The sequence below is a fragment of the Leifsonia shinshuensis genome (assembly GCF_022606355.1).
Lineage (GTDB): Bacteria > Actinomycetota > Actinomycetes > Actinomycetales > Microbacteriaceae > Leifsonia > Leifsonia shinshuensis_B.
Genome location: NZ_JAHHZQ010000001.1, coordinates 108,660 through 332,779, shown reverse-complemented (window position 1 = coordinate 332,779; position 224,120 = coordinate 108,660). Strand labels below are relative to the sequence as shown.

The 224,120-nt window shown below is 70.3% G+C and carries 216 protein-coding genes, 6 tRNA genes and 1 riboswitch (2 of these 223 cut by a window edge); of the genes, 77 read left to right on the top strand and 145 right to left on the bottom strand.

What is annotated here, in order from left to right; translation table 11 throughout:
- Positions 1 to 477, bottom strand: the 5' portion of a protein-coding gene (locus tag KNO15_RS01700) for an ATP-binding cassette domain-containing protein (protein WP_241701638.1). 1,923 nt of this gene lie to the left of the window's left edge; the window shows 477 of its 2,400 coding nt (coding positions 1-477); its start codon is at positions 475 to 477; its stop codon lies off the left edge, out of view.
- A gap of 179 nt (positions 478 to 656) precedes the next feature.
- Between KNO15_RS01700 and KNO15_RS01695 the strand changes: the two genes are divergently transcribed.
- Positions 657 to 1,289 (top strand): HdeD family acid-resistance protein, encoded by a 633-nt coding sequence (locus KNO15_RS01695; protein ID WP_241701636.1) that lies wholly within the window; start codon positions 657 to 659, stop codon positions 1,287 to 1,289.
- Here the strand turns inward: KNO15_RS01695 and KNO15_RS01690 are convergent.
- Entirely contained in the window at positions 1,286 to 3,283 is a 1,998-nt protein-coding gene (locus KNO15_RS01690; protein ID WP_241701635.1) for a S9 family peptidase, read from the bottom strand. The two genes, KNO15_RS01695 and KNO15_RS01690, sit on opposite strands and share 4 nt — an antisense overlap.
- Positions 3,280 to 4,068 (bottom strand): SDR family oxidoreductase, encoded by a 789-nt coding sequence (locus KNO15_RS01685; protein WP_241701634.1) that lies wholly within the window; start codon positions 4,066 to 4,068, stop codon positions 3,280 to 3,282. The genes KNO15_RS01690 and KNO15_RS01685 overlap by 4 nt, the downstream gene beginning before the upstream one ends.
- Positions 4,069 to 4,195: 127 nt before the next feature.
- Between KNO15_RS01685 and KNO15_RS01680 the strand changes: the two genes are divergently transcribed.
- The 4 genes from KNO15_RS01680 (at position 4,196) to KNO15_RS01665 (ending at position 6,892) form a co-directional block, all read left to right on the top strand.
- Positions 4,196 to 4,696, top strand: coding sequence for an NfeD family protein (locus KNO15_RS01680; RefSeq protein WP_241701632.1), 501 nt, complete (start codon positions 4,196 to 4,198; stop codon positions 4,694 to 4,696).
- Entirely contained in the window at positions 4,693 to 5,658 is a 966-nt protein-coding gene (locus KNO15_RS01675; RefSeq protein ID WP_241701630.1) for an SPFH domain-containing protein, read from the top strand. Before KNO15_RS01680 ends, KNO15_RS01675 begins: the two co-directional genes overlap by 4 nt.
- Positions 5,655 to 6,404 carry a glycerophosphodiester phosphodiesterase family protein gene (locus tag KNO15_RS23245; protein WP_241701629.1) on the top strand — a complete coding sequence of 250 codons (750 nt, stop codon included), beginning with the start codon at positions 5,655 to 5,657 and terminating at the stop codon, positions 6,402 to 6,404. Before KNO15_RS01675 ends, KNO15_RS23245 begins: the two co-directional genes overlap by 4 nt.
- A gap of 116 nt (positions 6,405 to 6,520) precedes the next feature.
- Positions 6,521 to 6,892 (top strand): RNA polymerase-binding protein RbpA, encoded by a 372-nt coding sequence (locus KNO15_RS01665; RefSeq protein ID WP_241701628.1) that lies wholly within the window; start codon positions 6,521 to 6,523, stop codon positions 6,890 to 6,892.
- A 60-nt stretch (positions 6,893 to 6,952) separates the two neighbouring features.
- Here KNO15_RS01665 and lnt read toward each other — a convergent pair whose 3' ends face one another.
- The 10 genes from lnt to KNO15_RS01615 form a co-directional block, all read right to left on the bottom strand.
- Positions 6,953 to 8,527, bottom strand: coding sequence for an apolipoprotein N-acyltransferase (lnt, locus tag KNO15_RS01660; protein ID WP_241701627.1), 1,575 nt, complete (start codon positions 8,525 to 8,527; stop codon positions 6,953 to 6,955).
- Positions 8,528 to 8,586: 59 nt separating this feature from the next.
- Complete coding sequence (locus KNO15_RS01655) at positions 8,587 to 11,022, bottom strand: DEAD/DEAH box helicase (RefSeq protein ID WP_241701625.1); 2,436 nt, start codon at positions 11,020 to 11,022, stop codon at positions 8,587 to 8,589.
- Positions 11,023 to 11,031: 9 nt separating this feature from the next.
- Entirely contained in the window at positions 11,032 to 11,784 is a 753-nt protein-coding gene (gene tatC, locus KNO15_RS01650) for a twin-arginine translocase subunit TatC (RefSeq protein ID WP_242599172.1), read from the bottom strand.
- A gap of 43 nt (positions 11,785 to 11,827) precedes the next feature.
- The gene (gene tatA / locus KNO15_RS01645; RefSeq protein WP_241701622.1) at positions 11,828 to 12,061 is read right to left on the bottom strand and encodes a Sec-independent protein translocase subunit TatA; all 234 of its coding nucleotides are present in this window, start codon (positions 12,059 to 12,061) and stop codon (positions 11,828 to 11,830) included.
- Positions 12,062 to 12,064: 3 nt separating this feature from the next.
- Positions 12,065 to 12,415: a hypothetical protein gene (locus KNO15_RS01640; protein ID WP_241701620.1), complete on the bottom strand. Its 351-nt coding sequence runs from the start codon at positions 12,413 to 12,415 to the stop codon at positions 12,065 to 12,067.
- A 9-nt stretch (positions 12,416 to 12,424) separates the two neighbouring features.
- Entirely contained in the window at positions 12,425 to 13,399 is a 975-nt protein-coding gene (locus tag KNO15_RS01635) for a helix-turn-helix transcriptional regulator (protein WP_241701618.1), read from the bottom strand.
- On the bottom strand, positions 13,392 to 14,441 hold the full coding sequence (locus tag KNO15_RS01630; protein WP_241701617.1) for a helix-turn-helix transcriptional regulator: 1,050 nt from the start codon (positions 14,439 to 14,441) through the stop codon (positions 13,392 to 13,394). The genes KNO15_RS01635 and KNO15_RS01630 overlap by 8 nt, the downstream gene beginning before the upstream one ends.
- Before the next feature lie 55 nt (positions 14,442 to 14,496).
- Positions 14,497 to 15,447, bottom strand: a complete 951-nt coding sequence (locus tag KNO15_RS01625) for a peptidylprolyl isomerase (RefSeq protein WP_241701615.1) — start codon at positions 15,445 to 15,447, stop codon at positions 14,497 to 14,499.
- A 64-nt stretch (positions 15,448 to 15,511) separates the two neighbouring features.
- Positions 15,512 to 16,555 (bottom strand): tRNA (adenine-N1)-methyltransferase, encoded by a 1,044-nt coding sequence (locus KNO15_RS01620; protein WP_241701613.1) that lies wholly within the window; start codon positions 16,553 to 16,555, stop codon positions 15,512 to 15,514.
- Complete coding sequence (locus tag KNO15_RS01615; RefSeq protein WP_241702658.1) at positions 16,552 to 17,214, bottom strand: HAD family hydrolase; 663 nt, start codon at positions 17,212 to 17,214, stop codon at positions 16,552 to 16,554. Before KNO15_RS01615 ends, KNO15_RS01620 begins: the two co-directional genes overlap by 4 nt.
- 110 nt (positions 17,215 to 17,324) lie before the next feature.
- On the opposite strand from KNO15_RS01615, the gene KNO15_RS01610 reads away from it, so the two are divergent.
- Complete coding sequence (locus KNO15_RS01610; RefSeq protein WP_241701611.1) at positions 17,325 to 18,266, top strand: proteasome assembly chaperone family protein; 942 nt, start codon at positions 17,325 to 17,327, stop codon at positions 18,264 to 18,266.
- A gap of 47 nt (positions 18,267 to 18,313) precedes the next feature.
- On the opposite strand, the gene KNO15_RS01605 is transcribed toward KNO15_RS01610, so the two are convergent.
- Positions 18,314 to 19,177: an undecaprenyl-diphosphate phosphatase gene (locus KNO15_RS01605; protein ID WP_241701610.1), complete on the bottom strand. Its 864-nt coding sequence runs from the start codon at positions 19,175 to 19,177 to the stop codon at positions 18,314 to 18,316.
- Positions 19,178 to 19,185: 8 nt separating this feature from the next.
- A complete protein-coding gene (locus KNO15_RS01600) occupies positions 19,186 to 20,538 on the bottom strand; it encodes a M20/M25/M40 family metallo-hydrolase (protein ID WP_241701608.1) in 1,353 nt (450 codons plus the stop codon).
- A 123-nt stretch (positions 20,539 to 20,661) separates the two neighbouring features.
- Between KNO15_RS01600 and KNO15_RS01595 the strand changes: the two genes are divergently transcribed.
- The 10 genes from KNO15_RS01595 (at position 20,662) to KNO15_RS01550 (ending at position 32,263) form a co-directional block, all read left to right on the top strand.
- Positions 20,662 to 20,746 (top strand) — tRNA-Leu (locus KNO15_RS01595).
- A 186-nt stretch (positions 20,747 to 20,932) separates the two neighbouring features.
- The gene (locus tag KNO15_RS01590; protein WP_241701606.1) at positions 20,933 to 21,898 is read left to right on the top strand and encodes a helix-turn-helix transcriptional regulator; all 966 of its coding nucleotides are present in this window, start codon (positions 20,933 to 20,935) and stop codon (positions 21,896 to 21,898) included.
- On the top strand, positions 21,895 to 22,995 hold the full coding sequence (locus KNO15_RS01585) for a VIT1/CCC1 transporter family protein (protein ID WP_241701605.1): 1,101 nt from the start codon (positions 21,895 to 21,897) through the stop codon (positions 22,993 to 22,995). Before KNO15_RS01590 ends, KNO15_RS01585 begins: the two co-directional genes overlap by 4 nt.
- Before the next feature lie 156 nt (positions 22,996 to 23,151).
- Positions 23,152 to 23,442: a DUF6504 family protein gene (locus KNO15_RS01580; protein WP_241701603.1), complete on the top strand. Its 291-nt coding sequence runs from the start codon at positions 23,152 to 23,154 to the stop codon at positions 23,440 to 23,442.
- Positions 23,443 to 23,516: 74 nt separating this feature from the next.
- Complete coding sequence (locus KNO15_RS01575; RefSeq protein WP_241702657.1) at positions 23,517 to 24,356, top strand: DUF3097 domain-containing protein; 840 nt, start codon at positions 23,517 to 23,519, stop codon at positions 24,354 to 24,356.
- Between the two features lie 100 nt (positions 24,357 to 24,456).
- A complete protein-coding gene (locus tag KNO15_RS01570) occupies positions 24,457 to 25,167 on the top strand; it encodes a hypothetical protein (protein WP_241701602.1) in 711 nt (236 codons plus the stop codon).
- Positions 25,168 to 26,736: a DNA polymerase Y family protein gene (locus KNO15_RS01565; RefSeq protein WP_241701600.1), complete on the top strand. Its 1,569-nt coding sequence runs from the start codon at positions 25,168 to 25,170 to the stop codon at positions 26,734 to 26,736.
- Positions 26,736 to 30,128: an error-prone DNA polymerase gene (locus tag KNO15_RS01560; protein ID WP_241701599.1), complete on the top strand. Its 3,393-nt coding sequence runs from the start codon at positions 26,736 to 26,738 to the stop codon at positions 30,126 to 30,128. The genes KNO15_RS01565 and KNO15_RS01560 overlap by 1 nt, the downstream gene beginning before the upstream one ends.
- Before the next feature lie 105 nt (positions 30,129 to 30,233).
- A complete protein-coding gene (locus KNO15_RS01555; RefSeq protein WP_241701597.1) occupies positions 30,234 to 31,169 on the top strand; it encodes a hypothetical protein in 936 nt (311 codons plus the stop codon).
- A 179-nt stretch (positions 31,170 to 31,348) separates the two neighbouring features.
- Positions 31,349 to 32,263: a hypothetical protein gene (locus tag KNO15_RS01550; protein WP_241701595.1), complete on the top strand. Its 915-nt coding sequence runs from the start codon at positions 31,349 to 31,351 to the stop codon at positions 32,261 to 32,263.
- Positions 32,264 to 32,346: 83 nt separating this feature from the next.
- Here KNO15_RS01550 and KNO15_RS01545 read toward each other — a convergent pair whose 3' ends face one another.
- The 3 genes from KNO15_RS01545 to KNO15_RS01535 form a co-directional block, all read right to left on the bottom strand.
- Positions 32,347 to 32,898, bottom strand: coding sequence for a YceI family protein (locus KNO15_RS01545; RefSeq protein ID WP_241701593.1), 552 nt, complete (start codon positions 32,896 to 32,898; stop codon positions 32,347 to 32,349).
- Between the two features lie 107 nt (positions 32,899 to 33,005).
- Complete coding sequence (locus KNO15_RS01540) at positions 33,006 to 34,172, bottom strand: glycoside hydrolase family 3 N-terminal domain-containing protein (RefSeq protein WP_241701592.1); 1,167 nt, start codon at positions 34,170 to 34,172, stop codon at positions 33,006 to 33,008.
- 85 nt (positions 34,173 to 34,257) lie between these two features.
- Positions 34,258 to 35,274: a LacI family DNA-binding transcriptional regulator gene (locus KNO15_RS01535; protein ID WP_241701591.1), complete on the bottom strand. Its 1,017-nt coding sequence runs from the start codon at positions 35,272 to 35,274 to the stop codon at positions 34,258 to 34,260.
- A 104-nt stretch (positions 35,275 to 35,378) separates the two neighbouring features.
- On the opposite strand from KNO15_RS01535, the gene KNO15_RS01530 reads away from it, so the two are divergent.
- The gene (locus KNO15_RS01530; RefSeq protein ID WP_241701590.1) at positions 35,379 to 36,212 is read left to right on the top strand and encodes a UbiA family prenyltransferase; all 834 of its coding nucleotides are present in this window, start codon (positions 35,379 to 35,381) and stop codon (positions 36,210 to 36,212) included.
- Here KNO15_RS01530 and KNO15_RS01525 read toward each other — a convergent pair.
- Positions 36,194 to 37,567 carry an MFS transporter gene (locus KNO15_RS01525; protein WP_241701589.1) on the bottom strand — a complete coding sequence of 458 codons (1,374 nt, stop codon included), beginning with the start codon at positions 37,565 to 37,567 and terminating at the stop codon, positions 36,194 to 36,196. The two genes, KNO15_RS01530 and KNO15_RS01525, sit on opposite strands and share 19 nt — an antisense overlap.
- An 82-nt stretch (positions 37,568 to 37,649) precedes the next feature.
- Here KNO15_RS01525 and KNO15_RS01520 point away from each other — a divergent pair, with 82 nt between their 5' ends.
- Both KNO15_RS01520 and KNO15_RS01515 read left to right on the top strand, forming a co-directional pair.
- Entirely contained in the window at positions 37,650 to 38,276 is a 627-nt protein-coding gene (locus KNO15_RS01520; RefSeq protein WP_241701587.1) for a hypothetical protein, read from the top strand.
- Positions 38,273 to 38,476 (top strand): DUF6186 family protein, encoded by a 204-nt coding sequence (locus KNO15_RS01515; protein WP_241701586.1) that lies wholly within the window; start codon positions 38,273 to 38,275, stop codon positions 38,474 to 38,476. The genes KNO15_RS01520 and KNO15_RS01515 overlap by 4 nt, the downstream gene beginning before the upstream one ends.
- Before the next feature lie 26 nt (positions 38,477 to 38,502).
- Here the strand turns inward: KNO15_RS01515 and KNO15_RS01510 are convergent, their stop codons facing one another.
- From KNO15_RS01510 to rplU, 12 genes are all read right to left on the bottom strand, one after another.
- On the bottom strand, positions 38,503 to 39,816 hold the full coding sequence (locus KNO15_RS01510; RefSeq protein ID WP_241701585.1) for an LCP family protein: 1,314 nt from the start codon (positions 39,814 to 39,816) through the stop codon (positions 38,503 to 38,505).
- Between the two features lie 109 nt (positions 39,817 to 39,925).
- Complete coding sequence (locus KNO15_RS01505) at positions 39,926 to 40,348, bottom strand: hypothetical protein (protein ID WP_241701584.1); 423 nt, start codon at positions 40,346 to 40,348, stop codon at positions 39,926 to 39,928.
- A 97-nt stretch (positions 40,349 to 40,445) separates the two neighbouring features.
- Positions 40,446 to 40,518: transfer RNA gene (locus tag KNO15_RS01500), tRNA-Ala, on the bottom strand.
- Between the two features lie 152 nt (positions 40,519 to 40,670).
- A complete protein-coding gene (rsfS, locus tag KNO15_RS01495) occupies positions 40,671 to 41,045 on the bottom strand; it encodes a ribosome silencing factor (protein WP_208042013.1) in 375 nt (124 codons plus the stop codon).
- A gap of 73 nt (positions 41,046 to 41,118) precedes the next feature.
- Positions 41,119 to 42,414: a hypothetical protein gene (locus tag KNO15_RS01490; protein WP_241701583.1), complete on the bottom strand. Its 1,296-nt coding sequence runs from the start codon at positions 42,412 to 42,414 to the stop codon at positions 41,119 to 41,121.
- Positions 42,411 to 43,013: a nicotinate-nucleotide adenylyltransferase gene (gene nadD / locus KNO15_RS01485; RefSeq protein ID WP_241701582.1), complete on the bottom strand. Its 603-nt coding sequence runs from the start codon at positions 43,011 to 43,013 to the stop codon at positions 42,411 to 42,413. Before nadD ends, KNO15_RS01490 begins: the two co-directional genes overlap by 4 nt.
- Positions 43,014 to 43,026: 13 nt before the next feature.
- The gene (locus KNO15_RS01480; protein WP_241701581.1) at positions 43,027 to 43,263 is read right to left on the bottom strand and encodes a hypothetical protein; all 237 of its coding nucleotides are present in this window, start codon (positions 43,261 to 43,263) and stop codon (positions 43,027 to 43,029) included.
- A 71-nt stretch (positions 43,264 to 43,334) separates the two neighbouring features.
- On the bottom strand, positions 43,335 to 44,603 hold the full coding sequence (locus KNO15_RS01475) for a glutamate-5-semialdehyde dehydrogenase (protein WP_241701580.1): 1,269 nt from the start codon (positions 44,601 to 44,603) through the stop codon (positions 43,335 to 43,337).
- Between the two features lie 9 nt (positions 44,604 to 44,612).
- Entirely contained in the window at positions 44,613 to 45,434 is an 822-nt protein-coding gene (gene proB, locus KNO15_RS01470) for a glutamate 5-kinase (protein ID WP_241701579.1), read from the bottom strand.
- Positions 45,431 to 47,002, bottom strand: coding sequence for a GTPase ObgE (gene obgE, locus KNO15_RS01465; protein ID WP_241701578.1), 1,572 nt, complete (start codon positions 47,000 to 47,002; stop codon positions 45,431 to 45,433). The genes proB and obgE overlap by 4 nt, the downstream gene beginning before the upstream one ends.
- A gap of 81 nt (positions 47,003 to 47,083) precedes the next feature.
- A complete protein-coding gene (rpmA, locus tag KNO15_RS01460) occupies positions 47,084 to 47,341 on the bottom strand; it encodes a 50S ribosomal protein L27 (RefSeq protein ID WP_055916380.1) in 258 nt (85 codons plus the stop codon).
- A 31-nt stretch (positions 47,342 to 47,372) separates the two neighbouring features.
- Positions 47,373 to 47,681: a 50S ribosomal protein L21 gene (rplU, locus tag KNO15_RS01455; protein ID WP_055916382.1), complete on the bottom strand. Its 309-nt coding sequence runs from the start codon at positions 47,679 to 47,681 to the stop codon at positions 47,373 to 47,375.
- 257 nt (positions 47,682 to 47,938) lie between these two features.
- On the opposite strand from rplU, the gene KNO15_RS01450 reads away from it, so the two are divergent.
- A complete protein-coding gene (locus KNO15_RS01450; protein WP_241701577.1) occupies positions 47,939 to 48,214 on the top strand; it encodes a DUF4031 domain-containing protein in 276 nt (91 codons plus the stop codon).
- A 73-nt stretch (positions 48,215 to 48,287) separates the two neighbouring features.
- On the opposite strand, the gene KNO15_RS01445 is transcribed toward KNO15_RS01450, so the two are convergent.
- The gene (locus KNO15_RS01445; protein ID WP_241701576.1) at positions 48,288 to 50,822 is read right to left on the bottom strand and encodes an Rne/Rng family ribonuclease; all 2,535 of its coding nucleotides are present in this window, start codon (positions 50,820 to 50,822) and stop codon (positions 48,288 to 48,290) included.
- A gap of 322 nt (positions 50,823 to 51,144) precedes the next feature.
- On the opposite strand from KNO15_RS01445, the gene KNO15_RS01440 reads away from it, so the two are divergent.
- Positions 51,145 to 51,789 carry a vitamin K epoxide reductase family protein gene (locus KNO15_RS01440; RefSeq protein WP_241701575.1) on the top strand — a complete coding sequence of 215 codons (645 nt, stop codon included), beginning with the start codon at positions 51,145 to 51,147 and terminating at the stop codon, positions 51,787 to 51,789.
- Positions 51,790 to 51,873: 84 nt separating this feature from the next.
- Here KNO15_RS01440 and ndk read toward each other — a convergent pair whose 3' ends face one another.
- The 5 genes from ndk to KNO15_RS01415 form a co-directional block, all read right to left on the bottom strand.
- Entirely contained in the window at positions 51,874 to 52,296 is a 423-nt protein-coding gene (gene ndk / locus KNO15_RS01435) for a nucleoside-diphosphate kinase (protein ID WP_208042022.1), read from the bottom strand.
- The gene (locus KNO15_RS01430; protein WP_241701573.1) at positions 52,293 to 52,691 is read right to left on the bottom strand and encodes a DUF4233 domain-containing protein; all 399 of its coding nucleotides are present in this window, start codon (positions 52,689 to 52,691) and stop codon (positions 52,293 to 52,295) included. Before KNO15_RS01430 ends, ndk begins: the two co-directional genes overlap by 4 nt.
- Positions 52,688 to 54,055, bottom strand: a complete 1,368-nt coding sequence (locus tag KNO15_RS01425) for a bifunctional folylpolyglutamate synthase/dihydrofolate synthase (protein ID WP_241701572.1) — start codon at positions 54,053 to 54,055, stop codon at positions 52,688 to 52,690. The genes KNO15_RS01430 and KNO15_RS01425 overlap by 4 nt, the downstream gene beginning before the upstream one ends.
- Positions 54,052 to 57,465: an isoleucine--tRNA ligase gene (gene ileS, locus KNO15_RS01420; protein WP_241701571.1), complete on the bottom strand. Its 3,414-nt coding sequence runs from the start codon at positions 57,463 to 57,465 to the stop codon at positions 54,052 to 54,054. Before ileS ends, KNO15_RS01425 begins: the two co-directional genes overlap by 4 nt.
- Before the next feature lie 219 nt (positions 57,466 to 57,684).
- Complete coding sequence (locus KNO15_RS01415; protein ID WP_241701570.1) at positions 57,685 to 58,317, bottom strand: TetR/AcrR family transcriptional regulator; 633 nt, start codon at positions 58,315 to 58,317, stop codon at positions 57,685 to 57,687.
- A gap of 64 nt (positions 58,318 to 58,381) precedes the next feature.
- On the opposite strand from KNO15_RS01415, the gene KNO15_RS01410 reads away from it, so the two are divergent.
- From KNO15_RS01410 to KNO15_RS01390, 5 genes are all read left to right on the top strand, one after another.
- Positions 58,382 to 59,710, top strand: a complete 1,329-nt coding sequence (locus KNO15_RS01410; protein ID WP_241701568.1) for an MFS transporter — start codon at positions 58,382 to 58,384, stop codon at positions 59,708 to 59,710.
- A gap of 143 nt (positions 59,711 to 59,853) precedes the next feature.
- Entirely contained in the window at positions 59,854 to 62,463 is a 2,610-nt protein-coding gene (gene valS, locus KNO15_RS01405) for a valine--tRNA ligase (RefSeq protein ID WP_241701567.1), read from the top strand.
- Complete coding sequence (locus KNO15_RS01400) at positions 62,460 to 62,906, top strand: GNAT family N-acetyltransferase (protein WP_241701565.1); 447 nt, start codon at positions 62,460 to 62,462, stop codon at positions 62,904 to 62,906. The genes valS and KNO15_RS01400 overlap by 4 nt, the downstream gene beginning before the upstream one ends.
- Positions 62,907 to 62,976: 70 nt before the next feature.
- On the top strand, positions 62,977 to 63,447 hold the full coding sequence (locus KNO15_RS01395) for a GNAT family N-acetyltransferase (protein ID WP_241701564.1): 471 nt from the start codon (positions 62,977 to 62,979) through the stop codon (positions 63,445 to 63,447).
- Complete coding sequence (locus KNO15_RS01390; RefSeq protein ID WP_241701562.1) at positions 63,447 to 63,713, top strand: hypothetical protein; 267 nt, start codon at positions 63,447 to 63,449, stop codon at positions 63,711 to 63,713. The genes KNO15_RS01395 and KNO15_RS01390 overlap by 1 nt, the downstream gene beginning before the upstream one ends.
- 22 nt (positions 63,714 to 63,735) lie before the next feature.
- On the opposite strand, the gene KNO15_RS01385 is transcribed toward KNO15_RS01390, so the two are convergent.
- From KNO15_RS01385 to KNO15_RS01375, 3 genes are read right to left on the bottom strand one after another with little or no spacing between them, the layout of a single operon-like run.
- Positions 63,736 to 63,921 carry a hypothetical protein gene (locus KNO15_RS01385; RefSeq protein ID WP_241701561.1) on the bottom strand — a complete coding sequence of 62 codons (186 nt, stop codon included), beginning with the start codon at positions 63,919 to 63,921 and terminating at the stop codon, positions 63,736 to 63,738.
- Positions 63,918 to 65,225, bottom strand: coding sequence for an MFS transporter (locus KNO15_RS01380; protein ID WP_241701560.1), 1,308 nt, complete (start codon positions 65,223 to 65,225; stop codon positions 63,918 to 63,920). Before KNO15_RS01380 ends, KNO15_RS01385 begins: the two co-directional genes overlap by 4 nt.
- A complete protein-coding gene (locus tag KNO15_RS01375) occupies positions 65,222 to 65,854 on the bottom strand; it encodes a helix-turn-helix domain-containing protein (protein WP_241701558.1) in 633 nt (210 codons plus the stop codon). Before KNO15_RS01375 ends, KNO15_RS01380 begins: the two co-directional genes overlap by 4 nt.
- Before the next feature lie 120 nt (positions 65,855 to 65,974).
- On the opposite strand from KNO15_RS01375, the gene KNO15_RS01370 reads away from it, so the two are divergent.
- Both KNO15_RS01370 and KNO15_RS01365 read left to right on the top strand, forming a co-directional pair.
- The gene (locus tag KNO15_RS01370; protein ID WP_241701557.1) at positions 65,975 to 68,014 is read left to right on the top strand and encodes a M3 family metallopeptidase; all 2,040 of its coding nucleotides are present in this window, start codon (positions 65,975 to 65,977) and stop codon (positions 68,012 to 68,014) included.
- A 98-nt stretch (positions 68,015 to 68,112) separates the two neighbouring features.
- Complete coding sequence (locus tag KNO15_RS01365) at positions 68,113 to 69,420, top strand: ion channel protein (RefSeq protein WP_241701556.1); 1,308 nt, start codon at positions 68,113 to 68,115, stop codon at positions 69,418 to 69,420.
- On the opposite strand, the gene clpX is transcribed toward KNO15_RS01365, so the two are convergent.
- The 5 genes from clpX to KNO15_RS01340 form a co-directional block, all read right to left on the bottom strand.
- Positions 69,377 to 70,651 carry an ATP-dependent Clp protease ATP-binding subunit ClpX gene (clpX, locus tag KNO15_RS01360; RefSeq protein ID WP_241701555.1) on the bottom strand — a complete coding sequence of 425 codons (1,275 nt, stop codon included), beginning with the start codon at positions 70,649 to 70,651 and terminating at the stop codon, positions 69,377 to 69,379. The two genes, KNO15_RS01365 and clpX, sit on opposite strands and share 44 nt — an antisense overlap.
- A gap of 235 nt (positions 70,652 to 70,886) precedes the next feature.
- Entirely contained in the window at positions 70,887 to 71,585 is a 699-nt protein-coding gene (locus KNO15_RS01355; protein ID WP_241701553.1) for an ATP-dependent Clp protease proteolytic subunit, read from the bottom strand.
- Positions 71,586 to 71,613: 28 nt separating this feature from the next.
- Positions 71,614 to 72,207, bottom strand: coding sequence for an ATP-dependent Clp protease proteolytic subunit (locus KNO15_RS01350; RefSeq protein ID WP_241701552.1), 594 nt, complete (start codon positions 72,205 to 72,207; stop codon positions 71,614 to 71,616).
- 124 nt (positions 72,208 to 72,331) lie between these two features.
- Complete coding sequence (locus KNO15_RS01345) at positions 72,332 to 72,820, bottom strand: tetratricopeptide repeat protein (RefSeq protein ID WP_241701551.1); 489 nt, start codon at positions 72,818 to 72,820, stop codon at positions 72,332 to 72,334.
- Between the two features lie 85 nt (positions 72,821 to 72,905).
- On the bottom strand, positions 72,906 to 73,511 hold the full coding sequence (locus KNO15_RS01340; protein WP_241701550.1) for a TetR/AcrR family transcriptional regulator: 606 nt from the start codon (positions 73,509 to 73,511) through the stop codon (positions 72,906 to 72,908).
- A 114-nt stretch (positions 73,512 to 73,625) separates the two neighbouring features.
- Between KNO15_RS01340 and KNO15_RS01335 the strand changes: the two genes are divergently transcribed.
- The gene (locus KNO15_RS01335) at positions 73,626 to 74,432 is read left to right on the top strand and encodes an SDR family NAD(P)-dependent oxidoreductase (protein WP_241701549.1); all 807 of its coding nucleotides are present in this window, start codon (positions 73,626 to 73,628) and stop codon (positions 74,430 to 74,432) included.
- A 77-nt stretch (positions 74,433 to 74,509) separates the two neighbouring features.
- Here the strand turns inward: KNO15_RS01335 and tig are convergent, their stop codons facing one another.
- Entirely contained in the window at positions 74,510 to 75,904 is a 1,395-nt protein-coding gene (gene tig, locus KNO15_RS01330) for a trigger factor (RefSeq protein ID WP_241701548.1), read from the bottom strand.
- Positions 75,905 to 75,963: 59 nt separating this feature from the next.
- Positions 75,964 to 76,038 (bottom strand) — tRNA-Pro (locus KNO15_RS01325).
- 99 nt (positions 76,039 to 76,137) lie between these two features.
- On the opposite strand from KNO15_RS01325, the gene KNO15_RS01320 reads away from it, so the two are divergent.
- Positions 76,138 to 76,211 (top strand) — tRNA-Gly (locus tag KNO15_RS01320).
- 96 nt (positions 76,212 to 76,307) lie between these two features.
- The gene (locus tag KNO15_RS01315; RefSeq protein ID WP_241701547.1) at positions 76,308 to 77,078 is read left to right on the top strand and encodes a PASTA domain-containing protein; all 771 of its coding nucleotides are present in this window, start codon (positions 76,308 to 76,310) and stop codon (positions 77,076 to 77,078) included.
- Positions 77,079 to 77,099: 21 nt separating this feature from the next.
- Here KNO15_RS01315 and KNO15_RS01310 read toward each other — a convergent pair whose 3' ends face one another.
- Together KNO15_RS01310 and KNO15_RS01305 are read right to left on the bottom strand one after the other, a co-directional pair.
- Positions 77,100 to 77,756: a response regulator transcription factor gene (locus tag KNO15_RS01310; RefSeq protein ID WP_241701546.1), complete on the bottom strand. Its 657-nt coding sequence runs from the start codon at positions 77,754 to 77,756 to the stop codon at positions 77,100 to 77,102.
- Between the two features lie 47 nt (positions 77,757 to 77,803).
- Positions 77,804 to 79,225, bottom strand: coding sequence for a sensor histidine kinase (locus tag KNO15_RS01305; RefSeq protein WP_241701545.1), 1,422 nt, complete (start codon positions 79,223 to 79,225; stop codon positions 77,804 to 77,806).
- Positions 79,226 to 79,392: 167 nt separating this feature from the next.
- On the opposite strand from KNO15_RS01305, the gene KNO15_RS01300 reads away from it, so the two are divergent.
- Entirely contained in the window at positions 79,393 to 79,875 is a 483-nt protein-coding gene (locus tag KNO15_RS01300; RefSeq protein WP_241701544.1) for a Dps family protein, read from the top strand.
- Positions 79,876 to 79,952: 77 nt separating this feature from the next.
- Here KNO15_RS01300 and KNO15_RS01295 read toward each other — a convergent pair whose 3' ends face one another.
- Genes KNO15_RS01295 through KNO15_RS01280 form a run of 4 tightly spaced genes read right to left on the bottom strand, consistent with a single transcriptional unit; the run spans position 79,953 to position 83,524 of the window.
- Positions 79,953 to 81,398 (bottom strand): amidohydrolase, encoded by a 1,446-nt coding sequence (locus KNO15_RS01295; RefSeq protein WP_241701543.1) that lies wholly within the window; start codon positions 81,396 to 81,398, stop codon positions 79,953 to 79,955.
- On the bottom strand, positions 81,395 to 82,033 hold the full coding sequence (locus KNO15_RS01290; RefSeq protein WP_241701542.1) for an FMN-binding negative transcriptional regulator: 639 nt from the start codon (positions 82,031 to 82,033) through the stop codon (positions 81,395 to 81,397). The genes KNO15_RS01295 and KNO15_RS01290 overlap by 4 nt, the downstream gene beginning before the upstream one ends.
- A gap of 10 nt (positions 82,034 to 82,043) precedes the next feature.
- Positions 82,044 to 83,036, bottom strand: coding sequence for an Fpg/Nei family DNA glycosylase (locus KNO15_RS01285; RefSeq protein ID WP_241701541.1), 993 nt, complete (start codon positions 83,034 to 83,036; stop codon positions 82,044 to 82,046).
- On the bottom strand, positions 83,036 to 83,524 hold the full coding sequence (locus KNO15_RS01280) for a ribose-5-phosphate isomerase (protein ID WP_241701540.1): 489 nt from the start codon (positions 83,522 to 83,524) through the stop codon (positions 83,036 to 83,038). Before KNO15_RS01280 ends, KNO15_RS01285 begins: the two co-directional genes overlap by 1 nt.
- Before the next feature lie 114 nt (positions 83,525 to 83,638).
- On the opposite strand from KNO15_RS01280, the gene pepN reads away from it, so the two are divergent.
- The 8 genes from pepN to KNO15_RS01240 all read left to right on the top strand — a co-directional run bounded on the left by pepN (position 83,639) and on the right by KNO15_RS01240 (position 93,518).
- A complete protein-coding gene (pepN, locus tag KNO15_RS01275) occupies positions 83,639 to 86,182 on the top strand; it encodes an aminopeptidase N (RefSeq protein ID WP_241701538.1) in 2,544 nt (847 codons plus the stop codon).
- A gap of 141 nt (positions 86,183 to 86,323) precedes the next feature.
- A complete protein-coding gene (locus KNO15_RS01270; protein ID WP_241701537.1) occupies positions 86,324 to 87,235 on the top strand; it encodes an ABC transporter ATP-binding protein in 912 nt (303 codons plus the stop codon).
- Complete coding sequence (locus tag KNO15_RS01265; protein WP_241701535.1) at positions 87,232 to 88,092, top strand: ABC transporter permease subunit; 861 nt, start codon at positions 87,232 to 87,234, stop codon at positions 88,090 to 88,092. The genes KNO15_RS01270 and KNO15_RS01265 overlap by 4 nt, the downstream gene beginning before the upstream one ends.
- The gene (locus tag KNO15_RS01260) at positions 88,089 to 89,441 is read left to right on the top strand and encodes a sensor histidine kinase (protein ID WP_441328145.1); all 1,353 of its coding nucleotides are present in this window, start codon (positions 88,089 to 88,091) and stop codon (positions 89,439 to 89,441) included. The genes KNO15_RS01265 and KNO15_RS01260 overlap by 4 nt, the downstream gene beginning before the upstream one ends.
- Entirely contained in the window at positions 89,438 to 90,127 is a 690-nt protein-coding gene (locus KNO15_RS01255) for a response regulator (protein ID WP_241701532.1), read from the top strand. The genes KNO15_RS01260 and KNO15_RS01255 overlap by 4 nt, the downstream gene beginning before the upstream one ends.
- 55 nt (positions 90,128 to 90,182) lie before the next feature.
- Entirely contained in the window at positions 90,183 to 91,403 is a 1,221-nt protein-coding gene (locus KNO15_RS01250; protein ID WP_241701531.1) for a mechanosensitive ion channel family protein, read from the top strand.
- A 1-nt stretch (position 91,404) separates the two neighbouring features.
- Positions 91,405 to 91,812: a globin gene (locus KNO15_RS01245; protein WP_241701529.1), complete on the top strand. Its 408-nt coding sequence runs from the start codon at positions 91,405 to 91,407 to the stop codon at positions 91,810 to 91,812.
- Between the two features lie 56 nt (positions 91,813 to 91,868).
- Entirely contained in the window at positions 91,869 to 93,518 is a 1,650-nt protein-coding gene (locus tag KNO15_RS01240; protein ID WP_241701527.1) for an FAD-binding dehydrogenase, read from the top strand.
- Positions 93,519 to 93,613: 95 nt separating this feature from the next.
- On the opposite strand, the gene KNO15_RS01235 is transcribed toward KNO15_RS01240, so the two are convergent.
- Positions 93,614 to 94,375 carry a hypothetical protein gene (locus KNO15_RS01235; RefSeq protein ID WP_241701526.1) on the bottom strand — a complete coding sequence of 254 codons (762 nt, stop codon included), beginning with the start codon at positions 94,373 to 94,375 and terminating at the stop codon, positions 93,614 to 93,616.
- Between the two features lie 39 nt (positions 94,376 to 94,414).
- Between KNO15_RS01235 and KNO15_RS01230 the strand changes: the two genes are divergently transcribed.
- Positions 94,415 to 95,296 (top strand): acyl-CoA thioesterase, encoded by an 882-nt coding sequence (locus tag KNO15_RS01230; protein ID WP_241701524.1) that lies wholly within the window; start codon positions 94,415 to 94,417, stop codon positions 95,294 to 95,296.
- Between the two features lie 27 nt (positions 95,297 to 95,323).
- On the opposite strand, the gene KNO15_RS01225 is transcribed toward KNO15_RS01230, so the two are convergent.
- Together KNO15_RS01225 and KNO15_RS01220 are read right to left on the bottom strand one after the other, a co-directional pair.
- Positions 95,324 to 96,016 (bottom strand): anti-sigma factor family protein, encoded by a 693-nt coding sequence (locus KNO15_RS01225; protein WP_241701523.1) that lies wholly within the window; start codon positions 96,014 to 96,016, stop codon positions 95,324 to 95,326.
- Positions 96,013 to 96,525, bottom strand: a complete 513-nt coding sequence (locus KNO15_RS01220) for a sigma-70 family RNA polymerase sigma factor (protein ID WP_241702656.1) — start codon at positions 96,523 to 96,525, stop codon at positions 96,013 to 96,015. The genes KNO15_RS01225 and KNO15_RS01220 overlap by 4 nt, the downstream gene beginning before the upstream one ends.
- Positions 96,526 to 96,650: 125 nt before the next feature.
- On the opposite strand from KNO15_RS01220, the gene KNO15_RS01215 reads away from it, so the two are divergent.
- Positions 96,651 to 97,079 carry a ubiquinol-cytochrome c reductase iron-sulfur subunit gene (locus tag KNO15_RS01215; protein WP_208042060.1) on the top strand — a complete coding sequence of 143 codons (429 nt, stop codon included), beginning with the start codon at positions 96,651 to 96,653 and terminating at the stop codon, positions 97,077 to 97,079.
- Positions 97,080 to 97,161: 82 nt separating this feature from the next.
- Here KNO15_RS01215 and KNO15_RS01210 read toward each other — a convergent pair whose 3' ends face one another.
- From KNO15_RS01210 to msrA, 5 genes are all read right to left on the bottom strand, one after another.
- Positions 97,162 to 97,647, bottom strand: a complete 486-nt coding sequence (locus KNO15_RS01210) for an acyl-CoA thioesterase (RefSeq protein WP_241701522.1) — start codon at positions 97,645 to 97,647, stop codon at positions 97,162 to 97,164.
- An 11-nt stretch (positions 97,648 to 97,658) separates the two neighbouring features.
- A complete protein-coding gene (gene ettA, locus KNO15_RS01205; protein ID WP_241701521.1) occupies positions 97,659 to 99,341 on the bottom strand; it encodes an energy-dependent translational throttle protein EttA in 1,683 nt (560 codons plus the stop codon).
- Between the two features lie 93 nt (positions 99,342 to 99,434).
- Positions 99,435 to 99,956: a DUF6993 domain-containing protein gene (locus KNO15_RS01200; protein WP_241701520.1), complete on the bottom strand. Its 522-nt coding sequence runs from the start codon at positions 99,954 to 99,956 to the stop codon at positions 99,435 to 99,437.
- A gap of 10 nt (positions 99,957 to 99,966) precedes the next feature.
- The gene (locus tag KNO15_RS01195) at positions 99,967 to 100,383 is read right to left on the bottom strand and encodes a single-stranded DNA-binding protein (RefSeq protein WP_241701519.1); all 417 of its coding nucleotides are present in this window, start codon (positions 100,381 to 100,383) and stop codon (positions 99,967 to 99,969) included.
- Between the two features lie 129 nt (positions 100,384 to 100,512).
- The gene (gene msrA, locus KNO15_RS01190) at positions 100,513 to 101,040 is read right to left on the bottom strand and encodes a peptide-methionine (S)-S-oxide reductase MsrA (RefSeq protein ID WP_241702655.1); all 528 of its coding nucleotides are present in this window, start codon (positions 101,038 to 101,040) and stop codon (positions 100,513 to 100,515) included.
- A gap of 106 nt (positions 101,041 to 101,146) precedes the next feature.
- On the opposite strand from msrA, the gene KNO15_RS01185 reads away from it, so the two are divergent.
- The gene (locus KNO15_RS01185; protein ID WP_241701518.1) at positions 101,147 to 101,935 is read left to right on the top strand and encodes a hypothetical protein; all 789 of its coding nucleotides are present in this window, start codon (positions 101,147 to 101,149) and stop codon (positions 101,933 to 101,935) included.
- Between the two features lie 106 nt (positions 101,936 to 102,041).
- Here KNO15_RS01185 and nadE read toward each other — a convergent pair whose 3' ends face one another.
- Positions 102,042 to 102,884: an ammonia-dependent NAD(+) synthetase gene (gene nadE / locus KNO15_RS01180; RefSeq protein ID WP_241701517.1), complete on the bottom strand. Its 843-nt coding sequence runs from the start codon at positions 102,882 to 102,884 to the stop codon at positions 102,042 to 102,044.
- Positions 102,885 to 102,959: 75 nt separating this feature from the next.
- Here nadE and KNO15_RS01175 point away from each other — a divergent pair, with 75 nt between their 5' ends.
- Positions 102,960 to 104,177 carry a cation:proton antiporter gene (locus KNO15_RS01175; protein ID WP_241701516.1) on the top strand — a complete coding sequence of 406 codons (1,218 nt, stop codon included), beginning with the start codon at positions 102,960 to 102,962 and terminating at the stop codon, positions 104,175 to 104,177.
- A 27-nt stretch (positions 104,178 to 104,204) separates the two neighbouring features.
- Here KNO15_RS01175 and KNO15_RS01170 read toward each other — a convergent pair whose 3' ends face one another.
- Positions 104,205 to 105,059 (bottom strand): LysR substrate-binding domain-containing protein, encoded by an 855-nt coding sequence (locus tag KNO15_RS01170; protein WP_241701515.1) that lies wholly within the window; start codon positions 105,057 to 105,059, stop codon positions 104,205 to 104,207.
- A 205-nt stretch (positions 105,060 to 105,264) separates the two neighbouring features.
- Between KNO15_RS01170 and KNO15_RS01165 the strand changes: the two genes are divergently transcribed.
- A complete protein-coding gene (locus KNO15_RS01165) occupies positions 105,265 to 106,569 on the top strand; it encodes an MFS transporter (protein WP_241702654.1) in 1,305 nt (434 codons plus the stop codon).
- A gap of 54 nt (positions 106,570 to 106,623) precedes the next feature.
- Positions 106,624 to 106,699, top strand: a tRNA-Arg gene (locus KNO15_RS01160).
- Positions 106,700 to 106,752: 53 nt separating this feature from the next.
- On the opposite strand, the gene KNO15_RS01155 is transcribed toward KNO15_RS01160, so the two are convergent.
- Positions 106,753 to 107,055 carry a thioredoxin family protein gene (locus KNO15_RS01155; RefSeq protein ID WP_241701514.1) on the bottom strand — a complete coding sequence of 101 codons (303 nt, stop codon included), beginning with the start codon at positions 107,053 to 107,055 and terminating at the stop codon, positions 106,753 to 106,755.
- A gap of 96 nt (positions 107,056 to 107,151) precedes the next feature.
- Here KNO15_RS01155 and KNO15_RS01150 point away from each other — a divergent pair, with 96 nt between their 5' ends.
- The 3 genes from KNO15_RS01150 to KNO15_RS01140 all read left to right on the top strand — a co-directional run bounded on the left by KNO15_RS01150 (position 107,152) and on the right by KNO15_RS01140 (position 108,780).
- Positions 107,152 to 108,009, top strand: a complete 858-nt coding sequence (locus tag KNO15_RS01150; protein WP_241701513.1) for an SGNH/GDSL hydrolase family protein — start codon at positions 107,152 to 107,154, stop codon at positions 108,007 to 108,009.
- Between the two features lie 10 nt (positions 108,010 to 108,019).
- Positions 108,020 to 108,643, top strand: coding sequence for an oligoribonuclease (gene orn / locus KNO15_RS01145; protein WP_241701512.1), 624 nt, complete (start codon positions 108,020 to 108,022; stop codon positions 108,641 to 108,643).
- A gap of 61 nt (positions 108,644 to 108,704) precedes the next feature.
- A tRNA-His gene (locus KNO15_RS01140) sits at positions 108,705 to 108,780 on the top strand.
- A gap of 125 nt (positions 108,781 to 108,905) precedes the next feature.
- Here the strand turns inward: KNO15_RS01140 and KNO15_RS01135 are convergent.
- Positions 108,906 to 109,475 carry an ArsR/SmtB family transcription factor gene (locus tag KNO15_RS01135; protein WP_241701511.1) on the bottom strand — a complete coding sequence of 190 codons (570 nt, stop codon included), beginning with the start codon at positions 109,473 to 109,475 and terminating at the stop codon, positions 108,906 to 108,908.
- Positions 109,476 to 109,550: 75 nt separating this feature from the next.
- Between KNO15_RS01135 and KNO15_RS01130 the strand changes: the two genes are divergently transcribed.
- The 5 genes from KNO15_RS01130 (at position 109,551) to KNO15_RS01110 (ending at position 116,279) form a co-directional block, all read left to right on the top strand.
- Positions 109,551 to 110,813, top strand: coding sequence for an MFS transporter (locus tag KNO15_RS01130; RefSeq protein ID WP_241701510.1), 1,263 nt, complete (start codon positions 109,551 to 109,553; stop codon positions 110,811 to 110,813).
- Positions 110,814 to 111,131: 318 nt separating this feature from the next.
- Positions 111,132 to 111,923, top strand: a complete 792-nt coding sequence (locus KNO15_RS01125) for a hypothetical protein (RefSeq protein WP_241701509.1) — start codon at positions 111,132 to 111,134, stop codon at positions 111,921 to 111,923.
- A gap of 63 nt (positions 111,924 to 111,986) precedes the next feature.
- On the top strand, positions 111,987 to 113,066 hold the full coding sequence (locus KNO15_RS01120) for a hypothetical protein (protein ID WP_241701508.1): 1,080 nt from the start codon (positions 111,987 to 111,989) through the stop codon (positions 113,064 to 113,066).
- The gene (locus KNO15_RS01115; RefSeq protein ID WP_374113123.1) at positions 113,063 to 113,422 is read left to right on the top strand and encodes a metallopeptidase family protein; all 360 of its coding nucleotides are present in this window, start codon (positions 113,063 to 113,065) and stop codon (positions 113,420 to 113,422) included. Before KNO15_RS01120 ends, KNO15_RS01115 begins: the two co-directional genes overlap by 4 nt.
- Positions 113,423 to 113,750: 328 nt before the next feature.
- Positions 113,751 to 116,279, top strand: a complete 2,529-nt coding sequence (locus tag KNO15_RS01110) for a DUF7507 domain-containing protein (RefSeq protein ID WP_241701507.1) — start codon at positions 113,751 to 113,753, stop codon at positions 116,277 to 116,279.
- 115 nt (positions 116,280 to 116,394) lie between these two features.
- On the opposite strand, the gene KNO15_RS01105 is transcribed toward KNO15_RS01110, so the two are convergent.
- The 6 genes from KNO15_RS01105 to KNO15_RS01080 all read right to left on the bottom strand — a co-directional run bounded on the left by KNO15_RS01105 (position 116,395) and on the right by KNO15_RS01080 (position 120,762).
- Positions 116,395 to 116,661 (bottom strand): hypothetical protein, encoded by a 267-nt coding sequence (locus KNO15_RS01105; RefSeq protein WP_241701506.1) that lies wholly within the window; start codon positions 116,659 to 116,661, stop codon positions 116,395 to 116,397.
- Positions 116,658 to 117,302 (bottom strand): ATP-binding protein, encoded by a 645-nt coding sequence (locus tag KNO15_RS01100; RefSeq protein ID WP_241701505.1) that lies wholly within the window; start codon positions 117,300 to 117,302, stop codon positions 116,658 to 116,660. Before KNO15_RS01100 ends, KNO15_RS01105 begins: the two co-directional genes overlap by 4 nt.
- A complete protein-coding gene (locus tag KNO15_RS01095) occupies positions 117,286 to 118,065 on the bottom strand; it encodes an energy-coupling factor transporter transmembrane component T family protein (protein WP_241701504.1) in 780 nt (259 codons plus the stop codon). The genes KNO15_RS01100 and KNO15_RS01095 overlap by 17 nt, the downstream gene beginning before the upstream one ends.
- Positions 118,062 to 119,606, bottom strand: coding sequence for an ABC transporter ATP-binding protein (locus tag KNO15_RS01090; protein WP_241701503.1), 1,545 nt, complete (start codon positions 119,604 to 119,606; stop codon positions 118,062 to 118,064). Before KNO15_RS01090 ends, KNO15_RS01095 begins: the two co-directional genes overlap by 4 nt.
- A gap of 24 nt (positions 119,607 to 119,630) precedes the next feature.
- Entirely contained in the window at positions 119,631 to 120,251 is a 621-nt protein-coding gene (locus KNO15_RS01085) for an ECF transporter S component (RefSeq protein WP_241701502.1), read from the bottom strand.
- A 34-nt stretch (positions 120,252 to 120,285) separates the two neighbouring features.
- A riboswitch (TPP riboswitch) is annotated at positions 120,286 to 120,396 on the bottom strand.
- A 36-nt stretch (positions 120,397 to 120,432) separates the two neighbouring features.
- Positions 120,433 to 120,762, bottom strand: coding sequence for a GerW family sporulation protein (locus KNO15_RS01080; protein WP_241701501.1), 330 nt, complete (start codon positions 120,760 to 120,762; stop codon positions 120,433 to 120,435).
- 104 nt (positions 120,763 to 120,866) lie between these two features.
- Here KNO15_RS01080 and KNO15_RS01075 point away from each other — a divergent pair, with 104 nt between their 5' ends.
- Positions 120,867 to 121,784: an endonuclease/exonuclease/phosphatase family protein gene (locus tag KNO15_RS01075; protein WP_241701500.1), complete on the top strand. Its 918-nt coding sequence runs from the start codon at positions 120,867 to 120,869 to the stop codon at positions 121,782 to 121,784.
- 18 nt (positions 121,785 to 121,802) lie between these two features.
- Here KNO15_RS01075 and dinB read toward each other — a convergent pair whose 3' ends face one another.
- From dinB to KNO15_RS01040, 7 genes are all read right to left on the bottom strand, one after another.
- A complete protein-coding gene (gene dinB, locus KNO15_RS01070) occupies positions 121,803 to 123,077 on the bottom strand; it encodes a DNA polymerase IV (protein ID WP_308220414.1) in 1,275 nt (424 codons plus the stop codon).
- A 115-nt stretch (positions 123,078 to 123,192) separates the two neighbouring features.
- Positions 123,193 to 123,819 carry a hypothetical protein gene (locus KNO15_RS01065; protein ID WP_241701499.1) on the bottom strand — a complete coding sequence of 209 codons (627 nt, stop codon included), beginning with the start codon at positions 123,817 to 123,819 and terminating at the stop codon, positions 123,193 to 123,195.
- Between the two features lie 53 nt (positions 123,820 to 123,872).
- Entirely contained in the window at positions 123,873 to 124,409 is a 537-nt protein-coding gene (locus KNO15_RS01060; RefSeq protein ID WP_241701498.1) for a DUF1697 domain-containing protein, read from the bottom strand.
- 3 nt (positions 124,410 to 124,412) lie between these two features.
- A complete protein-coding gene (locus KNO15_RS01055) occupies positions 124,413 to 124,727 on the bottom strand; it encodes a hypothetical protein (RefSeq protein WP_241701497.1) in 315 nt (104 codons plus the stop codon).
- Entirely contained in the window at positions 124,714 to 125,211 is a 498-nt protein-coding gene (locus tag KNO15_RS01050; RefSeq protein ID WP_278046475.1) for a GNAT family N-acetyltransferase, read from the bottom strand. The genes KNO15_RS01055 and KNO15_RS01050 overlap by 14 nt, the downstream gene beginning before the upstream one ends.
- 35 nt (positions 125,212 to 125,246) lie before the next feature.
- Complete coding sequence (locus KNO15_RS01045; RefSeq protein WP_241701496.1) at positions 125,247 to 126,008, bottom strand: YidC/Oxa1 family membrane protein insertase; 762 nt, start codon at positions 126,006 to 126,008, stop codon at positions 125,247 to 125,249.
- Positions 126,009 to 126,091: 83 nt separating this feature from the next.
- Positions 126,092 to 126,379 carry a DUF6412 domain-containing protein gene (locus KNO15_RS01040; RefSeq protein WP_241701495.1) on the bottom strand — a complete coding sequence of 96 codons (288 nt, stop codon included), beginning with the start codon at positions 126,377 to 126,379 and terminating at the stop codon, positions 126,092 to 126,094.
- A gap of 85 nt (positions 126,380 to 126,464) precedes the next feature.
- Here KNO15_RS01040 and KNO15_RS01035 point away from each other — a divergent pair, with 85 nt between their 5' ends.
- Together KNO15_RS01035 and KNO15_RS01030 are read left to right on the top strand one after the other, a co-directional pair.
- Positions 126,465 to 127,130, top strand: coding sequence for an SDR family oxidoreductase (locus tag KNO15_RS01035; protein WP_241701494.1), 666 nt, complete (start codon positions 126,465 to 126,467; stop codon positions 127,128 to 127,130).
- Between the two features lie 26 nt (positions 127,131 to 127,156).
- On the top strand, positions 127,157 to 128,857 hold the full coding sequence (locus tag KNO15_RS01030) for a long-chain-fatty-acid--CoA ligase (protein ID WP_241701493.1): 1,701 nt from the start codon (positions 127,157 to 127,159) through the stop codon (positions 128,855 to 128,857).
- 24 nt (positions 128,858 to 128,881) lie between these two features.
- On the opposite strand, the gene KNO15_RS01025 is transcribed toward KNO15_RS01030, so the two are convergent.
- The 12 genes from KNO15_RS01025 to KNO15_RS00970 all read right to left on the bottom strand — a co-directional run bounded on the left by KNO15_RS01025 (position 128,882) and on the right by KNO15_RS00970 (position 143,162).
- Positions 128,882 to 129,316: a PaaI family thioesterase gene (locus KNO15_RS01025; protein WP_241702650.1), complete on the bottom strand. Its 435-nt coding sequence runs from the start codon at positions 129,314 to 129,316 to the stop codon at positions 128,882 to 128,884.
- 53 nt (positions 129,317 to 129,369) lie between these two features.
- Positions 129,370 to 131,127 carry an APC family permease gene (locus tag KNO15_RS01020; RefSeq protein WP_241701492.1) on the bottom strand — a complete coding sequence of 586 codons (1,758 nt, stop codon included), beginning with the start codon at positions 131,125 to 131,127 and terminating at the stop codon, positions 129,370 to 129,372.
- 104 nt (positions 131,128 to 131,231) lie between these two features.
- On the bottom strand, positions 131,232 to 132,158 hold the full coding sequence (locus tag KNO15_RS01015) for an oxygenase MpaB family protein (RefSeq protein ID WP_241701491.1): 927 nt from the start codon (positions 132,156 to 132,158) through the stop codon (positions 131,232 to 131,234).
- On the bottom strand, positions 132,155 to 132,730 hold the full coding sequence (locus KNO15_RS01010) for a YbaK/EbsC family protein (RefSeq protein WP_241701490.1): 576 nt from the start codon (positions 132,728 to 132,730) through the stop codon (positions 132,155 to 132,157). Before KNO15_RS01010 ends, KNO15_RS01015 begins: the two co-directional genes overlap by 4 nt.
- A 9-nt stretch (positions 132,731 to 132,739) precedes the next feature.
- Entirely contained in the window at positions 132,740 to 133,270 is a 531-nt protein-coding gene (locus tag KNO15_RS01005) for a GNAT family N-acetyltransferase (RefSeq protein ID WP_241701489.1), read from the bottom strand.
- A gap of 2 nt (positions 133,271 to 133,272) precedes the next feature.
- Positions 133,273 to 134,772, bottom strand: a complete 1,500-nt coding sequence (gatB, locus tag KNO15_RS01000; RefSeq protein WP_241701488.1) for an Asp-tRNA(Asn)/Glu-tRNA(Gln) amidotransferase subunit GatB — start codon at positions 134,770 to 134,772, stop codon at positions 133,273 to 133,275.
- The gene (gatA, locus tag KNO15_RS00995) at positions 134,772 to 136,319 is read right to left on the bottom strand and encodes an Asp-tRNA(Asn)/Glu-tRNA(Gln) amidotransferase subunit GatA (protein WP_241701487.1); all 1,548 of its coding nucleotides are present in this window, start codon (positions 136,317 to 136,319) and stop codon (positions 134,772 to 134,774) included. Before gatA ends, gatB begins: the two co-directional genes overlap by 1 nt.
- Before the next feature lie 17 nt (positions 136,320 to 136,336).
- On the bottom strand, positions 136,337 to 136,633 hold the full coding sequence (gene gatC, locus KNO15_RS00990) for an Asp-tRNA(Asn)/Glu-tRNA(Gln) amidotransferase subunit GatC (RefSeq protein WP_241701486.1): 297 nt from the start codon (positions 136,631 to 136,633) through the stop codon (positions 136,337 to 136,339).
- Between the two features lie 94 nt (positions 136,634 to 136,727).
- Positions 136,728 to 138,110 (bottom strand): alpha/beta hydrolase, encoded by a 1,383-nt coding sequence (locus KNO15_RS00985; RefSeq protein WP_241701485.1) that lies wholly within the window; start codon positions 138,108 to 138,110, stop codon positions 136,728 to 136,730.
- Positions 138,111 to 138,266: 156 nt separating this feature from the next.
- The gene (gene ligA / locus KNO15_RS00980) at positions 138,267 to 140,615 is read right to left on the bottom strand and encodes an NAD-dependent DNA ligase LigA (RefSeq protein ID WP_241702649.1); all 2,349 of its coding nucleotides are present in this window, start codon (positions 140,613 to 140,615) and stop codon (positions 138,267 to 138,269) included.
- A 198-nt stretch (positions 140,616 to 140,813) separates the two neighbouring features.
- A complete protein-coding gene (mnmA, locus tag KNO15_RS00975; RefSeq protein ID WP_241701484.1) occupies positions 140,814 to 141,914 on the bottom strand; it encodes a tRNA 2-thiouridine(34) synthase MnmA in 1,101 nt (366 codons plus the stop codon).
- Between the two features lie 9 nt (positions 141,915 to 141,923).
- Positions 141,924 to 143,162, bottom strand: coding sequence for a cysteine desulfurase family protein (locus KNO15_RS00970; protein ID WP_241701483.1), 1,239 nt, complete (start codon positions 143,160 to 143,162; stop codon positions 141,924 to 141,926).
- Positions 143,163 to 143,209: 47 nt separating this feature from the next.
- Here KNO15_RS00970 and glgX point away from each other — a divergent pair, with 47 nt between their 5' ends.
- Both glgX and ybaK read left to right on the top strand, forming a co-directional pair.
- Positions 143,210 to 145,306 (top strand): glycogen debranching protein GlgX, encoded by a 2,097-nt coding sequence (gene glgX, locus KNO15_RS00965; protein ID WP_241701482.1) that lies wholly within the window; start codon positions 143,210 to 143,212, stop codon positions 145,304 to 145,306.
- The gene (gene ybaK / locus KNO15_RS00960; RefSeq protein ID WP_241701481.1) at positions 145,306 to 145,803 is read left to right on the top strand and encodes a Cys-tRNA(Pro) deacylase; all 498 of its coding nucleotides are present in this window, start codon (positions 145,306 to 145,308) and stop codon (positions 145,801 to 145,803) included. The genes glgX and ybaK overlap by 1 nt, the downstream gene beginning before the upstream one ends.
- Before the next feature lie 25 nt (positions 145,804 to 145,828).
- Here the strand turns inward: ybaK and KNO15_RS00955 are convergent, their stop codons facing one another.
- Entirely contained in the window at positions 145,829 to 146,503 is a 675-nt protein-coding gene (locus KNO15_RS00955) for a helix-turn-helix domain-containing protein (RefSeq protein WP_241701480.1), read from the bottom strand.
- Complete coding sequence (locus tag KNO15_RS00950) at positions 146,500 to 147,999, bottom strand: APC family permease (protein ID WP_241701479.1); 1,500 nt, start codon at positions 147,997 to 147,999, stop codon at positions 146,500 to 146,502. The genes KNO15_RS00955 and KNO15_RS00950 overlap by 4 nt, the downstream gene beginning before the upstream one ends.
- Before the next feature lie 360 nt (positions 148,000 to 148,359).
- Between KNO15_RS00950 and KNO15_RS00945 the strand changes: the two genes are divergently transcribed.
- From KNO15_RS00945 to KNO15_RS00935, 3 genes are read left to right on the top strand one after another with little or no spacing between them, the layout of a single operon-like run.
- The gene (locus tag KNO15_RS00945) at positions 148,360 to 149,700 is read left to right on the top strand and encodes an APC family permease (RefSeq protein ID WP_241701478.1); all 1,341 of its coding nucleotides are present in this window, start codon (positions 148,360 to 148,362) and stop codon (positions 149,698 to 149,700) included.
- 15 nt (positions 149,701 to 149,715) lie between these two features.
- Entirely contained in the window at positions 149,716 to 151,704 is a 1,989-nt protein-coding gene (locus KNO15_RS00940; protein ID WP_241701477.1) for a primary-amine oxidase, read from the top strand.
- Positions 151,701 to 152,243 carry a hypothetical protein gene (locus tag KNO15_RS00935; protein ID WP_241701476.1) on the top strand — a complete coding sequence of 181 codons (543 nt, stop codon included), beginning with the start codon at positions 151,701 to 151,703 and terminating at the stop codon, positions 152,241 to 152,243. The genes KNO15_RS00940 and KNO15_RS00935 overlap by 4 nt, the downstream gene beginning before the upstream one ends.
- Positions 152,244 to 152,260: 17 nt before the next feature.
- Here the strand turns inward: KNO15_RS00935 and glgP are convergent, their stop codons facing one another.
- Positions 152,261 to 154,828 (bottom strand): alpha-glucan family phosphorylase, encoded by a 2,568-nt coding sequence (glgP, locus tag KNO15_RS00930; protein ID WP_241701475.1) that lies wholly within the window; start codon positions 154,826 to 154,828, stop codon positions 152,261 to 152,263.
- A gap of 215 nt (positions 154,829 to 155,043) precedes the next feature.
- On the opposite strand from glgP, the gene KNO15_RS00925 reads away from it, so the two are divergent.
- Positions 155,044 to 157,038, top strand: a complete 1,995-nt coding sequence (locus KNO15_RS00925) for an alpha-1,4-glucan--maltose-1-phosphate maltosyltransferase (protein ID WP_278046473.1) — start codon at positions 155,044 to 155,046, stop codon at positions 157,036 to 157,038.
- On the top strand, positions 157,035 to 159,242 hold the full coding sequence (gene glgB, locus KNO15_RS00920) for a 1,4-alpha-glucan branching protein GlgB (protein WP_241701474.1): 2,208 nt from the start codon (positions 157,035 to 157,037) through the stop codon (positions 159,240 to 159,242). The genes KNO15_RS00925 and glgB overlap by 4 nt, the downstream gene beginning before the upstream one ends.
- A 15-nt stretch (positions 159,243 to 159,257) precedes the next feature.
- Here the strand turns inward: glgB and KNO15_RS00915 are convergent, their stop codons facing one another.
- From KNO15_RS00915 to KNO15_RS00905, 3 genes are all read right to left on the bottom strand, one after another.
- A complete protein-coding gene (locus KNO15_RS00915) occupies positions 159,258 to 160,046 on the bottom strand; it encodes an SDR family oxidoreductase (protein ID WP_241701473.1) in 789 nt (262 codons plus the stop codon).
- 76 nt (positions 160,047 to 160,122) lie between these two features.
- Positions 160,123 to 161,088 carry a tetratricopeptide repeat protein gene (locus tag KNO15_RS00910; RefSeq protein ID WP_241701472.1) on the bottom strand — a complete coding sequence of 322 codons (966 nt, stop codon included), beginning with the start codon at positions 161,086 to 161,088 and terminating at the stop codon, positions 160,123 to 160,125.
- A 92-nt stretch (positions 161,089 to 161,180) separates the two neighbouring features.
- A complete protein-coding gene (locus KNO15_RS00905) occupies positions 161,181 to 163,055 on the bottom strand; it encodes a hypothetical protein (protein ID WP_241701471.1) in 1,875 nt (624 codons plus the stop codon).
- A gap of 186 nt (positions 163,056 to 163,241) precedes the next feature.
- Here KNO15_RS00905 and KNO15_RS00900 point away from each other — a divergent pair, with 186 nt between their 5' ends.
- Both KNO15_RS00900 and KNO15_RS00895 read left to right on the top strand, forming a co-directional pair.
- Positions 163,242 to 166,337: a hypothetical protein gene (locus KNO15_RS00900; RefSeq protein ID WP_241701470.1), complete on the top strand. Its 3,096-nt coding sequence runs from the start codon at positions 163,242 to 163,244 to the stop codon at positions 166,335 to 166,337.
- A gap of 41 nt (positions 166,338 to 166,378) precedes the next feature.
- Entirely contained in the window at positions 166,379 to 167,416 is a 1,038-nt protein-coding gene (locus KNO15_RS00895) for an AI-2E family transporter (protein ID WP_241701469.1), read from the top strand.
- A gap of 47 nt (positions 167,417 to 167,463) precedes the next feature.
- Here the strand turns inward: KNO15_RS00895 and KNO15_RS00890 are convergent, their stop codons facing one another.
- The 11 genes from KNO15_RS00890 to KNO15_RS00840 form a co-directional block, all read right to left on the bottom strand.
- Positions 167,464 to 167,901, bottom strand: a complete 438-nt coding sequence (locus KNO15_RS00890) for a hypothetical protein (RefSeq protein ID WP_241701468.1) — start codon at positions 167,899 to 167,901, stop codon at positions 167,464 to 167,466.
- 45 nt (positions 167,902 to 167,946) lie between these two features.
- Positions 167,947 to 168,675 carry an alpha/beta hydrolase gene (locus tag KNO15_RS00885; protein ID WP_241701467.1) on the bottom strand — a complete coding sequence of 243 codons (729 nt, stop codon included), beginning with the start codon at positions 168,673 to 168,675 and terminating at the stop codon, positions 167,947 to 167,949.
- Positions 168,676 to 168,697: 22 nt separating this feature from the next.
- Complete coding sequence (locus tag KNO15_RS00880) at positions 168,698 to 168,997, bottom strand: hypothetical protein (RefSeq protein ID WP_241701466.1); 300 nt, start codon at positions 168,995 to 168,997, stop codon at positions 168,698 to 168,700.
- A 55-nt stretch (positions 168,998 to 169,052) separates the two neighbouring features.
- Entirely contained in the window at positions 169,053 to 169,754 is a 702-nt protein-coding gene (locus KNO15_RS00875) for a lytic transglycosylase domain-containing protein (protein WP_241701465.1), read from the bottom strand.
- Positions 169,755 to 169,825: 71 nt separating this feature from the next.
- A complete protein-coding gene (locus KNO15_RS00870) occupies positions 169,826 to 170,374 on the bottom strand; it encodes a DivIVA domain-containing protein (RefSeq protein ID WP_241701464.1) in 549 nt (182 codons plus the stop codon).
- A 12-nt stretch (positions 170,375 to 170,386) separates the two neighbouring features.
- Positions 170,387 to 171,385 (bottom strand): phosphatidate cytidylyltransferase, encoded by a 999-nt coding sequence (locus tag KNO15_RS00865; protein WP_241701463.1) that lies wholly within the window; start codon positions 171,383 to 171,385, stop codon positions 170,387 to 170,389.
- Complete coding sequence (frr, locus tag KNO15_RS00860) at positions 171,386 to 171,940, bottom strand: ribosome recycling factor (RefSeq protein ID WP_208041473.1); 555 nt, start codon at positions 171,938 to 171,940, stop codon at positions 171,386 to 171,388.
- Between the two features lie 156 nt (positions 171,941 to 172,096).
- Positions 172,097 to 172,810 carry a UMP kinase gene (gene pyrH, locus KNO15_RS00855; RefSeq protein WP_241701462.1) on the bottom strand — a complete coding sequence of 238 codons (714 nt, stop codon included), beginning with the start codon at positions 172,808 to 172,810 and terminating at the stop codon, positions 172,097 to 172,099.
- Between the two features lie 126 nt (positions 172,811 to 172,936).
- Positions 172,937 to 173,767 carry a translation elongation factor Ts gene (gene tsf / locus KNO15_RS00850; RefSeq protein WP_241701461.1) on the bottom strand — a complete coding sequence of 277 codons (831 nt, stop codon included), beginning with the start codon at positions 173,765 to 173,767 and terminating at the stop codon, positions 172,937 to 172,939.
- Between the two features lie 40 nt (positions 173,768 to 173,807).
- On the bottom strand, positions 173,808 to 174,686 hold the full coding sequence (gene rpsB, locus KNO15_RS00845; protein WP_241701460.1) for a 30S ribosomal protein S2: 879 nt from the start codon (positions 174,684 to 174,686) through the stop codon (positions 173,808 to 173,810).
- Positions 174,687 to 174,998: 312 nt separating this feature from the next.
- Entirely contained in the window at positions 174,999 to 176,504 is a 1,506-nt protein-coding gene (locus KNO15_RS00840; protein WP_278046450.1) for a sugar porter family MFS transporter, read from the bottom strand.
- 270 nt (positions 176,505 to 176,774) lie between these two features.
- On the opposite strand from KNO15_RS00840, the gene KNO15_RS00835 reads away from it, so the two are divergent.
- A complete protein-coding gene (locus KNO15_RS00835; protein ID WP_241701459.1) occupies positions 176,775 to 177,455 on the top strand; it encodes a M23 family metallopeptidase in 681 nt (226 codons plus the stop codon).
- On the opposite strand, the gene KNO15_RS00830 is transcribed toward KNO15_RS00835, so the two are convergent.
- The 9 genes from KNO15_RS00830 to KNO15_RS00790 form a co-directional block, all read right to left on the bottom strand.
- Positions 177,428 to 178,486 (bottom strand): tyrosine recombinase XerC, encoded by a 1,059-nt coding sequence (locus KNO15_RS00830; RefSeq protein ID WP_241701458.1) that lies wholly within the window; start codon positions 178,484 to 178,486, stop codon positions 177,428 to 177,430. The two genes, KNO15_RS00835 and KNO15_RS00830, sit on opposite strands and share 28 nt — an antisense overlap.
- A 172-nt stretch (positions 178,487 to 178,658) precedes the next feature.
- Entirely contained in the window at positions 178,659 to 179,720 is a 1,062-nt protein-coding gene (dprA, locus tag KNO15_RS00825) for a DNA-processing protein DprA (protein ID WP_241701457.1), read from the bottom strand.
- A gap of 358 nt (positions 179,721 to 180,078) precedes the next feature.
- On the bottom strand, positions 180,079 to 181,620 hold the full coding sequence (locus KNO15_RS00820; RefSeq protein ID WP_241701456.1) for a YifB family Mg chelatase-like AAA ATPase: 1,542 nt from the start codon (positions 181,618 to 181,620) through the stop codon (positions 180,079 to 180,081).
- On the bottom strand, positions 181,620 to 181,976 hold the full coding sequence (locus KNO15_RS00815) for a YraN family protein (RefSeq protein WP_241701455.1): 357 nt from the start codon (positions 181,974 to 181,976) through the stop codon (positions 181,620 to 181,622). Before KNO15_RS00815 ends, KNO15_RS00820 begins: the two co-directional genes overlap by 1 nt.
- 101 nt (positions 181,977 to 182,077) lie before the next feature.
- Complete coding sequence (locus tag KNO15_RS00810; RefSeq protein WP_018190696.1) at positions 182,078 to 182,401, bottom strand: DUF2469 family protein; 324 nt, start codon at positions 182,399 to 182,401, stop codon at positions 182,078 to 182,080.
- Positions 182,402 to 182,430: 29 nt separating this feature from the next.
- Positions 182,431 to 183,093 carry a ribonuclease HII gene (locus tag KNO15_RS00805; RefSeq protein WP_374113147.1) on the bottom strand — a complete coding sequence of 221 codons (663 nt, stop codon included), beginning with the start codon at positions 183,091 to 183,093 and terminating at the stop codon, positions 182,431 to 182,433.
- A complete protein-coding gene (gene lepB / locus KNO15_RS00800; RefSeq protein ID WP_241701453.1) occupies positions 183,093 to 183,827 on the bottom strand; it encodes a signal peptidase I in 735 nt (244 codons plus the stop codon). The genes KNO15_RS00805 and lepB overlap by 1 nt, the downstream gene beginning before the upstream one ends.
- A gap of 110 nt (positions 183,828 to 183,937) precedes the next feature.
- The gene (rplS, locus tag KNO15_RS00795; RefSeq protein ID WP_055920023.1) at positions 183,938 to 184,285 is read right to left on the bottom strand and encodes a 50S ribosomal protein L19; all 348 of its coding nucleotides are present in this window, start codon (positions 184,283 to 184,285) and stop codon (positions 183,938 to 183,940) included.
- Positions 184,286 to 184,486: 201 nt separating this feature from the next.
- A complete protein-coding gene (locus KNO15_RS00790; protein WP_241701452.1) occupies positions 184,487 to 184,996 on the bottom strand; it encodes a hypothetical protein in 510 nt (169 codons plus the stop codon).
- Positions 184,997 to 185,152: 156 nt separating this feature from the next.
- Between KNO15_RS00790 and map the strand changes: the two genes are divergently transcribed.
- Positions 185,153 to 185,917: a type I methionyl aminopeptidase gene (gene map, locus KNO15_RS00785; RefSeq protein WP_241701451.1), complete on the top strand. Its 765-nt coding sequence runs from the start codon at positions 185,153 to 185,155 to the stop codon at positions 185,915 to 185,917.
- 43 nt (positions 185,918 to 185,960) lie between these two features.
- Here map and trmD read toward each other — a convergent pair whose 3' ends face one another.
- Together trmD and KNO15_RS00775 are read right to left on the bottom strand one after the other, a co-directional pair.
- Positions 185,961 to 186,644 carry a tRNA (guanosine(37)-N1)-methyltransferase TrmD gene (gene trmD / locus KNO15_RS00780; RefSeq protein ID WP_241701450.1) on the bottom strand — a complete coding sequence of 228 codons (684 nt, stop codon included), beginning with the start codon at positions 186,642 to 186,644 and terminating at the stop codon, positions 185,961 to 185,963.
- A 10-nt stretch (positions 186,645 to 186,654) separates the two neighbouring features.
- Positions 186,655 to 187,884: an MFS transporter gene (locus KNO15_RS00775; RefSeq protein ID WP_241701449.1), complete on the bottom strand. Its 1,230-nt coding sequence runs from the start codon at positions 187,882 to 187,884 to the stop codon at positions 186,655 to 186,657.
- Between the two features lie 47 nt (positions 187,885 to 187,931).
- Between KNO15_RS00775 and KNO15_RS00770 the strand changes: the two genes are divergently transcribed.
- On the top strand, positions 187,932 to 188,606 hold the full coding sequence (locus tag KNO15_RS00770; RefSeq protein WP_241701448.1) for a GntR family transcriptional regulator: 675 nt from the start codon (positions 187,932 to 187,934) through the stop codon (positions 188,604 to 188,606).
- Positions 188,607 to 188,612: 6 nt separating this feature from the next.
- Here the strand turns inward: KNO15_RS00770 and KNO15_RS00765 are convergent, their stop codons facing one another.
- The 4 genes from KNO15_RS00765 to rpsP are packed head-to-tail and all read right to left on the bottom strand — an operon-like array spanning position 188,613 to position 190,457.
- Positions 188,613 to 189,008 carry a hypothetical protein gene (locus KNO15_RS00765; protein ID WP_241701447.1) on the bottom strand — a complete coding sequence of 132 codons (396 nt, stop codon included), beginning with the start codon at positions 189,006 to 189,008 and terminating at the stop codon, positions 188,613 to 188,615.
- A 4-nt stretch (positions 189,009 to 189,012) separates the two neighbouring features.
- Complete coding sequence (gene rimM / locus KNO15_RS00760; protein ID WP_241701446.1) at positions 189,013 to 189,726, bottom strand: ribosome maturation factor RimM; 714 nt, start codon at positions 189,724 to 189,726, stop codon at positions 189,013 to 189,015.
- 1 nt (position 189,727) lies between these two features.
- Positions 189,728 to 189,958 (bottom strand): RNA-binding protein, encoded by a 231-nt coding sequence (locus tag KNO15_RS00755; protein ID WP_055920003.1) that lies wholly within the window; start codon positions 189,956 to 189,958, stop codon positions 189,728 to 189,730.
- Positions 189,959 to 189,962: 4 nt separating this feature from the next.
- A complete protein-coding gene (gene rpsP / locus KNO15_RS00750) occupies positions 189,963 to 190,457 on the bottom strand; it encodes a 30S ribosomal protein S16 (RefSeq protein WP_241701445.1) in 495 nt (164 codons plus the stop codon).
- Between the two features lie 221 nt (positions 190,458 to 190,678).
- Here rpsP and KNO15_RS00745 point away from each other — a divergent pair, with 221 nt between their 5' ends.
- The 4 genes from KNO15_RS00745 (at position 190,679) to KNO15_RS00730 (ending at position 194,085) form a co-directional block, all read left to right on the top strand.
- Positions 190,679 to 191,884, top strand: a complete 1,206-nt coding sequence (locus tag KNO15_RS00745) for a glutamate--cysteine ligase (RefSeq protein ID WP_241701444.1) — start codon at positions 190,679 to 190,681, stop codon at positions 191,882 to 191,884.
- Between the two features lie 23 nt (positions 191,885 to 191,907).
- Positions 191,908 to 192,585, top strand: a complete 678-nt coding sequence (locus KNO15_RS00740) for an SGNH/GDSL hydrolase family protein (RefSeq protein ID WP_241701443.1) — start codon at positions 191,908 to 191,910, stop codon at positions 192,583 to 192,585.
- Entirely contained in the window at positions 192,582 to 193,319 is a 738-nt protein-coding gene (locus KNO15_RS00735; protein WP_241701442.1) for an SGNH/GDSL hydrolase family protein, read from the top strand. The genes KNO15_RS00740 and KNO15_RS00735 overlap by 4 nt, the downstream gene beginning before the upstream one ends.
- A 73-nt stretch (positions 193,320 to 193,392) precedes the next feature.
- Positions 193,393 to 194,085 carry an SGNH/GDSL hydrolase family protein gene (locus KNO15_RS00730; protein ID WP_241701441.1) on the top strand — a complete coding sequence of 231 codons (693 nt, stop codon included), beginning with the start codon at positions 193,393 to 193,395 and terminating at the stop codon, positions 194,083 to 194,085.
- A gap of 27 nt (positions 194,086 to 194,112) precedes the next feature.
- Here KNO15_RS00730 and ffh read toward each other — a convergent pair whose 3' ends face one another.
- From ffh to ftsY, 3 genes are all read right to left on the bottom strand, one after another.
- On the bottom strand, positions 194,113 to 195,681 hold the full coding sequence (ffh, locus tag KNO15_RS00725; RefSeq protein ID WP_241701440.1) for a signal recognition particle protein: 1,569 nt from the start codon (positions 195,679 to 195,681) through the stop codon (positions 194,113 to 194,115).
- Between the two features lie 64 nt (positions 195,682 to 195,745).
- Positions 195,746 to 196,246 carry a DUF2004 domain-containing protein gene (locus tag KNO15_RS00720; RefSeq protein WP_241701439.1) on the bottom strand — a complete coding sequence of 167 codons (501 nt, stop codon included), beginning with the start codon at positions 196,244 to 196,246 and terminating at the stop codon, positions 195,746 to 195,748.
- A 7-nt stretch (positions 196,247 to 196,253) separates the two neighbouring features.
- Positions 196,254 to 197,129 (bottom strand): signal recognition particle-docking protein FtsY, encoded by an 876-nt coding sequence (gene ftsY, locus KNO15_RS00715; protein ID WP_241701438.1) that lies wholly within the window; start codon positions 197,127 to 197,129, stop codon positions 196,254 to 196,256.
- A gap of 30 nt (positions 197,130 to 197,159) precedes the next feature.
- Here ftsY and KNO15_RS00710 point away from each other — a divergent pair, with 30 nt between their 5' ends.
- Positions 197,160 to 197,930: a CHAD domain-containing protein gene (locus KNO15_RS00710; RefSeq protein WP_241701437.1), complete on the top strand. Its 771-nt coding sequence runs from the start codon at positions 197,160 to 197,162 to the stop codon at positions 197,928 to 197,930.
- 13 nt (positions 197,931 to 197,943) lie between these two features.
- Here KNO15_RS00710 and smc read toward each other — a convergent pair whose 3' ends face one another.
- From smc to KNO15_RS00680, 6 genes are all read right to left on the bottom strand, one after another.
- Complete coding sequence (gene smc, locus KNO15_RS00705; RefSeq protein WP_241701436.1) at positions 197,944 to 201,519, bottom strand: chromosome segregation protein SMC; 3,576 nt, start codon at positions 201,517 to 201,519, stop codon at positions 197,944 to 197,946.
- A 122-nt stretch (positions 201,520 to 201,641) separates the two neighbouring features.
- Entirely contained in the window at positions 201,642 to 202,355 is a 714-nt protein-coding gene (locus KNO15_RS00700) for an ABC transporter ATP-binding protein (RefSeq protein ID WP_241701435.1), read from the bottom strand.
- Complete coding sequence (locus KNO15_RS00695; RefSeq protein ID WP_241701434.1) at positions 202,342 to 203,253, bottom strand: ABC transporter ATP-binding protein; 912 nt, start codon at positions 203,251 to 203,253, stop codon at positions 202,342 to 202,344. The genes KNO15_RS00700 and KNO15_RS00695 overlap by 14 nt, the downstream gene beginning before the upstream one ends.
- Positions 203,250 to 204,410 (bottom strand): branched-chain amino acid ABC transporter permease, encoded by a 1,161-nt coding sequence (locus KNO15_RS00690; protein ID WP_241701433.1) that lies wholly within the window; start codon positions 204,408 to 204,410, stop codon positions 203,250 to 203,252. Before KNO15_RS00690 ends, KNO15_RS00695 begins: the two co-directional genes overlap by 4 nt.
- Positions 204,407 to 205,417 (bottom strand): branched-chain amino acid ABC transporter permease, encoded by a 1,011-nt coding sequence (locus KNO15_RS00685; protein WP_241701432.1) that lies wholly within the window; start codon positions 205,415 to 205,417, stop codon positions 204,407 to 204,409. The genes KNO15_RS00690 and KNO15_RS00685 overlap by 4 nt, the downstream gene beginning before the upstream one ends.
- 112 nt (positions 205,418 to 205,529) lie before the next feature.
- The gene (locus tag KNO15_RS00680) at positions 205,530 to 206,750 is read right to left on the bottom strand and encodes a branched-chain amino acid ABC transporter substrate-binding protein (RefSeq protein ID WP_241701431.1); all 1,221 of its coding nucleotides are present in this window, start codon (positions 206,748 to 206,750) and stop codon (positions 205,530 to 205,532) included.
- Positions 206,751 to 206,932: 182 nt separating this feature from the next.
- Here KNO15_RS00680 and KNO15_RS00675 point away from each other — a divergent pair, with 182 nt between their 5' ends.
- On the top strand, positions 206,933 to 208,027 hold the full coding sequence (locus tag KNO15_RS00675) for a GNAT family N-acetyltransferase (protein ID WP_241701430.1): 1,095 nt from the start codon (positions 206,933 to 206,935) through the stop codon (positions 208,025 to 208,027).
- 28 nt (positions 208,028 to 208,055) lie between these two features.
- On the opposite strand, the gene mutM is transcribed toward KNO15_RS00675, so the two are convergent.
- The 10 genes from mutM to KNO15_RS00625 all read right to left on the bottom strand — a co-directional run bounded on the left by mutM (position 208,056) and on the right by KNO15_RS00625 (position 218,862).
- Positions 208,056 to 208,976 (bottom strand): bifunctional DNA-formamidopyrimidine glycosylase/DNA-(apurinic or apyrimidinic site) lyase, encoded by a 921-nt coding sequence (gene mutM / locus KNO15_RS00670; RefSeq protein WP_241701429.1) that lies wholly within the window; start codon positions 208,974 to 208,976, stop codon positions 208,056 to 208,058.
- Positions 208,954 to 209,667, bottom strand: a complete 714-nt coding sequence (gene rnc, locus KNO15_RS00665) for a ribonuclease III (protein ID WP_241701428.1) — start codon at positions 209,665 to 209,667, stop codon at positions 208,954 to 208,956. Before rnc ends, mutM begins: the two co-directional genes overlap by 23 nt.
- Positions 209,668 to 209,696: 29 nt before the next feature.
- Positions 209,697 to 209,900: a 50S ribosomal protein L32 gene (gene rpmF / locus KNO15_RS00660; protein ID WP_055919953.1), complete on the bottom strand. Its 204-nt coding sequence runs from the start codon at positions 209,898 to 209,900 to the stop codon at positions 209,697 to 209,699.
- 2 nt (positions 209,901 to 209,902) lie between these two features.
- Entirely contained in the window at positions 209,903 to 210,409 is a 507-nt protein-coding gene (locus KNO15_RS00655; protein WP_374113145.1) for a YceD family protein, read from the bottom strand.
- Positions 210,410 to 210,486: 77 nt separating this feature from the next.
- Positions 210,487 to 212,748, bottom strand: a complete 2,262-nt coding sequence (locus KNO15_RS00650; protein WP_241701427.1) for a transglutaminase family protein — start codon at positions 212,746 to 212,748, stop codon at positions 210,487 to 210,489.
- On the bottom strand, positions 212,741 to 214,081 hold the full coding sequence (locus KNO15_RS00645; RefSeq protein ID WP_241701426.1) for a DUF58 domain-containing protein: 1,341 nt from the start codon (positions 214,079 to 214,081) through the stop codon (positions 212,741 to 212,743). Before KNO15_RS00645 ends, KNO15_RS00650 begins: the two co-directional genes overlap by 8 nt.
- A 2-nt stretch (positions 214,082 to 214,083) precedes the next feature.
- Positions 214,084 to 215,193, bottom strand: coding sequence for an AAA family ATPase (locus KNO15_RS00640; RefSeq protein ID WP_241701425.1), 1,110 nt, complete (start codon positions 215,191 to 215,193; stop codon positions 214,084 to 214,086).
- Between the two features lie 13 nt (positions 215,194 to 215,206).
- Positions 215,207 to 215,689, bottom strand: coding sequence for a pantetheine-phosphate adenylyltransferase (coaD, locus tag KNO15_RS00635; RefSeq protein ID WP_208041434.1), 483 nt, complete (start codon positions 215,687 to 215,689; stop codon positions 215,207 to 215,209).
- 117 nt (positions 215,690 to 215,806) lie between these two features.
- On the bottom strand, positions 215,807 to 218,020 hold the full coding sequence (locus KNO15_RS00630) for an ATP-dependent DNA helicase RecG (protein ID WP_241701424.1): 2,214 nt from the start codon (positions 218,018 to 218,020) through the stop codon (positions 215,807 to 215,809).
- Positions 218,017 to 218,862 (bottom strand): hypothetical protein, encoded by an 846-nt coding sequence (locus KNO15_RS00625; protein ID WP_241701423.1) that lies wholly within the window; start codon positions 218,860 to 218,862, stop codon positions 218,017 to 218,019. Before KNO15_RS00625 ends, KNO15_RS00630 begins: the two co-directional genes overlap by 4 nt.
- An 87-nt stretch (positions 218,863 to 218,949) precedes the next feature.
- On the opposite strand from KNO15_RS00625, the gene rsmD reads away from it, so the two are divergent.
- Positions 218,950 to 219,561 carry a 16S rRNA (guanine(966)-N(2))-methyltransferase RsmD gene (gene rsmD / locus KNO15_RS00620; protein ID WP_241701422.1) on the top strand — a complete coding sequence of 204 codons (612 nt, stop codon included), beginning with the start codon at positions 218,950 to 218,952 and terminating at the stop codon, positions 219,559 to 219,561.
- Positions 219,562 to 219,609: 48 nt separating this feature from the next.
- On the opposite strand, the gene thiL is transcribed toward rsmD, so the two are convergent.
- On the bottom strand, positions 219,610 to 220,605 hold the full coding sequence (thiL, locus tag KNO15_RS00615; RefSeq protein WP_241701421.1) for a thiamine-phosphate kinase: 996 nt from the start codon (positions 220,603 to 220,605) through the stop codon (positions 219,610 to 219,612).
- 26 nt (positions 220,606 to 220,631) lie between these two features.
- Here thiL and KNO15_RS00610 point away from each other — a divergent pair, with 26 nt between their 5' ends.
- Positions 220,632 to 221,213, top strand: a complete 582-nt coding sequence (locus KNO15_RS00610) for a DUF3515 family protein (RefSeq protein ID WP_241701420.1) — start codon at positions 220,632 to 220,634, stop codon at positions 221,211 to 221,213.
- A gap of 25 nt (positions 221,214 to 221,238) precedes the next feature.
- On the opposite strand, the gene KNO15_RS00605 is transcribed toward KNO15_RS00610, so the two are convergent.
- The 3 genes in view from KNO15_RS00605 to KNO15_RS00595 are tightly spaced (each overlapping or abutting the next) and all read right to left on the bottom strand, a layout consistent with a single transcriptional unit that may run on beyond the window.
- Positions 221,239 to 222,336 carry a D-alanine--D-alanine ligase family protein gene (locus KNO15_RS00605; RefSeq protein WP_241701419.1) on the bottom strand — a complete coding sequence of 366 codons (1,098 nt, stop codon included), beginning with the start codon at positions 222,334 to 222,336 and terminating at the stop codon, positions 221,239 to 221,241.
- On the bottom strand, positions 222,233 to 223,390 hold the full coding sequence (locus tag KNO15_RS00600) for an NAD(P)H-dependent glycerol-3-phosphate dehydrogenase (RefSeq protein ID WP_241701418.1): 1,158 nt from the start codon (positions 223,388 to 223,390) through the stop codon (positions 222,233 to 222,235). Before KNO15_RS00600 ends, KNO15_RS00605 begins: the two co-directional genes overlap by 104 nt.
- Positions 223,383 to 224,120, bottom strand: the 3' portion of a protein-coding gene (locus KNO15_RS00595; protein ID WP_241702645.1) for a lysophospholipid acyltransferase family protein. Its footprint extends 30 nt past the window's final position; 738 of the gene's 768 nt are visible here — the last part of the coding sequence; its start codon lies beyond the right edge, outside the window; the stop codon is at positions 223,383 to 223,385. The genes KNO15_RS00600 and KNO15_RS00595 overlap by 8 nt, the downstream gene beginning before the upstream one ends.

Here is a 224,120-nt window from a genome sequence, read left to right as displayed (position 1 = left end):
GGTGCCGCGCACCGTCGGGATGTTGAACGAGAACGCCTGCGGCGAGCCGATGTGCGGCTGCCCGAGCCGGCTGAACAGGATGCGGAGCATGGCGTTGGCATCGGTGACGGTGCCGACCGTCGATCGCGCGTTGGCCCCCATGCGCTCCTGGTCGACCAGGATGGCCGTGGTGAGGCCCTCGAGGACGTCGACGTCCGGTCGAGCCAGCGACGGCATGAACCCCTGGACGAAGGCGCTGTAGGTCTCGTTGATGAGACGCTGCGACTCGGCGGCGATCGTGCCGAAGACCAGCGAGCTCTTTCCCGAGCCGGACACCCCCGTGAACACGGTCAGGCGACGCTTGGGGAGGTCGACGCTGACGTCTTTGAGGTTGTTCTCGCGCGCTCCGCGGACCCGGATGACATCATGGGCGTCGGCCGCCGCGCTGTCGGACGACCGTCCTTCGGACGAGGTGCTCTCGGTGGTGGCCGTGGTCATTCGTGTGCTCCGTCCCGTCGGTCTCCACGTCGATCTAAGCAGGTGCGTCCGACGCCGCGCCTCTCCCGCGCGACCGCCGAATCGCCGAAGAGGATCTGACGTTCACAGCGGATTGTCAGTATCGTCGGCTTCACGGCCCGGGCACTGCCGTGGCCGCAGACTCCGAAAGGGTGTGCGCGATGTCCTCCACCGATCCACTGCAGTCCGCCGTCCACGATCTCTCTCTCGACGCATCGGAGATGACGCGCTCGGCCATCAATGGAATCCGGGCCGTGCTCGGGATCAGCGGCGCCGTCGCCGTCATCCTCGGCGTCGTCCTGCTCTTCTGGCCGGCGAAGACGATCGCCGTGCTGGCCGTCTTCCTCGGCATCTACTTCGTCATCGCCGGGATCATGCGCCTGGGCGTCGGGATCTTCGCCCGCGGGATCGGCGGCGGCATCCGCACCCTCAACATCATCCTGGGCATCCTGCTCGTGATCGCCGGCGTCGTCGCGCTCAAGAACGTGTCGACGGCGGCGACCGTCCTCGTCATCTTCGCGCTGGCGTTCATCGGGGTCGGCTGGATCATCGAGGGCGTGATGGCGCTCGTCGAATCGGGCCGGGCCGCGTCCTCCGGCTGGGCGATCGCCTACGGCATCCTCAGCATAATCGCCGGCCTCGTGGTGCTGTTCCTGCCGGCGTCGTCGGCGGTCTTCCTGATCCTCTTCGCAGCGATCGCCCTGATCGTCCTGGGGATCATCGGAATCGTCCGCGCCTTCACCTTCGGCCGCGACGCGCTCAAGGCGACCACCGCAGCAGCGGCAGCCGCCTAACGACCACCGCCGCGCACCGGGAGGTGGCGCTGCCACCAGTCGAGGATGATCTCGAACCGCTCGCGACGGTGCCGCGGACGACCGCTGCGGCTGAGTTCGTGGTCTTCTCCCGGGAAGATCACGAGCTCGGCCTCCACCCCGTTGCGTTTCAGGGCGGCGTAGTACCGCTCCGCCTGGCCGAGCGGGCACCGCAGGTCGTTGGCGGAGTGCACCACGAGCGTCGGCGTCGAGACGCCGTCCACGACGGCCTGCGGGCTCTGCGCCGCGATCTGCGCCGCGTCGGTCCCCGTGTACTCGTCGCTGAAGAAGCTGCCGATGTCGCTGGTGCCCATGAACGCGGCAGGATCGAGGAACCCGCGCTCCACGATGGCGGCCGCGAACCGGTGATCGTGCGCGATGGTCCACGCGGTGAGGTATCCGCCGTACGAGCCGCCCATGACGCCCACGCGCTCCGCGTCGAGGCCGGGGACCTCGGCGCACGCCGCGTCGAGGAAGTCGAGCACGTCGGCGAGGTCGACCGTGCCCATCCGCTGCCGGATGCTGCGGCCGTGCTCCTGTCCGTAGCCGGCCGAACCGCGCGGGTTGCACATCACGACCGCATATCCGGCCGCCGCATACACCTGGGCTTCGTCGAACAGCGCCGCCGTGTAGGCGGCGAACGGGCCGCCGTGGATGCTGAGGAGCACCGGATGCGGCCCGGCGCCCTCCGGGGGCACGACCCAGCCGTGGATGGGATAGCCGTCGCGCCCGGCCACCGTGAGCTCGCGCGGCGCGATGATCCCGGCCGCGCGCAGCTCGCGCGAGAAGTCGGTGAGGGTGCGCGGTCCGCCGGCGTCGATGACCGCCACATCGCCCGCCGTCGCGGCGGTCGCGAGGCTCGCGACGATCGTGTCACCGGCGGTGCCGACCGCGTTGACGACGGTCGCTCCGTCGGTGAGACGTCGAGCGGATCCGTCGGCGTGGACCTCCGTGAGCACCAGCGCACCACGGGTGCGGTCGGTCACGAGCACGCTGTCGTCGCGGTAGGCGACGATCTCCGACTCGGTCAGGTCCACCGTCTCCGGGTCGGTCAGGCGCCGAGGCGCGGAGCCGGGGCGGTCGATCGCATAGAGCGCCGTGTTCCTGGCGACGAAGTCCCGTCCGCTCTCCCCGACGTCCTGGGCACTGAAGTACAGGACGCCGTTGAGCCCGTAGGCGACGGCGACGATCGAGAGGCTGCCGTGCTCCCCCGTCGCATCGACGGGGTCGCCGCTGCCGTCGAGGGGCATCAGGAACACGCTCGAGCGCAGATCGTGATCGCGGCTCTCGTGACGGGCCGAGACGAACGCCAGCGTGCCGCCGTCCGGCGAGAACGCGATGGTCGTGTCGTCCCAGTCCCCCGAGGTCAGCGCGCGCGGCGTGGCCACAGCCGGCGCGGGCGGCACGGAGCCGTCCGGCTCCGCCACGGGTGAGGCCGCGGGCTCGGCCCAGACATCGGGCACCGGAACCACATAGACATGAGCACGACGGTCGGTGATGTAGCCGAGCCCGTTCTGCTGATATTTCACCGTGTCGATGCGTCGCGGACGCTCGGCGTTCGCATCGATGCCGTCGACGGTTCCGTAGCGCCCCTGCTCCGGTTCACGGCTGACGAACGCCAGCGATCGGCCGTCGGGCGCCCAGGCGAACTCCGTCACGCCGAGCGTGCGGTCGGTGACCGCGACGGGCTCGCCGCCCGCGGCGTCCACCACGTGCAGCTGCGGCGGCGCCTTCGGAGCCGCGCGCAAGAAGGCGATCAGCCGTCCGTCGGGCGAGAAGCGCGGCGCCGTGTCGCGGAACCCGCGCGTGAGCCGCCGCGGTGCGGCGTGACCGGAGAGCGGGATGTTCCACAACTGCCCGACGACGGCGTCAGCGCCGAGCGACGGGTGCGTCACCGAGACGACGGCGCGGGCGCCGCCGGGGTGCACGGTGGGGCGCGACACCCCGGTCAGGAGCTCGATATCGGAAGGCTTCATTCGGAGACCGGGGCGAAGCTCGACACGTCACCGACCAGGCGGGTGTGGTCGGCGGGGACCGGGTCGACGACGGCCGCCGCGACCTCTGCGGCGAACTCACCGACGTTGTAGAGCCGGCCCGCGGCCTCCTTGCGGGCATCGATGGCGCCGGGGTTCAGCCGGTTGAGCAGCGTCGCGGTGATCGTCCCCTCGATCATGTCGCCGGAGACGACCACGAACTCGATGCCCTTCTCGGTCAGGGCGGGGAGCACGGCGCGCAGTGCGTCCTCGCCGGCCCGCTTGCTCAGAGCGACCGCCTCGTACTCCGGCATCGTGGGAGTGCTGCGGATGAAGTGCGCCTGGTGGCTGGTGACGAACACGACCCGGGAGCCCGGTCCCATCAGCGGCAGCGCTGCGTTCAGCACGTTCACCTGGGCGTCGCGGTTGAGCTGCATCGCGTAGTCCTCCGCCATGCCGGACTCCATGCCTCCCGAGGCGTTGAGGACGAGGATGTCGAGGCCGCCCCACGCGTCGGCGACCGCTTGGAACAGGGCGGCGACCGATGCGGAATCGGTCAGGTCGGCGCCGACGGTGATGGCCGTTCCGCCGTTCCCACGGATGGCGTCGGCCAGTTTGACGGCACGCGCCTCCTTGTTGCGGTAGTTGATCGCGACGGCGGCACCGGCGTCGGCGAGGTACTGCACCGTGTCTGCGCCGATCCCGCGCGACGATCCGGTGACGAGCGCGCGCTTGCCGCTGAGGCTGCCGGGCTCGAGGGGGCTGACGGACGCGGACGGGTTGGACACGGATACTCCTAGAGCGTTGGACGACACGGCTTTCTGAGACTACCAAGTGGGTTCCCTGCAGCCGACCCCGGGGATGCTAGCTTCGTATTAAGTTAGTGACATAGCGAATGCTGGGAGGGGGCCGCTGATGGACATCACATCGTTCGCCTGGATCGCCTGGTTGGTCCTCATCCTCGTCTTCGTCATCATCGAGATGCTGACGCTCGACTTCGTCTTCCTGATGATCGCGGTCGGCAGTCTCGGCGGCTTGATCTCGGGGCTCTTCGGCGCACCCTGGTGGCTCCAGCTCGTGATCGCCGCGGCGCTCTCCGTCGTGCTGCTCTTCTTCATCCGCCCGCCGCTGCTGCACAGGCTGAAGCGCGGAGGCGATCCGACCAAGAGCAACGTCGACGCCCTGATCGGGATGTCGGGCGTCGTGGTCTCGACCGTCTCGCGCACCGCCGGGCTGGTCAAGCTCGCCGTCGGGGAGACCTGGACGGCGCGCCTCTCCACCGCATCCGGCGGTCCCGTCGAGCTCGTGCCCGGCGAGCACGTCATCGTCCTGAGCATCGAGGGCGCGACAGCCGTCGTCGCCCCATCACCTGTGTCGGCGGGAGCCGACGGCCTCACCGAGAGGAGCATCCCGTGACCGATGTCACCCAGCTCGTCGTGACCATCGTGGTCTCGATCATCATCCTGGTGATCGCGATCTTCGTGCTGGTCACGCTGTTCCGTGCCATCCGGATCATCCCGCAGGCACGGGCCGGGGTGGTGGAGCGGCTCGGCCGCTATCACAAGACGCTCACCCCGGGACTGAACGTGGTCGTCCCCTTCATCGACAAGGTGCGCCCGCTCATCGACCTGCGCGAACAGGTCGTCTCCTTCCCGCCTCAGCCGGTGATCACCGAGGACAACCTGGTCGTCTCGATCGACACGGTCGTGTACTTCCAGGTGACCGACGCGCGTGCCGCGACGTATGAGATCGCGAACTACCTCGGCGCCGTCGAGCAGCTCACCACCACCACGCTCCGCAACGTGGTCGGCGGCCTCAACCTCGAGGCAGCGCTGACCAGCCGTGACAACATCAACGGCCAGCTGCGGCTGGTGCTCGATGAGGCCACCGGCAAGTGGGGCATCCGAGTATCGCGCGTCGAGCTGAAGGCGATCGACCCGCCCGTGTCCATCCAGGACTCGATGGAGAAGCAGATGCGCGCGGAGCGAGACCGTCGCGCGCTGATCCTGACGGCCGAGGGCACGAAGCAGTCCGAGATCCTCAACGCGGAGGGGCTGCGCCAGGCGGCGATCCTCAAGGCGGAGGGCGACGCGAAGGCCGCTGTGCTCCGCGCCGAGGGCGAGGCGAAGGCGATCACCACGGTCTTCGGCGCGATCCACGAGGGCAACCCCGACAATCTGCTGCTCGCCTACCAGTACCTGCAGACCCTGCCGAAGCTCGCAGAGGGCTCCGCGAACAAGCTCTGGGTCATCCCGAGCGAGCTCACGGAGGCGCTGAAGGGCATCGGCCAGGCGTTCGGGCCGAAGGGCGCGCCTGTGGCATCTCCTGACGCGCCGGGCGTCGTGCCGGCCTCGACACAGGCCGCTCCCCCGGCGTGACGTTCCTCGACGGGCCGCGGCCGCGCATCATCGCGCACCGCGGCCTCGCGACGGAGGCGCCCGAGAACACGCTGCTCGCCTTCCTGAAGGCGCTCAGCGCGGGTGCCACGCACGTGGAGACGGACGTCCACTGCTCCGCCGACGGTGTCGCCGTGATCAGCCACGACCCCGACCTCAGCCGCGTCGCGGGCCGCAGCGTCCGCGTCGAGCAGCTCACGATGCCCGAGCTGCGGCGCATCCCCCTCGGGCACGGCCAGAGCCTGCCGTCCCTGGCGGAAGCGCTCGACGCGTTCCCCGAGGCCCGCTTCAACATCGACATCAAGGACGAACGGGCCGCGGCACCGACCGCGGCTGCGATCCTCGCGGCGCGGGCCACCGACCGGGTGCTGCTCACGAGCTTCTCGGCCGCGCGGCGGGCCGCGGCGGCGGCGGCACTCTCTGGCGTCGCCGTCTCGCCGTCGGTCTCCGAGTTCCTTCCGGCGCTCGTCGGCGCGAAACTCGGCGTCCGGAGCCTGACAGCGCGGGCGCTCCGCCCGTTCGCCGCCGTCCAGATACCCGAGCGACGCGGGCCGTTGCGGCTGGTCACTCCGCGGACGGTCCGCGCCGTGCACCAGGCGGGCGCTGAGCTCCACGTCTGGACGGTCGACGACGTCCCCACGATGACCCGGCTGCTCGATCTCGGTGTCGACGGAATCGTCACCAATCGTTGCGATCTACTGAAAAGCCTGGTCAGTAGTCGAAACTGAAGCGCTTGTCTGTCCCGACGCTGTGAGCCCACTGAGAGTGAGGGGCTCCGCGGAAAGATAATCCCCAGCTTGCTGGTTTATAAAAGTGAGGATTCGCGCGAAGAGGAGACCACACGATGGCAGATCGCAGTTTGCGCGGAATGAGACTTGGCGCTCAAAGCTTACAAAGCGAAGAAGGCGTCGTCTACTCTCCGCGTTCCCGTTACACCTACCTGTGCCCGAGCTGCGGCAAGGAGACCGAAATGGTCTTCGCAGCCGAGGCCGAAGCTCCCGATGCCTGGGAGTGCAAGCACTGCGGCCACGAGGCCCACTTGCTGATCGACGACAAGCCCGTCGAGATCGACCACTCGGACGTCAAGGCGCCGCGCAGCCACTGGGACATGCTCCTGGAGCGGCGCACCCGCGCCGAGCTCGAAGAGCTGCTGGAGGAGCGCCTGCAGTTTCTGCGCGCCCGCCGCGGCACGAGCGAGCACAAGCACACCGCCTGACACGGCTGTCGCTTCCCGACTCGGCCCCTCCCGCTCTCGCAGCAGGAGGGGCCTTCGCTGTCACAGGGCGCGATGGATGCGCGGATCCGGTCGTCGCCGGGCCGACCAGGCGACGATCAGTCCGAAGAGCCCGAGACCGGCGACGAGGTACTCGATACCCCGGCTGAGCAGGGTGGCCGGCGTCGTCGTCGTTCCCAGTGGCACATCCGCCACCATGTGGCCAGGCTCGAACGGCGGGATCTCGCTGATGGTATGGCCGTCTGGGGCGATGATCTGACTGCTCCCGACGGTGGAGATGTTGACCAGCGCCCTGCCCGACTCGATCGCCCGCAACCGCGCGATCGCGAGCTGCTGCTGATTCTCGTCGGTCTCTCCGAAGTCGGCGTTGTTGGTCTGAGCCAGGATCACCTGCGCGCCGCCCTGCATCATGTCGGTGAGCAACTGGTCGTCGACGATGTCGAAGCAGATCGAGATCCCCGCTCGCACGCCGCCCACGTCGAAGACGTTGTCGCGGGTGCCCGGCGTGTAGTCGCGATCGATGAGGTCGATCAGAGACGGCGCGAACGGCCGCCAGAATGCGCGGTCGGGCACGTACTCGCCGAACGGCACCGGGTGCTTCTTGTCGTAGTAGTCGACAGCGCCCTTGCCGGCCTCCCACTGCAGCGACGTGTTGTAGTATTTGCCGTCGCGGTAGGTGATCGTGCCGACGATGAACGGTGCGTCGAATCTGCGGGCGAGCGCATCGAGGGCTGCTGCGCTCGCGGGATCGCGAGTCGGATCGGGCAGGACCGACCCCTCCGGCCACACAACCATGTCGACACGCCGGTCACCGGTCACCTGGCTCGTCGGGATCGTCCGGGTCGCGTCGACTTGCGCGTTCAGCACCGCGTACGGCTGGTTGTTCGGGTCGAAGAAGCCGGCCGGCCCGTTGCCCTGCACCGCGGCGATCCTGGTCGTGCCGTGCGTGGTGGCCGGCCAGGAGGGCACGGCGAGGACGAGGGCGATCGCGCCGGCCGCCAGCACGGCCCGCACGGACGGCCGCACATCGGCCGCGAAGACCGTCTCGATGACCAGAGCGACCAGCCACACCATCACGAAGCTCACTCCGGAGATGCCGAGCCACGCCGTCAACGGAGCGAACGGGCTCTCCGACTGCGACTCGGCGACCCTCCCCCAGGAGAATCCGCCGTACGGCCAGTTCCCCGTGACATACTCCCGCAGGACCCACAGGCCTCCGACGATCACCGGCACGAGCCCCAGCCGACCGGCGATCCCGGGCCAGGCTCGTGGCACCCAGCGATACGCGAGCGTGATCAGGATGCCTCCCACACCCCAGAACAGCGCTTCCAGGGTCGCCAGCGCGACCCACGGGACCGGCCCGAGGTAGAGGGCCGTCCACGACACGTGGACGAGGTAGAACGACTCGCCGGCCAGCCAGCCGACCAGGAATGCCGAGCCGGCCCTCCGACCGCGCTGGGCGATCAGCACCATCCCGATGCCGACGAAGGTGAGCGGCCACCAGTCGCGGTCGGGGAAGCCGGCGTCCAGCACCGGCCCCGCCGCGAGGGCCACCAGCACCGCGAGCCACAGCGGCAACGGAGCACGCGGCAGCGGGGCGCGCAGCGATCGGGTCACGAAGGGAGAGCCTAAGGCATCGCGCTCTGTGCTCCGCTCAGGCTGACCGTCGCGATCGCTCACGCCACGGCCGAGTAGGCGACGATCCCCCGGCGGATGGACTCGAGAGCCTGACGGGCGGTGCGGCCCACGTTCCCCTGCGCGACCAGGGAGAGCTGATCCAGCAGATCGATGGTCTGCTTGGCCCAGCGTACGAAGTCGCCCGCGGCCATGTCGGCCTCGCGGAGCACCACGTCGAGGGCCGCCCCGCGTGCCCACTGGTACATCGCCAGCGCGAGGGCCGTGGAGACCGGGTCGCTTCCTGGCAGCCGGTTCTCGCGTTCGAGGTCGTCGAGTCGCGCCCACAGGTCGGTGGTGCGGTCCAATGCCGGCCTGAAGGCGCCGCGCGGCAGGTTGCGGTCGTGGGCCAGTCCCTCGTCGCGCCGCGGCTCGAACACGAGAGCGCAGGCCATCGCGGCGAGACTCGGCGCGTCGAGCTCCTTCCACACGCCGCGGCGGAGGCACTCGGCGACCAGGAGATCGCGCTCACCGTAGATCCGCTTGAGCGTACGACCGTGCACGGTCAGGCTCGTCTCGCCGTCGTCGTCCGCGAGGTAGCCCAGTTCGAGGAGCACATCGGACACCCGGTCGAAGACCTTCGCGACCGCGCCCGTGCGGGACTGGATCTGCGCGCTCAGGCGGTCCGTGTCGCGCTTGAGCTTCCACCAGCGCTCCGACCAGCGTGCGTGCTGCTCGCGATCGGGACAGCGGTGACAGGGGTGCTCGCGCAGCCCCTTGCGGAGTGCGGCCAGCTGACGCTGCCGCTTGTCACGATCGGACCGGGAGGCGTTCTCGGCGCGCTGTCCCTTCTTCTCCAGGTCACTGAGCTCGCGACGGATGCGGGAGTACTCGCGGAAGTCGCCCAGATCGCAGTGCATCGCCTTCTCGTAGCCGGCGAGCGACTCCTCCTGCTGCTTGACTTTGCGCGCAAGGTCGACCACCGCGCGGTCGGCCTGGAACTGGGCGAACGACGACTCCAGGATCTCGCGCGTGCGCCGGCGACCGAACTGGTCGACGAGGTTGACGGCCATGTTGTACGTGGGGCGGAAGCTCGAGTTCAGCGGATAGCTGCGGCGGGAGGCGAGCGACGCCACCGACTGCGGGTCGAGCCCGTCCTCCCATTGGATGACCGAGTGGCCTTCGACGTCGATGCCGCGCCGGCCCGCGCGACCGGTGAGCTGCGTGTACTCCCCCGGCGAGATCGGCACCCGCGACTCGCCGTTGAACTTCTCGAGCTTCTCGAGCACCACCGTGCGGGCGGGCATATTGATGCCGAGAGCAAGCGTCTCGGTCGCGAACACGACCTTCACCAGCTTGCGCCGGAACAGCTCTTCCACGACCTCTTTGAAGGCCGGGAGCAGTCCGGCGTGGTGGGCCGCGACGCCGCGCTCGAGGCCCTCCAGCCACTCCCAGTAGCCGAGCACCGCCAGGTCCTCGTCGAGGAGGGTCCGGCAACGCTCCTCGACGATCGCCCGGATCTCGTCGCGCTCGCGCGCCTCGGTGAGCCGGATGCCCTCCCGGAGCGTCTGTCGGACCGCCGCGTCGCACCCGTTGCGGCTGAAGATGAAGAAGATCGCGGGCAGCAGGTTGTGCTCGCCGAGCAGTCGCACGACATCGGCGCGATTCATCCGGAACGTGTCCGGTCGCCCGCCACGGGAGTGGTAGCGGCCAACATCCCGCGTCTGGCGGCTGCTCAGCACGCGGCCGCCGTAGCGTGCCATCTGCACGAGCTCGGGGTTCACGCGGTTGGTGGCTGCGAGCCCTGACGAGTCGAAGAGGTCGATGAGCTTGGAGCGCATGAGGATGTGCTGCTCCAGCGGGACGGGGCGCTCCTCCGAGACGACGACGTCGGTGTCTCCGCGAACCGCCTGCAGCCAGTCGCCGAACTCCTCCGCGTTGGACACCGTCGCGCTGAGGGACACCATGCGCACCGCGGGAGGCAGGTGGATGATGACCTCCTCCCAGACGGCGCCGCGGAACCGGTCGGCCAGGTAGTGCACCTCGTCCATCACCACGTAAGCCAGGTCGGTCAGCAGATCGGAGTCGGCGTAGAGCATGTTGCGCAACACCTCTGTCGTCATCACGACGATCCTGGCGTGGGAGTTGATGTTGGTGTCGCCGGTGAGCAGCCCGACGGACTCCGCGCCGTAGGCCTGAACGAACTCCTGGAACTTCTGGTTGCTCAGCGCCTTCATCGGCGTCGTGTAGAACACCTTCGAGTTCGCCTCGCGCATGGCCAGGAAGACCGCGAACTCGGCCACGATGGTCTTGCCCGCACCGGTCGGCGCCGCGACCAGCACGCTGCGACCGTTCTCGAGGCTCGCGCACGCCTCGCGCTGGAACGGGTCGAGATCGAAACGCAGCCCGGCACGGAACGTCTCGAGGAGCGGCTGCTTCGCGCGCTGTCGAGAGGCGGCGAAACGTTCGGCCGGAGAGAGCTGCTGCTGGTCGGTCACGCGACCAGCCTATGCCGCGAGCTCGGCCTCCAGCCGCATCGCGGCCTTCGTCGCGCGGCGGTCGTGCAGCCACGACACACCGTAGGCGGCGAAGTAGAGCACCACCATCGGCACCGCGAGCAGGAACATCGAGAGCACGTCGGCCGCGGGCGTCGCGATCGCCGTGAACAGTGCGATCAGGATGATCGCCCAGCGCCAGGAGCCGATGATCGACTTCGCGCTGAGCACGCCCACGAAGTTGAGCAGCACCAGGAAGACCGGCAGCACGAACGCGACGCCCACGGCGATCACCAGCTTGGTCACGAAGTCGATGTAGGTCTTGGCGTCGATGATCGCCGAGTCCTGCTCCGGGGCGAAACTGGTGAGCAGGCCGACCATGTGCGGCACGAGCAGCCAGCCGGCCACACCACCAGCGATGAAGAGCGGCACCGCGGTGAAGAAGAATCCGAACGCGTACTTGAGCTCTTTGCGCGTGAGCGCAGGCACGAAGAACGCCCAGACCTGCCAGAGCCAGATGGGGCTGGAGATGATCACACCGATGGTGATGGCCACCTGCATCTTGAGGTCGAACGCCCCGGTGATGGTGCCGTAGTTGAGCATCGCCTCGCGGCCCTGCTGCTTGGCGATCTCGGTGATGGGACCACGGAGCGCGGTCATCACGGGATCGGCGAGGAGCCAACCGGCGATCGCGCCGACCAGGAGGCCGAGTGCGGCACGGAACAGACGTTTGCGAAGCTCGATGAAGTGCTCGGCCAGCGACATCCGGCCTTCGCGGTTCTTGCCTCGCTTGGCGGAGGCCACGCGGTTACTGCTTCGGCTTGGAATCGGTCGTGTCGGAGGAGGCGGGCGTAGCGGCGTCGTCGACGCTGCCGTCCTTTCCGTCCTTGCCGTCCTTCTTCATCTCGTCGACCTCGCCCTTGAAGATGCGCATCGACTGGCCGATGCTCCGAGCGAGAGCGGGCAGCTTCGGCGCGCCGAAGAGGAGGAGGATGACCGCGAGAATGATGAGCAGGTGCCATCCGGTGAGGCCGCCGAGCATGATTTACGTCCTTTTGCCTAAAGAGGAGTAGCGGAACGGATCCGCTGTGACAAGTATTTTACCGCGCCGGACTCGCTGATCTCTGCGAGCTTGCCGTGCGACACGGCGGTCGGCGACTGCTTGCTCACGTTGAGCGCGGAGGTCATCCGGGTCGTCGAAGACCGCGCTGTGAAACTCAGTGTACCGCATGTCAGCCGAGCGTTCGCTGAGGATCTCCGCCTTCTCCATCAACGCGCCGGCTTCCCGCGCAGCGGCCATCACCTTGCGGAACAGCGACCAGCCGAAGTACGCGAGCATGCCGAGCAGACCGAGCACGAGCACGGTCCAGATGACCACCCACGACCACCACGGCATGCTGGGAGCCTAGCGGTAGCGGTCGGCGCCCGCACGCGCCCACTCGGCCACGATGGTGCGCGCCTCGGGAGGGTCGAGCACCGTGAGCACGCCGGACAGACCCGCCACCAGTCGTTTGAGACCGTGGAAGTGCGCCACGCGCACGCTGGTGCGCACCCGCCCGTCGTGCTCGTCGCGGGTCGCCCCCTCGGGGATGTAGTCCTCGATGAGCGGGATCGCCGATGCCGACACCTCGATGGTGACGAGCTGGTCCTCCGGCGTCCCCTCGAACAGCGTCTCCGGGAGCCGGAGGTCGCCGGGGCGATAGGTGATGGGGTCGTCGGTCGTCACCAGACCGTCGATGCGGTCGAGCCGGAACGTCCTGATCGCGGTGCGCAGATGGTCCCAGCCGCGCAGGTACCAGTCCTGGTCGGCCGACTCGACGCGCAACGGGTCCACGCGGCGCCGCTCCCGCTCCCCGCGCGAGTTGAGGTAGTCGAACTCCAGCTGGGTGCCGGCGATGACGGCGTCGCGGATCGTCGCCAGCGCCTCGTCCGACTCCGATCGCGCCACCGCCACCTGACTCGGCGCCGCGGAGGCCCCGCGCGCCAGCTTGGCCATCAGCGATCCGATCACGTCGCGGTCGGCGTTCTCGGGCAGCGCGGTCAGATACTGGAGGCCGGCGATCAGCGCCGCCGCCTCTCTGGCGGAGAACCGCGGGGAATCGTCGATGGCCACCTGATGGGTGAGCACGATCCGGTCGTTCTCCTCGAAGTCGTCCCAGGAGATGTCGAAGAGGTCGCCCGGCTGGTACGCGTTGGTCTCGCCCGGGATGCCCGAGACCGCGATCAGCCGCACCGCGTCGCGCATGCTCTCCTCGTCGACGGCGAAGTGCTCGGCCGCCTCCGCGACGCTCACCCGGTCGCGGTCCATCAGGTACGGCACGAGAGCGAGGAGGAAGGCCAGCTTGTCCTGCGCCTGCATCGGGCGCCTGCGCTCAGCCATCGGAACCCCCGTCCTGGTCGTCGTGTGCGTCTTCGTGCGCGCGCGCCACGATCAGGAGGCGCTCGAGGACCTTCTCGCGCAGCTCGGCCGGCGAGAGCACCAGCACCTCCGGGCCGAAGGCCGCGAGCTGGTCGGCGAGGATGTTGATGTCGGAGAAGTTCACGGTGAGCGGGAAGGCCTCGCCGTCGTGGGCCGACGGCACGGCGTCGCCGTAGCGCTTGCGCAGCCGGGTGGCGGCGTCGGTGCCGGCGGTGACCTCGATCTCCGCGACGTTCGCCGTCCAGATCCGCTCGAGATCATCGAGTGCGCGCTCGGCGAAGTCGGTCCCCTCCGGCTGGAACGTGCGCGTGGTGACCTTGACAGGCCCGACCATGCGCGAGAGCAGGAAGGTGCGGGATCCTCCGGCCTCCTGGTCGATGCCTTGCAGGTGCCACCGCCCCTGGTGCTGCACGAGCGCGAGCGGCGCGACCGTGCGCACCCGCGACGCGCTCTCCCCCGGTTTCAGGTAAGGGAACTGGACGATCGCGTGCCGCTCCAGAGCCTGGCTCAGCGGGTCGAACGCGCTCTCCCGCGCCCGCAGCCGGGGCGCGTACCCGACCACCGGGTCGTCGGCCTCCACGCCCAGCGAGCGCAGCTTCATCAGTGCCCGCCGGGACTCGCCAGACAGCGATCCCTCGCGCCACACGGTCGCGGCGAGGCCGAGGAGCGTGATCTCCTCCGGCGAGAAGACGACGTCCTGCGGGAGGTCGTACGCGCCCTTCGGGATGCGATAGCGCAGCAGCTGGTTGTTGCCGGCCGCCTCGGGCGACTCCACGGTCTCCAGCGGAACGCCGAGCTCGCGGATGTCGTCCTTGTCGCGCTCGAACTGCCGCTCGAGGCTGCTGTTGTCACCGTGGACCTCGTACCGCTGACGATAGCCCTGCACCGTCGAGAGGATCTCGCTCTTGGTCAGGCCGTTCTCGGTCGCGAGCAGCGCCAGCACGAGGCTGAAGAGACGCTCCTCGACCGGGACGCGCGACGGCGAAGACGAGGATCGGGGCACCCGTCCATCCTAGTCGCCTGGTCGTCGCCCGGCGGGCGACGACCAGGAGCAAGGATCAGCGCACGCCGAGGATGTCGACCACCCAGGCCTGCGCGTCCATCGCGCTGTCCTTGGGCGTCTCGATCACGAGCTGCGAGCCGACCTTCTGGCCCACGAGCTCCTTCAGCATCGACTGTGGGAGCGCCGTCACCTGGTCGTTGTTCTGGATCTGCAGCTGGCCCGTCGACATGTTGACGAGGCCGGGGCCGCCGTTGCTCCAGCTCTTCGTGGTCACCGACTTCGACGCCCAGCCGACGGCCGTGTACTGCAGCGTGAGGATGCTGTCCTTCTTCACCGTGGCCCCGTCGCCGGCCTTCAGAACCTCGCTGCGCACCGTGGTGGGCGCCCCGCCGGACGACGGGATGGTGATGCCGGGCTGGCCGGTCGGTGCGAGGACGACGGTCGGGAAGCCCGACACGGACGGCCGGACCGCACCGTTGGCCGCGGAGAGCGACGCATCGATCACGTCGAAGACGAAGATCTGCGTGGTGCCGGCACCGGACGCGTCCGAACCGTTGTCCTTCGGCGAGACCACGACCGAGACACGGGAACCGACGGTCGTGCACTGGAGTCCGCGGGCGATCGCACCCGTGACGCCGCTTCCGGAGGTGTCGAGCGCGAGCACGACAGCGCTGTTGCCGTACCCGCTGCCGCCGACCTGGCCGCTCTGGCCGTCGTACTGCGTGTAACCGAGCTCCACCAGCTGACCCGAGTGCACCGTCGCGCCGGAGCCCGCGGTGATCACCGTGCGCTCGGAGGTCGACGAGTCGATCGGCGTCGGGAGCCCGATCTTCGGCTGCTCACCGATCTTGCCGGTCGCGCTCACCAGGTTCGATGCCTGGCCGCTCGTCAGGGCGGTGCTGCAGTCGGCGTTCGGGTTGGAGGAGCATCCGGTGAGCGCGACGGCGGCGATGCCGACGGCGAGAAGGGCGGCGGACGATCTTCCGAGTGCGGTGATTCTGCGCACGGGTCCTCTTTCGATGCGATCGGTGGGGAGGCGGGGAGGCACACGCCTCACGACCTCATTCATGCTAGTCGACGTGCGGGTCGCGCTCGTCACCGGGAGCGTCGGCGGTGTCGGCGAAGGCCTCCTGCTCGGTTCCGCGCGCCAGTTCGGCGCTGGCCGTGGCCTCGCGCATGCGCTTGCGCAGGCTCTTCGGGCTCGACTGCCGCTCGCCGAGCGCACCGGGAGTCCAGGCTTCGACGTCCGCATCGTTGTAGTCGCTCTTGGACGGCCGCCGCTTGAGCTCGGGCAGCACGGTGCCCGGCGCGAGCCGCCGCGCCGTGATCAGGAAGCCGGTGTGCGCGATCATCCGGTGGTCAGGGCGAACGGCCAGGCCCTCGACGTGCCAGCCGCGCACCATCGTCTCGCTCGACTGGGGATGCGTGTAGTGGCCGGTCGCCCTGATCGCCTCCGCGACGCGGGAGAGCTGCGTCACGGTCGCGACATAGCAGAGCACCACGCCGCCGGGCTTGAGCGCCTCGGTCACCACGTCCAGGGTCTCCCAGGGCGCCAGCATGTCGAGCACGACGCGGTCCACGCTCGCCGGCTCGACGGCTGCGGGGAGCGCATCCTGCAGGTCGCCGACGGTCACGGTCCAGTTCTCCGGGTCGGAACCCAGGAACGTCGCAGCGTTCGCCTTCGCGACGTCGGCGAACTCGTCCCTGCGCTCGAACGAGAACAGCCGGCCCTCCTGGCCGATCGCGCGCAGCAGCCACAGCGACAGCGCGCCGGAGCCGACACCGGCCTCGACGACCGTCGCACCGGGGAAGATGTCGGCCAGCGCCAGGATCTGGGCGGCGTCCTTCGGGTAGATGATCGCCGCACCGCGCGGCATCGACATCACGAAGTCGTTGAGCAGCGGACGCAGCGCCAGGTGCTCGACGCCGGCGTTGTTGGTCACGACCGAGCCGTCGGGCAGGCCGATGATGGAGTCGTGCGCCAGCACGCCGCGGTGGCTGTGGAACAGCTTGCCCGGCTCGAGCGTGATGGTGTTCATCCGGCCCTTCGGCCCGGTCAGCTGCACCCTGTCCCCCACCCGGAACGGTCCCGAGCTGCGGCGATCGGCGGTCATCGTGCTTCCTCCCGCGCCGCTGCGACGGCGGCGATGTCGTCGGCCGTGCGGCCGGCGAGCGACTCCCACAGCGTGTGCTCGTCCGACTCCGGGAGCGGGACGATGTGCGGAACCCCGATCGTCGTCGCCCCGGAGGCCACCGCGGAGGCCAGCCCGACGAGCGAGTCCTCAATGGCGACAGCGTCACCCGGTTCGATGCCCAGGATCTCCGCCGCGCGCAGATACGGCTCCGGATGCGGCTTGGGCTCGCCGACCTCGTCGCCGCTGACGATGACGTCGAACGCGTCGAACGGGATGGCGGCCACGATCTGCTCGGCCATGCTGCGGACCGACATCGTCACCAGAGCCGTGCGCACGCCGCGCTCACGCAGCGACTGCAGCAGCTCGCGGGCGCCGGGCCGCCACGGGACGCCCTCGTCGGCCAGCTTCTCGCGCACGCGCTCCGTCAGCCCGTACACGATCTCGTCGGCGGGCAGCTCGACGCCGCGCGACTGCAGGATCGCCGCGGAGTTCCAGAGCCCCTGCCCGACCAGGAGCAGACCGTCGTCGTGGGTCCAGGTGCCCCCGAACGAGCGGACGAGCTCCTGTTCGGACGCCATCCAGTAGGGTTCGGTGTCGACGAGGGTGCCGTCCATGTCCCAGAGGACGGCGGCCGGCATCGCGTACGTGGTCAGTTCGGTCACGACCGGCAAGTCTATCGCGACAGGGTCGGGCCTATCCTGGATGGATGGCGCCCGATCGGTCGCCGACGAGAGGACGAGTAAGCCACGTGACTGACGCGAAGAACATCCTCGGCGGCCGCATCCTGGTGGTGGCCTTCGAAGGGTGGAACGACGCCGGCGAGGCGGCCAGCGGCGCGGTGAGGACGCTCAAGGAGCAGCTCGACGTGGTTCCGATCGCCGAGGTGGATCCGGAGCTGTACTTCGACTTCCAGTTCAACCGTCCGGTCGTCTCCGACGACGACGGCCGACGCCGGCTGATCTGGCCGTCCGCCGTGATGATGGGACCTGCGCGTCCCGGGCGCGTCGGAGACGCGCTCGCCGGAGACGCCGAGCTCGACATCACGGGCGACAACGCCGGCAACATCTTCCTGCTGCTCGGCACCGAGCCGTCACGCAGCTGGCGGAGCTTCACCGCCGAGATCATGGACGCCGCCCTCGCCGAAGACATCGGCGTGATCGTCTTCCTCGGGGCGATGCTCGCCGACGTCCCGCACACCCGGCCGATCTCGGTGTTCGCGTCGAGCGAGTCGGCGGCCGTACGCGCAGAACTGAGCATCGAGCGTTCGACGTACGAAGGTCCCGTCGGAATCCTCAGCGCGCTCGCCGAGGGCGCTGAGGACGTCGGCATCCCCACGATCTCGATCTGGGCCTCGGTGCCGCACTACGTCCACAACGCGCCGAGCCCCAAGGCGGTCCTCGCGCTGATCGACAAGCTCGAGGAGCTCGTCGACGTCACCATCCCGCGCGGTTCCCTGGTCGAGGAGGCCGCGGCCTGGGAGGCCGGCATCGACGCCCTCGCCTCGGACGACGAGGAGATGGCCGCCTACATCCAGCAGTTGGAGCAGGCGCGCGACACGGTGGACTCCCCGGAGGCGAGCGGCGAGGCCATCGCCCAGGAGTTCGAGCGCTACCTCCGCCGCCGCGGCGACGGGCGCGACGGGCGCGACGGGCGGGACGGCCACGCGGGAGACGACCCGCGGCGGGGGTGATCCCCGATTCCGCACCCGATCTCACCCGCGCATCGGCGCCGGGACGATCAGGCGGCGAGCACTCCGGTGCCGAGCAGGATCATCAGCAGCACGCCGAGCGCGATGCGGTAGATCACGAACGGCAGGAAGCTGCGCCGTGAGATGTAGCCCATGAAGAAGGCGATCACGATCAGGCCCACCACGAAGGCCACGATGGTCGCGACGGCGGTCTCGACCGGCCCGAACACCTCGGGCGTGCACGTCCCGGCAGCTTCGAGCGCCTTCGTGCACGGCTCCTTGAACGCCTTGTAGAGCTGGTAGAGACCGCTGCCGAACACAGCGGGGATCGCCAGCAGGAACGAGTAGCGCGCTGCCGCACGGCGCTGGTAGCCCATGAAGAGGCCCGCGGTGATGGTGCCGCCGGAGCGGGACACGCCGGGGATGAGCGCCAGAGCCTGGGCGAATCCGAAGATGATGCCGTGACCCCAGGTGAGCTCCCGCAACCGCCGGGTCTTCGCGCCCACCCAGTCGGCGATTCCCAGCAGGATGCCGAAGACGATGAGCGTCGTCGCGACGATCCAGAGCGAGCGGAAGGTGGTCTCGATCGCATCCTGGAAGATCAGGCCGAGCACCACGATCGGGATGCTGCCGATGATGACCAGCCAGCCCATCCGCGCGTCGGGGTCGTTGCGCGGCACCCGGCCGAACAACGACTGGAACCAGCGCGAGACGATCCGGGTGATGTCCTTCCAGAAGTACAGGAGTACGGCGGCCTCCGTGCCCAGCTGGATGATCGCGGTGAACCGGGCGCCCGGGTCGGCTCCGGTGCCGAGCAGCTCCCCGACGATGCGGATGTGTGCGCTGGAGGAGATCGGCAGGAACTCGGTCAGCCCCTGGACGAGTCCGAGGATGACGGCGTTGATGAAGTCCATGTGCTCTTTCAGTAGCTGCGCAGGAGGTCGCGCAGAACGGTCCTGCCGAACACTAGCGCGTCCAGCGGGACCCGCTCGTCGACGCCGTGGAACATCCCGGGGAAGTCGAGATCGCTCGGCAGCCGCAACGGGGCGAAGCCGTAGCCGGTGATCCCGAGACGGCTGAGCGCCTTGTTGTCGGTGCCGCCGGAGAGCAGGTAGGGCAGCACGGGCGCGCCGGGATCGTGTCGTTCCAGGGTCCCGGTGATCGCGTCAACGAGGTCGCCGTCGAAGGACGCCTCCAGACCGATGTCGCGGTGCAGGGTCTCGATCTCGATGTCGTCGCCGACCAGCTCGCGCACCTCGGCGAGCACGCGGTCCTCGTCGCCCGGCAGCGTGCGGATGTCGACCAGCGCCTCCGCGGTGTCGGGGATCACGTTGTGCTTGTAGCCCGCCTCTAGCAGCGTCGGATTGCTCGTCGCCCGCAGCGTGGCGAGGATGAATCCCGCCGCCGTGCCCGTGCGGAGCACGATCTCGTCGGGACCGACGCGCTCGGGATCGACGTCGAGCAGCCGTGCGAGCTCGGCGATGAGCCGGGTCGTCGTGTCGGTGAGCTGCACCGGCCAGTCGCGCCGTCCGATGGCGACGACCGCCTCCGCGAGCTTCGTGATCGCGTTGTCGCGGATGAGCCGTGATCCGTGCGCCGCGCGCCCTCGGGCGATCAGCTTGATCCAGACGAGCGACTTCTCCCCGGTCTGCAGCAGGTACGCACGACGGCCGGCGAGGTCGATCGAATAGCCGCCCACCTCGCTGATCGCCTCCGTCGCCCCCGCGAAGAGCTCGGGCTGCGTGTCCACGAGGAAATGCGAGCCGCGGCGGCCGCCGTCCTCCTCGTCGGCGAAGAAGCCGAGGACGAGGTCGCGCTCCGGCTGCTCCCCCGCACCCAGGATGTCGCCCACCGCTGTGAGGATCATCGCGTCCATGTTCTTCATGTCGACCGCTCCGCGACCCCAGAGCAGCCCGTCGCGGATGACCCCGCCGAACGGGTCCACCGACCAGTTGCGCGGATCGGCCGGGACCACATCGAGGTGTCCGTGGACGACGAGCGCCGGCTTGCTGCGGTTGCGGCCCTCGACCCGGGCGACCACGCTCGTGCGCCCGGGGTCGGACTCGAACATCCGCGGGGTCAGGCCGAGGCCCCTCAGCCGGGCCTCGACGTACTCCGCCGCGTCGGTCTCCCCGTTGGAGCGGCCCTCGCCGTAGTTCGTCGTGTCGAACCGGATGAGGTCGCGCGCGATGATGGCGGTCTCGTCGAGGCCGGCCGTGTCGGAGGGCGCCGCGTCGGAGCCGGCCGCGTCGAAGGTGTCGGGAGCGTCGGTCATGGCTCCACGCTACCGGGGGCGGTTGCGCCACGCCCGGGCTGCGTGACGATGTGAAACCGGGCTCACGTTTCGTGCTAATGTCTTTCTTCGGCAGCCGGAACCACGGCGGCCGAAGAAACACCTGTCCGGGTGGCGGAAATGGCAGACGCGCTAGCTTGAGGTGCTAGTGCCCGTATAGGGCGTGGGGGTTCAAGTCCCCCCTCGGACACCGAACGAAAATAGGCCCCGATCGCGAGATCGGGGCCTTCGTCGTTTTGCGACCTGGTCGGCGACGACAGCGGGTCCGACGTCGCCGACGATCAGTACGCCGTCGAGCGTGCGGTAGAGAGCGACGAGCATCCGCAAACGGCATAGAGGTCACATTCCGGCCGCATGAAGCGTCAGACTGGGTGACATGGCCAGCACCGGATCCCGCACCCTCCAGCTGCTCTCGCTGCTGCAGACGCACCGGTACTGGCCGGGTCAGGAGCTCGCCGACCGCCTGGAGGTCTCCCCGCGCACCCTCCGACGAGACGTGGAGCGGCTGCGCGACCTGGGCTACCCGGTGGATGCCACACGCGGTGTCGCAGGCGGCTATCAGCTCGCCGCCGGCGCCTCGCTGCCACCGCTCGTGGTCGACGACGAGGAGGCCGTCGCGCTCGCGGTCGGGCTGCGAACCGCCGCCCAGAGCGGCATCGCCGGCGTCGCGGACGCCTCGGTCCGCGCGCTCGCCAAGGTGGTACAGGTCATGCCGCCTCGCCTGAAGCGCCGGGTGGACGCCCTCCGGGTCGCGACGCTCGCAGCCGAGCTGCGCCCGGGACCCGTCGTGGACGCCGAGGCGCTCACCGTCGCGGCGCAGGCCTGCAGAGACGAGGAGCGGATGGCGTTCGCCTACGTCCGGCGCGACGGGGAGGCCTCGCAGCGCGTCGTCGAGCCGCACCGCCTGGTGTCGGTCGGGCGCCGGTGGTACCTCGTGGCGTACGACCTCGAGCGGCACGATTGGCGCAGCTTCCGGCTCGACCGCATCGCGGAGCCCCGTCCGACGGGTGCGCGATTCCGGCCGCGCACCCTCCCGGCCGTCGATGCGGCCGGGTACGTCAGGGACTCGCTGGCCGGCGCGGCCGACTCCCTCGTCGTCGATGCGGTGATCGAGGCCCCGATCGCCGACGTGGAGCAGGCCATCGGCCGGTGGGCGACGGTCGAGGCGGCCGGGCCGAACCGAACGCGCGTTCGGATCACCGCCGAGTCGCCGGAGTGGGCGCTCTTCGGCCTCGCCGCCGTCGACGCGCCCTTCAGCATCGAGGGTCCGCGCGAGGTGCGCGAGCTGGCCGAGCGCTGGGGGCGGCGCTTCAGTGCCGCAACTAGACTCGTCAACCGATGACCCCCACCGAACGCACGCCCTCCCCCGCCGACATCAAGCGCTGGCGGCGGTACCTCGCCGACGAGCGCGCCGAGGCCGCGGTGTATCGCGATCTCGCCGGTCGCCGTGAGGGCGAGGAGCGGGAGATCCTGCTCGCCCTCGCCGACGCCGAGGGCCGTCACGAACAGCACTGGCTCACGCTGCTCGGCGACCGGGTCGGCCGGCCGCTCCGGGGCGACGTCCGCACGCGCATGCTCGGATTCCTCGCCAGGAGGTTCGGCTCGGTGTTCGTCCTGGCGCTCGCCCAGCGGGCCGAAGCCCGGTCGCCGTACGCGGACGACGTCGACGCCACCCCGCAGATGGCTGCGGACGAGCAGGTGCACGAGGAGGTCGTGCGCGCGCTCGCCGCGCGCGGCCGGCAGCGCCTCTCCGGCACCTTCCGCGCCGCCGTGTTCGGCGCGAACGACGGCCTGGTCAGCAACCTCGCCCTCGTGCTCGGCGTCAGCGCGAGCGGCGTCCCGACGCACGTCGTGCTGCTCACCGGCATCTCCGGCCTGCTCGCCGGCGCGCTCTCGATGGGTGCGGGCGAGTATGTCTCCGTGCGTTCGCAGCGCGAGCTCCTGGAGGCCTCCAGCCCGAATCCTGCCACGACCTCCGCACTGTCGCACCTCGACGTGAACGCCAACGAACTGACGCTGGTCTACCGCGCTCGCGGCATGGACGAGGCGGACGCGCAGGCCCATGCCCGCGACGTGCTGTCCACGCTCGGCGCCTACACCGCCCCCGTGGCCGTCCAGGGCGCGGCCGCTGCGGGCTCCGCCGCCGACGAGCACGAGGCGATCGGCAACGGCTGGAGCGCGGCCGTGTCGAGCTTCTGCTTCTTCGCGTCCGGTGCGCTCATCCCGATCCTGCCGTTCCTGTTCGGCCTGACCGGGACGGCCGCGATCATCGTGTCCGCCGTACTCGTCGGCCTCGTGCTGCTCGGGACCGGTGCCGTCGTCGGCCTGCTCTCTGGGGCCTCGCCGCTCAAGCGCGCGCTGCGCCAGCTCGCGATCGGCTACGGGGCGGCCGCGGCCACGTACCTGCTCGGCCTGCTCTTCGGCGCGACAGTCGGCTGACGCCGGGCGCTACCACTCGTCGGTGCCGAGGCGCAGCGCTGCGCCGGACGGGTCCCCGACGTCAGTCACGCTGCCCAGTATGTGAGGATGCGATCGTCGCGGGTCGGGCGTACACTGGAATTCGAACATATGTTCGAATTACGAGGGAGCACGCTCATGACCGACATCGACGAGGCGGTCGCCGTCTGGACGACGGAGGAGGGTGTCCCGACCCGCCTGGTCTGGCGCTCCACGCGCTATCGGGTGAGCGACACCCCGACCGTGTGGGCCGAGATCTGCCCGTGGTGGCGCCCGTTCGGTGAGCACCGGTACGGGGTCGGCACCCTGCCGAGGGAGATCGGCGGCTGGCGGTTCCAGGCGACCAGTGAGCGCGGGGTCGCGCACGTGTTCGACGTACGCCACGACGCCGACGACCGCACCTGGCGCCTGGTGCGCATCTTCGACTGAGCAGCGCGCATCCGCGGCCTCGCGGGGAGCCTCCGTCGCGACCGGCGCCCGATCGCCTAACCTCTCTCCTCGTGATGGACGACGACCGCTACGGATCCGATGTGCTGGCGACCGACTGGAAGAACGCGGGCCGTACGGTCGTGACGACCGTGGAAGCCGCTCGCGATCTGGTCGTCGAGGAGGCCGCCACCGGCTTCTGCGGCGCGATCGTCCGCCTGGAGGCGCAGACCGTCGAGCTCGAGGACTACTTCGGCGCCAAGCGGGTCTTCCCGCTCGGCGCCTCCTTCCTCATCGACGGGAAGCCCGTGCGGCTGGTCGCCCCGAGCCGCGCCCCCGCCGGGCGCGGGCGCACGGCCTCCGGGTCGTTCGCCGTCGGGGAGCAGAAGGCGCGCGTCGCCCGCGCCAGCAGGATCTTCGTGGAGGGCCGGCACGACGCCGAGCTGGTCGAGCGGGTGTGGGGTGACGACCTGCGGGTGGAGGGCGTCGTCGTGGAGTACCTGGAGGGCGTCGACGACCTGGACGCGATCGTCCGGGAGTTCGCCCCCGACCGCGGCCGGCGCATCGGCGTGCTGGTCGACCACCTGGTGCCTGGCTCGAAGGAGAGCCGCATCGCCGAGCGGGTGGCACGCGGCCCGTTCGGCGCCCATGTCTTGGTGGTCGGCCATCCGTACATCGACATCTGGCAGGCCGTGAAGCCCGCCAGGGTGGGCCTGGAGGCCTGGCCGTCGATCCCGCGGTCCGTTCCGTGGAAGCACGGGATCTGCGCCGCACTGGGACTCCCCCACGAGACGCAGGCCGACATCGCGCGGGCCTGGAAACTGATCCTGGGCCGCGTCCGCACCTACGCCGACCTGGAGCCGGAGCTGCTCGGCCGGGTGGAGCGACTGATCGACTTCGTGACCGAGCCGGGGTAGGCTCCGCCGGACGGGCAAGGCTGCCCGCCAGGCCCGCCGGACCCCTCGCGCGCACTCAAATACATTTGCGGTATTCGAACATGTGTTCGAAAATAAGTGTATGTCCCTGGCAGCTGCGCGCACGATCGCCGACCCGGTCATCACCGGCCCGGTCGCCGACCGCGCTCAGGTGCACGAACTCCAGACGCGCATCCGTCAGATGCAGGCGACGAAGCTCGATGCGCGCCGGCTGGAGACGCATCCCGCCCTCGCCCCGCTGCTGCCCGGCGGAGCGCTCAAAGCCGGCGCCGCCTACACGGTCCACGGCTCCACCACGCTGCTGATGGCGATGCTCGCCGGTCCCAGCGCCGCGGGAGCCTGGTGCGGCGTCGTGGGGATGCCCGACTTCGGGGCCGAGGCGGCAGGGCGGTTCGGCATCGACCTGGAGCGGCTCGTGCTGGTGCCCCATCCCGGCCCGCAGTGGCTGACGGTCACCGCGGCGATGGCCGACGTGCTCGGCGTCATCGCCGTCGCGCCGCCGGAACGCCCGGCGAACGGCGATGCGGCCCGCTTGAGCGCCCGGCTGCGCCAGCGGGAGTCGACCCTCCTCGTCGCCGGAGACTGGCCGCAGGCGGAAGCAGCGCTCCGCGTCGTCCGCAGCGGCTGGGACGGCCTCGGCGCCGGCGCCGGCTACCTCTCGTCCCGGCGGGTGACCGTGGAGGCGGCGCCGCGCGGCGGCGCGGGCCCCCGCCGGCGCGCGGAGCTCTGGCTGCCCGCCCTCGACGAGACGTTCCGGGCCTCTGGCCCCACCCGCCTGGAGGCGGTGAGCTAGATGCGCCAGGTCACCCGCGCGATCGTGCTCTGGTGCCCCGACTGGCCGGTGATCGCCACCCGGCAACGCCTCGAACTGCCGGCGGAGGTTCCGCTGGCGCTGGTCGAGAAGGGCATGGTGTTCGCCTGCTCCGCCGAGGCCAGGGCCGACGGCGTCAAGCGCGGTCTGCGGGTGCGCGAGGCGCAGTCACGCTGCCCGCAGCTGGAGATCGTCCCCTATGACCAGGTGCTGGACGCGCGGGCCTTCGAACCGGTGCTGACCGCGATCGAGGAGATCACCCCCGGTGTGCAGGCGGTGCGACCGGGCACGTGCGTGCTGCGGGCGCGCGGCCCCGCGCGGTACTACGGGGGCGAGGAGGCCGCGGCGGCTGAGCTGCTGCGCCGGCTGGAGGAGCTGGAGGGCGCAGCCGGGCTCACCCTCGGCGACGTGCGGGCCGGCATCGCAGACGGTCCCTTCGCGGCCGAGCAGGCAGCGCGGTCGACCGGCGCCGACCGGGTGCGCATCGTGCCTCCCGGCGGCTCCCCCGCCTTCCTGGCCCCTCTGCCCGCCGCCCAGCTGGGACTCGTCGAGCTGACGCCGCTGCTGCGCCGGCTGGGCCTGCGCACGCTCGGCGACCTCGCCCGCCTCGACCGGGTGGACGTGCGGGAGCGGTTCGGGGAGCGCGGCGAGCACGCCCACGACCTGGCGAGCGGGATGGACGGCGCCGCGGTGGTCCCGCGCGTCCCGCCGAAGGTGCTCGACCGTGCGATCGAGTTCGAGCCTCCCCTCGACAGGGTCGACCAGGTGACCTTCGCCTTCCGCGCGACGGCGGAGCAGTTCGTGGCCGGTCTCACCAAGGCCGGCCTGGTCTGCACCTCGCTGCGCATCGAGGTGACCGACGAAGGCGGCAGGGTCAGCGACCGCACCTGGCTGCACCCCCGGCTGTTCTCGGCGTCGGACGTCGTCGACCGGGTGCGCTGGCAGCTGCAGGGCGCGGGGTCGATCGAGTCCGGTCTGGCCTCGCCGATCAGCCGGGTGACGGTCGTGCCGGAGGCGGTCGACGACATCGGCCACCACGAGGACGGCCTGTGGGGCGGCGGCGCGGACGAGCGCATCCACCACGGGCTGACCCGGGTGCAGGGAATGCTCGGCCACGACGCCGTCGTCACGGCGACCATCGGCGGCGGCCGCGCGCTGTCCGACCGCCAGGTGCTCGTGCCGTGGGGCGACCGGCCGGTGGGCGTCGCGCGCTCCGACCGGCCCTGGCCTGGATCGCTGCCGGCACCCGCGCCCTCCACGGTGTTCGAGGTGCCGCGGCCGGTGGCGGTGCTGGCGGAGTCCGGCGAGACGGTGGAGGTCACCGACCGCGGCGACCTGACCGCCCCGATCGCGTCGTTCTCACCGACAGGCACCCCTCGCGATGCCCGCCCCGTCGACTCCTGGGCAGGACCGTGGCCGGTGCGCGAGCGCTGGTGGGACGCGACGCTCGCCCGCGCCATGCACCGCTTCCAGCTCGTGGACGCCGACGGCACCGCCTGGCTGCTCTCCCTCACCGGCACCGCCTGGTTCGCCGAGGCGAGGTACGACTGATGGGCTGGAACAACCCGCCCATCCCGTGGGCCGAGTTCGAGCGGCGGCTCAGCGGGCGGCGCACGAGCGAGCAGGAGCAGCCGGAGCGGCCGTCGTCGCGCAAGCGGCAGAAGTACGTGGCGCAGCAGATGCCGGAGGAACCGGACGCCGGCCACGTCCGCTACGCCGAGCTCCACGCGCACAGCACCTTCAGCTTCCTCGACGGCGCCAGCGCCCCGGAGGAGCTGCTGGAGGAGGCGACCCGCCTGCGGCTGCACGGCCTCGCGCTCACCGACCACGACGGCTTCTACGGCGTGGTGCGGATGGCTGAGGCCGCGGAGGCCTACGAGCGCGTGAAGACCGTGTTCGGCGCCGAGCTCTCGCTGTCGCTCAGCCGACCGCAGAACGGCGAGGCCGACCCGGAGGGGAGCCACCTGGTCCTCCTCGCCCGGCAGCAGTCCGGCTACCACCGGCTGGCCTCCGCCATCACGGCCGGCCAGCTCGCCGGGGCGGAGAAGGGCCGGCCGCTGTACAGCCTCCCCGACCTCGCAGAGCAGTCCGGCGGCGAGTGGATGGTGCTCACCGGCTGCCGCAAGGGCGACGTGCGCCTCGCGCTGGCCGAGCACGGCGAGCGCGCAGCGGAGCGGGAGGTCGCCGGGCTCGCCGAGCTGTTCGGCCGCGACAACGTGCTGGTGGAGCTGATCGACCAGGGCGGCCCCCGCGACACCATCGACAACGACGTCCTCGCCCGGATCGCCGGCCGCCTGGGCCTCCCGGTCGTCGCCACCAACAACGTCCACTACGCGACGCCCGCCCAGTACCCGCTCGCGACGGCGATCTCGGCGGTGCGCGCACGCAGGAGCCTCGACGAGATGGACGGCTGGCTGCCCGCCGCCGGGGCGGCGCACCTGCGCAGCGGCCGCGAGATGGCCGCCCGGTTCGCCCGCTATCCCGGTGCCGTGGAGCGCACGGCCGACATCGCTGACGACCTCGCCTTCCGCCTCCGCAGTGCCCGGCCGCGGCTGCCCAAGCAGGAGGTGCCCGCCGGTCACACCCCGATGAGCTGGCTGCGCGAGCTCACCTGGCGCGGCGCGGCGGAGCGCTACCCCGACCTCGACCGCGACCCGGCCAAGCGGGAGCGCATCGAGCGCGAGCTCGACGTGATCGAGGCGAAGGACTTCCCCGGCTACTTCCTCATCGTCCACGACATCGTGAAGTTCGCCCGGGAGCGCGGCATCCTCTGCCAGGGCCGCGGCTCCGCCGCCAACTCGGCTGTCGTCTACCTGCTCGGCATCACCGCCGTCGACTCGATCAAGTACGACCTGCCGTTCGAGCGGTTCCTGTCCTCCATGCGCGAGGAGGAACCCGACATCGACGTCGACTTCGACTCCGACCGGCGCGAGGAGGTCATCCAGTACGTCTACGCCAAGTACGGCAGGCACAACGCGGCCCAGGTCGCCAACGTCATCACCTACCGCCCGAAGAACGCCGTGCGCGACATGGCGAAGGCGCTCGGCCACTCCACCGGGCAGCAGGACGCCTGGAGCAAGCAGATCGACTCCTGGAGCAGGGTGACCACCACGGACGACCACGACATCCCGGATGCGGTGGTCGACCTGGCCCAGCAGGTGCTGAAGTTCCCGCGGCACCTGGGCATCCACTCGGGCGGGATGGTGCTCACCGACCGGCCCGTCGGGGAGGTCTGCCCGATCGAGCACGCGCGCATGGAGGGCCGCACCGTGCTGCAGTGGGACAAAGACGACTGCGCCTGGATGGGCCTGGTGAAGTTCGACCTGCTCGGGCTCGGGATGCTCTCGGCGCTCGACTACGCGATGCGCACGATCGAGGCATCGCTCGGCGAGGCCTGGACCTTGGACAGCATCCCGAAGGAGGAGGCCGGCGTGTACGACATGCTGTGCCGCGCCGACTCGATCGGGGTGTTCCAGGTGGAGAGCCGCGCGCAGATCGGCACGCTGCCGCGCCTGCAGCCGCGCAGCTTCTACGACCTCGTCATCGAGATCGCCCTGATCCGGCCCGGCCCGATCCAGGGCGGCGCCGTGCACCCGTACATCCGCCGCAAGCTCGGGAAGGAGGAGGTCACCTACCTGCACCCGGCCCTGGTGCCGGTGCTGGAGCGGACGCTGGGGGTTCCGCTGTTCCAGGAGCAGCTCATGCAGATGGCGGTCGCGGTGGGCGACTGCACCGCCGAGGACGCCGACCTGCTCCGCAGGGCGATGGGCTCCAAGCGCGGCGTCGAGAAGATCGGCGCGTTGCGGACGAAGCTCTACGAGGGGATGGCGCACAACGGGATCGTCGGCGACGACGCCGATGCGATCTACGAGAAGATCGAGGCGTTCGCCAACTTCGGCTTCGCCGAGAGCCACGCCATCAGCTTCGCGCTGCTGGTCTACGTGAGCTCGTGGATGAAGCTGCACTACCCCGGCGCGTTCCTCGCCGCGCTGCTGCGCGCGCAGCCGATGGGGTTCTACTCGCCGCGCACCCTCACCGCCGACGCGCGGAGGCACGGCGTGGTGGTGCGCAGGCCCGACATCCAGCTCTCCGGGGTGTTCCCCCTGCTCGAGGCGATCGACGAGGCGCGCCCCGGCCCGACCGGCACGGACCCGTGCCTCGAGACCGACCAGCCCCCGGTGGCCGACTTCGACCGGTCGGTGCCGCTCGACTTCTCCGCGCACCGCCGCGACGCGGGCCATGCGGTACGGCTGGGACTGGCGGCCGTGACCTCCATCGGCGAGGCCCTCGCCGGGCGCATCGTCGCCGAACGGGAGGCCTCCGGCCCCTACCGCGACCTGGGCGACCTCGCGCGGCGTGTCGGCCTCACCGCGGCGCAGCTGGAGGCGCTCGCCGCGGCCGGGGCGTTCGAGGGCTTCGGCCTGAGCCCGCGTCAGGCGATCTGGGAGGCCGGCAACGCCGCCCAGGAGCGCCCTGAGTACCTCGCCGGCACGGCCATCACCGTGCAGCCGCCGCTCCTGCCGCTGCTCTCCCCCGCCGAACAGCTCGCGAGCGACCTGTGGGCCACCGGGATCTCGACCGACGACCACCCCATCCGCTTCCTCCGCCCCGGGCTCGCCGCACGCGGAGTGCTGCCCGCGGACACGCTCGCCGTCGCCGAATCGGGGCGCCGCATCGAGGTGGGCGGCGTGGTCACCCACCGGCAGCGGCCGGCGACCGCGGCCGGGGTGACCTTCCTCAACCTGGAGGACGAGACGGGACTCGTGAACGTGATCTGCCCGGTCGGGGTGTGGAACCGCTACCGCCGGGTGGCGAGGCAGGCTCCCGCGATGATCGTGCGCGGGATCCTGGAGCGCAGCGAGGAAGGCGTGGTCAACGTGCTCGCGGACCGCCTCGAACCCCTGGAGACCGCGATCCGCACGGTTTCGCGCGATTTCCACTGAGCGGAATCCACCGACATCTCCCATGCCTGCACTAATATCTATTACATTGCTCATGCGTGGCTGACGACCGGTCTGCACGCCCTTCCCCGAATCCAGGAGACCCTTTTGCCCCAGAACCCCCCACTCGTCCTGCCCGACACCGCGCTGAAGCGCCGCACGCTGGTCGGAGCGGCCGCCTGGTCGGCCCCGGCCATCGTCCTCGCAAGCGCCGCCCCCGCGTACGCGACCTCCACCGCCCAAGGCGCCATCACCTTCCTCGATCCCGCCGACATCATCGGCGGCGGCTACACCCAGACCTTCACTGTCCAGCTGACCGTGCAGAAGGGAGCGAGCATCCCCGCCAACGTCGCCGTCGCCTACAGCGTCGCCGGTGTCGTCAGTGGGCCGACCTCGGTCCCCACCGGCGGGAGGACGACCGTTGCGTTCTCCGTCACAGGGCTCGACGTCAACGGGTCGACCGATATCACGGTCAGCGCGCCGAACTTCATTCCGGCCACGACGAACCTCCTGGTCACGTGGAACAACGCCCTGGTCAGGATGCAGAGCCACACCGTAATGAACGTCGCCGACCGGCTGAACGTGGCGCCGGAAACCGTGCTGCGCTCGCAGACCGCCCAGGGCCACTTTGTGGATCACTTCACAGGCGGCAAGTTCCTCAGGGCCTCGACCGCCGCGGCGAACACGATGAAGATCAACGGCATGGTCCTCAAGAGCCGGGACTCGGGTAAGACCTTCGACAAACCGACGGGGAGCACGATCAAGTTCCAACTGGATGTGATCACCAGCGGGGGTGAACGACTCATCTGGCAGGCCGGTAGCGCTGCTCCGAACGCTGGAAAGCCGATCGGCGGCACCACGATCATCGGAAACGCCAGACTCGGCACCACGACGCAACCCGAGTACCCCGATGGCGGCAATCAGAACCTCCCCATTGTCCGACAGTCCACCACCACCGCCGCCCGCCCGGGCGGATTCCTGACCCTGGTCTGGACCCTGCCGCAATTCCCCAACTATCACTGCGTCGCGACGTACGAGTACTGACGCGGCCCGCCGACACCGTAAGGAACGCCCTCCTTCCCCCGGGAAGGAGGGCGTTCCTTACGTCGAGCGCAAGGTTTCACGCGATTTCCGTCGAAGGACTCTTATGACTAATATCTTCCATGTCTCTTGTTTCCACGTGACATATCTCTGCCACATACCTCGACCCCTAGGAGCCGACCGTGCCACCGCCCCTCGCATCCTCCCACCCGTCCACCGGCGTGAGCCGCCGCACGCTCGTCGGGGCGGCCGCGTGGACCACGCCGGCGATCGTGCTGGCCACCGCCGCCCCCGCCTACGCGACGTCCACCCTCGGGCTCATCACGTTCGTCGACCCTGAGGACATCATCGGCAGCGGCTACACGGCCACCCTCGCCGTGCAGCTGACCGTTCCCACCGGCGGCTCGGTTCCCACGCACGTCACTGTCGGCTACAGCACCCCCGGGGTCCTGAGCGGCCCGACGACCGTTCCCACCGGCGGCAAGACGCTGTTCACCTTTCCGGTGAAGGCCCTCGACGTCAACGACTCGACCGCGATCACCGTCCGAGCCGACGGGTATGTCGACGCCACGACGACGATCACCGTCACCCATGACAACAGCGGGATCTACTTGATGTCGGCGCTCATAATGAACCAGCCGGGAGCCGGAAACCAAGTGGACAGCGCCGGCCCTGGCACACGAACGGTCAACGCCAACGGATTCCTCGTCGACAGTTGGATCGGCGCGTTCGAGCGCAAGTCCACCGCCGCAGCGAACTGGCTGAAGATCGGCGGGCAGCTCTCCCGAGGCACTCCCCCGGCCTTCAAGGAGATGAAGGGCCGCCTCGACTGGAACCTCAGTTCCACCTATACGGGGAGTCCGAACCTGGTCTGGGCGGGCAAGCCCGGCGATACCAGCTTCGCCTTCCACGGGCAGCCCCTCGGGGGGAGCACGTTCCAGAGCGGAACGGCCTCGTCGAACGGGACGCTCAGCGTTCCTGTCGCCGTCGTTCGCAGCAAGTTGACGAACACCGCCAATCCCGGCGGCTGGGCGTACTTCTTCCTCACCTTCCCGCGCTTCCCGAACTACGTCGCCACGTGGCGACTCAGCTATTGACGGGACGCTCGGAAGCATGAGAACGCCCTCCTTCCCGCAGGAAGGAGGGCGTTCTTCCGTTCGTCCTCAGGAGCGAGCGTGCGTCACGCCTGCGCGAGCACAGCCTGCAGCTCGAGGGTGATCACGACGTCGTCGCCGAGCAGCATGCCGCCGGTCTCGAGGGCGGCGTTGTAGGTGAGTCCGAAGTCCTCACGGTTGATCTTGGTCTTGGCGGTCGCGCCGGCCTTGTAGTTGCCGTACGGGTCCTGGCCGAAGCCGCCGAAGTCGAACTCGAACGTGACGGGCTTGGTCACGCCCTTGATCGTCAGGTCGCCGTCGACGAGGAACTCGCCGTCCTCGTGACGCACGCCGGTCGACACGAAGTCGATCGTCGGGAACTCCTCGGCCAGGAAGAAGTCGCCGGTGCGCAGGTGCGCGTCGCGGTCGCTGTTCTTGGTGTTGATGGACGCGACGTGCGCCTTCGCCGAGACGGTCGACTCGAGCGGGTTCTCAGCCGTGACGAACGTGGCGTCGAAGTTCTCGAAGACGCCCTTCACTTTGCTGATCATGAGGTGGCGGATGCTGAAGCCCACCTCGCTGTGGGTGGGGTCGATGGTCCAGGTGCCGGCCTTGTACCCGGGGATGTCGATGCTCATTCGGTTCTCCTTGCTCGAAGCTTGTGTTGTCGGACGCTGTCAGCTCCATGCAACTGCATGCTTCCGGGCGCTATTCCGAAATCTCGAAAAAAAGTTGACGCGTCACCCTAGCGAGCCAGTGAGCGCCGCAGTTCCAGCAGAGCGCGGGCATCGGCGTCGATCCGGGACGACGGGATCCGCCCGTCCTGGACGGCGGCGACCACGGCGTCGAGGAGCGCGGCAGGGTCGGTGTCGGCACCCTGGATCATCAGCACCATCGTGTTGCCCGCCGCGATCGCGGCCACGGCGTCGGCGCCGGCATCCGCATACTGCGGCAGGCCCGTGTCCTGCAGCATGCGCAGGTCGTCGGTGATCGTGACGCCGCGGAAGCCCAGTTCATCGGCGAGGATGCGGTGCCAGGTCGGCGACAGGGATGCCGGCGCAGCATCCACCCCGCTGTAGACGAGGTGGCCGAACATGACGACCTCCGCACCCGCTGCGATGCCCGCTCGGAACGACGGCGCATCCTGCGCGGCCCAGCGGGCCTGGTCGACGGCGGCGGTCGGTACGGCGTGGTGAGAGTCGGCCTCCGTCTCCCCGTGCCCGGGGAAGTGCTTGAGGGTGCTGAGGACGCTCCCGCGCTCCCCCGCCACCGATGCGGCGACGCGGGCGGCCGACGACGCCGGGTCGGTTCCGAGTATGCGGTCGGAGATGAACGAGCGCGGATCTGCGGTCACGTCGGCGATCGTCCCGAAGTTGAGGGTGACCCCGACCTGCTTCAGGAGCTCCGCACGCTGAGCGAACGCCGCCTGGGTTGCGGCGGGCGGGAGCGACCGCAGCGTCTCTGCCCCCGGCTGCCCGTCCCAGGGCAGTCGGGTGACGTCGCCGCCCTCCTCATCGATGCCGACCAGCGGGGGCAGGCCGGGGTCCGAGGCACGGGTCGCCGCGGTCAGGGCCGCGAGCGCCTGCGGCGACGCCGGAATGTTGTCGGGCATCAGGATGACACCGCCGAGACCGTAACGGTCGACGAACTGTCTCAGCGTCGCGGGATCCGTGCCCGGGACGTGCAGCATGAACAGACTCGCCACCTTCTGCCGGAGCGTCAGGTTGCGCAGGCGCTGATCGGCATACGCCGCGACCGGGTCGACGGTGGCCGTCGGCGACGGCGGCCGTGATGCCGACCGGCCGACGCCCGGATCCGCGGCCGGGCGTGACGAACCAGCTGCCGCGCACCCTGCGAGCGTCGCGGTCAGGACGACGAGAGCGGCGGCCGTCATCCATCGGGAGCGGCGCACCGACCGATGGTAACCCCTCGCCCCTGACAAGCCCCGGTGTCTGCACGAAGTCGACGACACGTTGCGATTTCGTGCCGCCGACGCGCTACGGGAGGCTGTGCGGCGCCGGTCCGGTCGAGCCGCGCACGACCAGCTCCGGCTCGAAGAGCAGCTCGTCGTGCAGCGCGGAGTCGCTCGAGATCTGGCGGAGCAGGAGCTCGATGACCGTACGCCCCATCGGCTCGATGGGCTGGCGGATGGTGGTAAGCGGAGGCTCGGTGGTGTTCATGAGCGCCGAGTCGTCGTATCCGACGATCGAGACGTCCCGCGGCACGCTCAGCCCGGCCCGGCGCACCGCACGGATCGCGCCGAGCGCCATCGGGTCGCTGGCACACACCATCGCCGTCACGCCGGCGCGCAGCAGGCGCGTCGCCGCCGCCTGACCGGCCTCCAGCGAGTAGAGCGAGTGAACGATGAGCGCGTCGTCGAGCTCCTGCCCCGCCTCGGCCGACAGCCGCCGCGCGGCGGCGAGCTTGCGCTGGGACGGCACATGGTCACGCGGCCCCAGGAGCAGGCCGATGCGCTCGTGACCGAGGGAGCGCAGATGACCGAGCGCCTGCGCCGTCGCGACGGAGTCGTCGCAGGAGACGGTCGCGAACCGCACAGCGTCGACCGGGGCGTTCACCAGCACGGTCGGCAGGTGCAGCTCGGCCAGCCGCACGTAATGCTCGTGGGACGCGCCCTCCTGGGCGTAAGCGCCGCCGACGAAGATCACTCCGGACACCTGCTGCTGCAACAGGAGTTCGACGTAGTCGGCCTCCGAGATCCCACCGGCCGTCTGCATGCAGAGCACCGGCGTGTAGCCGTTCTGGGCGAGGGCTCCGCCGATGATCTCGGCGAAGGCGGGGAAGATCGGATTCTGCAGCTCGGGGAGGACGAGCCCGACGAGCCTCGCCCGCTCCCCGCGCAGCTTGGTGGGGCGCTCGTAACCGAGGACGTCGAGCGCGGTCAGAACCGCCTGCCGCGTGGCATCGGAGACTCCCGGTTTGTCGTTGAGGACCCGACTGACGGTTGCTTCACTGACGCCCACCTTGCGGGCGACCTCCGCGAGACGCTTCGACATGCGGACAGTGTACGCAACTTCTTGCATCTGGACGCAAGCGGCTTGCAGGCGAGCGCGGAACGGTGCTGCATCGCCGGCGGCGATGCACCGCCTACGATGGCGGCATGGCGTCCAAGCCGATCTCGCTGCTGCTCGCCAGCCACCCGGGGCCGACACTCGTCGTCACCGTGGTGGCGACCGTGCTGGGCATCGGCCTCGGCTATCCGCCCGGGCGGCTCGGGATCCTCGCGCTCGCCATCCTGTTCGGCCAGCTCTCGATCGGCTGGTCGAACGACTGGCTCGACGCCGCCCGCGATCGGGAGGTCGCCCGCGCCGACAAGCCGGCCGCTCGCGGCGACATCCCCACGGCTGCGGTGCGCGCCTCCGCGTTCGTCGCCCTCGGTCTCGCGGTCGTGACCACTGCGTTCCTCGGAGCCGGGGCACTGATCGCCCACGCGGTCGCGCTCGCGGGCGGCTGGGCGTACAACCTCGGGCTCAAGTCGACGGTGTTCTCCTTCGTGCCGTTCGCGGTGAGCTTCGGCCTGCTCCCGGCGATCGCGACGCTCGGTCAGGTCCGGCCGGCGTGGCCGGCCCTCTGGGTGCTCGCCGCCGGCGCCCTCCTCGGAATCGCGGCGCACGTCACCAACGTGCTCCCCGACCTCGCCGACGACGCCAGGACCGGGATCCGCGGACTCCCGCACCGGCTGGGCGTGCGGGCGAGCGGGCTGCTCGCGTTCGCGTGCCTCGCGGCCGCGACCGTCCTCATCACCGTCGGGCCCGGTCTCCCCGTGCGACCGCTGCTCATCGTCGGCCTGGTCATCGGCCTCGGCGCGGTGGTCGCCGGCGTGATCCTCCTGCTCCGGCGGAGCCCGACGCGGCTGCTGATGCAGCTCATCATGACCTGCGCGATCGTCGACGTCGTGATGCTCGCGCTGGCCGGTCAGTCGATCGCGGTCTGAATCGGCTCGGCCGCTGGCTCGTGGTTCCGGATCCCGATCGCCGAGACCACGCCCCCCACGATGAGGAGTCCCGCCGTGGCGAGCATCGCCCGGTGCATCCCGTCGACGTCCAGCTTCTGGCCGATGACGATGCCCGCCATGGCGACGGTGAGGAGCCCTGCGATGCGCGAGACGGCGTTGTTCACAGCCGACCCGATGCCCGCCTGCCCGGGGTGGATGGAGCCGAGGATCGCGCTGGTGAGCGGAGCGACGGTCATCGAGAGGCCGACTCCGAAGAGCAGCACGGCCGGCAGCAGCTCGAACCAGTAGTCCACGTTCGCTCCCAGCATCAGCAGCCAGAGGAAGCCCAGCGATGCCAGGATCGGCCCGAACGCCATGAAGAACCGCGGACCGTACTTGCCGGCCAGGCCGCCGAAGAAGCCGGAGAGCAGGAGCATGCACAGCGTGGACGGGATGAACACGAAGCCGGCGACGAACGCGGAGAAGCCGGCGACCTGCTGCAGGAACAGCGTGACCATCAGCGGGCCGAACGAGAGCGCACCGTAGACGAACGCGGTGGCGAGATTGCCGACCCAGAAGTTGTGGACGGAGAACAGCCCGAGCGGCAGCATCGGCTGCTTGACCCGGGTCTCCGCGATGAAGAAGCCGATCAGAGACAGCACACCGACCACGAACGGGATCCACACCCGCGGACTCCCCCAGCCGTAGGAGCCCTGCTCGATGAGCGCGAAGACGGTGCCCGCCAGCCCGACCGAGCCGAGCACCGCGCCGATGACATCGACACGGCCGCCCGAGCCGGTGTCCGTGTCACCCAGCGTCAGCATGAGCACGAGTGTCACGGCGATCGGGATGACGTTGATCACGAACACCCAGCGCCACGACAGCGCGTCGACGAAGAAGCCGCCGACGACGGGACCCGCGATCATCGCGATGCCCGTCCAGGCGGTCCAGCGCCCGATCGCCTTGGCCTGGGCCGGCCCCTCGAAGCGGGAGATGATGATCGCCAGGGAGCTCGGAACCAGCAGCGCGCCGGCGACACCCTGCAGGGCGCGCGACAGCACCAGGAAGACCCCGCTCGGCGCGAACGCGCACAGCAGCGAGGTGATGCCGAAACCGATCAGGCCGACGTAGAGGATGCGTGTGCGGCCGAACACGTCCGAGAGCGAACCGGCGATCAGGATCAACGACCCGAGCGTGACCAGGTAGGCGTCGACCACCCATTGCTGCAGCGGCAGGCCGCCGCCGAGCTCCCTGTCGATCGCCGGCAGGGCGACGTTGATGACGGCGCCGTCGAGGAACGCGACGAAGCTGGCGAGGATGGCGATGAGCAGGACACGGAGTTGCAGTGATGTCATTCTGTCTCCGGCCATGGACTCATTCAACGACCCGGCGCGCCCGCGCGCAAGCGGCGCCGCGTTCTGGCGTACGGTATGCCTCGTGGATCGGGAGCAACGCTCCGTGCCGTCACCGAGCCGCCGCCGACTGTCGGCGACGGTGATCATGCGCGCCGGCTGGACCGGCGTGCTGGTCGTCACCGCCATCTTCCACGTCGTGCGCGGCGCGCCCGTCGATGCCGCGATCTACGCGGTCGGCGCCGTCGTGCTCGTCTTCGACGCGCTCGGCTGGTTGCGGATCCCGCTGCGGATGCCGGCCGATCGCGACACGGTCTCGCGCCGGGTGGTCGCCTACGTCCTGATCGCGGTCGCCTCGCTCACTCTCGGGTTCACTCGCCTCTACAGCATGGCGGACACGGCCATCGTGGTGGGCCTCGGCATCCTGCTGCTGCCGGTCGCGTGGGCCGATCGCGGCGAGGGCGCGCGCCGAGCGCCCAGCGCCGCGGTCCGCCGGGCGGCCGTCCTCTGGTCGATCGTGATCGTCGCCGGCTGCCTGTGGGAGATCGGTGTCTTCTTCCTCGGCCGCGACCTCACCGGCAGCGAGACGGCGTTCCCCGCCCTCTCCGACCTGATCGACCCGGTGCTCGCGTGGCCGCCGGCGCGGGCGCTCCTCGTCGCGTGCTGGCTCCTCGGCGGTTATGCGCTCCTGCGCAGGGGGCGACGGACATGAGGTGGGTCACCATCGGCGGCTTCGTGCTGTGCGGAGTGCTCATGGTCGCACTCGTCGTGCAGTCGAGGTGGAGGCCCGACCGGATCGCGCCGCTGGGCACGCTCCTCGACCGGATCATGGCCGACCGCGCGGCGCGCTTCACCATCCTGCTGTTCTGGTGGTGGCTGGGCTGGCACTTTCTGGTGACTCCCCCGGGCTGACGGGGAGCTGCTGCTTTCGACGACAGTCAGTTGTTGCCCTTGGTGCAGGTCTGCTGCGCGGCCGTCTGCCCGGTGACGTTGGACGGCAGTTTCACCGGACCCGATGTCGGAGCAGGGGCTCCGGAACCGGCGTCGCCGGGGGCGGTGGTGGCGGAGTCGGTCGGGGTGGGCGTGGCCGGCGGAGTGGGTGTGCCGGTCGCGGTCGGGTCTTCCGCCGCGCGACCCGTGGTTCCGGTGAGGGCCACAGGCTGGTCGTTGACGAGCGCGTCGTTCAACGCAGAGGCCGCCTCCTCATCCGGGATCACGCGTTGCGGGTTGTCGGGGTCGCTCACCGCCGGATACTGCAGGAAGACCATGTTCTGGAGCCCGGTGTCCTTGAGGGCGAGTGCGATCTGCACGAGCGTCGTGGGATTGGTGAGCGAATCCGACGGGGTGATGTTCTGCACGGCCGCCTTGGCCAGGGCGTAGAGCTGGATGGGGTTGGAGAGCACGCCGCCGCTGACGATCTTGCGGGCGAGCGCCGACAGGAACACCTGCTGGTTCGAGATCCGGCCGAGGTCGCTGCCGTCGCCGACGCCGTGTCTGCTTCGAAGGAAGGAGAGCGCCTCGTCACCGACCAGGGTGTTCTGCCCGGCCGGCAGGTCGAGCGGTGGCGTTGTGTACTCATCCTTGACCTTCGATGCCAGGCACACGGTCACCCCGCCGACCGCTGTCGACATCGCGCTGACGCCGTTGAAGTTGATGACCGCGCCGAACGGGATGGCCAGTCCGGTGAGCTTCTCCACGGTCAGGACGACGCAGGCCAGGCCGCCGCGCGAGAGCGCGGTGTTGAACATCGCCTTGGAGGAGCCGCTCACGGTTCCCTTCCCGTCCGGCGCGGGACAGGTAGGAATGCGCACCATCAGGTCGCGCGGGAAGCTGACCACCACCATGCTCTTGTGGTCCTGGGCGATGTGCAGCAGCATCGTGACGTCGTTGTTGCCCTCGCCGGTGCTGGCGGCCTGCTCGTCGCGCGAGTTGTAGATCCCGCCGAGGCCTGTGCGACTGTCCGTGCCCGCCAGCAGCAGGTTGACACCGCCGTCGATCGCGGCGACGTTCGGGATGTCCTGCGGGATCGCCGTGTGGCCGGGAAGCGTCGCCAGATGGATGCCGTGCTTGACCGAACGCGAGACATCCCACACCGCATAGGCCGCGACGGAGACGCTGCTCACCAGAGCGACCGCCACCACGCACGCGAGAAGCTTGACGATCGAGACACCGAGCCGACGCCTCGGCAGCCTCCCGTGCCGGACAGGCGCCGGCCCACGCGCACGCTGGTGGCGGCGTGGCAGATCGGTCATGTGGAATCCCCAGGCGGTCGAATATGTGGCTGGCAGAATACTAGGCGATTGCGACGCCTCCGAGGCCGTTGGGCGCGCTGGTGCCGACGCGAACGGCGCGGGGAGATCTTCAGCGGATGGTGAGGCGCGCCGTGTAACCGACGCACGAGCCGGCGCTGCTGTCCCCGCACCGGTCGAAGGGGCTGCCGTCGACGGTCACCCAGGCGTCGCCCGTGGGGAACTCGGGGGGAATGGTGAGCCGCGCGGTGAAGCGGCCGTCCACCCCGACCGGAACGATCGTGTCCGGCGACTGGTGGTGCGGCAGCACGATCCGCATCGTGTACGTCGTGCCGTCGTGGTATCCGAGGTCGCAATCGGCGGGGCCGCTGGCGACCGTGATCGTGTCACCCGGCGCTGCGCTGGCAGGGGTGAGCCGGAGAGGCCGCGGAAGGCAGTCCTGGATGGCGACCTCGCCGACGCCGCCGCAACCCGTCAGCAGGGAGGCGGAGACGAGGATCAGCGTCACCGCTCCGGCCCACGCGCGCATCCGCATCGTCTCCCCCTCTGGGGAGAGAGTAGCGTCTTGCCCACGTCGGCATCCGGAAACCCCACTGGGCAACGAAAAAGCCCCGGTCTCCCGGGGCTCTCGGTGGATCTGAGGGGACTCGAACCCCTGACCCCCTGCATGCCATGCAGGTGCGCTACCAGCTGCGCCACAGACCCGTATTCACTTGACTTCGTGTTCCCCAGGGCTCCCCGGGCAACTCGTTCAGCCTACTACACGCTCCCCGCGCAACGAAAATCGAGCGCGCAGCCCGGGCGTGTGGCACGACTCGGTCAGTCGAACGGCTCGCCGAGCCGGTTCTCGCGCTCGACTACTCCGCGCTGTGGACCGGAAGCTCCAGCGGAAGCACCGGGCAGTCCTTCCAGAGCCGCTCGAGCGCGTAGTACATGCGGTCCTCCTCGTGGAACACGTGGACGACCAGGTCCCCGAAGTCGAGGAGGATCCAGCGGCCCTCTGCCTTGCCCTCGCGGCGCAGGGTGCGCACGCCGGCGTCGTTGAGGCGGTCCTCCACCTCGGACGCTATCGCGATGACGTTGCGCTCCACCGAGCCGGACACCAGCAGGAACGCATCCGTCAGCGGCAGCGGACCGGACACGTCGAGCGCGACGAGGTCGATGCCTCCCTTCGCGTCGGCGGCGGCTGCCGCGATCTGCAGAATGTCCCGGGCGTGCGGGGAGGCGGTCACAGAGAGTCCTTCACGATTGGGAGGCGCGCCATCGAACGAGGCGGCGCCGGAAGAGTCAGAGGTAGACGCGTCATCAGAACACGTTGAGCACGTACGCCGCGATCAGGAGGCCGATCACGCCGACGGCGAGCACACCGGCGGTGACCATGAGAACGACGGGGAGGGTGTTGCCGCGCTTCTTGGGCGGCGCGATCACCCCGCGCGTCGACGTGTGGGTGCTGATGGCGCGCGACGCGCGCACGGGAGCGACCTCCGACGTGTTGAACTCGTTCTCCTCGCCGTCCAGCAGACGGTCGATGTCGGACGAGTCGATGCGATCGTGGGCTCCCGTGGCGCCGAGGGTCCGCGGGAGATCGATCGAGCCCGTCACGAGGATCTCGCCCGTGCTCGTCAGCGGGCCGGTGGCGTCGGCCTGCGGAAGCGACGGGAGGATGAGCGCGTTGGTCGTGGTGGCCGCCGTCGAGTGCCCCACATTGCGGGACGTGATCGGCTCGGAGACGTCTTCGAGTTCGGCCGCGGTCGACCAGTGGCCGGTCGGCGGGGTGAACGGGCGGCGCTCCTGCGACGCGATGTCGTCGTCATCGTCGTCGCTCTCGAGCTGCACGGGCTGAGCGGGAGCAGCGGAGACCGGCGTCGCCGTCGCCGGTGCACCGAACGAGGTGAAGACCGAGGTCGGGGACGAGCTGACGTCGGTGTCGGGCGCCTGCTCGGCCTGGCGGGCGCTGACCGGAGCCGCCACCGGGGCGGCCTGCGGGTTCGCGGCCACCGCGTCGGCGTCCTGGGTGAACGTCACAGGGAAGACGGGGTCGGCGATCGCCGGAGCATGATTCGCCTGCTGATTCGCCGCCTGCGCCTGCATCATCGCGCGCATCTCGCGACGGGTCAGCGTGCGCTCGCCCGTCGAATCTGCCGCGTCGGCCGAAGCCGGCGCCGGGGCGGCGGGTGCGGCCGGCGGAGCAGCGACGACAGCCATCGGCTGCGTGACCGGCTCCGGCTTCGACGAATCGGGAGCCTGCCGGAACAGGTCGAACGCCGACGCATCGGACGCCGCGTCCGTCTCGGTACGCTGCGGGACGCTGAAGAGAAGACTGTCGAAGCTGCCGGCACCGGAGGGTGATGTGACTCCGGGCTCGGCGAACGCCGAGGCGGGGATCGCGGGCGGCTGGGCCTCGTCGGCGGGTCTGCGATCGGCGGCGGGCGCGACGCCCGGCGTGGCCGAGGTCTCGGGGATCACTCCCCCGGGGGTCGCCTCGGAGGTGCCGGCGCGACGCGACGCTTGACGCGCGGCGGTGCGCTCGTTCTCTCTGGCCTGTCGCCGTGTCTGCGGCGGCTGGCTCGCTTCCGCTGGCTCTTCAGGCCACAACGTCATGCCACGCTCCGATACAAGTGATGTTTGGAGATGTACTGGACCACCCCGTCGGGGACGAGGTACCAGACGGGGAATCCCCTGCTCACCCGGCTCCGGCAGTCGGTGGACGAGATCGCCAGGGCCGGAACTTCCAACAAGCTTACGTCTTGATTCGGCAATCCAGAAATATTGAGGTCATGTCCCGGACGACTCACAGCAACGAAATGCGCCAGCTTCCAGAGCTCGTCGATGTCGCGCCAGCTGAGGATCTGCGCGATGGCGTCGGCGCCGGTGATGAAGAACAGCTCCGCGTCCGGGCGCTCCTCGCGCAGATCGCGCAGCGTATCGATCGTGTACGTGGGACCGACACGGTCGACGTCGACCCGGCTCACCGTGAACCGCGGGTTCGAGGCCGTGGCGATGACCGTCATGAGGTAGCGGTGCTCGGCGGGGGTGACCTCGCCCTTCTGCCAGGGCTGTCCTGTCGGGACGAACACGACCTCGTCGAGATCGAACGACTGCGCGACCTCGCTCGCGGCGACCAGGTGGCCGTGATGGATCGGGTCGAAGGTCCCGCCCATCACGCCGATGCGCGGGCGGCTCTTCTCGGTCAGCTCCATGCCGGGAGGCGGCTCAGTGCCCCTGGGTCTGGTGACCGCTGCCGTGGTGCGTGGCACCCGGCGCACCCGCGTGCGACGCGGCGTCGGCCGCGGAGCGGTGGCTGTGGCGGTTCGCCACGTCGCGGTAGCTCATGAGGACACCGAGCAGCGCCAGGAAGATGACGATGGCGATCGCGCCGTACGCCCAGGTGGGCATGGGCAGCTCGACGTGGGTCTCCGCTGCGGCGAGGATGGTCGTCAAGTGGGACATCGGTGGTGTTCCTTTCGGGCGCTGTGGTGTAGGCGCTGTGGCGCGTGGCCGTTGTTCAGTCTAGTGGTCGGTCATCCGCGGATCTGGCCGGACCCGCGGACGACCCATTTGGTGCTCGTCAGCTCCGGCAACCCCATCGGGCCGCGTGCGTGCAGCTTCTGCGTGGAGATGCCGACCTCGGCGCCGAAGCCGAACTCCCCGCCGTCGGTGAACCTCGTCGACGCGTTGACCATCACGACCGCCGAGTCGACCTCGGCCAGGAAGCGCTCGGCGTTGCCGAGATCGTTGGTGATGATCGCCTCGGTGTGCTGAGTGGAGTAGCGACGGATGTGGGCGATCGCGGCGTCGAGGTCGTCGACGACGCGCACCGAGATGTCGAGGCTCATGTGCTCGGTGGCGTAGTCGTCGTCCGTCACCGGCACGCCTCCCGGCGCGTACGGCAGGGCCGTCTCGTCGGCGTGGATGGTGACGCCGGCCTCCGCGAGGGATCCCAGCACGGCGGGGAGCAGACGCTCGGCCGCAGCCTTGTGCACGAGCAGCGTCTCGACGGCGTTGCACACACTCGGGCGTTGCACCTTGGCGTTGCGGACGATGTCGACGGCCCAGTCTTCGCGCGCGCTCTCGTCGAGCACGATGTGGACGACGCCCGCCCCGGTCTCGATGACCGGCACGCTCGACTGCGTGACGACCGCCTGGATGAGGTCGGCACTCCCCCGCGGGATCAGAACGTCGACCAGTCCGCGCGCCCGCATCAGCTCGTTCGCACCGTCGCGCCCGAACTCGTCGATGGTCTGCGCCGCGTCGGCGGGCAGCCCGGCGCCCGCGAGGGCCTCCCGCACAACGTCGACGAGGACCTGGTTCGTGTTGATGGCTGCGGTGCCGCCGCGCAGGACGACCGCGTTGCCGCTCTTGATCGCGAGCGATGCGATGTCGATGGTGACGTTGGGGCGCGCTTCGTAGATCGCGCCGACGACGCCGAACGGCACACGAGTCTGGGCGATCTTGACGCCGTTCGGGAGGTCGCTGCCGCGCACCACCTGACCGACCGGGTCGGTCAGCCCGACGACCTCGAGCACCGCCTCGGCGAGCCCCTGGAGCCGCGCAGAGGTGAGGGTCAACCGGTCGAGGAGACCCGCCGACAGGCCGTTCTCACGGCCGTTCGCCAGGTCGAGCTCGTTGGCGGCGAGGATGCTCGGCTCAGCGGCCAGCACCCCGGCGGCGATGGCGCGCAGAGCGGCGTTCTTCTGCTCCGTGGTCGCGGTGGCCAAGGCCAGCGAGGAGGCCTTGGCCGCGGTGAGGCGATCAGCGAGCGAGACCGGGACGGCGATGGTCGAAGACATGATTCGATTCTAGGCCGTGGCGTCGGCGACGACCCCGACGTCGTCGGTGCTCGGCGCCGGCGCGAACCAGGTGCCGACGGGCTCGCCGCGCAGGGCGTCGGCGACGAGCGTCGTCGCCGTCAGGATGACAGCGGTGCCCCGCTCGGCCGCCTGGCGAGCGGCGGACACCTTGGTGAGCGCTCCCCCGGTGCCGACGCCGGAGAGGCCGGTCGAACCGATCTCCACACCGGCGAGCTCGTCGCCCCAGCCCACGACCCCGATGCGCTCGGCGCCCGGCTCCTGCGGAGGCTTCGTGTAGAGCGCGTCGACGTCGGAGAGGAGAACGAGCAGGTCGGCCTCTACCAGCAGCGCGACGAGGGCCGCGAGCCGGTCGTTGTCGCCGAAGCGGATCTCGTGCGTGGCGACGGTGTCGTTCTCGTTCACGATCGGGAGGATGCGCAGGTCGAGCAGTCGCTCCATCGCCCGCTTCGCGTTGCTTCGGTGGGTCGGGTTCTCCATGTCGCCCGCCGTCAGGAGCACCTGTCCCGCCACGATCTCATAGCGGTCCAGGCTGTCCTGGTAGCGGTAGATGAGGACGTTCTGGCCGACGGCCGCAGCGGCCTGCTGCGTCGCCAGGTCGGTCGGCCGGCCGTCGAGCGAGAGATACGGGATGCCGGTCGCTATGGCCCCCGACGACACCAGGATGACCTGCGTGCCTCTGCCGTGGGCCTCGGCGAGAGCATCGACGAGCGGGCCGATCTGCCCGGCGTTCTCACCGCTGATCGAGGAGGAGCCGACCTTGACGACGATCCGTCGGGCGGTCGGGACCTGGGCGCGCTCGTCGATCGTCATTCCCTGCCCGTCCCGCCTTCCGCCTCGCTCCGTGTCGCGGAGTCCTGGCCGTCGTAGTCGTCGTAGTCGTCGTCCTGCCAGAGGCCGGCCTCCTTCTCGCGGAGCAGCTCGGCGCGGGCCTCGGCCTTGCCGTCCATCCGGTCGAAGTAGTCGTCGCGGCGCTGCGCCCTGGTGGGGCGGTGGCTCGCGTCGATGCGGGCGTCCGTGCCGCGCGGCGAGGTCATCAGCTCGGCGGTCGAGGTCAGCGTCGGCTCCCAGTCGAAGACCACGCCGTTGTCACGGCCGATCACGACCGTGGACCCGGCGACGGCGCCCGCCGTGAAGAGGCGGTCTTCGACGCCGAGCTTGGCGAGCCGGTCGGCGAGGTAGCCGACGGCCTCGTCGTTGGCGAAGTCGGTCTGCGCCACCCAGCGCTCGGGCTTGGCGCCGAGGATGCGGTAGACGGGGCCGTCCGAGCCGCCCTCGACCTTCACGGTGAACCCGGCGTCGTCGACGGCCTTGGGCCGGATCACGATGCGCGGTCGCGTCTCGGCCTGCGCCGCCTCGGCCTTCCTGGCGTCCTCCACCAGCTCCGCGAGGGCGAACGAGAGCGCGCGGAGACCCTCGTGGCTGACCGTCGAGATCTCGAACACGCGGTAGCCGCGCGCCTCCAGATCCGGACGGACGAAGTCGGCGAGCTCACGGGCGTCCGGCACATCGATCTTGTTCAGCGCGATGAGCTGCGGACGGTCGAGCAGCGGGATCTGACCCTCGGGCACCGGATACGCCGCGAGCTCGCCGCGAATGACCTCGAGGTCGCTGAGCGGATCGCGCCCGGGCTCGAGCGTCGCGCAGTCGAGCACGTGCAGCAGAGCGGAGCAGCGCTCGACGTGCCGGAGGAACTCGAGACCGAGGCCGCGGCCTTCGCTCGCGCCCTCGATGAGTCCCGGGACGTCGGCGATGGTGTAACGCACGTCGCCGGCCTGCACCACCCCGAGGTTGGGGTGCAGCGTGGTGAAGGGGTAGTCCGCGATCTTCGGCTTCGCGGCCGACAGCGCGGCGATCAGGCTCGACTTGCCCGCGGACGGGTAGCCGACGAGTGCGACGTCCGCGACCGTCTTCAGCTCGAGGAGGACGTCGCCCTCCCAGCCGGGAGTGCCCAGGAGGGCGAAGCCGGGCGCCTTGCGCTTGGGTGTGGCCAGGGCCGCGTTGCCGAGACCGCCCAGACCGCCGGCCGCCGCGACGAAGCGCATCCCGGGCTCGGTCAGGTCGACGAGCTCTTCGCCGTCGGCGGACTTGACGACCGTGCCGACGGGGACCGCGAGCTCGAGCTCGCCTCCGGTGTGGCCGCTGCGGTGGTCGCCCATGCCGAAGCCGCCGTTGTCGCTGGAGCGGTGCGGGTGGCGGTGGTAGCCCAGCAGGGTCGTGACCTGCGGGTCGGCGACGAGCACGATGTCGCCACCGTTGCCTCCGTTGCCGCCGTCGGGCCCGGCGAGCGGTTTGAACTTCTCGCGGCGGACCGAGACGCACCCGTTTCCGCCGTTGCCCGCGCGCAGGTGAAGCGTCACGCGGTCGACGAACGTTGCCATTGGTGCTCCTCAGATCGGGGTGAAACGACGGATGGGCGGGCCGAAGCCCGCCCATCCGTGAAGTGCAGTCGTGGGTGAGGCTCAGGCCTCGACGGCCACGATGTTGACGACCTTGCGGCCGCCCTTGTTGCCGAACTCGACCGAGCCCGCCGCGAGGGCGAACAGGGTGTCGTCGCCACCGCGGCCGACGTTGACGCCCGGGTGGAAGTGCGTGCCGCGCTGGCGGACCAGGATCTCGCCCGCGTTGACGGTCTGGCCGCCGAAGCGCTTCACGCCGAGGCGCTGCGCGTTCGAGTCACGACCGTTGCGAGTGGAGCTCGCGCCCTTTTTGTGTGCCATGTCTTCTTCTCCTCGAGAGGTTCGCTGTCGGCTACTTGATGCCGGTGATCTTGACGCGCGTCAGCTCCTGGCGGTGGCCCTGGCGCTTCTTGTAGCCGGTCTTGTTCTTGAACTTCTGGATGACGATCTTCGGCCCGCGCAGGTCACCGAGGACCTCGGCGGTCACCTTCACCTTCGCGAGGGACTTCGCGTCAGAGGTGATCTTGTCACCATCGACGAGCAGGACGGCGGCCAGCTCGACGTTGCCGTCCTTGTCGGCCTTGATGCGGTCCATCGTCACGATGGTGCCGACCTCGACCTTCTCCTGCCGGCCACCGGCGCGCACAACTGCGTAAACCACTTTCACGTACCTTTTCGTCGGGGAGCAGCTCCCGGCGATGCCGTGGACCTGTCCTGCTCTTGTTTGTTCAGGGAGTTACTGGTGAGCTCGCGCCCGTCGATGGCGGCGGGTGGCTCTCAGAAAACCGCGAGGGTGTACCGGTCTACCGGCACACACCAACGGTCAACTTTACCCGACGCCGCGCGACCCGTCAATTCAGCGAGGGGGCGTCGAGACCGCCCGGCACCCGTGTCGGGGCCGGTTCCTACAATCATTCTATGACGGTCCTGATCGATCCCCCGGCATGGCCCGCCCACGGCATGTTGTGGTCGCATCTGGTCAGCGATTCCTCGCTCGACGAGCTGCACAGCTTCGCCGCGGCAGCGGACGTTCCCGAACGCGCGTTCGACCTCGACCACTACGACGTCCCTGACCGCCGGTACGACGAGCTCGTCGCCGCAGGCGCGGTACCGGTCGGCGGCAAGGAGCTGGTGGCCCGGCTCATCGCGAGCGGCCTCCGGGTGCGCGCACGCGACAGGGACCGACGTCACTAGGCCGCGCCGGCCGCCGCGAGTCCGCGCCCGCCGCCACCGGAGTGGACGACGGGCGCGATCGGGTGAGCCGTGATCAGGAGTCGCGGTTCTCGCCCGCGAGCTCGCCGCCGGTGATGACGGCGGTGCTGGCGCGGCGGCCGCGACTGCGTCCCTGGCCGGCGGCCTTCGGGTGCGGGAGGGCGTCGAGGACGGAGTCGAGCAGCAGCTCGGTCTCCACGGCGGCCACCGCCGGCGTGTGAGCCGGCGGCTCGGTCGGCTCCGGAAGGTCGAGCAGCGGGAGGTCGATGTGCACGACCGGCTCGACCGTTGCGGCCGTGTCCGCCGCAGCGGCGGGCTCGGCGGCCTCGCCCTGCGCCTCCTGCACCTCGCTGCGCTGCTCGTCACGCTGGCCCTTGCTCTTGCGGCGGCGCTTCTTGGGCGCGGCCTCCGCGGCGGCGGGAGCCTGGGCGGCCTCCGCAGCGGCAGCGGGAGCCTCGCCCGCGGCGGCTGTCTCGCCCTCGTGGTGCAGGTGCAGCGTCGACGCTGCGATCTGAGCGAGAGCGTTCTTGGCGTCGTCGGTGATCGCGTGCGTGCCGTTGCCGGTGTGCGGGGCGCTCGACGCGGCCTGGGCGCCGCCGTTGCCGCCGCGACCGCGGCGGCGCTCGCTCTGCGGTTGCTGCTGCTGCGGCTGACGGTGCTTCACGACCGGGTCGTGGTGAACGATCACGCCACGGCCGGCGCACACCTCACAGGCCTCGCTGAAGGTCTCCAGGAGGCCGAGACCGAGCTTCTTGCGGGTCATCTGCACGAGGCCGAGCGAAGTGACCTCCGCGACCTGGTGCTTCGTCCGGTCGCGGCTCAGGCATTCGATGAGGCGGCGCAGCACCAGGTCGCGGTTGGACTCCAGCACCATGTCGATGAAGTCGACGACGATGATGCCGCCGATGTCGCGCAGCCGGAGCTGGCGGACGATCTCCTCTGCGGCCTCCAGGTTGTTCTTGGTGACGGTCTCCTCGAGGTTGCCGCCCGAGCCCACGAACTTTCCGGTGTTGACGTCGACGACGGTCATCGCCTCGGTGCGGTCGATCACGAGCGAACCGCCGGAGGGCAGCCAGACCTTGCGCTCGAGGGCCTTCTCGATCTGCTCGGTGATGCGGAACTCGTCGAAGGCGTCACGGTCGCCGGAGTAGGCCTCCACGCGGTCGATCAGGTCCGGCGCCACCTGGCGCAGGTAGCTCTCGATCGTCTGTCGCGCGTCGTCTCCGGCGATCACCAGCTTCTGGAAGTCCTCGTTGAAGACGTCGCGGATGATCTTGATGAGCAGGTCGGGCTCGCTGTGCAGGAGCGCGGGCGCCTGCTGCGTCTCGACCTGGCGACTGATGTCCGCCCACTGCGCGGTCAGCCTGGTGACGTCGAGGGTGAGCTGCTCCTCCGTCGCGCCCTCGGCCGCCGTGCGCACGATCACGCCGGCGTTCTCGGGGAGGACCTCCTTGAGGATCTTCTTGAGCCGCGAGCGCTCGGTGTCGGGCAGCTTGCGGCTGATGCCGTTCATCGAGCCGTTCGGCACGTAGACCAGGTAGCGGCCGGGGAGCGAGATCTGGCTGGTGAGCCGGGCGCCCTTGTGGCCGACCGGGTCCTTGGTGACCTGGACGAGCACCCGGTCGCCCGCCTTGAGCGCGAGCTCGATACGGCGCGGCTGATTGCCGGTCTCGACAGCGTCCCAGTCCACCTCGCCCGAGTACAGCACGGCGTTGCGGCCACGACCGATGTCGACGAACGCGGCCTCCATGCTGGGAAGCACGTTCTGAACGCGGCCGAGGTAGACGTTGCCGATGAGCGAGGCCTCCTGCGAGCGGGCCACATAGTGCTCGACCAGCACCTTGTCTTCGAGGACGCCGATCTGGATGCGGCCGCCCTTCGAGCGGACGACCATCTGGCGGTCGACCGACTCGCGGCGGGCGAGGAACTCGGCCTCGGTGATCACCGGGCGTCGACGCCCCGCGTCACGGCCGTCGCGCCGACGCTGCTTCTTGGCCTCCAGCCGCGTGGATCCCTTGACCTTCTGCGGTTCGGTGATCAGCTCCGGTTCGCGCGGGGTGCGCACCTTGACCACGGTGTTCGCGGGGTCGTTCGCCTCGTTGCGGCCGTTCTCCCCCGCCCGCCGCCGCGAGCGACGGCGGACCGAACCGGTCGGCTCGTCGTCGGGAAGCGGCGGCAGCGGCAGGATGTCGGGCGCCTGGAACAGCAGCGTCGTCGGCGGGAGGCCGGGGACGTACGCTGCTGCAGCCTCGGGCTGCTCGCCGTGGCGGTCGGGCAGAGCGGGAGGCTCGTGGCCGTCGGCCGGGGCGTCGACGGGCCGCACTGCAGCCCCGTCTCCGGCCGCGGCGACCGCGCCGTCGTGCGTCTCCTCAGCGGCCTCGGCTACACCGGCGGGGGCGTCGACCACCGCTGGGGCCTGCTCGACCGCGACCTGCTCTGCAGCGACCTCGCGCTCCTCGGCGAACCCGGGCGTCTCCGCCGTGTCAGCCGGCCGGGTGACGCGTCTGCCGCCGAAGATACTGCGGCGTCTGCGTCCTCCTGAGCCCTGATCGTTGCTGTTCGTGTTATCGATATTCTCGTTTTCCACCATCGCTGGTGCGCTCCTCGACCGGCGGCGGCAACCCGCTCGCCGGGTACTCTCCGTCGGAGGTGCCGCGTGCGGCCCCCTCCGTAATCCTTGATCGGGCGGCGGATGCTCGTGGCACCGTCCGTCCGGCTTTCACTTGTCTTGTGCCGGTCGTGAGCGACCGGCTGTTTCATTCGGGCGCACCTGGCGCCCTCAAGCCTTCTGTTGGAGCCGGCCGACGTGCTGTCGGGACGACTTATCCAATGATTATCGCATGTCGAGGGCGAGAGACCGGCGCGACCCGCGTTCTCAGAAGCGCCGAGTCGCGTCATGCCATAATCCGACTGTGCCTGCCTCGAAGACCGCGCCCACCGCTCAGACGACCGACCCAGCACCCCCGGCGTACCGCCGGCCGACCGCACTCGCGATCTTCCTGATCGTCGCCGGAGCCATCGGCCTCTGGGCCGCCTGGATGCTGACGCTGGACAAGATCGCCCTGCTGGAGAACGCCAACGCGCAACTCTCCTGCAATTTCAACGTCCTCGTCGGCTGCGGCAAGAACCTGGGCTCGTGGCAGGGCTCCCTGCTCGGCTTCCCGAACCCGATCCTCGGCCTCGGCGGCTGGACGGCCACGATCGCCGTCGGTGTCGGCCTCTTCGCCGCCGGTCGCTTCGCCCGTTGGTACTGGATCGCCTTCAACGTCGGCGTCGTCCTCGCCTTCGCGCTCGTCATCTTCTTGATCACCCAGTCGATCACCGTGCTCAACGTGCTCTGCCCCTGGTGCATGGTCACCTGGGTCGTGACGATCCCGACCTTCTGGGCTGTCACGCTGTACAACCTCAAGGAGGGTCACATCCCGGTTCCGGAGCGCGCCAGGAAGCTCTTCGCCACGCTCTACGGCTGGGTGCCGCTGATCACGATCGTCAGCTACGCCATCGTGGCGATCCTGGCGCAGATCCAGCTCGACTGGATCCACCGCGCGTTCGTCTAGCCCGTAACGACGCAGTCCGCTCACGAGCGGAAAGGCTCCCGACCGGATGGTCGGGAGCCTTTCTGCGTTTCTGACGCGACGCGCTCAGTCGAACCAGAGCGCGAGCTCGCGCTGCGCCGACTCGGGCGAGTCGGAGCCGTGCACGAGGTTCTGCTGCACTTTGAGGCCCCAGTCGCGGGCCAGGTCGCCGCGGATCGTCCCCGGGGCGGCCGTGGTCGGGTCCGTGGCGCCGGCGAGCGATCGGAAGCCCTCGATGACGCGATTGCCCGCGACCCGCAGGGCGACGATCGGCCCGGACTCCATGAACTCGACGAGGGGCTCGTAGAACGGCTTGCCCTCGTGCTCGGCGTAGTGCTTCGCGAGGAGGTCGCGGTCGGCCTGCAGCATGCGCACGTCGACGAGCGAGTATCCCTTGGCCTCGATGCGGCGCAGGATCTCGCCCGTGAGGTTGCGGGCGACTCCGTCTGGCTTGACGAGGACGAGGGTCTCTTCGACAGCGGTGGTCATCTGATCTCCGTTCGGTTGTTCCGGTCGATGCGGGAGGCGGCGATCATGCAGTAGGTCCACATGGCCGTGAAGATCGCCCCCACGATGAAGAAGGCGGGCACGAGGAACCCCGCAGCGACGACGAGGAGCTGCACGATCCACCCCAGGACGACGCCGACGCGGTTCCGCATCAGCCCGATGGCGGCGATCATCAGGAGGACGACCACTGCTCCCCCGCCCAGCGCGATCCACGCGGGCAGGCTCTTGAGCCCGAAGAGCACGAGGGCTCCCAGGAAGACGACGATGAGCTCGAAGCCCAGCACGATGGAGCCGAGGCTCTCGCGGAGCGAGCGCTGACGGCGGGCGCGCGGAGCTTTCGCGGGCGCGTCGGGGTCGCCGGGGGTCTGGTCGCTCACGCCGTCGCGTCCTTCCAGCCCTGCTCCTCGGCATGGGCCATGGCGGCGCCGACGAGAACGATCGACCCGGTGACGACCACGGCGCGACGCGGCTCCTCGCCCGCCCACTCGCGGGCGGCCTCCAGGGCGTCGAGCGCGTCCGAGTAGACGATGGTCGCCTCGTCGCCCGCCTCGTCGCGCACGACGTCGCCGAGCTCCTCGGCGGGAAGCGCACGGTCGGACGCCGGCTCGGTCACGAAGAACTGCGTGGCGACGGGCACGAGCGCCCGGACGACGCCGCGCGCGTCCTTGTCGCCGAGGCTGCCGAGCACGAAGGTCAGCTCGTCGAAGTCGAAGTAGCGGCGCATCGCGTCGGCGAGCGTCGCCGCCCCCGCGGGATTGTGCGCGGCGTCGACCAGGACGGTCGGCTCGACGCCGATCAGCTGCAGCCGGCCGGGCGAGGTCGCGGTGGCGAAGCCCTCCTCCACCAGGTCCGTCTTGAGCGGCTGGCCGCCACGCCCCAGGAACGTCTCCACCGCCGCGACGGCGACGGCGGCGTTCTGCGCCTGGTGGTCGCCGTACAGCGGGAGGAAGACATCCTCGTAGGTCGCCGCGCGACCGCGCACCGTCACGAGCTGGCCTCCGACGGCGACGCGTGTGTCGACGACGTCGAAGGCCTGCGGCGCCGCAGCCAGGGTGGACTCGGTCAGCCGCGCAGCCTCCTCCAGCTCGGCCATGGCCTCCGGCACCTGGGCGGAGCTGACGACGTCGGCGGCAGGCTTGATGATCCCCGACTTGGTGCGGGCGATCTCGCGGACCGTTTCGCCCAGCTGCCGGGTGTGGTCGAGCGAGATCGGCGTGAACACCGCCACCTGACCGTCGCCCACGTTGGTCGAGTCCCACTCGCCGCCCATGCCGACCTCGATCACCGCGACGTCGACGGGGGCGTCGGCGAACGCGGCGAAGGCGAGTGCCGTCAACGCCTCGAAGAACGTCAGCGGCGCCGAGCCCTGCTCCTCCAGCTCCGCGTCGACGATCTCGAGATACGGGCGCACATCGTCCCAGTTGCGCACGAGCGCCTCGTCGGAGATCGGCTGGCCGTCGATCATGATGCGTTCGTTGAAGCGCACCAGGTGCGGGCTGGTCAACAGGCCGGTGCGCAGCCCGTAGGCCCGCAGGATGCTCTCGGCGATCCGGCTGGTCGAGGTCTTGCCGTTGGTGCCGGTGATGTGGATGATCGGGTACGCCCGCTGAGGGTCGCCGAGCAGCTCGACAGCACGACGTGTGGCGTCCAGCCGACGCTCAGGGGCGCCCTCGCCGATGCGGGCGAGCAGCGCCTGGTAGACGGCGTCGGCCTCGTCGCGCAGCTCGTCGTCGTCGGTCATCGCACGTCCTCCACCTTCGTCACTCCGACCGTGAACCGGCCGGCGTTCGCGAACTGACCCGCGCCGAACTCCTTGACGAAGCCGTCGGAGTCGTCGTCGAGGTCATCGGTCGCCGACACGAGCGCGAACTCGAGCGCCAGCGTCTCGGCCGCGATGTCGACGACGTCGCCAGCGAGCGCGAGGGCCCGCACATCGTCGTCGTGCTCGAAAGCGACGTTCAACTCGATCCGGTCGCTCACGTCGAGGCCCGCCGCCTTGCGGGTGTCCTGCACGGCGCGGATGACGTCGCGGGCCAGGCCCTCGGCCTCCAGCTCGGGCGTCGTGGCGGTGTCGAGCAGCACGAAGCCGCCGCCGGGGAGCAGCGCAAGCGCCGACGAGGCGTTCTCGTCGGTCTGGGCGGCCTCCAGGACCAGCTCGTACTCGCCCTCGACCAGCTCCACGCCGCCCACGGTAACGACTCCGTCGTGCTCCGACCAGTCGCCGGACCGGGCGGCCTGGATGACCTGCTGCACCTGTTTGCCGAGCCGCGGGCCCGCCGCCCGCGCGTTGACGGTGAGGCGGCTGGTGATGCCATAGGAGGCCGCGCTGTCGTCGGCGAGCTCGACCAGCTCCACGGCCTTGACGTTGAGCTCGTCGCGCAGGATCGCCTCGAACGGCCTCAGCGCCTCGGCGTCGGCGGCGACCACGGTCAACGATGCCAGCGGGAGCCGGACCCGGCGTCCCGACTGCTTGCGCAGCGAGAGCGTGGTCGAGCTGATCGCACGGATGCGGTCCATGGCGTCGACCAGCGCGTCGTCCGCGGGGAAGACATCGGCCTCCGGCCAGTCGGTCAGATGGACGCTGCGGCCCCCGGTCAGGTCTTTCCAGATGCGCTCGGTGACCAGCGGCAGCAGCGGCGCCGCGACGCGCGTCAGGGTCTCGAGCACCGTGTAGAGGGTGTCGAACGCCTCGGTGCCGGTGCCGTCCTCCGACACGCCGGTCCAGAACCGGTCGCGGGAACGGCGCACGTACCAGTTGGTGAGCACGTCGGCGAAGTCGCGGAGTTTCGCGGCGGCGAGCGTCGAGTCGAGGCCGTCGAGGTCGGCGGTCACAGCCTCCACGAGATCGCGCGTCTTGGCCAGCAGGTAGCGGTCGAGGACGTCGGTGGATGCCGTGGAGTGCTTGGCCTCGTAGCCCGTGGCGTTGGCGTACAGCGAGAAGAAGTACCAGGTGCTCCAGAGCGGCAGCAGGACCTGGCGGACGCCCTCGCGGATGCCCTCCTCCGTCACGATCAGATTGCCGCCGCGCAGCACGGGGCTCGACATCAGGAACCAGCGCATCGGGTCGGAGCCGTCGCGGTCGAAGACCTCGTTGACGTCGGGGTAGTTGCGCAGCGACTTCGACATCTTCTGCCCGTCGCTGCCGAGCACGATGCCGTGCGAGATCACGTTCGTGAATGCCGGCCGGTCGAACAGCGCCGTGCCGAGCGTGTGCAGCAGGTAGAACCAGCCGCGCGTCTGGCCGATGTACTCGACGATGAAGTCCGCCGGGTTGTGGCTGTCGAACCAGTCGTGGTTCTCGAACGGGTAGTGCACCTGGGCGAACGGCATCGACCCCGAGTCGAACCACACGTCGAGCACATCCGGGATGCGGCGCATCGTCGAACGGCCCGACGGGTCGTCGGGGTTGGGGCGGGTCAGCTCGTCGATGAACGGTCGGTGCAGGTCGGGCTCGCCCGCGGCGTTCACCGGCAGCCGCCCGAAGTCGCGCTCGAGCTCCTCCAGCGAGCCGTAGACGTCGACACGCGGGTAGGCGGGGTCGTCGCTCTTCCACACCGGGATGGGCGAACCGAAGTAGCGGTTGCGCGACACGGACCAGTCGCGGGCGCCCGCGAGCCACTTGCCGAACTGGCCGTCCTTGACGTTCTCCGGCACCCAGTTGATGCCCTGGTTGAGCTCGACCATGCGGTCGCGGAACTCGGTGACGCGCACGAACCAGCTCGAGACGGCCTTGTAGATAAGCGGGTTGCGGCAGCGCCAGCAGTGCGGGTACGAGTGCTCGTAGCTCGCCTGGCGCAGCAGCCGCCCCTCCTCGCGCAGCAGCGTGGTGAGCGGCTTGTTCGCCTCGAAGACCTGCAGGCCGGCGACGTCCTGCACCTCGGGGAGGAAGCGCGCGCCGTCGTCGACCGAGATGATCACCGGGATGCCGGCGGCCTCGCAGACCCGCTGGTCGTCCTCGCCGTAGGCGGGCGCCTGATGGACGATGCCGGTGCCGTCCTCTGTGGTGACGTAGTCGTCGACCAGGATCTGCCACGCGTTCTGCGTGCCGTACTTCTCGGTGTCGGCGTAGTAGTCCCAGAGCCGGTCGTAGGTGACGCCCTCCAGGTCGCGGCCGGCGACCGTGCGGCTGATCGCCTCGCGAGCCGCCTCCGGCGACCCGTAGCCGAGCTCCTTGGCGTAGTTGCCGACCAGGTCGACGGCCAGCAGGTACTCGCCGCTCAAGGACTCCTCCTGGAGCCCTGCGCTGTGCCGGCCGCCTGCGCGTCCGTGCACGTCGGCCGCGCCGTTCGGACCGGCGGGGACGACCGCGTACCGGATGTCGGGGCCGACCACGAGCGCGAGGTTGGTCGGCAGCGTCCACGGCGTGGTCGTCCAGGCCAGGGCGCGCACGCCGGTGAGCCCGAGGGCCTCGGCCTTCGCACCGGTGAGCGGGAAGGTCACCGTGACCGTCTGGTCCTGGCGCAGCTTGTAGACGTCGTCGTCCATGCGCAGCTCGTGGTTCGACAGCGGGGTCTGGTCGCGCCAGCAGTACGGCAGCACACGGTGGCCCTCGTAGGCGAGACCCTTCTCGTGCAGCTGCTTGAACGCCCAGATCACGGACTCCATGTAAGAGGTGTCCAGCGTCTTGTAGTCGTTGTCGAAGTCCACCCAGCGCGCCTGACGGGTGACGTACTCCTGCCACTCGCGGGTGTAGCGCAGCACCGAGTCCTTCGCGGCCTGGTTGAAGGCCGCGAGCCCCATCTCCTCGATCTGGCTCTTGTCGGTGATGCCGAGCTGCCGCTCAGCCTCGAGCTCGGCGGGGAGCCCGTGCGTGTCCCAGCCGAACCTCCGCTCGACCTTCTTGCCGCGCATGGTCTGGAAGCGCGGGAAGACGTCCTTCGCGTAGCCGGTGAGCAGGTGGCCGTAGTGCGGGAGGCCGTTCGCGAACGGCGGGCCGTCGTAGAAGACCCACTCCGGCGCACCCTCTCGGTTGTCGACCGACGCGCGGAACGTGCCGTCCTCGGCCCAGAACGCCAGCACATCGGTCTCGATCTCCGGGAACGCCGGCGATGGCGTGACATCCTGCCGCGGCTCACGCACGGGCTCGGCGGATGCGTTCGGCGCTGACTCGTTCGGCGCTGACTCGTCGGGCGCTGACTTGGGGTACGGCATCTCTCTCCTGGCAGTTTTCGACTCTGCACGAGGACGCCGGACGCTCGCACGCCCGCCGCGGTACCACCCCGCTTGCCCCCGCCGGCCGCGTCGCCGGAGGGAACCTCTCGTCTGCGGCTGTGACGGGCCTGCCCCGTTCGGTTCTAGTGAGCGGGCGAGTGCCCGCCGTTCTTCCGAAGACTCACCGGTGATGGCCGGGTCGATGTCGTTCGCACCAGTCTATCGGTTCGCGAGGGCGGCCGCGAAGCCCGCGCAGACGGGTTCGACGGCGTCGCGCACGACCGGCCTCAGTGGCCCTCTGCCCACCCCGGCGCGGGCCCACACCCCCGCAGCGGCTACGGCGGCACCGACCACCGCGGTCGCCGCGGCCCGCGGCAGGAGGCCGTCGGGATCGTCCCCCGACCTCCGGGCGATGGCGAGCGCCACCTGACGTACCACCGCCAGGAAGCGCGGGAGCGCGGAGGCCTGGAGCTCGTCATCGGTGCCCATCAGCTCCACCTGCGTCACGGCGAGAGGCAGTCGCTCCGGGCCGAATCCGTCGGCCAGCCGCAGCACCGCGGCGAGCACCGCGGCCATCGGCTCCACGTCGTCGTCGGCCGCAGCGAGCATCGCGGGAAACGCCGCCAGCGACTCGTCGACCTCCAGCCACAGCAGATCGCTCTTCGACGAGAAGTAGTTGAAGAAGGTCGCCCGGCTCACGCCGGCCCTGCGCGCTATGTCGTCGACCGTCGTTCCCGCATAGGTCTGCTCGAGGAACAGCTCGCCCGCCGCCTCGGCCAGCATCCCGCGGGAGGAGGCTCTGGGCCGGCCGGATCCGCCGGTGCCGTGGCCGCTGGAATGGCGCGGTGTCATCGTGCGTTGTCTCCTCACGCCTATTATTGGACCCGGTTCAGATACCCCTGTCAGAAGGACACCCGTGACCTCCACCCCCACGCTCGCCGCCAGCGAGACCGACCGCCCCGGGATCACCCCGGGCACGGCTCGCCGCGTCGCCATCGCTTCGTTCGTCGGAACCTCCCTCGAATCGTACGACTTCTACCTCTACGCGTACTTCGCCGCCTTCTTCGTCGGCCCGTTGTTCTTCACACCGCTCGGCGCCTTCGGAGGTGTGCTGGCCGGGTTCCTCGCGATCGCGGCAGGCTTCGTCATCCGCCCGGTCGGCGCCGTGGTGTTCGGCCACCTGGGCGACCGCATCGGCCGCCGTCCCGTGCTGCTGATGACGATTCTGCTGATGGGCGTCAGCACCGGTCTCGTCGGCGTGCTGCCGAGCTACGCGGCGGCCGGCTGGTTCGGCGGCGTCGCGCTCGTGCTCCTCCGGCTCGTCCAGGGACTCTCGCTCGGCGGGGAGTGGGGAGGCTCGATCCTGCTCGCCACCGAATACGCCAACCCGAAGCGCCGCGGCTTCTACGCAGCGCTCCCCCAGCTCGGCTCCCCGGTCGGCTCCATCCTGAGCGCCGTGGTGTTCATCGTCCTCACCCTCACGATGTCGCAGGCCGACATCGCCGCGTGGGGCTGGCGGATCCCCTTCCTCACAGCGTTCCCGCTCCTGCTCGTCTCGCTCTACCTGCGGTGGTCGATCGACGAGACGCCGGTGTTCCGCAAGCTGATCGAGACCGGCCGGCGCGACCGCTTCCCCGTCCTCGACGTGTTCACCAAGGCGCCGACGGCGTTCGTGATCGCGATCGGCGCTGCAGTGCTCGGCATCGGCTCCTACTCGCTCATGAACACCTACATGGTCGACTACGGCACCGCGGTGCTCGGGTTCAAGTTCCAGGACCTCCTGGTAGCCACCACCATCGGCGGCCTCCTGCAGCTGATCACCATCCCGCTGTTCGGGCTCTGGGCCGCGAAGATCGGCTCGGCGCGCGTGGTCGCGATCGGCGCCATCGGCACGCTCCTCGTCGCCTTCCCGATGTACTTCCTGCTGCAGTCGGCGTCGTTCGGCGTGCTCGTCGGCAGCATGATCATCGGCGGGATCCTGCCCACCCTGTCGTGGGCGGGCCTCGGCGGCCTGATGTCCGACCTGTTCCCCAGCCCGATCCGGTACAGCGCGCTCTCGGTGGCCTACAGCGTCGCCGCGCTGCTCACCTCGTTCGTACCCGCGCTCACGCTGATCTTCGGGCAGGCCGTGGGCAACGCCTGGTGGCACCCCGGCATCGTGCTGGCGATCATGTCGATCATCACCCTGCTCGCCGCGTGGGCGGCCTCCCGGCGCGTCCCCATCCTCGACGAGACCGAGTCCTGAACGACGAGGGGCACGTCATTGTCGCTTTTCACCCGCGAAAGGGACGACGACGTGCCCCTCGTCGCTCTCCGGTAGCCTTGATCGGTAACCCCACACTCAGGCACCCCGTTGACACGGTGCCGCACATATCGAATCGGAGAGCCATGACCGCCGCGAACCCCGTGCCCGACAAGCCAGCACTCGAAGGCCTGGAGGCCGTCTGGGGAGACCGCTGGCAGCAGGACGGCACGTTCGTCTTCGACCGCGACGGGGCCGTCGCCGCCGGGCGCGACGCGATCTACTCGATCGACACCCCGCCGCCCACGGCCTCCGGCTCGCTCCACATCGGCCACGTGTTCAGCTACACCCACACCGACATCGTCGCCCGGTTCCAGCGCATGCGCGGAAAGCGCGTCTTCTACCCGATGGGCTGGGACGACAACGGCCTGCCCACCGAGCGCCGCGTGCAGAACTACTACGGCGTCCGCTGTGACCCCACGCTCCCCTACGAGCCCGACTTCGTCCCCCCGTTCGAAGGCGGTGACAACAAGAGCAGCAAGGCGGCCGACCAGAAGCCGATCTCGCGCCGCAACTTCATCGAGCTCTGCGAGCGGCTGACGGTGGAGGACGAGAAGCAGTTCGAGGCGCTCTGGCGCACGCTCGGGCTCTCGGTCGACTGGTCGCAGACCTACCGCACCATCGGCCGCGAAGCCCTGCACACGTCCCAGCTCGCCTTCCTGCGCAACGTCGCTCGTGGCGAGGCCTACCAGGCGCTCGCGCCCACGCTGTGGGACATCACGTTCCGCACCGCCGTCGCCCAGGCCGAGCTGGAGGACCGCGAGCAGCCGAGCGCCTACCACCGGGTGGGCTTCCACGGCGCAGACGGCCCCATCTTCATCGAGACGACCCGCCCTGAGCTCCTTCCGGCGTGCGTCGCGCTCGTGGCGCACCCGGACGACGAGCGCTACCAGCCGCTGTTCGGCACCACCGTGCGCACCCCGCTCTTCGACGTCGAGGTGCCGGTCGTGGCCCACCACCTCGCCCAGCCCGACAAGGGCACCGGCATCGCCATGATCTGCACCTTCGGCGACATCACCGACGTGACCTGGTGGCGCGAGCTCGACCTCCCGAACCGCGCGATCATCGGGTTCGACGGCCGCATCCTCCCCGAGCCGCCCGCGGCGATCGAGGGCGACACCGGCCGGGAGGCCTACGCCCAGCTGGCCGGCAAGACCGTGTTCTCGGCGAAGCAGGCCGTGGTCGACCTGCTGCGCGCGTCGGGCGACCTCGTGGGCGAGCCCAAGCCCATCCAGCACCCGGTGAAGTTCTTCGAGAAGGGCGACAAGCCGCTCGAGATCGTCTCCACCCGCCAGTGGTACGTCAAGAACGGCGCCCGCGACGAGCAGCTCCGCGAGCGGCTCATCGAACTCGGTCGCGGCATCGACTGGCACCCCGACTTCATGCGCGTGCGCTACGAGAACTGGGTCAACGGCCTCACCGGCGACTGGCTGATCTCCCGGCAGCGGTTCTTCGGCGTGCCGATCCCGGTCTGGTATCCGCTCGACGCCGACGGCAACCCCGTCTTCGACCAGCCCATCCTGCCGTCGGAGGAGAACCTCCCCGTCGACCCGTCGTCCGACCCCGCGCCCGGCTTCGCCGAGGTCCAGCGCGGCCAGGCCGGAGGCTTCATCGGCGAGCACGACGTGATGGACACCTGGATGACCTCCTCGCTCACCCCGCAGCTGGCGGGCGGCTGGGTGGACGACCCCGAGCTCTTCCGCACGGTCGCGCCGTTCGACCTGCGGCCGCAGGGCCAAGACATCATCCGCACCTGGCTGTTCTCGACCCTGCTGCGCTCGCAGCTCGAAGACGGCGTCGCACCCTGGACGAACGCGGCGATCTCCGGCTTCATCGTGGACCCCGACCGCAAGAAGATGTCGAAGTCGAAGGGAAACGTGGTCACCCCGGCCGACATCCTCGAGCGCCACGGCTCCGATGCCGTGCGCTACTGGGCCGCGTCGTCCCGGCTCGGGACGGACGCCTCCTTCGACCCGCAGAACCCGACCCAGATCAAGATCGGCCGCCGTCTGGCGATCAAGCTGCTCAACGCGGCGAAGTTCATCCACGGTTTCGACGCTCCCGCCTCGCTCGATCTGGCGCAGGTGACCTCCCCGCTCGACCGCAGCATGCTGCAGCAGCTCTCCGTCGTCGTCGCCGACGCCACCACCGCCCTCGACGGCTACGACCACGCCCGCGCCCTCGAGATCGCCGAGACGTTCTTCTGGACCTTCTGCGACGACTACCTCGAGCTCGTGAAGGAGCGTGCGTACGGCGAGCCGGACGCCGGACAGGTCTCCGCGGTGGTCGCGCTCCGCGTGGCGCTGTCGGCGTTCCTGCGGCTGTTCGCGCCCGTGCTCCCGTTCGCCTCCGAGGAGGCCTGGAGCTGGTCGGAGACCGGCTCGGTGCACGTCGCACCCTGGCCGCGCCCCGAAGAGGTCACCGCAGACTGGGTGGAGGCGCACAGCGTCCTGACCGTAGTCGGCCGCGCCCTCACCGCGATTCGCGGCGCCAAGACGGCCGCGAAGGCCTCCCAGCGCACCCCCGTGGACTCGGCGGTCATCAGTGGACCGGCGGACGAGATCGCGGCCATCGAGTCGGCCGCTGCCGACCTCGCGTCCGTAGGCAGAATCGCCGAACTGCGTTTCGCATCCGCCGAAGAGCTCTCGGTGACCGATATCCTCCTCACGCAGGTGCCCAGCGAGGAGGAACGATGACGGCTGACGTCCGGCGCGTGGAGGACAACGAGTTCTTCACCTGGCTCGACCTCTACGCGGGGTACGGCGAGTTCTACGAGACCCCGATCACCGACGAGAAGGCACTCCTCGTGTGGAGCTGGATCACCGATCCCGAGAGCGGCGTCGAAGCGTACTTCGCCGTCGATGAGGAGGGCACTCCCATCGGGATCGCGCACGTGCGCGAGTTCTGCCGCCCGCTCGACGGCAGCAAGGGCCTCTACCTCGACGACCTGTTCGTCGTGCCGGACGCGCGCGGCGCCGGAGCGGGCATGGCCCTCCTCGAACAGCTCCGCACGATCGCGAAGGATCGTGGGCTCTCGGTGGTCCGCTGGATCACGGCGAAGGACAACCAGGAGGCCCGCAAGCTCTACGACCGCGTCGCGGAGAAGACGAAGTGGGTCACCTACGACCTCGTCCCCTGAACGGGTCCGCGATATGGTCGATACACGTCCGGTGCACCCAGCCGGGCAGAGAAGCCGAACGGAGGGACTGATGTCGATCGAGATTCGACCGGTCAAGGATGGCGACTTCTTCGCCTGGCTCGATCTGTACGCGAAGTACGCCGAGTTCTACGAGACCGAGCTGACCGACCAGAGAGCACTCGTCCTGTGGTCGTGGCTCACGGATGCCGGGCACGAGGAACAGGGCTATGTCGCCGTCGACGGCGACCGCATCGTCGGGCTCGCGCACGTGCGCGAGTTCGCGCGCCCGCTCGAGGGCGACCGCGGCCTGTTCCTCGACGACCTCTACGTGCTGGAGGACGAGCGCGGAAAGGGCATCGGCCGCCAGCTGATCGCCGCCGTGCGCTCCCTCGCCGAAGAGCGCAGGCTCGGCGTGGTCCAGTGGATCACCGCTGCCGACAACGCCGCGGCACAGCGCGTCTACGACTCCGTCGCCAGCAAGACGGCGTGGGTCACGTATGAGATCGACCTGGTCGCCGCGCAGAGCGAGGAGACCGCCTGATGCAGCTCGGCACCCGCTGGGCCGTGGGCGAGACGCCTCCCACCAACCTTCCCGAGGTGGTGACGTATGCCGTCTCCACGGTCGAAGAGGAGCTCACGGCGACCGACGTCGACACGGCCGGCTGGCGCTGGACGCTGACCTGGCTGGAGGGCAAGCCCGTGGTCGAGCTCGACGACGGGACGGTCATCCGCTACAACGACCTGGAGGACTCGGCCACGATCACCCAGGTGGTCGAGACCGAGCCCTCCGACTACGACGAGGCCTGACCGGCGCTCCTGAAGCGTCCGGTCAGCGCGGGAGCTGCGGGAGCACACGAGCCGCGCGGTCGCGGTGCTGCTCGGCGGCGGCCACGAGTTCGGCGTGCCGGCTGTGTCGTGCGGGCTGACGCATCCCCCAGGCGGTGAGGGCGCGACCGAGCCGGAGTGCTGCGCGCTGGCTGAACGGCCGGTGCACGGGCACGGAGATGGCGGTCATGATGCGGTTCCTTCCGAGATGGTCTGGTTCTGGTTCTGGTCATCGGGCGAAGTGGATACCGGGGCCGCCGGCTGCCCGTAGTGGGCGGCGCTGAGCAGGAGACGCGTCGCGATCAGCGCGAGCACCACGACGATGGCGCCGCCGATGACGAACGGCAGCCGCAGGTCGACACGAGCGACGAAACCGCCCAGGACGGTCGCGACAGGGGTGAGCCCCCAGCCGATCGTGCGGACGATCCCCATCGCCCGGCCGAGCATGGCGCCCGGGATGATGGCCTGCCGCAACGCCCCCCACGGCACGTTCCAGACGGCCACTCCGAACGCTCCGATGGCGTAGGCGAGCACACCGGCCACGACGTTCCCGGTGAGGCCGACACCGAGGATGCCGAGCCCGCTGATGAGCATCGACACCAACATCACGCGGCCCCGGCCGAAACGGGCGACGAACCGGCTGGAGAGCAGAGCTCCGACCAACGCGCCCACCCCGACCCCTGCCGTGACGACGCCGACCAGGGAGGCAGGCAGGGCGTAGGTCTGCAGGAGCAGGAGCACGACGCTGCCCTGCGCGAACGCCAGCGCGGACGCGGTGATCGAGGTGAGGATGATCATCTTCCGCAGGAACCGGTCGTCCCACAGGAAGCGGACGACCGCGCTCATGCCCGGTCGCGGTGCGGCCTCCTCGTCGTCCGGCCGCGCGCCGAACAGGTGCGCGCGCGCTGCGGCGACCGGGATCGTCAGCACCAGGAGCGCGGAGATGAGGAACCCGCTGCCGGTGAGCCACATCGGCAGGGCGATCGCGGCCGCGAACAGGAAGCCGGCGATCGGCGTCGCGATGAAGTTCTGCACGACGATCTCGGCCGACTGCATCCGACCGTTCGCACGGTCGAGCTGGTCGCGGCTCACGAGGCTCGGCACCACGGTGGTCGTCGCGTTGTCGAACACGGTCTCGCCGAGCCCGAACAGCAGCACGCAGCCGTAGAGACTCCAGATGGTGAGGTCGTCGGTGGCGATCAGCAGCGCCACCAGCGCGGCGACGGCGAAGCGGAGACCGTTGGCCACCGCCATCGCGACGCGCCGGTCGACCCGGTCGAGCAGCATCCCCGCGGGGATTCCGAACAGCAGCCACGGCAGAAATGTGACCGCCGTGAGCCCGGCGATCAGCGCGGGGTCTCGGGTCAGGGTCGTCGCGATCAGCGGCACCGCAGTGCGGCCTATGCCGTCGGCGAGATTGCTCGCGATCGCCGCGGTCCAGAGCCGGCCGAAGCCGCCGCCGAGGCCCGCGGGCTTCGCCGCCTGCCGACTCATCGGTGCTCCTGCTCGACCAGCGGGAAGGCATTGAACTGCACCTGGACGCGCTTGCGATCGCCGGCGGGGTCGGCCTTCCACTTCTCCTTGAGGCGGTTCAGCAGCTTGTAGTACTCGGTGGCGAGCTCGCCGAGCTGCTCGCGCGACACCTCGAGGTGGGACGTGGACAGCGTCGATGCCTCCAGCCACTCCATGCCGAACGTGTCGAGCCCGCGCCGCAGGAACGCGTTGAGACGACGTTCGTTGTTCTGCTGCCAGGTGAGCGAGATCTGCTCGGTGATCTCCCGACCGGCAGGCGTCTCCAGAGTCTCGGGTCCGCCGATCGTGACGCCGCCGGCGGCCATTCGCCACCAGCGCTCCCGGCCGCTCCCGCGCTCCTGGTCTTCGACGACGATGTCGTGCTTGGCGAGCTGGCGGAGGTGGTAGCTCGTCGACCCGCTCGACTCCCCCAGCCGCTCCGCCAGCATCGACGCGGTGGCCGGCCCGAAGTCCGAAAGCTCGTTCATGATCTGCACGCGCAGCGGGTGCGCCAGGGCGCGCAGAGCCGGCATGCCGATGGACTCGAAGTGCGGCTCGTAGTCATCTGTCGGCTTCTCGGCGGCTGCAGGGGTGGTCTCGTCGGAGGACATGCGACCAGAATAGCTATGCAAAGACTTCTTTGCAAGTGTTTCTTTGCAATCCAATCTTTGCAATAAGTCCTTTGCAGCGAAGTCTTTGGATGGACGAGCGGCGGCCCCTAGGCTGGTCCCATGGCAGAAACCGCGAATCCGTTCTTCTCTCCCAGCACCCTCCCCTACCAGCTCCCCCCGTTCGCGGAGATCCGCGACGAGCACTACCGGCCCGCCTTCGACCAGGGATTCGCCGAGCAGCTGGCCGAGATCGCGGCGATCACGTCCACGACCGAGCCGCCGACGTTCGAGAACACGATGATCCCTCTCGAGCGATCGGGGCAGACCCTGCAACGAGTCGCGGAGGTCTTCTTCAACAAGAGCTCGTCCGACAGCACCGATTTCACGAACGCCCTGGAGGAGGAGATCGCGCCGCTGCTGTCCGCCCACCAGGACGCGATCCGCCTGGACCCGGCGCTGTACCGTCGCCTGCAGAGCCTGCACGAGCGTCGCCATGCGCTCGGCCTCGACGCCGAGGGCAGGTATCTGATCGAGCGCTACTACACCGAGTTCACCCTCGCCGGCGCGGGCCTCGACGACGATCAGAAGGAGCTGCTGCGCGACTACAACCAGCGGCTGTCGACGCTCACCACCCGCTTCGAGAAGAACCTGCTCGCCGACACCAACGAGCTGGCCGTGGTCTTCGACACCGCGGACGATCTCGCCGGACTCGGCGACGGCGAGATCTCCGCCGCGGCCGAGGCGGCCCGCGAGCGCGGACTCGACGGGAAGTACGTCGTTACCCTCGTGCTGCCGACGGGGCACCCGTGGCTGGCGAGCCTCACGAACCGCAGCTCACGCGAACGGATCATGGCCGCCTCGCGTGCCCGCGGCATCCACGGCGGCGAGCACGACAACCGCGAGCTCGTCCTCGAGATCACCCGGCTGCGGGCCCGGCGCGCCCGACTCCTCGGATTCGACACGCACGCAGCCTTCGTGACCGCGGACGAGACGGCGAAGACCCCGCAGGCGGTCGCCGACATGCTCGGCCGGCTCGCGCCACCCGCCGCCCGCAACGCCCGCACTGAGGAGGCCGACCTCCAGAGGCAGCTCGCCGACGGCGAGACGGTGCAGAGCTGGGACTGGGCCGCTCTCACCGAGACCGTGCGCCGGGAGAAGTTCGACGTCGACTTCGCGGCGATGCGCCCGTACTTCGAGGCGGAGCGCGTGCTGCGCGACGGTGTCTTCTACGCCGCGAGCCGGCTCTACGGGATCACGTTCGAGGAGCGTCCCGACCTGGTCGCCTACCACCCCGAAGCGCGCGTCTTCGAGGTCCGCGACGAGGACGGCACCGGAGTGGGCTTGTACATCCTCGACCTGTACACACGGGACTCCAAGCGCGGCGGAGCATGGATGAACCCGCTCATCTCGCAATCGGCACTGCTCGACCATCCCACGGTCGTCGTCAACAACCTCAACGTCCCGAAACCGGCCGCCGGCGAACCGACCCTGCTCACCTACGACGAGACCAACACGCTCTTCCACGAGTTCGGGCACGCCCTCCACGGCCTCTTCGCACGCGTGACCTACCCCAAGTTCGCCGGCACCAACGTGTTCCGCGACTTCGTCGAGTTCCCCAGCCAGGTGAACGAGATGTGGATGCTGTGGCCGGAGATCGTCGCCAACTACGCCGTCCACCACCAGACCGGAGAGCGGATGCCGCAGGACCTCATCGACCGGCTGCAGGTCTCGGAGTCGTTCAACGAAGGCTTCGCCACCAGCGAGTACCTCGCGGCGGCTCTGCTCGATCAGGCCTGGCACTCGATCACGGCCGACGACGACGTGACCGACGTCGCCGCCTTCGAGGCCGCCGCCCTCGCCGAGATCGGCCTCGACAACCCCGCCGTTCCGCCACGGTACGCGAGCACGTACTTCGCGCACACCTTCTCCGGAGGCTACGACGCCGGCTACTACTCCTACATCTGGAGCGAGGTGCTCGACGCCGACACGGTCGAATGGTTCAAGGAGAACGGCGGGCTGAAGCGCGAGAACGGCGGCCGGTTCCGCCGGCGACTGCTCGGGGTCGGCGGGTCGAAGGACCCCCTGGAGGCCTACCGCGACTTCCGCGGTCGCGACGCGGTCATCGAGCCGCTGCTGAAGCGCCGCGGCCTCGACAGCTGAGCGGGCTCTAGCCCCCTTCCCGCGGCAGGCTCTAGCCTGAGCGCAGCGCGGCGCCGCCCGGACCACTCGGGGCGTCGCACCGCGGGAAGGGGTGCCCCATGACGTCCACGCAGCCGGAGCCGGAGCTCTCGGCGCCGACCGTGCGGTCGCTCGTCCTGCTCTCGGTTCCTGCGGTCCTCATCGGCATCATCAGCGCACTCACGCTCTGGGTCGTGGACGAGGTCGCCGGCGTCGTCGACGACGGCGTGTGGAAGACGTTACCGGCCGCGCTCGGCATCAGCCCGTCCTCCGGCTGGTGGATCTACCTGGTCCTCACCGTCACCGGGCTCGCGGTCGGGCTGACGGTCTGGCTCGTTCCCGGCCACGCCGGCCCGGACTCCGCGACCACGGATCTGGTCGCCGCTCCCCTGCGCATCGGCATCGTCCCCTCCCTCGCCCTCGCCGCGGTGCTGGGACTCGCCGGCGGCGTCAGCCTCGGGCCGGAGAACCCGATCATCGCGATCAACGTCAGCCTGCTCGTCACGCTCGTCGGCCGCCTGTGGAAGGCCGTGCCCCCTCGGCTCGTCATGCTGATGGCGGCCTCCGGGACGATCGGCGCGCTGTTCGGCACACCCGTCGCGGCCGCACTGGTCTTCACCGGAATCGTGGCGGCGGTCAAGGGCGGCGGCGCGGTCTGGGACAAGCTCTTCCTGCCGCTGGTGTCGGCGGCGGCCGGCTCGCTCACCATGACCCTGCTCGCGCACCCGCACCTGGCGATCCCGATGCCCGCCTACACGCAGGTGACCGGGTGGGACGTGCTGTCCGCCCTGCTCATCGGCGTCGTCGCGACGGCGCTCGGACTCCTCGGCGCAGTGCTCTTCCCGCTGGTCCACCGCGCGTTCCACGCCCTGCGCCACCCGCTGCTCATCACCCTGGCCGGAGGCGTCGTGCTGGGCCTGCTCGGCGCCATCGGCGGCCCGATCACCCTCTTCAAGGGCCTGGAGCAGATGGGCACGCTGGTCGTGAACCGCGCCGACTACACCACCGGACAGCTCGTGCTGATCGTCGCGGTCAAGCTCGCCGCGCTCCTCGTCGCCGCCAGCGCCGGCTTCCGCGGCGGACGCGTGTTCCCTGCCGTGTTCATCGGCGCGGCACTCGGCACGCTCGCCGTCGCCCTCGTACCGGTGGTGCCGCTGCCCGTCGCCGTCGCCGCCGGCGTCATGGGCATCACGCTCGCCGTCACCCGCGACGGGTGGATCGCGATCTTCGTCGGCGTGGCGGTCACGCAGAACCTGCTGGTGCTGCCGATCCTCTCGCTGGCCGTTCTGCCGGCCTGGCTGATGGTGACGAAGGCGCCGGAGTTCCTGATCACCCCGAAGGCGATTACGCCGACTTCTCCTCGCGCCGCGGACGGTGCGGGACGATAGTCGGCGCCGCGTTCTCGAGCACGGCCTCCCTGGTGACGACCACACGGGCGACCTCGGAGCTCGACGGCACCTCGAACATGATCGGCCCGAGCACCTCCTCCATGATCGCGCGGAGGCCGCGGGCGCCGGTCTTGCGCAGCACCGCGAGGTCGGCGATCGCCTCGAGCGCGGAGTGCTCGAACTCGAGCTGGACGCCGTCGAGCTCGAACATGCGCTGATACTGGCGGACGAGCGCGTTCTTCGGCACGGTCAGAATCTGCATCAGGGCGTCCTGGTCGAGCGGCGTGACCGTCGTGACGACGGGGAGGCGCCCGATGAACTCGGGGATGAGCCCGAACTTGTGCAGGTCTTCCGGCAGTACCTCCGAGAAGAGGTTGATGTCGTCGCCCTTGGAGTGCAGCGGGGCGCCGAAGCCGATGCCCTTCTTGCCCGCGCGCGACGAGATGATGTCCTCCAGGCCGGCGAAGGCGCCGGCGACGATGAAGAGGACGTTCGTCGTGTCGATCTGGATGAACTCCTGGTGCGGGTGCTTGCGGCCGCCCTGCGGCGGCACCGAGGCGACCGTGCCCTCCAGGATCTTCAGGAGCGCCTGCTGCACGCCCTCACCGGACACGTCGCGCGTGATCGACGGGTTCTCGGCCTTGCGGGCGATCTTGTCGACCTCGTCGATGTAGATGATGCCGGTCTCGGCTCGCTTGACGTCGTAGTCGGCGGCCTGGATGAGCTTGAGCAGGATGTTCTCGACGTCTTCGCCGACGTAGCCGGCCTCCGTCAGCGCGGTCGCGTCCGCGACGGCGAACGGCACGTTCAGGCGCCGGGCCAGCGTCTGCGCCAGGTAGGTCTTGCCGCAGCCCGTCGGGCCGATCAGCAGGATGTTCGACTTCGCGATCTCGACATCGTCGATCGCGTCGGCCGAAGTGAGCGTCTGCTTGGCCCGCACCCGCTTGTAGTGGTTGTAGACGGCGACGGCCAGCGCGCGCTTGGCCTGCTCCTGACCGATGACGTACTCCTCGAGGAAGCCGAAGATCTCCTTCGGCTTCGGGAGGTCGAACTCGCCGGCGGCCTCTTCGCCCGCTTCGGCCAGACGCTCTTCGATGATCTCGTTGCAGAGCTCGACGCACTCGTCGCAGATGTACACGCCAGGACCGGCGATCAGCTGCTGAACCTGCTTCTGGCTCTTGCCACAGAAGGAACACTTGAGCAGATCGGCGCTCTCCCCGATGCGTGCCATCCGTCTCCCCCTCCTTCTTCGGGTCTCTTGGTCGAGCCTAACCCGTGACGACGACAATGGCGCGCACCAGGGCGTATTCGACACGCGGTGACGGACATTATGCCGACAGCAGACGCCGACAGCGACCCGCGGGCGGACGCACGAACGCCCCCGTCCGCGTGGGACGGGGGCGCTACGGGAGTCCTCGACCGGTCGGGATCATCCCGAGGATCATCCCGACCGGTCGATCGGAGTGCTACTTGACGAGCGCGGGGAGCGTCTTCCTGCTGGTGAGCACCTGGTCGATCAGACCGTACTCGAGCGCCTCCTCTGCGGAGAGGATCTTGTCGCGGTCGATGTCCTTGTTGACCTGCTCGACCGAGCGGTTGGAGTGCCGCGCCAGCGTCTCCTCCAGCCAGCTGCGCATGCGCATGATCTCGTTGGCCTGGATCTCGATGTCGGACGCCTGCCCCTGTCCGGCCTCGCCGACGGCGGGCTGGTGGATCAGGATGCGGGCGTTCGGCAGCGCCAGACGCTTGCCCGGCGTGCCGGCGGCGGTCAGCACGGCGGCCGCCGAGGCTGCCTGGCCGAGGACGACCGTCTGGATCTGCGGGCGGATGTACTGCATCGTGTCGTAGATCGCCGTCATCGCGGTGAACGAGCCACCGGGCGAGTTGATGTACATGACGATGTCGCGGTCCGGGTCCTGGCTCTCGAGCACGAGGAGCTGGGCCATGATGTCGTCGGCCGACGCGTCGTCCACCTGCACGCCGAGGAAGATGATGCGGTCCTCGAAGAGCTTGGCGTACGGGTCCTGGCGCTTGTAGCCGTAGGCGGTGCGCTCTTCGAAGCTGGGCAGGATGTAGCGGGAGCCCGGCGCCTGCACGCCGCCGAAGGCCTGACCGCCGAGGCTGGAGCCGCCGAGGCCGGAGCCGCCGAGCATGGGGGTGTTCATAGTGATGTCCTTATCCTTCCGGCGGTTCCTACTTGGTCTCCTGGTCGGTGCCGCCGCCGCCCGAGACGTCCAGCGCGGACTCCCGGATGTGGTCGACGAAGCCGTAGTCCAGGGCCTCCTGGGCGGTGAACCAGCGGTCGCGGTCACCGTCGGCGTTGATCTGCTCGACCGACTTGCCGGTCGCGGCCGCGGTGATCTCGGCGAGGCGCTTCTTCATGTCGAGGATGAGCTGGGCCTGCGTCTGGATGTCGCTCGCCGTGCCGCCGAAGCCGCCGTGCGGCTGGTGCAGCAGCACTCGGGCGTTCGGCGTGATGTACCGCTTGCCCTTGGTGCCGGCCGTGAGGAGCAGCTGCCCCATCGAGGCCGCCATGCCGATGCCGACGGTGACGATGTCGTTCGGCACGAACTGCATCGTGTCGTAGATCGCCATGCCCGCGGTGATCGAACCGCCGGGCGAGTTGATGTAGAGGTAGATGTCACGCTTGGGGTCTTCTGCGGCCAGGAGCAGCAGCTTCGCGGCGATCTCGTTGGCGTTCTCGTCGCGCACCTCGGAACCGAGCCAGATGATGCGGTCCTTCAGCAGTCTGTCGAAAACATTGGGCTGGATACCCATGTCGGCCATGTTCGCTCCGTTTCCTTTGTCGCTTGGCATCGAATCTATCGGAGGGCGGAGCGCAATTCCGCGCTGTTCGCCCTGGGCAGAGTGGGTGTCGCGCGCGCCGGGCGCCGGCTGCCGGCGGGCGTCTTCAGTGGTCGTCGTCGAGGGCGGCGGCGTAGGCCTCGACGGAGCGACGGTACTGCGGGAGGTGCGGAGCGAGCGCGTCGAGGGCCTCCCGCAGCGCGTCGGCGTGGAGTCCGCCGTCGAACAGCGCGAGCGCTGCGAACGCCCGTGCCGCGTCGGCCAGGGGGTGACCGGGCTCGGCGAGCAGGAAGTCGCGCAGCAGCGCGAGCGATTCGTCCGCACGGTCGAGGTTGCGCAGGGTGCTCGCCAGCTGCACGATCGCCTGGCCCCGTTCCGGCTCGGCGAGGCCGTTGGCGAGCGCCGCACGGTAGAGCGGCTCGGCCTCCGCCTCACGACCGGCGAAGTCCCGGGATCCGGCCGACTCGAAGAGGGCGATGGGGTCGTCGGCAGTGCGCTCGGCGACGAGCGCGTCGATCGCGTCCACCGTGCCCTGCTCCCCCAGCTCCTCCGCCTCGGCCCACACCGCGTCCACCCGCTGCCGCCAGTCGTCCATCGTGACTCCTCCCTCGCCCCGTCCGTAGAAGGGCGCAACACGCCGTTCCCCATCGTGCCAGAGCGGTCGCGCCCCCGGGCTGCGGCTAGGCGCCGTCGGCGCCCACCGCCGCGAGGTGGAGGGCGACGATCGCCCGGGCGTCCTCGTCCAGGTCGGTCGTCCAGATCGACCCCTGCTTGTGGATGCGCAGCGAGGTCAGGCCGTGCAGGGCCACCCACAACCGGGTGGCCTGGATCGCCGCAGCGGCGCCTGCGCCCGGGTCGCCGTGGAGCGCTGCGGCGACGGCATCGATCATGTCCCAGCCGGGTCGCTCGTCGTGGTCGTCGAGGCCCAGGCGGTCCGCGCTCTCGAAGATCAACTGGTAGGCGCCCGGATGAGCGACGCCCCATTCCGCGTAGCGAACCGCGTACTCCTCCAGCCGCTCGCGGAGCGGGAGGGACGGGTCGTCGAGCCGGGGAAGGTCGGCCCGGAGCGCGTCCAGCTGCGCCACGACGACCGCACGGATCAGGTCCTGCTGGGAGGCGAAGTGCAGGTAGACCGCGGCAGGAGACACCGAGCACGCCCGGGCCACGGCCCGGAGCGAGGGCGCCGCGAGCGCCTGAGGCGCGAGGAGCAGGTCACTCGCCGCGGCGACGAGCTGCTCCCGCAGCCGATCGCCGTCTCCCCGCGCGTTCGCCTCTCGTTTGGTCACGGCGTCTCCCTCCCAGACGAACTGGACAAATCGGTGTACAGGTGTAAAGCTACATCAGTGAACACCCGTTCATCCACTTTCTGACGCGCCCCACGGCGCTCCCTTGGAGGAATCATGTCCCCTGTCGACTACCGCCGTGGAGTCGCCCTGATCACCGGGGCGAGCTCCGGGCTCGGCGAGGAGTTCGCCCGCCGGCTCGCCGCCCGCGGAGCCGACCTCGCGCTGGTCGCGCGGCGTGCGGACCGACTGGACGCTCTGGCCGGCCGGCTCCGCGCCGAGCACGGCGTCGCCGTCACCACCATCCCGCTCGACCTCACCGCAGCCGACGCCGCAGCCACCCTCCGCGCGGAGACCGATCGGCTCGGCCTCGACGTCCACACGCTCGTCAACAACGCCGGGTTCGCGACCCACGGGCGCTTCGAGGTCTCCGACCCCGATCGCATCCGCAGTGAGGTCGCCCTCAACGTCGCGACGCTCGTCGCGCTCTCCCGCGCCTACATCCCGGACCTGGTCCGCAACGGCGACGGCGCCCTCGTCAACGTCGCCAGCACGGCCGCTTACCAGCCAGTGCCGTCGATGGCGGTCTACAGCGCGACGAAGGCCTTCGTGCTCAGCTTCACGGAGGCGCTCTGGCACGAGACGCGTGCGAGCGGGCTCCGCGTCCTCGCCCTCTCGCCCGGAGCCACGCGCACCGAGTTCTTCGACGTGGTCGGCTCCGAGAACGCCCGCGTCGGCCGCTTGCAGACCGCGCAGCAGGTCGTGGACCTCGCGCTCACGACCATCGACCGCCGGAACGCCCCGCCGAGCGTCATCTCGGGAACGGGCAACAGGGTGAGCGCGGCGCTCTCGCGGCTGCTCAGCCGGAGACTGCTCGTCAACACGACCGGGCGGGTGATGGCGGCGGCCGAGGCGCGCGCGTAGCGCGCGACGGGTCACGGAACGGCGAAGAGCCGGGCACCTCGCGGTGCCCGGCTCATCGGCATGAGTGTCGGTGAGGACTACTCGGCGTCGGCGGCCTTCTTCTTGGCGGCACGCTTCTTCGGCTTCTCCTCGGCGGCCGGCTCCTCGGCGGGAGTCTCGGCGGCCTCGTCCGCAGCGTCCTCGTCCGCGGCGTCCTCCGGGAGGGCGACGAACTCGGTGAGGTCGACCTTCTTGCCGTCGGTGTCGACGACCTCGGTCTTGCCGAGGATGACCGCGAGCGCCTTGTTGCGGGCGACCTCGCCGACCATCGACGGGATCTGGCCGTTCTCGCTGAGGATCTTGACGAACTCGTTCGGGTCCATGCCATACTGGGCGGCGCCCTGCACGAGGTACTGGGTGAGCTCGTCCTGGCTGACCTTGATGTTCTCGGCCTGCGCGACCTCGTCGAGGAGGATCTGCGTGCGGAAGGTCTTCTCGCTCGACTCGGTCACCTCTGCGCGGTGCGTGTCGTCGTCGAGACGGTTCTCCTGCTCGAGGTGACGGTGCACCTCGTCCTCGACCAGCTGCGCCGGGACCGGGATCTCGACGAGCTCGAGCAGCTTGTCGACCAGCTGGTCGCGAGCGGCGGTGCCCTGACCGAACACCTTCGCGCGCTCGACCTGAGTGCGCAGGCTGGTGCGGAGCTCGCCGATGGTGTCGAACTCGCTGGCGATCTGCGCGAAGTCGTCGTCGGCCTCCGGGAGCTCGCGCTCCTTGACGGCGTTGAGCGTGACGGTGATCTGCGCGTTCTCGCCCTCGTGGTCGCCGCCCATGAGCGGGGCCTCGAAGGTGGTCGTCTCGCCCGCGGTCAGCGTGTCGAGCGCCTCGTCGATGCCGTCGATCAGCTCGCCGGAGCCCAGCTCGTACGAGATGTTCGCGGCCGTGTCGACCTCCTCGTCGCCGATGGTGGCGACCAGGTCGATCTGCGCGAAGTCACCGGTCTTGGCGGGACGCTCGACGGTCACCAGCGTGCCGAAGCGGCTGCGCAGGCGGTCGAGCTCCTCCTCGACGTCGTCGACGGAGACCTCGGCCGCGTCGACGGTGAGGGTGAGGTCGCTGAAGTCGGGGAGGGTGATCTCCGGGCGCGTGTCGACCTCGATGGTCAGCAGCAGGTCGCCCGAGAAGTCCTTCTCGTTCGGCCACTCGGTGATGTCGGCCTCCGGGCGGCCGAGGGGACGCACGTCGTTCTCCTCCACCGCCTGGCGGTAGAAGGTGTCGAGGCCCTCGTTGACCGCGTGCTCGAGCACGGCGGCCTTGCCGACCCGCTGGTCGATGATGGGCGGCGGCACCTTGCCCTTGCGGAAACCGGGGATGGTCACCTGCTCGGCGATGTGCTCGTAAGCGTGCTTGATGGAAGGCTGCAGCTCCTCCGGCGTCACCGAGATGGTGAGCTTGGTGCGGGTGGGGCTGAGCTTCTCGACCGTGGTCTTCACGATGTCTGGGTTCTCCTGATGTTCGAACGATGGTCTACTCGCAAGGAACGAGGTCCTCGTCGGGGCGACAGGATTCGAACCTGCGACCTCCCGCTCCCAAAGCGGGCGCTCTAGCCAAGCTGAGCTACGCCCCGGCTTCAGCGGTGCGAAAGACCGTGCGCAAGTCTACTGCACGCGAGCAGTCGCCCGCGTGTACTACGATGGTCGTCGGCCGTCGCGCAAGGGCGGCCTTCGGGGATGTAGCTCAATGGTAGAGCCTCAGTCTTCCAAACTGATTACGCGGGTTCGATTCCCGTCATCCCCTCCATTCCCGCCCGGGCCTCCGGCGCCGCCTGACCCCCATATTGGGTGAGGCATTCTCATCTTTGGCCACGCTAGCCTTCCCCCGTCGAGGGGAAATGCGATGGCGCGCGCGAGAAGACGAGTGAACGGGCTGGCGACCGGAGCCCTGGCGCTCCTGCTGGCGGTGGGTGGACTGACAGCGTGCTCGGCAGGCGACCCGCCCGCGGTCGAGAGCACCTCGGTCGCCCCGGCTGCCGTGGCGAGCGATTCCCCGACCGCCACGCCCACTCCCACGCCAACACCGTCGCCGGTCGTGACGACCGACCACGTCGGCGAGACCTCCGACCAAGCGACGGCCGAACTCACGCAACAGGGGCTGCTGCTGTCGTTCGCGGACGCCGCGGGTCACGCCATCTCGAGCCAGCAGGGGTGGTCCGTCGTCGGGCAGAACCCGCCGGCCGGGTCCTCCGTGCCCCCCGGGTCGTGGGTCCAACTCGTTCTCAGTCCACCGATCGTCACCGCCAACCACGTCGGCGAGTCCTCCGACCAGGCGATCGCCGAACTCACGCAACAGGGCCTGCTGCTGTCGTTCGCGGACCCTTCGGGTCAGGCCATTCCGAGCCAGCAGGGGTGGTCCGTGGTCGGGCAGAATCCGCCCGCGGGGACGTCCGTGCGCAGCGGATCGTGGGTGCAGCTGATCCTCAAGCCACCCGCTCCGCCCGCGCCTCCGGCGCCACCGGCCGGCTCGAGCTCCGGCTCCGGCTCAGGCTCCGAACAGGCCGTCCCGCCGGGTGGCCCGACGGCGAAGTGCAATGACGGAACGCTCTCCTACTCGGCCCACCACCAGGGCACCTGCTCGCACCACGGCGGCGTCGCCGTCTGGTACAAGTGACCCGACGAGGGCTCGCTCAGCTCAGCGCTGCAGATACGCCAGCACCGCCAGCACCCGCCGGTGGTCATCCCCCGAATCCTCCAGTCCCAGCTTCTGGAAGATCGCCGTCACGTTCTTCTCGACCGCTCCCACGCCGATGACCAGCTGTGCTGCGATCGCCGCGTTCGTTCGGCCCTCCGCCATCAGCCCCAGCACGTCGCGCTCCCTCGGCGTCAACGACTCCAGAGGGTCCGTCCGCCGCACCAGCAGTTCGCGCACGACCTCGGGGTCGAGCACCGTGCCGCCCGCCGCGATGCGCGTCACCGCGTCGCGCAGCTCGTCGAGGGAGGCGACGCGGTCCTTGAGCAGGTAGCCGGTGCCTCCTCGGCCGCTCGCCAGCAGCTCCTGGGCGTAGGTGCCCTCCACGTACTGGCTGAGCAGCAGCACGCCGACACTGGAGAACGACGATCTCAGCTCCAGCGCGGCGCGGACACCTTCGTCGCGGAAGGTCGGGGGCATCCGCACGTCGAGGATCGCGACGTCGGGCTGCAGTGTCGGGAGGGCGGCGAGCAGCGACACGGCGTCGCCGAACGCACCGACGGTCTCGAAGCCGGCCTCGTCCAGGAGACGCACCAGGCCTTCGCGCAGCAGGACGGAGTCGTCGGCGACGACGAGACGGAGCGGGGTGGCGGCAGGCACGCCACCACCCTAGGACAGCACTGAGCCGTCCAGCGCCGCCGCGCAACTCAGCCGAGAGGCAGCCGCGCCCCGATCCGGGTCGGGCCGCCCACCGGGCTGTCGACCGTCAGCTCGCCGCGCAGGCCGTGCACCCGTTCGGTCAGACCGCTCAGCCCGTGCCCGGTGACGACCGTCGCGCCGCCGTTGCCGTTGTCCGTCAGCCAGACCGAGAGCCACTGGCGGCCCGCCTCGTCGACCGACCGGTCGAGGACCAGCCGCGCCGCGGTCGCTCCGGAGTGCTTCGCCAGGTTCGCCGACAGCTCGGCCAGCACGTAGTACGCGTTGCGCTCCACCTCCGGGCTGAACCGCTCCGCCGGCTGCACGGACGACTCCACGACCGTCGGGATGGTGCTCCGCGCGGCCAGCGACTCCACGGCCGCCAGCAAGCCGCGGTCCTGCAGGATCGGGGGCGCGAACCCGCGGGAGAGCGCCCGCAGCTCCTCGAGCGTGTCGCCGGCCTGCTTGCGGGCCTCCGCGAGCAGCGAGGCGGCGGCCTCCGGGTCGTGCGCGAGCTTGCGCTCGGCCGAGGCGATGTCCATCTGCAGGCGGATCAGACGCTGCTGCGGACCGTCGTGGAGGTCACGCTCGAGGCGCCGAAGCGACTGGTCCTCGGCCGCCACCGCGGCGCCGCGCTGCGCCGACAGGTCGGCGACCTCCCGCTGCAGGGCCTCCGACCGCCAGGCGCCGAGCAGCCCGTGCGCGATCGCGTGATGCAGCAGTGTGAGGCCGCGCGTCACGAACGGCAGCGTCACGGCGAAGATGACGCCGAAGATCAGATAGAGCACGCGGTCGCCGGCGACCGGGTCGAACGTCGAGTGGATGCCGAAAATCGAATCCGCCAGGACTCGGGAGAGGAAGAAGTCCCGGTTGCCGCTCGGGATGAAGCCGAGCCAGATCCAGCCCGTCAGTCCGCCCAGCGCGCCGGCAGTCCAGGTGATGGTGATGCTCCAGCTGATGACGCTGACGATCGGGTTGATGATCATTCCGTGCAGGAGGTACAGCCAGTAGTGGCCGTTCGCCCACGGGCCGAAGAGCATCCGCCAGAACGTCCGCGGGCGGTCGGCCGCCTCCCACACTGGCCGCGGGACGGGAGCCGACCCGGCCCAGTCGAGGCGAGTCAGCTCGACCGTTCCGAAGGCGCGGGCCACATAGAAGGCCGCGACCACGATGAAGAAGCCGACGTAGATGACCACGGTGCCGATGCCCGTCCAGAAGAGCGACGCGAGCACCGACAACCCGATGATCGCGATCGGCATCGTCAGGACGAGGAAGCCGAGCTCCCGGGGGACGCGCCGCCAGAGCGACCCGTAGGTCGTGTGTTCTGCGGTGGCCGGAGAGGTGGTGGAGGCGGTCACAGTGTCCAGACTGGCAGACCCGCGGGCCGCCTCGGCGCTTCCTGTCGGCATGGCCGCAGTGATCGAATCGTTCATGCCTCCAGCCTCCCGCGCGCCCGCACGGCGCCCCATCCCGTCCGCCGCCGGATCCGTCCGGGGGTTAACCCCCACCAAGGGTCGCCTTCGTTAGCGCAGCCTCAGCTTCATTGCGGAATTCCGGGGGCGCAGTAGCGTTGTGGTCAGGCAGAAGAAAGGACGCCACCATGACGGACATCGCTGCAAGCCAGAGCGTTTCGAACCCCGACGTCGCCGCAGGGGTTGCACAGTTCCTGACCCCCGTGGTCATCGACCTCACCGCCCTCGTCGTGAACGGCAAGCAGGCGCACTGGCACGTGCGCGGCGCCAACTTCATCGGCGTGCACGAGCTGCTCGACACGATCGTCGACCACGCTCAGGAGTGGGCCGACCTCGCCGCGGAGCGCATCGTCGCCCTCGGCCTCCCGGTCGACGCGCGCCTCGGCACCGTCGCAGCCAAGACCACCACCGAGGAGCTCACCGCCGGCTTCCGGCCCTCGAACGAGACGATCACCGAGGTCATCGCTCAGATCGACGCCGCGCTCGCGAGCGTCAACACCGCGGTCGCGGAGCTGGACGAGCTCGACCAGACCAGCCAAGACGTCGCCATCGAGATCGCCCGCGGTCTCGACAAAGACCGCTGGTTCCTGTTCGCGCACATCAGCGAGTAGGTACCGCACCCACGCGAGGGGCACGTCGTTGTCCCCTTCGGACGCCGAAGGGGACGACAACGTGCCCCTCGCCGTGTTCAGAGGGCGAAGTGGGTGAAGCGGCCCGCGAGCAGCGTCGCGGAGACGGGCATCGCGCGCAACTCGTCCGGCGTCGCCCGGGAGGGGTCGCGCTCGATGATCGCGAGGTCGGCGGGTTCGTTCACGGCGACGCGGGACCGTGTGGAGGCGCCGAGCGCGGCAGACACCGGGATCCGCTGCTCGGGATGCCACGGCTCGCGACCATCGCGCGTGCGGCCCACCGCTGACGCGATCGCCGCCCACGGATCGAGTGGCGCGACGGGTGCGTCGGAGCCGAACGCCAGCCGGGCGCCCGATGCCAGGAGATCGGCGAGCGGGAACGCGTCGGCGGTGCGGCCGGCCCAGAGCCGGTCGGCGACGTCGCGGTCGTCCATGGCGTGCTCGGGCTGAACGCTCGCCGCCACACCGAGTTCGGCGAACCGCGGGACGTCATCGGGGTCGATCAGTTGCGCGTGCTCGATGCGGCCTCCCGCGCCCAGGGCCGCGAACGCGTCGAGCGCTCGACGGTTGGCCTCGTCGCCGATGGCGTGCACGGCCGGCTCGATGCCGTTGCCCACGGCGAAGCGCAGGTCGGCCAGGAGCTCGGCAGGTGTCAGGTTGGCGACGCCGTGGCCTCCGTCCGGGTACGGCTGCCGGCAGAGTGCGGTGCGCGTGTTCAGCGAGCCGTCCGAGATCACCTTGAACGGCCCCATGGTGAGGAGGCCGAGCGTCCCGTCGACCTCGTCGCCCGTGCGCAGGCCGAGCGCGACGGCGTCCTCCAGCCGGTCGCGATAGACGCCGAACTCGACGCGGAGCGCGAGGGCACCCGCCGCGATCCGGCGCGTCCACGTCTCCAGGCCCCAGCCGTACTCGAGCTCGACGATGCCGACAACGCCGCGCTCGGCCGCGCCGTGCGCGGCGTCCGCCGCCCAGCGGTCGAGCGTCGTCGCGTCGGTCGGTGCGAGCGAGCTGGTGAGCGCGAAGCTCGCGTCCTCGCGCAGGAGGGCGCCCGCCGTGCCCGGCGCGAAGCGGGCCATCGCGGCGGAGTTCAGCCACGAGCAGTGCAGGTCACCGGCGATGAGCACCACCGGTCGGTCGCCGGCCGCGGCGTCGAGCAGCTCGCGGGTCGGGAGGTCGGGCCACAAGGCATCGTGGAATCCGAATCCGACGAGGACGTCGGCGCCCGGATCCGCCACCGCACGCGAGCGGACCAGGGCGGCGCAGTCCTCAGCCGACTCCGCCCGCGACACGTCCAGGCGCCGCGCCGTCTGCGCCCACTGCGTGAAGTGGACGTGCTGGTCCCAGAGTCCCGGGATGAGCCACCGGCCGTCGACCGGGACGCGCTCCATGCCCCGTTCGCCCGGGGATCCGGCCGGGCGCACTGACGCGATCACACCGTCGCCGACCGTCACGTCGACCAAGGAGTCCGCCCCGGGGAGACGGGCTCCGGCCAGGACGAAGCTCATCGCGCCGCGCGGCGGCGATCGTGCACGAGTTGCATCTCGCGCAGCAGAGCGGGGCTGGCGTACGGCGAGTCGCCACCCAGCTCGGTCATGATCGAGTCGACGATGTGGTCGGGCCGGTTCTGGCTCATCTTCTGCTTGGCGACGATCTTCGTGGGCGTCAGGCGGAGACCCACCGTGCCAGACGAGATGCGTTCGGCGTAGCGTTCGTCCTCGAGTGTGCCGCGCATCTGCCGCGGGTTCGGCAGCTCGCGTTCGAAGTGATCGACGAGCTTCTCGAGCACCTGGAGGTTCTCGTCGGCGCCGAGGATCTCGGGAACGCCCGAGAGATGGACGGCCACGAAGTTCCAGGTGGGCACGGCCGGGTCGGCGTCGTACCACGACGACGAGATGTAGCCGTGCGGTCCCTGGAGGATGACCAGCAGCTCGTGCTCCCCCAGCTCGTGCAGCTGCTCATCGGGTCGGCCGACGTGGCTGACGATGCTGAGCTCTTCGCGGGTGTCGTCGAGGATCACCGGGTAGTGCGATGCGACCAGCCCCGTCGACGCGTTGCTGACGAAGGTGCCCCACGGGTTCTCGCGGATGATCCGCTCGATCTCGGCCCGCTCGCCCAGGGCGAAGCTCGGGTTCTGACGCATCGGTGCCCTCCTACGCTTGATCTTTCGGGCACCAGTAGAGCTTGCGCCCGCCCAGTTCCTCCAGGAGGATGTGCGTGCCGCAGACCCGGCACGGCAGCCCTTCGCGCTTGTAGACCCAGTGCCGGTCCTCCCGCTTGGCCATGGCCTTGCGGTACGACTCCTCATCCAGGTCGTCCATGGTCATCATCTGCCCGGTCTCGACGCCGATCTGCAGCAGATGCACCCAGTCGCGCCAGAGCGCGCGCACGGTCTCCTCGGGGACGAGCTTGCCCGGCGTGTGGGGGTTCTGCCGGGCACGGAACAGCAGTTCGGCGCGGTAGACGTTGCCGATTCCGCTGACCACGCTCTGGTCCATCAGCAGCAGGGCGATCGCGGTCGGCTTCTTGCGCACCTTCGCGACGAAGGCCTCCTCGGCCTCCGGACCGTCGTCGACCTGGGGGTCGGGACCGAGCTTGGCGATCACCGCGTCGACCTCTGCCGGGTCGAGCACCTCGCACGCCGTCGGCCCGCGGAGGTCGGCGACGGCCGTGTCGCTGAGCAGACGCACGCGCACCTGACCGACGGGCTCCGGCGGGAAGGCGTCGATGTCGGCCTCCACCTTCTCGGACTCCGACATGCGCAGCCGGGTGCGCCGAGGAGCGCCGATGGAGTGCAGGGAGTTCTCGCCCGCCTCGTCCAGAATCGCGCGCGGCGGAATGGCGGTGCCCGTCTGGTTCGTCTGCCCCATCCGCCCGTTGGCGCTGGCGATGGTGGGATCGATGCTGATGTCGCCTGCGAAGTCCCAGGCGCCGTAGATGCCGAGGTGGACGCGCAGCCAGAGGTCGTTGTCGAACTCGAGGAACATCTGCTTGCCGACGGCCTTCGACGCCACCATCGTGTGCCCGTCGATGCGCGACGCGTCGGCGGCGAACCGGCCCTGCGGTGAGGAGACGGCGATGCGGTGACCCACGAAGTTGACGGCGAACTGCTTCGCGATGCGGTGGACGGAGTGGCCCTCGGGCATCAGCGGTCCACGTTCTTGCCCGCGATGTCGCCGGTCGCCTCGAACTCGGCGAGCTGCGCGATGCGACGCACGTGGCGCTCCTCCAGCGAGAACGGCTCGGCGATGAAGACGTCGATGAACCGCGTCGCCTCTTCGACGGTGTGCTGACGCGCCCCGATCGAGATGACGTTGGCGTCGTTGTGCTGGCGCGCCAGCTGCGCTGTGCTCTCGTTCCAGACCAGCGCCGCCCGGACGCCGAGCACCTTGTTCGCTGCGATCTGCTCGCCGTTGCCCGATCCGCCGAAGACGACGCCCAGCGACTCCACGCCGGCCTGCTGATCGCGCACGACCGCCTTGGCCGCATTGATGCAGAACGCCGGGTAGTCGTCGATCGGGTCGTACTCGGTCGGACCGTGGTCGACGACCTCGTGGCCGGCCTGCGACAGGTGCTGCTGGAGGTGCGTGCTGAACTCGAGACCGGCGTGATCGGTGGCGATGTGGATGCGCATGCTCACAGTCTAGGGAAGGCCTCCGACGCCGCCGGCGCAGCAGCTGCGCGACCTCACTAAGGTGGATCGGGTGGACACGATCCACAGCCCATCCGCTTTTCCAAGGAGACAGCGTTGCCCGGAGAAAACCTCACCCGCATCGAAGCCCAGGAGCGCGCGTCGCTCGTCCGCACCCACAGCTACGACGTGGCCCTCGACCTGACCACGGGTCCGGAGACCTTCCGCAGCATCACGACGGTGCGGTTCTCCGCGACGCCGGGAGCCTCCACCTTCATCGACGCCATCACACGCACTGTCCACTCCGTCGTGCTGAACGGCGTCGAGCTGGACCCGGCCGTCGTCGCCGACGGGGTGCGGATCCAGCTGGACGGGCTGCAGGCCGAGAACGAGCTGACGGTCGACGCCGACGCGATCTACACCAACACCGGTGAGGGCCTGCACCGCTTCGTCGACCCGGTCGACGGCGAGGTCTACCTCTACTCGCAGTTCGAGGTGCCGGACTCGCGGCGCATGTTCGCCGTGTTCGAGCAGCCCGACCTGAAGGCACAGTTCAGCTTCACGGTCACGGCTCCCGCACACTGGGCGGTCGTGAGCAACTCCCCCACGCCGGAGCCGGTGGCGGCGGGCGAGGGCGCGAAGACCTGGTCGTTCGCGCCCACCCCGGTCATCTCCTCCTACATCACCGCCCTGGTCGCCGGCCCGTACGAGTCCGTGCACAGCGAGCTGACCAGCCGCGACGGCCGCACCATCCCGCTCGGCGTGTACGCCCGCAAAAGCCTCGCCGGCTTCCTCGACGCCGACTACATCTTCGAGAAGACCCGGGAGGGCTTCGCCTTCTACGAGGAGAAGTTCGACTACGCGTACCCGTTCGAGAAGTACGACCAGCTGTTCGTGCCGGAGTTCAACGCCGGTGCGATGGAGAACGCCGGGGCCGTGACCTTCACGGAGACCTACGTCTTCCGCTCCAAGGTGACCGACGCGATCAAGGAGCGCCGCGTCGTCACGATCCTGCACGAGCTCGCGCACATGTGGTTCGGCGACCTGGTCACCATGAAGTGGTGGAACGACCTGTGGCTGAACGAGTCGTTCGCCGAGTACGCCTCCACCCTCGCCACCGCAGAGGCCACCGAGTGGACAGAGGCCTGGACGACCTTCGCCGCGATGGAGAAGAGCTGGGCGTACAAGCAGGACCAGCTGCCCTCCACGCACCCGATCGTCGCGACGATCAACGACCTCGAGGACGTGCAGGTCAACTTCGACGGCATCACCTACGCGAAGGGCGCCTCGGTGCTCAAGCAGCTGGTGGCGTGGGTCGGCCAGGACGACTTCCTCGCCGGCGTCGCGCAGTACTTCAAGAAGCACGAGCACGGCAACACCGAGCTGACCGACCTGCTGGTCGAGCTGGAGGCCACCAGCGGCCGCGACCTGACCGAATGGTCGAAGAAGTGGCTCGAGACCGCCGGCGTCAACACGCTCCGCCCGGAGATCGCGGTGGACGCCGACGGCACGATCACCGCGTTCGCGATCCTGCAGTCGGCTGCGGCCGACTACCCGACGATCCGTCCGCACCGTCTCGCGGTGGGCTTCTACGACCTGGTCGACGGCCGGCTCGTGCGCACCTCCCGCGTCGAGCTCGACGTCGACGGCGACCGCACGGAGGTCGCCGAGCTCGTCGGCCGCAAGCGCCCGTCGCTGGTGCTCCTCAACGACGACGACCTCGCCTACGCGAAGATCCGCCTCGACGAGGAGTCGCACCGCGTCGCCCTGGAGCACCTCTCGTCGATCGAGAGCCCGCTCGCCCGCTCGCTGGTCTGGGGCGCGGTGTGGGATGCCACGCGCGACGCGGAGTCCAGCGCGAGCGACTACGTGCGCCTGGTGCTCGGCAACATCGCCTCCGAGACCGAGTCCACGACGCTGCGCACCACGCTCAACCAGCTCGTGCTCGCGGCGGGAAGCTACGTCGCCCCGGAGCGCCAGAAGCAGACGAGCGAGGAGGCCGCCTCCGCTCTGTGGGAGCTCGCGCAGCAGGCCGAGGCCGGCAGCGACGCGCAGTTCCAGTTCGTCAAGTTCTTCGCCGCCCTGGCCTCCACGCCGGAGCAGCTCGCCACCGTGGCGCAGTTGCGCGACGGTTCGCTGACCCTGGACGGCCTCACCGTGGACACCGACCTCGGCTGGGAGCTGCTCGTCGCCCTGGTCGCGGGCGGGGCGGCGGGGAACGCCGAGGTGGACGCCGCGCTCGCCGCCGACAACACCGCCAACGGCGCCCAGTTCGCGGCACAGGCCCGCGCGTCCATCCCGACGCTCGCGGGCAAGCAGGCGGCGTGGGACTCGGTCTTCGACTCGGACACCCTGCCGAACACGATCGTGCGCTTCACGGGCCTCGGCTTCCAGCGCGCGGCGGACCGCGACGTGCTCGCCGCGTTCGTCGAGCCGTACTTCGCGGCGCTGCAGGGCATCTGGACCTCCCGCAGCTATAAGATCGCGGAGTACCTGGTCGCCGGGATGTACCCGGCCCCGCTCGCGAACGCCGCGCTGCGCGACGCGACGCGGGCGTGGCTCGACGCCAACCCCGAGCCGGCCGCGCTCCGCAGGCTCGTGGTCGAGAACCTGGCCGGCGTCGAGCGCGCGCTGGCGGCGCAGGCGCGCGACGCGGCCTGATCCGCACCGCACCGACCGGACGGGGGTCGCGGCTCGCTTCGAGCCGCGGCCCCTGTTCGCACCGCCGGGCCACGCAGCCCGCCCGCAGGTGGTACCCGGGTTCGATGACGCGGGCCCCCTCGCGGCCCTAGTCTCGGTCTCATGATCCAACTCGACAACCTCACCAAGACGTTCGGCAGCAAAACCGCTGTCGACGGGATCTCGGCGACGATCCAGCCGGGCAAAGTCACCGGCTTCCTCGGCCCCAACGGCGCGGGCAAGTCCACCACCATGCGCATGATCATGGGCCTCGACCGGCCGACCCGCGGCAGCGCGACCATCAACGGCAAGCGGTACGCCGAACTGCGCTCGCCGCTCGGGGAGGTGGGTGCGCTGCTGGACGCGAAGGCGGTGCACACCGGTCGAACCGCGTACAACCACCTGCTGGCGATGGCGGCCACCCACGGCATCTCCAAGCGCCGGGTGCACGAGGTCATCGCCCTGACCGGACTGGAGACCGTGGCCGCCAAGCGCGTCGGCGGCTTCTCGCTCGGCATGGGCCAGCGGCTCGGCATCGCCGCAGCCATGCTCGGCGACCCGGCCACGCTGATCCTCGACGAGCCGGTCAACGGCCTCGACCCGGAGGGCGTGCTCTGGGTTCGCCAGTTCGCCCGGCACCTCGCCGGCCAGGGCCGCACCGTCTTCCTCTCCTCGCACCTGATGAGCGAGATGGCCCAGACCGCCGACCACATCATCGTGCTCGGCCGCGGACGCATCCTCGCCGACGCCCCCGTCGAGCAGATCCTCGCGGGCGCCACCCGCAGCGCCGTCCGCGTGCGCACCCCCGAGGTCGAGCGACTGGTCAACGCGATCAACTCGCCCGACATCACGGTCACCGGCGTCGAGGCACAGCTCCTCGAGATCAGCGGCATCAGCGCAGCCCAGATCGGCGACGCCGCAGCCGCAGCGGGCATCGCCCTCCACGAGCTCACCCCGCTCAGCGCCTCCCTCGAAGAGGCCTACCTCGAACTCACCCAAGACGAAGTCGAATACCACTCGGAGGTCGCCCGATGAGCGCCGCAACCGCCACCACGACCACCGCACCGCACCAGCACTCGGAGATCGGCCGGCTGAGCTTCCCGCGCGTGCTGCGCTCGGAGTGGATCAAGCTGCGCTCGCTGCGATCCACGTTCTGGACGCTGATCAGCGTCGTCGTGCTCGTCGTCGGCTTCGCCGCCCTGCTGGGCTTCTCCATCCCCTCGGCGACCACCCTCGCGTCCGAGTCCGGCCCGCGCGCCGCCGGGCTCGACCTGAACAGCATCGTCGCCACGGCGGCCACGTTCGGCCTGCGGTTCGCCCAGCTGGTGGTCGCGGTCCTCGGCGTCCTCGCGATCAGCGGCGAGTTCTCCACCGGGATGATCCGCTCGTCGTTCGCCGCCGTCCCGCACCGCTTCCCCGTGCTCGCGGCCAAGGCGATCGTGCTCTTCGCCGTCTCCTTCGTCATCGGTCTGGTGAGCCTCGCGGCCTCCTGGTCGATCGCGATCGGAGTGATGAGCGGCAAGGGCTACCACCGCGAGCTGTTCGAGGCGTCGACCCTCTGGTCGATCCTCGGAGGCGCCGTCTACCTCGGTCTCGTCGCGGTGTTCGCGCTCGGGCTGGGAACCATCATCAAGGCGAGCGCCGGCGGAATCTCCGCGGTCGTCGGCGTGCTCTTCCTCCTCCCGATCCTGGTCCAGGTCGCGGTCGGTCTGCTCCCGAAGGTCACCTGGCTGGCCGACTGGTCGCACTACTTGCTGAGCAACAACGGCGACGGCATGGCCGGGCTCGCGAACGGCACGCTGGAGCCCTGGCAGAACGCCCTCACCGTGGTGATCTGGGCGGCCGTCTCGTTCATCGTGGGAGCCATCCTGCTGCAGCGACGGGACGCGTGACGCCGCAGGTGCCCGCTCCCGACGCCGCCCCGGCCGACCTCGAGCTTCCGAGGCCGCCCGGGGCGGTGCGGCGTTTCTTCGGCGCGCATCCACTTCTGGTGGATTCGCTCGTCGTCGGCGTCTACCTCGTTCCTGCCCTCGCGGAGGGACTCTTCCACCTGGTCACCGCGCCGAGCTGGACCACGGCGCTCGCGCTCCTCCTCGCGGTGATCGCCGGAGCCGCGCTCTTCGCGCGCCGACGCCACCCCCGCGCGGTCTTCGCCACCGCGCTCGCCGTGCTCGTGCTGAGCGTGTTCGTCGGCCGCAACGTCGACTTCGTGCCCACCGTCTTCGCCCTCTATGCCCTCGCGGTCTACTGGTCGGCGCGCTCGGCCTGGATCGCCTACGGTGTCACGGCGGTGGCGACGATCGGCGTGCTCGGGATCACCGAGATCGTCGTCTCCGTGCACAACTTCGCGCCCCTGTCGACCGAGGCCGTCCCCTCGGGGTTCGCCGCCCTCTCGTTCTGCACCGTGGCCGTGCTCGTCGGCACCAACGTCGGCAACCGACGCCGCTACCTCCACGCCCTCATCGACCGTGCGCGCCAGCTGGCCCGCGAGCGCGACCAGCAGGCGGAGATCGCGACGGCCGCGGAGCGCAGCCGCGTCGCCCGCGAGATGCACGACATCGTCTCGCACAGCCTGACGGTCATGATCGCGCTCGCCGACGGGTCGGCCGGCCTCGTCACCAGTGCGCCGGAGCGCTCCGCCGAGACGATGCGGCTCGTCGCTGAGACCGGCCGCGGGGCACTCGGCGACATGCGCCGGCTGCTCGGAGTGCTGCGGGCGGGCGACGAGGAGGCCGCGCACGCACCACAGCCGGGTCTCGGCGAGCTCGGCGAGCTGGTCGAGCGCTTCCGTGCCGCCGGCCTCCCGGTGCGGATCACCGTCTCGGGGCCGCCACCGGCCGACGTGGGCCAGCAGCTCACCGTGTTCCGCGTGGTGCAGGAGGCTCTCACCAACGCCCTCCGGCACGCGGCACTGGCCACCGCCGTCACCGTGACGATCGAGTTCGGCGACGCGCGCATCCGCATCGTGGTGGAGGACGACGCGACCGTGCACACCGGATCGGTCCACGGTTCGGGCAGCGGTCTCCTCGGTCTGCGCGAGCGCGTCGCCCTGTACGGCGGAACGCTCGAGACCGGGCCGCGCCGCGGCGGCGGCTGGCGGCTCGTCGCCGATTTCCCGACGGTCGCCGGCGCGGCACCGGAAGCGGATTCCGCGTCCACGTCGCCTTCCGCGTCCGCACGCCCAGAATCAGGCTCGGGCAACGTCCCGACACCAGACCCCGCGCCCAGGAGGCCCGAATGACCGACCCCCACTCCGTTCCCGACCGCCCGCTGCGCATCCTCCTCGTCGACGACCAGGCCCTCGTGCGCCTCGGCTTCCGGATGGTGCTCGAGGCCGAGCCCGACCTCCAGGTCGTCGGGGAGGCCGCCGACGGGGCGGAGGCGATCCGGCTCGCGGTCGAGACCCGGCCCGATGTGATCCTCATGGACGTGCGCATGCCGACCCTCGACGGCATCGAGGCGACCAGGCGGATCGTCGCGGCCAACCCGGCGGCGCGGATCATCATCCTCACCACCTTCGACCTCGACGAGTACGCCTTCGGCGGCCTGCGGGCCGGCGCGAGCGGCTTCCTGCTCAAGGACGCCCGGCCGTCCGAGCTGACCGCCGCGATCCGAGCCGTCGCGACCGGGGACGCCGCCGTCAGCGGCCGGGTCACCCGGGCGATGCTCGAGCTCTTCGCCGACCGGCTCCCCGCCTCCGGCGGAACGCCGGCGGGCGCCGACCCTGCTGCCGCCCTGACTCCGCGTGAGCGCGAGATCCTCCTGGCGATGGCCGACGGGCTCACGAACGGCGAGATCGGGGCCAAGTTCTTCCTCACCGAGTCGACCGTGAAGACCCACGTCGGCCGCGTCCTCTCGAAGCTCCAGCTGCGCGACCGCGTGCACGCGGTGATCTTCGCCTACGACAACGGACTGGTCGAGCGTTGACCCACCGACCAGGTCCAGGGGATGCCAAGGCCCCACTCGGTAGGATTCCGAGCGTATGGGAATTCTGAAAGCGAACTTCTGGACCGAAGTCGGCGTGTGGTTGACCTCAGCGGGTTGGAACCTCCTCCACGCGGCACTGATCGTCGTCGGCGCCTTCGTGCTCAGCTGGATTCTGCGGGTGCTGATCCGTCGCGTGGTCAGGCAGATCGTCAGCGGAGTGAAGAAGGGGCAGAGCGTCACCGACACGCAGGCGCTCGTCGCCTCGCCACTCGCGGCCGTCCGCGTCGTGCAACGCACCCGCACGCTCGGCTCCGTGCTGAGCAACATCGTCAATGTGACGATCGGCATCATCACGATCATCCTGGTCATCCAGGTTTTCGCTCCCGATGCGCTCACGTCGTTCGCCCTCCTCACCGCGGCGATCGGCGCCGGCCTCGGTTTCGGCGCGCAGAACATCGTCAAAGACGTCCTCAACGGCCTCTTCATGGTGATGGAAGACCAGCTGGGAGTCGGCGATGTCGTCGACCTCGGCTCGGCCACGGGCGTCGTGGAGGCCGTCGGCATCCGCGTCACGCAAGTGCGCGACGTCAACGGGACCCTCTGGTTCGTGCGCAACGGCGAGATCCTGCGCGTCGGCAACATGTCCCAGGGCTGGTCGCGCGTGATCGTCGACCTCGCGGTGCCGTACGACACCGACATCGAGACCGTCCAGTCGGCGATGATGGAAGCCGCGACCGCGCTCGCGACGAGCCCCAAGTGGCGTTCGCGCATCCTCGACAAGCCAGAGCTGTGGGGACTGGAGTCGGTCTCCGCGGATGCCATGGTCATCCGCATCGTGCTCAAGACCCGCACCACGGCGAAGGACGATGTCTCGCGCGAACTCCGGCTGCGCCTCAAGCAGGCCACCGACGGGCTGGGCGTGAAGCTGCCCTCCCTGGAGGCGGTCGTGCTCAGCGGCTTCGACAGTGCGGGCAGCGTCAACGGCGCCAAGCCGCCGCGCACGCGGCCGACGCCCGTCGTCCCGGAGAAGCCGGTCAGCGGCCGCAAGGCACGTGCCGCCGCCAAGCGCGCCCCGAAGGCAGTCGCCGACCCCGGCGCCATCCGCATCCGTCCCGCGATCGAGAGCCCCCCTGAGGTCACGACGCCCGACGCCGGCTCTCCCGCCTCCCCGACGGCTCCCCGCGCGCCGCGAGCCCCGAAGCAGGCACCGTCGCAGCCTCCCACCCAGCCGCCGACGACGCCGGCCCCGACAAGCCAGCCCCCGACGAGGGAGTGAGATGACGAGCATCCCCGTCGGGCCGCCCGCCGGCCCGTCGTTCTTCGAGCAGATCGGCGGACACGACACGTTCGTCCGGCTGGTCGACGCGTTCTACCGCGGCGTCGCCGACGATCCCGTGCTGCGCCCGATGTACCCGGAGGAGGATCTCGGCCCCGCCCGTGAGCGCCTCACGCTCTTCCTCGAGCAGTACTGGGGCGGCCCGACCACCTACAGCGAGCAGCGCGGACATCCGCGGCTGCGGATGCGGCACAATCCGTTCCGGGTCAACCCCGACGCGCGCGACCGGTGGCTGGCGCACATGCGGGTCGCCGTCGACGAGCTCGGCCTGCCTCCGCTGCAGGAGGAGACCCTGTGGAGCTATCTGGAGCGCGCAGCGTTCGCTATGGTCAACACATTCGAGGAGTGATCCCGTCTCGAGGGGCAGCCCGGCTCCTCGAGACGTCGTGCCGAAGGAGCCACGCCATGACCTCAGAACCCGACTGCATCGTGGTGGGTGCCGGCCTCGCCGGACTCGTCGCCGCGAGCGAGCTGCTCGACGCCGGCAAGACGGTCACCATCGTGGATCAAGAGCCCGCGGCCTCCCTCGGCGGTCAGGCGTTCTGGTCGTTCGGCGGCCTCTTCCTGGTCGACTCGCCGGAGCAGCGCAGGATGGGCGTGCACGACTCGCTGGCGCTCGCCCGGCAGGACTGGTTCGGCAGCGCCGCGTTCGACCGCGACGAGGACCACTGGCCCAGGCAGTGGGCCGAGGCCTACCTCCAGTTCGCCGCCGGTGAGAAGCGCGCGTGGCTGCACGAGAAGGGGGTGCGGTTCTTCCCGGTCGTCGGCTGGGCGGAGCGCGGCGACGGCACCTCGGGAGGCCACGGCAACTCCGTGCCGCGCTTCCACATCACCTGGGGCACCGGGCCCGGCGTCGTGGAGCCGTTCGTGCGCCGCGTCCAGGAGGGCGCGGCAACCGGGCAGGCCCGACTGCTGCACCGTCACCGCGTCGACGAGCTCATCGTCGACGCTGGACGCGTCACGGGCGTGCGAGGGGAGATCCTCAAGCCGGATGCTGCGCGGCGCGGCGCGGCGAGCAACCGCGAGCGGATCGCGGACTTCGAGCTCCGCGCTGCGGCCGTGGTGGTCGCCAGCGGAGGGATCGGCGGAAACCACGACCTGGTGCGCGCCGCCTGGCCCGAGCGGCTCGGCACTCCCCCGGACTTCATGCTCTCCGGCGTGCCCGCCCACGTGGACGGCCGGATGCTCGGCATCGCGGAGGCCGCCGGCGCCCACCTCATCAACGGCGACAGGATGTGGCACTACACCGAAGGCATCCAGAACTGGGACCCGATCTGGCAGCGCCACGGCATCCGCATCCTGCCCGGGCCGTCCTCGCTGTGGCTGGACGCCCGCGGTGACCGCCTGCCCGCTCCGCTGTTCCCCGGATTCGACACGCTCGGCACGCTGGAGCACCTGCGGCGCACCGGATCCGACTACAGCTGGTTCATCCTCACTCAGAAGATCATCGAGAAGGAGTTCGCGCTCTCCGGCAGCGAACAGAACCCCGACCTGACCGGCAAGGACCTCGGGCTGCTCGCGAAGCGGGTGGGCCCCGGAGCGCCCGGCCCGGTGGAGGCGTTCAAGAAGAAGGGCGCGGATTTCGTCGTGGCGGACACCCTCGACGAGCTGCTGACCGGGATGCAGCGGCTCTCGGAGGTGCCGTTGGACCTCGATCTCGTCACGCGCCACGTGCGCGAGCGCGACCGCGAGCTCGACAACGACTTCGGCAAAGACCTCCAGCTCGCGGCGGTCCGTGCCGCTCGCGCCTACCGGGGCGACAAGCTCATCCGGGTCGCCTCCACGCACAAGCTCACCGATCCGAAGGCCGGCCCGATGATCGCGGTGAAGCTGCACATCCTGACCCGCAAGAGCCTCGGCGGCATCGAGACGGATCTCGAGGGCCGGGTGCTCTCCGCCGACGGCACCGCGGTGCCCGGACTGTACGCGGCCGGCGAGGCGAGCGGCTTCGGCGGTGGCGGCGTCCACGGCTACCGGGCGCTGGAGGGCACCTTCCTCGGTGGCTGCCTGTTCTCGGGCAGGCAGGCGGGACGCGCTATCGCGCGCGCCGTCTGACCGCGACCTCAGAGTGACGCACGTTGCCACATTTGCGGCAAAAGTCGTCTCTCGGGCGCGCTATCGGCACATTTGCCGCAAATCTTGCGGTGTCGTCAGCCGCGGAGGCTCCAGGCCTGGCGGCGGATGAGCGTGTGGCCGCGGCGCGTGGTGAGGCGGGTCCACGGGCCGGTCTCGAGGATGGTGACCGGCTCGCCCTCGGCGAGGAACCCGAGGCTCTCGGCCGCGAACGCGGCGCCTGCAGGAACGTACTCGAGGGCATCGATCGGGCGGCCCCACACCTCGGCGCGCACGCGCTGCACCAGCTGCTCCCCCGTGCCCGTCGGCACGGCGTCGGCGACCTCCGCTATCCCGGCGGCCGCCGTCGCCTGCAGCAGCTCGTACGAGGTCTCCCCGACCTGACGCCAGCCGCCACGGGGCGGCGAGATGCCCGCCCAGGTCACGGACGGCGCCTCCATCGGCAGGCGCACCTCCAGCGGAGCGCTCTCGACAGCGCCGTCCACCGCGCCGTTCTCGGCCCCGTCGCGGCCCTCCTCTTCGACCGCGCCGCCCTGCTCGGAGGCCGCGGCGGCACTCTCGGCCGCCTCGCGCACACGCGCCAGCCGGTCGAGCAGTGATCGGATCGGCACGACGACGTCGAACGCGACGTCCGGCGCGGTGAGGAAGGTGCGCAGCCCGAGCACGGTCGGCGTCTGATCGAGCAGCCCGCGCGGATAGAGGATGGCGGTGTACACGGCCAGCACACCCGATCCGGCGATCAGGCGCACCGACCCCTCCTCGACGCGGGCGGCCCGAGACAGGTAGGTCTGCAGATCGGCGGCGGCGAGGGTGTCCTGGAGAGAAAACGACTGGCTCATCTGCACTCTAAGCTACTAGAGACATCGGACGGAGACACTGTGACAGAGCCCCTGGAATCGCTGCTCGCCGCGCTCGACCTCACCGATACGGGTGCCAGGACGAACGAGGACATCTTCACGGGACCCTCCCAGTGGATGCCGCTGGGCCGCGTGTTCGGCGGTCAGGTGCTGGCGCAGTCGATCGTCGCCGCGACGCGCACCGTCGACGACGACCGCAGCATCCACTCGATGCACGGCTACTTCCTGCGCCCGGGCGACGTCAACTTCCCGATCACCTTCTCGGTCGACCGCATCCACGACGGCCGGTCGTTCTCCACCCGGCGCACCCAGGCCTACCAGAACGGACTGCCCATCCTGTCGATGATCGCGTCGTTCCAGACCGAGGACGACGGGGTCGAGCACCAGGTCTCCATGCCAGAGGGCCTCCCCGACCCCGAGTCGCTGCCGAACTCCGCCGCGACACTCGAAGACGTCGAGCACCCGGTCGCGCAGTACTGGGCGAGCCAGCGGCCGTTCGACATGCGGCACGTGCCGTCACCGATCTATCTCTCGGTGGAGGGACCGCACGTCGCGCACCAGGCGGTCTGGTTCCGCGCGATCGGAACGCTGCCGGACGAGCCGGCCCTGCACCGCGCGGCCCTCGCCTATGCGAGCGACTACACGATCATGGAGTCGGTGATGCGCCGGCACGGTGTGGCGTGGGCGACGCCCGGTCTCAAGGCGGCCAGCCTCGACCACGCGATGTGGTGGCACCGCCCGGCCCGCGTCGACGAATGGCTGCTCTATGCGCAGGAGTCCCCGAGCGCGGGAGGCGGACGCGGACTGTCGCTGGGCCGGATCTTCAGCCGCGACGGGCGCCTGGTCGCCAGCGTCGCCCAGGAGGCGACCATCCGGGTCCCGGACGACGCGCCGAGCGACTGACGCGTTCGCGCCGGACGCCCCCGCCGGCTAGCCGAAGGTGCTGCGCAACAGCACCGTGCCGTTCGCGGCGGCCCTGATATCGATGGCCGCGATCTCGGCGATCGGGACACTCGTCGTCGCGGTGGGCACGACGGTGCTGCCCTCCGCCGCGGACCACGTCGAGATCTGGGTCTGCTTCCCCGAGCGGTCGGTGACCACCATCGCGTAGGTCCACGTGCGGCCGCCGTCGTCCCCTGCGACCTTGGCGTAAGTGCACCGGGAGTCGATCCGCGTGCCCCACGGCTCGGAGGTGAGCCGGAGGTCGGCGGAGAGCGCACTGGGCTCGACCTGCTCCATCGAGACGCTCGTCCCGGGCGACGACGTCGGAACGACAGCGGGGATCGCGATCGCCAGGACTGCGACGAGGACGGCAGCGGCGACGGCGGCCAGGCCGCCGACCAGCCAGCGCGACCTCCGCCGGCGTCTCCTGGCCTGGTCCAGCAGCGACGGCAGCACCTCTGCGCCCAGCGCCGCGTCGCTCGGCGCCTCCTCATCGAGGAGTGCGAACGCCTGTTCCCTCGGCACCCGGCCGAGGAGCCCGGGCAGCCCGGCGAGCTCCGCGACCGCGGCCGAGCACCGGTCGCACGTGTGCAGATGCTCCTCGAACAGCCTCCGCTCGCCGGGCGAGAGCGAGCCGAGCACGTAGGCAGCGTCCCAGGTGGCGAACTCGTCGTTGTTCATCGTTCCGTCACCCCCCGCTCCTGCAGCGACAACCGCATCGCGCGCAGGCCGTAGTGCAGGCGTGACTTGACCGTGCCCTCGGGGATCTCCAGCTCGCGCGAGATCTCGGCGATGGAACGGCCTCCGTAGTAGGCGTGGACGATCACTGCGCGGTGCTCGTCGGAGAGTTCGGACAGTGCATCGGAGACCAGCCACGCGTCGAGGACGGCGTCGGAGCCGTCGTCGGCTGACGGCCGCTCCGGGAGGGTGTCGGTGCCGAACTCGTGCTGGCTGTGCGCGCTGCGCTTATCGTCGATGACGATGTTGCGCGCCACTGTGAACAGCCAGGCGCGCGCGGACTGCTGGGACTGATCCAGTACCGCTGGTCTCCGCCAGGCACGCAGCAGGGTCTCCTGCACGACATCGTCCGCCATCGCTCGATCGCCGGTGAGGTGGACGACATAGCGCCACACGGCCTGCGCGTGCTGGTCGTGCAGTTCGCGCAACAGACGTGCGTCCTCATCCGGCATGGTCACCTCCCGACATTAAGCACGGAACGGGCGAGGGAAAAGTTCAGAACTCCATGAGTGAACCGGGGCGTCGACCGTCTCGTGCTTACGCTAGGAGAAAGCACCGCCGACCGGGAGGTTCCACGATGACCGATTCCACACCGCTCACGCGACGAACACTCGTCCAGCTCGGCGGGGCGTCCGCGGCCGGCGCGGGGGTGCTGCTGCTCGCGGCTTGCACGCCCGGAGGGTCCGGTGCGACAGGTGGGTCGGGGAACGACGGCACGGCCACTGTCGACCTCTCGTCCATCCCGGTCGGCGGCGCGGTCTCCGCCTCGCTCGGCTCGACGCCGATCGTGGTGTCGCAGCCGAAGGCCGGCGACGTGGTGGCGTTCAGCGCCGTCTGCACGCATCAGGGCTGCACGGTCGCGCCGCAGGGATCGGAGTTCGACTGCCCCTGCCACGGTTCGCGCTTCGACGGAACGACGGGCGACGTGCTGCAAGGACCCGCGAGCAAGCCGCTCACCAAGCTCACGGCGTCCGTCGCCGGCGGAAAGGTCACGATCACCTCGTAGGTCGAGCACGAGGGGCACGTTGTTGTCGCTTTCGCAGCGCGAAAGCGACGACAACGTGCCCCTCGGCGTCCCGGTGGGAGGGTCAGCGCTTGGTGAAGGTGACGGGGTCGTCGAGGTAGGGCGTCCACGCGGCGCGCTCGCGGTCGTTGATGCGGCGCGGGCGCTGGCTCGCGGCGTCGACGAGCACGATCGTGGTCGCCGCCCGCGAGAACATCGTCCGGGGCTCGACGCCCTCGGGCGACCACACCTCGTAGTTGACCTCGAGACTGGCCCCGCCGAGGCGTCCGAGCCAGAGCTGCACGTCGAGCGGCTGCCTGAGGTACGGGATCGGTGCGAGGTACTCGATCTCCTGGCGCGCGATCAGCGTCAGCGTGTCGGCCCCCGGCCGGCCGTCGAGCACGGCCGTCGAGCCGCCGACCGCCTCGCCACTGCCGTGCCCGGAGTCGTCCGGCGCCCAGAACGCCTCGATGCGCGCCTCCTCGAGGAGGCGCAGCATCTCGGCGTTGTTCACGTGCCCGTACGCGTCGAGATCGCTCCAGCGGAGCTTGATCGGGACGTGCAGTCGCATTCGGGGTCGCCTCAGTCGCGCGTGAGCTTGCGGTAGGCCGAACGGTGCGGCTTGGCCGCGTCGGGCCCGAGCCGCTGCACCTTGTTCTCTTCGTACGCCTCGAAGTTGCCCTCGAACCAGTACCAGTCGGACGGGTTCTCCTCGGTACCCTCGTACGCGAGGATGTGCGTGGCGATGCGGTCGAGGAACCACCGGTCGTGGGTGATCACCACGGCGCAACCGGGGAACTCGAGCAGCGCGTTCTCGAGGCTGGACAGCGTCTCGACGTCGAGGTCGTTGGTCGGCTCGTCGAGCAGGAGCAGGTTTCCGCCCTGCTTGAGGGTCAGCGCGAGGTTCAGGCGGTTGCGCTCACCGCCCGACAGCACGCCGGACTTCTTCTGCTGGTCGGGACCCTTGAACCCGAACGTGGAGACGTAGGCGCGCGACGGCACCTCGGTCTTGCCCACCTGGATGTAGTCGAGACCGTCGGAGACGACCTCCCACACGTTCTTGTTCGGGTCGATACCGCCGCGGGTCTGGTCGACATAGGAGATCTTGACGGTCTCGCCGACCTTGAGCTCGCCGCCGTCGAGCGGCTCCAACCCGACGATCGTCTTGAACAGCGTGGTCTTGCCGACGCCGTTCGGGCCGATGACGCCGACGATGCCGTTACGCGGCAGCGTGAAGGTCAGGCCGTCGATGAGCACGCGGTCGCCGAACCCCTTCTGGAGGTTCTTCGCGTCGATCACGATCTGGCCGAGGCGCGGCCCCGGCGGGATCTGGATCTCCTCGAAGTCGAGCTTCCTGGTGCGCTCCGCCTCGGCCGCCATCTCCTCGTAGCGCGCCAGACGCGCCTTCGACTTGGCTTGACGGCCCTTCGCATTGCTGCGCACCCAGTCGAGCTCGTCGGAAAGGCGCTTGGCGAGCTTGGCGTCCTTCTTGCCCTGCACCTCGAGGCGCTCGCGCTTCTTCTCGAGGTAGGTCGAGTAGTTGCCCTCGTACGGGTAGAGGTGACCGCGGTCGACCTCGGCGATCCACTCGGCCACGTGATCGAGGAAGTACCGGTCGTGGGTGACGGCCAGCACGGCGCCGTGGTACTTGGCGAGGTGCTGCTCGAGCCAGAGCACGCTCTCGGCGTCGAGGTGGTTGGTCGGCTCGTCGAGCAGCAGGAGGTCGGGCTTCTGCAGCAGCAGCTTGCAGAGCGCTACCCGGCGCTTCTCACCGCCCGAGAGCGTGTTCACCGGCCAGTCGCCCGGGGGGCAGCGCAGCGCGTCCATCGCCTGCTCGAGCTGGGAGTCGAGGTCCCAGGCGTCGGCCGCGTCGATCTGCTCCTGCAGCGTGCCCATCTCGGCGAGCAGGGTGTCGAAGTCGGCGTCGGGATCGGCGAGGAGGCCGGAGATCTCATTGAAGCGGTCGACCTTGCCCTTGATCTCGCCCACGCCCTCCTGCACGTTCTCGAGCACGGTCTTGCTCTCGTCGAGCAGCGGCTCCTGCATCAGGATGCCGACGGTGTAGCCCGGGGACAGCTTGGCCTCGCCGTTGGACGGGGTGTCGAGCCCGGCCATGATCTTCAGGATGGTCGACTTGCCCGCGCCGTTCGGGCCGACGACGCCGATCTTAGCCCCGGGGAGGAACGCCATCGTGACGTCGTCCAGGATCACCTTGTCGCCGACCGCCTTGCGGGCCCTGACCATCGAGTAAATGTATTCGGCCACTCTTCTTCCTAAACTCCCTGTCCTGGACTCGCGCAGACCGCTCGGATCCCGGCTCGCCGCCGGGCCCGCAGCCCTGTACGAGGATACCGGCAACTACCAGTCGATAGGCCGGGTCTGCCCGATCAGGCATCCGCCGGTCGCGAGCGTCGCCGAGGTCGTGCTCTGGTAGCCTCCCGCGTCCGCGCCGTATTGGCCGATCAGGCAGGTGGCGCCGAGCTGCACCGAGAACTGGATGGAGTTCGCCTTCAGCCCGATGGTCGTCGTGTCGGCCGTCAGCTGCATGTCGCCCTTCGCGAAGCCGGCGGCGACGAGCGCGTCGATGAAATCGCGCCCCTGCGCCCCGGACTTGGCCGCGATGGTCGCCTGGTTGACCTTGTCGAAGTACGGCAGGTTCTGGGCGGCCGTGCCGTTCGGGATCAGCACAGGGCCGGCGGGCACCGACGCGGTCGGGGTCGGGCTCTCGACCGGGGTGGAGGCCGTCGGAGTCGGCGTGGTCGGCGACGGCGAGCTGCACGCGCTGAGCGTCACAGCGAGGGCGAGGGCCGGACCGATGAGGACCACAGCCGGCGCCCTCCATCTACGGCGTGCGGCGGTCGGTCGGGCCAGCGCTGTCATGGTGACCACCCTAGGGCTCCGTGCCTGTGGGAACTCCGCGAACCTCCCGGTGGGCCACCGGCGTGGCGCCGTCGATACGCCGTGTGAACACGCTGCGCCCCCAGGCCAGGTCGTGACCGATGGCGTCCGCGTCGATCTCGGCGGTGACGCCCTCCGGTTCACCCGCCCAGTCGCGCACCCGCAGCCTCCCGGCCACCACCACGGGATCGCCGCGGGCCACGCACGCGGCGACGCTCACGGCCAGTCGATGCGTGGCGGTCACGGTGTACCAGTTGTCCTGCGCATCCGGCGGCCCGTCCGCGTCCGCGTCGGCCTCCAGCCGCGGGCCGGTCACGAGCCGGAAGGTCGTGACCGCCGCTCCGACCTGCGGGATCACGTGTCTCGGTCTGGTCGCCACGACCCCGCGCACCGCCACCGGATCTGCCATCGTCTCCCCCGTCTCCGACCCCGCGCTGAGGTCGTGACCACTCTCGCCGACGGCGGCGCTGTCGCTCGGACGTCCGAGACGATCCGTGGAGAACCCGCGCGACGCCAAGGCTGTGGAGGAACCCGCCGCTCAGGCCGCGATCACGTACGGCGCGTACGACGCCCGGATCTTGTTGACCTTGGGGAGGGCGACCGCCAGGCAGTATCCCTGCCCCGGGTTCTTGGCGAAGAAATCCTGGTGGTACTCCTCCGCCCGGTAGAAGGGGCCGAGCGGCTCGATCGTGGTCACGATGCCACCCTCCCAGTACTCCGACGCCCGGTCGCGCGCGGCCTCGAAGAGCTGCCGCTGCGTCTCACCGTCGGAGAACATCGCGGAGCGGTACTGCGTGCCGACATCCGCGCCCTGGCGGTCGAGCTGCCGCGGGTCGTGCAGCGTGAAGAACACATCGAGGATCACGTCGGCGGGGATCACCTCCGGATCGAAGGTCACCGCGACGGCCTCGGCATGCCCCGTCGTTCCGGTGCAGACCTCCTCGTACGTGGGGTCGACGGTGGTGCCGCCCGTATACCCGGACACCACATCCTGCACGCCCCGCAGCACGCGATACACCGCGTCCAGACACCAGAAGCAGCCGCCGGCCACGACGAAAGTCTCCATCGCGTCCATCCTTTCGATCGTCGTCACCCCTATTCTCCTCCGCGGGATGCGCGACACAGCGCCCGCCCTGCCCGGCCCAGCGGCGAGACGCCGTTACCATCGCCGCATGCAGTGGTGGAATGACTTCGTCGACTGGCTCAACTCGTCGGCCGCCCAGCCCGCGGTCTTCAACGCGGTGGTCCTCGCGATCGCCGTCGTCGTCTCCGGATTGCTCGCCGCGTGGATCGCACGCGGCGCCCTCCGTGGACTCCTCAAGCGCACCGACCGCCAACAGAAGGCCAGCGCGATCGCCGCGCTGGTCGACGCGGCGACCGAGGCGTCCGTCTGGAACTCGCTGACGCCCGCCGAGCAGGTGCTCTCCGACCGTGCCGTCGGCCAGGCCGACATCCTGGTGCGGCTGCTGCCCATCAAGGGCTCGGGGATCGCCGCCAACTGGGCGGGCCACCAGCTCGCCGAGATGAAGCGCGCGTCCGCGACGTTCGGATACCAGCTCGACCCCGCTGTCGCCGAGTTCCGCGACCGCCTCATCGAGTGGCAGAACAAGCCGGGACGCGCCCGCCGCATCTTCCAGGGCGACCTCGAGCGCTGGCGGTTCGAGTCCACGGACACCGACCGCACGCTCCTCGCCCAGCAGGACGCCTGGGTCGCGCAGCAGCACCACGAGCAGTTCGCGCAGCCCGCCGCCTCCCCGGCGGAGCAGGCCGCCCCGCTCGCGGCCGCCCCCGTCGCGGCCGCCCCCGTCGCGGCCGCCCCGACCGCTCCGGCGACGACGCGCTTCGCCACGGACCCCGCGGCGTCCGGCGAGCAGACGCCGCTCCCCGTCTCGGCGTTCGCCGCCTCGGGTGACGACAACGACACCTCCCCGAGTCCCCGCTTCGGCCAGCCCGTCGGCTGACGGAGCCCGCCAGCGGCCCGAACCACTCCGGGCACCCCACCACGGAACGAAGGGGCGCCGACCAGCCGGTCGGCGCCCCTTCGTCGTCGTCGCGGACGACTGGCGGTCAGCGCGTGTAGTCGCCGCGCTCGTTCCACCAGCCGTCGAAGAGGCTCGCCGGCACCCTCCGCTTGTGCTCCGTCGCCAGGTACCGTGTCTCGATCGCCGTCGCGACGTGCTCCGACACGTCCTGGCCCTCGAGGAAGTCGTCGATGTCGCCGTACTGGATGCCCAGGTTCGCCTCGTCGGTCTGTCCTGGTTCGAGGTCGAGGAGGTCGGCTGTCGGCGCCTTCTCGTACAGGCGTGACGGCGCCTCCAGGTGCTCCAGCAGAGCCCTGCCCTGACGCTTGGTGAGCCCCGTCAGCGGCGTGACGTCGACGCCGCCGTCGCCGTACTTGGTGAAGAAGCCGGTCACCGCCTCCGCCGCATGGTCCGTCCCGACCACGAGCAGCCGGCGCTGACCTGCGATCGCATACTGCGCGACCATCCGCAGCCGCGCCTTGACGTTCCCCTTGTTGAAGTCGGTCAGCGACTCGCCGACGGCGTCGGCGAACTCGGCCTGCAGACCGTCGACCCCGCGTTGGATGTTGAACACCACCGTCCGCTGCGGCCGGATGAACGACAGTGCGAGCTGAGCGTCGTCCTCGTCGTGCTGCACCCCGTACGGAAGCCGCACCGCGACGAACTCCGCCTCGACCCCGTCCCGGCCGAGGCGCTCGACCGCGAGCTGACACAGCCGGCCGGCGAGCGAGGAATCCTGCCCTCCGCTGACCCCGAGCACGAAGCCCGACGCTCCGGTCGCCGTCAGATAGCGGACCAGGAAGTCCACTCTTCGCTCGACCTCGGCCGCGGGGTCGATGACCGGTGAGACGTTCAGCTCGTCGATGATTCTGGCTTGGAGTTCGCGCATGACGACACCCTAGCCCGCATGGATTTCGTGCGTATGAACTCCCCGCACCGGCGGCCAGACCCTAGCATCGGCACCATGGATCCGAAGGTCGCCACCATCGTCCTCGTCCCCCTGCTGGCGGTCGTCGCCGCCCTCCTCGCCTCCCTGGTGGGTCGTGTCGCCAAGATCCCGCTCGTGGTGTTCGAGATCCTGCTCGGCATCCTGGTCGGCCCGAGCGCGCTGGGCTGGGTGCCCGCGTCCGACGCTCTGCACGCCGTCGGGCAGTTCGGCCTGGCGTTCCTCTTCTTCATGGCGGGCAACGAGATCGACTTCCAGGCCATCCGCGGGCGACCGCTGCGCCGCGCCTCACTCGGCTGGCTGATCTCGCTCGTGGCCGGCGTGCTGATCGGCGTGCTGCTGGCGCCCGACCCGATCGCGGGCGTCTACGTCGGCATCGCGCTGTGCTCCACGGCGCTGGGCACGCTCATGCCGATGCTGCGCGACGCCGGCGAGCTGCGCACCCCGTTCGGCCTCGCGGTCACCGCCGTCGGGGCCGTCGGCGAGTTCGGGCCGCTGCTGGCGATCTCGCTCTTCCTGAGCGGTCGCAGGCCGCTGTCGGCGGCGATCGTGCTGATCGCGTTCGCCGTCATCGCCGCAGCTGCCGTCTGGTTCGCCGCTCGCGGTGGGCACGAGCGCTTCCACGCCCTCGTGCGTGCCACGCTGCACACGAGCGGGCAGTTCGCCATCCGGTTCGTCGTGCTGGTCGTCGCCGCCCTCGTCGGGCTGAGCCTCGCCCTCGGGCTCGACATGCTGCTGGGGGCGTTCGCCGCCGGCGTCATCTGCCGGGTGCTGCTGAGCGGGGCCGCGGAGAGCGACGCCCGGTTGATCGAGAGCAAGCTGGAGGCGGTGGCCTTCGGCGTCCTGGTGCCGGTGTTCTTCATCGAGACCGGGATCACGTTCGACCTCCACGCGCTCGTGACCGACCCGCACGCGCTCCTGCTGCTGCCCATCCTCCTGGTCCTGCTGCTCGTCGTGCGTGGTCTGCCCGGCTCGATCGCCACTCCGGCCGGATCCACGTTCGGCGACCGTGCCTCGCTCACGCTGTTCAGCGCCACCGGACTCCCCATCATCGTCGCGGTCACGAGCATCGGTGTCGCCGCCCACGACCTGACGTCCGGTACGGCGACGGCACTGGTCGGCGCCGGGATGCTGTCGGTGCTGATCTTCCCGGTCGTCGCGCTCACGCTGCGGCGCCGCTCCGCCGACGGCGGCCTGCGACCCCCCGACTCGGACCGCGTGCCCGTGGAGGGATGACGACGCCGGCTCACGCGCCCTGGCGGGTCAGGGCACCCGCGTGACGGCCCTGGCCAGGATCGCGGTGGTGAGCGCCTCCACCGGCTCCCTGGCCGCCGAGGGATTCGAGAGCAGCGTGAAGTCGACGTGGCCGAGCTCGGGCAGACCGAAGCGGTTCGTCACCTTGATCAGGTCGGTGGGGATCAGCGACCGCGGGAAGACGGCGACGCCGAGCCCGGCACGCACGGCGGCGAGCACGCCGTTGACCTCACGCGTGTTGCAGGTGATCCGCCACGTGCGCCCGGCCTGCTCCAGTGCTTCGATCGTGATCTGGCGGCTGAGACTGGGGCCCTGGTAGGCGATCAGCGGCACCGGGGCATCCGGATCGAGCGCCGTCTTCTCCTGCCCCATCCAGACCAGCTCGTCGGTGGCGACCACGGTGCCGTCCGTCGTGCCCGGGTTCTGCTTGATGAAGATCAGGTCGAGCTGGCCGGCCTGCAGGCGCCGGTGCAACGGTGCGGACTGGTCGACCGTGAGCTCGAGGTTGACCTGCGGGTTCTGCTGCCGGAAGTGCCGCAGGATGCGCGGGAGGGTCGTGATGGCCAGATCGTCCGCCGCACCGAAGCGCAGCCGGCCGCGCATCGCGGACCCGCTGAAGTACCTCTCGGCCTCGGCATGAGCCGCGAGGATCGTGCGTGCGAACCCGGCCATCGCGTCACCGTTGTCGGTCAGGCGCACCTCCCGGGTGTCACGGGCGACCAGCTGCCGCTTCGCCGCCTGCTCCAGCCTGCGCACGTGCTGGCTCACCGTCGGCTGGCTGATGCCCAGACGTTGCGCCGCGCGCGTGAACGAGCGCGTGTCGGCGATCGCGAGGAACGTGCGGAGCAGGACCGAGTCGAACATTCGTCCTCCGTGGTCGTCACCACTGGGGCCATCATTCGGAAACCCAATGGGAGTTATAGGGTCGATTCGCTGAAAGAATAGCGCGGATTCCGTAGCGTTGAGGAAGCAGATCGAACATACGAAACCAGGAACGCAGGAAAACCCCGTGGCGAACCCCGCAGCAGCCGTCCCCTCACCAGCCCCCTCCGCCCCGCCCACCGGCCCGATGCCGGTGCTCTCCGCCCGCCCGCCGTGGCGCGAGACCTTCATCTCGCTGCGGGTGACCAACTACCGCCGGTTCGCCGCCAGCAACCTGGTCGCCAACACGGCGGTCTGGATGCAGCGCATCGCGATGGACTGGCTCGTCCTCCAACTCTCGGGCAGCGTCGCCGCCGTCGGCATCACGGTCTTCATGCAGTTCACGCCCATGCTGATCTTCGGCCTCTGGGGCGGCGTGATCGCCGACCGCTACTCGAAGCAGCGACTGCTCGTCTGCACCCAGTCCGCCGCCGCCGCGCTCGCCGCCCTGCTCGCCGTCCTCACGCTCACGGACGCCGTGGAGGTCTGGCACGTCTACGCGATCTCGTTCGCCCTCGGCCTGGTCACCGTCGTCGACAACCCCGCACGTCAGGTCTTCGTCAACGAGCTCGTCGGCCCCACCTACCTCCGCAACGCGATCAGCCTGAACTCCTCCATCTTCCAGCTCGGCGGTCTCATCGGGCCGGCGCTCGGGGGAATCCTGATCACGGCGGTCGGCGGCGGCTGGTCGTTCGCCATCAACGCCGTCGCCTGCCTGGCAGTCGTCGGGTCGCTGCTCTCGCTCCGGCGCGGCGAGCTCCACCACTCCCCCGCGGCCCCGCGCGGAAAGGGCCAGCTCGCCGAGGGGATGCGCTACGTGCGCCGCAAGCCGGTGATCTTCTGGACGGTGGTGATGGTCGCCGTGCTCGCGGTCTTCGCGTTCAACATGCCGGTGTTCCTCGCCGCGTACGCCAACGATGTGTACGACGTGGGCGCCCAGGGCTACGGGATGTTCAACGCACTCGTCGCCGCCGGTGCGTTGGCCGGGGCGCTGGCCTCCACCCGGCGCACCTCCGTGCGGCTCTCGATGGTCGTCGGCACCGCCGCCGCGCTCGGCGTCGTCCAGGCCCTCGCCGGCTTCGCCCCGGGCGAGATCGCCTTCAGCGTGCTGCTCGTCGGCATCGGCGTCGGCAACCTGCTGTTCATCACGGCCGCGAACTCCCTGGTGCAGATGTCGTCGAACGTGCAGATCCGCGGCCGCGTGATCTCGCTGTACATCCTCGTCCTCCTCGGCGGGCAGGCGCTCGGCGGCCCGCTCATGGGCTGGATCGTGGAAGCGCTCGGCCCGCACGTCGCGATGGCGATCTCCGGGCTCGTCCCGGCGGTCGCCGCCGTGATCGTCGCCCTGATGATCGCCAGGAACGCCAGCCTGCGGTTGCGCTTCGGCCTCCGCGGACGTCGCCCGGTGATCGCGATCGTCAACCGGGCTGGCAAGGCGGGTGCGTCGCTGTAGCCTCCGGTCGGTGCGGCCGGGGCTCCCCGTGCGCTGCGGTATCGTGGAGGCCGCGCCCCCGTAGCTCAGCGGATAGAGCAGGAGCCTTCTAATCTCTTGGTCGCAGGTTCGATTCCTGCCGGGGGCACCACCTTGCGCGGAGTGCCCGCGAGACGGAACAGGATCAGCCGACTCGCGGAGGCCTCAGAGCGCTCGCGCCGCGGCGACCAGGACCTGGTTGAGGGTCGGGACGCCCTCCGCGCGGAAGACCTCGGCGCCGTCTGCGCCGAGCACGATGACGGTCGGCGTCGAGCGGATGCCGTCGCGCTCGGCGAGCTCCGGCTCGCGGGCGACATCGCGCTCCGTCACCGAGAGCGCGGGAACCAGGCGTCTCGCCTCCGCGAGCACCGCCCTCGTCTGCATGCACGGCTCGCAGAACGCCGACGAGTACAGGGTCAGTTCGACGTCCCGGGTGACGGGACGGTCAACGGCGGGTGTCGCATCCACGACCACCAGTGTACGTCCGGCGAATTCCCGGCGACGATCCCGCGACCGGCCCCGGCGCGACACCCGCACGCAACCAGGGCGACCGACAATCGGGACGTGAGCCGAACCACCTATACACGGTACGTGGCTCTCGGGGACTCGATCACCGAGGGGCTCTGCGATCCTGCGCCGGCGCGCCCGGGGACCTGGCTCGGCTGGGCCGACCGGCTCGCAGGCATCCTCGACGGCGACGCGCGACTCTCCGGGCACTCCGTCGAGTTCGCCAACCTCGCGGTGCGCGGCCGGCGCATCGCCGACGTGGTGGGCGAGCAGGTCCCCGGTGCCCTCGCGCTGAAGCCCGACCTCGTCTCCGTCCTCGTCGGCGCCAACGACCTGATGAGCCCCGCCGCCGATCCGGACGCACTGGCCGAACGGCTCGCCGACGGGGTGCGGATGCTGCGTGCGCACGGGACGACCGTGCTGCTGGCCAACCTGTTCGACCCGCAGTTCGCGTTCTTCCTCAAGCCGTTCCGCGGTCGCGCAGCCGTGTTCAACGCCAACATCTGGAGCATCGCGCGCGACCACCACGCCGTCGTGCTCGACGTCTGGGGCGTGCGGGAGTTCCGCGACCCGGCGATGTGGGGCGCCGACCGTGTGCACCTCAGCTCGCGCGGCCACCGCCTGCTCGCCACGCACGCGGCCCACGCGCTGGGCGTGCCGTACGCCGAGACCGCCGTCGCCGACACCGGCGAGGGACGCGACGAGCAGGTGCCGATCCCGGAGCTGCCGGAGGAGCTTCCGTTCCGCACGTGGTTGCGCGTCCACGCCATCCCGTGGGCGGCACGGCGCCTCCGCGGGATCTCCTCGGGCGACGGGCTCAGCCCCAAGCTGCCCCAGGTGCAGCCCGTGCACGCCCAGGCGCTGCACGCCCAGGCACTGGGCACGCAGCCGCGGATGGTCGGAGGCCCGCACTAGACTGGCCAGCATGGCTGCCTCTACGGATCGACTGGTCTGGATCGACTGCGAAATGACCGGACTCGACCTCGAGGTCGACGAGCTCGTCGAGATCGCCGTCGTCATCACCGACTTCGAGCTGAACGTGCTCGACCCGGGCCTCAGCATCGTCATCAAGCCCGACGCGTCCGCGCTCGCCAACATGAACGAATTCGTCCGCGACATGCACACGACCTCCGGGCTCATCGAAGAGATCCCGAACGGCAAGAGCCTCGCCGAAGCCGAGTACGAGGTGCTGGAGTACGTGCTCAAGTTCGCACCGACCGCACGCACCGCCCCGCTCGCCGGCAACACGATCGGCACCGACCGCATGTTCCTGGCCAAGTACATGCCGCGCCTCGACAACCACCTGCACTACCGCAACGTCGACGTCTCCTCCATCAAGGAGCTCGCCCGCCGCTGGTTCCCGCGCATCTATTTCAACGCGCCGGAGAAGAACGGCGGCCACCGTGCCCTCGCCGACATTCTGGAGTCCATCCGCGAACTCGACTACTACCGCGCGGCGGCGTTCGTGGGCGAGCCCGGACCGACCACGGAGCAGACCCAGGAGGCCGCGGCGGGCGTCGTGGAAAAATGGGCCGCCCGAATGTACTAGAATCGACGAGTTGCCTCGAACGGAACGCCATCGCAGATGACCATTCCGAACGACGGACATGGTGGGTATAGCTCAGCTGGTAGAGCGCCTGGTTGTGGTCCAGGAGGTCGCGGGTTCAAGCCCCGTTACTCACCCCAATAGAGTCAAGGCAAGCACCGGCTATGGCTGCCACGGTGACTACATCTTGGCTACACGAAGGGCACGTTGTTGTCGCTTTGAGCCTCTCAAAGTGACAACAACGTGCCCTTCGGCAGTGCCGGGCTCACTCGACCGCGCGATGCAGCAGGAACATGCCTCCGTGCGCCGGCAGGTGGCTGCGCTCCTGGTCGGTCGCGACATACTCGTCGATCACTGCGACGATCCGCCGGTCGAGTTCGGCGACGTCCTCGGCGGAGAGATGCAGCGAGAACCGCGCGTACGTGGCGATCGAGGCCGGGCCGGCCTCCGCGAGCTCCTGCTGGAAGGCGTCGACCGGCGCGAGACCCCCGTCGGAAGTCACGCCTTCCACCGGCATCGACAGCCACCAGCTCTTCCCCGTCGAACGGTACGGCTTTTCCAGCGCACCGCTCTCCCCCGACCGCACGTCTGCCGGCTCGAGGAATCCCGCCGCCACCAGCTGCCGCACGTGGTAGTAGACCGTGCCGGCATCCTCTCCCAGGCGATCGGCCAGCTGCTTGTTCGTCAGCTCGCGGTCACCGCAGAGTCGCAGGATGCGCACCCGCAGCGGGTGCGACATCGCCTTGATCTCCGCGACGGTCGCCGGGCGCCGTTTGGCGTCGGGATCGACCCGCCCGCCCGTCGGGCCGGGAACCGCACGCTCCTGCTGGGACATGCAGCCATCGTACTCACTGATTGATTTCTCTCATATCGATTGAGTTTTCTCAATCAGTGTGGGATCGTGAGAGTCGTGACAGCGAAGCGCCTCGGATCCGGATACTGGAAGCTCTGGACCTCCTCAGCGCTCTCCAACCTCGCCGACGGCGTCATGAAGGTCGCGCTGCCACTGGTCGCCATCCGCTACACCGACTCCCCCGCGCTGATCGCCGGCCTCACGTTCGCCTTCACGCTCCCCTGGCTGGTGTTCGCCCTCCTCGCCGGAGCCCTCGCCGATCGCTTCGACCGCAGGCGCCTGATGCTCGTGGCCAACACGGCGCGTGCCGCGTTCCTGGCCTGCCTCACCCTCGCAACGGTCGCCGGCGCGGGGTCGATCTGGCTCCTCTACGCCGCGGCGGTCTGCATCGGTGTCGCGGAGACGGTCTACGACACCTCGTCGCAGTCGATCCTTCCCCAGCTCGTCGCCAAGGAGGCCCTGTCGCGCGCCAACGGCAGGCTGTACGCGGCCGAGCTCACCACCAACCAGTTCATCGGGCCACCCCTGGGAGGCTTCCTCGTCGCCCTCGGGGTCGGCCTGGCGTTCGGCGCGCCCGTTCTGCTCTGGATGGCGGCCATCGGGATGCTGCTGCTCGTCCGTGGGCGCTTCACGACCGACCACCCCCGCACGACGACCATCCGCGCCGACATCGCAGAGGGCCTGCGGTACCTCGGCCGGAACACCCTGCTGCGCACGCTCGCCGTGATGGTCGGCGGTTTCAACTTCGCCTCCAGCGCCGTGTTCACCGTGTTCGTGCTCTACGCGGTCGGCCCCATGTCGGCCATGAAGCTCACCGACCCCGGCTATGGACTCCTGCTCACGGCGTCCGCGCTCGGCAGCGTGCTGGGAACCTTCCTGGCCGAGCCGGCGGAGCGCCTGCTCGGGAGGTCGCGAGCGCTCACGCTGACCATTCTCGGCTCCCTGGTCACCGTCGCCACCCCCGCGTTCACGACGAACCCGGTGATCATCGGCGCCGGATTCTTCGTCGGCGGCATCACCGTCTCGATCTGGAACGTGATCACGGTCTCTCTGCGGCAGCGGGTGACCCCTCAGCGCCTGCTGGGCCGGCTGAACTCCGCGTACCGGCTGCTCGCGTGGGGCACCATGCCGCTCGGAGCCGCAGCGGGCGGCCTCATCGCGCAGTTCTTCGGCATCCCCGCGGTCTTCGTGACGATGGGGGTCGTCGTCCTCGCCCTGGTGCTCGGGATGATCTGGGTGACCGATGCCCGCATGGACGCCGCCGAACAGGAGGCGGAAGCGGCCGACGAGCGCGCCGCCGCGACGCCCGCCGATCGGTGACGTGTACACGACTTTGCCAGGCTTTGTGCCAGAAGCGTCCAGAGTAGGCGTCTAGCGTAGCTGACCGACGGCACAGATCGCCGTCCGTGCTGCGCCGTGCGTCCACCCCCCAACCCACGGACGCCACCCCGAAAACCCTGGTGCGGCACACCCGCGTCGAACGCTGCGCTCCGGACCACGGGTCCACGGGCGCTCCCGTGCGTCCCGGCGCGGTTCCAGCCCGCCCTTCGACCGCTCGCCCCCTAACGAGTGGTCCCGCCGTGCGCGTAGCCGAATGGATCGCGTGCGGCCTGGCGGGGAAACCCGACCCAGGAAATCATGCTCAGTACTCTTCGATCCACCCTGCGTTCCTCCAACATCTCCTTCGGCCGCGTGCTCACTGGTGCGGCGGCGATCATCATGTCGGCGAGCCTCGTCACGCCGATGATCGCCCAGCAGCAGGAGAGCGAGCGCGCCACCCGGGAACTCTCCGAGTCCACCGGGATCCACCACGACCAGCTCGGCGTCTACGACACGCTCTGGCGCGATCGGCTCGAGGGCGTCGCCCAGCAGAGCCTCGCCAAGGCCGAGGCCACCGTGCAGGCCAATGCCGCGAAGGCCGACGCATCCGCCGCCAAGACCGCGATCGCCGGCCTCGACGACTACAAGAAGCTCGACGACTCGAAGCTCCGCAAGAGCATCGACACCACCGACGCCGCGACCGCCGCTCTCGCCGCAGCCGGCGCCGCCGCCGATCAGCGCGCCGCCGCCGCTGCAGCAGCCGCCGCCGCGGCCGCAGCCGCCGCTCAGGCCGCCGCCAACACTCCGGACGGTGCGAAGGCCACCGCCCGCAGCATCGCCGCGAGCACCTACGGCTGGGGCGACGACCAGTTCCAGTGCCTCAGCAGCCTGTGGAGCAAGGAGTCCGGCTGGAACTACCAGGCCTCCAACGGCAGCAGCGGCGCCGCGGGCATTCCGCAGTCGCTCCCCGGCAGCAAGATGGCGACGTTCGGTGCCGACTGGGCCACGAACGCGACCACCCAGATCAAGTGGGGCCTCGACTACATCAAGCGCGGGTACGGGACGCCGTGCAGCGCCTGGGGTCACTCCCAGTCGGTGAACTGGTACTGATCCGCACCTCCCGGTCCATCCCACGACGCAAGGGACGGCGGCCGCGCCGGTAGACTCGCCCAGGTGAGCACCGGCCCGGCCCCCGTCCCTTCGTCGTCGCCCGACATCCGAGGAGCACACCTCGTCGGCAGCGTCAACCTCCCCGATGCCGCGACCGTGTTCCGCACGGTGAGCGACCTGCTCGGCGATCGGCTGCGCCGGATCCCCGACGGCGAGGTCGGCGAACGCTTCTACTGGATCCAGTTCCAGACCGCGCGCTTCGACACGATGAGCGGACTGTCCCGCATCGCGGTCGAGCCGTACTACCTGCGTGGGATCTTCGACGGCCGGCCGTTCCGGCTCGATGACGGAGTCGACGCCGACGACCTCGTCTTCCCCGACCTCGGCTACGCGGAGGCCGCTCTGGACTCCTACGCGGAGTTCGCCCGGCTGCGGGCGCGCGGAGTCATCGCCGCCGGCACGCGGTTCCAGGTCTCTCTGCCGACGCCGGCGGCCGTGATCGGTGCCTTCATCGTGCCGGAGGATCGCGCGGCGATCGAACCCGCATACGAACGCGCGCTCTTCGCCGAGCTCGCGCGCATCCTCGACGGCATCCCCCTGGCCGACCTGGCCGTCCAGTGGGACACCGCCGTCGAGTTCGCCCTGCTCGAGGGCCGTATGGAGCCCTGGTTCGCCGAGTCGGGCACCGGCCAGGTGCTCGACGGCGTCGTCGAACGCGCCGTCCGCCAGGCCGCCGCCGTTCCCGACGGCGTTGAGGTCGGGTACCACCTCTGTTACGGCGACGTCGAAGAGCAGCACTTCGTGCAGCCGACGGACGCCGGACGACTCGCCGAGGTCATCACCGGCGTCCTCGCCGCCGCGCCGCGGCCGATCTCGTTCTTCCACCTGCCGGTGCCGATCGAGCGCGACGACGCCGCGTACTTCGCTCCGTTGGCAGCGGTGGAGCTGCCGCAGGAGACCGAGCTGTACCTCGGCCTGCTGCACCACGAAGACGGTGTCGACGGGGCTCGCCGCCGTGCAGCGGCGGCCGCGACCGCACAGCCGCGATTCGGTGTGGCGACGGAGTGCGGCTTCGGCCGTGGACCCTCGGAGCGCACCACCGGCCTGCTCGAGCTGCACGCCGCCGTCGCCCAGGCCTGGTGACCGAGCCCGTGCACCTCGACACCGACTCCTTCGAGCAGCTCGTCACCGATGAGCTCGACCAGCTGCCCGACGAGATGGTCGACGGCCTCGACAACGTGGTGTTCGTCGTCGAAGACCGGCCGGAGGACGGCTCGCTCGACCTCCTCGGCCTCTACGACGGGGTGGCCCTGACCGAGCGCGGCGCCTACGGCTTCGGCGAGATGCCCGACCGCATCATCCTCTACCGGGAACCACTCCTCGCGATCTGCGAGACCGAGGCGGAGCTCCGAGACGAGATCCACGTGACGCTCGTGCACGAGATCGCCCACTTCTACGGCATCGACGACGACCGTCTGCACGAGCTCGGCTGGGCCTGAGCCCGTCAGTCGGAGCCCACGTCCCCTCCCACAGCGCGAGGAGCGTCCGGTACTAAGGTTCGGGTGAATCCGGGTCCGGGGTTCGCTGCGAACCGCCCGCCACGACGACGGGTTCGCCGCCGAATTGCTGGCATTTCTGGCGATGCCGGCCCCTTCGGACCTCCAGCGTCCGCGATCGCGCCCTGCTATACAGCCGGTGAATCCCCACGGGAATCCGTCCCCCGACCCGGCCACACAGTGAGGTGCTCATGTCGACGTCAGCCACTGCTCGAAAGCCATCCCCGATCTCTCGGGCGGCCCTCGACAAGACCGAGAAGGGGTGATGGCCATGTCTACTCACGCGACATCCCCACGCCGGGCGCTGCGCCCCGGACCCGTACTGGCTGCGACCTCCGCCCTGTTGCTGTCCCTCGTCGCGACGGCGTGGCCGACAGCGACACCGCCGGCGCACGCAGCCGGAGCCTTGATCTGCAGCGGAACCGCGATCTACGGCGAGGTGCCGGGCGACCCGGCAGTGCCGAGCGTGTCCGACGTGCTCGCCATCGACGGCACGTCGGTGGGAGGCGCGCAGCTGGGTGCCACGTTAGAGACGACCGGCACGATTCTCGGACTCAACCAGAACGCGCTCGGGATCACCGCAGACGGATCGGCTGCGTACAGTGCATCCGATCGCGGAGCCACGATCATGAGATACGACGCCGTGAGCGGCACCTGGTCGGGGTACCCTGGCGAGTCGAGTGGAGCGAACGTCACCGCCGGCGCGGTCGATCCCGTCACCGGGATCTACTACTTCGGGGATCTCTCCACCGCGGGCGGCACGACCGGCCACATCTGGGGCTTCGACACGCGGACGAACCAGCTCATCAGCGACGACCCCGTGATCACCTTCAGCGTTCCCGCCGGTCAGAGCAACGGGGACTTCGCGTTCGACGGGTCGGGCAACCTGTACGTGGTCTCGTCGTCGGCCACCGACGGCACCCTGATGGTCCTTCAGGCACCGCTCCCCCAGACCGCTGCGCAGGCCGCAGCCCTCGTAGCGACGGAGCTCAGCACCTTCGCCGTCCCCGGCGGCGCCGCCGTCAACGGAATCGCATTCGACGGGACCGGGACGCTCTATCTCAGCCAGGGCGGGACCAACGGAGTCTTCTCGATCGACCCGGGAACCGGAACCCTGCGGGGCGCGCTGACTCCGCTGGCCTCCGCTCAAGCCGGCCCGACCGGTCGGGGACTGGTCGATCTGGCGAGCTGCGCGTTCCCACCGACGGTCAGCGTGCAGAAGAACGTCGTCTCCCGCGTCAACCCCACGGATCAGTTCACGCTGACTGCGACCGGCGCCACCATCAGCCTCCCGGCCACCGCGACGACGACCGGCACGGCAACCGGACTACAGACGACCGCCGGCGGTCACGTCCTCCAGGCCGGGCCTGCGCTGGCCCGCTTCGACGACGACTACACGGTCACCGAGACCGCGGCAGGAACCACCGACCTCTCCCGCTATCTGACGACGTACAGCTGCATCGACAGCGCCAATCCGACGAACCCGGAGTTCCCGATCACCGGGTCCGGAACGACCGCCACCTTCACGCTCGACGCGTTCGCGGGCGAGTCGCCTTCCGTGGTCTGCACCTTCACGAACGAGGCCAGGGCGGCATCGCTCGGACTGACGAAGTCCGCGAGCCCGACCACGTACACGCAAGCCGGCGACACCGTCGACTACACGTACACCGTGACGAACGACGGCAACACTCCCGTGTCCGCGATCGACATCGCCGAGACCGGCTTCACCGGGAGCGGTACTCCCCCGGTCCCGGTCTGCTCGGCGACCGCGCTCGATCCGGGCGCCACCACGCAGTGCGCGGCGAGCTACGCTGTGACCGCGGCCGACGTCGCCGCAGGGTCCGTCTCGAACACCGCGGTGGCCCAGGGCCGGGATGCCGTGCTGGGAGCCGTGACGAGCCCCGCCGCGACGGCGGTCGTCAGCGTCGACCCGGTGCCCGCTCTGAGCCTCACCAAGTCCGTCGACCACGGCACGGTGAGCGGGGCCGGCGAGTCCGTCACGTACTCGTACCTCATCGCGAACACGGGCAATGTCCCCGTGACCGGCATCGGCGTCACCGAGAGCAGCTTCTCGGGCAGCGGAGCGACTCCGGTCGTCAGCTGCCCCGCGTCGGCCGCGTCGCTCGCGCCCGGGGCCACCGTCACCTGCACGGCGCCGTATCAGCTGACCCAGGCGGACGCCGATTCCGGCCACGTCGACAACACCGCGGTCGCCGCCGGCTCCGATCCGGCGGGCGCGAACGTCACCTCGGCGGCCTCCACGGCGACCGTCACGATCCCCGCTACGCCGAGCCTCACGCTCGACAAGAAGGCGAGCCCGACGACGGTCACCGCGCGCGATCAGAGCATCGGCTATTCGTTCCTCGTCGCCAACACCGGAAACGTCACCCTCAGCGACGTCTCGATCACCGAGCAGAGCTTCTCGGGCACGGGCGGCCCGCTCGCCGTCGTCTGTCCTTCCGCGAACAGCATCGCGCCGGGCGCGTCGATGACCTGCACAGCCGACTACCGCGTGACCGATGCCGACATCGCCTCCGGTCGCATCACGAACCGCGCGACGGCCGACGCCACCGATCCGTCGGGGGCGAGTTTCCACTCCGAGGAGTCCGAGGCCACCGTCGAGGTCGACATCCCTGTCGTTCCGCTTCCGCCCGCGGCTGAGAGCGCACGCGTCACGCTGCCCGACACCGGTGGCACCGTCCTCCCCTGGCTCGCGCCGCTGGCTGCCCTGCTCGGGCTGGCCGGAACCGGGATCGCCGTCATGACCGCCCGCCGCCGCAGCCGGACCCACGAGGAGTAGCCGCGGCGAGCACGACCAGCGCGGCGCCCCGGGGCCTCAACGACCTCGGGGCGCTTGCGCGCACGGCGGGACGCCCCACAGCCGACGCGGTGCGCGGTGCGCGGAGAATCGGCTCCTAGAGCGACTCTTCGTCCTTGTCGGCCTCGACGGGGTCGCTGTCGGGAGCATCGAAGTGGTACTCGACGTGGCGCTCGCCGTTCAGGACGCGCTCCTTGCCTGCCACATACCAGAACACCGACTCGAGTCCTTCGACCGCGGCGACAGCACCGATGCGCTCATCCACCACGCCGCCGACCAGATACCGGCGCTCCGCGGTTCCGACCAGCGGGCCGTCGGCGTATTCGACGATGTACTCGGGATCCGGCTGCGGTGTCTCGCTCATGGCACCACCGTAGTCCCGGACGCGCGCCGCGGTGCAGATGCGATCGGCCAGTCGGTCACGTCCAGCACCAGGTCGGCGTTCGCGCGCGGGTTCTCGCGCACGAGGTAGCGCTCGAACTCGGACTGCCACTGGTCCCAGTGCGACGCGAACGTGGCGCCGTCCCGGTAGAGTGCCCGCTCCTTGCGAAGCCGGTCGTCGGCATCGAGCCAGATCGCGAGGTGCGCCCAGCGCGTGTTCGCCCCGGCGAGCGTGCCGCAGCCCTCGACCAGCACCGGGGCAGTTCCCGTCAGCTCATGCCATTCGGCCGGACGCGCTGCAGCCCAGTCCCAGCGTCGCCACCGGCCCCTCCCGGAGGTCGCGAGCGGCTCGAGCAGCTCGGTGTGCAGAGCACTGCTGGCGGCGTCGAGCCCGTCCCAGCCGGGATAGAGGTCGTCCATCCGGACGATCCGCGCCGGCGCGAGCCGCTGCGGGCCGGCGCTGGGCCAGCGTGAGAGGAGCAGACCGGCGAGCGAGCTCTTGCCCGCCCCGCTCGGCCCGTCGATCAACACGACAGGGGTGCCGCCGTGCGCCGAGGCGGCCGCGGCGGCGACCAGGGCGAGCAGCCTGTCCAGGGCGCGCTCGGTGTCAGGATCCCAGGACATTCCAGCTCCCCACTGCGATCGCGACGGCGGCGGCCGTTCCCGCCACGGCCGCGGCGACACCCAGTGCCGCCCAGTCCCTGCCCCGGAACACCGACGGGCGCGCCCACGTGCGTTCGGTCGCCGCGCCGAAGCCGCGGGCCTCCATCGCCGTCGCCAGCTTCGAGCCCCTTCGGATCGACAGCACGAACAACGCGAACGACTGCCCGAGGAACCGCCGGATCGCGCCGGACTCCGCCACACCCCGCGCCCGCCTGGCGAGCGAGAGCGCACGCCAGTCGTCGATGAACAGACCGACCAGCCGGAGTCCCGCGAGCGCGCCGACCACGAAACGTGCGGGCAGCTTCAGCAGCTGTGCCAGGCCGTCCGCCAAATCGGTCGGGTCGATCGTGACGAAGAGCAGCACGGCGGGCAGCCCGATGGCCAGCACCCGCAGCAGCGTCGCGAGTGCCAGCTGCAGCGATCCGTCGCTGACCTCGATCGCCCACCAGTGCAGGTAGACGGTGCCGCCGGTGCGGCCGTACAGCGCCGTCGTGAGCGCGGCGAGCGGAGCCGCGATCAGGACGGGGGACGTCCGGGCCAACAACACCACAGCCGGTATTGCGGAGAAGCAGAGCAGCACGACCTCCAGGGCCAGCGCGACACCCGCCGACACCGGATCGATCGAGACGAGCAGCACGGCCGTCACGATGAAGGCGGCGCCCAGCTTGGAGACCGGGTTGAGGGTGGCCAGCGGGCCGCTGCGGACGGGTTCGACGATGGTCATGCCGCGGCCTCCTGCTGTGCACCGAGCCGGTGCTCGCTCGCGCCGACGGCCGCTGCGAACTCCGCATCGTGTGTCGCTGCGATGATGGCGTGGCCGTCGGCCCGGAGCGTTGCGATCACGTCGACGAGACCACGCCACGTGTTCGCGTCCTGTCCGAACGTCGGTTCGTCGAGCACGAGCATCCGCGGGCGCGTCGCCAGCGCCGTCCCCACGGACAGCCGGCGCTTCTGACCGCCGGAGAGTGTGAACGGGTTCGCCTCGGCCAGCGCGGAGAGGTCCAGTGCCTCCAGCAGCTCGGCCACCCGACGATCGGTCGCGTCCGCCGTCAGGTGCAGCGCGCGCGGCCCGGCGGCGAGCTCGTCGCGCACGGTGGAGGCGAGGAACTGATGCTCGGGGTTCTGGAAGACGCTGCCGATCCGGGTCAACAGCTCCCGAGATCGCCAGGCGCCCGGGTCGGCGCCCGCCCCGTTCGCGAGGTGGTCCGACGCTCTGAGCGCGCCGCCCAGCCGCGGCAGCAGACCGCCGAGGGTGAGCGCGAGAGTCGACTTCCCCGCCCCGCTGCGCCCGGTCACGGCCAAGGCGGAGCCTTCCGCGACGGCGAGGTCGGTGAGGAACGGGAGGGCATGGTCGAGCCGGGTGTCATCGGGCCGGCGCCGCCCGCTCACCCCGCGCGCGCGGCGGCGGCCGGAGAACAGCGGCGACCGGCCGACGACCAGCTCACGGGCCTCCAGCAGCGGGGCGCCGACCGTGACGGTCGGCGCCGCGGGCACGGTCTCGTCGGGCAGCCACACGCCCGCGCGCCGCAGGTCGCCCGCCCGATCCGCCAGCACGGCGTCCGGTGCCCCGTCTGCGAGGACGCCGCCGGCTGCGTCGAGCACGACGACGCGGTCGACCAGGTCGCGCCAGACCGCCACCCGGTGTTCGACGATGATCATCGTGGCCCCGGAGGTAGCGACGACCGCAGCGACCGCATCCCGCACCTCCCTGGCACCCTCCGGGTCCAGGTTCGCCGTCGGCTCGTCGAGCAGCAGGAGTCCTGGGCGCATCGCGAGCAGCCCGGCGAGGGCGAGCCGCTGCTTCTGGCCCCCCGACAGCTGCGCCGTCGACCGATCCAGCGGCACGTCGAGACCGACGGCGCCGAGCGACGCGCGGACCCGCTCCCACAGCTCATCGCGGGGCACGCCGAGGTTCTCGCACGCGAACGCCACGTCGTCGCCCACGCGCGCGAGGATCACCTGCGCGTCGGGATCCTGCAGCAGCAGGCCCGAACGCCCTCTGGCCTCCGCCGGCGCGCGACCGTCGAGGAGCAGCGAGCCCTCGGTCTCGCCGTCGTCATCACCGCCGAGCACGCCCGCGAGCCCGGAGAGCACCGTCGACTTGCCCGCCCCGGAGGCGCCGAGCAGGAGCACGCGCTCCCCCGGCTCCACCGACAGCGTCAGCCCGCGGACCGCCCAGGCGTTGCGCCCCGCATAGCGCCAGCCCCAGTCACCGACCCGAACGGCGACCGGGGCCGGCGGCCTCGGAGATCGGGAGTCCGACATCAGGGGATGTCCCACGTCGGCGGCCTAGACGCGTCCGGTCGCCTCGCGGCCCGCCGCGAACCGGCTGAGCGCCCCCGTCCGCGCGAGCGCCTTGACCAGCAGCCACGAGCCCAGACCGGCGACGATGACGCCGGAGACCATCGTCGTGATCGTGTAGACGATCGCGAACTCGGGCTTGGCCCCGGGATACGAGTACAGCAGGTCGAGGATCGACTCCGCGAGCCCCGTGCCCGCGCCGGCGAGCAGGGCGGTGCCGAGGTTCCAGCGGGCGTAGAGGAACAGCGCGAAGACGATCTCCGCGCCGAGCCCCTGCACCACGCCGGAGAGCAACGTCGCGAATCCCCACTGGGTCCCGATGAGCATCGAGACGACGGCGGCGACGACCTCCCCGTACAGCGCGGCGCCCGGCTTGCGGACGACCAGCGCGGTGAGCACACCGGCGAACAGCCACGGGCCGTTGAGGATGCCCTGGAAGCCCGGGAGGACCGCGGTCACCGGACCGGAGATCGGATTGTAGGCCTGACCCCAGACCCAGAAGACGACGCCGGAGGCGACAGCGACGACGCTGGCGACGACGATGTCGACGACGCGCCAGCGGAGGACGCGCTTCGACGACGCGGTGACGGACGAAATGGTTGCGTGCACTGATCGTGCCCCTTCTCTTGACGAAACGAGGGCACGGGATGTGAGATGGCCTCCCTGCGCTGGCATGACCCAGATCAGGTTCGACGGTCGAAGCTTGGAGAAGCTTCCTCTCAGCCCGGCTCACCGGACTCCCGTGTTCAGAAGTCAGTGTAGCCCTGAGACGACTGGGCCGAGCGACGCACTACCGCTTGAGCGCCTTGATGACGCGCGCCCAGGCATGTCCGGCCACCCAGACGAAGGGGATGGCGACCGCGAGCAGCGTGATGATGTTCGGGCGGAAACGCACACCGGTCTCGTCGCTCACGTACGCGCCGAACGGCACTGCGGCGCCACCGCCGCCGGCGCCGCCGGGGGCGGAGTCGTCGCCGGGGCCTTCGCCCGCACCGAATCCGAACTGCACGGCGGCGACGGGGACGATGGTCGTGCCGTCGACGACGATCGGCTCGCCGTAGACCGACTTGATTCCAGAGGTGCTCATGGTCTCCGCGAGCTTGAGCGAGATGTTCGTCATGGACTCACCGTACCCGCCGCCTCCCAGGCTGACCAGGGCGGTTCGCACCCCGCGTTCAGCGTTCACGGCGGGTTCTCACCGCCGGCTTCGGAATAATCGGGCGAGTGCCCCGCTCCCGTCCCCGCCGCCGTCCGCGCGGTCTCCTGACGGGGTTGGTGGCACTCGCCATCGGCGCGTTGCTGCTCTGGCACGGGCTGATCCCCGATGTGGCGGGCGCCGCGTCCCTGGTCGAGACCTTCCTGCCGTGGGTCGGGGTCGCGCTCATCGCGCTCGGCGTCGCGGCGCTCGTGCGGTTCTCGCTCTTCGCCGGCCTCGCCGTCGCCGCGGCCATGGCGGTCTGGTGGGCGGCGTTCGGGGTCGCCCTGCTCCCATCGATGAGCGCAGGGTCCCCACGCTTCACCGTGGTGAGCGAGAACCTCCGGGCGCAGAACGCCGAGGCGGCGGAGATCGCCCGCTCGCTGACGGCGCGGTCCCCCGACGTCGTCGCGCTCCAAGAGCTGGACGCGACCAACCTGCATGCCGTCGAAGGCGTGCTCGACGCACCGTATCCGCACCGGTATGTCATCGGCACCGTCGGGCTCTGGAGCCGCTACCCCCTGACCGACGGCGCCAAGCTCGACCTCGGGCTGGGCTGGAGCCGCGCCATCAGCGTGGACGTGGACACTCCGGGCGCGTCCACCCGGATCTACGTCGTGCACCTCGCCTCGGTCCGGCCGCTGGAGTACACCGCGCGGGACCGCATGCTGGGCGAACTCACCCAGGCCGTCGCCGCGGACGACGCCGAGCGGCTGCTCGTGGTCGGCGACTTCAACACGGCGAGCACCGACCGGACTCTCGCGCCCCTCCAGAAGGAGCTGACGGAGGCGAGCAACAGCACGGTCGGCCTCGGATTCACCTGGCCGGCATCGTTCCCGGTGGCCCGGCTCGATCACGCGTTCGTACGCGGACTGACGACCGTCGGCAGCTCGGTGCTGGACGACAACGGATCCGACCATCGCGGAATCGAGGTCGGGCTGCGCTGACGAGGCCCGGCCGGCCCCTCAGTCGCTCAGCCAGCGCGGGTTGCGGCCGTCGCGCTCGGCCTCGTCGGCGTCGGGCGAGCGGCGGACGAGGGAAGCAGGGCCGATCGCACCCCGGCCGAACCGCGCGCTGACGGCGTCTAGAGTACGCTCGGCCTCCCGCCACTCCTCGTCGGGATCCCACAGCGCCGGCGCGTCGCCACCCGCGTCGGCCAGCTGCTCCGCCCGGACGCCGATCAGGCGGATCGGCGTCGCCCGCAGGTCGATGCCCACGCTCTCGAAGACGTCCCAGGCCTCCTCGAACAGCCGCCGGCCGACGTTCGTCGGCTCGGCGAGCGTGCGCGACCGCGAGATCGTCCGGAAGTCGGAGTACCGGATCTTCAGGGCGATGGTCCGACCGACCATCCCGTGCGTGCGCAGCCGCTCGCCGACCCGTCCCGATAGTCGCAGCAGCTCGCGGCGGAGAGTGTCCGGGTCGTCCACGTCGACCGCGAAAGTGTTCTCGTGCCCGATGCTCTTCTCGCGCGTCGCGGTGACGATCTGCCGCGGATCGTGGCCGTGGGCCAGGTCACGCAGTCGGTGCGCCGCGGCGTCGCCGACGGCTCTCTGCAGGACGCTGAACGGAGCGTCCGCGAGGTCGGCGACCGTTCGCATGCCCATGCGCTCCAGCGAGGCCTGGGTGCTGGCGCCCACACCCCAGAGCGCACCGACCGGCAGCGGCCGCAGGTAGCCGACGGTCTCGGCGGGCGGGATGACGAGCATCCCGTCAGGCTTGGCGTGGCCCGACGCCAGTTTCGCCATGAACTTGGTCCCGGCGGCGCCCACCGAACAGGTCAACCCCGTCTCGTCGTGCACGCGCGCCCTGATCAGCTCGGCGATCCGGCGCGGCGACCCGAGGAGACGTCTGGCACCGGCGACGTCGAGGAACGCCTCGTCGATGCTGAGCGGCTCGACGAGAGGGGTGACCTCGTGGAAGATCTGCATCACCCTGGCGGAGTACTCGGTGTACTTCTCGTAGTGCGGCGGCAGGATGATCGCGGTCGGACAGAGCCGCAGCGCCTGCGACACGGGCATCGCACTGCGGACGCCGAACCGGCGCGCTTCGTAGGTCGCGCTCGTGACCACGCCGCGGCCTCCGGCGTGCCCCACGATGGCGGGCTTGCCGCGGGCGTCCGGCCGGTCGAGCAGCTCGACGGAGGCGAAGAACGCGTCCATGTCGACGTGCAGGATCGTGGCGTCGGAGTCGTCGACGTCGGCGGTCGTCACCCGCCGGTCGCTGCCGTCCGTCTTGCCCACCCGGCAATTCTCCCACCGCAGGCCGACATCCTCCCGGTCATCGCCATCGAGGGGCACGCAAGCGCCCCTCAGACGCCGTTCTTGGGGCGCTTGCGTGCCCCTCGGCGATCGGTCGTCAGACGAGCGCGGCGACCAGGGGGCGGAACCAGGCGCGGAAGGCGCGCGAGTCGTCCCGCAGCGACGTGCTGACCACGATCGTGTGCGGCCCGACGATCCAGGCACCGCTCTCGGCGAGCGGTAACACGTCGATGTCCAGGCGGAAGTAGCCGGCCTGACGACGGAGGTCGTGCTCGCGTTCGTGCACCACGTCCACGATGTCGGCCGCGCGTCTGGCGTGCTGTTCCATGCTCGCCCGCGCGTACTCCGCGTGCCGGTCACGCGCCCAGCGGGCCGCGGCGTCGTGGTGCGCGAGCACGAAGTCCTGCAGTTCCAGCGCGCGGTCGAGCGCGGCGAAGTGCGGAGGCTGCAGCAGCGGTGTGAGCGGGCGATGCTCCCGGTCGGCAGCGGCGTCGAACAGCGCATCCCACTGCGCCGTGAGCGCACCGCGGAGCGCCGGTGCGACCGCGCGGCCGCCGCCGGCTGCGCCACCCTGCAGCACGGGCACCACCGCCGGCGTCACCCGCGGCAGCGCGTGCGCGACAGTGCCGCCCAGACCGGCGAGATCGCGGAGGGCGAGCGCGATCAGCAGGTCCCAGGGACAGTCCTCTGTGACCTGCCATCGAAGGGTGCCCTCGACGAACATGCCGTCATTGTAGGAGCAGGCGGTGACACCGAGAAGGGAGACTTTCGCCGGGCTCAGAGGCGGCGGTCGAGCTCCGCGAGGAGCCGCAGCACGGTCCGCTGGTTGCGTGCCGTGGCGACCTGCCCGACGCGACGCCAGAACGCCATGGGAGCAGTGGATTTCGAGACGCCCAGCGGGCTCCACTGGTAGATCGCGCGCACGCCCAGCCGCACCTGCTCCGGTGCCAGCTCATCGTCGGTCGGCGCGACGATGTCGGCGGGGAGGTCGTGATCGAGGAACGTCACCACGAGCCGCGAGTCGTCGTCGGAGACCCCGACGAGCGGATTCGCCGCGGCGACTTCACGGAAGCTCCGCTCCTGCAGGAGCACGACGCCCGCCTCCACGCCAGACGACTCCTTCAGAGCCGCCGTGATCGCCGCCGCGTCCTCCGCGGTCGGAGCCGCCGCCGACCGGAACACGACGTTGCCGCTCTGCAAGAGGGTCACGACGTCGTCGAAGCCTGCGTCCACGAACGCCGCGGCCAGGTCGGCCTTGGCCACGCGCGCGCTGCCTCCGACGTTGATCCCGCGGATCAGGCCGACGCCCAGCAACGCTCACCCCTCCGCGACGGGGTCGGCGGCCACGAGCAGTGCGGACGGGATGACGGCCCGCTCGTACGGGCCGCTCCCGTCGCGACGACTCCGCGGTTCGCTGAACGCGACCACCCACGTGGTGAAACCGTCGGTCGGCAACGACACCTCCCGCAGCCCGCGCTCGCCCGGCGCGATGATCACGCCGGTCGGCTCGTCGGGCCAGTCGGTGCCCACGGGCGGCTCGTGCTCCACGACGTAGACCTGCACGCCGACGCCGAGCCCGGGGACGGCCGCGCGCGGGTCGCGGGGCGGTCGGGGGCGGTCACGCTTCCACATTGCTCAAGCATCCCATCACGATGGCGTCGAACCATTCGCCGTCCCAGAGCAGCGCGTCGCGGCGGCGGCCTTCGACGACGAAGCCGGCCTTCTCGTAAGCGCGCTGCGCCCGCGGGTTGAACGCGAAGACCTCCAGCTCGACCCGGTGCAGGCCGAGCGTGTCGAACGCGTGGCCGAGCACCGCGCGGGTCGCCTCGGTGCCGTAGCCGCTGCCGAACCAACGCGGCGAGCCCAGCATGATGCGGAACCCGGCCGAGAGGTTGTCGTCGTCGACATCGTTCAGCACCACCTCCCCGAGGTGGGTGCCGTCGTCGCTGCGCAGGATCGCCCAGTCGCTTCGGTCGTCACGGTCGCGGAGACCTTCGAGCCACGCCGACACCGCGTCCCGGGTGAAGGTGGCGTGCGTGCCGGTCAGGCGCACCACCTCCGGCTCCTGCAGCGATGCCCAGGTGCCGGCGAAGTGCTCGGGACCCAGCGGGACCAGCGTCAGACGCTCCGTCGTCAGCGTCGGGACGGGTTTCAGTGCGATGGCGATGGCGCGGGCCTTCCTCGTTCGGGATCGAGCAGGCGACGAAGCGTCGCGCGCTCGACGACGGTCCAGGCCGTCGAGGTCAGAATGTACACGGCCGCCGCGAGCGGGACGAACGCGGCGAAGACCACCGTGACGTACGGGAGGAAAGAGAGGGCGCGCAGCGCGCCGGTCGGGGCCGGGCTCCCGTCCGGCTGCGGGAGGGCGAGAACGCGTCGCGAGACGGTCGTCACCACCGCGATGAGCAGCAGCACCGCGGCGTACACCCAGAACCCCGGCCAGACGGAGGCGGACCCCGTGAGACCGACGAAGCTCGTCCCGAGCGGTGCGCCGAAGACATGCTCGCCGAGCAGCGCGTTGGTGTGCCCGGCGATCGTGGCGTGCGTGAAGATCGCGTAGACGAGGGAGATCACGGGCAGCTGCGCCAGCAGCGGCAGCATCCCGGCGAAGGGCGAGGTGCGCTCGTCCCGGTAGAGCTCCATGGTCTTGCGAGCGAGCAGCTCACGATCGGACCCGTGCCGGCGCTGGAGTTCGGCCAACGCCGGCGCGAGGCGCCGCCGGGTGTACTCGGCGCGCACCTGGCTCACGCCGACCGGGAGGAGGAGCGCTCGCACGAGCACCGTCAGGACGACGATGGCGACGAGGGCGGCCGCCGAGCCGGCCACGGGCTCGACGGCGGTGGAGAGTGCGGTGACGAAGCCGTAGGCCGCGTCGAGGACGGCCGCGATCGGCGGCCACGAGAAGAAGTCCATGTGGGTATTCCCTGCTGTCGGAACGGACGATGACGTCGTCTGGCCGCGCAGGAGCAGAACTGGCTCTGAGGCGAGACGCCTCGCTACGCGACCGGCAGGGGGATGCCCGGCGCTCGCGGGCGGGGGCGCCCGTCGGCGTCCGGATCGGCCTGACTCTCGAGCAGCCAGCCGGCGGTCGGCTGCAGCGGATTCGACCAGACGGCACGAACACGCAGGGAGGCCGCCAACGCCGCCACGGAGCGCACGGCGGCGGTCGCGACGACCGCGACCAGCCCGATCGCTCCGGCGAGGCCGGCGAGGGCCACGAGGCCGGACGCGCTCGAGGGCGCGAACGCCAGAAGGCGCGCGACGAACTCGAGCAGTGCGGTCATGGTGATGACGCTAGCGCATCCCGCTCGTCCGGCTCGGGAACGTTCGCCGTCAGCGGACCAGCCGCAACAGGGGCAAGATGGAGTCATGTCTCGAGTCGCGATCATCGGAGCCCACGGAAAGGTCGCCCAGCAGCTCATGCGGGTGCTCTATGACGACGGAGACGACTTCGTCGGCGTCGTCCGCGCCGACGAGCACGCCGAGGACGTCTACCGGCTCGGCGGGGAGGGCGTGGTGCTCGACATCGAGCAGGCCGACCCCGAGGCGATCGCGCAGGCGATCGCCGGCTGCGACGCCGTCGTGTTCACGGCGGGCGCCGGCGCGGGCTCCGGTGTCGAGCGCAAGCGGACCGTGGACTACGCCGGATCCGTGAAGTCGGCGGACGCCGCGGCGCGCGCCGGCATCCGCCGCTTCATCCAGGTGAGCGCGTGGGGTGTGGACTCCCCCGTACAGCCGGATGCCGACCCCCAGTGGCGCGCGTACGTCGACGCGAAGCGCGACGCGGACGCCGAGCTGCGGTCCTCCGGCCTGGACTGGACCATCCTGCGCCCCGGGCGCCTCACCTTCGATGACGGGACCGGCCGCGTCCGCCTCGGGGAGAGCGTTCCGCGCGGCGATATCCCGCGCGAGGACGTGGCACGCCTCATCGTCGCCTGCCTCGGGGAGCCCGCCACGATCGGCCGCACGTGGGAGGCCGTCTCCGGCGACACACCCATCGAGGAAGCCGTTCGCGAGCCGGCGCAGGCCGACTGACGCCCCGGCCCGTAGGATCTGTGACCGTGAGCATCTACAGCGATCGCCCGTGGGTCGCCGGCTACGCGCCGGACGTGCCAGACGACATCGACCTGCCGGAGGGATCGCTCGCGCATCTCATCGACGCCTCGGTCGCGACATACGGCAAGCACGTCGCCCTGGAGTTCTTCGGCGCGACGACCACCTACGCCGAACTCGGCGAACAGATCGCCCGGGCGGCCGAAGGGCTGCGCAAGCGCGGTGTGCGCAAGGGCGACCGTGTGGCGCTGGTGCTGCCGAACTGTCCGCAGCACGTCGTGGCCTTCTACGCGGCGCTCCGGCTCGGCGCCGTCATCGTCGAGCACAACCCGCTGTACACGCCCCGCGAGCTGCGGCACCAGTTCGAGGACCACGGTGCCACGGTCGCGATCGTCTGGGACAAGGTCGCCCGCACCGTGCAAGACCTGCCGGCCGACCTCGGCGTGACGACGATCATCTCGGTCGACATCACCCGCGGCATGCCCGCGGGCAAGCGGTTCGCGCTGCGCCTCCCTGTGCCCGCCGCCCGCAAGGCCCGCGAGCAGCTCACGGCGAAGGTCTCCGGCACCATCACCTGGGAGTCCCTCGTCGCCTCGCGGCGGCTGAAGGCCTCCGTGCCGCGCCCGGAGCGTGACGACCTCGCGCTCATCCAGTACACGAGCGGGACCACCGGACTGCCGAAGGGCGTCATGCTCTCCCACCTGAACCTCGCGGTGAACGCGGCGCAGGCCAGGGCCTGGGTGCCGACCATCGAGCGCGGCACCTCGGTCGTCTACGCCGTGCTGCCCCTCTTCCACGCCTACGGGCTCACCCTCTGCCTGACCTTCGCGATGAGCATGGGCTCCCGGCTGGTCCTGTTCCCCAAGTTCGACCCCGACCTGGTGCTCGATGTCGTGAAGAAGCACCCGGCCACCTTCCTGCCGGCCGTGCCTCCCATCTACGAACGGCTGGTGCAGGCCGCCGAGAAGCGCAGGGTCTCCCTCTCGGGAATCGACATCGCGATCTCGGGCGCCATGAGCCTGCCGCAGTCGATCGTCGACCTCTGGGAGTCCAAGACCGGCGGGTACCTCGTCGAGGGCTACGGGCTCTCGGAGTGCTCGCCCGTGCTGATGGCGAATCCGGTGGGTGCGACGCGGCGGGCCGGCACCGTCGGCCTCGCGCTGCCGGGGACGGAGCTGCGCGTGGTCGACCCGGACGATCCGGACACCGACCGCGCGTTCGGCGAGGAGGGCGAACTCCTCGCCCGCGGCCCCCAGGTCTTCTCGGGCTACTGGCGTAAGACGGACGAGACCGCCAAGGTCTTCACGAAGGACGGCTGGTTCCGCACCGGCGACATCGTCACGATGGACTCCGACGGCTTCGTCCGCATCGTCGACCGCATCAAGGAGCTCATCGTCACCGGCGGCTTCAACGTCTCGCCGACCGAGGTGGAGGACGCCCTGCGCGGGTTCGAGGGCGTCGCCGACGTCGCCGTGGTCGGCCTCCCGCACCGCCGCGGCGGCGAGGACGTGGTGGCCGCGGTCGTCATGGAGCCGGGAGCGTCGTTCGACGAGGAGGCGATCCGCGCCTTCGGCCGCGACTGTCTGACCGCCTACAAGGTTCCGAAGCGCGTCGTGCAGGTCGACGAGCTGCCGCGCAGCATCGTCGGCAAGGTGATCCGCCGCAGGGTGCGCGACCAGCTGCTGGCCGCGAAGCAGGGGCAGGCCTAACGCGACCTCGGCCGAGGGGTCTGCTCACCCGATCGGGAACACCAGCAGCGACCCGGTCGCCGTCGCGACCGTCTTCCCCGTCCCGTCGGTGACGACGCCGTCGGCGAAGGCGACACGGTTGCCCGGCTTCGTCACCGTGGCGCTGCAGGTCAGCGGACCGCTGGTCGCGAAGACCGGACGCAGATAGTTGACCTTGATCTCGATCGAGGTGTACCCCTGTCCGGCCGCCAGCGTGGTCTGCACCGCGCAGCCCAGCGCCGAGTCGAGCAGCGTGCACACCAGTCCGCCGTGCACCGTCCCGATCGGGTTGTAGTGCGACTCGTCCGGCTCGCAGACGAAGACCGCTCTGCCGGGTTCCGCCTCCGTCAGCGTCATCCCCATCAGGCTGGCGATCGGCGGCGGCGGCAGCTCGCCTGCGATCATCTTGTGCAGGTAGTCCAGGCCGCTCACCGTCGGCATCACGGCGACCCCGGGCGCCGGATCCTCCCAGTGGACGGTTCGGCTGCGTTCGCTCACTCGCTCCCCTTCCGCGGAAGGTCGGGATCGGCCGGCGGGAGGTCCGACGGCTCGTCGACGACTTCGAGCGTATCGGCATTGACCGGCGTCTGTCCTTCCGGGAGGTTCGAGAAGTCGGGAGCGATGACGGTGGCGGGGATGCGCGCCGCCGCCGTGCCGAAGGGCAGCTCGTCGCCGACGGCCACGGGCTCCAGGATGATGTCGTCGCTCTGCCGCGGCAGGGTGAGCCCCTTGAAGTAGTCGGGTCGGATGAGACGCCAGACGATCATGAGCACGACGCCGATGAGGATGCCGCCCACCCCGACGACCGCCTCCGCCCCGATCCCGAATATGGTCACGTTCTTCCCGTTGGCGTCGGTCAGCCAGTCGGGCTCCGAGAAGCGGATGACACCGTAGATGAAGATGGCCACGAGCATCAGCCCGCCGAGCAGTGGGAAGAGCCCGCGCATGATCGCGTGCCGGAAGCTCGTGAACAGTGTCCGGTGGTAGTACCAGACGCACGCGAAGCCGGTGAGGCCGTAGTAGAACGCGATCATCAGGCCGATGGATCCGATCAGTGCGGTGAGCAGGGACACGCTGATCGCGGTGAAGGCGAGGTAGAAGAGCGCCGACACCAGGCCCATGCCGATCGTGGACCAGGTGGGTGTGAGGAACTTCGGGTGGATGCGCGCGAACTTCTCGGGGATCGCCTTGTACACCGCCATCGAGAGCGTCGTGCGCGCCGTCGGCAGGATGGTGGTCTGCGTCGAGGCCGACGCGGAGGTCAGGATCGAGAAGCCCAGCAGCGTCATCAGGATGGCGCCGACCGGCCCGCTCCCGAAGAGCGTCGGGCCGATGGCCGAGAAGACGTCTCCGGAGTTCGCGGGGTTCGCGAGCCCGATCCCCTTGGTTCCGACTCCGGCGAACGCCACAGTGGCGACAGTGACGATCGCGTAGGTGGCCAGCAGGAGGAGCGTGCTGATCACGGCGGCGCGCCCCGGGGTCTTCTCGGGGTTCTTGGTCTCCTCGTTGACCGACACCGCGGTGTCCCAGCCCCAGTAGATGAAGATCGCGGTCAGCAGTGCCGGGGCGACCGTCTGGCCGAAGTCGAGCGGGAACGGGTTGAACCACGACCACTGCGGGATGAGCGAGTACGGCTCGGCGTGGCCGCTGTACACCTTCACCAGGGCGAACACGGCGAAGAAGATCAGGATGACGACCTCGAACGCGAGGAGCACGTACTGCACACGCGCGGACACTTCGATGCCGCGGTAGCAGATCCACGTCATCAGGGCGATCCAGACCAGACCCGCGATGGTGACCGCGAAGGGCTCGTTCGCAAGCGCCGCCACCCCCGGCAGCCCGAACCCGCCGATGAAGGTGAAGGTGTAACTGCCGGCGATCTGCGCGAGGTTCGACATCACGATGATGTCGGCGATGACGATGCCCCAGCCTCCCATCCAGCCGGTGATGGGTCCGAAGGCGCGCGCGGCCCAGGTGAAGGTCGTGCCGCAGTCGGGCTCCGCCTTGTTGAGCTCCTGGTAGGCGACGGCGATCAGATACATCGGGATGAATGCCAGCAGCACGATGCCCGGCGCCCTCACGCCCGCGGCGAGCGTCCCGCCGACGACGATGAAGCCGAGGCTCGCGGCCAGACTGTAGGCGGGTGCCGTGGAGGCCACTCCGACGACGACGCTCGACACCAGGCCGAGCGCACCGCCCTTCAGGCCCTTGTTGCCCGCTTCGTCCGTGGCGGATGAACTGGTGGATGTCATGACAACCTCCGGTGACTCGGGTCCGCTCACCGGTGAACGGGCCACCGGAGCACAGCGTAGCTCCGAGTCGGTGTTTCCGGACCGCCCGAAATCTGCGAGAGGACTCAGGCCGCCGAGCGGCCGGTGCCGTCGAGCCGCGCCAGCCGGCGGCGGGCCGCCAGCTCCGCCTGCGTCTGCGGCCCGAGCAGGAGCTGCGCCCCGGAGAGGACGATCGTCGTCGCGCGCTGGACAGGCAGCCGGTCGACAGCGGGCAGTCCGAGCAGCGCCCGGTGCCGCGGTTCCAAAGTGGACACGGCCGCGCGGAACAGGATCCGGTACGACGGGCGCAGCGTACGCCGCAGGGGCGCGCGCCGGATGAACCGCACGATCTCCTCGACGTCCGCCCCGCCCCGCAACTCCCCCGCCTCCGTCACCGCCTCGATGCGCGAGCGCAGGTCGGCCGCGCTCCGCGGCGGGTCGTCGACGCCCATCAGCTCCGCAGCCTTAGCCCACTCCGCCACGTACCCGTCCGCACCGCCCGGGATCGGCGACCCCCAGCGCTCGTGGGCCGTGAGGAACGCGTCGGTGAACGCCAGGTGCACCCAGGCGGCGAGCTCGGGATCGTTCGCCGCGTAGGGTCGGGTCACGCCGTGTCCGTCCGCAAAGCTGCCCCGCACGCGCTCGTGCAGCGACGTCACCAGCTCCGATCCGGCGATCGCCTGCGCGCGGCTGCCGAACGTGACGGTGTGGATCCACTGGATGGTGCCGGCCAGCCGACCCAGCGGATCCTCCCGGTAGCGCGAGTGCTCGCGCACGCCGGCCAGCGCTCCGGGATGCAGCGCCTGCAGCAGGAGGGCTCGCACACCGGCGACGAGGGTCGGCATACCGCCGTGCACCGTCCACGCAGCGCCTCCCGCGGGGAAGAAGCCTTCGTCCTCCCCGTCTTCGAGCCGCAGGATCCAGGCGGGGACCCGATCGGAACGTCCGGAGAGCGTCTCGATCAGATGCGACCGCACCGGGCCGAGGAGGCGGTCGACGGCCGCTCCGGTCATTCCGGAGGCCGGGTCTCCGCGTGCGCGGCGAGACCGAGACCGTCGATCACGCGCGCCGACGGGAGATCGCCCAGCAGCCTCCCGGGAAGCAGGATCTTCGATCGACGGACGCCGGAGCCGATGATCACGACGACCCCGTCGGCGACGACGCGGGAGTCCACGAGCAGCGGCCACTCCTCCGGAAGACCGATCGGGGTGATGCCGCCGTATTCCATGCCGGTGAGCTCCACCGCACGATCCATGGGCAGGAAGGAGGCCTTGCGGACGTCGAGGAGGCGCTTGACGGTGTTGTTCACGTCGGCGCGCGTCGTCGCGAGCACGACGCAGGCCGCGATCCGTTCGACGCCCTCGCGCTTTCCGCCGACGACCACACAGTTGGCCAGCGTGTCGGCCTCCAGCCCGAACCGCTCCTGCGTCGCGGCGGTGTCGGAGACGTCCGGGTCGATCTCCACGATGCCCACCTCGTCGAGCCAGCCGAGAGCGGTCAGCGCTGCCAGCGTGGCCGGTGCGAGCAGTTCGGTGCGGGAGGAGGCCGGGGTGGTTGTCAGCCCGCCGAGAGTGAAGACGCCCATGCGCCTAGGCTAGCGCGCGCGTTCCCCCGCTTCGAGCCGAAGCCGCTTGTACATGATCGTCGTGCCGCCGAGCGCACCGGACGGGCTGATCGCGTAGTCGGGGATGCCTCCGACCGTCTGCCAGCCCCAGCGCGTGTACAGCGATTCGGCCAGGCTGCCGGTCTCGGTGTCGAGGACGAGCAGGTTCAGTCCGGCTGCGGCGGCGTACTCCTCGAGCTCCGCCATCAGGGCGGGGGCGATGCCGCGGCCGCGCGCGTCGCGGTGCACCATCAGCTTGACCACTTCGGCGCGATGCGGGCCGTTGCGTTTGGAGGCGCGCACCAGGGTGATCGTCCCGAGGGCGCGCTCGCCGTCGCCGGCGACCCACGTCTCTGCGGCGGGGTCGCCGAAGAGGGCGGACCACCAGGCCGTGGCCTCCTCCGGCGTCGGAGGCTCGACCCAGCCGACGCTCGCTCCCGAGGCGACCGCGTCGATCAGGACGGGCGCGAGCGCCGCCGCGGTTGCGGCAGCGCTCGCGTCGGTGACCCGTTCGACCGTCACGGTCACTGGGAGGCGCGCTCCAGCACCAGCTCGCGCACGCGGGCGGCGTCGGCCTGGCCCTTCATGGCCTTCATCACCGCGCCGATCACGGCGCCGGCGGCCTGCACCTTGCCGTCGCGGATCTTCTCCAGCACGTCCGGCTGGGCGGCCAGCGCCTCGTCGATCGCCGCGATCAGCGCACCGTCGTCCGAGACGACCGCGAGCCCGCGGGCGTCGACCACCTCTTGCGGGGCGCCTTCGCCGGCCACGACCCCTTCGAGCACCTGGCGGGCCAGGCGGTCGGTGAGGGTCCCGGCCTCGACCAGGGCGGCCAGCTCGGCGACGTGCTGCGGGCTCACCAGCGTTCCGGCAGGGACGCCCTGCGCGTTGGCGAGGCGGGCGATCTCGCCGGTCCACCATTTGCGCGCGGCCGCCGGGGTGGCGCCGGCGGCGATGGTCGCCTCCAGCTCATCGAGCAGCTCGGCGTTGTCCACGTCCTGGAACTCGAGTGCGGTGAAGCCCCACTCGGCGGTGAGCCGCTTGCGACGAGCGGCCGGAGCCTCCGGAAGCGTGCCCCGCAGCTCCTCCACCCACTCGCGGCTCGGCGCGACCGGCACCAGGTCGGGCTCCGGGAAGTACCGGTAGTCGTCGGCGTCGGACTTCGGCCGGCCGGCAGAGGTCGTCCCCGTGTCCTCGTGCCAGTGCCGGGTCTCCTGCACGATCGTGCCGCCGGCCTCGAGGATCGCGGCCTGCCGCTGGATCTCGTAGCGCACAGCGCGCTCGATCGATCGCAGCGAGTTGACGTTCTTCGTCTCGGTGCGGGTGCCCAGCTCGGACGAGCCACGACGGCGGAGCGAGACGTTCGCGTCGCAGCGGACGTTGCCCTCCTCCATGCGCGCGTTGGAGACGCCGAGCGCCTTGACCAGATCGCGGATGGCGCGCACGTACGTGCGGCCGACCTCCGGCGCATCGCCCTCCGCGCCCTCGATCATCTTGGTGACGATCTCGACGAGGGGCACGCCGCCGCGGTTGAAGTCGACGAGCGAGTGGTCGGCGCCCTGGATGCGGCCGGTCGCACCACCGATGTGGGTGAGCTTGCCCGCGTCCTCCTCCATGTGCGCGCGCTCGATCTCGATGCGCAGCTCCCGTCCGTTCTCCAGCTCGATGGTCACGGCGCCGTCGTGGGCGATCGGCTCGTCGTACTGGGACGTCTGGAAGTTCTTCGCCAGATCCGGGTAGAAGTAGTTCTTGCGCGCGAACCTGCTCGACTCCGCGATGTCGCAGCCGAGGGCCAGCCCGAGCCGGATGCTCGACTCGATCGCCTTCTCATTGACCTGCGGCAGGCCGCCGGGCAGCCCGAGGCAGGTCGGGCAGGTGTTCGTGTTCGCGCCGGAGCCGAACTCGTTGGCGCAGCCGCAGAACATCTTGGTCGCCGTGTTCAGCTCGACGTGCACCTCGAAGCCGAGCACGGGCTCGAACAGCTCGAGGGCCTTGTCGTAATCCATCAGCTGAGCTTTGGCCATCAGACTGCTCCCTCTTCGCTCGCGAACATCTCGGTGGCGCTCAGGTCGGGCGCCTGGCTGAGCAGGGGGCCGCCCCATTGCTGCTCCAGCAGCCGCTCCAGCGCCGCACCGATCGTGTACAGCCGTGCGTCGGCCCGCGCCGGGGCCATCAGCTGCATGCCGACCGGGAGGCCGTCCTCCGGGGCCAGGCCGATCGGCAGGCCCATGCCGGGCACTCCGGCGAGGTTCGCCGGGATCGTGGTGATGTCGTTGAGGTACATCGCCATCGGGTCCGCGAGCTTCTCGCCGAACCTGAACGCGGTGGTGGGTGCGCTCGGGCTGACCAGCACGTCCACCTTCTCGAAGGCGGCGGAGAAGTCTCGCTGGATGAGCGTGCGGACCTTCTGCGCCGAGCCGTAGTAAGCGTCGTAGTAGCCCGCGCTCAACGCGTAGGTGCCGAGGATGATGCGGCGCTTGACCTCGGTGCCGAAGCCGGCGTCGCGGGTCGCGGCCATCACGCGCTCGACCGTGACCGGGCCCTCCTCGGGGTTCACCCGCAGACCGAACCGCACCGAGTCGAAGCGTGCCAGGTTGCTGGAGGCCTCGGCCGGGAGAATCAGGTAGTACGCCGCCACCGCGTACTCGAAGCTCGGGGCAGCGACCTCGACGATCTCGGCGCCCGCGCCCTGCAGGAGCGCCAGCGCTTCGTCGAAGCGCTGCTTGACGCCGGCCTGGAAGCCCTCGCCGTTGAGCTCGCGGACCACACCGACGCGGACGCCGCGCAGCGCGTCGTCGCGCAGGCCCGCGCGGGCGGCGTCGGCCATCGACGGCCAGGTGTCGGTCAGCGACGTGGAGTCGAACGGATCGTGACCCGCGATCACATCGTGCAGCAGGCCGGCGTCGAGAACGGTGCGGGACACCGGACCGACCTGGTCGAGCGAGCTCGCCAGCGCGATCGCGCCGTACCGGCTGACGCCTCCGTAGGTCGGCTTGACGCCGACGGAGCCGGTGACGGCGGCCGGCTGACGGATCGAGCCGCCGGTGTCGGAGCCGAGCGCGAACGGCGCCTCGAACGCGGACACCGCCGCGGCGCTGCCGCCGCCGGAGCCGCCGGGGATCCGCTCGAGATCCCACGGGTTGCGGGTCGGGCCGTACGCCGAGTGCTCGGTGGAGGAGCCCATCGCGAACTCGTCCATGTTGGTCTTGCCCAGCGGTACGAGGTCGGCCTCGCGCAGCTTGCGGACCACCGTCGCGTCGTAGGGCGGGATCCAGCCCTCGAGGATGCGCGAGCCGGAGGTCGACGGCATGTCGTGGGTGGCCAGCACGTCTTTGATGGCGACGGGGACGCCCGCGAGCGCGCCCAGCGGGTCGCCGGCCGCGCGGCGGCCGTCGATCTCGGCAGCGGTGCGGATCGCGTTCTCGGCGGCGACGTGCAGGAACGCGTGCACGTCGGCGTCCACCGACTCGATGCGGTCGAGGTGGGCGCGCGTGGCCTCGACGGACGAGACCTCGCCCGCGGTGAGGAGGTCGGCGAGGGCCGAGGCGGAGAGCCTGGTCAGGTCGGTCATGTCGGTCGCTCCTCGGCTCAGTCTTCGTCCAGGATGGTGGCGACCTTGAAACGGTCGCCCTCGCGCGCTGGCGCGCCGGAGAGAGCCTGCTCGACGGTCAGCGACGGCCGCACCTCGTCGGAGCGGAACACGTTGGTGAGGGGAAGAGGGTGGCTCGTGGCGGGAACGTCGGGACCGGCGACCTCCTGCACCTTCGCGACCGCCTCGACGATCTGGCCGAGCTCGCTGGTGAGGCTCTCGATCTCTTCCGGGCTGAGGTCGATCCTGGCGAGGTTCGCCAGGTGCGCGACCTGTTCTGCGCTGATTTCGGACATGCGTCTCCGTGCTGGTTACTGGGTGGACGAACCAATTCTATGGTCAGCCGGCCGCGCCCCCGTCGGTCGACCGCGTGCGGACAGTCGCCGGCGATCAGCGGGAGGACGCGGCCCGCGTCGACGAACCGCCGCCGAGCACGAGATCGCCCCGGTCGATTCCGATCAGTGCGAGGTTGCGCATGCACTCGGTTCCGGCGCTGAAGTACTCGTTGTGGCCGCTGGAGCCGGTGAGCGTGCGGTGCGTGATCGGGTCGACCGCGCCGCCGACCCCCATCCGCTTGGCGCCGTAGGAGGGTGAACCCGGGTCGCTGCCGAAGAACGCGCTGTTGACGATCGGGTCCATCGGCGCCTCCCCGACGAACACGTTGCCTCCGCGCACGCCCAGCTGCTTCACCGACTGCGCGTCAGAGCCCGGCGACCCCATCAGGGCGAGCGCGTCGACTTTGACGGTGCCACGCTCCAGGGCGAGGAGCGCTGCCGTCGATCCGTAGGAGTGCGCGAGGACGCTCAGGTACGGCGGGTTGGAGACACGCAGGGACTGGATGCCGAGGAGCGTCCGCTCCAGGCTGTCCGCACCCTGCCGAGCCAGGTCGAGGCCGCCGATGTTGGTCAGGACGGGCGTCTGGTAGCCGATCCAGGCGACGACCGCCACGCGGGGGGTGTGCTTCGTCGTGCCCGCACCGCCGAGACGCCCGAGGAAGCCGGTCTGCTGGTCGTACAGGTCCTGCGCGACCGCCGACCACGCCTGGATCTGCTCCCCCACCGCCATGTACATGCCCGGCACCAGGACGCTCACATAGCTCGCCGTGCTCAGGTCGCCGATGACGATCGAGGCCTTGGCCTCGTCGGACGCGTCGAGGGAGACCAGCGTGCGGGCGACGCCGTCCTTCTTCACGAGCGCTGCCTTCACGTTGCCGAGCGTCGTGAGTTGGCGCTTCAACTCGACCCGGGCGGCCTTGCCCCGTTCGGTGCGGAGCGTCTTCTGGGCGGCGCTGATCGTGCGCTCCAGGTCGAGGCGGTTCGCCTTGCCGCGCACGTCGTAGGGCACGCCCTCCAGGTTGCCGACCACGTGCGGCGCGACCTTCACGAGCTCTGCCTGGCGGGCGGGGTCGAGCAGCTTCCACAGCTGGCTGACGCTCGCCGCGGCCGGCGGGTCGACCAGCAAACGGTGGAGGTCGGCCGCGTGCGCGCTGAGGAACCCGGGGAGGGCGGCGGGATCGACCGCCTGGATCGAGCTGAAGACGGCTGCGGCGCTCCGGCTCGCAGCGGCGGCGCCGGCGGAGCCCGAGCTCGTCGGCGCATCGCCGATCGACGCCGGATCGATGGCGGCCCGGCCGAGGGAGCCCTGCTCGATCGACGGTACCGCCGCTACCGGTGCGACCGCCGCGTGAGCGCTCTCCGCGGGCATGACGAAGGCCCCGGTCAGTCCTGTGACGACCGAGGTGACGATGGAAGCTGCTGCAAAGCCGACCAGCACTCCGTCCGGGTCCCTCCGAGAGCGAGCGAGCTAAGCCCTTGCGTGTGCACCGGGCGAGCGCACACCTCGACTCTACCGGCACCAACGCGGTGGACGGATGGTCGTTCTACCCCCGATTCAGGGGGATAACTTGTGTTCTGTCCACAAACCGGCCGACTACTCCCCCAGCGCGTCCGGCCCCTTCTCGACGAGGATCGCGAACTGCGCCGCATCGATGACGCGGACACCCAGCTCCTCGGCCTTAGCGAGCTTCGAACCGGCGCCGGGACCCGCTGCGACGAAGTCGGTCTTCTTGGACACGCTCGACGCTGCCTTGCCCCCCGCGGCGATGATCGCCTCCTGAGCGCCCTCCCGGGTGAAGCCGTCCAGAGAGCCGGTGGCCACGATGGTCAGCCCGGAGAGGACGCCGCCGGCTTCGCTCTGCGCGCCGGGGCCGGCATGGCCGGGCGTCGAGAACTGCACACCGTCAGCGGCCCAGCGCTCGACGATCTCCCGGTGCCAGTCAACCTCGAACCAGGCGAGCACGGCATCCGCGATGATGCCGCCGACGCCGTCGACCGCCGCGAGCTCGTCGCGGGTGGCGGAGCGGATCGCGTCGAGCGAGCCGAAATGGTCCGCCAGCGCCCGCGCCGCGACGGGGCCGACGTGACGGATGTTCAGGGAGACGAGGATGCGCCAGAGCGGCTTGGTCCGCGCCGCGGCGAGGTTCGCGATCAGGTCGAGGGCCGGCTTGGAGGGCACGAAGTGCTCGTCACCACCGAACTCGGCCGCCCCCGGCTCGGCGGTGCTCGGGACGAACGGGCCGTCCTTCTTCTGCCGGCGGCGGCGGAACGGTGTGTCTACCTTCTCTGCGCCCGACTCGGTGAGCTTGGGGAGGCCGGTCTCGGAGTCGCGGACGACCACCTCGATCGGGAAGAGGTCGCTCACAGTGAGGCCGAAGAGCCCGGCCTCCGTCGGCAAGGGAGGGGTCGACGGGAAGCGCGGCTGCGTGAGGGCAGCGGCGGCGACCTCGCCGAGCGCCTCCACGTCGAGGGCGCCGCGCGAGCCGATGTGCTCCACGCGTCCGCGCACCTGCGCGGGGCAGAACTCCGCGTTCGGGCAGCGGAGGTCGATGTCGCCCTCTTTGGCCGGAGCCAACCGGGTGCCGCACTCCGGGCAGTTCTCCGGCATGTGCCACTCGATCTGCGTGCCGTCGCGTTCCTGCTCGAGCGCGCCCAGGATCTCCGGGATGACATCGCCGGCCTTGCGGAGGACGACCCTGTCGCCGATCATCACGCCCTTCGCGCGGACCACCTGCTGGTTGTGCAGCGTGGCCTGACGGACGGTCGACCCGGCCACCGTGACCGGCGCCATCACGGCGAACGGGGTCGCCCGTCCGGTGCGGCCCACGCTGACGACGATGTCGAGCAGCGTCGTGTAGACCTCCTCGGGCGGGTACTTGTAGGCGATGGCCCAACGCGGTGCGCGGCTGGTGGCGCCGAGCTCGTCGTGCAGGGCGAGTTCGTCGACCTTGACGACGATCCCGTCGATCTCGTGCTCGACGTCGTGCCGGTGCTCGCCGCGGTCGGCGATGTACGCGGCGACCTCGTCGACGGAGTCGAACACGCGCGAGTGCGGCGACACGGGCAGTCCCCAGCTCGCGAGCAGGCCGTAGATCTCGGACTGGGCGGAGACGTCGGGGTGCTGCCAGGCGCCGATGCCGTGCAGGTACAGCGACAGCCGGCCCAGGCGGTCCCGCATCAGCTCCAGCTCGGTCGCGCTCTTCTTCTCGCGGCGCTGGCGGAGGCTGCCCGCGGCGGTGTTGCGCGCGTTCGCGAACTCGGGATAGCGGGTCTTGATCGACTCCTCGGGCTTCCCTTTCGCCCGCTCCTGCTCGGCGAAGGCGGCTTGCAGGGCGTGCTGCCGCTCGTTGAGCGCTTCGAAGTCGGCCGTGCGGAGGAAGACCTCGCCGCGCACCTCGAAGAACGGCGGGTAGCCGGACCCGGTGAGCCGTCTCGGGATGGCGGGCACCCAGTCGACGTTCTCGGTGATGTCTTCGCCCACCCGGCCGTCGCCGCGCGTCGTCGCCGTCTCGAGCACGCCGTCGCGGTAGGCCAGGCTGATCGCGAGCCCGTCGATCTTCAACTCGCTGAGCCAGCGGACCGGGCGCCCGGCGGCCGCCTCGGTCTTGGCGGCCCAGTCGCGGAACTCGTCGATCGAGAACACGTTGTCGAGGCTCAGCATCCGCTCGGCGTGCTCGTGCTCGGGGAAACCGGCGGAGACGACGGCCGAGCCGACCTGCTGGGTCGGGCTGTCTTGTCCCGCGAGTTCGGGGAACACGCGCTCGAGGTCCTCCAGGCGGTGGAAGTCGGCGTCGTACTCGGCGTCGGAGAGCGACGAGTCGCCGTCGCCGTAGTACGCCATCCGTGCGGTGTCGATGCGGTCGGCGAGGCGCTGCGCCTCCACGCGCGCCGCCTCGAAGTCGAGTCCGTCGAATTCGATCGGTCGCTCGCCGGTCTCAGAGATGTCGCTCACACAGCAATTCTAGGGACGGGCTCCGACACCCGAGGAGGCGCCCGTCGACCACTCCGGAGGCCGCGCGCGACACGCCGCCGCAGTGTCCGTACTTCCGGAGATCGGGGACGAAGCCGGCGTGATCTCCGGAACGACGGACGACGCGGCGGCGTGTCGCGGGAGGAGTCCGGAGTTGCGGACGCGGCCGGATCAGGCCGGGACGGCCGAGACCGTGCGGTCGATCGTGGTCTGGCCGAGCACGCGGGTGCCGACGTACACGACCGCGGTCTGCCCGGGGGCCACACCGTTCAGCGGCTCGTGCGGCCGGACCACCAGCTCGCCGTCGCGGACCCGCGCGACGGCGGGCACCGGGTCGGCGTGAGCACGGATCTGCACCTCGCACGCGAAGGGCGTCGCGAGGTCTGCGGGCGGGAGGCCGGCCCAGGTGTAGCGCGACCCGGCGATCTCGGCGATGTCGAGCGCCTCCTTGGGGCCGACGACGACCGTGTTGTCCTTCGGCCGCACCTCCAGCACGAACCGGGGGCGCCCGTCGGCGGAGGGGTAACCGATATTGAGCCCCTTGCGCTGTCCGACGGTGTACGCGTGCGCCCCCTCGTGCGAGCCCAGGCGGTTGCCGTCGCGGTCGAGGATGTCGCCTTCGGCCGCACCGACGTGCTCGGCCAGCCAGCCGCGCGTGTCGCCGTCGGGGATGAAGCAGATGTCGTGGGAGTCCGGCTTGTTCGCGACGCTCAATCCGCGCGCCGCCGCCTCGGCGCGCACCTCGGCCTTGGAGGGCGTGGCACCGAGCGGGAACATGGCGTGCGCCAGCTGCTCACCGGTCAGCACGCCCAGCACGTACGACTGGTCCTTCGCCCACGCGCTCGCCCTGTGCAGCTCCCGGTTGCCGTCGGCGTCGGTGAGGATGCTCGCGTAGTGGCCGGTGCACACCGCGTCGAAACCCAGGTCGAGAGCCTTCTCGAGCAGTGCGGCGAACTTGATGCGCTCGTTGCAGCGCATGCACGGATTCGGAGTGCGGCCCGCGCTGTACTCGGCGATGAAGTCGTCGACGACGTCGAGCTTGAACCGCTCGGAGAAGTCCCACACGTAGTACGGGATGCCGATGATGTTCGCGGCGCGCTGCGCGTCCATCGAGTCCTCGATGGTGCAGCAGCCGCGGCTGCCCGTGCGCAGGGTGCCGGGCATCCGGCTGAGCGCCAGGTGCACCCCGACGACGTCGTGGCCGGCCTCGACGGCGCGCGCCGCCGCCACGGCGGAATCGACGCCACCGCTCATCGCTGCCAGAACTCGCACCAGGAGAGTCTACGCCCGGGCCCCTGTGCGGCCGCCGGGCGCCCGTTCGGCCAGTCCGGCCCGCGACGCCTGCGCGTACGCACCGGGCAGCGCCCGAAGCAGGGCGTCCACGTCGGCGTCGGTCGAGGTGCGGCCGAGCGTGAACCGCAGCGCGCCGCGGGCCTCCTGCTCGCTGCGCCCCATCGCGATCAGCACGTGCGACGGTTCAGGGATCCCCGCCTGACAGGCCGACCCGGTCGACACCGAGACCCCGGCCAGGTCGAGCAGGAAGAGCAGCGAGTCGCCCTGCGCACCGGGGAAGACGAAGTGCGCGTTGGAGGCCACCCGCTCCGCTCCGCCGACTCCGGTGTCGACGCCGACGCCGGTGCCGCCCGGCTCCGGCCCGCTCAGCACCGCCTCCGGCACCGCCGCGCGCACGCCGCGGATCAGCCGGTCGCGCAACGCCGTGAGCCTCTGCGCCTCCACGACCCGCTCCGCCTCCGCGGCGAGCGCAGCGGCGGCGAAGGCGACGGCCGCTGCGACGTCCTGTGTTCCGCTGCGCACCTGGCGCTGCTGGCCGCCGCCGTGGATGAGCGGCACGACGGCGGACGTCCTGGCCAGCACGAGGGCTCCGATCCCCACCGGGCCGCCGATCTTGTGCGCCGACACGCTGAGGGCGTCGACCCCGAGACCCGCGAAGTCGATCGGGAGGTGCCCGTAGGCGGCGACGGCGTCGACGTGGACGGGAACGCCCGCCGACGCGGCGAGCGCGGCGAGGGAGTCCGCCGGCTGGATCGTGCCCACCTCGTTGTTCACCTGCAGGAACGTCAGCAGTGCGACATCGTCCGGCACGGTCAGAGCCGACGCGACCGCATCCGCGCGAATCCGCCCCTCCGGGTCGAGGGGCAGCCACTCGGCACTCGCGCCCTCCGCGCGCTCGAGCCACTCCACCGCGTCGACGGTGGCGTGGTGCTCACCTCCCGGGACCAGGATGCGGGGGCGGGCGCGCTCCGCGTTGCGCGCCCAGAACATCCCCTTCACCGCGAGGTTGATCGCCTCCGTGCCGCCGGAGGTGAAGACGACCTCGATCGGGTCGCAGCCCAGGGTGGAGGCCACGGCCTCGCGCGCCTCTTCCAGCATCCGCCTGGCCTGCTGGCCCTGGCTGTGGATGCTCGACGGGTTGCCGACGAGCCCCAGCGCGTCGGTGAAGGCGGCGATCGCCTCGGGGCGCAGGGGCGTGGTGGCGGCGTGGTCGAAGTAGACGGGCACCGGGGCCTCCTCAGGGTGCGGCACGGTGTGTCACTACTCTAGAACGCATGACTCCCGTCGATCCCCTGCGCAACCTCGGCGTCCGCATCGGTCCGCACGGCGGAGAGCTGCGCGTCTACTCCGAGCACGCCGACGCGATGGAGTTCTGCCTCTTCGATCCCAAGGATCCCGACTGGCGCACCAAGACCGTCGAGATGCACCGGGATGCAGGCAACGTCTGGCTGGGCCGCTCGCGCAGCCTCCAGGTCGGCAGCCTGTATGCGATCCGCGCCTCCGGTCCCGCCTCGCCGCAGAACATGTTCAACCCCGAGAGCCTGCTGCTGGATCCGTACGCTCGCGGTCTCACGCGGGTCGGACCCGAGGAGTGGCGCTCGACCGTGGTGTCGGACGGGTTCGACTGGGGCGAATCGCGCAAGCCCGGCACTCCGCTGGATCACACGGTGGTCTACGAAGCGCACGTGCGCGGCATCAGCCACCAGAACCCGGAGGTGCCGGAGGAGCTCCGCGGCACCTACGCCGGGCTGGCGCACGGATCCACCATCGCGTACCTCCAGAACCTCGGCATCACCGCCGTCGAGCTCCTCCCCGTGCACGCCTTCACGTCCGAGCAGCGGCTCCTCCGTGAGGGTCTGACCAACTACTGGGGCTACAACACTCTGGCCTTCTTCAGCCCGCACGCGCCCTACGCGACGGGGGCGGCGCAGGCCGAGGGTCCGGAGGGGGTGCTGCGCGAGTTCAAGGGGATGGTGAAGCTCCTCCACGAGGCGGGCATCGAGGTGATTCTGGATGTGGTCTACAACCACACCTCCGAAGAGGGCATCGGCGGACCGCGCACCAGCTTCCGGGGCCTCGACAACGCCACCTATTACCGTCAGGACGCCGACGGCGTCTACATCGACGTCACGGGGGTCGGCAACACGGTCGACTTCGGTCATCCGGTCCCCCAGCGGCTGGTGCTGGATTCGCTGCGCTACTGGGCCGAGGAGGTGCAGGTCGACGGCTTCCGGTTCGATCTCGCCGTCACGCTCGGACGCGGAGACGATCTCGCCTACCACCGCGACCATCCCCTGCTCACCGCCATGCTCGAGGACCCCGTGCTCTCCGGTGCCAAGCTCATCGCCGAGCCGTGGGACGTGGGGATGGGCGGCTGGCAGACCGGCAACTTCGCCGACGGCTGGTCGGAGTGGAACGACCGCTACCGCGACCGCGTGCGCAACTTCTGGCTGGCCGACATCGCCGACGCGCGCCGCAACGGTCAGGCGCCCATCGGCATCGGCGGATTCGCCACGCGCCTCGCCGGGTCGTCGAACACGTTCTCGCCCGAGCGCGGCCCGCTGGCCTCCATCAACTTCGTCACCGCCCACGACGGCTTCACGATGGCCGACCTCACGGCGTACAACGTCAAGCACAACCTCGGCAACGGCGAGGACAACCGCGACGGCACCGACAACAACCGCTCGTTCAACCACGGGGTGGAGGGGCCGACGCACGACGAGCGCGTCCTGCTCGACCGGCACAAGGCCATGCGCAACCTGATGGGCACCCTGCTGCTGTCGGCCGGCGTGCCCATGATCACGGCGGGCGACGAGTTCGGTCGCAGCCAGCGCGGCAACAACAACGCCTACTGCCACGACAGCGAGCTCACCTGGATGTCGTGGCTGCGCACCCGCGAGCAGCGTGAGATGTTCGACACCACACGCAGGCTCCTCGAACTGCGCCGGGCGAACCCGGCCCTGCGCCCGAGCAGGTTCGCCGTGTTCGGGCAGACGACGCCGAACGCCAGCCACATGGACTGGTACGACGCCACCGGCGCGCTCATGGACGACGAGGACTGGAACTCGCCGGAGAACCGCACCCTGCAGTATCTGGCGGCCTCCACCCCCGACAAGGAGGAGTTCAACCGGGTGCTGCTCATCGTGCACGGCGTGGAGGACGACGTGGAGGTGTCGCTCCCGGTCGCGCCCGGCGTCACCTCCTATCAGTTGCTGTGGGACAGCGCCACGGAGGTGCCGATCGCCGAGGACGGCGTCGAGCTCGAGCCGGGAGCCATCCGCACGGTCGGCGGCACGTCCATGCAGCTGTACCGGGCGAACGGGCCGCGGGTGGAGGCACCGGCCGGCACCACCGCCGAGGTCGCGTCCTGATGGCGAAGCGCTCTGCGGGGGTGGGGACCCCGGCCTCGACCGCGCTCGCAGCGGCGGGCATCCCGTTCACGCTGCACCCGTACGACCACGACCCGGCCGCTCCCTCGTACGGTCTGGAGGCCGCCGAGGCGCTCGGAGTCGACCCGGAGCGGGTGTTCAAGACCCTGTTGGCCGACACCGAGCTGGGCATCATGGTCGGCGTCGTCCCGGTGACCGGGCTGCTCGACCTCAAGGCCCTCGCCGCCGCGGTGGGCGCCAAACGCGCCGTCATGGCCGACCCGGCCGTGGCCGAGCGCCGCACCGGCTATGTGGTGGGCGGAATCTCCCCCATCGGCCAGAAGACGCGCCATGTCACGGTCGTCGACGAGACTGCACAGCTCTTCGACACCGTCTTCGTCTCGGGAGGCCGCCGCGGGCTCGACCTGGAACTGGCGCCGGCCGACCTGCTGGCGGCGACGGGCGGGACCTACGCGGCGATCGCCAAGGAGGGCGCCTGACACGCCGAGCATTCCGGTACCGCCGTCATCGCCGCTGCAGCAGGCCGCCCAACGTCACCGCCGTTCCGGCCACGAGCGAGACCAGACCGTCCCGGTCCGCCAGGCGTGCGGCGGGCAGCGCGAGGGCGAGACCACCGATCAGGTGCGCATCGGCGTCACGCACCGGTACGGCAAGGCAGCCGAAGCCCGGGGTGAGCTCACCCTCCTGAGTCGCATAGCGCGTCGGCGACGGGATCGTCCGTGCGGCCTGCTCGGCGAGCAGAAGGCGGCCGAGGGCTGACACGCTCAGGTCGCTGCCGATGCGCTTCGGGTCCGAGAGGGGGAAGTCCGGGTCGACATCGACCGGTACGACGCGGCCCTCGCGGTAGACGGCGAGGTGCACGCCGCCGCGGATCTGTGCCCGCAGATCGGCGACCGCCCGGTGTGCGTTGGCGGCAGCGTCCTGCGCCTGCGCCACGTCGGCGAGCTCGGCCACCTTGCGGCCGAGCGCGAAACCGCGGAGGTCGGGCATGCGCACCAGGTATTCGTCCTGCACGAGCAGGTTGAGCAGCCGATAGGCGGTGGCGCGCGGCAGGCCGAGCCGGGCGGAGAGCTGCTGCGCGGTGATGCCCGGTCCGGAGCGCGCGACCTCCTCCAGCACCGCGAGTGCGCTGTGCACGGCGCCCGGCTGGCGCCCGCTCAGCTCCGGCGCAGCGCTCACGGCGACCCGCCGAGCACGTCCCCCGTCGTGGGCTCGTCGTAGAGCCCGATGCGGGCGAGAGCCTCCGGCCGCCTCCGCCGGCAGAACGCGTAGAACGCCGACGCGATCAGCGCCATCCCGGCCAGCAGCACGACCGCGAGTGCACGGGTGCCCGAGACCTCCAGCCAGAGGTCGAGGCCCAGCGCTACGACCAGCCCGAATACGGCGATGCCTGCCGCGACGGCCGGCCACGCCGTCAGCTCTCCGATCCGCCGCAGGAAGAACGGGGTGGCGACGCACACCAGCGTGTACGCGGTCATGTAGCCGGCGGCGGCGCACACCACGATGATGCCCATCGCGTCCCAGGCGCTCATCCCCGTGGCGACCAGGGCCACCGGCACGGCGACCTCCACGGCGATGCCCACGGCGAGCGCGACGTGCGGCGTGCGGTGCCGGCGGTGCGTGCGGCCGAACGCTCGCGGCGCGATCCCCTCTCGGCCGAGCGAGAAGACGACGCGGGCGAGAGCCGTCGTGGAGGCGAGGGCACAGGCCAGGAAGGAGCACGCCAGCGCCGCGTCGAGCAGCAGGCCGATCCACTCGACCCCGGCGCGGGCGGCGAGATCGTTGACCGGGTTCTCGGCGGCGGCGAGCTCACCGCCGAACGCGTCGTAGCCGGCCAGCTGGGTGTAGGCCGACAGCAGGTACAGCACGCCGGCCGCGATGACGGTCCAGCGGATCGTGCGCGGGACGGTGGCGAACGGCCGCCGGGACTCCACGCCGAGAGTCGCAGCGCTTTCGAACCCGACGAAGGCGGTCACGGCGACGGTCGTGCCGGCTGCGAGCTCCGGCAGGCCGATGTTCCTGGGCAGCGCGACGTTCCACGACAGCGGGCCGGGCACGCGCACGAGCAGCACGGTGATCAGCACGAGGATGCCGACGATCGACAGCAGTTCGATGACCAGCGTCACGCGGGTGGAGAGCCGGATGCCGCGCCAGAGGATCAGCAGGCACAATGCGCCGAAGGCGACGAGGAGCGCCAGGACCAGCGGTCGCGACTCCGCGATGCCCGGAGCCGCGTGCGAAAGCAGGGTCAGACCGTAGTGGGCGGCGCCGAGCAGCGCGAACATGGCGACGAAGCCGTAGCCGACCACCATCGCGGCACTCGTGGCGAAGCCCGCCCGCACCCCGAGACCGCGCGCCGCGAAGGTGTAGAGCGACCCGGTCGCCGCCATCCGCCGCGTGAACTGGTTGACGGCGGACGCGACGAGCGCCATCAGCACCGCCGCAAGCAGGAACGCCGCGAGTGTCCCCGATCCGGCACGCGCAGCGACCAGCAACGGGCAGGTGGCTGCCGCCGCCGACGGCGCGACCGCCCCGACGGATTGCGCGAGCACGTCGACGAACCCGAGACTGCGCCGGTCGAGCCCGGCCATCGACGACCGCGCAGGGAGGCCGTCGACCGGCTTCGGGTCGGCGATCGCCCGGCTCAGGGCCGTCATGTAGGGCTGTGCTGTCACCGTGTGCTCCTCGTCCGCGAGGCTACGTGCGCCACGTTGCGACGGCGTTTCGGTGGCGTCACGGACGCGTGACCGCCGAATGCGACAGCGCCGTCCCATTCCGCGCGCTGGGAGTCTTCACGCGCACGGAACGGTGGCGCAACACCGGGTGGTGAGACTGGGCCGCGTATCCCACTCGGCCATTCCTGGAGGAACTCATGACGGCAGCACAGGAGCCTCACGCTCTGTTCGGCGACCCGGTCGCGATCCGCGGGCCCGGGGCGTCGCGCCAGCTCTCTGGCCGGCTCGGCGTCGGCTCGATCGTGTTCATGGTGGTCGCCGCCGCGGCCCCCCCTCACCGTGATCGGCGGCGGCTTCCCCGTGGCGGTCCTGCTCGGCAACGGGGCGGGCGTGCCCACCATGTTCGCGATCGGGGCGATCATCCTGCTGTTCTTCGCCGTCGGGCTGAGTGCGATGAGCCGATTCATCCCGCGCCCCGGCGCGTTCTTCACCTACGTCGGCTACGGGATGGGACGCCCGCTCGGACTGGCCGCGGCGTACCTGGCTCTGCTGACCTACACGACCGTGCAGGTGGCGGTGTACGGCTATCTCGGCGCGACACTCGAGTCGTCGGTGGTCGCACTGCACGGTCCCGACCTGCCCTGGTACCTGTACTCGCTGGCGATGGTCGCCCTGGTGGGCATCCTCGGCTACCGGCACATCGAGCTGAGCTCGCGGGTGCTGGGGGTGCTGTTGGTGGCCGAAGTGGGCATCGTCGTGATCCTGAGCGTCGTCATCATCGCGACCGGCGGCGCCGACGGTCTCTCCGCCGTGCCGTTCCAGCCGAGCACGGTGCTCTCCGGCTCCCCTGGCATCGGCCTGATGTTCGCACTCGCCGGCTTCATCGGGTTCGAGTCGACGGCGATCTTCCGCGACGAGGCGAAGGAACCGGAGAAGACCATCCCGCGCGCCACCTACATCGCGGTGATCGCGATCGGAGTGTTCTACACGTTCGCCTCGTGGTCGCTGGTGATGGGCTGGGGGCCGACGCGGATCGTCGACGTCGTGGCGAAGGACACCGGCGGGTTCATCGTGAACACGGCCGTGCACTACCTCGGGTCGGTCGGCGGCGTGGTCGTCAACGTGCTGCTGATCACCAGCCTGTTCGCCTGTGTGCTGTCCTTCCACAACGTGGTCACCCGCTACCAGCACTCGATGTCGAACGCGAGCGTGCTCCCGGCCCTCGTGGGCCGCGTGCACGGCAAGCACGCCTCGCCGTACGCCTCCTCCCTGGTGCAGACGGGGACGGCGGCCGTGCTGATCGCGGCGTTCGCCGTGTTCAGGCTCGATCCGGTGCTGCAGGTCTTCACCTGGTTCAGCGGCGTAGCGACCCTCGCGATCGTCGTGCTGATGGCCCTGACCTGCCTGGCCGTGATCGTCTACTTCGCCCGGAAGAAGACGGGCGCAGGGCTCTGGCGCACCGTCGTCGCTCCTGTCATCGGCCTCATCGGCCTGGTGGGCGTCACGCTCATCATCGTCGACAACTTCCCCCTCCTCATCGGCGATGTGGACACGCAGGGCACCCCGGTGCTCGGCCCGCTCTCCATCGCGTTCTTCGCCGCCATGCTCGCCTTCCCGATCATCGGCGTGGTGCAGGCGCTCGTCCTGCGCCGCACCAAGCGCGACGCCTACGAGAACATCATCGACACCATCAGCGCCTAGGAGACGTGAGTACCTATGACCACCGAACTGCCCCTGACCCTCCCTGACGAGACGCTCGCCCCGGGACCGCTCTCGAGCCTCACGGCCGCCGAGATCGTGTCGGCCGCGCACATCCTGCGCGACGCGGGCGCCGTCACGGAGACCAGCCGCTTCGTCTACGTCGGCCTCCTGGAGCCGGACAAGGCCGATGTGCTCGCCGCGCTCGCCAGCAGCGCTCCCGCACCCGAGCGGGAAGCGCGCGTGCTCCTGCTCGATGTCGCGACCGGCGCGAGCATCGATGCCGCCGTGTCGCTGGCCCGTGGCGAGGTCATCGCCCTGGTCCCGGTCGATGGTTCCCGCGGCCAGGTGCCCATCCTCGAGGAGGAGTTCGAGGCCATCGGCTCCGTGATGGCAGCCGACACCGGTTGGCTGAGCGCGCTCGCGAAACGCGGGCTCACGAGCGAGCAGGTGGTGTACGCGCCGCTCTCTCCCGGCTCCTACGACATCCCGGGTGAGGAGGGCCGCCGCATCATCCGCGTCTTCGCGTTCCGGATGGACCACGCCGAGGACCACCCGTGGGCGCATCCTGTCGACGGGCTCTGCGCCTACGTCGACGTCATCGCCCGCGTGGTCACCCAGGTCGTGGACGCGGCCGAGCTCCCCGTCCCCGAGGAGCCGGGCAACTTCCACCTCGCCGCGGAGCGGCCCGCTCCACTGGACACCCTCAAACCCATCTCGATCACCCAGCCGGAGGGACCGAGCTTCCGAGTGGAGGGCGACGCCGTCACCTGGGCGAACTGGTCGTTCTCGCTCGGCTTCGACGCCAGGGAGGGGCTCATCCTGCGCAACCTCGCGTTCGCCGACCCCGATCAGGGCGGGAAGGTCCGCCCGGTGATCTACCGCGCGTCCATCGCAGAGATGGTCGTGCCGTACGCCGATCCGTCGCCCACGCGGTACTGGCAGAACTACTTCGACACCGGCGAGTACTTGTTCGGCCGCTTCGCGAACTCGCTCACGCTGGGCTGCGACTGCCTCGGCGAGATCCGCTACTTCGACGCCGTGCTGTCCGACGAGTTCGGCCGCCCCAAGACGGTCGAGAACGCGATCTGCATGCATGAGGAGGACTACGGGACGCTCTGGAAGCACACCGACATGTTCACCTCCGCCAACGAGGTGCGCCGTTCGCGACGGCTGGTGATCTCGTTCTTCACCACCGTCGGCAACTACGACTACGGGTTCTACTGGTACCTCTACCTCGACGGCACCATCGAGTGCGAGGCCAAACTGACCGGTATCCTGTTCACCTCGGCCTACGTGGACGGTTCGCCGACTGCGAGCGAGGTCGCCCCGGGCCTGGGCGCGCCCTACCACCAGCACCTGTTCTCGGCACGGCTCGACATGATGGTGGACGGGCTCGCCAACGCGGTGGAGGAGGTGGACGCCGTTCGTCTCCCGATCAGCGAGACGAACCCCTACGGCAACGCCTTCACCAAGCGCGTGACCCGCATCGCGAGCGAGGCGGACGGCGCCAGGGACGCGGACGCCTCCGTCGGCCGCACCTGGCACATCGTGAACACCGAGAAGACGAACCGGCTCGGGCGGCCGACCGGCTACGTGCTCCACGCCGAGCAGAACCCCACTCTGATGGCCGACCCCTCGGCCACGGTCACGGCGCGCGCCACGTTCACCACGAAGCAGCTGTGGGTGACGCAGTACGCCAGCGACGAGCGCTACCCCGCCGGCGAGTTCGTCAATCAGAATCCGGGAGGCGACGGGCTGCCCGCCTACATGGCCGCCGACCGTTCGCTCGACGGCGAGGACATCGTGCTGTGGCACACCTTCGGCCCGACGCACTTCCCGCGCGTCGAGGACTGGCCGGTGATGCCGGTGGACTACGCGAAGTTCACGCTCAAGCCGTACGGCTTCTTCGGCCGCAACCCCGCGCTCAACGTGCCGGCCGAAGCGCCGGCGCACTGTGCTCCCGGCCGGCACGGCGACCACGACCACACCCACCACCACGGATGATCGAGGCTCTCCACCTCGGCAGCATGCTCCCGGCCGCGCTGGGAGCATGCTGCGTCGCCGGAGGCGCCGACCGCCGCTCCGCCCTGGCGTGGCTGGGGATGCTGGCCATGCTCGCGGCGATGGCCGACACCATGCTGCTGCCGCACCCGATCGTGCCCGCGATCGTCTGGACGGCGGCGCTCGTCGCACTCGGCATCGCGGCGGCTGTGCGCGCACGACTCCCCCACGGCAGCTCCGATGGGGTGACGGCCGGCGCACGCGTCCGGCCGGGCATGGGCGTTCACCGCGCTCTGCAGTCGGTGATCATGGCCGGGCTCGTCGTGATCGCGGCGGGTCACCGCGCCGGACCGGCTCACCCTGCGGCCGGGCACGCCGGTCACGCCGTCCCGCTCACCGCACTCGTCGTCGCCGCCGCCGTGGTGTTCGCCAGCGTCTCGGCGGTGATCGTCGCGCGATCCGGCCGGCCCGCCCTTGCCCGCGCCGAAGCCGGGCTGGGCGCCGCCTCCGTCGCGTTGATGGCCCTCCCGCTCGCCTTCTGAGCGGGAGGGCCCGCACCTCAGGCGGAGGCGACGAGGCCGAGCTCGGCGGGCGACAGCAGGAGATCGTTGACCGGGACGATGCGCACGGTGTAGCCGAAGGAGCCGGCCCAGGTGAGCGTCACGCCGCCCGCGAACTCGAGCGCGACCGAGGGGTCCGCACCCGGGATCGCGTGCTCGAGCTCCAAGCGCTCGTAGTGCACGCCCGTGAGGTCCTCGCTGTCGTAGCTGCGGCCGTAGACGAGCTGCACCTCGACGTCCTCCGGTCGGAGGCCGTTCAGGTGCACCAGGGCGCGCACGCGCAGCTGGTCGCCGACCTGCGGCACGGCGTCGAGGCCGCCGGCGTCCACATGGGCCACGTTCACGCCGGGCCACGCCGATCGCACGCGCTGCTTCCACGCGGCGAGATCCCGCGCGTCGCGGTAGTCGTCGGCGCTCAGCCGCTTCTCGTTGGCGGCCGCGGGCATGTACAGCCGCTCCACGTACTCGCCCACCATGCGCTCGGCGCTCAGCGGGGCGGAGAGGGTCGAGAGGGTGTGGCGGATCTGCGCGACCCAGGCGTCGGGCACGCCGTCGCCGTCGCGGTCGTAGAAGCGCGGGGCGATCTGGTGCTCGATCAGGTCGTACATCGCCTCGGCCTCCAACGCGTCGCGCTCGGCACCGTCTCCCGCCGCGTCCGCCGAGGGGATGGCCCAGCCGTTCTCGCCGTCGTAGAACTCGTTCCACCAGCCGTCGAGGATCGAGAGGTTCAGCCCGCCGTTGAGGGCCGCCTTCATGCCGGAGGTCCCGCAGGCCTCCAGGGGTCGCAGCGGGTTGTTCAACCAGACGTCGGTCCCCGGGTACAGCAGCTGGGCCATCCCGATGTCGTAATCGGGCAGGAAGACCATGCGCTGCCGGATCTCCGGCTCGCTCGCGAACTGCACGAGCTTCTGGATGAGACGCTTGCCCTCGTCGTCCGCCGGGTGCGACTTGCCCGCGATCACGAACTGCACGGGCCGCTCGGGGTGCAGGAGGATGTTCCGCAGCCGCTGCGGGTCGTGCAGCATCAGCGTGAGCCGCTTGTAGGTCGGCACGCGCCGGGCGAAGCCGATCGTCAGCACGTTCGGGTCCAGGAGGTCGCTCATCCAGACCGGCGCGATGCCGCCCGGGTTCTGCGCCTCCCACGCCGCCGCGAGCCGTCGACGCGCATCGCGCACGAGCTGCTCGCGCATCCGGGTGCGGACGCTCCACAGATCCAGGTCGCTGACCGCCCCGGAGTTGGCCCAGTCGGCGTGCGTGGTGTCGTCGGTGCCGAGACGCTCCAGGGCCAGCGACCGCAGCATCGGGTCGGTCCAGGTGGGAGCATGGACGCCGTTGGTGACCGAGTCGATCGGCACCTCCGGGTTGTCGAACCCCGGGAACAGTCCACCGAACATCTGCCGGCTGACCTCCCCGTGCAGTCGGGAGACGCCGTTCGCGTGCTGGCCCAGCCGCAGGCCCATGACCGCCATGTTGAACACGGCGTCGGAGCCGCCCGAGTAGTCCTCCGCGCCGAGCGCGAGCACCTCGTCCACCTCGACGCCCGGCAACAGCGTGGTGGAGAAGTACCGCTCCACCAGCGGCCGGTCGAACCGATCGATACCGGCGGGGACGGGCGTGTGCGTGGTGAACACCGTGCCGGCGCGCACCACCTGGAGGGCTTCATCGAACGTGAGACCCTCGCCGATCAGGTCGGAGATCCGCTCCAGACCGAGGAAGCCGGCGTGGCCCTCGTTGGTGTGGAAGACCTCGGCGGCCGGCGCACCGGTGAGCTCCGCCCAGGCCTTCACGGCGCGCACGCCGCCGATGCCGAGCAGCAGCTCCTGCAGCAGCCGGTGCTCGCCGCCGCCCCCGTACAGCCGGTCGGTGACCGAGCGCAGGCTCTCGTCGTTCTCGGGGATGTCGGTGTCCAGCAGCAGCAGGCGCACCCGGCCGACCGCCGCCTGCCACACCCGGGCGTGCAGCTCCCCGGCGGGCAGTGCGAGCGTGATCTGCACCGGAGAGCCGTCCGGGTCGCGCAGCACACTGAGCGGCAGGCCGTCCGGATCGAGCACCGGATAGCTCTCCAGCTGCCAGCCGTCCGGCGTGATGGCCTGGGAGAAGTAGCCGGAGCGGTAGAAGAGCCCGACGCCGACCAGGGGGACGCCCAGGTCGCTCGCGGCCTTCAGGTGGTCGCCGGCGAGGATGCCGAGGCCGCCAGAGTATTGCGGCAGGGTCGCCGCGATCCCGAACTCGGGAGAGAAGTAGGCGATGGAGGCCGGCGCCGACTCGCCGAGGGACTGGTACCAGCGCGGGTCATGGATGTAGGCGCGCAGCTCGTCCCTGACATGGTTGGCCCAGTCGACGTACCCGGGGTCCGCCGCGAGCTCGGCGAGCCGCGAGGGCTCGACGGAGCCGAGCAAGGCGATCGGGTCGTGCCCGACCTCCTGCCACAGCTCCGGCGAGATGCGGGCGAACAGCTCCTTGGTCGGCTCGTGCCAGGACCAGCGGAGGTTTCCCGCGATCTCCTCGAGGGCAGAGAGGTTCTCGGGGAGGACGGCGCGGACGGTGAATCTACGGATGGCCTTCACTCGCACGAGCATAAACGAGGCGCGTGACGGGAGTGTTAATGGGCTCATGACGGGTGAGTGAATGAGTGTACGGTCGGCATGTGGGAAAGAGCGCAGCGACCAAACCATCAGCCGCCGCAGCAGAGCCGGTGCAGGCACCCGTCGAGACGGGGTCCGTCGAGACGGCCGTCAGCGACGCGCCGGCCGCCGAGCCGGCCGACGTCGACTACGAACCCCTGCTCCCTCGCATCCCCATCCTCGACCTGTCCCCCCAGGTCGATGAAGGGCACTGGGCGGCGTCGGCGTTCAGCGGGGAGGTCGTGCCCTTCCGCGCCACGGCGTTCCGGGAGGGCCACGACCGCATCGGCGTCGACCTGCTCCTGCTCGACCCGTCCGGCACCCAGACCGAGCACCACATGCGCGCCATCGCGCCGGGAACCGACCGCTGGGAGGTCGAGGTCCAGCTCGAGCAGGAGGGCCTCTGGCGGTATCGCGTCCAGGCCTACGCCGACGAGTACGCCACCTGGCGGCACAACGCCGAGGTCAAGGTGCCGGCGGGCATCGACGTCGAGCTGATGCTGACGATCGCACACGACCTGCTCACGAAGGCCGCCGCCGACAAGCGTCGCTCCACGGCGGAGCGCCGCCATCTGTCGGAGGCCGCCCGGGTGGTGGGCGACGCCGATCGCGGCGTCGACGAGCGGTTCCAGGCGGCGGTCGACGACCGCATCAAGCGCATCCTCGCCGAGCGTCCGGTCGTCGCGCTTCCGTCGCTGTCCCCGACGCGGGCGGTGCTCGTCGAACGCACGCGCGCCGGTGTCGGCAGCTGGTACGAGTTCTTCCCGCGCTCCGAGGGCGCCAAGCGCCTTCCGGACGGCTCCTGGCAGTCCGGCACCTTCCGCACTGCCGCCAAGCGCCTGCCCGAAGTCGCGGCCATGGGCTTCGACGTCGTGTACCTGCCGCCGATCCACCCGATCGGCCGCACCTTCCGCAAGGGCCCGAACAACACGCTGGACGCCGGGGAGAACGACCCGGGGTCGCCGTGGGCGATCGGCGGTCCCGACGGCGGGCACGACGCCATCCACCCGGATCTCGGCACCGAGAAGGACTTCGCGTTCTTCCTCGGCAAGGCCAAGCAGGCGGGGCTGGAGATCGCCCTCGATCTCGCCCTGCAGGCCTCCCCCGACCACCCGTGGGTCACTCAGCACCCGGAGTGGTTCACCACGCTCCCCGACGGCACCATCGCCTACGCGGAGAACCCGCCGAAGAAGTACCAGGACATCTACCCGATCAACTTCGACAACGACTACGACGGGCTGCGCGCCGAGGTCCTGCGGATCGTGCGGTACTGGATGTCCCTCGGCGTACGGATCTTCCGCGTCGACAACCCGCACACCAAGCCGCTGCACTTCTGGGAGTGGCTCATCCACACGGTCAACGCCACCGACCCGGATGTGGTGTTCCTCGCCGAGGCGTTCACGCGGCCCGCCCTCCTGCACACGCTGGCCAAGGCCGGCTTCCAGCAGTCGTACACCTACTTCACCTGGCGCAACACGAAGGAGGAGCTCGCCGAGTTCCTCACCGGCCTGGCCGAAGACACTCCGGACTTCCTCCGCCCCAACCTGTTCGTGAACACGCCGGACATCCTCACCGAGTACCTGCAGTTCGGCGGCCCGGCCGCCTTCAAGATCCGCGCGGCGATCGCCGCGACGGGGGCCCCGACCTGGGGCGTCTACTCCGGGTTCGAGCTGTACGAGAACGTCGCGCGCCCCGGTGCAGAGGAGTACATCGACAACGAGAAGTACGAGTACCGTCCCCGCGACTACGCCAGAGCAGCCGCACTCGGCCGCTCCCTCGCGCCGTACCTCACGATGCTCAACCGGGCGCGCAGCGAGCATCCCGCGCTGCGCCAGCTGCGCAACCTGCGCGTGCACGGGAGCGAGGACGACGCCGTGCTGGTCTACTCCAAGTACCTCGCCGGCGAGTTCACGCGCAGCGGCAAGCCCGACGCCGTGCTCGTCGTCGCCAACGTCGACCCGCACTCGGTTCGCGAGACGCTGGTGCACCTCGACGTCGCCGCGTTCGGCATCGCGCCGGGATCGCAGTTCGAGGTGCGCGACCTGGTGACCGGCCAGCGCTGGACCTGGGGCGCCGACAACTACGTGCGCCTCGACGCCTTCTCCGAGCCGGTGCACATCCTGACCGTCAAGCCGTTGGAGGCCGCACGATGACCCCGATCCCCGAAGGCGCAGCCGCGGTCGACCTGCCGACCATCGACGACGGCGTCCTGCACGCCGTCGCGGCCGGCAGCTACCACGATCCGCACTCCGTGCTCGGCCAGCACCAGGTCGCCGCGCACGGTGTGGACGACCCGATCACGGTCATCCGCGCTCTCCGCCCGCTCGCCGAGGCGGTCTTCGCGATCCTGCCGACGGGTGCCCACATCGAGCTCGCGCACCTCGCGCACGGCATCTGGCAGGGCGTCGACATCGTCGGCCCCGGCGCTTACGAGATCGAGGCCCGTTACGCCGGAGGGGCCACCTGGACGGCCGACGATCCCTACCGCTTCCTGCCGACGATCGGCGAGCTCGACCTCCACCTGATCCGCGAGGGCAGGCACGAACAGCTCTGGACGGCGCTCGGCGCGCACGTGCGCGACCTGGGCGGCGTCCTCGGCACCGCCTTCACCGTCTGGGCGCCGCACGCGCGCGCCGTGCGCGTCGTGGGCGACTTCAACGGCTGGGACGGCACGCTGCACGCGATGCGCAACATGGGGGCCTCCGGTGTCTGGGAGCTGTTCGTCCCCGGACTGGGTGAGGGCTCCATCTACAAGTTCGACCTGCTCGGCGCGAACGGCGAGTGGGTGCGCAAGATCGATCCGATGGCCCAGGCGGCGGAGACCCCGCCCAACACGGCTTCCGTCGTCACGGTGAGCCGCCACGGGTGGCAGGACGGCGAGTGGATGAGCCGTCGGGCCGCCACCGATCCGCACGCCGGGCCGATGAGCGTCTACGAGCTCCACTTCGGCAGCTGGCGGCCCGGCCTCGGCTATCGGGAGGCCGCCGACCAGCTCATCGACTACCTCGGTGCGCTGGGCTACACCCACGTGGAGTTCCTCCCGCTCGCCGAGCATCCGTTCGGCGGCTCGTGGGGCTACCAGGTCACCGGCTACTACGCGCCGACCAGCCGGTTCGGCTCCCCCGACGACCTCAAGTACCTGATCGACCGGCTGCACCAGGCCGGCATCGGCGTCCTCCTCGACTGGGTGCCCGGCCACTTCCCGAAAGACGATTGGGCGCTCGCCCGCTTCGACGGGCAGCCGCTGTACGAGCACCCCGATCCCCGCCGCGGCGAGCACAAAGACTGGGGAACCTACATCTTCGACTACGGCAACTCGCAGGTGCGCAACTTCCTCGTCGCCAACGCGCTGTTCTGGCTCGAGGAGTTCCACATCGACGGGCTCCGGGTCGACGCCGTGGCATCGATGCTGTACCTCGACTACTCGCGCAACGACGGCGAGTGGGAGCCCAACATCCACGGCGGCCGCGAGAACCTGGAGGCCATCGGCTTCCTGCAAGAGGTCACCGCGACCTCGTACAAGCGCAACCCCGGCACCGTGATGATCGCGGAGGAGTCGACCAGCTACGCCGGCGTCACCGCGCCGACCTCCTCGGGCGGGCTCGGGTTCGGGCTCAAGTGGAACATGGGCTGGATGCACGACGCACTCCAGTACATCCACGAGGACCCGATGTGGCGCAGCTACCACCACAGCGAGATCACGTTCTCGTTCGTATACGCGTGGAGCGAGAACTTCCTGCTGCCGATCAGTCACGACGAGGTCGTGCACGGCAAAGGATCCCTCATCGGCAAGATGCCGGGAGATCACTGGCAGCAGCTGGCGAACGTGCGGGCGTTCCTGTCGTTCATGTGGGCGCACCCGGGCAAGCAGCTGCTCTTCATGGGTCAGGAGTTCGGGCAGTACTCCGAGTGGAGCGAGGAGCGCGGCCTCGACTGGTGGATGCTCGACCAGCCGAGCCATCGTGGACTCTGGAACCTCGTGGCGCAGCTGAACGCCGTCTACCGGGACAACCCGCAGCTCTGGTCGCTCGACAACGACCCGGCCGGTTTCGAGTGGCTCGACGGCTCGGACGCCGCAGGCAACGTGCTGGCCTTCCTGCGCAAAGACCGCGACGGCTCGCCGATCGTGGTGCTGCTCAACTTCTCCGGCAACCCGCACGAGGGCTACCGCGTCGGCCTGCCGTTCGCCGGTGAGTGGGAGGAGCTGCTCAACACCGACGCGAGCGACTTCGGCGGTTCGGGAGTGGGCAACTTCGGCGGAGTGACGGCACACGACGAGCCGTGGATGGGCCGCCCGGCCTCCGCGGTGCTGACGCTGCCGCCGCTGGGCGCGCTGTATCTCCGCCCGCGTCGATGAACCGGGGGAAGGCCGTCAGACCGCCACGTCGTTGAGCCAAGCCGAATAGCCCTGCCCCTCGACCGCGTGCTCCGGCGCGAGGTTGCGCCCGGAGCGCCACGCCGAGCCCAGCGGGCCGCCGAGCCGAACGGAGAGGATCGGGCGGCGCGTGCCGCAGGCGCGCTTCCACTGCCGGGCGAGCGCACGCGCGGACTCCACGCGCGGGCCGCCCACGGTGCGCACCGAGTCCGGCTCACCCGCCCCCTCGACCGCGTCGACGAGCACACGCGCCACATCGGACACGGCGATGGGCTGGAATCGCGTTGCGGCCGGCGACATCAGAATCCCGAACCGACGGCCACGCTCGAAGATCGCGGTCACGAAGTCGTGGAACTGCGTCGCCCGCACGATCCTGGTCTCCAGCGGAGAGTCCAGATACGTGCGCTCCTGCACCAGCTTCGCCCGGTAGTACGGATACCGCGCACCGTCGATGCCGGCCACGGAGAGGAGCACGGCCTGGCCGACGCCGAAACGTGCTGCGGTGTGCAGGAGGTTGCGCGACCCGTGCGCGAACACGTGCGACGCGCGCCGCCCGGCCGCATTGCTCGCGTCGACGACCGCGTCGACGCCGTCGACGGCCTCCTCGAGGCCGTCGCCGGACACGAGGTCGACGGTCACGTAGTCGGCGCCGACGACATAGCTTTCCGAGTCGTCGTCCGGGATCCGCCGGGCCGCGACGATCACGTGGTGGCCGCGCTCCACGGCCTCTGCAGCGACGGCGCGTCCGGCCAGGCCGGTTCCGCCGACGACGAGCACACGGGACATGCGCCTGCCTTCCGGGCGAGTGGGGTGTCAGCCGCCCACGAGCGCGCCGACCCCTCCGACAAGTGGAGGGCCCGGGTCAGTAGAGCAGCGACGCCAGCCTAGCCCTGGCCTTGCCCACCCGGGGGTCTTCCACACCGACGATCTCGAAATACTCCAGGATGCGTGCCCTCACCGCTTCCTTGCCTGCGGCGTCCAGCGTGGGGAACAGTGTCAGCAGCCGGTCGAACGCGTCGTCGACGTGCCCGCCGGAGAGGTCGAGGTCGGCGACGGCGAGCTGCGCCTCGCGGTCGGAGGGATCGGCGGCGGCCGCCGTGCGGATCTCGTCGATCGTGCGGCCCGCGAGACGGTCGAGCAGGCTCACCTGGGCGAGTCCGGCGATCGCCATCGTGTCGCGCGGATCCTGTGCGATCGCGGTCTTGTAGGCGGCGATGGCCGCCGGGTAGTCGCCGCGGTCGATCGCCTCGTAGGCCTCCGCGTGCAGCGGCGGCAGCGGTTCGGGTTCGGGCTCTGCGGCCTCGCCCTCCGGCGCCTCGCCCGTCGCCGCGTCGACCTTGGCCGTCCCCGTGACGCCGTTCTGCGCGGCGAGCTCGAGGAGCTGCGCCACGACGTCCCTGACCTGGTCTTCGGGAATCGCGCCGGCGAACAGCTGCACGGGCCGCCCGGCCACGATCCCGGCGACCACCGGCACGGACTGCGCTTGGAACGCCTGCACGAGCTGCGGGTTCGCGTCCACGTCGACCTGCACCAGCACGACCCGGCCGGCGAGGTCGGAGGTGACCGTGTCGAGCACGGTCGCCAGCCGCCGGTCGGGGTCGGCCCACGAGGCCGACAGTGCGACGACGACGGGCACCCGCATCGACAGGTCGATGAAGTCGTTGAAGTTCGCGTCCGTCCCCTGGAAGAACAGGCTGGGGAGCTGGATCGCCTCCCCCGGCACCGCCGCATCGGCAGTGGCGCCCGCGGGGGCCTGCGGCCGGTTGACCAGGCCGCTCAGGTCCACAGCGCCGCGGAGGTTGGTCGGGGTGGGCGGGATCTGGCTCATGCGGTTCTCCTGAGGCTGACGGTTCGCGGACTACGCGTCCGAACGAGTTAACAGGATACGGCGCTGCGGGCCACTGCGCCCCGCGCTGCGGGCTACTGCACCTCGCGCGCGGACACCAGCCCCTGCGAGAAGCCCAGCAGGCGTACCTTGTCCGACGAGCCGGCCGGCGGCACGTAGAACGCGAGCTGGTAGCCGTACACCGACTCGATCCCGGTGTTGGACTGGGCGACGCCGCTCAGCGCGGCGGTGGTCGCTCCCGCGATCACCTGTGCGCCGGCCTCCTGGACCTTGTGCAGCTGCACCTCCTCCGGGTTCACCCAGACGATGGCCCCCGAGTCGTTGGTCGCCATCGAGATCACCGGTCCGGTGCCTTGCCGGCTCGTGAAGGTGAGCGACGAGGTGTTGCCGAACTGCTGCGCGAGGCGGGCCTGCTCCTGCTGCTTCCACGTCGCGCCGACCTGGGCGACGAGCTTGTCGTCTGTCAGGTCGAAGCTCGACAGCCACTTGCTCTTGTCGCCGTTGAGGAGGATGTCGCCGTAAGCGGCGGCGATCTCGTTGGGCTGCACCTTGAGCAGCTTGGAGTCCGGCGGTACGACCGCAGCGCCGATGCTGGCGGGCGCGAGGTTCGGCACCTTGACGTTCGGCTCGAGGGCGATCGCGTACTCCACCATGTAGTTGTCGCGCGGCGTCTGCTGCACGAGCGCGAGCGCGAGCGGGGCCTGCGCCTTGCCTTCCGCGTCGTTCGGCAGCTTGAGCACAGCCGTGACCGTGCGCGGCCAGCTGTCGGTGGCCTGCGGGAGCGACAGCTCGAGGGGGCCGGCCGGGATGGCCGGGAGTGCGGGCTGGTCGGCCTTCTTGGCGCGGATCGCGTAGTTGGCTTCGCGCAGCTGGAGCGCGGGGCCGGTGAACCGGAGCTTCGCGAGCGCCGGGTCGTTCTTGGCGTCGGCGTTGGCCGCCGCGACCGAGATCCGCTTGACGATGCGCTCGAGCTGCGGAACGGTCACAGCGGGCGGCAGCTGGTTGTCGCCCTTCGGCGCGCTCGTGGTCGTCGGCGTCGGAGTGCCGGTCGGGCCGTCCGCGAACGCGGCGCCGGCCCCGACTCCCGTCAGTGCGAGCACGCCGGCGAGCAGCGCCGGCACCATCGCCCGGGTGCGACGGCTCGCGCGACGGCCGCGCGGGGTCGCCTCAATGGAGGCCGTGGGCTTGTACTTCGGAGCTTTGGGGAGCTTGGGCATCTTGGGTCCGCTCTTGCGTCGGGGTCCGCGGGACTTGCGGTGGGTGTACAGGCCCCACAGGTACAGCGCGATGCCGATGACCAGCAGCACGAGGCCGCCGATGATGAGCGGGAACGCCCACGGCGTGCTCGTGTCGACCGGCCAGGTCAGCAGGATCTTGTTCGGCGCCGGCTTCGTGCCGTCGCTCGCCACGATGACGCTCACACCGCTCGGCACGTTCATCTTGGTGGTCTGGGCGTCCAGGCCGTCGTACTCCTCCAGCCAGAGATCGGAGCCGGCGGGGTCTGGGCCGGGCGTGGCGGCCGTCGTCGAGCCGGAGTCGGCCGTCGGAGCCGGAGTCTCCGTCGGAGCGGGTGTCGCGGTGGAGCCGTCGGTCGAGCCGGTGTCGCTGGAGGCCTTGGGGGTGACCGTCTTCACCGTGAGGTCGCCGGTGTCGGCGCGGTAGGAGACGGCGGCGTACTTCTGGTCTCCGAGCCACGACTTCACGTCGGCGGTGCGGCCGTAGGCGACCATCTGCGTCTTGGCGTCCGGCGCCCCCGCCACGGACAGCGTCTGCTGCCCGGGATGGGCGTTGAGCACCGCGCTGTCGATCACGACGTAGCGCGCGTCGCCGCCGACGGTCGCCGACACGGCGATCTGCGAGGGGGGTGCGAAGATCGTGCGCTGGGCGATGCCGGCCACGATCATGACGGCGGCGACCACGAACGCGACGATGGCCAGTACGAAACGCAAACAGACTCCTCATGTGCCGGTGGGGGGCGGGCACAGTCACACAACGATAGTGGAGCACCCTGAGAGGCATCTAACCGTTGTCTGCGCGCTCACGCAGTCCCCCATGCGGGTACGGGCGACGAAATGTAGGATCGATGCGGCGCGCGCGCGGCTCGCTCACCCGGAATCCCCTTCAGGAGTAACACAGTGGCCACCGACGAATCCAACTTCACCCAGGTCTTCCGCGGCTACGACAAGGACGAAGTGGACAAGGCCGTCCAGGAGCTCCGGCGCGAGCTGATCAAGTCCAACACGCAGTCGGCCGACCAGACCAAGGAGATCAAGCGCCTCCAGCTGCGGATCGACGAGCTCAACGCCGAGATCGAAGAGGTCGGCAGCCCCACCTACTCGGGCCTCGGGACCAAGCTCGAGAACACCCTCCGCGTCGCCGAGGAGCAGTCGACCCGGCTGATCGCCCAAGCCGACATCGACGCGGAGAAGCTGCGTTCCGGGGTCGCCGCCGAAGTCGAGAAGATCAAGAAGACAGCGGCGCTGCAGGCGGAGCGGGTGCTGGCCGACGCGCAGGCGCGTGCGACGACCGCGCTGGAGGACGCCCAGATCGAGTCTGCGGAGCTGCTCGCGCGCACCCGCGCCGACAAGGAGACGCTCCTCACCGACGCCATGCGCGAGGCCGCCGCCATCCGCGGGGCCGTCGCCACCGAGGCCGCCGAGCTGCGCGCGACGAGCAAGCGCGAGGCCGCGGCGGTCCGCGCCGAGGCCGACCGGGAGGCCGCGGAGCTGAAGGCCGTCGCCCTCCGCGAGGCCGAGGCCGCCCGGGCGGAGACCGCCGAGCTCGACCGCACCATCGCGGCCCGCCGCAGCGAGCTCGAGAACGCGCTCGCCGGCGACCGCGCCGCCTTCGAGCGCGAGTCGGCCCAGACCCGGCTGGAGCTCGACAAGAAGGTCGCAGAAACCGCTGACCGGCTCGCGGCCGAGCAGACCGCGGCGCGCGACGCGCTCGCTGCCGAAATGGCGCAGGCCCGTGCCGAGCTCGCCGACGAGGTGGAGCGCCAGCGCGCCGCCCTTGCGGCCGAGGCCGCCCAGACGCGCGCAGACCTCCAGCACGAGGACGCCACGGCACGGCAGAAGCTGGCGGACGACGTCGAGCGGACGACGACCTCCCTCGCGGCCGAGGTCGAGCAGACCACGAGCGCACTGGCCGCAGAGGTCGAGCAGACCAGGGCGCGCCTGGCCGACGAGGTGACTTCGACGAAGTCGGCGCTGGCCGACGAGGTCGCACGCACCACGAGCGAGCTGGCCGACGAGGTGACCCGCACCAAGTCCGCCCTCTCGGACGAGGTCACCACGACCAGATCGCAGCTGGAGGCCGATGTGACGGCCGCGCGCTCACAGCTCGAGACCGACGTCACGACGACGCGCTCCGCTCTCGCCGACGAGGTGGAGCGCACCAGGAAGGAGCTCGCCGACGAAGTCCTCCAGACCCGCACGACCCTCGAGCGCGAGTCGACGGAGACCCGAGCAGGGCTGGAGGCCGACCGCATCTCGACCGCGGCCACCCTCGCCGCCGACCGCGACCGCACAGCCAATGAGATCGCGACCCAGGTCGAGAACACCCGCGCCCAGCTCGCCGCCGACCGGGAGCGCACGGCAGCGGAGCTCGCCGACACCGTCGAGACCACGCGTGCCGATCTCGCGGCGGAGGTCGAGAGCACGCAGGCCGCCCTCGCCGCCGACGTCAAGCGCACCCAGGCCTCGCTGGCGAAGGAGGTCGAGAAGACCCGCTCCGCGCTCGCTAAGGAGGTCGAGACCGCGCGGGCCGAGCTCGCGACCGAGGTCGAGACCACCCAGGCGGCACTCGCCGCCGAAGTCGAGTCGACCCGCGCCGACCTCGCCTCCGAGGTCGAGACGACCCAGGCCGCTCTCGCCGCCGAAGTCGAGGCCACTCGTTCCGAGCTCGCCGCCGAGGTGGACGCGCAGCGCAAGGAACTCGATACCGAGGCCAAGCGTCTCCGGGCCGATCTCGCCGCGGAGATCGGCGAGGCGCGCACCGCCCTCACCGAAGAGCTCGCGACCGAACGCAGCGCCCTCGCCGCAGAGGTCGCCACCACGCGTGCCCAGCTCGCCGCCGACGTCGAACAGACCGCCGTGCGTCTGGCGACTGAGAAGGAGCAGACCCTCTCAGCGCTCGAGACCCAGGTCGTCACCACCAGGACAGCCCTGGCGGCGGAGGTCGAGCAGACGAAGTCTGCACTGGCCGCGGAGGTCGAGCAGACCAGATCCGCCCTCGAGACCGAGGTCACCACCACCAAGTCCGCCCTCGCAGCCGAGGTCGAGCAGACGAAGTCCGCTCTCGAGACCGAGGTCACCACCACCAAGTCCGCCCTCGCAGCCGAGGTCGAGCAGACGAAGTCCGCTCTCGCCGCTGAGGAGGAGGAGACCCGATCCCGTCTCGCCGACGACCGTGAGCAGACGCGGAGCACGCTCGCCGCCGAGGTGAAGCGCACGACCGCAGAGCTCGCGGACCAGCGGGCAACCACCGAGCAGGAGCTGAAGAACGAGCGCGAGCAGCAGCGTCTCGAGCTCGAGCGGGAGGCGGAGCTGACCCGGGTGACTCTCGCGGAGGAGACCGAGCGGGCGCGGGTGGCCCTCGACGCCGAGACCGCGAAGGCCCGTGCCGAGATCGCCCGCGAGTCGGCGGAGGCTCGAACGGCGCTCGACGCGGAGCTGGCCGAGCAGCAGGCCGCCTTCGACCAGGAGGACGCCACCGCGCGTGCCGCGCTCGACGCCGAGCTCACGGCACTCCGCACCGCCACGATGGCCGAGCTCGACAAGCGCACCCACGAGATCGAGCAGGCGCGGATCGACCTCGATGTCGAGCTCCGCGCCCGGCGTGACGAGGCCGAGAAGGAATACCTCGGCCATCACCAGGAGGCCGTCGCCCAGACCCAGAAGTACCTCGACGAGGCCAACACGCAGCTCGCCGACGCGGTCAAGCGGACCGCTCAGGCCCGCACCGAGGCCGAGATGTTCGACGCCGAGGCCCGCGAGACGGTGAAGTCGGCACGCAAGGAGGCCGAGAAGGCGGCCGCGGGTATCGTTCGCGAGGCCCAGGAACGCGCTGACGCGCTCATCGAGGAGGCGGAGGAGCGCACGCAACGCCTGGTCGCCGACGCGGAGGAGCGTCTTTCCCAGATTAGGATTGAGCGCGAGGCCGTGGCCGGATACTTCGAGAACCTGAGGGGTATGCTCCAGGCGGCAGACAAGGTGTCGGCCGACGACTGACCTCCGGCCGGCGGAGGCGACCGGCTGTGGAGGGGGACTCAGTGAAGATCCAGAACGCGTTCCGCGTGGGGTTGATCGGCACACTCGGTGTGGGGCTCGGCTATCTCATCCTCACGTCGATCGTCAGCCTGGCCACGATCATCACCTACATCGGTGCCGCGCTGTTCCTGGCGCTGGGGATCGAGCCGTCGATCTCGTTCCTCGAACGGCGCAAGTTCCCCCGCTGGCTGGCCCTCGTCCTGACGCTCGTCGTCATCCTCGGCCTGTTCGTCGCGCTCATCTGGGCGATCGTGCCCGTCGCGGTCGGCCAGGCCAGCCAGCTCGTCAACAACACCATCAACTGGGTCAACAACGGTGGGGCCGAGTCCTGGTTCCTCAGTCTCCAGCATCAGTTCCCGACGATCGTCAACCAGCAGAACATCAACGCGGTCACCGACTGGCTGCAGAAGAACCTCCCCGACATCACCTCGAAGGTGCTGCAGACGGGCATCGGGATCGTGCAGGGCGCCTTCGGCGCGATCATCGTGGTCATCCTGACGATCTACTTCACGGCCTCGCTGCCCAGCATCAAGCGCGCCGCATACCAGCTCGTGCCGGCCTCCCGTCGCTCGCGCTTCGCCGACCTCGGCGACCAGATCACCGACTCCGTCGGCAAGTACGTGATGGGTCAGGTGTCGCTCGCCCTGGTGAACGGCGTCCTCAGCGCGGTCTTCCTGACGATCATCGGCGCGAAGTTCCCGATCCTGCTCGCGTCGATCGCGTTCTTCTTCTCTCTGATCCCGCTCGTCGGAACGATCACCGGTTCGGTGATCATCGTCGCCGTCTGCTTCCTCTCCGGACCGCCGACCGCGATCGCCGCGGCCATCTACTACCTCGCCTACATGCAGGTGGAGGCATACTTCCTCAGCCCGCGCATCATGAATCGAGCGGTGTCCGTCCCCGGCGCCCTGGTCGTGGTGGCCGCCCTCGCCGGCGGAACCCTCCTGGGCATCCTCGGAGCCCTCGTCGCGATCCCGTTCGCCGCGGCGATCCTGCTCATCATCAAGCAGGTGATCATCCCCCGCCAGAACGAGCTGTAGAGGGCGTTCGCGGGAGCTGCCGGTTCAGTACGACCGACGAGGAGCGTTCACCCCTCTACGATGACGTTCTCGGACACCTGAGTCCAACCGGGTTTCACATCGCCGGCGGTGACGCCGTGCCGGAAGAACTCCGCATTGACCGTGCCGGGCGCCCACTCCAAAGTGAACCAGTCGCCGGCACCGCACGACGACGCCCACTGGAGCGGCTCGGTCGCCGTCGTCAGCACCAGGCACACACCGTTCACGAGGTCGATGTCGCCGCTCTGCTTCGCCAGGTAGTACTCCACGCCGTCCTTGGACGCGATGTGCCGAGCAGTCTCCGGGTCGAACCCACTGAAGCCGGTCAGGTCGCCCGGCAACGCATCGGCCGGTTCCGCCGCGCGCTCCAGTGCCGGGACGGAACCCGAGGTGCAGCCCGCCATGAGCATTGCCGCAGCGACGACCGCCGCGGCGATCGCCGACGGCCGCAGAACTCCACTGTTCACGATGACCCCCTGCTCTGAATCGTAGCGGGTGTCGTCCTCAGCGGTTCAGGCGGGCGGCCACTGCGTGGGCAGCGGCAGAGCGGCCGGGTTCAGCCGTTCGACGATCTCGTCGAGCACCCGACGTGTCTGGTTCTCGCCCACCCAGAGGTGCTTGCCGCCCTCCACGTCCACCAGCTGGATCTGCGGCAGCGGGCGGAACCGTTCAGCGGCCTCCGCAGGCTTCAGGTAGTCGTCGTGCTCGGGGATGAGCGCGACGATGGGCCGCTCGTCGCCGGCCCAGGCGGCGAGATGCTCGGGCTTGGCACGGTGCAACGGGGGTGAGAGCAGGATGACGCCGTCGACGGGACACTCCCGGCCGTACATGAGCGCGAGCTCGGTGCCGAACGACCAGCCGAGGAGCCACGGGTGCGGGAGGCCGCGCTCGGCCACGAAGTCCATCGCCGCCTCCACGTCGTAGCGCTCGCCGATGCCGTGGTCGAACTGCCCCTGGCTGCGGCCGCGCGGGGACGACGTGCCTCGCGTGTTGAAGCGCAGCACGGCGATGTCGGCCAGTGCCGGCAACCGGCCGGCCGCCTTGCGCAGGATGTGCGAGTCCATGAAGCCGCCGCCCGTGGGCAGCGGGTGCAGGGTGACCAGTGTCGCCACCGGCTCGCGCTCCAACGGGCTCGCGAGCTCGCCGACGAGCGTGAGGCCGTCTCTGGTGCGCAGCTCGATGTCTTCCCGGCGCGCCGGCAGCTCGATGCCGCCGCGGATCTCCGTCGGTGCGTCCGTCACTTCGGTGGTCTCCTTCATCCGCTCACGCGGTCTTCCAGCACGCCGTGTGCCAGTGGCGCCGCGCGGCGAGGTCCGCCGAGTCGCCGAGCACCCCATCGGCGCGCCACGTGACCAGGTGGGCTACCCCTGGGCCGATCTCGCGTCCGCATCCCGGGCAGACGTAGCTCTTCTGCGCCTGCAGTGCGGACACGGGCTGAACGTTCCATTCGACGCCGCGACGCACCTCGACACGCTTCCAGCCCGCCAGCAGGCGGTCGAAGCCGTCCTGCTCCTCCTCACGCTGCTCGCCATGGCGGCGGCGGGGACGGTTGCTGCGGGGCACTCCCCCAGTCTATGCAGGGCTGGTGGCCTCGCGGCGCAGGGCCGCAGAGTGCCGCTCAGTACCAGCCCGAGGACTGGGAGTGGCCCCAAGCGCCGCAGGGGTTCGTGTACCGGCCGGCGATGTAGCCGAGGCCCCACGAGATCTGCACGGTGGCGTCCGTCTGCCAGCCCGGGCCCATCTTGCTGCCGGGAAGGGCCTGCGGGATGCCGTAGGCGCCGCTGGGGTTCGACGCGTTCACGCGCCAGCCCGACTCCCGGTTCCAAAGCGCGACGAGGCAGCTGTACTGGTCGTCACCCCAGCCGCGCTGCTGCACCATCTGGTACGCGATGGCCTTCGCCGTCCCCGGGTCGGGAACGGGCGCCGAAGGGGCGCTCGAGCCGCCGCTGCTGCTGCCGCTCGACGCCGTCTTGGTCGGCGTCGGCGTGGGGGTCGGAGTGGGCTTCGGCTTCACGCCGAGCACATCGCGCGTGACCGTGGTCGCAGAGGCGTCGGGAGCCGTCAGGCTCTGCACCGGCGCGTCTCCGTAGCGGGAGGTCTGGTCGATGTTCTGCAGGGAGTCCGCGTAGGCCGGGGTGGCCGCGCTGCCCGAATACGGGTCGACCACGTTGACCAACGCGAAGCCGACGGCGGCGGTGAAGGCGAACCCCCAGATGGCCGCACGCGACCGGATGTGAGGGCGTCGCGAACGCCGGAATGCGACTCCGACCGGGTTGGCAGGGGTCAGCGGAACGATTTCTGCTGCTTCTCGTCTACCCACGATCACAAGACCATAACGAACAATTCACGACTTTCCAAGGAGAGACACCCATCTTCAGCTAATGACCAGGCTCAGCGGACCGCGAGCATCACGTCTGTGACGCTGTCCAGGAGGAGATCCACCTGCGCCTCCCGGTACCCCCCGCGCTGTTCGCGGAACGTCACGGTGCGCACCTCCTCGACGCTCATCGGCCGCCCGTCCTGGAAGTACTTGACCAGCCTGCCGGCGAAACGATCGACGTCATGGCGGTTGTACCCGAGGGTCAGGAAGCTGACCCTCTGGAAGCGGTGGCCGATGGGCCGCTCGAGACGGTCGAGGATCGCCTGCGCAGTCGTACGCGCCTGCTCGAACCACTCGGCATCGCTGACAGCGCCGCGGGCGGCCTCGCGCTCGCGAGCCGCGAAGGCGTCCTCCAGCCGCTCCAGGGCGGCATCCACGTGCGAGGTCGAATAGCCGCCCTTGGCCATCGAGAAGGCCGTGTGGCGGATGTCGGCGGCGGTCAGGGACGCCTGCGAAGAAGCGTCGGCGTCATAGGCGACGCGGGCGCTGACGAGGAACTCGTCCACCTGGTCGACGTCGTATCCGAGCTTCGACTTGGGGCTCCGGGGAAAGGTGCTCACCGGGACATTCTGTCAGGTGAAGATGAGGAACAGCACGTAGGTGGCCGCCGCAGACGGCAGGATCGAGTCGAGCCGGTCGAGGAATCCGCCGTGGCCCGGCAGCCAGGAGCTCATGTCCTTGATGCCCAGATCGCGCTTGATCAGCGACTCCGCGAGGTCACCTGCCGTGGCCGTGAGCAGGGCGACCAGACCGAACACGACGCCGAACCACCACGTCTCGCCGATCATGAAGAGTGAGAGGAGGACACCGGCCACCACCGCGGCGACGGCCGCGCCCGCGAAGCCCTCCCAGGTCTTCTTCGGACTGATCGTCGGCGCCATCGGATGCCGGCCCCACGACAGGCCGCTCGCGTACGCTCCCGTGTCGACGGCCACGACCACGATCAGGAAGGCGAGCACCCACCATTCGCCGCCGTCCTCGGCGAGCAGGAGGATCGCGAACGACCCGAGGAGTGTCACGTACATCTGCACGAGCACGCTCCACGCCAGATCCCGCGTCAGTGCCACTCCTCCCGCGCGCTTGGCGGGAAGAGCCGCCTCCTCCACCAGCCGCCACACGACCACCAGCAGAATGCCCGCGGCCAGTGCGACCAGCTGGCCGCCCGCGTGGAACCAGAACGTGGCCGGCACGATAGCGACGGCGGCGACCACGGTCGGGATGCGCGGGACACGTCGCCCGGCTCCACGGAACGCCTGCGTGAGCTCGAAGGCGGCGAATCCGATCATCGCGGCCCCGAACACCAAGAACAGCTCCTTGATGAAGATGAGGCTCAGGATGAGGAGCGCGCCGGCCCCCAGGCCGATCAGGATCGCCAGGATGAGGTTACGGCCGGTCCGCGCGGCGATCCGTTCGTTCGTCGCGTCGAGCTGGGCCTTCCTGGCCAGCACCTGACGCTCGAAGTCGGCGCGGGTGGCCTGCACCTGCGCGCGGAGCTCCGCCCGTGCCGCCGCCTTCCCCCGCCTGCCCGGCTCCGGCGTGCGGGGCGCGCCGGGGCTGCTCCCCTCGCTCATTCAGACCTCGAGGAGCTCGGCTTCCTTGCGCTTCAGGGCCTCGTCGACGGCGTCGACGTGGGACCGGGTGAGAGTCTCGAGCTCCTTCTCGCCGCGAGCCACTTCATCATCCCCGACCTCGCCCTTCAGCGCGTCCAGCTCGTCCTTCGCCTTGCGTCGGATGTTGCGGATCGCGACCTTGGCGTCCTCGCCCTTGCCGCGGACGATCTTGACGAACTCCTTGCGTCGGTCCTCCGTGAGCTCGGGCAGCGTGACCCGCACGATCTCGCCGTCGTTCCCGACGTTCGCCGAGAGGTTCGGCATGGCGACGATCGCCTTCTCGATGTCCTTGAGCGCGGACTTGTCGTACGGCGTGACGAGCAGGACGCGCGCTTCCGGGTTCTGGAGGCCGGCCAGCTGTGCGAGCGGCGTCGGTGAGCCGTAGTAGTCGACGAGCACCTTCTGGAAGAGGGCGGGGTTCGCGCGCCCGGCGCTCACCGTGCCGAAGTCGTCCCTCGCCGCGTCCACGGTCTTGCTCATGCGCTGGCGGGCGTCGGAAATCACATCGGCGATCACGGTTTCTCCTTCAGATCGGTGAGTCGGTGTCTAGTCTAGGGCCAGCGCGCCTGGCGGCCCGTGCACAGGCGGCCGCCGGCCACCCGCTGACGGCAGCATGCTGTCGGCCGCCACCCGGAGCCGGTCGACGTGCGGTCGACGCGCGGTGGACGCCGCTCAGCCGAGCAGTGTGCCGATCTCGGCGCCGAGCAGCGCGGCCGTCACGTTGCCCGCCGGCTCGATGCCGAAGATGCGCATCGGCATCCCGTTGTCCATGCAGAGACTGAGCGCGGTCGAGTCGACGGCCTTGAGACCCTGCTGGAGGGCGTCCTGGTGGCTGATCTGGTCGATCTTGCGCGCATCCGGATTGGTGCGCGGGTCGGCGTCGTACATCCCGTCGACGCCGTTCTTGGCGACCAGGACGACGTCGGCGCTGATCTCCAGCGCCCGCTGGGCCGCGACCGTGTCGGTCGAGAAGTACGGCAGCCCGGCGCCCGCCCCGAAGATGACGACCCGGCCTTTCTCGAGGTGCCGCTCCGCGCGACGGGGGATGTACGGCTCGGCCACCTGGGTCATCGCGATGGCGGACTGTACGCGCGTCGCAGCACCGGCCTGCTCGAGGAAGTCCTGCAGGGCGAGCGAGTTCATCACTGTGCCCAGCATGCCCATGTAGTCGGCGCGTCCACGGTCCATGCCGCGCTGCGAGAGCTCGGCACCGCGGAAGAAGTTCCCTCCGCCGACGACGATCGCGATCTCGACGTCCGTCGCCGCCTGGGCGATCTCCCGGGCGATGCTGCTGACGATGTCGGGGTTCACGCCGAGCTGGCCGCCGCCGAACGCCTCGCCGGAGAGTTTGAGGAGGACCCTGCGTCTCTGAGTGGATGCCGACATACGTGTACGAGTCCTTCCGTGTGTTTCGTTAACGCTAATGCGTGCGTGCGGCGCGTGAACAGTTCGCGTGCGCACAGAAAAGGAGTCCGGATCGTGATTCACGATCCGGACTCCTTCATGTCTGGGTCAGGCGCCGACCTTGAAGCGGGCGAAGCCCGAGACGGTCAGACCCGAGTCCTTGAGGACCTGCGCGATGGTCAGCTTGTTGTCGCGGGCGTACTCCTGCTCGAGCAGGGCGACCTGCTTGAAGTAGGCGCCGAGGCGACCCTCGATGATCTTCGGGAGCGCGGCCTCCGGCTTGCCCTCGTTGCGCGAGATCTCCTCGACGATGCGACGCTCGTTCTCGACCTCGTCGGCCGGGACATCCTCGCGGGTGAGGTAGGTCGGGTTGGCGAACGAGATGTGCTGCGCGATGCTGCGGGCGGTCTCCGCGTCGCCGCCGGCGTAGCCGACGACCACGCCGACCTGCGGCGGCAGGTCTTTGGAGGTCTTGTGCAGGTAGATCGCGAAGCTCTCGCCCGAGACGACGGCGATGCGGCGGAGCTCCACCTTCTCGCCGAGGATCGCAGCCTCGTCGCCGATGAGCTCGGCGACGGTCTGCGAGCCGACGGGAGCGGCAAGCGCCTCCTCGACGGTGGTCGCGCCCGCGGCGGCGGCCGCGTCGAGCACCTTCTCGGCCAGGGCGATGAACTTCTCGCCCTTCGCCACGAAGTCGGTCTCGCACGCGAGCTCGATCATCGTCGCGGTGCCGTTGCCGTTGTCCTTCGCGGCCACGAGGCCCTCGGAGGTGGAGCGGTCGGCGCGCTTGGCGTTGCCCTTCGCACCCTTCAGGCGCAGGATCTCGGTGGCCTTCTCGATGTCGCCACCGGCCTCCTCGAGGGCCTTCTTGGTGTCGACCATGCCGGTGCCGAGCTGCTCGCGCAGGGCCTTGATGTCAGCGATGCTGATGTTTGCCATGTTCTGACTGGAACCTTCTGACTAGAAGTTGGGAAGTTGGTTACTTGGCCTCGGCGTCGGCTTCGCCCTCGGCGACGACCTCGGCGGAGTCCGCCTTGGCCTCGGCGAGGTCGGCGTCGGCCGCCTTCTCGTTCTCGGCGGAGGACTGGACCTCTTCGCTCGGCTGGGCGAGGAGCTCCTGCTCCCACTCGGCGAGCGGCTCGGCCTGCTCGGAGCCCTCCTCCGGCTTCTGGTGACGCTGGATGAGGCCCTCGGCCGCGGCGTCGGCGACGATGCGGGTGAGGAGCGTGACCGAACGGATGGCGTCGTCGTTGCCCGGGATCGGGTACTGGACCTCGTCCGGGTCGCAGTTCGTGTCGAGGATGGCGATGACCGGGATGCCCAGCTTCTTCGCCTCGTCGATCGCGAGGTGCTCCTTCTTGGTGTCGACGACCCAGATCGCGCTCGGGGTCTTCGACAGGTTGCGGATGCCGCCGAGCGACTTGTGCAGCTTGTCGAGCTCGCGCTTCTTGATCAGCAGCTCCTTCTTGGTGAAGCCGCTGGTGGTGCCCTCGAAGTCGAGCTCCTCGAGCTCCTTCATACGCGCGAGGCGCTTGGACACGGTCTGGAAGTTGGTCAGCAGACCACCCAGCCAGCGCTGGTTCACGTAGGGCTGGCCCACGCGGGTCGCCTGCTCGGCGATCGCCTGCTGAGCCTGCTTCTTGGTGCCGACGAAGAGGATGGTGCCGCCGTGGGCGACGGTCTCGCGCACGAACTCGTAGGTCTTGTCGATGTACGCGAGCGACTGCTGCAGATCGATGATGTAGCTGCCGGAACGCTCGGTGAGGATGAAGCGCTTCATCTTCGGGTTCCAGCGGCGGGTCTGGTGTCCGAAGTGGACGCCGCTGTCGAGCAGCTGGCGCATGGTGACGACGGCCATTGCCGTTCTCCTTGTCTTGCGCGCCCGGCCCTGGGGCGGGGTCGCGACTCTCGGTTGTCCCGCGACGGTCGGCCGACCGTCGCGCCTGGTGCCCTGCGCTGCTCCGCACCCGCGCACCCGCACGGAGAACCGTGGTGGATGATCAGGAGACCGGTGGAGACGCGCCCGCCCTGCGAAGAGGGCGTGTCGGACACGCGTAGTCACTCCGACGTGCGGAGTGCAGGGAACAGCTTATCAGGATCGCGCGCCCACCGGGATCGCGGGCGTGTCCGGGATCGCGGGCGTGTCCGGATCGTTGCGGACCGCGTGGTTTCAGGCGCGCGGGACTGTATCTCCCGACGAGCGCACCTGGGGTCCGCGGTTTCGGCCCGCATTGGCGAACAGGGTCTCGGCGTGCTCGAGCGCCATGCCGTTCGTCTCCGGCACTTTGAAGAAGACGAAGAAGAAGGAGAGCGCCGCGAACACCGCGTACAGCCCGTACGTGAACGGCAGCGAGAAGTCCGACATCGGCGGGAACGACACCGTCACCAGGAAGTTCGCGATCCACTGGGCCGAGGCTGCGACGCCGAGCGCCGCGCCGCGGATGCGCGGCGGGAAGATCTCGCCCAGCAGCACCCACACCAGCGGCCCCCACGAGGCGCCGAAGAAGATCACGAAGAGGTTCGCGGCGACCAGGGCGATCGGACCCCACGGGTTCGGCAGCGACACTTCGCCTCCCGATTTGGAGGCGAAGCTGAACGACAGCGCCATCACTCCCAACGACAGCGCCATGCCGACCGACCCGGTGAGCAGGATCGGCCGCCGTCCGACGCGGTCCACCAGCAGGATGGCCACGATCGTCACGACCACGTTGGTCACGGAGGTGATCACGGTGATCAGCAGGGAATTGCTCTCTGTGAAGCCGACCGCCTTCCAGAGCGTCGTCGAGTAGTAGAAGATCACGTTGATGCCGACGAACTGCTGGAACACCGACAGGATGATGCCGATCCAGACGATGGGTTTCAGCCCGAACCTGTTGCCGCGCAGGGTCCCCCTGGCCGCGTCCTTGTCCTGCTCGATCGCCTGCTCGATGTCGCGCACCTGTCGGTCGACGTCCTCCTCCGGCACCAGGGTGACGAAGATCGCGCGCGCCTGATCGTGCTTGCCGGTCGCCAGCAGATAGCGGGGCGACTCGGGCAGGACGAGCGCCAGGATCCCGTAGACGAGAGAGGGGATGACCCCGACCAGGAACATCCACCGCCAGGCCTCCAACCCGAACCAGAGCTGGTTGGCGGCTGCGCCCGCAGCGCCGGCCAGCAGCGCGTCGGAGAGCAGGGCGACGAAGATACCGACGGTGATGGCGAGCTGCTGCAGCGATGCGAGCCCTCCGCGCCGCTGCTTCGGCGCGATCTCGGCGATGTACGCCGGTGCGACGACCGACGCGATGCCGATGCCGAGACCTCCGATGATGCGCCAGAAGCCGAGGTCCCAGACCGAGAATGAGAGCCCTGCTCCGATCGAGCTCGCCAGGAACAGGACGGCGCCGATGAGCATCACCCGGATCCGTCCCCATCGGTCGGCGAGCCGACCGGCGAAGTAGGCGCCCACCGCACAGCCCAGAAGGGCGACAGCGACGATGAACCCGGTCACGAACGCGTTGAGCGCGAAGTGGTGCTGGATGGAGTCGACGGCTCCGTTGATGACCGACGAGTCGAAACCGAACAGGAACCCGCCGACCGCTGCCGCGGTCGCCAGGCCGACGACCTTCCGTCTCATCGCCGCCGTGGGCTGGGGAACGTGCTCTGCGCCCTCGGGCGTGGTGCTGCGTTGATCAGTCATGACATCCCTCTTCGGTTATCGCGCGCGAGCGAACGGGTCGCGGCGTAGCACACGGTACGCCGCAATCCGGGCGCGCAGAAGAGTCCTCCACCGCACGTGGCGCCCCGCCGTCGTCCACGGATCGAGAGAGCGGGCCACGCAAGCGCGCTGGGCCGGGCAGGGTGGACGAGAGGGATCGAGGCTCGGACCGGAGGGCGGAGGCGGCGAGATGCGGGTGAACGGGTGCTGGTGGTAGGCGAGCGGGTTCGGCGTTCGGACGGATGGCCGGAGGTGGTGAGACGTAGGGGCAGACGCACGTCGGTGATCTGCGCGATGGCGGTGGTCGTCGTAGTCGTCGCGCTGCTGATGCCAGCAGGAGCGAGCGTCATGGTGAGCCCAGCGGTGGCAGCGTCGCCCGTGGGTGCCCTGGCTTCGGCGGCTCCCACCGAGGATCCGGGGGCCGTGGCGGGGTTCGGGCGGACAGGCTCCGGCGAGCGGCGTGCGATCGGTGCTGCCGCCCCGCGGTGGCAGTGGCCGGTGACCCCACCGCGTGTCGTGCAGGCGTATGCGGCGCCGCCCTCCCCCTACGCCGCAGGCCATCGGGGCATCGACCTGGCTGCCGCGACCAGCAGCGTCGTCGTCGCGCCGTCGGACGCGACCGTGCACTTCGCCGGCGTCGTCGTCGATCGGCCGGTGCTCACCCTCGATCACGGTTCCGGCGTCCTGTCGTCGTACGAGCCGCTGGCCGCGGAGGGGTTGAAGGCGGGCGACTCGGTGACCCGCGGGGCCGTGCTCGGCGTCGTCGGCACCGGCGCACATTGCTCGGACAGCTGCCTCCACGTCGGGGTGCGCATCGACGGCGAGTACGTGTCCCCGTTGCTCTTCTTCGACCGGGTGCCTCGCTCGGTGCTGCTGCCGTTGCGGACCGGCGGGTCGATCGACCGTCAGGCGCGGGGGTGGGCGATGCGGTAGGTCTCCTTGAGCCGTTCCGTGGAGACATGCGTGTAGATCTGGGTCGTGCCGAGACTCGCGTGACCGAGGATCTCCTGCACCGCGCGGAGGTCCGCTCCCCCGTCGAGCAGGTGCGTCGCCGCCGTGTGGCGCAGCGTATGCGGCCCGGCCGGGCCGCCGCCCGGAAGGTCCGCCAGGAGTGCGGCCACGAGTTGGTAGACGGCCCGCGTTCCGAGACGGCCGCCGCGTGCCCCGAGCAGGAGCGCGGGCCCCGACCGCTCGGTGACGAGAGCGGGGCGAGCGGTGGAGAGGTACCGCTGAACCGCGCGCAGGGCGGGAACGCCGAACGGCACCACCCGCTCCTTGCTCCCCTTTCCGACGACGCGCAGCGTGAGCCGCTCGAGATCCACGTCGTCGACGTCGAGCCCGGTGAGCTCGCTCACCCGGATCCCCGCCGCGTAGAGCAGCTCGATGACGGCCACATCTCGCACAGCGGCCGGCTCGCCGCTCTCCGCACGTTCGCCGAGCGCCGAGAGGAGACCGTCGATCTGCTCGCGCGTGATGACACGCGGCAGGTGCTTGTCCGCTTTCGGTGCCCGCAGGCGCGCTGCGGGATCGGGGGCTCCGACGGCCGGCGGTCGGCGCTCCGGGTCGCGTCCGGCGCCGCTGCCGACGTTCGGGTCGCGCTGTCCCGCACCGCGTGCGGCGGCGGCTTCCAGGCTGGGACCACGTGGACCCGAGGCGCGGTCTGCACCGCCGTCGAGGTTCGAGTCACGCCGTCCCGGCTGGCGGGCGGTCCAGGAGCTGAAGCCGCGGGCAGCCGCGGAATGGCGGGCGAGGGTCGCCTTCGCGAGCTGACGCTGCGCGCCGTCCCAGAGCCAGTCCCGGAACAGGTCGAGCGTCAATTGCTCCGTGGTGGTCACCTGTCGAGTGCGAGCGAACCCCTCCAGCTGGGCGAGGTCGGACCTGTACGCGCGCACCGTCTGCGCCGAGTATCCGCGCTCGATCGCGAGATGGCGCACGTAGCCGTCGATCGCGTCCTTCAGGTCCACTCCCCCACCTTCCGCCATCGGAGGCCGACGCGATGCCGCGGCGCTCCGGTACGGGCCGGAAACGACGGGCGCGCGGCCTGCGGAGCCCCTCCCGCAGAACGTACCTGGCTGGTCGTTCTGGTCGACCGTGCCACCCGAAGGCGCCAGGTCGACTTGCCCGGCGAACGAACGCCTAACCTCCGTCGGCCCCCGCACCGAGGCCTGCACCGATCGACTCCGCGAGCTCCGCCATCTCGTCCGGCGTCGTCACGCAGGTCGCCGCGTACTCGCGGATGAGGCGGTGGCAGCCCTCCGATGCCTTGGAGGTGATGGGGCCCGGCACGGCGCCCAACGGGCGACCCAGCTGGGCGGCATGGCCCGCGGTGTTCAGGGAACCGGAGCGCGCACCCGCTTCGACGACGACCGTCGCGCTGCTCGACGCGGCGATGAGCCTGTTGCGCATCAGGAACCGCCAGCGCGTCGGTGTCGAGCCAGGAGGCAGTTCCGCGATCAGCAGGCCGTCACGGGCGACCCGCTTGAGCAGGTCGTCGTTGCCCGCGGGATAGAGGCGGTCGATGCCGCCCGCGAGGAACGCGACCGTCACCTGGTCGCTCGCGAGCGCCGCTCGGTGCGCCGCCGCGTCCACGCCGTACGCACCGCCCGAGACGATCGCGAAGCCACGGTCGCTCAGACCGGCGGCGCTCTCCAGCGCGACGTGCTCGCCGTAGCCGCTCGCCGCTCGTGCGCCGACGAGCGCAATCGAGCGCGACAGCGTCCGGAGACGCGCAGGATCTCCTCGCAGCCACAGAGCCAGCGGCGCTCCGACGTGGAGATCGTCGAGGGACTCGGGCCAGAGCGGGTGCTCCGGTGTCACGAAACGCGCGCCTATGCGCGCACCACGTGCCAGGGGTGTCCACAGTGGACCCGCCGGGAGCCGTGTGCGCCACCGCGCCAGCGCGTCGCGGAGGCGGGATGCGGAAGGGATGACAGGCGCGGCCTCCGACTCCAGCGCGCCTCGGACGGCCTGCGGCGACGTGTCGTCCATCACGGCGCGCAGGGTGCGCAGCGCGCCGAGTGCGGCGACGAGCGCCACCGCGTCGGTGTCCCCGGGCTCGCACGCCGCAGAAAGAGCAGCACGAGCGACGGCGGTGACCGCCGACCCCTCGTCCGGATACGCGTCGCCGGGCGCGACCGCGTCGATGATCGCACCGAGTTCGCGCGAGGAGAGTCCCGGGAGCCGGATGTTGTCGACCATCAGAACGCCACCACCCCTCGCCGCCGCGACAGCGCGCGACGCGCGCGGTCGGCGGTGGAGGTCTCTGTGCGGTCGAGGACGGCGGGCGTCCACACGAAGCAGTGTCCACGGTCAACGCCGCGCACAGAGCGTCCTCCAGGCGCCGGAGTGCGTCCCCACGCACCCGCCGCGAGTGCCAGAACTGTCAGCGCCGCCAACGCCGGCACGACCCCGACAACCCCGAGCACCCCAGCCACCCCACCCGAGCGATCTACTCCGCGAGGCACGAACACCCGAATCCGTCCACACTCCCCCATCACCCCACCCGAGCGATCGACTCCGCGAGGCACGAACACCCGAATCCGTCCACACTCCCCCATCACGCCCCCACCCCTCGTCGCAGGTACAGCGCGCGGCCCACCTGGTCGGCGGTGGGGCTTGCCGCCCCGTCGAGGTCGGCCAGCGTCCAGGCCACGCGGAGGACGCGGTCGTAGCCGCGCATGGTGACACCGCCGCGCTCGAGCGCGCGGTCGAGTGCGGCGCGGGCGGCAGGAGGGACGCGACGCGGTGCGGAGCGCAGCCATGGGCCCGCCGCCTCGGCGTTGGTGCTCCAGCCGGTTCCGGCGAGGCGCTCCGCCGCTGCCGCCCGCGCCTGGACGACACGCTCACGGAGCATCGCGCTCGAGCGCGCGGGGGCCCCGTCGTCCGTCGACGTGCGTAGCGCGCCGAGGCCGAGGCGGCGCACGGTCAGGTGGAGGTCGATGCGGTCGAGCAGCGGGCCGGACAGTCGCGCGAAGTAGCGGCGGCGTGCGATCGGCGTGCAGCTGCACTCCTCGTCGGCCGATCCGTACCGGCCGCACGGGCACGGGTTCGAGGCGAGCACGAGTTGGAAGCGCGCCGGGAAGGCCGCGGTGCCGCTCGCCCGGTGGATCGTGATCCCGCCCGATTCCAGCGGCTGGCGGAGGGCGTCCAGCACACTGGCGGGGAACTCGGCCGCCTCGTCGAGGAAGAGGACGCCGTTGGTCGCCCGGACGATCGCTCCCGGCACGAGCCGCGTGGTTCCGCCGCCGACGAGGGCGACGGCCGAAGCCGTGTGGTGCGGGGATTCGAACGGTGGCCGATGCACGAGCACGCCTCCGACTCCCCTGCCCGCGAGGGAGCGGATCGACGTCGACTCCAGAGCCTGCTCCGCGGTCAGGTCGGGCAGCAGCGACGGCAGCCGACGCGCGAGCATGGTCTTGCCCGCCCCGGGCGGACCGACCATCGACACGTTGTGGCCGCCGGCCGCCGCCACGACGAACGCGTCGACCGCTTCGTCATTTCCCGAGACGTCCACCATGTCGGGCTCTGGCCCGGAACGAGCAACATCATCGGACAGCGGGACGGGCTCCTCATCGACCGGGTCGAGCTCGGCGCCGTGCAGGATCGCGGCAGCGCGCAGCCCTACGACGGGCACCACTTCGATGCCGCCCACGAGCCCCGCCTCCTCGGCGTTCGCGCTCGGCACGAGCACCCGGCGAAAGCCCGCGTCGCGCGCCGCGAGGACCGACGGGAGGATGCCGGGAACCGGGCGCAGCCGCCCGTCGAGCCCGAGCTCCCCGAGGTGCACCGCGCCCGCGGCGGCCTCAGCCGGGATCTCCCCCGACGCCGCCAGAGCGGCGACGGCGATCGCCAGGTCGAACCCCGAACCCTGCTTGCGGAGGGACGCGGGCGACAGGTTCACGGTGAGCTTGCGCTGGGTGAGAGCGCAGCCGGCGTTCGACGCCGCCGCCGACACGCGTTTGCGCGACTCCCCGAGGGCGGCGTCGGGCAGCCCGATCAGCACGAAGGCGGGAAGGCCGGCCGAGATGTCGGCTTCGACCTCGACGACGTCGCCGCGGACACCGGTCAGGGCGACGGCGAAGGTGCGTGCTACGGCCATCACGCCACCCCCGACAGGTGCTCGATCGACGGCTCCGCCCCGCGCGCGACGAGCACCGCGATGGCGTCGATCCGCGTGTCGCCCGGCACCGGGCCGTGAGCCCTGCACCATTCGGCCGCGAGCCGGCGCAACCGCGCGGCTTTCGCCGCGGTGATCGCCTCGAACGGATGCCCGTACGCGATCGAGCTGCGCGTCTTGACCTCGACGAACACCGTCGTCCGCGCGCGCCGGACGATCAGGTCGAGTTCACCCGCTGCGCAGCGCCAATTGCGCTCCACCACCGTGAAGCCGCGATCCTCCAACCAGCGCGCCGCCAGCGACTCGCCCTCCCGACCCAGTCGGTCCTTCTCTGCCATGTGTCCTCCCGCGACCAGCCTGGCCGGGGAGGAACGGGCGCGAGACGCCGAGCGGAAATCTGTGGAGAGATCAGCGAATCAGGGCGCTGTGGAGGAAACGCTTACTCGTCGAGCGCGAGTTCCTTCGGGAGCTCGAACTCCTTGCTCGAGAGCTCCTCGATGTTGACGTCTTTGAACGTCAGCACGCGAACCGACTTGACGAAGCGATCGGCGCGGTAGACGTCCCACACCCAGACATCGTTCATCGTGAGCTCGAAGTAGAAGTCGTGCTCCGTGTCTCGCCGCACGAACTCCACCTCGTTCGCGAGGTAGAAGCGGCGCTCGGTCTCGATCACGTACTTGAACTGCGAGACGACGTCCCGGTATTCGCGATACAAAGCCAGCTCGACCTCGCGGTCGTAGTCGTCGAACTCGTCCTCATCCATCGTTCGTCAAGTCTAAGCCGCCCGCGACCCTAAATCGGCATGTCGAGTGTCTGGAGGTCCTTCAACCACGTCAGTCTGTGCAGCGCGCTGGGGCCGAGCGATGCGATCGCCGCGAAGTGCTCCGGGGTCGAGTAGCCCTTGTTGCTCACCCAGCCGTACCCCGGGTACTGCTCGTCGTGCTGGATCATGAGCCTGTCGCGATGCACCTTGGCGATCACGGAGGCGGCGGCGACCGACGCGCAGTCCCGGTCGGCCTTGATGCGCGTCACAACCCGCGCGGGGCGCAGCAGCGCCGGATTCAGGTAGTCGTAGTTGCCGTCCAGGATGAGCGTGCTCTCGCGGACCTGCGCCCCCTGCTCCTCGAGGCTCTCGAGGGCGCGGGCGCCGGCGAGTCCCAGGCAGCGCATGATGCCGAGCGAGTCGACCTCCGCTGCCGAGGCCAGCCCCACGGCGTGGAAGAGCGACCAGCGTCGGCACGCCGGCTCGAGCGCCTCGCGCACGGGCTCCGGGAGCAGCTTCGAGTCGCGCAGCCCCGGAGGGATGCGCTTGACCCCGGTGTCGATGACCACCATGCCGACGGCGACCGGACCGGCGAGAGCGCCGCGCCCCACCTCGTCCACGGCGACGATCGACGTGACCCCGTCGCGGTAGAGCGCCTTCTCGAAGCGCAGCGACGGCGTGACCGGGGTCATCATTGCCGGTTCTCCTTCACATCCCGGAAGGCTTCAGGATAGTCGTCCAACCAGGACCATCTGCCCACCGGCCAGCTGATCACCACCGCACGGCCGACGACGTGGTCGAGCGGCACGAAGCCGTGACCCGGCAGGGCCTGGTTGCGCGAGGAATCCTGCGAGTTGTAGCGGTTGTCGCCCATGACCCAGAGACGCCCGGATGGCACCGTGACGTCGAAGGTGAGCGTGGCCGCGTCCTTCTGCCCCGGTGGGATCTGGATGTACGGCTCGACGATCGGCGTGCCGTTCACCGTGATCCGTCCGGCCGTGTCGCAGCAGACGACGTGGTCGCCCGGCAGCCCGATGATCCGCTTGACCAGGTGATCGTCGCTGTCGGACGCGGACAGCCCGACGAAGGTGAGGGCGGTGTCGGTCGCCTGGGCCAGCGGATTGCGGACCACGGGCGGCGACGGCGGCAGCCAGCTTCCCGGATCGCGGAAGACGACCACATCGCCCCGGCTGAGGCCGAACACCGACGGCTGGAGCTCGTTGACGAGGATCTTATCGTTGATCTGAAGCGTGTTCTCCATCGACCCGGAGGGGATGTAGAAGGAGCGCACGACGAAGGTCTTGATCAGGAAGGCGACCAGCAGGGCGATCACGACGACCACGAGCACGTCGCGGAGGAACAGCAGGACGCCTCGGCGGCTACGCGCCCGCCCGGCCGAGCGGCTCGGCAGCGTCTCATCCGTCATTCGCTCGCCTTACGTCTCGTTCCCGGCCGCTCACAACGACGGAGCTCCCGGTCCAGTGTAGGACCGGGAGCTCCGTGCTGTGTGCGCAGTGGAGGTTGCGCGCGAAACGCTCAGTTGTCGCGCTTCTCCTTGATCTTCGCCTTCTTGCCGCGCAGCTCGCGCAGGTAGTACAGCTTGGCGCGACGGACGTCACCGCGGGTGACGACCTCGATGTGGTCGATGACCGGGGAGTGCACCGGGAAGGTACGCTCGACGCCGACCTGGAAGCTGACCTTGCGGACCGTGAAGGTCTCGCGGACGCCTTCGCCCGAGCGGCCGATCACGACGCCCTGGAAGACCTGGATACGAGAGCGGCTGCCCTCGATGATGTTGACGTGCACCTTGACGGTGTCGCCGGCGCGGAACGCGGGGATGTCCTGCTTGAGGGACGCGGCGTCCACCTGATCGAGGATGTGCATTGCTGTTCGCTCTCTGTACCCGCCGGCAGGTCGGGGACGGACTCGGGGCCGCGCGCTGGATGACAGACGGCACGGCCGGGATTCGATTGGGTGTGCGCGCTCAAGATGCTGGCTCCCCTGCGGCAGAGCCTGGCGGCGGCACGAAGGTCTATTCTGCCATGCGCGCGGCCCGATTGCCAAAGCGCGTCGCGACGACGGCGCTCAGCTGGAGGGGCGGTCCTCGCGGCGCTCCTCGATGATGATGACGTCGGCATCGTCGTCGGCCGGCATGCTCTGCGGACGATCGACCTGCTCCGGGCCGGCGGCGCGCTGGTAGGCGGCGTACGAGACCTGGACGCGATCGCGCGTCTCGGTCACGAGCTCCCAGAGCCCCACCCAGAACAAGGCAAGGAAGAACAGGACGCCGAGGACGGCGAGCCAGCCGGTCAGCCCGGGCGGGAAGAAGCCGAACGCGATGATCGAGGCGCTCCAGCCCACGAGCAGGCCGGTGTCGTACCAGGACACGGCACGCGCGTCGCGGACGCTCTTGCGCGCCATCACGATGCCCCCGATCGCGAGGAGCGCCACGAACAGGATCGGGCACAGCACCAGGAGGCCGAGGAACGTCCAGCCGCTGCCCTGGTGGAACGCCGCCCAGCCGATCAGCAGCCACACGGGCAGCACCACGGCGGACGGGAAAAACCACCAGTAGAACGCCTTGCGGATGATCACGCGTTCAGCGTAGCCTCGCGCGGCTGTGCGGCGGCTGCGGGTTCGCCACGGGCGGACTGTGCGGCCGGCGGAGGATTCCGGCCGAGGACCCCGCTCGCGGGCCGGCACCCGGGCGGACATGGAAGACTGGGCTCCGGGAGCAGAGAGAGGACACACGTGATCGAGCTGAGGACACCTGCCGAGATCGAGCAGATGCGGCCGGCGGGCCGATTCGTCGCCGACGTGCTCGCCGAGACCGCGGCGGCTGCGCGGGTGGGCGTCAACCTCCTGGAGCTCGACGCCCTCGCGCACGATCTGATCCGCACGCGCGGCGCAGAGTCGTGCTACATCGACTACCACCCCTCGTTCGGCGCCAGCCCGTTCGGCAAGGTGATCTGCACCTCGGTGAACGACGCGGTCCTGCACGGGCTCCCCCACGACTACCGCCTTCGCGACGGCGACCTCCTGAGCCTCGACTTCGCCGCGAGCGTCGACGGCTGGGTGGCCGACTCGGCCGTGAGCCTGGTCGTGGGATCCGCGCGCGACGAGGATCTGCGCCTCATCGAGACGACTCGCCGCGCGCTGACAGCCGGCATCGCCGCAGCCCAGCCGGGCGGCCGCGTCGGCGACATCTCCGCGGCGATCGCCGCTGTGGCGCACGCCGAGGGCTATGCCGTCAACACGCAGTTCGGCGGTCACGGCGTCGGGCGCACGATGCACGGCGACCCGCACATCCCCAACGACGGCCGCGCCGGACGCGGGTTCCCACTCCGTCCCGGGCTGGTGATCGCGATCGAGCCGTGGTTCCTGGAGACGACGGACGAGATCTTCACCGACCCCGACGGCTGGACGCTGCGGTCCGCCGACGGCTCCCGCGGCGCACACTCCGAACACACCGTCGCGATCACCGAGAACGGCCCCCTCGTCCTCAGCGCGCCCTGATCGGTCGCGATCGGCGTGCGGCGTGCCCCTAGGGAAGGGCGCGCTACGGCAGGAGGTCGGGGCGCACGCGGGCGGTGCGCGCGAGCGACTGCTCCCGTCGCCACGCCTCGATCGCCCCGTGGTTGCCGGAGAGCAGCACGGGCGGGACGTCGTGGCCGCGCCACTGCGCGGGCTTGGTGTACGAGGGATACTCGAGCAGGCCGTCCTCGTGCGACTCCTGCACCAGGCTCTCGGGGTTGCCGACGACACCGGGGATGAGCCGCCCGATCGCCTCGATCATGGCCATCGTGGCGACCTCCCCGCCGTTGAGCACGTAGTCGCCAACGCTCACGAGGCGCACCCGGCCACGCGCGGAGTACTCGTCGAACACCCGCTGGTCGATGCCCTCGTAACGCCCGCAGCCGAAGACCAGGTGCGACTCGGTGGAGAGCTCGCGCGCCATCGCCTGCGTGAAGACGTCTCCGGCGGGCGACGGGAAGATCAGCAGCGGGTCGTCGGAGCCCGTCAGGATGCCGTCGAGCGCCTCCCCCCAGGGCTCCGGCTTCATGACCATTCCGGCACCGCCGCCGTAGGGCGTGTCATCGACGGTGCGGTGCCGGTCGTGCGTGCTGTCGCGGAGGTCGTGCACGCCGAGCTGGATGATCCCCGCCTGCCGGGCCTTGCCGAGCAACGAGATGTCGAGCACATCGAAGAAGGTCGGGAAGATCGTGACGATGTCGATGCGCATGGAGGGAAGTCTATTCGGGGACGACGGACAGCTCCCGGTCGCGCGGCACGAGCGGAGCCGCGATCGCCGGGCACACAGCCACGGCGGCGAACGCCAGCGGGAAGCCGACCCAGCCGATGAGCGCCCCGACCGCCGGGCCCACGATCGATGCCGCAAGGAACTGCCCGGTGTTCTGCGCCCCGAGCGCGCGGCCCGACCAGAACGGCCCCGCGATCTCCGCCACCGACGTGTAGGCGAGGCCGTTGTCGGCCACGGTCACGACCGCTGCCGCGATGAGGATGACCGCGGCGGCGACCGAGCCCAGCGCCGACGCCACCCCCATCAGCAGCATGACGGCCACCGCCGCGACCGACACCCAGCGCAACGGGACCAGGTGGCTGCCCACCCGGTCGCTCAGGACGCCGATCCCGATACGGCCGATGGCGCCGGCGAACTGGCTGACCCCGATCACGATGCCGGCGGCGAGGGAGCTGAAGTGCAGCTCGGTGACGAGCCAGACCAGGCCGAACGTGGACACGGTGAACTGGGGCACCACGAGCAGCATCGAGACGGCGTGGATGCGCCACAGCAGCGAGGTCTCCCGGTACGGACGCCAGGTCGCGTGCGGGTGGGCCGTCTCGCCGTCAGCGGCCCTGCGCGGCGGGCGTGGCGGATCGACGATGCCGATCGCGCAGAGCACCGCCGATACGCCGCAGAGCACGGCGGGCACCGCGAGTGCCGCCGCGATCCCGCCGGAGGCCGCCAGCAGCGGCACGCTGATCGCCGCCACGGCGACACCGAGCGGCTGGCACATCTGGCGGATGCCCATCGCCAGCCCGCGCCGCTCTTTGGCGAACCAGCCGATGACGACCCGGCCGCTCGCCGCGTTGGGGCTGGCCGCCGCCATGCCTCCCACGAGGAAGAGCGCGCCGAGGGCGACATAGGACGACACGAACATCGCCGCGACCGCAGCCGCGGCCGTCAGAGCCAGCCCGGCCGCGATGACCCAACGCTCCCCGATGCGGTCGCTCAGCGCTCCCCAGGCGATGAGGGCGAGCACCAGGCCCAGGGTGGGCGCGGACGCCAGCAGGCCGGCCTGCGCCAGGCTGAGCCCGCGCTCGGTGTGCAGCAGCGGGATGAGGAAGGCGGGCGTGGAGACGAAGACCGTCGAGCTCGCCTGCCCGGCGACGCCGAGCGCGAGCATCAACCACGGCCGAGGGTTTCTGACTTTCCGGGTGTCTTCTCGCGTACGATCGCTCATGCGGTACACCTTAGCGGTATACCGGCTTGGTATACCAAAGGAGCGAGATGGCAGAGCAGTCCCACGTCTACGAGCGACTCCGGTCCGGGATCCTCGACCTGGATCGCGTCCCCGGCTCGCGGATCACCGAGCGCGGTCTGGAGGCCGAGCTCGGCGCCTCCCGCACCCCGCTGCGCGCCGCCCTGATGCGACTCGAGGCAGAAGGCCTGGTGCGACGGGACGGACGCGCGTGGGAGGTCTCCCCCATCGACCTCGGCGAGATCGCCCGGCTCAGCGAACTGCGGGACGCCGTCGAGTCCGCCGGGGTGCGGCTCAGCGTGGCGCGCGCCTCGGACGACGCCCTCAGTGCGCTCCGGGACGCACTCGGTTCCTTCGATCCGGATCGCCCCAACGAGGACGCGATCGGGGCGGGGGCCGACTTCCATGTACGACTGGCCGAGCTCAGCGGCAACCACTTCTTCGCCGACACGGTGGCGTCGGCGATGACCAGACTCGCGCGGACGCGCTGGCTCGAAGTGCGTACGCCGGAGGCCCGGCGCACCGCGTGGGAGGAGCACCGCACGATCGTCGATCAGGTCGCTGCCCGGGACGCGGACGCGGCGGCGGAGAGCATCCACCGGCATATCGTGGGCACCCACGAGCGGCTCCAGGCCGCCCTGGACGCCGACGCGCGGCTGCTCCGCGCTCGCGGGCTCGCGATCGTCGGGACGGCCGCGCGCTGACCCGCGTCAGGAGCGCAGGAGGTCGGCTCCGGTGCGCAGAGCGACAGGCGCGCCGGCATACCGCTCGGAGACGTCGGTCACAAGCGCGTCCCCGTGGAGGACCGTCAGCGCGACGTACTCGGCCGCCAGGGTGTCCGGCCAGCCGAGCTCGCCCGCGAGCCGCCACGCCGTCTTGCGCAGGACGCGGTCACCGAGGAGTCGGACCGGAAGCCGATCCACCGCCCCGATCAGCGCGAGCGCCGCACGCTCGTCGCGCGCACCCGAGGCGACTTCGCGGCGCAGGTCGGCCAGGACCTCCGACCGCAGCAGTGTCGGCGCGAGGAGCGAGTCGCCCACCGCCGGGACGTAGCCGGCTTCCGCGAGCTCGATTGCTGCGGAGGCGTCGATCACGTAGGCGGTCATGGCGTCAGCCTTCGCCGTTCTCCGCCTGGGTCGGGGCGCCCGCCGTCCCCTGGGCGTCTGCGTCGGCCGGCTCTGCGTCGGCCGGCTCTGCGTCGACCGGCTCTGCGTCGGCCGGAGCTTCCGTGGACGCAGGCTCGTCGTCGTCCGGGATCTCCTCGAAGAGTCCCGCGGGCGGCGTGAGCGTGACGGTTCCTGTCGCCAGATCGACCTCGGGCACGATCGCCGAGACGAACGGCACCAGGACCTCGCCGTCGGCCGTGCGGACGACCAGCAGGTCCTGGGCGGGGAGGTGCTCGACGCGGGCGATCGTGCCCACCTCGACGCCGTCACGACGCGCGCTGAGGCCGACCAGCTGGTGGTCGTACCAGGCGTCCTCCTCCTCGGGGAGCTGACGGGCGTCCTGGCTCACCCACAGGATCGCCTTGACGAGCGTCTCGGCCTCGGTGCGGTCGTCCACGCCCACGAAGAAGGCGACCGGGTGACCGTTGTACCACCGCAGCTCGCTGAGCTCGATCGTCTTGCCGTGCCATTTGGAGGCGGTGGGCACTTGGAGCGTGAACACCGCTCCTGGCACGAACCGACGCTCCGGCTCGTCGGTGTAGAGCTCGACCTTGATCGCGCCCTTGAGACCGTGTGCCTTGGTCAGCCGGCCGACACGCAGCTCGGTCTGATCCGGCCGCGGAGCGACCTCCTTGCGGGGCAGCTTGTGCTCGGCCACCTCAGTCGTCGACGACGTCGACGCGAACGCGGCGACCGTCGGCCAGCGCGGCCACGAGCGTGCGGAGCGCCTTGGCCGTACGGCCGGAACGGCCGATGACCCGGCCGAGGTCCTCGGGGTTCACACGAACCTCGAGGACCTCGCCACGCGGGGAGCCCTTGGCCACCACATGCACGTCGTCCGGGTGGTCGACGATGCCTTTGACCAGGTGCGTGAGCGCGGGTGCGAGCAAGGTGTTACGCCTTCTCGCCGTCGGCCTCTGCGGCCTCTTCAGTGATCTCTTCGGCCTCGGCGACGACCTCGGCCTCTTCGGCCTCCTCCGCCTCGACCTCGGCCTCGACGACGGCCTCCGCCTCAGCGGCGACCTCGGCCGGCTTCTCGTCCTTCTTGGGCTTGAGGACCGGCTTCTTCTTCTCGTCGGCGACGAACGCGACCTTCTCGTCAGCGGTCTTCACGGTCGAGACGGCGTTCTTGTCACCCTTGAACTTGCCCCAGTCGCCGGTGAGCTTGAGGAGCACGAGCACCTGCTCGGACGGCTGGGCGCCGACGCTGAGCCAGTACTGCGCGCGGTCCGAGTCGACCTCGATGCGCGAGGGCTCCTCGGTCGGGTGGTAGAGACCAATCTCCTCGATGACGCGACCGTCGCGCTTGGTGCGCGAGTCGGCCACGACGATGCGGTAGTACGGAGCGCGGATCTTGCCGAGGCGCTTCAGACGGATTTTGACAGCCACAATTCTCCTGTGTAGACGTCCGGAACCCCGCAGGGCACCGGTGGATTCGTTGTCGAACTGACTGCCGTGGGCGTGGGGGCACACGCGGCAGGAGGTCTATTGTTCGTCCGATGTGCCGGATAGAGGGTCGGGCACGTCGAACTCAACTAGCTATTCTGTCAGAAAAGCGCCCGCAAGTAACAATCGGCGCAGTCGGCTATCGGACGGATGGGACCACCCGGATGCAGATCCTCTTCGCAGAGTCCGAACGCTCGACGGTCGGGATCGAGTGGGAGCTGGCGCTCGTGGACGCCTCCAGCGGCGACCTGGTGCAGATCGCCGACGACGTCCTGCGCGAGCTCGGGACGCCGGACGGCCGGGAGCACCCGCAGATCACGCACGAACTGCTGCTGAACACCGTCGAGCTCGTCAGCCGCGTGCACCGCACGGTGCCCGCGGCGATCGCCGACCTCCAGGAGCTCATCGGTCTCACCCGGGAGGTCACCGACCCGCTGGGCGTCGAGCTGATGTGCGCGGGAACGCATCCGTTCGCCCAGTGGTACGACCAGAAGATCACCCCCAACGAGCGCTACGACCGGCTTCTCGACCGCACTCAGTGGTGGGGCAGGCAGATGATGATCTGGGGCATCCACGTTCACGTCGGCATCGACGAGCGCGACAAGGCTCTGCCGATCGTGAACGGCCTGTTGACGTACTACCCGCACCTGCAGGCGCTGAGCGCATCGAGTCCGTTCTGGGCGGGCGCCCGCACGGGCTACGCCTCGAACCGGGCCCTGATGTTCCAGCAGCTCCCCACCGCTGGCCTCCCGTGGCAGTTCGGCACGTGGGCGAACTACGAGGAGTACGTGCAGGACCTGGTCACCACCGGTGTCGTCGAGGACCACAGCGAAGTGCGCTGGGACATCCGGCCCTCGCCGCGATGGGGCACGGTCGAGATGCGCGCCTGCGACGGCCTCTCGACCGCCGACGAGGTGGGCGCCGTCGCCGCGCTCATCCACTGCCTGACCGACCGGATGTCGGGCGACCTCGACCAGGGCATCGAGCCGGTCACCCTGCAGCCGTGGTTCGTGCGCGAGAACAAGTGGCGCGCCGCGCGCTACGGGTTGGACGCGGAGATCATCGTCGCGCCGGACGGTTCCGAGCGACACGTGCGCGACTGCCTGCTCGAACTGGTGGACGAGCTCGCCGAGACGGCGGAGCGCCTCGGCTGCGCGGCCGAGCTCGCGTCCGTGGCCGATGTGCTGAGCGCCGGCGCGAGCTATCAACGGCAGCTGGCCGTCGCCGACGCCAACGGCGGCAGCCTGCAGGCCGTCGTCAGCTCGCTCACGCACGAGCTGCGCACCGGGCTCGACCGATCGCACCCGCGGAGTCCGCTTCCGGGCGACTCCGGCGCAGCGGCATCCCAGGGTCGCATAGGCCATCCATAGACTGGTCCTCTAGGCTCTGAGACATGCTCCACCACCGGCCCCTCGCCACAGCCGCAACCGCCCTGGCTGCCCTGCTGCTCGGGACGCTCGCCCTGAGCGGGTGCGCCACGTCCTCGAGCCCCGGGCTTGCCCTCGGCTCCGCCGTCAAGGGCGGCAGACACCCCGTCGTCGCGATCGTCGGCGACTCGATCGAGTCGGGGATGGGCCTGGAGCCGTTCGATGCGTGGCCGGCGCTCGTCGCGGTCGACCGACGCTGGGGGCTCGAGAACTTCAGCGAGCCGGGCGCCGGGTTCATCGCGGTGGGCGCGAGCAACCAGGACTTCAACGGGCAGATCGACCAGGCCATCGCCGCGAAGGCCGACGTCGTGCTGATCGGCGCCTCCGACAACGACCTCGGGCAGGACACCGCGACCGTGGCGAAGGCGATGGCCGCAGCCGTCGAACGCCTCAGCGACGCCCTGCCGAAGGCCCACCTCGTCGGGTACAACGCGCTCACCGGCGAGGCCAGCGACAACGACCTCGCTCCCCTGAACGACGCCCTGCGCACCGCGATCACCGCGGCAGGGGGCAAATGGATCGATCTCGGGCAGCCGTATCGGGGTCAAGCGGGCCTCGTGCAAGACGATGGCGAGCATCCCACCCTCGAAGGCCAGCAGGCGATCGCGTCCGCGTTCCTGTCCCGCATCGACGGGCTGGCGTGACGACTCGCGCCGTGCGGCCCTCCCGTCTCCGCGTCGCCCTCGTCTCGGTCGCTGCGGCCGCAGCGCTCCTCCTGGCCGGATGCTCCACGACGGTCTACGACCCTCCGGCCACGTCGCGGCCGACCTCCTCGCGCGACGCGGTACCGGGCTCGGAGCTGCCGACCGCCGCCGTCATCGGCGACTCCATCGCCATCGGGCTGGGAGTGCCGGCCACAGACGCCTGGCCGCTCATCGCGGCGGCCAGGCTCGGCTGGAACCTGACCGACTTCGCCGAGAGCGGGGCCGGCTTCACACGGCCGGGCGTCAACTCCCACCGTTTCGACGACCAGGTGAGCGCGGTCATCCGGCTTCGGCCTCAGATCGTCATCGTCGCCGCGACGATCAACGACGCCGCGACCGCGCAGACAGCGCCCGGCACGGTCATCACGGCGACGCGCGCCGCGATCGACAGGATGGCGACCGCACTGCCGGACACGACCATCATCGGAATGGGGGCGGTCTGGGGCGCCACGGCTGCGCCGGCGGTGGCGCGAGTGATGGACGACGCCCTCAAGGGCGCCGTGCTCGGAGTCGGAGGCCACTGGCTCTCCATCGGCCAGACCTTCCTCGGCCGCGCCGACCTCATGCAGCCCGACGGCATCCACCCGAACACCGCCGGACAAGCACTACTCGGCGAGGCCGTGTCCGACGCGATCGCGAAGGCCGAGATCAGACCTCGCCCCGCATCCGGCTGACGGCGCGCCGGGCACGACACGCCCGGGAACTGCGCACAGCGATCTGTCAGTCTCCGCGGTCTACCCTCGCTGCGTGCCCACCCGTTCCCGCCTGATCGCGCTCCTGGCGGTCGCCGCGGCAGCCATCGCCCTCGCCGGCTGTTCCGCTGCCGCGCCTGCGCGCCCGGTCGCTGCGGAGGGCACTGCCGCGGCGGCACCGGCCGGGCGCGCGAAACCGCAAGTGGTCGCCATCGGGGACTCGATCGCGTTCGGCAAAGGAGTCCGCCCGGACGAGGCTTGGCCCGCCCTCATCGCCGCGCAGCACGGCTGGACGCTGACGAACCTCGCCGTCTCGGGCTCCGGCTTCGTCAAGCCGGGCTGGAACGGCGACACCTACCGTCAGCAGGTGGACACGGCTCTCGGTCTTCACCCCGACTACATCCTGATCGCGGCCACCCGCAACGACCGCGGACAAGACCCGGCGCTCGTCGCGTCGTCCGCAGACGAGCTGCTCGGCGAGCTCCACGACACCTTCCCCCGCGCACACATCATCGGGATCACGGCCGTCTGGGGGGCCGACAAGCCCCCGGCCACGGTGGCGACCGTCGACGGGATCGTTCAGGAGGCCGTGACGGACGTCGGAGGGACCTTCCTCGACATCGGCTATCCCCTCGCGAGACATCCCGAGCTCGTGCAGGCCGACGGCATCCACCCGAACGCCGCCGGCGAGCGCATCGTCGCCACGACCATCGAGGACCGGCTCGCGCCGCTCGGCGTGACCTCCTAGCCGCTCAGACGTGAGTGATCGCGGGGATCAGCGACCCATGAAGCGCTGGAGGGCGGCCATCTCTTCGTCGGTCGGGCCGCCTGCAGGGGGCTTGCCGCCTGCGATGCCGAACCCGCTGCCCGCGGGCGTGTTCGTCGCTCCGGGCTTCACGCCCGAGGCGATCGCCGCGTTCTCGGCCGCACGCTTGGCGGGGTTGCCGGAGCGGGACCCCTTCTTCTTGGCCTGCTGCTTGCCGCGTCCCGCGTAGCCGGCGCCGGGGATCGGCCCCATGCCCGGAACGTTGGGAACACCGCCCTTGGCGACCGTCTTCATCATCTTGGCCGCCTGCTCGAAGCGGTTGACGAGCTGATTCACCTCGGTGACCGTGGTTCCGGAGCCCTTCGCGATGCGCAGCCGGCGAGAGCCGTTGAGCAGCTTGGGCGTGGTGCGCTCCGCCGTGGTCATCGACTGGATGATCGCCTCGGTGCGCACGATCTCGCGCTCGTCGAAGTTGTCGAGCTGCTGCTTCATCTGGCCGGCGCCCGGGAGCATCCCCATCATCTTCTTGATGGATCCCATGTTGCGCAGCTGCTGCATCTGCTTGAGGAAGTCGTCGAGGGTGAAGCTGTCGGTCGCGAACTTCTCGGCGACCTTGCGCGCCTCTTCTTCGTCGAACGCCTGCTGCGCCTGCTCGATGAGGGTGAGGATGTCACCGAGGTCGAGGATGCGGGAGGCCATGCGGTCGGGGTGGAACGGCTCGAAGTCGTCCAGGCCCTCACCGGTGGAGGCGAAGATGATCGGTCGGCCGGTGATCGAGGCGACGGAGAGGGCAGCGCCACCCCGGGCGTCGCCGTCGAGCTTGGACAGGACGACACCGGTGAAGTCGACGCCGTCTTGGAACGCCTTGGCCGTGGCGACCGCGTCCTGACCGATCATGGCATCGATCACGAACAGCACCTCGTCGGGCTCCGTCGCCTTGCGGATGTCGGCCGCCTGCTTCATGAGCTCCGCGTCGACGCCGAGGCGGCCTGCGGTGTCGATGACGACCGTGTCGTACTGCTTGGTCTCGGCGAACTTCAGGGCGTCCTTGGCCACCTTCACGGGGTTGCCGACACCGTTGCCCGGCTCGGGCGCGTACACCGGGACGCCGGCCTGCTCGCCGACGATCTGGAGCTGGTTCACGGCGTTCGGACGCTGGAGGTCGGCCGCGACCAGGAGCGGCGTGTGGCCGTCCTTCGCCAGCCATTTGCCGAGCTTGCCCGCGAGCGTGGTCTTGCCCGCGCCCTGCAGGCCGGCGAGCATGATGACCGTCGGCGGCTTCTTGGCGAACTGCAGTCGGCGCTGCTGGCCGCCGAGGATGCCGACGAGTTCCTCGTTGACGATCTGCACGACCTGCTGGGCCGGGTTGAGCGCCTTGTTGACCTCGTCCGACAGGGCGCGCTCGCGCACCTTTCCCGTGAAGTCCTTGACGACGTCGAGGGCGACATCCGCGTCGAGCAGCGCGCGGCGGATCTCGCGCACCGTGCCGTCCACGTCGGACGGCGTGAGCTTGCCCTTGGTGCGGAGGTTCTTGAAGGTGTCCGTCAAACGGTCGGACAGCGAGCCGAAAGTAGCCATGATCGGACAAGTCTACCGGGCCTTGACTGGCGTCCCGCCGAGCCTTCGCCGTGCGCGTACCGGGTCAGTTCTGCGTGTCGACGGCGACGACGTCACCGCGCACATCGAACGACACCGTCAGGATGGCATCCGTCTCGTCGGGGCTGATCGAGTAGTCGAACGTCGCGAAGACCTCGTCCTCTCCTGCCTGGTCGGCCTGCACCGTCACGGCGAGCAGCTGCAGCGACCGCAGCACGTCGATCGCGATGTCGCCGGAGTTGTAGACCAACAGGTCGAGCAGCGACTCCCCCAGCTTGTCCACATGCTCGTCGATGTAGTTGGTCGTCGCCGACTGCCGCGAGCTCAGCTCGGCGATGAGCGCGTCCCTGGCCCGCGAATCGAAGCCTTCCAGCGCCTGGATGAGCGCGGCGGCCGCGTCGAGGGCGTACTCGCCGACCGCCGACTCGTCGTCGGCGAGCAGCTGCACCTCCACGGCCTGGTCCGCGAGCTCGACGGTGTCGCTCCAGGCGAGGCCGCCGGACGCGGTCTCGTCGATGACGCCGAAGTAGTCGTGCTCGATGGCCATGCCCCTCCTAGCCGACCAGCTGCTGAGCGAATACGTGCGGGGTGAAGCCGGTCAGATCGTTGATCCCCTCGCCCTGGCCGATGAGCTTGATCGGAAGTCCGGTGCGCTCCTGCACGGCGAGGACGAAGCCGCCCTTGGCCGAGCCGTCGAGCTTGGTCAGGACCAGCCCCGTCACGCCCGCGTGCTCCAGGAAGGCCTCCGCCTGCGCCAGGCCGTTCTGACCGGTGGTCGCGTCGAGGACCAGCAGAACCTCCGCGATCGGCGCCTGCTTCTCGACGACGCGCTTGATCTTGGAGAGTTCGTCCATCAGGCCGCCTTTGGTCTGGAGCCGGCCGGCCGTGTCGATGATGACGATCTCGGTGCCGTCGCGTTTTGCCTTCTCGACCGTCTGGAACGCCACGGAGGCGGGGTCCTGGCCCTGCTGCTGCGGGCGGACGATGTCGGCGCCTGCGCGCTCGGCCCAGGTCGCCAGCTGCTCGACCGCGGCGGCGCGGAAGGTGTCGGCAGCACCGACGACCACCGAGCGGTCGTAGGTGCGCAGGAACTTCGCGAACTTGCCGATGGTCGTCGTCTTGCCGACGCCGTTCACGCCGACCACGAGCACGATCGCGGGACGCTCGCTGAGCTTGAGCGTCGTGTCGAGCTTGGAGAGCCGCTCCTCCATCGTCTCGCGCAGCATACGCTGGAGGTCGGCTGGGTCGGTGGTGTGGTACCGGTCCACCTTGGCGCGCAGATCGTCGACGACCGCCTCGGTGACGTCCGGACCGAAGTCGGCGGTGATCAGCGCCGCCTCCAGATCGTCCCAGGTGGTCTCGTCGATGGTCTTCTTGGCGAACAGCCCGCGCAGGGCGCCCGACAGAGACCAGGGGGTGCGATCTGCCATGACACTCAGACTAGTTGGTACGGTGGCCGCATGTTCTCCCTCGTGGCGGTGTCGGCCGAGCTCGCCGAGCAGCTCGTCGCGATCGAGAGCGACGGGGAGGACGCCGTTCACCAGGCGCGCATCCGCGTGCGCCGCCTCCGCAGCGTGCTGCAGGTGTACCGCGCAGCGTTCGACAGGGATGCGCAGACGCGGATGCGCTCCCGGCTGAAGCTGCTGGGCGACCGTCTCGGCACCGTGCGCGACCTCGAGGTGAAGGCGGACTCGCTGGAGGACCTGCTGGAGGCCGACGACGATGTCGCGGTGATCGACGTCGTGTCCGCCGAGGTGGCGCAGACACGCGCGGCGCACGCGCGCGAACGGGCGTCGCTCATCGACCATCTGCACGGCCGGACCGTCCGGGTGCTGCTCGCCGACCTGCAGATGTTCGCCGCAGAGCCGCCGCTGAGCGCGCACGGGCGGGCGCATCCCGACCGGGTCAGGAACCGCGGGCTGAAGAAGGCGGTGCGCACTGTGCACCTCCCCCGCGGCGACAGCCTCGACGACCGGCACGCCACGCGCAAGGCCGCACGCAAGGTCCGTTACGCCGCCGAAGCGGTCACCGACGAGCTCGGTCGCCCTGCCGTGCGGCTCGCCGCCGCCGCGAAGGCCGCGCAGGACGCGCTGGGAGACAACCGCGACGACCTCCTGCTGGCGCACCAGTTGCGGGAGCACGGTCACGTCGGCCTCGCCATGCGCTGCGAGCGGCGCGCGGCAGAAGCACTCGAGGGCCTCGACGAGAAGCTGGCGGCGATCGAGTTCTGAGCCGGTCGGCGGGTCAGGCCGACGCCTGCTCCTGCTCCCGCTCTTGCGCGACGCGCTGGCCGACGACCGCCGAGACGCCGTCCTGGCGCATCGAGACGCCGTAGAGGGCGTCGGCGATCTCCATGGTGCGCTTCTGGTGCGTGATCACGATGAGCTGGCTGTTCTCGCGCAGGTCTTCGAAGATCGTCAGCAGGCGCCCCAGGTTGGCGTCGTCGAGCGCGGCCTCCACCTCGTCCATGATGTAGAACGGGCTGGGCCGCGCTTTGAAGATCGCGATCAGCAGGGCCACGGCCGCGAGCGAGCGCTCGCCACCGGAGAGCAGCGAGAGCCGCTCGATCTTCTTGCCGGCCGGCTTGACCGAGACCTCGATGCCCGTGGTGAGGAGGTCGTCGGGGTTGGTCAAGGCGATATGACCGGCGCCGCCGGGGAACAGGATCGGGAACACCCGCTCGAAGGCCGCTTCGGTGTCCGCGAAGGCCGACTCGAAGATGGACTGCATCTTCTCGTCGATCTCCTCGATGATCGTCACCAGGTCTTTGCGCGTGTTGGTGAGGTCGGTCAGCTGCTCGGTGAGGAACTTGTGCCGCTGCTCCAGCGCGGCGAACTCCTCGAGCGCCAGCGGATTCACGCGCCCGAGCTGCGCGAGCTTGCGCTCCGCCGCGGCCAGGCGCTTCTGCTGCTGCTCACGGACGAACGGGACGCCCTGCGGCTCGTCGCCTGCCGTATCGGAGCCGGAGTCGTCGGCGTGGTCGCCCACCGGCCGTTCGACAGGGATCAGGACCTCAGGACCGTACTCGGCGACCAGCACGTCCTCCACCAGCCCGAGCTCGCTGCCCGCACGCTCGAGAAGGCTGGAAAGGTGCAGCTTCTTCTCGTAGATCTGCAGCTCCAGCCCGTGCACGGCCTCCGTGATCGCGTGCAGGCGCTCCCGGATCGCGGACTCCTCGCGGCGCACCGCCGCGAGCTCCTCGTTCTGACTCGCCCGCTGCGCCTCCGCGGTCGCCAGCTCCACGCGCGCCTGCGCCACAGAGCGGTCGGCGGACGCGAGCACGGCAGGCAGCGCGTCGACGACGCCCTGCGCCGCGTCGAGCTGGCGCCGCCGGATCACGGCCCGACGGGCGGCCTCCTCTGCGGCGGCCCGCTCGGCCTCCAGCTGACGGGAGAGCGCCTCGCCGCGCGCCTGCTCGGCACGCACGCGCTCCTTGGCCGTCTCGACGCCCAAGCGGGACTCCACCTCGGACTCGCGGGCGGCCTCCAGCTCCAGCGACAGGGCATCGCGGGCGGAGACGTCCAGGATGGGCCGCGGCCGCGACCGGGCCGTCTCCAGCTCCGTCTTCGCCGACTCCGCCGCCCTCTCGGCATCGGCCACCCGCTCGGCAGCCTGCTCGAGCGCACGGCTCAGCCGCTCGAACTCCGCCTCGGCGGCCTCCGACTGAACCCGTAGCCGGTTGAGCTGCTCGGTCTGCGCCGCAAGCTTCGCGTCGAACTCGCGCAGGGCGGACAGGGCCGCCTGCGACTGCTCCTTGGCCACCTGCACGACTCCGCGCTGCTCGGCCAGCGCGAACCGCGCCCTGTCGATCAGGGAGGTCACCTCGCCCAACCGGTCCTGGGCGGCGTCCCGCTCGGCGAAGAGCTCGATGCGGCTCTGCTTCGCGCCGGAACCGCCCCGCAGCACGAAGTCGGTGAGCACGTCTCCCGCGCGCGTGATGAGCGTGACCGGGCCACCGAGCCCGCGGGCGCGGAACGCCTCGGCCGCGGTGCGCGCGGCCGCGAGGTCGTCGGCGATCGCGGTGAAGGCGAGCAGACCCCGCACGCCCGACGGCGCATCGATCACCGAGCCGGCCGGCACGACGCCGGCGATGCCGCCGAGATCCACCTCGGGAGCCGGAGCGTCGGCGACCACCACCTCCACTCGGCCCAGGTCGTCGGAGGCGGCGTGGGCGACCGCGTCGAACGCGTGGCTCCTGCTGTCCGCGAGCACGGCATCGGCCAGCGTGCCGAGCGCAGCGGCGACCGCCGCCTCGAAACCGGGGTGCACTCGGAGGTGCTCGGCGACCAGCCCGCGGACGCCCGCCAAGCGGGCGGCCACCAGCGCGGCGGAGCCATCCTTCTGGTCGAGCGCCAGCGACAGCGCGGACGTGCGGGCGGCGAGGGCGTCACGCTCGCGCTCGAGCACGTGGAGGTCCTCGCGCAGCTTCTCGATGAGGCCCTCGGCCTCGAACACGTCTGCCTGGGCGAGCTCGTACGCCTCGTCGAGGCTGTTCTCGCCCGGGTCGGCGACCTCGGCGTCCGCCTCGCGCGCCGCGAACTCCGAGCGCGCCTTCTCGCGCCGCTCGGTCGCGGCGTCGAGGGCGTTCTGCTGGCGCAGCACTTCGCCGCGAACCGCTGCCAGGCGCTGCGCGGCCGCCTCCGCCTGGCCGTTCAGCTTGCTGATCTCCAGATCGTGCTTGGAGACCAGCGCGCTCTGAGCGGCGATCTCCTCGTCGACGGAGTCGAGTCGGGCACGGGCGGCACGCGTGCCCGCCTGCGCGGCCTGCCACGCGGCCTCGGCATCGACGACCGCGGCGCCCAGTCGCTCGACCTCGTCGGCGGCGTCCTGCACCATCTGCGGGCTGACCCGCGGCCCGTCGTCGGTCGACTCCGCCTGGCTCCCGAGCAGTGCGAGCCGCTGTGTCGCCAGGGTGTACAGGCTGCGGAGGCGGTCCTGCGCCTGCTCGAGCGCGAACGCCGTGCTGCGCGCGACGTCGACGGCGTCGCCGACCTGGGCCTGCTCCAGCCGCGTGCGACGCAGCTGCTTCTGCTCGAGCTGCTCCTGCAGCACGATCTGCTCGCTGTGCCGCTCGGTCTCGGAGCGCGTGTGGCCGTCGAGCGAACGTCGCAGGGTGACGACCTCGTCGGCGAGCAGGCGCGCCCTCGCGTCGCGGACGATCGCGGCGATGGACTGCGCCTCCCGCGCGATCTCGGCCTGGTGCCCGAGCGGCTTCAGCTGCCGGCGCACCTCACCCGCGAGGTCGCTCAGGCGGGTCAGGTTGGTCTGCATCGCCTCCAGCTTGCGGAGGGTCTTCTCTTTGCGGCGGCGGTGCTTGAGGATGCCTGCGGCCTCCTCGATGAAGCCACGGCGCTCCTCCGGGGTCGCGCGCAGCACGGCGTCGAGCTGTCCCTGGCCGACGATGACATGCATCTCGCGGCCGAGGCCGGAGTCGCTGAGCAGCTCCTGCACGTCGAGCAGCCGGCACGACTGGCCGTTGATCGCGTACTCGCTTCCGCCGTTGCGGAACAGCGTGCGCGAGATCGTGACCTCGGTGTACTCGATCGGCAGAGCGCCGTCGGTGTTGTCGATGGTGAGTTGGACCTCTGCACGGCCGAGCGGGCCCCGGGTGGAGGTCCCGGCGAAGATTACATCCTCCATCTTGCCGCCGCGAAGCGTCTTGGCGCCCTGCTCGCCCATCACCCAGGCGAGCGCGTCGACCACGTTCGACTTGCCGGACCCGTTCGGGCCGACGACGCAGGTCACGCCCGGCTCGAAGGCGAAAGTCGTCGGCGTGGCGAACGACTTGAAGCCCTTGAGCGTCAGACTCTTCAAATACACGCAGGTGAATCTACCCGACCTCTCACCTCCCACTACGCAGCCGAGGGGCACGTCGTTGTCACTTTTCGGCGCGAAGAGTCACAACGACGTGCCCCTCGACGGGGCGACGAGCGGAGGAGACGTCAGCCTACGCCGAGGTAGGCCTCCTTGATGGCGGGGTCGGAGAGCAGCTCGCGGCCGGTTCCCGATCGCGTGATGCTCCCGGTCTCCAGCACGAACGCACGGTGCGCACGGGCGAGCGCCTGGTTCGCGTTCTGCTCGACCAGCAGCACCGTCGTGCCCTGCTGGTTGATCTCCGTGATGATCGAGAAGATCTGCCGGATGAACTGCGGCGCGAGCCCCATGGACGGCTCGTCGAGCAGCAGCAGGCGCGGGTTCGACATCAGCGCGCGGCCGATGGCGAGCATCTGCTGCTCGCCGCCGGACATCGTGCCGCCGACCTGCGTCTTGCGCTCGGCGAGCCGTGGGAACAGCGAGAAGACGCGCTCGAAGTCGGGACCCATGTTGGAGCGGTCCTTGCGGCCGAAGGCCCCCATGTCGAGGTTCTCCATCACCGTCATGCCCGGGAAGATCCCTCGGCCCTCCGGCGCCTGCGAGATGCCGCGGATCACGCGGATGTGGGCCTTCATCTTGGTGATGTCCTGGCCGTCGAACAGGATGGAGCCCGCCGACGGGTTCAGGATGCCCGAGATGGTCTTCATCGTGGTCGACTTGCCCGCCCCGTTCGCACCGATGAGGCTGACGATCTCGCCCTCCTCCACGGAGAAGGACATGTCGTGGATCGCCTCGATGCGCCCGTAGGAGACGCTGATGTTCTTCAGTTCAAGCAACGTCATCTTCGGGCTCCCCGAGGTAGGCGGCGATCACGCGCGGGTCGTTGCGGATCTCCTGCGGCACGTCGTCGGCCAGCTTGCGGCCGAACTCCAGCACCACGATGCGATCCGTCACGCCCATGACCAGCTTCATGTCGTGTTCGATGAGGAGGACGGTGTACCCGTCGGCCCGGATCGTCCTGATGAGCTCCATCAGGTCTTCCTTCTCCGCCGGGTTGAAGCCCGCGGCCGGCTCGTCCAGGCAGAGCACCTTGGGGTCGGTCGCGAGCGCGCGCGCGATCTCCAGCCGGCGCTGCGAGCCGTACGGCAACGACCGGGAGAGGTCGGCGGCGTGATCGGCGATGCCGACGAACTCGAGCAGCGCCATCCCACGCTCGATGGCGGACTTCTCCTCGCGCGTGTGCCGCGGCAGCCGCAGCAGCGCGCCGGGAACCGAGGTCCTGTGCCGAGCGTCGAGACCGACGACGACGTTCTCCAGCGCCGTCATCTCGCCGAAGAGGCGGATGTTCTGGAAGGTGCGTGCCAGCCCGAGCCGCGTGATCCTGTGCTGCTTCTGGCCCTTGATCGACTGGCCCTCCAGCAGCACGTCGCCGCTGGTCGGCTTGTAGACCCCGGTCATCGCGTTGAAGCACGTCGTCTTGCCCGCGCCGTTCGGCCCGATCAGTCCGAGGATCTCACCGCGGCGGATGTCGAACGAGACATCGTCGAGGGCGAGGAGGCCGCCGAACTTCACCGTGAGGTTGCGCACCTCCACGATGTTCTCGCCGACCTCGACCGCGATCTCCCGGTCGGGAGCCGCGGCTTCGGCGACGTCCAGGTCCACGCCTGCGGCTTCGAGCTCCTCTTCGTTGGCGCCGAGCGTCGGCTCCTCGTCCGGTTCCGTGGTGGTCTCGTCGGTCATCGCGCTCCCCCCTTCGCCGACTCGGCCACTCTTCGGTAGGCCTGTCTGCCGTAGGCCAGCAGCTTCTGCCGCGCCGGGAACAGGCCCTGCGAGCGGAAGATCATGATGACCACCAGCGCGACCCCGAAGATCAGGTACTTGTAGTCGGCGATCGCCGTGAATCTCAGCGGGATGTACGCCACGATCGCGCCACCGATCATCGCTCCGACCTTGTTGCCGGCACCACCGAGGACGACGGCCGCCAGGAACAGGATCGAGGTCTGCACGTCGAACTTCTGATTGTTCACGAAGCCGACCTGGCCGGCGAAGAGCGCACCCGAGAGACCTCCGACGCCGGCTCCGATCGCGAACGCCCACACCTTGTACTTGAAGGTGGGCACGCCCATGATCTCGGCGGCGTCCTCGTCCTCCCGGATGGCGATCCAGGCGCGGCCCACGCGGCTGCGCTCCAGGTTGCCCACCAGCAGCAGGATGACGATGATGATCGTCACCGTGAGCCAGTACCAGGGCACGCCGTTGGAGTTCGAGAAGATCGGGACCCCCTTGGCGGTCTCGCCCGGCGGGTGACCGACGTTCTGGAAGCCGACCTGGCCCTTCATCGCCGGGATGATCGTCGCGAGGATGCGTACGATCTCACCGAACCCGAGTGTGACGATCGCCAGGTAGTCGCCGCGCAGCCGCAACGTCGGCACGCCCAGGATCACGCCGAAGGTCATCGTGATCGCCATGGCGACCGGGATGGTCCAGAGGTACGGGATCTTGAGGAACGGCGAGTCCGGGCTGGTCAGCATGGCCGCCGTGTACGAGCCGACCGCGAAGAAGGCGACGTAGCCGAGGTCGAGGAGCCCGGCGTAGCCGACGACGACGTTGAGGCCGACGGCGATCAGTCCGTAGGTCGCCATCGCGAAGCACGCGAGCGGCCAGTCGTTGCCGGGTTCGGTGGTGAGCGGGAAGAAGTTCAGGTACGGCAGCGCGTACGCGAGGGCGACGACGATGAGCAGCCACGCCCACTGCACGGCGCGCGGGAGCCCGTTCCAGTAGTCGCGGAGCGGCTGCAGCGGCCCCTTCTTCCGCGCGGCGCGCGCAGCCTCCAGCGCATCTCCCGCCTGCTCCGACCGTCCGTCGGGCAGGACCTTGGGCCCTTCGGTCGTGCTCATGCGCGGCTCCTTCCGAGGGAGGTGCCGAGGATGCCCGTCGGCTTGATCAACAGCACGAGCACCAGCACCACGAAGGCCACGACGTCCGTCCACTGCGAGTCGCCCAGCAGGATCTGGCCGTAGTTGCCGATGACGCCCAGCAGGAGACCGCCGAGCAGGGCACCGCGCACGTTGCCGATTCCGCCGAGCACCGCCGCCGCGAAGGCCTTGACGCCGAGGATGAAGCCGCCGTTGTAGATGACGCCGGACGGCACCAGCATCACGTAGAACAGAGCGGCCGCGCCGGCGAGGATACCGCCGGTGATGAAGGTGATCTGGATGATCCGCTCCTTGTTCACGCCCATCAGCGTCGCCGTGTCGGCGTCCTGCGCGACCGCGCGGATCCCGCGGCCGGTGCGGGTGCGGCGGATGAACCAGTCGGTGATGATCATCAGAGCCACGGAGGCGATCACGATGATCAGCGACTGGCTGTACACGATCGTGCCGAACACGTTGAAGACCGGAGTGGCGACGAACATCGTCACCGCCGGCTCCGCGTTGGCCCCGCGGATCAGGAAGATCAGGTACTGGATCGTGAACGAGGCGCCGATCGCGGTGATGAGGAACACCAGGCGTGGCGCGTTCCGTTTTCGCAGAGGTCGATAGGCCACGCGTTCGAGCACCCACGCGGTGAAGGCCGAAGCCGCCATACCGACGATCAAAGCAAGTAGGAGGTCGCCGATGATCGCCGCCGGACTCAGGTTCGGTGCGCTCGGGCCGAAACCGAGCGAGGTGAGCGTGATGACCACGCCGTACGCACCGACGATGAACACCTCGGAGTGGGCGAAGTTGATCAGGTTGAGCACGCCGTAGACGAGCGTGTAGCCGACGGCGATCAGGCCGTAGATGGCGCCGAACGTGAGGCCGTCGAAGGTCGCGCTCCAGAAGTTCTGGACGAGCGCGTTGACATCGAAGTTGATCCAGGAGTTGTCGAGGACGGGATGGACGAGGACGAGGGTTTCGAGCATACGAACTTCCAGGGTTCAGTGCCGGATCGTCGTTGGTCCGGCTCAGTTCTTATGAGAGTCGAAACAAAGGTGCCGCGGGCCACGGTGGCCCGCGGCACCTTCGCGTGTCGCGCTATCCGATGGTTCCGATCGGAACGATCTTGCCGTTCTCGACCTTGTACCCGTAGACGGTCGGCGCCTGGAGCTCACCGGTGGAGTCCCACTTGTAGTGCTTGCTCAGGCCGTCGGCGTCGTAGTTCTTGACCCAGTCGACCAGGTCGGCGCGGGTGGTCTTGCCCTTGTCGATGCCGGAGAGCAGAACCGTGGTGGCGTCGTAGCCCTCGATCGAGTACGTGCCGGGCTCGGCGCTCGCGAGCTTCTTGTAGTCGGACTCGAACGTCGGGATCAGCTCGCCCGGGATGCAGGGGCAGGTGAAGTACGCGTTGCTGGACGCGTCACCGGCCAGCTTGATGAACTGGTCGTCCTTCACGCCGTCGGGGCCGACGAACGTGCCCGTGTAGCCCTTGTTGACCAACTGCTGGTCGAACGGAGCGCCCTCGGCGTAGTAGCCCGAGTAGTAGACCGCGTCCGGCTTCGCGTTGATGATCTTCGAGATCACCGCGGAGAAGTCCTTCTGGCCGGTGGTCACCTTGTCGGTGCCCACGAGCGCGCTGCCGAGCGCCTTCGAGGTGGTCGTGCCGAGGCCGATGCCGTAGTCGGAGTCGTCCTGGACCAGGTAGACCTTCTTGGCCTGCAGCTTGTCGGTCAGGAACTTCGCCGCCGCCGGGCCCTGCACCGCGTCGTTGCCCAGGCCGCGGAAGAAGGTCTTCCAGCCGTTCTGGGTCAGGCCGGGGTTCGTGGCCGACGGGGTGATGTGCACCAGGCCCTGCTGCTCGAAGATGTTGCCGGTCGCCTTCGACTCGCCGGAGAACGGAAGGCCGACGACGCCGATGATGTCGGCCTCGTTGACCGCCTGAGTGACCGGGCCGGTCGCCTTGTTCGGGTCGCCCTCCGTGTCGAACTTCTTGAAGCCGACCTGGCAGCCCTTGTTGGCGGCGTTGTGCTCGTTGATGGCCAGCTGGACGCCGTTGTAGATGTTGATGCCGAGCTGGGCGTTGGGGCCGGTCTCGGCGCCCACGTACGCGATGGTCAGGCCCGCCGGGCAGGTGGCTTTGCCGTCACCGGCGGGGAGCACGGCGTCTTTGGGCGTGTTCACGGAGGTGATCGCCGGGATGTTCACCTTCGAGTTGGAGCTGGTGGAACCTCCCGTGGAAGGCTGGTTGGCACATCCCACGAGGAACAGTGCGACGGACGCTGCAACAGCCGCACCGATCGTGACTTTCTTTCCTAGCATCTTCTGCCTCTCGACGTGAATCCGTGTCGAACGCGGCGTGATTGCCTCGTCGCACCACGAATATGTGTGCTGAGACTACATGCGCCGCAAGCATTTGCACCCGCCATTTCCGCCCAGATTTACACGATCGAAACCAAACGGACGGACGCACTTCACAGGGCTCTGAAACGGGGTTATGGTGAGTGGTTCGACGTCGGGAGGTGGCGGTGCGCATCGAGCGGCTGACTCCTCCTTCCGCACTCGGAACACCGGAATCCGCGGTGTTCGAAGAGCTCGTCGGCGTGCTCAACGGGATCAGCGTCGCCCTCTGGGAGGCCGACGACTTCGTCGAGACGGCAGAGGAGGCGCTGGCGTCGTTCCGCGCGCAGGAGTACCAGGAGAAGATCCTGCTGGTGGCGATCGAGGACGGTGTGGTCGTCGGGCGAGTGCAGGCGGAATTCCCGCTCGACGAGGCGGCCGAGACCGTCTCCCTGCTGATCGACGTGGCCCCTGCGGTCCGCGGCCGCGGCATCGGCTCAGCACTGCTGGCCGCGGGCGAGGAGCTGGCGGCCGAGGGCGGGCGGCGCGTCGTGAGCGCCTACACCGAGCATCCGGCCCGCACCCTCGGCGACAGCGTCTCGGTCGTCCGTGCGCCCTCGGGCTCCGCCGGCCTCCCCTCGGAGTCGCCCGACGTCCGCTTCGCGCTGCGGCACGGCTACCGTCTCGGTCAGGTCGAGCGGTCGAGCGAGCTGCTGCTCCCGCTCCCCCGGGCGCGGGAGGCCGGCCTGGCGAGCACGGCGGCGTCGGCGACCGGCTATCGGGCCGTGTCCTGGCTGGGCCACGCTCCCGACGACCTGCTCGAACGGTTCGCGGCGCTGAAGGCGCGGATGACGATCGACGTTCCGCAGAGCGGCATCGCCCTCGACCGCGAAGCCTGGACGGGCGACCGCGTGCGCGCCCAGGAACGCGAACTGGCGGAACGCGGCGAACCGCTGCTGGTCACCGCGGCGCAGCACATCGCGTCAGGCGAGCTCGCGGCGTACACCGAGATCGCGGTGCCCGCCGACGGGGACAAGGCGGAGCAGTACGACACGCTGGTCGCCGTGCCGCACCGCGGCCACCGGCTCGGCACGCTCGTGAAGCTGCAGAACATCCACGAGCTCGCCGATCACGCCCCGCACATCACCCGGCTGCTGACCTGGAACGCCGACGAGAACGTGCCGATGCTCGCGATCAACCGCGCGTTCGGGTTCCAGTTGCACGCGCTGACGGGGCACTGGCAGAAGGTGGTGGGGTGAGCACCGCCCGCACCGCGGTCGGCTTCGGCTAGCGCGCCACCCGCACCCGCTGACACCGCGGGCAGAAGTGCGACGAGCGGTTCATGAAGCGCTCCCGCACGATCGGCGTCCCGCAGCGCGGGCAGGGCTTGCCCTCCTGCCCGTAGGCGTTGAGGCTGTGTGCGAAGTACCCGGAGTTGCCGTTCACGTTCACGTACTGCGCGTCGAAGCTCGTGCCGCCTTCCGCCAGCGCCTTGTCGAGCACGTGCCGCACCTCCGTCAGCAGGGTGCGCACCTTCGCGCGGCTGAGCGACGACGCGGGCTGTTCGTAGTGGATGCGCGCGGCCCAGAGCGCCTCGTCCGCATAGATGTTGCCGATGCCGCTGATGACGGTCTGGTCGAGCAGCACCCGCTTGATCCCGCTGCTGCGACGCGCGAGGGCGGCGGCGAACGCCGCATCGTCGAACGCGGGGTCGAGCGGGTCGCGGGCGATGTGTGCGACCTGGGTCGGGAGAAGCGGCTCGTCGGTGCCGAGGCCGGCCGGAGCGCCGTCGGCCGTCGGCACCAGGCTGTCGACGGCCATCGAGCCGAAGATCCGCTGGTCCACGAAGTGCACCCAGAGCTCGCGGTGGTCGCCGGGAAGCGTCGCGGGTGTCTCGATGTGGAGGCGGATGCGCAGCAGGCCGGCCTCCTCCCATCCCGGTTCGCGGAGCAGGATCTGCCCGCTCATTCCGAGGTGCGCCACGATCGCGCGGCGCGGCGTGCCCTGCAACGGGATCCAGAGGAACTTGCCGCGCCGGGCCGGGGCCTGCATGGTCCGGCCGGTGAGCAGCGCCTCGAACGTGCCGGCGAGCGGATCGTGCCGCTTCAGCGAACGCTGCTCGAAGACTTCGACACCGAGGATCGTCGCGCCCGTGACCGCCGGCTCGAGACCGGCGCGGACGACCTCAACCTCGGGGAGCTCTGGCACGGCGGCGGGTCAGCTCGGTCCAGGCGGTGAGAGCGGCGGCCATCTCGGCCTGCTTCTTGCTCGTCCCCTCGCCGGTGGCGGTCACGAGGTCGCCGACCGAGACGGTGGCGTGGAAGGTCTTCGAATGGTCGGGCCCGCTGTTGGTCACGGTGTAGACAGGGAGGCCTGCGCCGCGATGGGCTGCGGCCTCCTGGAGGCTGGTCTTCGGATCCATAGCGGCGCCGAAGCGATCCGGGTCTGCCAGCAGCGGGTCGACGAGGCGCAGCACGAGGGCCGTCGCCTCCTCGCCTCCGGCGTCCAGATAGGCGGCGCCGATCAGGGCTTCGACGGTGTCGGCGAGGATGGAGGCCTTGTCGCGGCCCCCGCTCTGGTTCTCGCCGCGCCCCAGGCGCAGGTACTCGCCCAGCCCGATGCCGCGGGCGACCTCGGCCAGCGCGACCGAGCTCACCAGGCTGGCCCGGCGCTTCGCGAGCTCGCCCTCGTCGAGGTCGGGGTTCTCACGGAACAGTTTGACGGTCACGGCCTGCCCGAGGATCGAGTCGCCCAGGAACTCCAGGCGCTCGTTGTTGGGGATGCCGCCGTGCTCGTACGCGAAGGAACGATGCGTCAGCGCAAGCTCGAGAAGCTCGGGGTCGATGTCGACCCCGAGCTTCTCGATGAGCGCAGTGCGATCAGAGTTCTCGCCGGTCATGCGGTGCTCGGCTGACCTGGGAACACTGATCAGACGTCGGCGACCTTGCGGCCCTTGTACTCCATGAACAGCGCGGTGCCCGCGGAGTCCTCGACGACCTTGGCGCGGTGCGGGAGGCTGTAGACGACCTTGCCGTTCTCGATCGACTTGACGAGCGTGGGGACCTCGGCCTTCCACTGCGAACGACGGGCGTGGGTGTTGGCGCGAGACTGCTTCCGCTTCGGAACGGCCATGACTATCTCTCTTCTCCAGCCCCGGCGGCCGGGGCGTTGTTGCTGGTGGACTCGGTGTCGGAAGCCTGGAACGCCGCGAGCGCGGACCAGCGAGGATCGACGGTCTCGTTCGGCTTGCGGTCCGGTACATCCGCCAGCCTCTCCCCGGTCTCTGGATCGAGACCCGGGCAGTCCGGCCGGCACACCGGCTGAAACGGCAGTGACAGCACCACCGCATCCCTGATCAGAGGTTCAAGATCCACGTGGTCGTCGTGAACCTCATAATCGAAAGCTTCCGTAGAAGGATACGCGAAAAGTTCCTGGAAATCGACTTCGACAGGCTGCTCGATGTCGATCAGGCATCGCCCGCAGACTCCGGTCGCGGTCGTCTCGGCCTCGGCCGTGACCAGGATCCCCTCGTGCATCGACTCGAGTCGGAGGTCGACGTCGATGGTCGCGCCCTCCGGCACGGACAGCAGCCCCTCGCCCAGTTTCTCGGCGACGGGGATGGCGAGACGCTGCTCCCGCATCTCGCCGGGGCGCCGCATGAGGTCGTACACGTTGACGCTGTACGGGCTGTTTCTGAAGGTGCTCACGGTCGGCTATTTTACGCAGCTCCTCCCACGCTCGCAGGCGAACGCCAGCCCGCTGGCAGCAACGACACAGGAATCAGCGCCGCCTTCAGGCGGACGCCGCGGCCCGCCTGGGCCTCCAGTGCGTCGATCACCAGCCGGAGGTCGTCGGCCAGCCCGACCGCGACGGCGCGCGTCGGCGGCCCGAACGAGTCGCGCTCACGGACGTCGAGCAGCCGGATCACCGCATCCTCCCCCGGCGTTCCCGCCACCGCGGCGGCGATCCGTCGCGCGAAGACGCGCGGCGTCTCGGTGTCCGGTGCCGACCAGCCCAGGTCGCGCGCAGTGTCCCGCAGTTCGTCCCACACGATCGCTGCGCCGCCCCACGACTCGCTCAGCCGTCTCAATCGCGCCCGCCTGCGCATCCGGCGCAGCACGGCGGGAGTGAGCAGCACGGCCACGATCAGCAAGGCGACGCCGACGCCGGACAGCACCGGCTGCAGCGGTGACGGCGGGGTCGTGCCCGCCGCCCCTGCGACGTTCGCCGGGTCGGTCGGCACCACGCGGTGCGGGGCGGAGGTCGCACCGGGCGCCGATGTCGGGACGGTCTGGTTCGGCAGCGCATCCGGTCGCGTGTAGCTCGGGATGGTCCCGCGCCCGACGGTCGGCTCGAACGGCACCCAGCCGACGCCGGCGAAGTAGAGCTCCGGCCAGGCGTGCAGGTCGTCGCTGGTCACGGTGTAGATCCCGGGGCTGTTGGCCGTCCCGCCCGTCGAGGTGCCGGGCAGATAGCCCTCGGCGACCCTGGCCGGGATCCCGAGGCTGCGTGCCATGAGGGCCATCGCGGAGGCGAAGTGGACGCAGTAGCCGCTCTTGACCTCCAGGAACTTGGCGATCACCCTGGCGCCGTCGCCGTCGTAGCCCTGCTTGAGCGGGGTCTGCGTCGAGTACACGAACCCGTTGTCGCGGAAGTAGTCCTGCAGCGCGACGGCCTTGTCGTACTCCGAGACGGACCCCGCCGTCGCCGCCAGGGCGGTCTGGGCGATGACCGCCGGGGTGTTCGGCGGGAGGAACAGGTCGCGCTCGACGTCGGTCGGGACGAAGCCTCCCGCTGCCTTGAGCTGATCGGCGGTCGGTGCCAGCAGCAGGCTGGTGGCGGTGTACTTCTGGCCCTGGGTCGTGACGTTGATGCCGCCGAGCGTGAGATCGTCCGGATCCCACGACCACGTGCCGTTCAAGCCCTTGACCGACTGGACCGGTGCCGGCACCGGGAGCCACCGGCTGGTCATGTCGTCGATCTCGACGGTGGTGGAGATCTTGGAGGTCTTGACGCTGTCCGACAGTCCGGCGACGGGTCCGATGGCGACGCCGTCGGAGAGCCGCTTGGTGTCGCGCTCGCGGTGCTTCCAGACCGAACCGGTGAACTGATCGAGGGATGCGAGCTTCAGGTACTGCCCGGTCGGCGCCGTGGTCGTGTACGTGAGCGCCCGCACCGCTGCGGGTCGGCGCAGATCCTTGCCGAGGTCGATCAGCGGTGTCACCGTGCCGCCGATGGAGATGCCGCCCGCGGTGAAGGAGGTCGCGCCTCCCTTGTCGAACCCGGGTGCCGTGCCGGCCAGCAGCATGGCGACGGCCACTGCGGACGCGCCGATGGACAGGGCAGCACCCGGCCGCCCCGCTCCCGGTCTCCGCGTCCGCACGTCGGAGCGCAGCAGCCACAGGAACGCCGCGGCGGACGCGGCGAGGGCGGTCGGGTCGAGTCCGTCGCCGAGCAGCGCTCCCGGCACGACCAGCACGGCGGCGACGCCGAGGGCGGTGTACGCCGGCACCCGGAACGCGATGGCGAGGGCGTCGAGGGCGATCGCGATGCAGCAGGCGCCGCCGACCACCAGGAACAGGAACTCCGGCAGGCTCTCGGCCGGCGTGCCCTGCTGATAGATCGAGAGCATCGCCTGCTGCAGGTAGTCGCCCCACCGCTGCACGGTCCCCGGCGTGGGGATCAGCCCCAGCAGGCCCGTCCCGTTGCCGAAGCCCACCGTCATGATCATCGCGGAGAGCAGCAGGAGCAGGAGCGGGACGACCCGGCGGTGGACGCCGACGGCCCGCAGACAGGCGCCGGCCGCGAGGAGGAACGAGCTGGTCAGCATCAGCGCGAACCACCAGGTCGGACCCTGGATGAGTCCCACGAGGGCGATACTCAGCGCCAGCATCTGCAGCACGAGCGCGCCGGTGAGACGCCAGTACGCCTGCCGGCGCCGCACACCGGCCAGGCCGACCGAGACGGCCTCGCTAACCATGGCCGACCACCGCCCGTTGGCGGTTGAGTGCGCGCTGCCAGACGTCGGCGGGGTCGTCGCCCTCGGCGAAGCCGACGCACAGCCACCCCGCGTCGGCCAGCACTTCCTCGGTCTCCGGCGAAGCCCCCTCGCCGAGGAACACGACGGCCGGATCCCCCATGCCGCGGAGGGCGGCGAGCGAACCGAGCTCGGATGTCCCGTCGAGCAGGATCGCGAAGATCGGGACGGCCCGGCCGGCACGACGCAGGCCGGAGGCGAGCTCGGCGACGGCGTCGTCGCGGAGATCCGGCCCCGCCTCGACGGCGGCCAGGTCGGCGAGCAGCAGTCGGTCGGCTGTTCCGCGGTCGTAGGTCGGCGTCACCGATCCCAGCGTTCCCGTTCGTCCGGCGCCGCTGCGGCCGGAGAGCTGGCGGGGCGCCGTCTCCACGACGCTCAGCACGAAGCCCTCGTCGAGGAGGTGGACTCCGACCGATGCGACGAGTTCGACGAGCGTCTCGAAGAGCGCGTCACCCTGGTCGGACGGCAGGTGCTGCGCCGGTGCGCGTGTCACGAGCCGGGTGTCCATCAGGAGCCAGGCCTCCGGGTTGCTGCGCTGCTCCTCCTGCCGCACCATCAGCTTGTCGTGGCGCGCCGTCGCCCGCCAGTGCACGCGACGCAGCGGGTCGCCCGGGCGGTACTCGCGCGCGATCAGCTCGTCCGCGCTCGGGATGCTGTGCCGCTGGAGCTCGTGCTCGGCGCCCTCGCTGTGCGCGACATCCAGCTCGCCGCTCGACAGCGGCACGACCCGGGGCGTCACGAGGAACTGCCGAGGCTGCCCCACTGCGTACTCCGCGTAGGCGACGCCGAACGGATCGGTCCGGCTCACGATCAGCGGGCCGACCGGGTGCGACCCGCGACGCAGCGCGACGACGTCCTGGCGCAGGACGACGGTGTCGCGGCCGTGCGTGACGTTCACCTGATGGGCGCCGAGCCGCGGGAACGGCGCCGAGGGCTGCACCTCCACCCCGGTCGGGGCGAATTCGCGCCAGCGCGCTGGCGGGCTCGGCCGTGCCGACTGATTGCGCGCCGTGGTGACGATGGTCGACTGCTCCCCCACGGCGACGACGTCCGGATGGAAACTGCGGGCGACCGTCAGCCGGGGCCGGTCGATGGTGACCGAGATCATCGCGGCCAGGGGCAGCACGGTGAGGAAGACGCCGACGAACAGCACATCCGTTCGCCCGAAGAACGCCGACGCGGCGAGGGCGACGACTCCGACGGCGCCGAAAGCCCAGCCGCGCGCGGTGGGGCGCGGCTTCCTGAGTGGCGACGACACCCCGGCGCGCCCGCGCACGACTACTCCCTGCCTGTGGCGGCCGCGCCGGTGCGTGCCGCGACCGTGCGCACCGTGCCCGACCCGCTCCCGATCGCGCCGGAGCCGACGGGCACCGGGGTGGCCGCGACGATCCGACGGACGATGTCCGCGATCACCGGAGCGCTCTCGTGGTGATGGCCGAGCGCTCGGCTCGCCGGAAGCAGCCGGTGACCGAGCACCGGCACCGCCAGAGCGTCGATGTCGTCCGGCAGCACGAAGTCGCGGCCGTCGAGGGCGGCCATCGCCTTGGCCGCCCTCACGAGCTGCAGCGTCGCCCGCGGGCTGGCGCCGAGCCGGAGGTCGCGATCCTCCCTGGTCGCCCTGACGATGTCGACCGCGTACTGCTTGACCGGAGCGGAGGCGTAGACGGCGCGCGCCGTCGTCATCATCGAGCGCAGCTCGTCCGAGGTCACCACCGGACCGATCCGCGAGAGCGGACTGGAGGTGTCGCGCGTCGTCAGCATGGCGAGCTCGGAGCCCTCGTCCGGGTAGCCCATCGCGATACGGGCCATGAAGCGGTCGCGCTGAGCCTCCGGCAGTGCGTAGGTACCCTCCATCTCGACCGGGTTCTGGGTCGCGACCACGATGAACGGCGCGGCCAGCGGGTACGTCGAGCCGTCGACGGTGACCTGGCGCTCCTCCATGCACTCCAGGAGGGCGGACTGCGTCTTCGGGCTGGCCCGGTTGATCTCGTCGCCGATCACAATGTTCGCGAACACGGCGCCCGGCTTGAACTCGAAGCGCCGCTCCGCCTGGTTGTACACCGACACGCCGGTGACGTCGCTCGGCAGCAGGTCGGGCGTGAACTGGATGCGGCTGACCGAGCAGTCCACCGACTTGGCCAGCGACTTGGCCAGCATCGTCTTGCCGACTCCCGGCACGTCCTCGATCAGGAGGTGGCCCTCGGCGAGCAGCACCACCAGGGCGGTCTGCACGGCGTCGTGCTTGCCGTCGATGACGGACTCCACGTTGGTGGTGATCTGCTCCGCAGCGCGTCTCAGCTCGTCCAGGTCCATCCCCGGCGCCGGCAGGCCCACCTCCTCCGGGGCCACCGAGGAATCCGTGGGCTGACGCGTCGCGTAACTGTTCATCTCTCCACCCGGGTCATGTGGTTGACAGCAGCTCTGAGACGGCGGGCGGAACGTAGGGGCTCACGTCCCCGCCGAGGGAGGCGACCTGGCGCACGAGGGAGCTCGAGACATGCGCGTTGGCCGGGTCGGGCAGCAGGAAGACCGTCTCGACATCGGCGAGGTGACGGTTCACGATCGCCATCGGGGTCTCGTACGCGACGTCGACCTGCGAGCGGATGCCCTTGACGAGCACGTCGGCTCCGACGTCGGTGCAGTAGTCCACGAGGAGGCCGACCGACCACGACGCGACGATGATCCGCCCGCCGATCCCCGCGTCCTCGATCGAGCGCTCGATGAGTGCCACACGCTGGGCGATCGGCAGCAGTGCCGACTTGTCGGGGTTGTGGACGACCAGCACGTGCACCTCGTCCCAGAGTCGCGCGGCCCGCTCGATGACATCGAGGTGCCCGAGAGTGACCGGGTCGAACGATCCAGGGACTACGGCGATCCTGTTCATAGAGGACCAGACTATCCCGCGATACCCGGCATTTCGTTGTGAATCCGTTATCTTCGCGGCGCAGCGTGTTGCGTGGGCCTGCGGATCGACGTGAGCCGCGACGTCAGGCGAGGCGGGTCACGACTTGCCGAGGAACGCGCGCTCCGACTCGTCCAGGCGACGGGCGAGAGCAGCGGCGAGCGCGGGATGTGCGGCGAGGCCGCCGTCGTCGAGCGTCTCGGCCGCGGCGACCCGTGCCTCGGAGATCAGCTCGCCGTCCGAGACGACGCGCAGCAGCTTCAGCGAGGAGCGGCCTCCGGACTGCCGGCTGCCCAGCACGTCGCCCTCGCGCCGCAGCTCCAGGTCGACGTTGGCCAGCTCGAACCCGTCGAGCGTCGCGGCGACCGCATCGACGCGCTGTCGTGCGAGCGACCCCTCCTCGGCGTGCGTCACCAGGAGGCAGAGGCCCGGAACGCCGCCCCGGCCGACGCGGCCGCGCAGCTGGTGCAGTTGCGAGACGCCGAACCGGTCCGCGTCCAGCACGATCATCGCCGAGGCGTTCGGCACGTTCACGCCGACCTCGATCACGGTCGTCGCGATGAGCAGGTCGATGTCCCCCGCGGCGAACGCGCGCATGACGGCGTCCTTCTCGTCGGAGGCCAACCGACCGTGCAGGACGCCGACGCGCGTCTGCGCGAAGAGGGGGTCGGCGCGCACCTGGGCGGCCACCGACTCGACGTTCGCGGTCGGGTGCGGAGGGCCCGTCTCGCCGTCGACAGGATCGTCGGGCGCCTCCTCACCGTCGTCCTCCGCCTCCTTGGGACTGATCGCGGGGCAGACGACGAACACCTGCCTGCCGCCGGCGATCTCCTCGGACGCACGCTCCCAGATCCGGCGCTCCCAGCCCGGCCGGTCGGCGAGCGGCACGACGAAGCTCTCGATCCCCTGCCGTCCCGCCGGCAGCTGGGCGATCGTCGAGACCTCCAGGTCGCCGAAGACCGTCATCGCGACCGTACGCGGGATGGGTGTCGCCGTGAGCACCAGGACGTGCGGGGGCGTTCCCCCCTTCGCGCGCAACGCCTCCCGCTGCTCGACGCCGAACCGGTGCTGCTCGTCGACGACGACGAGCCCGAGGTCGTAGAAGCTCACCGCGTCCCCGAGCAGGGCGTGCGTGCCGACCACGATCCTGGACTGCCCGCTCACCGTGCGCAGCAGCGCCCGCTTGCGCTCGGCCGTCGACAGCTGCCCGGTGACGAGCGTGGGCATCAGCTCGGCGGACAGGTCGGGGCCGAGCATCTCGGCGATCGAGCGCAGGTGCTGCGCCGCCAGTACCTCGGTCGGCGCCAGCAGAGCGGACTGCCCGCCGCTGTCGGCGACCGCGAGCATCGCCCGCAGCGCGACCAGGGTCTTGCCGGAGCCGACCTCGCCCTGGACGAGCCGGTGCATCGGCTCCGCCATCGCGAGATCCTGCGTGATCTCGCGACCGACCAGGGCCTGGTCGTCGGTCAGGGTGAACGGCAGAACGGCGTCGAAGCGCTCGAGCAGGCCGCCGGGCACGGCGGCCCGCGGGGTCGCGGCGACCGATCGGGCCTCCGAACGCTGCTGCAGCAGAGCCGCCTGCAGAACGAAGGCCTCCTGGAAGCGCAGCGCGTCGCGGGCGCGCTGCCACTCGGCGTTCTTCTGCGGCCGGTGGATGCCTTCCAGCGCGTCCCGGAAACCCAGCAGCCCCCGCTCGGCGACGACGGACGCCGGCACCGGGTCCGGGCACGGCCCGAGCGCGTCGAGCGCCAGGCCGACGGCCTTCTGCACCTGCCAGCTCGCCACCGTGCCGGTCGCCGGATAGATCGGGATAGGCGTCTGCGCCCACTCCTTGGCCGCGGCGCTCCCCGGGGCGACCGCGTTCTCGGCGTCCTGCTCGAACAGCTCGTAATCGGGGTGAGCCAGCTGGAGCGCTCCGCGGTACGCGGACACCTTGCCCGCGAAGATCCCGCGCACGCCGGGGACGAGCTCCCTCGACCGCCACGCCTGGTTGAAGAACGTGAGGGTGAGGATCCCCTCGCCGTCGGAGATCTTGACCTCCAGGATGGAGCCGCGGCGGGCGCGCATCGGCCGCTCCTGCACGCGCAGGACCTCGGCGATGATCGTCACGTTCTCGTCGAGCGGGAGGTTGGCCAGTGCCGTCAGCTCGCCGCGGGTCGCATAGCGGCGCGGGTAGTGCGCGAGCAGGTCGGCCACCGTGCGCATCCCGAACGCCTTCTCGAAGGCCGAAGCGGTCCGTCCGCCGAGCACGCCGGTGAGCCGGGACTCGAGCGAGACGGCGCCGGCTGCGGCCGGAGCGGTGCTGGAGGTCATGGTTCGATCGTAGGGGCGGCCTCCGTCGCCGGGTCGTGTTCCTGCTCGTGCTCCTGCTCGTGCGTGTGGTCCGGAGCAGGGTCGTGCGTCTCCTCGCGCGTCACGTCGCGCGCGTGCTCCTCGACCTCGGCCAGAGCGCTCAGCTCCGCCTCCACGTCGCTCTCGCCCGGACGCTCGGCCGCCAGCCGGCGCTGGATCGCGAGAGCCTCCTGCCACCGCCCCACCTCGCGCAGCGCACGCGCGAGCGACCACTGCGCCGCGAACTGCTGATCGAGGGTCCCGTATCGGTCGGCGGCTTCCAGCGCGGCCTCGAACTCGCCGACGGCGGCGTGAGCGTCGCCGGCGTCGAACAGCGCCCAGCCGCGGTTGTTGTGCAACGCCACGCCCCAGCGCAGGGTGCGCGGGTCGGCGACGGACTGGAGCTCGGCGAGCCCTTCCTCCGTCCACTGCTCCGACCGGAGCGGGTCGGCGATCGCCAGCATGTGCGCGGAGTCGGCGGCGAGGAAGGCCTCGCCGTCGCGGCGTGCGGCGATCAGCGCCTCTTCGAACAGGGGAACGGCGTCCTCGGCCCTGCCCGCGGTGTTCCGCAGCCGGCCGCGCTCCAGCAGGATGCGTACGGCGAGCGTCCCGATGGCCGGCTCGAGGGAGTCGAGCAGTGCGTCCGCCTCGGCGAAACGGCCCTGCAGACCGAACGCGCGGGCGCGCTGGGTCTCGAGCTCGGCCCGCACGAGTTCGGGGCGGTCGGGTTCGGCGGCAGCGATCGCGAAGCGTTCGGCGGAGGCGATCGGGTCGTCATACCGCCACAGGGCGTCGAGTTCCGCCTGCGTGAGGCGTTCGTCCATGCTCCTATTCTGCTGACGGCGAGGCGGCGACGCTAGGGCGGGTCGGCCGCAGGCCCGCCGCGGAGCATGCCCTAGGCTCGGAGGGCTATGACCCGAATCGTCTCCGGTTTCGCCGGTTCGCTCGCACTGCGGGTTCCCAAGAGCGGCACCCGGCCGACGAGCGACCGCGTCAGAGAGGCCGTGTTCTCGGGCCTCGAGGCGCGCGACGTGCTTCGCGGCGCCCATGTCCTCGACCTCTTCGCCGGCTCCGGCGCACTGGGGCTGGAGGCGGCCAGCCGAGGCGCGGCGCAGGTCGTCCTCGTCGAGAGGTCGCCGGCGGCCGCCGCGATCTGCCGACGCAACGCCGAGGCGGTCGTCCGCGCGGCGCCGAAGGATGGGCGCCCCGTGGTCGATGTGCGGGCGACGGCGGTGCTGCCGTATCTGTCCGGTGCGTCCCCAGCGCGCTTCGACCTGGTCTTCGTCGACCCGCCCTACGACCTCCCGGACGCCGAGCTGCTCACCGTGCTGACCGGACTCGTGCCGTTGCTGGCCGAGGACGCCGTGGTGTGCGTCGAGCGCAGCACGCGCGACGGGGAGCCGACGCTGCCCGACGGTCTCCTGCTCGACCGGACGCGCGCCTACGGCGAGACGGCTGTGCACTACCTCTCCCCGTCGGCAGCGGAGGACTTCCGGCCGTCCGCGCCGCCGAACCGCAGCTGACGGAGGAGTTCCTGCCCGAATCGGGCCTGATCTCCTCCCTTGCCGACCTCAGCCGGCGGCGCCGTCCCACTCGAGGTAGGGGTCCCAGCCGCCGCGTTCGTCGAAGGCGCGGCCCCCGACCAGGAGACCGGAGCCGGCGCGCACCACACCGACCGGGTGGAAGCCGCCGGGCAGCACCGTCCCCGCCGGGAAGCAGGCGAGGAGGCCGTGGTCCTCTCCCCCGGTCAGCGCCGTCAGCGGGTCGCCGCCGAGGGTGGCGGGGTCGAGGTCGATGGCGACGCCGCTCGCCTCGGCGACGCGCCGTGCATCCAGCGCGAGGCCGTCGCTCAGGTCGAGCATGGCCGTGGCACCGGCGTCGGCGGCGAGCGGGCCGTCCGCGACCGGCGGCCGTGGACGCAGCTGCGCGTCGATCAGCTCGGGATGAGCCGCCACGACACGGGCGAAGGCGTCGGCGTCGGGCGTGCCGTCGGAGTCGACGGCCTCCGCGAAGAGCAGCCGGAGGCCCGCGGCCGCCGAGCCGAGACGGCCGGAGACGGCCACGACGTCACCCGGCCGCGCGCCGCTGCGCAGAACGGGTGCGCGACCCTCCAGATCGCCGAACGCCGTGACGGCGATGGTCAGCGTGCCGGAGACCGACAGGTCGCCACCGACGACGCCGCACCCCGGCGCCAGGGCTGCGCAGGCGGCACGGAGGCCGTCGGCGAACGCTTCCAGTGCGGAGACCGGGAGCGACGGCGGCGCCGCGATCGCGACGACCAGCGCCGTCGGCACCGCACCCATCGCGGCCACGTCGGACAGGTTGGTCGCCGCGGCCTTCCACCCGAGGTCTTCGGCCGACGACCACGCCAGCCGGAAGTCCGGCCCGTGCACCATCATGTCGGTCGTCACGACATAACGGCCGTCCGGCGCCGCGAGCACCGCGGCGTCGTCGCCGGGCCCCACGAGGGTCGCCGACGACTCCGGAAGCCGCGGGAAGATGCGCTTCAGCGCCTCCCGCTCCGACACCTCCTGGACCGTGTCGGCCGGGCTCCCAGAATCCACCATGACTCCCAACGGTAGCCTGAATCCTGATGTCCGCACGCCGCTCACTCCGCCGCTCCCCCGGCCGCTCTCACCGTCAGGTCCTCCTGGCCGTCACGATCGCCGCCGCCGCGCTCGCCCTGACCGGCTGCGCACCGACGGTCTCCCTCGATCCCGGCGCCGACGCCAACGATCCCGGCTGCGCCGAGATCTCGGTTCGGCTGCCCGATTCGGTGGCCGACAAGGACCGCAGGCAGACCGACGCGCAGGCCACCGGCGCCTGGGGCGATCCCGCCGCCGTGCTGCTGCGTTGCGGCGTCCCGCCGCTCGGCCCGACGACCAAGCCGTGCGTCGACGTCAACGGCATCGACTGGGTGCTGATGTCCGACCCGGCCGCCAAGCAGGTCGTCTACCAGACCTTCGGCCGCACGCCGGCCACGGAGGTCGTCATCGATCACGTGTCGGGTGCGTCGGACGCCGCAGTGCTGCCGGAGTTCGCCTCTGCCATCGGAAGCGTGAAGCAGACCGAGAAGTGCCTGTCGACCATCGACACGTCGCTCACTCCCCCGACGGCCACGCCCGCACCCACCTCGACACCCACCGCGACGCCCACGCCGACCCCGTCGCGCTGAGCACGCGCACGGCGAGCTCCGGCGACTACGCCGCCGCGCGCGCCAGGGCGACCTGGATCAGCTCGTCGATCAGGTCGGGGTACGACAGCCCCGACTCCTGCCAGCAGCGCGGGAACATCGAGATCGGCGTGAACCCCGGCATCGTGTTGATCTCGTTGACGACGAAGCCGTCCGGCGTGAGGAAGAAGTCCACTCGAGCGAGCCCCTCCCCGCCGATCGCGTCGAACGCGCGCACGCCGAGGTCGCGCATCACGGCGAGTTCGGCGTCGGTCAGGGCGGCGGGGCAGACCAGCTCGATTCCGGGGGCGTCGAGGTACTTCGCCGCGAAGTCGTAGAATTCCCGGCCCGTGATGACGATCTCGCCGGCGACCGACGCACGCGTCGGCTCGCCGGGGCGCCCGCCGAGCACGGCGATCTCCACCTCGCGGCCGACCACGGACGACTCGATCAGCACCCGGTCGTCCTCGGCCAGCGCCAGGTCGATTGCGGCGGGGAGGTCGTCCCACGAAGACACCTTGGACACGCCGACGCTCGATCCGGCGCGGGCGGGCTTCACGAACGCCGGCAGACCGAGGGCCTCGGCCGCGGCACGCACCGCGCCGGGATCGGTGCGCCACTGGTACGCGGTGACCGTCTCCCAGGGCGCGACGGGGATGCCCGCCTGCTGCAGCACGGTCTTGGTGAAGTGCTTGTCCATCCCGAGCGCGCTCGCGAGCACACCGCTGCCGACGTACGGCAGGCCGACGAGCTCGAGCATGCCCTGCACCGTGCCGTCCTCGCCCCACGGGCCGTGGAGGATCGGGAAGACGACGTCCACAGGGCCGAGCGACGACCTCGTGCCGTCAGCGGCCACGACGGCCAACTCACGGGAGGCCACCGAGTCGGGCCACACGATACGCGTGCCGTTGTCCTCGACCTCCGGGAGGGCCTCCGCGTTCAGTGCGAACCGGGCCGCATCGTCCGGCTGGAGCGTGAACGCACCCTCGTGCGTGATGCCGACGGGGATGACGTCGTACCGGTCACGATCGATCGCCGCCAGCACTCCCGCCGCCGTCGCGCAGCTGATCGAATGCTCGCTTGAGCGACCTCCAAACAGAAGTGCGACTACGACCTTGTCCGTCATCCGATGTCCTCTCTCCCTGCGGTTCGTCATCGTCGGTGGTGAGGTGCGGCGCGATGTCCTTCGGCTCCAGCGTTCCGGCGAGCACCTGGCTCACCTGCCGGACGATCGGCATCTCCACTCCGCGCTCCTCGGCGAGCCGGAGGATCGGCGCCACCGACGCGAGTCCCTCCGCAGTCTGGTTCATCTGCTTCACGACGTCGTTGAAGCTGTAGCCCTGGCCGAGCAGGCGCCCGGCGGTGTTGTTGCGACTGAGCGGCGACTCGCACGTCGCGATCAGGTCGCCGAGACCCGCCAGCCCCGAGAGCGTCGGGGCCTCCGCCCCGTAGGCGACCGCGAAGTCGGTCATCTCGACCAGGCCGCGCGTGATGATCGACGCCTTCGTGTTCTCGCCGTAGCCGACGCCGTCCACGATCCCGATGGCGACCGCGATCAGGTTCTTCAGCACTCCGCCGAACTCCGTGCCGATCACGTCGGTGTTCACGAAGCTCCGGAAGTACCGGTTGGTGGCGGCCATCGCCACGGCCTGCGCGGTCTCCAGGCTGGAGGACGACACGACGGACGCCGTCGGCTGCTCGCGCGCGATCTCCAAGGCCAGGTTGGGGCCGGAGACGACGGCGATGCGCTCCTCCTCGACGGGCAGACCCTGCGCGATCACCTCGCTCATGCGCAACCCCGTGCCCTTCTCGACGCCCTTCATCAGGCTGACGACGATCGTCGACGGGCCGAGGTGCGGTGCGATCGCGTCGAGGTTCGAGCGCAGCGTCTGGCTCGGGATCGAGACGAAAACCTGCTCGGCACCGCGCATCGCCTCGGCGAGGTGGGAGGTCGCGCGGAGCTCGCGCGGGAGGTTGATGCCCTCCAGGTAGTCGCTGTTGCGCTTGACCTCGTTGATCTCGCGCGCCAGCTCCGGGCGGCGCGCCCAGAGCACCACCCCGTTGCCGCCGTCGGCGAGGATCTTGGCGAAAGTCGTTCCCCAGCTCCCGGCGCCGAGTACGGCGATCCGGCGCGGAGGCGTGGTCGATCGTCTGGCCGCCTGGGCCTTCCTGTCAGCCATCGAAGCGGCCGGTCTCCTTCTGATTGTGCGCCGACGGGTCCCACCGGGTCTCCGGAGCCTTCTCGTCGCGCAGATCCGCCAGCAGCGCGGTGATCGCGTTCATGATGACGTCGGTCGCCTCGGTCAGCGTCGCCTGGTCGAGGCTGCGCCCGCGGAACGCCGACAGGTCGACGGGGTCGCCGACCTTCACCAGGATGGTCTTGCGCGGAAAGAAGCTGATCTTCTTGGCGTACCGGGCCATGACCTGCTGGGTGCCCCAGTGCGCCATCGGGATGACGGGGAGGTCGTGCTCCAGCGCCATCCGGGCCGCGCCGGTCTTGCCGCGCATCGGCCACATGTCCGGGTCGCGGGTCAGCGAGCCCTCGGGGTAGATGACGACGACCTTGCCGTCGTCGATGATCTTCTGCGCCTCGTCGAGCGGGGCTGCGCCCCGGCCCGCCCCTCCACGCGCCACCGGCACCTGACCGGACTTGCGCAGGAACCAGCCGACGACCGGGACGCGGAACAGGCTCTCCTTGGCCAGGAAGCGCGGCAGTCTGCCGAGCTTCCAGACCACCATGCCCACCATGACGGGGTCGATCTCGCTGTAGTGGTTCGGCGAGATGATGTACGCGCCGTGCCGCGGGAGCTTGTCGCCGTCGGTGATCCTGAAGCGGGCGAGCAGGCTGCCGAGCGGCACGATCAGACCGGCGAGGACCCAGAAGATCGACGGCCTGCCCTTCTCGGAGCG

Excerpts from the sequence above, each read along its gene's own strand:
- KNO15_RS01695 (WP_241701636.1), top strand. The coding sequence starts at position 657 with ATGTCCTCCACCGATCCACTGCAGTCCGCCGTCCACGATCTCTCTCTC.
- KNO15_RS01690 (WP_241701635.1), bottom strand. The coding sequence starts at position 3,283 with ATGAAGCCTTCCGATATCGAGCTCCTGACCGGGGTGTCGCGCCCCACC.
- KNO15_RS01680 (WP_241701632.1), top strand. The coding sequence starts at position 4,196 with ATGGACATCACATCGTTCGCCTGGATCGCCTGGTTGGTCCTCATCCTC.
- KNO15_RS01665 (WP_241701628.1), top strand. The coding sequence starts at position 6,521 with ATGGCAGATCGCAGTTTGCGCGGAATGAGACTTGGCGCTCAAAGCTTA.
- tatC (WP_242599172.1), bottom strand. The coding sequence starts at position 11,784 with ATGTCGCTGGCCGAGCACTTCATCGAGCTTCGCAAACGTCTGTTCCGT.
- tatA (WP_241701622.1), bottom strand. The coding sequence starts at position 12,061 with ATGCTCGGCGGCCTCACCGGATGGCACCTGCTCATCATTCTCGCGGTC.
- KNO15_RS01640 (WP_241701620.1), bottom strand. The coding sequence starts at position 12,415 with ATGCCGTGGTGGTCGTGGGTGGTCATCTGGACCGTGCTCGTGCTCGGT.
- KNO15_RS01635 (WP_241701618.1), bottom strand. The coding sequence starts at position 13,399 with ATGGCTGAGCGCAGGCGCCCGATGCAGGCGCAGGACAAGCTGGCCTTC.
- KNO15_RS01620 (WP_241701613.1), bottom strand. The coding sequence starts at position 16,555 with ATGACCGCCGATCGCCGCAGCTCGGGACCGTTCCGGGTGGGGGACAGG.
- KNO15_RS01615 (WP_241702658.1), bottom strand. The coding sequence starts at position 17,214 with ATGCCGGCCGCCGTCCTCTGGGACATGGACGGCACCCTCGTCGACACC.
- KNO15_RS01605 (WP_241701610.1), bottom strand. The coding sequence starts at position 19,177 with ATGGACTTCATCAACGCCGTCATCCTCGGACTCGTCCAGGGGCTGACC.
- KNO15_RS01600 (WP_241701608.1), bottom strand. The coding sequence starts at position 20,538 with ATGACCGACGCTCCCGACACCTTCGACGCGGCCGGCTCCGACGCGGCG.
- KNO15_RS01590 (WP_241701606.1), top strand. The coding sequence starts at position 20,933 with ATGGCCAGCACCGGATCCCGCACCCTCCAGCTGCTCTCGCTGCTGCAG.
- KNO15_RS01585 (WP_241701605.1), top strand. The coding sequence starts at position 21,895 with ATGACCCCCACCGAACGCACGCCCTCCCCCGCCGACATCAAGCGCTGG.
- KNO15_RS01580 (WP_241701603.1), top strand. The coding sequence starts at position 23,152 with ATGACCGACATCGACGAGGCGGTCGCCGTCTGGACGACGGAGGAGGGT.
- KNO15_RS01575 (WP_241702657.1), top strand. The coding sequence starts at position 23,517 with ATGGACGACGACCGCTACGGATCCGATGTGCTGGCGACCGACTGGAAG.
- KNO15_RS01570 (WP_241701602.1), top strand. The coding sequence starts at position 24,457 with ATGTCCCTGGCAGCTGCGCGCACGATCGCCGACCCGGTCATCACCGGC.
- KNO15_RS01565 (WP_241701600.1), top strand. The coding sequence starts at position 25,168 with ATGCGCCAGGTCACCCGCGCGATCGTGCTCTGGTGCCCCGACTGGCCG.
- KNO15_RS01560 (WP_241701599.1), top strand. The coding sequence starts at position 26,736 with ATGGGCTGGAACAACCCGCCCATCCCGTGGGCCGAGTTCGAGCGGCGG.
- KNO15_RS01545 (WP_241701593.1), bottom strand. The coding sequence starts at position 32,898 with ATGAGCATCGACATCCCCGGGTACAAGGCCGGCACCTGGACCATCGAC.
- KNO15_RS01535 (WP_241701591.1), bottom strand. The coding sequence starts at position 35,274 with ATGTCGAAGCGTCTCGCGGAGGTCGCCCGCAAGGTGGGCGTCAGTGAA.
- KNO15_RS01530 (WP_241701590.1), top strand. The coding sequence starts at position 35,379 with ATGGCGTCCAAGCCGATCTCGCTGCTGCTCGCCAGCCACCCGGGGCCG.
- KNO15_RS01525 (WP_241701589.1), bottom strand. The coding sequence starts at position 37,567 with ATGACATCACTGCAACTCCGTGTCCTGCTCATCGCCATCCTCGCCAGC.
- KNO15_RS01515 (WP_241701586.1), top strand. The coding sequence starts at position 38,273 with ATGAGGTGGGTCACCATCGGCGGCTTCGTGCTGTGCGGAGTGCTCATG.
- KNO15_RS01510 (WP_241701585.1), bottom strand. The coding sequence starts at position 39,816 with ATGACCGATCTGCCACGCCGCCACCAGCGTGCGCGTGGGCCGGCGCCT.
- KNO15_RS01505 (WP_241701584.1), bottom strand. The coding sequence starts at position 40,348 with ATGCGGATGCGCGCGTGGGCCGGAGCGGTGACGCTGATCCTCGTCTCC.
- KNO15_RS01490 (WP_241701583.1), bottom strand. The coding sequence starts at position 42,414 with ATGACGTTGTGGCCTGAAGAGCCAGCGGAAGCGAGCCAGCCGCCGCAG.
- nadD (WP_241701582.1), bottom strand. The coding sequence starts at position 43,013 with ATGGAGCTGACCGAGAAGAGCCGCCCGCGCATCGGCGTGATGGGCGGG.
- KNO15_RS01480 (WP_241701581.1), bottom strand. The coding sequence starts at position 43,263 with ATGTCCCACTTGACGACCATCCTCGCCGCAGCGGAGACCCACGTCGAG.
- KNO15_RS01475 (WP_241701580.1), bottom strand. The coding sequence starts at position 44,603 with ATGTCTTCGACCATCGCCGTCCCGGTCTCGCTCGCTGATCGCCTCACC.
- proB (WP_241701579.1), bottom strand. The coding sequence starts at position 45,434 with ATGACGATCGACGAGCGCGCCCAGGTCCCGACCGCCCGACGGATCGTC.
- obgE (WP_241701578.1), bottom strand. The coding sequence starts at position 47,002 with ATGGCAACGTTCGTCGACCGCGTGACGCTTCACCTGCGCGCGGGCAAC.
- rpmA (WP_055916380.1), bottom strand. The coding sequence starts at position 47,341 with ATGGCACACAAAAAGGGCGCGAGCTCCACTCGCAACGGTCGTGACTCG.
- KNO15_RS01450 (WP_241701577.1), top strand. The coding sequence starts at position 47,939 with ATGACGGTCCTGATCGATCCCCCGGCATGGCCCGCCCACGGCATGTTG.
- KNO15_RS01445 (WP_241701576.1), bottom strand. The coding sequence starts at position 50,822 with ATGGTGGAAAACGAGAATATCGATAACACGAACAGCAACGATCAGGGC.
- ndk (WP_208042022.1), bottom strand. The coding sequence starts at position 52,296 with ATGACCACCGCTGTCGAAGAGACCCTCGTCCTCGTCAAGCCAGACGGA.
- KNO15_RS01425 (WP_241701572.1), bottom strand. The coding sequence starts at position 54,055 with ATGACCGACGACGACGAGCTGCGCGACGAGGCCGACGCCGTCTACCAG.
- ileS (WP_241701571.1), bottom strand. The coding sequence starts at position 57,465 with ATGCCGTACCCCAAGTCAGCGCCCGACGAGTCAGCGCCGAACGAGTCA.
- KNO15_RS01415 (WP_241701570.1), bottom strand. The coding sequence starts at position 58,317 with ATGACACCGCGCCATTCCAGCGGCCACGGCACCGGCGGATCCGGCCGG.
- valS (WP_241701567.1), top strand. The coding sequence starts at position 59,854 with ATGACCGCCGCGAACCCCGTGCCCGACAAGCCAGCACTCGAAGGCCTG.
- KNO15_RS01400 (WP_241701565.1), top strand. The coding sequence starts at position 62,460 with ATGACGGCTGACGTCCGGCGCGTGGAGGACAACGAGTTCTTCACCTGG.
- KNO15_RS01395 (WP_241701564.1), top strand. The coding sequence starts at position 62,977 with ATGTCGATCGAGATTCGACCGGTCAAGGATGGCGACTTCTTCGCCTGG.
- KNO15_RS01390 (WP_241701562.1), top strand. The coding sequence starts at position 63,447 with ATGCAGCTCGGCACCCGCTGGGCCGTGGGCGAGACGCCTCCCACCAAC.
- KNO15_RS01385 (WP_241701561.1), bottom strand. The coding sequence starts at position 63,921 with ATGACCGCCATCTCCGTGCCCGTGCACCGGCCGTTCAGCCAGCGCGCA.
- KNO15_RS01380 (WP_241701560.1), bottom strand. The coding sequence starts at position 65,225 with ATGAGTCGGCAGGCGGCGAAGCCCGCGGGCCTCGGCGGCGGCTTCGGC.
- KNO15_RS01375 (WP_241701558.1), bottom strand. The coding sequence starts at position 65,854 with ATGTCCTCCGACGAGACCACCCCTGCAGCCGCCGAGAAGCCGACAGAT.
- KNO15_RS01370 (WP_241701557.1), top strand. The coding sequence starts at position 65,975 with ATGGCAGAAACCGCGAATCCGTTCTTCTCTCCCAGCACCCTCCCCTAC.
- KNO15_RS01365 (WP_241701556.1), top strand. The coding sequence starts at position 68,113 with ATGACGTCCACGCAGCCGGAGCCGGAGCTCTCGGCGCCGACCGTGCGG.
- clpX (WP_241701555.1), bottom strand. The coding sequence starts at position 70,651 with ATGGCACGCATCGGGGAGAGCGCCGATCTGCTCAAGTGTTCCTTCTGT.
- KNO15_RS01355 (WP_241701553.1), bottom strand. The coding sequence starts at position 71,585 with ATGAACACCCCCATGCTCGGCGGCTCCGGCCTCGGCGGCTCCAGCCTC.
- KNO15_RS01350 (WP_241701552.1), bottom strand. The coding sequence starts at position 72,207 with ATGGCCGACATGGGTATCCAGCCCAATGTTTTCGACAGACTGCTGAAG.
- KNO15_RS01345 (WP_241701551.1), bottom strand. The coding sequence starts at position 72,820 with ATGGACGACTGGCGGCAGCGGGTGGACGCGGTGTGGGCCGAGGCGGAG.
- KNO15_RS01335 (WP_241701549.1), top strand. The coding sequence starts at position 73,626 with ATGTCCCCTGTCGACTACCGCCGTGGAGTCGCCCTGATCACCGGGGCG.
- KNO15_RS01315 (WP_241701547.1), top strand. The coding sequence starts at position 76,308 with ATGGCGCGCGCGAGAAGACGAGTGAACGGGCTGGCGACCGGAGCCCTG.
- KNO15_RS01305 (WP_241701545.1), bottom strand. The coding sequence starts at position 79,225 with ATGAACGATTCGATCACTGCGGCCATGCCGACAGGAAGCGCCGAGGCG.
- KNO15_RS01300 (WP_241701544.1), top strand. The coding sequence starts at position 79,393 with ATGACGGACATCGCTGCAAGCCAGAGCGTTTCGAACCCCGACGTCGCC.
- KNO15_RS01295 (WP_241701543.1), bottom strand. The coding sequence starts at position 81,398 with ATGAGCTTCGTCCTGGCCGGAGCCCGTCTCCCCGGGGCGGACTCCTTG.
- KNO15_RS01290 (WP_241701542.1), bottom strand. The coding sequence starts at position 82,033 with ATGCGTCAGAACCCGAGCTTCGCCCTGGGCGAGCGGGCCGAGATCGAG.
- KNO15_RS01285 (WP_241701541.1), bottom strand. The coding sequence starts at position 83,036 with ATGCCCGAGGGCCACTCCGTCCACCGCATCGCGAAGCAGTTCGCCGTC.
- KNO15_RS01280 (WP_241701540.1), bottom strand. The coding sequence starts at position 83,524 with ATGCGCATCCACATCGCCACCGATCACGCCGGTCTCGAGTTCAGCACG.
- KNO15_RS01270 (WP_241701537.1), top strand. The coding sequence starts at position 86,324 with ATGATCCAACTCGACAACCTCACCAAGACGTTCGGCAGCAAAACCGCT.
- KNO15_RS01265 (WP_241701535.1), top strand. The coding sequence starts at position 87,232 with ATGAGCGCCGCAACCGCCACCACGACCACCGCACCGCACCAGCACTCG.
- KNO15_RS01255 (WP_241701532.1), top strand. The coding sequence starts at position 89,438 with ATGACCGACCCCCACTCCGTTCCCGACCGCCCGCTGCGCATCCTCCTC.
- KNO15_RS01250 (WP_241701531.1), top strand. The coding sequence starts at position 90,183 with ATGGGAATTCTGAAAGCGAACTTCTGGACCGAAGTCGGCGTGTGGTTG.
- KNO15_RS01245 (WP_241701529.1), top strand. The coding sequence starts at position 91,405 with ATGACGAGCATCCCCGTCGGGCCGCCCGCCGGCCCGTCGTTCTTCGAG.
- KNO15_RS01240 (WP_241701527.1), top strand. The coding sequence starts at position 91,869 with ATGACCTCAGAACCCGACTGCATCGTGGTGGGTGCCGGCCTCGCCGGA.
- KNO15_RS01235 (WP_241701526.1), bottom strand. The coding sequence starts at position 94,375 with ATGAGCCAGTCGTTTTCTCTCCAGGACACCCTCGCCGCCGCCGATCTG.
- KNO15_RS01225 (WP_241701523.1), bottom strand. The coding sequence starts at position 96,016 with ATGAACAACGACGAGTTCGCCACCTGGGACGCTGCCTACGTGCTCGGC.
- KNO15_RS01220 (WP_241702656.1), bottom strand. The coding sequence starts at position 96,525 with ATGCCGGATGAGGACGCACGTCTGTTGCGCGAACTGCACGACCAGCAC.
- KNO15_RS01215 (WP_208042060.1), top strand. The coding sequence starts at position 96,651 with ATGACCGATTCCACACCGCTCACGCGACGAACACTCGTCCAGCTCGGC.
- KNO15_RS01210 (WP_241701522.1), bottom strand. The coding sequence starts at position 97,647 with ATGCGACTGCACGTCCCGATCAAGCTCCGCTGGAGCGATCTCGACGCG.
- KNO15_RS01200 (WP_241701520.1), bottom strand. The coding sequence starts at position 99,956 with ATGACAGCGCTGGCCCGACCGACCGCCGCACGCCGTAGATGGAGGGCG.
- KNO15_RS01195 (WP_241701519.1), bottom strand. The coding sequence starts at position 100,383 with ATGGCAGATCCGGTGGCGGTGCGCGGGGTCGTGGCGACCAGACCGAGA.
- msrA (WP_241702655.1), bottom strand. The coding sequence starts at position 101,040 with ATGGAGACTTTCGTCGTGGCCGGCGGCTGCTTCTGGTGTCTGGACGCG.
- KNO15_RS01185 (WP_241701518.1), top strand. The coding sequence starts at position 101,147 with ATGCAGTGGTGGAATGACTTCGTCGACTGGCTCAACTCGTCGGCCGCC.
- nadE (WP_241701517.1), bottom strand. The coding sequence starts at position 102,884 with ATGCGCGAACTCCAAGCCAGAATCATCGACGAGCTGAACGTCTCACCG.
- KNO15_RS01175 (WP_241701516.1), top strand. The coding sequence starts at position 102,960 with ATGGATCCGAAGGTCGCCACCATCGTCCTCGTCCCCCTGCTGGCGGTC.
- KNO15_RS01170 (WP_241701515.1), bottom strand. The coding sequence starts at position 105,059 with ATGTTCGACTCGGTCCTGCTCCGCACGTTCCTCGCGATCGCCGACACG.
- KNO15_RS01165 (WP_241702654.1), top strand. The coding sequence starts at position 105,265 with ATGCCGGTGCTCTCCGCCCGCCCGCCGTGGCGCGAGACCTTCATCTCG.
- orn (WP_241701512.1), top strand. The coding sequence starts at position 108,020 with ATGGCTGCCTCTACGGATCGACTGGTCTGGATCGACTGCGAAATGACC.
- KNO15_RS01135 (WP_241701511.1), bottom strand. The coding sequence starts at position 109,475 with ATGTCCCAGCAGGAGCGTGCGGTTCCCGGCCCGACGGGCGGGCGGGTC.
- KNO15_RS01125 (WP_241701509.1), top strand. The coding sequence starts at position 111,132 with ATGCTCAGTACTCTTCGATCCACCCTGCGTTCCTCCAACATCTCCTTC.
- KNO15_RS01110 (WP_241701507.1), top strand. The coding sequence starts at position 113,751 with ATGTCTACTCACGCGACATCCCCACGCCGGGCGCTGCGCCCCGGACCC.
- KNO15_RS01105 (WP_241701506.1), bottom strand. The coding sequence starts at position 116,661 with ATGAGCGAGACACCGCAGCCGGATCCCGAGTACATCGTCGAATACGCC.
- KNO15_RS01100 (WP_241701505.1), bottom strand. The coding sequence starts at position 117,302 with ATGTCCTGGGATCCTGACACCGAGCGCGCCCTGGACAGGCTGCTCGCC.
- KNO15_RS01095 (WP_241701504.1), bottom strand. The coding sequence starts at position 118,065 with ATGACCATCGTCGAACCCGTCCGCAGCGGCCCGCTGGCCACCCTCAAC.
- KNO15_RS01090 (WP_241701503.1), bottom strand. The coding sequence starts at position 119,606 with ATGTCGGACTCCCGATCTCCGAGGCCGCCGGCCCCGGTCGCCGTTCGG.
- KNO15_RS01080 (WP_241701501.1), bottom strand. The coding sequence starts at position 120,762 with ATGACGAACATCTCGCTCAAGCTCGCGGAGACCATGAGCACCTCTGGA.
- KNO15_RS01065 (WP_241701499.1), bottom strand. The coding sequence starts at position 123,819 with ATGTTCGTCGAGGGCACCCTTCGATGGCAGGTCACAGAGGACTGTCCC.
- KNO15_RS01055 (WP_241701497.1), bottom strand. The coding sequence starts at position 124,727 with ATGTGGAAGCGTGACCGCCCCCGACCGCCCCGCGACCCGCGCGCGGCC.
- KNO15_RS01045 (WP_241701496.1), bottom strand. The coding sequence starts at position 126,008 with ATGGACTTCTTCTCGTGGCCGCCGATCGCGGCCGTCCTCGACGCGGCC.
- KNO15_RS01040 (WP_241701495.1), bottom strand. The coding sequence starts at position 126,379 with ATGACCGCACTGCTCGAGTTCGTCGCGCGCCTTCTGGCGTTCGCGCCC.
- KNO15_RS01035 (WP_241701494.1), top strand. The coding sequence starts at position 126,465 with ATGTCTCGAGTCGCGATCATCGGAGCCCACGGAAAGGTCGCCCAGCAG.
- KNO15_RS01025 (WP_241702650.1), bottom strand. The coding sequence starts at position 129,316 with ATGCCGACGGTGAGCGGCCTGGACTACCTGCACAAGATGATCGCAGGC.
- KNO15_RS01020 (WP_241701492.1), bottom strand. The coding sequence starts at position 131,127 with ATGACATCCACCAGTTCATCCGCCACGGACGAAGCGGGCAACAAGGGC.
- KNO15_RS01015 (WP_241701491.1), bottom strand. The coding sequence starts at position 132,158 with ATGACCGGAGCGGCCGTCGACCGCCTCCTCGGCCCGGTGCGGTCGCAT.
- KNO15_RS01010 (WP_241701490.1), bottom strand. The coding sequence starts at position 132,730 with ATGGGCGTCTTCACTCTCGGCGGGCTGACAACCACCCCGGCCTCCTCC.
- gatB (WP_241701488.1), bottom strand. The coding sequence starts at position 134,772 with ATGGCCAAAGCTCAGCTGATGGATTACGACAAGGCCCTCGAGCTGTTC.
- gatA (WP_241701487.1), bottom strand. The coding sequence starts at position 136,319 with ATGACCGACCTGACCAGGCTCTCCGCCTCGGCCCTCGCCGACCTCCTC.
- gatC (WP_241701486.1), bottom strand. The coding sequence starts at position 136,633 with ATGTCCGAAATCAGCGCAGAACAGGTCGCGCACCTGGCGAACCTCGCC.
- glgX (WP_241701482.1), top strand. The coding sequence starts at position 143,210 with ATGACTCCCGTCGATCCCCTGCGCAACCTCGGCGTCCGCATCGGTCCG.
- ybaK (WP_241701481.1), top strand. The coding sequence starts at position 145,306 with ATGGCGAAGCGCTCTGCGGGGGTGGGGACCCCGGCCTCGACCGCGCTC.
- KNO15_RS00940 (WP_241701477.1), top strand. The coding sequence starts at position 149,716 with ATGACCACCGAACTGCCCCTGACCCTCCCTGACGAGACGCTCGCCCCG.
- KNO15_RS00935 (WP_241701476.1), top strand. The coding sequence starts at position 151,701 with ATGATCGAGGCTCTCCACCTCGGCAGCATGCTCCCGGCCGCGCTGGGA.
- glgB (WP_241701474.1), top strand. The coding sequence starts at position 157,035 with ATGACCCCGATCCCCGAAGGCGCAGCCGCGGTCGACCTGCCGACCATC.
- KNO15_RS00915 (WP_241701473.1), bottom strand. The coding sequence starts at position 160,046 with ATGTCCCGTGTGCTCGTCGTCGGCGGAACCGGCCTGGCCGGACGCGCC.
- KNO15_RS00910 (WP_241701472.1), bottom strand. The coding sequence starts at position 161,088 with ATGAGCCAGATCCCGCCCACCCCGACCAACCTCCGCGGCGCTGTGGAC.
- KNO15_RS00865 (WP_241701463.1), bottom strand. The coding sequence starts at position 171,385 with ATGAGCGAGGGGAGCAGCCCCGGCGCGCCCCGCACGCCGGAGCCGGGC.
- pyrH (WP_241701462.1), bottom strand. The coding sequence starts at position 172,810 with ATGTCGGCATCCACTCAGAGACGCAGGGTCCTCCTCAAACTCTCCGGC.
- tsf (WP_241701461.1), bottom strand. The coding sequence starts at position 173,767 with ATGGCAAACATCAGCATCGCTGACATCAAGGCCCTGCGCGAGCAGCTC.
- rpsB (WP_241701460.1), bottom strand. The coding sequence starts at position 174,686 with ATGGCCGTCGTCACCATGCGCCAGCTGCTCGACAGCGGCGTCCACTTC.
- KNO15_RS00840 (WP_278046450.1), bottom strand. The coding sequence starts at position 176,504 with ATGACTGATCAACGCAGCACCACGCCCGAGGGCGCAGAGCACGTTCCC.
- dprA (WP_241701457.1), bottom strand. The coding sequence starts at position 179,720 with ATGGTCGACAACATCCGGCTCCCGGGACTCTCCTCGCGCGAACTCGGT.
- KNO15_RS00820 (WP_241701456.1), bottom strand. The coding sequence starts at position 181,620 with ATGGCCGTAGCACGCACCTTCGCCGTCGCCCTGACCGGTGTCCGCGGC.
- KNO15_RS00815 (WP_241701455.1), bottom strand. The coding sequence starts at position 181,976 with ATGGCAGAGAAGGACCGACTGGGTCGGGAGGGCGAGTCGCTGGCGGCG.
- KNO15_RS00810 (WP_018190696.1), bottom strand. The coding sequence starts at position 182,401 with ATGGATGAGGACGAGTTCGACGACTACGACCGCGAGGTCGAGCTGGCT.
- KNO15_RS00805 (WP_374113147.1), bottom strand. The coding sequence starts at position 183,093 with ATGACCCCGGTCACGCCGTCGCTGCGCTTCGAGAAGGCGCTCTACCGC.
- lepB (WP_241701453.1), bottom strand. The coding sequence starts at position 183,827 with ATGACGGATGAGACGCTGCCGAGCCGCTCGGCCGGGCGGGCGCGTAGC.
- rplS (WP_055920023.1), bottom strand. The coding sequence starts at position 184,285 with ATGCACATCCTCGATCAGGTGGACGCCGCGTCCCTCAAGCAGGACATC.
- trmD (WP_241701450.1), bottom strand. The coding sequence starts at position 186,644 with ATGCGCATCGACATCGTCACGATCTTCCCGACCTTCTTCGATGTGCTC.
- KNO15_RS00775 (WP_241701449.1), bottom strand. The coding sequence starts at position 187,884 with ATGAGCGATCGTACGCGAGAAGACACCCGGAAAGTCAGAAACCCTCGG.
- KNO15_RS00770 (WP_241701448.1), top strand. The coding sequence starts at position 187,932 with ATGGCAGAGCAGTCCCACGTCTACGAGCGACTCCGGTCCGGGATCCTC.
- KNO15_RS00765 (WP_241701447.1), bottom strand. The coding sequence starts at position 189,008 with ATGACCGCCTACGTGATCGACGCCTCCGCAGCAATCGAGCTCGCGGAA.
- KNO15_RS00745 (WP_241701444.1), top strand. The coding sequence starts at position 190,679 with ATGCAGATCCTCTTCGCAGAGTCCGAACGCTCGACGGTCGGGATCGAG.
- KNO15_RS00740 (WP_241701443.1), top strand. The coding sequence starts at position 191,908 with ATGCTCCACCACCGGCCCCTCGCCACAGCCGCAACCGCCCTGGCTGCC.
- ffh (WP_241701440.1), bottom strand. The coding sequence starts at position 195,681 with ATGGCTACTTTCGGCTCGCTGTCCGACCGTTTGACGGACACCTTCAAG.
- KNO15_RS00720 (WP_241701439.1), bottom strand. The coding sequence starts at position 196,246 with ATGGCCATCGAGCACGACTACTTCGGCGTCATCGACGAGACCGCGTCC.
- ftsY (WP_241701438.1), bottom strand. The coding sequence starts at position 197,129 with ATGGCAGATCGCACCCCCTGGTCTCTGTCGGGCGCCCTGCGCGGGCTG.
- KNO15_RS00710 (WP_241701437.1), top strand. The coding sequence starts at position 197,160 with ATGTTCTCCCTCGTGGCGGTGTCGGCCGAGCTCGCCGAGCAGCTCGTC.
- KNO15_RS00700 (WP_241701435.1), bottom strand. The coding sequence starts at position 202,355 with ATGACGTTGCTTGAACTGAAGAACATCAGCGTCTCCTACGGGCGCATC.
- KNO15_RS00695 (WP_241701434.1), bottom strand. The coding sequence starts at position 203,253 with ATGACCGACGAGACCACCACGGAACCGGACGAGGAGCCGACGCTCGGC.
- KNO15_RS00690 (WP_241701433.1), bottom strand. The coding sequence starts at position 204,410 with ATGAGCACGACCGAAGGGCCCAAGGTCCTGCCCGACGGACGGTCGGAG.
- KNO15_RS00685 (WP_241701432.1), bottom strand. The coding sequence starts at position 205,417 with ATGCTCGAAACCCTCGTCCTCGTCCATCCCGTCCTCGACAACTCCTGG.
- KNO15_RS00680 (WP_241701431.1), bottom strand. The coding sequence starts at position 206,750 with ATGCTAGGAAAGAAAGTCACGATCGGTGCGGCTGTTGCAGCGTCCGTC.
- rnc (WP_241701428.1), bottom strand. The coding sequence starts at position 209,667 with ATGACCGGCGAGAACTCTGATCGCACTGCGCTCATCGAGAAGCTCGGG.
- rpmF (WP_055919953.1), bottom strand. The coding sequence starts at position 209,900 with ATGGCCGTTCCGAAGCGGAAGCAGTCTCGCGCCAACACCCACGCCCGT.
- KNO15_RS00655 (WP_374113145.1), bottom strand. The coding sequence starts at position 210,409 with ATGCGGGAGCAGCGTCTCGCCATCCCCGTCGCCGAGAAACTGGGCGAG.
- KNO15_RS00650 (WP_241701427.1), bottom strand. The coding sequence starts at position 212,748 with ATGGTTAGCGAGGCCGTCTCGGTCGGCCTGGCCGGTGTGCGGCGCCGG.
- KNO15_RS00640 (WP_241701425.1), bottom strand. The coding sequence starts at position 215,193 with ATGAACAGTTACGCGACGCGTCAGCCCACGGATTCCTCGGTGGCCCCG.
- coaD (WP_208041434.1), bottom strand. The coding sequence starts at position 215,689 with ATGAACAGGATCGCCGTAGTCCCTGGATCGTTCGACCCGGTCACTCTC.
- KNO15_RS00630 (WP_241701424.1), bottom strand. The coding sequence starts at position 218,020 with ATGACCTCCAGCACCGCTCCGGCCGCAGCCGGCGCCGTCTCGCTCGAG.
- KNO15_RS00625 (WP_241701423.1), bottom strand. The coding sequence starts at position 218,862 with ATGGACGAACGCCTCACGCAGGCGGAACTCGACGCCCTGTGGCGGTAT.
- rsmD (WP_241701422.1), top strand. The coding sequence starts at position 218,950 with ATGACCCGAATCGTCTCCGGTTTCGCCGGTTCGCTCGCACTGCGGGTT.
- thiL (WP_241701421.1), bottom strand. The coding sequence starts at position 220,605 with ATGGTGGATTCTGGGAGCCCGGCCGACACGGTCCAGGAGGTGTCGGAG.
- KNO15_RS00610 (WP_241701420.1), top strand. The coding sequence starts at position 220,632 with ATGTCCGCACGCCGCTCACTCCGCCGCTCCCCCGGCCGCTCTCACCGT.
- KNO15_RS00605 (WP_241701419.1), bottom strand. The coding sequence starts at position 222,336 with ATGACGGACAAGGTCGTAGTCGCACTTCTGTTTGGAGGTCGCTCAAGC.
- KNO15_RS00600 (WP_241701418.1), bottom strand. The coding sequence starts at position 223,390 with ATGGCTGACAGGAAGGCCCAGGCGGCCAGACGATCGACCACGCCTCCG.